Here is a 226,153-nt window from a genome sequence, read left to right on the forward strand (position 1 = left end):
CTCGGACAGGACGGTGGTACTCAGGACTGCTCCTCCACACCGGTGAGCCGAGCGGGAACCCGGTGATCGGCGAACGCGGTACAGGGTCGCATCCCCGGGTGTGGACGGGCAGGCCGGGCGGGACGGCTCGGAACGCGCCGTCGCCGCCTTCCGCGAACGTCCGAGCCGGTCCGACGGCGGCCGCGGGCGGGGCGGAGGGGGGCGTCGAGGAGTGGCGGGCCGAGGAGTGGCGGACGTGCGGGCTCCTCACGCGCGGGTCGCGAGGAGTCGCTCGTCGACGGCGTTTCCCCCGTGGCCCCTGTCGCGGGTCGACGCCCGGTCAGACCCCGAGCCTGGCCCGGGCACCGCCCGCCCGCGCCGCGGGGCCGGCCGCGGCCCGGACCGAGCGGTGCACCAGGTGGGCGTCGTGCCGGAGGTCGTGGGCGGCGTGCCGGCCGCGCCACAGCAGCGAGGGGGCGCCGCCCGTGTCGTCGGCCGCGATCAGCAGCCCGCCCATCATGGACACGTTCTTGAGGAAGTGGACGCGCTGCTGGGCGCGGTCGGACGGGTCCTCCGCCTCCCAGTACCGGTGCGCGGCCAGCGTGGTGGGGACCAGTGTCACCGCGAGGGCCAGCGCGGCCAGTCGTGGACAGCGCCCGAGCCCGAGCATGATCCCGCCCACCACGTGCACGGCGGCGTTGAGCCGTACGAGTTGCTCGGTGCTGTCCGGCAGCACCGGCACCCGGTCGGCCACCGGCCGCACGACCGGCTCGGCCGCCGGTGCCACGTCCTGGGGCCTGCGCAGAGACTGCAGGCCGCCCGCGACGAACATCGAGGCGAGCATCGGCCGGCCGGCCAGACGCAGAAGACTCATGACGCTGTCTCGCTCTCTTGGAGGGGGTGCCGACCGGAACGCCGGCGGGGTGGTGCCCCACGGGGATCATCAGGTGCCCCGGCCCGTCGCCGCCATTCGGTGTCCGGTGGCGCACCGGCGCTGCCGGGCACCGCACCGGGCGGGGAAGGCGCAGCTCAGAGGCTGGTGAGGATCTGCGGCGACAAGTTCTTGATCATGGTGTTGGTCCAGCGCATCTGGCGCAGTGTCTGCGGGTGGCAGGAGGAGACGAGCGTCAGCAGTCCGCTGTCCCCCGACGCCTGGGCTGCCTGGGCCAGCATCTCCCAGTGCAGCGAGTTCTCCGCCGCCAGGACATGCAGCTCCCGCAGGTCGCGCAGGAGGAGCAGACCCGGCTCCGGCCGGTGCACGACCGCCTCGGACGCCTTCTTGCGCAGGGTCGCGAAGACGCCGTCCGTGGAGTGGTCCGGCGGCTCGCCCAGCTTCACGCCGCGCTCCGCGGCGGTCTCCGCGAGCCGCCGCATGTGCGCGCGGGACCAGCGGGCGAGGTCGGTGGCGACATGGTGGACCTCGTGCTCGGTGCGGTGCCGCTCGGCGACGGTCACCAGGTCGTGGGCCATACGCCGCTCGCCGCGGTGCAGCGTGCGCAGGGTCAGGTTGATGCCGTTCACTGGGCGCCTTCCTCGTGGCCGTGCGGGAACTCGGTGGGTTCCTGCTCCGTGATGCGCGCCGCCGGTCCGCCCGAGGTGGGCGGGGCGGCACCGGCGGCGACCGGTGCGGACGCGGTGGTGGTCGGCGCCGGGGAGGGCCGGCCGTCCCCGCGCTCCACGAGGGTGAGCGCGGCCGTGGCCGTCTTGAACAGCGGCTGCTTGGAGGCCGGGTCCCAGTCGGTGATCGTGGTCTCGTTCGCGGCCCGCCCGGGAGTGTCCGGGCCGGGACCCGACCCGCCCGCGGTGTCCCAGTAGCCGTAGTGGAACGGCACGAACAGCAGCCCGGTCCGGATACCGCTCACCCGCAGCCGTCCGCGCAGGGAGCCGCGCCTGCTGGTGACCTCGACCAGGTCGCCCTCGCCCAGGCCGAGCCGCTCCGCGTCCCCGGCCGAGACCTCCACCCACACGTCGGGGGCGGCGTCGTTGAGTTGGGGCGCGCGCCCCGTCTTCGTCCGGGTGTGGAAGTGGTAGAGCGTCCGCCCCGTCGTCAGCTGGAACGGGTACTCCTCGTCCGGCTCCTCGTGCGGCGGCAGATAGGCGGCCGCCTTCAGCATCGCCCTGCCGTCGGGGTTGAGGGAGCGGTACTCCACGACCTCCTGCGAGGCCCCGGTCTCCAGGTCCTTGCCGTAGCTCTCGCACATGTCGGGGTGGGCCCAGCTGATGCCGTCCGTGTAGAGCCGTGCCGTCCCCTCGGGGGCCCGCTCGTCGCAGGGCCACTGGATGCCGCTGGTGTCGCGCAGCCTGTCGTAGGACAGGCCCGTGTAGTCGCAGGGGCGGCCCGCGCTGCACCGCTGCCACGCCTCGAACGCCGACTCCGGGTCGTCCCAGGTGACCAGCGGTCCGCCGTCCTTGTCCCGGAAGTCCATGCGCCGCGCGTAGTCCAGGAAGATGTCCAGGTCGGGCCTGGCCTCGCCGGGCGGCTCCACCGCCTTGCAGGACAGGTGCACCGTGCGGTCCGCGTTGGTGAGCGCGCCGGTCTTCTCGCCCCAGGTCGCGGCGGGCAGCACCACGTCGGCGAGCTGCGCCGTCTCCGTCAGGTACAGGTCCTGTACGACCGTGAACAGCCGGTCCTGCGTCAGGATCGAGCGCATGCGGGCCAGTTCGGGCATCGAGACGGCGGGGTTGGTGCCGCTGATCCACAGCATCCGCAGCGAGCCCTGCTCGGCGTACCGGAAGATCTGCATCGCGTGGGTCGGCGGCGCGAAGTGCGGGACGGTCTCCGGCTCGACGTTCCACACCCGGGCCAGGTCGGCCACGTGGGCGTCGTTCTGCCAGTTGCGGAAGCCCGGCAGGTCGCCGTTGGCCCCGCACTCCCGGGTGTTCTGGGCGGTGGGCTGGCCGTTCATCTGGAGGAGTCCGGCGCCGGGCCGGCCCAGCATTCCGCGGATCAGGTGCAGGTTGTTGACCTGGACGGCGGCGGCGGTCGCCTGGTGGGACTGGTAGACACCCTGGAGGACCGTGGAGACCAACGCGTCGGTGGTGCCGACGAGTTCGGCCGCCTCCTCGATCCGGGCGGCGGGCACGTCGCAGATCTCCGCGGCCCACTTGGGTGTGCAGTCGGCGACCCGGGCGGCCAGCTCGTCGAAGCCGACGGTGTGCGCGGCGATGAAGTCCCGGTCGATCCGTTCGTGCCGGATCGTCTCGTGCAGCAGCGCGTTGAGCAGGGCGACGTTGGTGCCGCTGCGGGGCGCGAGGTGGACGGCGGCGTGTGCGGCGACGCGGGTGGGGCGCGGGTCCACGCACAGCAGCCGCGGCGGGTCGGCACCCTCGAAGCGGTCGAGGAGCCGCATCCACTGCACGGGCTGGGTCTCGGCGATGTTGTGGCCGAACAGCGCGATCACGTCGGCGTGGTCGAAGTCGTCGTAGCTGCCGGGCTGCCCGTCACAGCCGAAGGTCTCCTTCAGCGCCTCCGCGGCGGTGGCGGTGCACAGCCGGGTGTTGCCGTCGAGGTGGTTGGTGCCGATGCCGGCCCGGGCCAGGACCGTGAGCGTGTAGTACTCCTCCAGGAACAGCTGACCGCTCGTGTAGAAGCCGATCGAGCCCGGCCCGCGCGAGTCCAGCAGTTCGCGCGAGCGGGCGGCCACCAGGTCCATCGCCGTGTCCCAGTCCGTCTCCACCAGCTGCCCGTTCCGCCGCACCAGTGGCCGGGTCAGCCGGTCGCGGGAGGCGTTGGCCTGCCACCCGAACAGGTCCTTCGGACCGAGCCGCCCCCGGTTGACCCGGTCCACGTCCCGGCCCCGCACGCCCACCATGCGGCCGTCGGCCACCGCGATGTCCATGGCGTCGCCGTCCGAGTGCAGGATCGACGCGGACTGCACCCACCGCTGCACCGCCCCGGGCTCCACCCCGTCGGCGAGGAACGTGTCCACCCGGACCGGCCAGGTCTCGTGCCGTCCGTAGGGCACCCGTGCGCCCCACGGCCGCGCGATCCGGTCCGTCGCATCCTCCATCGCCGGCCTCCCGCCAACTTCCGTCGGCTCCCGCCAACGTTTCCTCGTTCCGTCCTACTGCCGGGCGGCGGGTACCCGAGCGTCACCGATCGAAGCGAACCACTTGTGGGAGCGCTCCCAGGCGGGCAGGATGCCGAGGTGACAGCGACTGCCTCGGTACGCCCCTACCGCCCCGCCGACGCCCCCGCCCTCGACGACATCTGCATCCGGACCGCGCACAACGGCCGGGACAGCCGGCCCGTGTACGCCGACCCCGCCGTCCTGCCGGCCATCTTCGCCGCGCCCTACGTCCACCTGGACCCCGGCCTGGCCTTCGTGCTGGACGACGGGCGGGGCCGCGCGGTCGGCTACATCCTCGGCACGGCGGACACCGCGCGCTTCGCCGCCGAGTTCCGGGCGAAGTGGCTGCCGAGGGTCGCCGACCGGTATCCGGCCCCGCAGGGCCCGCCCGGCACCCGCACCCCGGACGAGATCATGGCCGGACTGCTGCACGACCCGGAGCGCATGGTCGTCCCGGAACTGGCGGCCTATCCCGCCCATCTGCACATCGACCTGCTGCCCGACTGGCAGGGGCAGGGCCACGGCCGGACCCTGATGCGGACGTTGTGGCGGGCCCTGCGCGAGCGTGGCGTCCCCGCCGTCCACCTGGTCATGGCGACGGCCAACACCCCGGCCAGGGCCTTCTACGACCGCCTGGGCTTCCACGAGATCGCGGCGTCCGGCCTCGACCCCGCGGACGTCACCTGCCTGGGACGCACCACGCAGGACACGGGGCGCTGACGGGCGGTCAGTCCCCGCCCAGCCGGTAGACGTTGAAGGCCCGGCGGATGACGGGCTGCGCCACGTTGCGCACCCGGACTCCGCCCGCCGTCATCCCGTGCTCCGAGCCCAGGTGGGCGTGTCCGTGGACGGCCAGGTCGGCGCCGGCCGTGTCGATCGCCTCCGCCAGGAGATAGCTGCCGAGGAACGGATGGATCTCCGGCGGCTCCCCGGCGAGCGTGTCGGCGACGGGGGAGAAGTGGGTCAGCGCCACCCGCGCCGCGCAGTCCTCCTCGTCCAGGTGCTTCAGCGCGGCGTGCAGGCTGTCCGCCGAACGGCGGGTGGTCCGCACGAACTCCTTCATCACCGGCTCACCGAACTCACCGGCGCTGCGCCCCACGAACCCGCCGCCGAACCCCTTGGTCCCGGCGATTCCGAGCCGGCCCCCGGCGCACTCCACGACGGTTCCCTCGCCCTCCAGCACGGTCACACCGGCGTCCCGGAGGATCGCGGTGACCGTCTCGGGCCGTTCGTCGTGGTGGTCGTGGTTGCCGAGGACCGCCACCACCGGCACCGGCAGGTCGCGCACCTCCCGGGCGACCACCCGCGCCTCCTCCGGAGTGCCGTGCCGGGTGAGGTCCCCGGCGAGCAGCAGCAGGTCGGCACAGTCGGGCAGGGTTTCGAACGCGGGCCGCAGCAGCCCTTCGCTGTCGGGACCCATGTGGATGTCCCCGACGGCGGCGACCCGGATCGTCACAGCTCCTCCGCGTGGTCGGGGCGGGTGGTCTCGGCCACCACCAGGTCGGTGTGCACGGTCAGTCCGGCCAGCTCCTCCCGGGCCAGGCGCAGCACGGTCTCGCGGCACTGCGCCGAGGGCACCGTGCCGGTGAGCGCGACCGCCCCCGCCCGGACCTCCGCACGGACGCCGAGTTCACCCAGTTCCTCCGCGGCGAGCCGGTCCTGCAGATGCGCCACGCGGTATTCGATGTTCTGGACGCCTGGGTCGCTCATCGCTGCTCCTCCTTCGAGGCGGTGGCCGGCGGACGGGCCGGGGGGATGATCTCCAGCCGTTCGAGAATGAAGAAGAACGCGGCGGGCATCGGGGCGTCGCCGCAGTCGTGGCGCAGCGCCTCCCAGTCGATCTTCTCGCGCAGGGTGCGGGCGATCGGCAGCACCGCACCGAAGTCGCAGTGGTGCTCGGAGAAGGCGGCCAGCAGCCCGCGCAGCAGGTCGGTCGGCGACAGGACCGGCATCAGCACCGAGTCGACCGAGAGATCCCGGGCCCGGGCCAGCAGAGCCGTCGTGACGGGCTCGTGCGCCAGCTCGAAGATGAGGTCGACCTGCTGTCCCAGGCAGTCCGCCTTGAGCAGCCAGTCCTCGGGCGGCGTGTAGACCGTCAGCCCCGCCTCCCGCAGCGTCGCGGCGACGGCGTCCGCGTCCTGGGGCCGGATGCAGAAGTCGACGTCGTGCTGGAGGTTCTGGGTGCCGCCGTGGGCGTACACGGCGACGCTGCCGGCCAGCGCGAACGGGTGCTCCGCCTTCTTGAGGGTGGAGCCCACCTGCTTGGCGGCCTGGAGGATCGCCTGGTTGCGGTCGAGCGGGAGATCCTCGCGAGGTGCCTCGCGCCGGGGGACGGGACCGGTGTCCCCGGCGGCCGGACGCAGCTCGGAAACGCCGGCGCGTCGGCCGGTGGCGTGGTCGTCGGCGGGCTGCCTCATCGTTGTCCCCTTCCCGGGCTGTCGCCGTCGGCGGAACGGACCGGACAGGCCCTCCCCTGTCGACGCGGGTACCCGGCGCCGTACCGCCGACACCGCGGGCCTCGCCGGTCCGGGGCCCGGGCGTGGCGGTTGTGGGGCGCGGGCGTGGCGGTGTGGGGCCTACGGCGATCGAGGGCACTCGTCCGGCATGAACGACGAGCGGATGCGACAGGGGACCGACGACCCGGCCGACCGTCGGACCGTGGAACGGCTGGTGGCGGCGTGGCTGGCGGAGACCGAGGAGCACGATCCCGAGGCCGCCGGCGCGGCCCGGGGCGGATGGGAGCGGGGTGCGCTGCCCGAACGGGCCGCCCAGGACCTGGCCACCTGGGTCACCGCCAGGGTCACGGACACCGGTTTCACCGAGGACGAGGGCCCCTACGTGGCGGGCCCCGTGCGGATCACACCGTCGGACAAGGACACCGTGCACACCTGGCTGCGCGCCCGCGGGCACGCCGTGTGAGGCGGACACCGGTGCCCCCTCACGGAGGCGGCCGCCACTCGAACATCAGCAGTGTCGCGTCGTCCCGCAGCCGCCCCTCCTGCATGGCCAGGATCGAGTGGATCAGACGGCGCAAGGACTCCGGCGCCAGCTCACCGCCCGCCGTGGCCCGGATGACGTAGTCGGCGAAGCGTTCGAGGCCCAGCAGCTTGGCCTCCCGGGTCCGGGCCTCCACGACCCCGTCGGTGTACATCAGCACCCGGTCCCCGGGCTCCAGCGAGATCTCGTGCGTCCGGCGCACGCCTGAGCTGAGCCGGGACGGCATGCCCATGGGCGGGTCGGCGTCGCGCTCCATGGCGTCGATGATCAACCGCTGGTCGCGGATCAGAATGGGCGCGGGGTGGCCGCAGTTGGCCCAGCGCAGCACACCGGTGACCAGGTCGAGCTGCGCGATGACCGAGGTGCAGAACTTGTCCGGGAGCCAGCTGGACAGCGCCTCGTCCACGCCGCGCACCAGCTCGGGCAGGTCGGCACCGGTGCGCCGGGCGTTGCGGCAGGCCGCCAGCGAGACCGTGCTGGTCAGTCCGGAGGCCAGGTCGTGCCCCATCGCGTCCAGGACGGCCACGTGCAGGGTCGTCTCGGTCAGCGCGTGGTCGAAGGCGTCGCCGCCGATCTCGTAGGCGGGTTCCAGCACGGCCGTCGACACGACGTTGCCGTTGCCGATGGTGCGCGGCGGCAGCAGGGCGCGGAGCATCTCGGCGGGCAGCTGCATGCGCTCGGTGCGGGTGCGCCGCACGAAGGAGTCCTCGTAGAGCCGCTTGGACGTGATCACCATCGCGAGCAGCGAGGCGAGCGCCCGGCCGCGGGACAGCGAGGAGGCGGTGAGGGCCGTCTCGTGCACGGCCAGGACGCCGAGCCGCTCCGCGCCGTCCAGCAGCGGGAACCAGGCGGTGATGCCGCCGCCCGCTCCGGACTCCTCCACCCGCAGCGACTGGGTGCGGTACGCCCACCCCGCCAGGGAGCCGTCGACCGGGACGGACGGGGCCACGGCCGTCTGGGGCACGAGGTGGCGCTGCTGGAGGTCGACGAGGTAGACGACGGCTTGCCGCAGTCCCAGTGCCTTGGCGCACCGGGCGGTGGCGGTGCGCAGGTCCAGGGTGAGGCGGGCCGGATCGGCGAGGAAGCTCCGCAGCCCCGCGTCGTCCGGGTCCGACGTGGACACCTCGTCTCCTCTCGCCGTGGGCCCGCCCCGGCGGGGCCGGTGCCCAGCAGTCTGGCACCGCCCGGCCCGCGCCGCCCGTCGGCCCGAAGCGCCCCGTGCGAGCGCTTCGGCCCCGGCACAAGGGGCACGCGTCCCTTCGTACGATCCCGAGCGCCGAGGAGTGGTGCCGTATGACCGAGTACGAGCGTTCCCGCACCATGCCCGCCCCGCCGGAGCACGTCTTCGACCAGGCCGCGAACGTCGGACAGCTGGAGACCTGGCTGCCCCGGGACCTGCACGTGGAGCCGGAGGAACCACCCGCCGTCACCGTGCACGAGGACCGCACCGACCAGGACACCTCGGCGCTGCTGAGCGCGCGGCCCGAGCAGCTGCGGCTGGAGTGGGGCACCCGCGAGCAGGGCAGCTACGCCGGCTGGCTCCAGGTCGCCGGACTCGACAGCGGGGCCAGCGAGGTCACGGTGCACCTGTCCTTCTTCGACGAGGGCCACGACCCGGGGCGGCGGACGGTGGCCGAGGCCCTCGACGGCAGCCTGCGGCGGCTGGAGGAACAGGTGAGGCTGCGCACCGACAACGCGGCCGGCTGAGGACAACCCCGAGGACCGGGCCCGGGTGTCCGCCCGCCGCCCCGGGGCACCCACGCGCCATGGACGCACACCGCCGCCCACTGATCGACCGCACCCCGGCCCTGCTGTGGCCCACCGCGAGCGGCTGCGCGGCGGCGACGGCACGTTCGCCGCGGCCGTCGCGCACGAGGTCCGCCGCTTCTGCCCGTTCGTCCCGTTCCTCGGCGGCCGCGCCGTCACGGAACTGACCTGGCACGGCGAATCCCTGCCGGCCGGCGGGATCCTGCTGCTCGACGTCTACGGACAGAACCACGACGAGGAACTCTGGGGCGACCCCTGCACCTTCCGGCCCGAGCGCTTCGTGGACCGGCCGCCCGGTCCCGACGAGCTGATCCCGCAGGGCGGCGGCGACCCCGCCGACGGGCACCGCTGCCCCGGCGAGCGCGTCACCGTCGGGCTGCTGGAGTCCCTGGCGGTGCGGTTGGCGCGCCTGGACTGCACGGTCCCCGAGCAGGACCTGCGCATCCCGCTGCGCCGCGTCCCGGCCCGCCCCCGCAGCGGCTTCGCCGTCACCGGCGTACGCGCACCCTGACCAGGCGTCAGGGGACCCGTCGACGACATGTCATGCGACCACCTGTGCAGGGCCGGTTGGCTGATCGTTTGCAGTCCTCCGGGTGGGCGTCCGACCCGGGCGGGCGAAGCGGCCGTCACCCGAATGGACCCCGCACGGTACTGGTCACGGCCGAACCGGTGTCTCCTGGAGAGTGTCAGCGGCGTCCAGGCTGGGAGGCCGATCATGTACGAAATGTGCGTGGGCCCGGAGAAGGCGGGCGGAGCGTTGGTGTGGCACGTACTGGCCAAACAGGCCGCGGCCACACTCTGCGGACAGCAGCTCCGTGAACGTATCGAGGCATCCGACGGTGAACGGGCACGTCACTGCCCGGACTGCATGGCTTCCTTCGAGAAGTTGATGGCAACCACACCGTGCTGACGGACCGTCCGCAAGCCGTCCGCCCCGTCGCATCCCGCGGCGGGGCGGACGGCGTGTCCGGGCCGGGAACCGGGTGCGGGGGAGCGGTCCCTGACGATCACTCGGTTGGTGCAGTGTCGTGGCGGGGAGCCGGGGAAGTCGCCGGTCATGCCCCGGCGCGCGTCGTCCTCCCGCACCCGGGGCGGCAGGATGCGCCGCGGCCGGGATCCCCGAGTCGGCCGCGGCGCATCCTCCTCGGGCCGCCGAGCGGCCTCCCGCGCGGGCGCGATGGGTGTCGGCCGCCGGACCATTTGGGTGTCGTCCCCGATGGCCGGGCGGTGGCCCGGCGTGTGACCGTGGACCGGCGCCGCCCGTTCAGTGGCGTTGCCGCGTGATTCGTTCCGGGTGTGCGGTGCGCACCCCGGGTGCCGGGGGCGGTGTCGTGGCACGGACGCCCCGCGCGGCGTGTTCGCCCGCGTGCCCCTGTGCCCCTGTGCCGGTATGTCCGTCTGCCCGTCTGCCCGTTCGACCGTCTGCCCGGCTTCCCGACCGTCCGACGACGCATCCCCCAAGAAGGAGAACCCGCATCCATCCCCGTCAAGTGAAGCCCTCCCGAACCTCCGCGCGGTCGAAGGCGGTGACCCGTGGGACACGCTGACACCCTGCTCGCCATGGGCGGCGCGTTCGTCGCCGCCGCGTTCCTCGCCCGCCTCGGCGGGAGGATCGGACTTCCGACGATCCCTCTGTTCATGCTCGCCGGCATCCTGCTCGGCCCTCACACACCGGGCTTCGTCCTGGTCGAGGACGCGCACGACTTCGAGATGCTCTCCGCACTCGGACTGGTGCTGCTCCTCTTCTACCTGGGGCTGGAGTTCCACCTCGACGACCTCAAGAACGGCGGCAAACGGCTGCTCACCGCCGGGGGCATCTACCTGCTCCTGAACGTGGGCGCCGGACTCGGCTTCGGACTCGTCCTCGGGTGGGGGGTGCGCGAGGCCCTGGTGCTGGCAGGTGTGCTCGGCATCTCCTCCTCCGCGATCGTCACCAAGATCCTCATCGACCTGGGCCGGATCGGCCGCCCGGAGACCCGCCTGATCCTCGGTATCATCGTCGTCGAGGACATCTTCCTCGCGCTGTACTTGGCCGCCCTGCAGCCGGTGATCTCGGGCGCGCACGGCGTCGCCGACACGGCCCTCCAGGCAGGCAAGGCCTTCGGCTTCCTGCTGGTACTGGCCGCCGCGGCCCGTTACGGCACCCGGCTCGTGGGACGCCTGATCCACACGCGGGACAACGAACTGCTCGTCATCAGCTTCCTCGGCGCCGCGGTGCTCGTCGCCGGAGTCTCCGAAGTGCTGGGCGTCGCCGACGCCATCGGCGCCTTCATGGTCGGTCTGATCCTCGCCGGCACCCCCTCGGGGCCGCGGATCCGCGAACTGGTGCACCCGCTGCGCGACGCCTTCGCGGCCATCTTCTTCTTCGCCTTCGGGCTCGCCATCGACCCCGGCGACCTCGCCTCCGTCGCCGGTCCGGTCGCGACGGCGGCGGCCCTGACCATCGTCATGAACATCGTCGCCGGGCTGTGCGTCGCCCGGGTCTACCACTACGGTTCCGAACCGGCCGCGGAGATCGCCACCACCCTGGTCGCCCGCGGGGAGTTCGCGCTGATCCTGGCCGCCATGGCCGCGGGCGCCGGACTCGACGCCCGGCTCGCTCCCTTCATCGCCGGATACGTACTCGTCCTCGCCGTCCTCGGCCCCATCGTCGCGGGACGCGCCCACGTCCTCGCCGCCGCCCTGCGAGCCGTCGGCGGACTCCTGCCGGGGACGAGGACACCGGTCGCGGCCGCGGGCGGCGGGACCGGCGCGGAGACGGAGGGGGACGGCCGCCCGGAGGCGGACCCGGTGCCGGTGCCGGCCCAGGCCGCTCCCTCGTTCGGGTCGTCGTCCTCCTCGGAGCACACGGAGGCGGAGCACTAGGGCCCGGCCGGGGACGGTAAGGGCCACGCAACGAGGCCCGTGGGCGTGGCCGGTCGTCGCCCCGGGCGGCACGGCGGGCCGGCTCCCGGTGGGACAATCTGCCCACAGGGTCGTTGTCCGACGCCGTGGTCGGACGCGTCCGGGACCGGAAGGAGCCGTCAGCATGATCGAGTGGGTGCCCCTGGGCAGCGGTGCCAGACCCGTTCCCCGGCCGGTCGCGGCTCCCCTGGTGTGGGCGGGAGCGTTCGGTGGCGCCCTCCTCCTGGTCGCGCTGCTCAACGGCACCGTGGGCTCGGGGCGTCCGGGGCTCGCCCTGGTCGCGCTCTCCCTGCTGGCGGCCCTGCTCGGCCTCTGCGCCCGGTTCACGGCCGCCCCGGGGACGGCCGTCCTGTGCTGGCTGTCCCTCAACGGCTTCGCCATACCACCGGCCGGCGTGCTCACCTGGGCCGGCCGGCGGGACGCGCTCTGGCTGGCCTGCCTGCTCGGCGCTGCCCTCGTCGGCACGGCGCTGGCCCGTCTGGTCCACGCGCGGGCCGCCTACCGTCGGCTGACCACGGCGACGGGCCTGGACGTGCCGGAGCCCGGGACCGGACCCGGCGACGTCTGAGCCCACCGGCAGGTGGGGGCGCGGAACCGCGGACACGGGGGCGGCCGGGGAGGGACGGACCGTGGGCATCGGCGGCCGGGGAGGGCCGGACGGTGCGGACCCGGTCCGGCCCTCCCCACCGCTGTCCGGTCAGGCCGTGTGCAGGGTCAGGCCGTAGCGGTTGAGGATCTCGTTGACCGGCTGGAACCAGGTCTCCCCGCCGCTGGAGCAGTTGCCCCAGCCGCCCGAGGTGACGCCCTGCGCCTGGTCACCGCTGATGAAGGAGCCGCCGGAGTCGCCGCCCTCGGCGCACACGCTGGTCTTGGTCAGCTGGTGCACCACCGAGCCGTCGCTGTAGTTGACGGTCTCGTTGTGGGCCAGCACGGTGCCGCAGTGCCAGTGCGTGGTCGACCCGGAGCGGCAGATCGAGGCACCGACGGGTGCCACGTTCGAGCCGCGCACGAGCTGGTCGGAGACGGTTCCCCAGCCGAGCACGACCGGCACCGTCCACCAGCCGCTGCCCACGCTGACCCACGCGTAGTCGTTGTCGGGGAAGGACGAGCCCTGGAAGGTGCCGATGTACGAGCGGTCCCAGCCGCTGACGCCGGCCCCGGCCCGGCCGCAGTGCCCGGCGGTGACGAACCCGCCGTGCACCGAGAAGCCGATGGAGCAGCGGACGTTGCCGGTGTAGTAGGGGTCACCGCCGACGGTGCCCGCCGCGAACGTCTGCGGGGCCGACGGCACCGTCCGCACCGTGACCGGCGCGGCCTCGCGGGCCTGCTTCAGGAAGCTCTGGACATCGTTGTCAGCACGCTCACCCGCGACCACGTCCACGACGACCTTGTTGGTGGCCTGGTCGACGCGCCAGCTGCTCACTCCGGCCGGTGCGTCGAGACGGTCGACGCGTGCCTTGGCCGCGTCGAGCTGCTGTGCGCTGTGCTCCACGGTGCGGACCTGCGCGCCGGTGGCGCGGACCGCCCGCAGGGTCGAGGGTGCCGCGTCCCCGGTGACGGCCACCGTCAGCCGTCCGGCGTCCGCGTCGAACCACGAGCCGCCGAAGGCCTTTCCGGCCGCCCGGCGTGCCGCGGGCTCGATGCCGGTGGCGTCGCGTTCGGCCGCGAGCCGGTCCTCGGCCTCGGCCCGGGTGAGGCCGAAGTCCTTCTGCATGGCGTCCAGCAGACCGGCGGAGGCCGGCTGCTCGGAGGAGGGGTCGGAGGAGGAAGGGGAGTGGGTGGGGGCTTCGGCCGCCGAGGCCGGCAGGGTGCCGACCGCGGTCAGGCTGCCGAGCACGAGGAGTCCGGCCAGGCCGAGGTGCCTGAGTCTGCTGCGTCTCACGGAGTTGCCCTTCGTCGTTCCAGCAAGGTGGGGGTGGAACAGATGGCATGGAACAACCGCGGTTTGAGAGCGCTCTCATCGGGTCGCTTCGAGCTTAGCCAGCCCTTGTCATCAGGTCCATGCCAATGCACGGCCTTTCCGTGCCGCCGCTTCGGCGCCACGGCGACCCGTTCCCTCCGGTTGACCGGGCGCCGACGGGGCACTCAGTGCTGCGTCCTCGCGATGACGGCCGCACGGCGGCCACTGGACGTGGGAGGTACGCGTGGCGGTTCGGCACAGGCTCATCCAGGCGACCCCGGACGCGGTCTGGGACGTCCTCGCGGACGGCGACCTGTACGTGGAATGGGTCGTGGGACCCTCCGAGGTCACCCCCAGGGCCGGACAGTGGCCGCAGGTCGGCGCGACGATCGCGTACGAGGTGCGGCTCGGGCCGCTGCGGCTGCACAACGAGTCGGTGGTCAGACGCTGCGTGCCGGGCTCCGAGCTGGAGCTGGAGGCGAAGGCGGGCAGGCTCGGCACGGCCCGGATCGCCGTCGAACTGCGTCCCTGGGGCGAGCAGTGCCTGGTGATCGTGGACGAACACCCCCTGCGCGGCCCCGGCGGCCTGCTGCACAACGTCGGCGTCGAGGCGCTGATCCAGGTGCGGCACCGGGCCATGCTCGCCAGGCTCGCGAAACTGTGCGAGTCCGCGGCCGGTGAGCGGTGCCGTCCCGACCCCTCGGACGCGGTGGGATCCGTGGAGTACCGGCCGGGAACCGGCCGTGCCTGACGCCGTCGTGGTCGGGGCCGGACCCAACGGCCTGGTGGCGGCGAACCTGCTGGCCGACGCCGGCTGGAGCGTGACGGTCCTGGAGGAGCAGCCCGAGCCCGGCGGCGCGGTGCGGCACGACGGCGAGGTCGCCCCCGGCTTCGTCAACGACCTGTTCAGCTCCTTCTACCCGCTCGCCGCCGCCTCCCCGGTCCTCGGCGGACTGCGGCTGGAGGAGCACGGGCTGCGCTGGGCCCACGCGCCCCACGTACTGGCCCACCCCCTGACCGACGGGACCTGCGCGGTCCTCGACCGTGACGTCGCGACCACCGCCGCCTCCCTGGACGCCTTCGCCCTCGGGGACGGCGCCGCCTGGGAGCGGCTGCACGCGGTGTGGGACCGCTACCGGGCCGACATCCTGGACGCCCTGTTCACACCCTTCCCGCCGGTGCGCGCCACCGCCCGACTGGCCCTGCGGCTGCGCGGCGCGGGCGGACTCAGGCTCGCCCGCACCCTGGTGCTGCCGGTGCGCCGCATGGGCGAGGAGGAGTTCCGCGGGGAGGGCGGCAGGCTGCTGCTGGCCGGCAACGCCCTGCACGCCGACCTCGCCCCCGAGGCGGCGGGCAGCGGCGGCTTCGGCTGGCTGATGTCGATGCTCGGACAGACCTACGGCTTCCCCGTGCCGGTCGGCGGTTCCGGCGCCCTCACCGAGGCCCTGGTCCACCGGTTGCGCGCCCGGGGCGGCACGCTGCACTGCGGCCGGCGCGTCGAACGGGTCCTGGTCCGCGACCGGCGCGCCGTCGGCGTGCGCACCGCCGACGGGGAGACGGTCACCGCCCGCCGCGCCGTCCTCGCGGACGTCTCCGTGCCCGCCCTCTACGGCGGGCTCGTCGCCCCGGCGGACCTGCCGGACCAGGTCCTCACCGACCTGCGGCGCTTCCAGTGGGACTTCGCCACCTTCAAGGTGGACTGGGCACTGGACGGGCCCGTGCCCTGGCAGTGCGAGGCGGCGGCGCGGGCCGGCACCGTGCACCTGTCCGACGGCCTCGACGAACTGACCCGGTTCGCCGCCCAGATCGCCATGCGGCAGGTCCCCGACCGTCCCTTCTCGCTGTTCGGCCAGATGACCACCACGGACCCGACCCGCTCACCGCGCGGCACGGAGTCCGCCTGGGCCTACACCCACGTCCCCCACGACATCCGCGCCGACGCGGGCGAGGAGGGCATCACGGGCACGTGGGACACCGGGGAGCGGGAACTGATGGCGGACCGGGTCGAACGCCAGGTGGAACGCTTCGCGCCCGGTTTCCGGGCGCTGGTACGGGCCCGTCGCGTGCTGGCCCCGCCGACGCTCCAGGCCATGAACGCCAACCTGGAGGGCGGCGCCATCAACGGCGGCACCACCGCCATGCACCAGCAGCTCGTCTTCCGGCCCGTGCCCGGCACCGGGCGGCCCGAGACTCCGGTGGCCGGTCTCTTCCTCGCCTCCGCGGGCGCCCACCCCGGGGGCGGGGTGCACGGAGCGCCCGGCGCCAACGCCGCGCGCGCCGCACTGCGCCAGCACCGGTTCGCGGGCCTCGCCCGGCTCCAGCGGGCCCTGACCCGGCGGGACCGGGCCGGTGACCGGCACTGACCGTCGCGACCGTATGCCAAGCACCCCGCGACCGTATGCCAAGCACCCCGCGACCGTATGCCAAGCACCCCGCGACCGTATGCCAAGCACCGAGGAAAGGGCCGACCGTGACAGACAGCCCCCTCCAGAACCGCACCGTCGTGGTGACCGGCGCCGCCCGCGGACTCGGTGCCGCCCTGGCCCGCGCCTGCGCACTCCGCGGCGCCCGGATCGCGCTGCTCGGTCTCGAGAAGCCCCGGCTGGACGCCCTGGCGGCGGAGTTGCCGACCCCGGCGCTCGCCGTCGAGGCCGACGTCACCGACCCCGCCGCGCTGGCCGACGCGGCCGGTGAGACGCGCCGGCGCCTGGGAAAGCCGTCGGTCGTGGTGGCGAACGCCGGTATCGCGCACGGCGGACCCTTCGCCACGTCGGACCCCGCCGAGTGGCGCCGCGTCGTCGACGTGAACCTGACCGGCAGCGCCCACACGGCCCGCGCCTTCCTGCCGGACCTGCTCGACACCGCCGGCTACCACCTCCAGATCGCCTCGCTGGCCTCGCTCGGTGCCGCGCCCATGATGAGCGCCTACTGCGCCTCCAAGGCGGGCGTGGAGGCCTTCGCCCACTCGCTGCGCGCCGAGGTGGCCCACCGTGGCGTCGCCGTGGGCATCGCCTATCTCAACTGGATCGACACCGACATGATCCGCGACGCCGACCGCCACCCGGTCCTGCGTGAACTGCGCGGCCACATGCCGCCCCCGGCCCGCCGCACCTTCCCGGCGGACGACGTCGCCGCCCGGCTGGTCCGGGCGCTGGAGCGCCGCCGTACCGCCGTGTACGTGCCGGGCTGGCTGCGCCTGGTGCAGCTGGGGCGCGCGTCACTGCCGCCCGCGGTGGCACGGCTGTCCCGCCGTGAACTGCCCCGCCTGGAGGCCGAGGACGCGCTGGGACCCACCGGTCCGCTCGGCGCGGGCGGCCGGGCCGCCCACGCGGCGGGGACACGTACGTAGCCGCTGGTGCCGACGCGGTGCCGGGTCAGCGCGTCCCGAACCGTCGGGCCAGGGCACGCAGCGGCGCGGAGCGGCCCCGGTCGGGCACCGTCCACAGCGTCTCGCCCCGCACGCCCCACCGCTCCAGCAGGGCGTTTGCGGCGAGGAAACCGGAGGTCGCCGCGCGCTCCATCAGCGCCACGGGCAGACCCGTACGGACCAGGTCCCCGGCGACGACGACGGCCGGATCGGGGGTGCGGACCGTGGGGCGGTCGCGGTAGCCACCGACGGTGAACAGCGGGCAGTCCGCCCGCCACTCGTGGCGTGCGGCGACCACCCGGGCCCGACGGGTCTCCGGATACACCTGGTGCAACGCGTCGACGAGCCGCTTCTCCTCGACCTCCCGGACCGCCGTCGGCGGCACGGCGTAGGCGTGGAGTTCGACGACACAGCCGCCGGTGCGGGCCGCCCAGCGGGCCGCCTCGCCCTCCCAGTGGGAGAGCACGCTGACGTTGTCCAGCGGGCCGTAACCGCTCGTGCCGAGGAAACCGGGCCGGCCGGAGGCGACCGGGCGGTCCAGCCACAGCCGGGAGACCAGGAACGGCGGAGCGTGGCGCAGCCCTGCCACCCGCGCCCGCCAGGCGGCGTCGCCCAGGTGCGGTGAGCGGGCGACCACGCCCCGCAGCCCGCCGGTGTCCATCGCGAGCACCACGGCGTCGTACGCCCGGGCCCCGGCGGCGTCGACCACGAGCTGCCCGCCGGACGGACCGGGCCGGACGGCCTCGACGGACGTGCTCGTCCGCAGCTCGGCCCCGTGCCGTGCCAGGTGTCCCGCGAGGGGGTCCCACAGCGCCCGCGGGAACGGCTCGCGCGGTACGTCGAACAGCAGCCCCTCGCTGGAGCCGAGGAAGTAGATGTGGAACATCAGCGCCATCTCCGCGGCCGACAGCTCGCGCGGGTCCGCGAAGAAGCTGCGGGAGAACACCTCGAAGGCCAGATGGCGCGCGGCGGCCGGAAAGCGCAGGGAGTCGAGGAACTCGTGGGCGCTGACGCCGTCCAGGCGCTCGTGGACGCGGCGGGTACGGACGTCGAGGAGCGGCAGCGCGGCCGAGGGCCGCAGGGCCGTCAGGTCGCGCGGGCCGAAGCTGGGACTCAGGGCGACGAAGGCGAGGGCGCTCAACGGGGGAGTGCGCGGAATCCTGCGGAAGCTGTCGCACAGCCCGCCGCTGTGCCGCAGCGGGTAGTCCGGCAGTCCGGTCAGCATGGCAAGGCCCGGATCGCAACGGCGCAGCAGGCTCCGCAGGTTGTAGTACTGGCGGAAGAAGGCGTGGAAGCCCCGGCTCATCGTGGCCGGAGTGCCGTCCGGCAGGGTGATCGTCCAGCCCCCGACCCGGCCGCCGAGCACCGGCTCGCGCTCGTGCAGCACCACGCGCACCCCGCGTTCCGCCAGTGCGGTCGCCGCCGCGAGGCCCGCGATGCCGCCGCCGACCACCGCCACCGACGGCGGATCGCCCGCGACCCGCTCCCGCCCCGGTGCGGGGGGCAGCACCCGCGCCCGCCGGTCCCTCCCGGGAAGCCGCCCCTCGCCCCCGTGTCCGGCCCCACCGCGCCGGATCACCGCGCACCGCCGCCGCGGGGCTCGGTGCCCTCCGCCCGGCGGGCGGAGGGCGGGGCGTGGGCATGGCGGCCCGGTCCGGCGGCGGGCGGCCGGCCGCGGTGGCCTGCCGGGCGGTCGGGCGCGGTGGCCGGCGCGGTGTCGGGCGGCGAGGGCATCGAGGGCATCGAGGGCTCCCGGTTCGGTCGGCGCTCAGTGGAGGGGCAGGTGGCGGCGGCGCAGCCACGGCAGTTCGGCCGCTGTGCGCAGCATCGGCAGGACGGGCACGCGCAGACCGACCGCGAGGTCCTCGTACAGCCGCGACCGGCCGTCGAGGAAGCGCAGCAGCCGGTCGGCGGGTACGCGGTCGAACAGCCGGAAGAAGAGGTCGGGCCCGTCGACCCGGCCGGTGTCCAGGGCGCGCAGCAGCACCGCGTCCATCAGCCGGGCCCGTGCCGGATGCGGGGGAGGAGGCACCGGACGGCGGCCCGCGCGCACCGCACGCGCCACGGCCTCGGACTGCCGCTGCACGGCGGCGAAGGTGTAGCCCGTGGACGCCCGGGTCGCGCCGCCCGCGACGCCGATCCGGAAGACCCGGTCGCTGCCCCCGGCCCGACGGTCGAAGACGGCGTCGGTCATCGGGATGACGCCCTGCTCGGCCGAGAGCACCTCCGTCGCGCCGGTGCGCAGGACACGCCCCGTGTAGTCCTCCAGCGCGCGGTCGTACGCCTCGGTCGTCAGGGGTTCCGGGCCGAACTCGGTGTACTCGACGAGCGCGGTGTGCCGTCCGGTCGGCAGCACATAGCCGAACGACAGCCCCCGGGCGGGCTGGGCGGTGCGGAAGTCCATCAGGTCGACCGCCTCCGGCTCGAAGACCGGCCGCTCGGTACGGACGAACCAGCCGCGGAAGTGCTGGAGCAGACGGGTGCGGGCGGCCGGCAGGCGGTCCGGCGGACGGGAGTCGAAGACCCAGCGGGCGCGCAGGTCGACCGGTGCTCCCGCCGCGTCCGTGGCCGCCACCCGCACGGTGGCGTCCGGCAGTCCGGTCACGGCGCCGACGACGGCCTCGACGCGCCGCAGCCCCGGACGGTCCTTCAGATCCCGTTCCACCAAGGCCTCGAAGTCGTCCGAGCGGATCATCTTGTAGCGGGCGGGCGCGATGTGCCGCCGGACGGCCCTCCCGTCCCGGCCGTGCACCCGCAGCCACTCCCACGACGCGGTCGCCGCCGGGTCGAAGCGGCCGGGCCCCGCCTCCCAGAAGCACCAGGTGCGACGCGGCGGCCGCAGCGGCCCCGGCGGCGGATCGACCAGGACTACGGAGGACACCGCACGGGGTGACGCCCGCGCCGGGAGCCGGTGCGCCAAGGAGAGCCCGGCCGCTCCCGCACCGACGACCACGATGTCCGCGTCGAGCACACCCGCCTCCTTCCCGTCGGTCCGTCCGCCGGTCCGATCCGGTGCGGCGGAGTATTCCGCCCGTCGCCGCCTGCGGCCGTACGGCGCGCTGGACGGCGCGACACGGGCGCCCGCCGAGGGCCGCGGCGCCGCCGAGCGGGTGACGGCCGGACGGGTGACGGCCGGACGGGTGGCTGCCGGACGGGTGGCTGCCGGACGGGAACCGGCCCCTGCCGCGTCGTACCGGAAGCGAAGGGGGAAGGCATGACGCCGACCCCACGAGAGGACCCGCGATGCGCCCTGGCACGGTCGACGACGGAACCCACGGCACGGGCCGGCCGCGCGCGGTCCGGGACGTGCGATGACGCGGACGGTGCCCGGACGCACGGACCACGTCGTGGTGGTCGGGGCCGGGCTCGCCGGGCTGTCCGCCGCCCTGCACCTGCTGGGCGCGGGACGGCGGGTGACCGTCGTGGAACGCGAACCCCGGCCCGGCGGCCGGGCCGGACGGCGTGAACTCGGCGGCTACCACCTCGACACCGGCCCGACCGTGCTGACCATGCCGGACCTGGCCGACGAGGCCTTCGCGGCCGTCGGCGAGCGGCTGCGCGACCGCGTCGAACTGCTGCCCCTGCACCCCGCCTACCGCGCCTGCTTCGCCGACGGCACCGCACTGGACGTCCACACGGACGCCGACGCCATGGAGGCGGAGGTCGAACGGTTCGCCGGGACCAGGGAGGCGGCCGGGTACCGGCGGCTGCGCGACTGGCTGGGGCGGCTGTACGCCGTGCAGCTGCGCCGTTTCATCGACGCCAACTTCGACTCCCCGCTCGGCCTGCTCACCCCCGACCTGGCCCGGCTCGCCGCCCTCGGCGGTTTCGGCCGACTCGACGCCCGCGTCGGACGGTTCCTGACCGACGAACGGCTCAAGCGGGTCTTCTCCTTCCAGGCCCTGTACGCCGGTGTCGCACCGGCCCGCGCGCTGGCCGCCTACGCCGTCATCGCGTACATGGACACCGTGGCCGGGGTGTACTTCCCGCGCGGCGGCATGCACGCCCTGCCCCGCGCCATGGCCGGTGCCGCCGTGGACGCCGGGGCCGACCTGCGCCTGGGGCGCGACGTCACCCGCCTGGAGCGGTCCGGCACCCGCGTCACCGCGGTCGTCACCGAGCACGAGCGCATCCCGTGCGACGCCGTCGTCCTCACCCCCGACCTGCCCGTCGCCCACCGGCTGCTGGGCCGCCGACCGCGCCGTCCCCTCGCCCTGCGGCACGCGCCCTCCGCCGTCGTCCTGCACGCCGGCACCACCCGCACCTGGCCGCACCTCGCCCACCACACGCTCTCCTTCGGCGCCGCGTGGCACCGGACCTTCGACGAACTCACCAGGACCGGCACCCTCATGACCGACCCGTCCCTGCTGATCACCAGACCCACCGCCCACGACCCCACCCTCGCCCCCGAGGGCCGCCACCTCCACTACGTCCTCGCGCCCTGCCCCAACACCGACATCGGCCCCGGCGCCCACGCCTGGCACGACCTCGCCCCCCGCTACCGCGACCGCCTGCTCGCCACCCTGGAACGCCGGGGACTGACCGGGATCGCCGCCGCGGTCGAGCAGGAGTGCCTGGTGACGCCCGCCGACTGGACCGCGCAGGGGCATGCCGCCGGCACCCCCTTCTCGGTGGCCCACACCTTCGCCCAGACCGGGCCCTTCCGGCCCCGCAACCTGGTGGGCGGCACCGACAACGCGGTCCTCGCGGGCTGCGGGACCACTCCGGGCGTCGGCGTGCCGACCGTACTGCTCTCCGGGAAACTGGCCGCCGCCCGCATCACCGGACCGCGGGCCCGCCCCGCGGCGGCGCGGGAGGCCCGCCGATGACGCGGCGCGAACTCGACGCCGCCGGCATCACCGACCCCCGGCTGCGCGCCGCCTACATCCGCTGCCGGCTCCTCAACGCCCGCCACGGACGCACCTACTTCCTGGCCACCCGCCTCCTGCCCGCCGACCGCAGGCCCGCCGTGCACGCCCTGTACGGGTTCGCACGGTGGGCGGACGACATCGTCGACGACACCGGGGACGGCGCCACGCCCGCCGAGCGCGCCGCCGCCCTCGCCCGCCTCGACCGACTGCTGCGGCGGGCGCTCACCGGATGCGGAGCGACCGACGAGCCCGTGGTGCTCGCCCTGGCCGACACCGCCGACCGGTACGCCATCGAACCGGCGCACTTCACCGACTTCATGGCCTCGATGCGCGCCGACCTCACGGTCACCGACTACGCCACCTACGCCGACCTGCGCGCCTACATGCACGGCTCGGCCGCCGTCATCGGCCTCCAGATGCTGCCCGTCCTCGGCACCGTGACCGCCCGCGCCCTGGCCGCCCCGCACGCCGCCGCGCTGGGCGTCGCCTTCCAGCTGACCAACTTCCTGCGGGACGTGGGCGAGGACCTGGACCGCGGCCGGATCTACCTCCCCGCCGACCTGCTGGCCGCGCACGGCGTCCACCGGGACCTGCTGCTCTGGAGCAGGCGCACCGGCCACCGCGACCCGCGCATCACCGGCGCGCTGCGGGCCGCCGAGGACCTCACCCGGGCCGTCTACCGCGAGGCCGAGCCCGGACTGGCCATGCTCGACCCCGTCGCGCGGCCCTGCATCCGCACCGCCTGCCTGCTCTACCGGAACATCCTCGACACCATCGCGGAGGGCGGGTACGCGGTCCTGCACCGCCGTGCGGTGGTGTCCCGCCGGCGCCGTGCGGCCGTCGCGGCCGACGGGCTCGTGCGCGTCCTTTCCGCCCGGCTCGGCGCACGTCGCACCCCCGCGTCCCCGCCGGTGCCCCGAGGCGCCGACGCCCTCGACGTGAAGGAGCCCGGATGAGCACCGGTCCCCGCCCGCGCCGAGGGCGCGTCCCCCTGCGACTGCGGCGCCACGCGGTCCCCTGGCAGCACCAGCGGCCGACCTGGCGCGAGGCACGCCCCGGCGTCATCGCCGCGGCCCTCGACCGGGCCCTGGCACGCCCCTCGGGCAACTGGTACGTCCTCGGCGCGGGCACGGACGTACGCCCCGCGCGTCCGCTGTCCGGCACCGTCGCCGGCGTCGAGGTGGTCGTCTGGCGGGACGCGCGGGGACGTCTGGTGGGCGGCCCCGGCGTCTGCCCCCACCTCGGCGCCCCGCTCGCCGACAGCCCCGTGCGGTGCGGCACGCTCGTGTGCCGCTGGCACGGACTCGCCCTGGACGGCGCCCCGTTCGCGGGCTGGGAGCCGCTGCCGGTCCACGACGACGGCGTACTGGTGTGGGTACGGCTGGACACCGTGGGGGAGGAGCCACCGACCCCGGCGCCCCTCGTGCCCGAGCGGCCGCCGCGCGAGACGGCGCTGACGTCCGTGTGGCGCGGGGTGGGGACCTGCGAGCCCGAGGACGTGGTCGCCAACCGGCTCGACCCGTGGCACGGCGCCTGGTTCCACCCGTACTCCTTCGTGGACCTCACCGTCCTCCGGGCGCCCGGCACGACCCCGGAGGACCGGAGCGACGACGGGGACGGCGACCGCTTCGTGGTGGACGTGTCCTTCAGACTCACCGGCCGTCTGGTCGTCCCCGTACGCGCCGAGTTCACCGCGCCCGGACCCCGCACCGTCGTCATGCGCATCACGGAGGGCGAGGGCACCGGATCCGTCGTGGAGAGCCACGCCACGCCACTCGGCCCGGACTCGAGCGGGCGGCCGCGCACCGCGGTCGTCGAGGCCGTGCTCGCCACCTCGGACCGGCCCGGTTTCCCCTTGGTCCGCCGCCTGGCACCGGCCCTGCGCCCGCTGATGCGCGCCGCCGCCGGCCGCCTGTGGCGCGACGACCTCGCCTACGCCGAACGCCGTGGACACCTGCGCGCCCGCGGCCTCTTCCCCGGCTGAACGGAGCGGCACCGGCATGCAGACCTTCCTCCCCCACCCCGGTTTCCGGGACTCGGCACTCGCCCTCGACCGGCGGCGCCTGGGCAAACAGCGCGTGGAGGCGCTCCAGGTGCTGCGCGGACTCACCGTCCCCGGCTACGGCTGGCGCCGGCACCCGGCGGTGCGGATGTGGACCGGCTACGAGGAGGCACTGGTCCGCTACGGCCTCGACGTCTGCCGGGTCTGGCGCGAGCACGGGCACCAGGACAGCTGCGCGGCCTCGCTGGTCGCCGGACTCGCCGAGGTCCGTCCGGGCGAGCCGGTGCGCGCCCAGGAGGAGCTGGCGGCCGCCGGGGAACTGCCGCCCTGGCTGGGCGGCGAGGCCTTCCACCGCAGCCACCGCTCGGCACTGGTGCGCAAGGACCCCGCGGCCTACGCCGAACTGTTCCCCGGGGTACCCGACGACCTGCCCTACGTGTGGCCCCGCTCGGACCGGGAGCGCGGGGAGCCGGAAAGCGGCGACGCCTAGGACGGCTCAGGCGGTCGTCGTCGCGGATTGGTCCCCGACGGCGCACACGAAGTGGACCCCGTGACGGGCCGCCGCGCTCTCTAGCGTCGTGGCCATGAACGCCACCACCACGCGCGGGTCCCTGCTCGCCGCGCTCGCCTGCGTCCTCGTCGGAGGATCCTTCACCGCCAACAGCCTGCTCGGCGACTACCCGTACGCGGGTGGCCAGTTCCTGCGCTACGGACTGGCCTTCCTGCTGCTCGTCCCGCTGGCCGGGCCCGGCGCGGCGACCAGGCTGCGCGCCCTCGGCGCCGCCCGGTGGCTGCGCCTCGCACTGCTCGCGGCCGTGGGCATGGTCGGCTTCAACCTGGCCGTCCTCGCCGCGGAACGCACGGCCGAGCCCGCGGTACCCGGCGTCTTCGTGGGCTGCGCGCCCGTGGTCGTCGCCGTCCTGGTCCCCCTCCTGGAGGGGCGCCGTCCGCAACGGATCGTCCTGTACGGGGCGTTGTTCGTCGCCGTGGGCGCCTTCACGGTCCAGGGCTGGGGGCGCACCGACGGCGCGGGCATCGCCTTCTCCGTGTGCGCCCTGGTCGGCGAGGTGGGCTTCGCGGTGCTGGCCGTGCCCGTCCTGCGGCCGCTGGGCCCGCGGCTGCTGTCCACCGTGGTGTGCGGCGTCGCGGCGGCCGAGTCGGCGCTGGCCGGTGTCCTGGCCGACGGGACCGGGTGGCTGCGCCGGCCGGACGCGGTGGAGGCGGGCGCGCTGCTGTGGCAGGCGGTGGTGGTCACCGTCGTCGGGTTCGTGTGCTGGTACATGGGCATGCAGCGGATCGGTGCCGAGCGCGCCACCCTGTTCTCCGGACTGATCCCGGTCGCCGCCGCGTGCACGGCACCGCTCGTCGGCACCGGCTCCTACGGCGCCGCCCAGGCCGTGGGCAGCGCCCTGGTCTTCGCCGGGGTCGCCGTGGGGTCGGGCGCGGTGCGCCCGCTCGCGCGCGGACGAGGGACCGCGGCGGAGCGTCAGACGGCGCCCGAGCGGTCCTTGGAGAAGCTGTAGAGGTCCTTCGAGGTCGTGATGAGTTCCCGCTGTTCCTGCCGGGAGCCGACCATGGGCTGCGAACCGCGCAGCGGCACCTGGGCGCTCTCCGGCAGGAACTTCACGGTCGCCAGGCCGACGGCGCCCGCGACCATCAGGTAGTAGGCGGGCATCAGTTCGTCGCCCGTGATGCTGACCAGCGCCTCGGCGACCAGCGGTGTGGTGCCGCCGAAGGCCGCGACGGCGAAGTTGAAGCCGATGGCCATGGCGGCGTAGCGCACTGCGGTCGGGAACAGCGCCGGCAGGGTGGCGGCGCTCGGCGCGGCGAAGCAGGCCAGCAGCGTGGACAGCAGCAGGACCCCGGCCACCGGCGCCCAGACACCGTCCGCCCTCAGCAGCAGGAAGGCCGGGACGGCGAGGACGATCATCGCCGCGGCGCCGGTGGCGTAGAGCGGGCGGCGGCCGACGTGGTCGCTGAGCCGGCCCAGGAAGGTGATCAGCAGCACGATCCACACCATGCCGATCAGCACCAGCACGTCCGCGAAGCCGCTGGAGCGGTCCAGGGTCTCCGTCTGGTACGTCGGCAGATAGCCGGTCACCATGTAGTTGGTGACGTTGTAGAGCAGTACCAGGCCCATGCACACCAGCAGCGGGCGCCAGTGCTCGCGCACGATGGTCTTGAACTCGCTGCCCGCCGACTCCTGTGCCAGGCCCTTCTCGTGCTCGTCGAGCTGCTGCTGGAAGGCGGGCGACTCCTCCAGCTTGAGCCGCATGTACAGGCCGATGACACCGAGCGGCCCGGCGATCAGGAACGGCAGCCGCCAGCCCCAGTGCAGCATCTGGGCGTCCGTCAGCGCCAGGTTCAGGACGGTGACCAGCGCCGAACCGGCGGCGTAGCCGACGAAGGTGCCGAAGTCGAGCCAGCTGGAGAGGAAGCCGCGCCGCCGGTCGGGTGAGTACTCGGCGACGAAGGTGGTGGCGCCGCCGTACTCGCCGCCCGTGGAGAAGCCCTGGACCATCCGGGCGAGCAGCAGCAGGATCGGGGCGGCGACGCCGATGGTGGCGTAGCTGGGGATGAGGCCGATGGAGAAGGTGCCGAGAGCCATCATGATCATGGTGGTGGCGAGCACCTTCTGCCGCCCGATGCGGTCCCCCAGCGGCCCGAAGACCAGGCCGCCGAGCGGGCGCACGACGAAGGCCGCGGCGAAGGTGGCGAAGGAGGAGATGACCTGGGCGGCCGGAGAGGCGCCGGGGAAGAACACCTTCCCGATGGTGGCGGCCAGGTAGCTGTAGACGCCGAAGTCGAACCACTCCATGCAGTTGCCGAGCGCCGAGGCCCCGACCGCGCGCTTGAGCAGGGGCTTCTCGACGACCTGGACGTCCTCCTCGCGAAACGCCCGCCTGGTGCGGCGGAGCCGGCGGGTCAGCTCCTCGCGCACCTGCCGCGGCAGGTGCGCGATCGAGCTCGGCATCTTCGCCCCGTCCGGGGGGCCGGTCCCGCCGTCGGGCTTCGCCTCCACCACGCCGTCGCCTCTCCGTCGCTCCGCCACGATTCGCCTGAGCGAATTCTGTGCAGGAACCCGGGGCGGGCGCATGCCGGGGCGGGGCTCAGGGCTGTACGGGCATGCTCCAGCAGTTGGAGCCGGCGGGCTCGCCGGAGAGCCGGTCGGTGAGCCAGGCGATGGCGCTGCCCTGATCGGTCAGCAACGGGGCGAAGTGGTTGAGCAGGCCGCTGCCCACGCCCGGGAGCAGCACGGGCACGTAGGTCACCTCGCCGCCCTTGCCGCACCAGTCGACGGCCAGTTGGCGGGCCTGGCCGTGGGGGACCAGGTCGTCGCTGACGCCCGTGGCCACGCGGACCGGGCTGCCGGGTGCGGTCGAGCCGATGCGCTGCTCGGCGAGGAAGCTCTGCAGCGCGGGTTCGGCGCGGATGACGTCGCTGATGGACTGACCGGTCTTCGTCCAGTCCGTGCTGCTGTCGCCGCCGTAGCCGAAGAGCGCGTCGCCCACGCACATCGTCGACAGGTCCTTCAGCGCGTCCTGCCCCGCCTCGTTGATGTACCGGTCGGCGATGGGCCGCAGGGCGGGCTCGGTCTGCAGGAAGCCGTTGAGCGACCAGCCCAGGGCGCCCGCGAGGTCGCTGCCGTCGATCGCCTTCGTCACCTTGGTGAGGTCGGCGGGCGGGGCGCCGGCGTAGGTGCCCGACAGTGGGACGTCCGGGGCGTAGGAGGGCTGGAGCTCGGCCGCCGCCGCCGTGGCGCCGCCGCCCTGGCTGTACCCGAACAGACCCACCCGGGATCCGGAGGTGACGGACGCCGAGTCGAGGGAGCGTGCGGCGCGTACGGCGTCCAGTACGGCGTGGGCCCCGTCGACGCGGTTGACGTAGGTGTGCAGCCGGTCGGTGGTGCCGAGGCCGACGTAGTCGGTGACCACGACGGCGACGCCGCGCAGCAGCAGCCGGTAGACCGACAGGTCCTCGTAACCGACCGAGACGGTCTGCCCGTTGAGCTGCAACGGGTGCTCCAGGGCCATCGAGGCGGCGCACTGGTCGCCCTGCCCCATGGTGCCGGGCGCGACGGCCACCAGGGGGCGGGGCCCGTCGCCGCGCCACTTCGCGGCCGGTTCGATGTAGGCGCCGGTGACGGCGACCGCCTCGCCGTTCGCGTCGGTGGACTTGTACATCAGCCGGGTCGCCCGGCCGGGGAGGGGGCCGTCGATGCCCGGCAGGCTGAGCGCCAGGGGGAGCGGCTCGCTGCGGATCAGCGTGCCGTCGGCGCCGGGGAGCTCGGACGGCGGGGTGTAGAAGGCGGGTATCTCGACGCCGCGGGACGTCGTGGTCGTCGAGTCGGCGGCCGGGCCGTCGGCCGCGGCGGCCGGGACGGCCTGGGCGCCGAGGGCGAGCGCGGCGGTGATCGCCGCGGCGAGCATGCGGGGACGTGGGGGCATGGCGAACCTCCTGGGGAAGGGCCGGATCCGGTCGTCCGCGGTCCCGTGGGGTCAGGTCCGTGGTCGCGTTGCTCCTGTGGGGTTACGGGACCGTAACCGGACAGGGGTTACCAGGGGTAGCACCTGACTGATTACGGTTCAGTAACTTGACGTCCTGTCTAACAAGAGCCGGGCCAGGCGCCCTGGACGGCCAGCCGGAGCACCAGCGCCGCGATGTTCCAGGCGTCGTCCACACCCCGGTGGTGCCGTCCCTCGAGCGGCAGCCCCGCGATCTCCAGCGCCCGCGCCATGCCGGGGCGCCTGCGCAGCCCGTGGGCACCGGCGAAGACCGCCTTGGCGTTGGTGTGTGCGCGCTCGGCCGGGTGGCCGAAGGGGTAGGGGACCCCGTCCGCCGCGCACTGGCGGACGAACTGCTTGCGGTCGTAGTCGCCCCAGCTCGCCCAGGGCCGCACGCCCGCGCCGTGTTCACGCACCAGCGTGTCGCAGGCCTGGGCGAGACTCACGCCCCGATCGGTCTCGGCCTGGGTGATACCGGTCAGCTCCGTGCAGAACGCGCTCACCCGGGAGCGGGCGGGCCGCACCAGGATCCGGTGCCGGGCCACCCGCTCCCGGGCGTCGAGGTCGACCACGGCGAGCCCGATCTCGATGATCTCGCTCACCGCGCCGGGCGGCGGCTGCCCGTCCCAGCAGGTGGCCTCGAGATCGATGACGTTCAGCAGGCCCGCGTGGCCCCCGTCCGCGCCGCGCCGGTCCATGGCGGCACCGTACGGGGGCACGGCTCCGCGGGCACCCGGTTTTCCGTCCCGGGACCGCCTAGCGACGGCTCCGGACCAGCAGATACAGGAAGTACGGCGTCCCGATCACCGCCGTCATGAGTCCGGCGCCGAGCTGGGCCGGGGCGATGACCGTCCGGCCGAGGAGGTCGGCGGCGCAGACCAGCGTGGCGCCGAGGAGGATCGCGACCGGCACGACCCGCACGTGCCGGCGGCCCACCAGGGCGCGGGCCGCGTGCGGCGCCACCAGCCCGACGAACCCGATCGTGCCCGCGCAGGCCACCGCGGTCGCGCTGAGGACGACGCTCAGCACCAGGAAGCCGAGGCGCCCGGGTGCCAGCCGCAGGCCGAGCAGCCGCGGCGTGTCCTCGTCCAGTGAGATCAGGTCCAGCTCGGTGCGCCGGGCGACCGCGACGCCGATGCCGACCAGCAGCGCCAGCGCGACCGGCAGCACGTCCGGCATGGTCCGCCCGTAGGTCGAACCCGACAGCCAGGTCAGCGCCTTGTTGGCGTTGAAGGGGTCGGTGAGCACGATCAGCAGGCTGATCAGCGCCGCCGTCCCGGAGGCCACGCCGATGCCGACGAGGACCAGCCGGTTCTGCCGGAAACCGCCCCGCGCGGCGAGCCCGAAGACGAGGACGGCGGTGACCGCGGACCCCGCGAACGCGGCTCCCGCCACGCCCCACGTCCCGGCGGCCGGCACGGTGGTCACCAGGATCACCGCACCCAGCGCGCCGCCGCCGGTCACGCCGAGGACGTTCGGTTCGGCGAGCGGGTTGCGGGTGACGGCCTGCACGAGCGTGCCGGCCAGCGCGAGCGCCGCGCCCGCGCCCAGCGCGGCGAGCACCCGCGGCACCCGCGTGTCCAGCACGAAGGAGACGGTCCGGCCGGCCCGGCCCTGCGCCCAGTTGACGACGTCACCGAGGAGCAGCTTGCTGTCGCCCACCAGCACGGCGGCGATCACGAGCCCGACCAGGACCACGACCAGGACGGCGACCGTGGCCAGGAACACCGCCCGGCTCGGGATCCGCAGCCGGTCCGGTGCCCCGGCCCCGGCGGTGTCCCGCACCCGCAGCGCCATGGCGACCAGGAACACGGCCCCGACCAGGCTCGTGACGACGCCCGTGGGCACGGACACCGAGCGGTCGTCCGAGATCAGCGCCCGCAGCAGCACGTCCGAACCCAGCACCAGCGCCGCGCCGGTGAGCGCCGCCGCGGGCATGGCCGTACGGGAGCGGCTGAAGCCGCGGAAGCGGCGGGCGAGCGGGCGCACCAGGGCGGGCGCGCACAGCCCGACGAAGCCGATCGGGCCGGCGAGCGTCACCGCGGCGGCGGACAGCAGCGCCGCGAGCACGACGACCGTGACCCGGGTCGCCCGCACCGGGACGCCGAGCCCGCGCGCCGCGTCGTCGCCGAGGGCCAGCGCGTCCACCCGGCGGGCCGTCAGCAGCAGGCCGGCCAGACCGACCAGGGCGATCGGCAGCATCTGCACGACGCCGTCGAAGCCGTTCTGGGCGATGCTGCCCTGGTTCCACTCGTACAGGCCCTTCGTCTGCTCCGGGAAGAGCAGCAGCAGTCCCTGCGTCATGGAGTGCAGACCCAGCATCAGCGCGGTGCCGGCCAGCACCAGCCGGACGGTGCCCGTGCCGAGGCCGGACAGTCCGAGCACGACGGCCGCCGCCGCCAGGCCGCCCACGAAGGCGATACCGGACGAGGCGAGCATCGGCAGCGAGACGCCGGTGGCGCCGGCCAGCCCGAGCGCCAGATAGGAACCCGCGTTCACCGCGAGGGTGTCGGGTGAGGCCAGCACGTTGCGGCTGACCGCCTGGAGCACCGCGCCGGCCATGCCGAGCATGGCGCCGACCAGGAGCCCCGCGGTCATCCGGGGCAGCCGGGAGGCGACGACGACGGACGCGTCGTCGGGGTCGGCCCGGCCGGTGAGGGCCTTGAGGACCTCGGAGGGACCGACGGCGGCGGTGCCCTGGGTGATGTCGACGACGGCGAGGACGGCGACCAGCAGGACGACTCCGGCCGTCACCGCGGCCGCGCCCGAGCGGGACGACGGGACCGTCGAGGGACGGGCCGCGGTGGGCTCGGTGGCGGGTTCGGTCGTGGTGACGGCCATGGCCCCGCTACTTCGTCAGCGCGCCGACGACGGCGTCGATGTACGCCTCCATCGACCCGGGACCGCCGAACATCCAGATGCCGTCGTCGAGCCGGTGCACGTCTGCGGCCTTCACGAACGGCAGGGACTTCCACACCGGGTTCTTGGCCAGCTCACCGCTGAACGGGGTGGCGCTCGGGTCGTCCTCGTTGCCGATGTAGGCGAACTGGGTGTCCTTGGGGAGCTTGGTCAGGCCCTCGACGTCGGTGGCGCCGAGTCCGTAGGCCTCGTCGCCCTTGACCGTCCAGGCGTTCTTCAGGCCGACGGCCTCGTTGACCTCACCGATGAGCGAGTTCGCGGTGTAGGGGCGGATCGAGACCTGGTTGGAGGCGACGTAGCCGTCGGCGAAGGCGAAGTCCTTGCCGGCCATCCCGGCGTCGGCCAGGGCCTTCTTGCCCTCGGCGACCTTGGCCTCGAAGCCCTCGCGCAGCGACTTCGCCTTGTCCGTGGTGCCGGTGGCCTTGGCGATGAGGTCGACGTTCTCCAGCATCTGGTCGATCTGGCCGGTGCCGTCGGCGGACGTCACCTCGATCACCGGGGCGACCTCGCGCAGCTGCTTCACGGCGGCGGGGGTGAGGTCGGTGGTGGCGACGATGAGGTCCGGGGCGAGGGAGGCGACGGTGTCCATGCTCGGCTCGCCGCGGGTGCCGATGTCCTTGGGCTCGTTCTTGAGCGGAACGGCGCTGTCCCAGGTCTTGTAGCCCTTGACGTCCGCGACGCCGACCGGGTCCACCCCGAGCGAGACGAGGCTCTCGACGACGTTCCACTCGGTGGCGACCACCTTGGTGGCCGGCCCGTCGAGCTTCACCTCGGTGCCCTTGCCGTCCTTGAGCGTGATCGCCTCGGAGGCCTTCTTCTCCGTCTTGTCGGCGGCGGGTTCGGTGGTGCCGCAGGCGGCCAGGGTGAGCGCCGCGGCGGTGGTGGCGGCCGCGGTGAGCAGGAGGCGTCTCATGAGGTGGTGCCGAGCCTTTCGGGGGTTCGTGTGCGGGGGGTCCGTATGTGGTGGCGGCCGATCGGGCGGGTGCGCAGCCGGCCGGTCAGGGGGTCGGTGTCGACGTCGATCCGGATGCCGTAGACGGCGGTGAGCCGCTTTGGCGTCAGCACGTCCTCGGGCGGGCCGTCGGCGACGATCCGGCCCGCTTCGAGGAGCGTGATCCGGTCGGCGACGGCCGCTGCCTGGTCGAGGTCGTGCAGGACGACACCGACGGCGATGCCGTGGTCGTCCGCCAGGTCGCGGATGAGGTCGAGGAGTTCGACCTGGTAGCGCAGGTCCAGGTAGGTCGTGGGTTCGTCCAGGAGCAGTACGCCGGTCTCCTGGGCGAGACAGCTCGCGAGCCACACCCGCTGCAACTGCCCGCCGGAGAGGTGGTCCGCGCCGCGGTCGGCGAGGCCGTCGACGCCGGTGAGCGCGAGCGCCCGGTCGACGGCGGCCGGGCCGTCCGGATCGGGCCGCCCCCAGCGGCCCCGGTACGGGTAGCGGCCGAACTCGACGACGTCCCGCACGGTCAGCCCGCCGGGCGTCGGACGTCCCTGCGTCAGCAGGGCGACGTACCGCGAGAACTCACGGGACGTCAGCGCCAGTCCGTCGGTGGCGCCGTCCAGGCTGAGCGTGGCACTGCGGGCCCGCTGCAGCCGGGCGACGGTCCGCAGCAGCGTCGACTTCCCGCTGCCGTTCGGGCCCACCAGGACGGTCACTTCGCCGGGCCTGAGCCTGACCCCCGCGTCGTGCACGACATCGACACCGTCGTACGCGACGGTCACGCCCGTGGCCGACAGCTCATGTCCGCGCAGGCGCGGGGTACCGGCTGCGTCTTCACCTGATCTCACGCGGTGAAGGTTAGCCTAACCTAAGAAGTGCTGGTAGAGGCGGGGGTCACAAGGGCTCCGCGGACGCTGCCCGTCCCCCGTCGCGGCGGCGGAGCGAAGGGCTCAACTCGCTTGCACGGAACCGGATTTCCACAGTCCCGCCCGGTTCAGGGACATCGGGCAGTGGAGGTAGATCTCGTCGATCTCCAGGAGCAGGGCGAGGTCCGGACGCCGTCCGTCGCGCGCCATCGCGTCGAAGAAGGGCGCGTCGGTGAGGATGCGGGCCCGGCCGTTGACCCGGAGCACCTCCTTGCCGCCGGGGATCAGGTAGAGCAGGCCGGCGTGCGGATTGTCGAGGATGTTGTGGAAGCTGTCCCCTCGTCGGTTGCCCGCCCGGTCCGGCAGGGCGAGGGTGCGGGAGTCGAGGACGTGGGTGAAGCCGGCTGCGTCGCCGCGCGGCGACACGTCGCAGTTGCCGCCCGCGTCCGAGGTCGCCAGGAGGCAGAAGGGGGAGCGGGCCAGGATGTCCCGGTCGTCGTTGGTGAGCCGGTCGTGCACCTTGTCGATGACGATGGGCCAGGGCTCGCCCAGCAGCTCACGCAGTTGCGCGCGCGAGCCGAGTTCGACCCAGCCCTCTTCGGTGGTGGCGGTGGCGGTGGCGGCGTCCGGCCGGTCTCCGGTCGTGTCGATCGTGTGCGGCAAGGCCGGCTCCCCAGTGTGCTCGTGGAACTGCCGGAAGCTTTGCCTCCGGCGGTTGTTGCACACGCAACATTATCGGGGGCCGCGCTCAGAAGGCGTAACGGATCCGTAGCCAGGGCGCGTGGGCGGCGACCAGCGCACGGAGCCGGGTCACCGCCTGGGCCTTGACGTCCGCCCGGTAGCGCACGTTGAGCGCGCCGTTCTCCGAGCGCTTGGGCCGCTGGATCTCCGGCCGCCACAGCACCTCCTCGGCGCGGGGATGCCAGCCCAGGTTGACCTCGTGCAGCCCCTGGTTGTGCGTCAGCATGATCACCTCGGCGGCGGCCTGCCGCTTGACCCGGTCGGGCAGGACGTCGTCGAGCTGCCGCAGCAACTCGGCCCAGGCCTCCTCCCAGCCCGGCCGCAGCACGACGGGGGAGAGGTTGAAGTGCACTTCGTAACCGGCCGCCACGAAGTCGCCGGCCGCGGCGATGCGCTCGGCGACGGGCGAGGTGCGCACGTCCAGCAGCCGGGAGTCGTCAGGCGGCATCAGGGAGAAGCGGACCCGGGTCCGGCCGCGCGGGTCGAGGGCGAGCAGGTCGGGATTGACGAACTTCGTCGCGAAGGAGGCCTTGGCCGTCGGCCACTGACGGAAGGCGTGCACCAGGTCCGCGGTGTTGTCGCAGATCAGGGCATCCACCGAGCAGTCGCCGTTCTCACCGATGTCGTAGACCCAGGCCTCGGCGTCGCACTGGTTCGGCTCGCGCTTGGGCCCCTGGCGGGCGATGTGCCGGCCGAGGTGGGCGACGATCCGGTCGATGTTGGTGAAGACGGTGACGGGGTTGGCGTACCCCTTGCGGCGCGGCACGTAGCAGTAGGCGCAGGCCATGGCGCAGCCGTTGGAGGCGCCCGGCGCAATCCAGTCCGCGGAACGGCCGTTGGGCCGGGTGGCCGGCGTCTTCCGTTCGCCCAGGACGAGCGTCTCGCCCTTCACACGCACCCAGCGCTCGACGTTGCCCTCGTTGCCGTGCAGCCCCGGGATGCCCCAGTGGGAGTCCACCTCGACCAGCCGGGCCTCCGGGAACCGGGCGAGGACCTGCCGGCCGCGCGGGGAGGCGGCCGCCGCGGGCTCGGCGTGGATCTCCCGCACCGGCAGCAGCCTGCGGGCGGCCGCGGAGTCCCGGAAGAGCGGTCCGGCGGCGGGCGGCGGACCGGGCGTCAGGGCGTCCAGGCCGAACAGCGTGCCGGAGCCGTCGTCCGGCGCGGTGGACGGGTCGTGCATGAGGGCTCCGGGGCGTGGTGCGGGAGGGACCGGGCGGTTTCGCCGGGGTCCGGTCCTCCACTGTACGAAGCGCGCGGTGCCCTCCGCCGTGTCACGCGGCCCGTCGGGGGCATACGCGAGACACGGCGCCGCTCCGGTGCCGCCGATCCGAAGGGGTGTACACCGTGCTCGCCATCATCGCGGCGGTTCTGTTCCTCATCGCCTGGCTGATCAACGCGGCGGAGGTCTCGACCAACGACGTCTTCACCGCCACCAACGTCATGCTCGTCGGACTCGCCCTGCTGGCCCTGCACGTCGCCGGGATCGGCAGCGGCTGGGCGCCGCGCGGGCGCCGCCGCTGAGCCGACCCGCACCCTCGTCACCCGTCAGGGGATGCGCGCCACGCCCGCGTAGATACCGCTCTCCTCGGGCGCGGGCGGCTCCAGGCCCTCGCCGTACCACTCGGTGGCCGTGACCAGGCCGGGCGGCACCAGCTCCAGGCCGTCGAAGAATCGCGCGACCTCCGCCCGGGTGCGGAAGCCGAGACGGATGCCGCCCTTGGCGTACTGGGCGATCACCTGCTCCGCCAGCTCGGGGAAGAGGTCGAGCGCGGCGTGCGAGAGGACCAGGTGGCTGCCCGCGGGGAGGGTCTCGACCAGACCCCGGACGATTCCGTGGGCGTCCTGGTCGTCGGGGACGAAGTGCATCAGGGCGATCAGCGACAGTGCGATCGGCCGGTCGAAGTCCAGGATCCCGCGGGCGTGCCGCACGATCTCCTCGGGCTCGCGGACATCGGCCTGGATGTAGTCCGTGGCCCCCTCGGGGCTGCTGACCAGCAGGGCCTCCGCGTGCCGCAGCACGATCGGGTCGTTGTCGGCGTAGACGACCCGGGCCGTCGGCACCGTCCGCTGGACGATCTGGTGCAGGTTCGGCTCGGTCGGGATGCCCGTGCCGATGTCCAGGAACTGGTCGATGCCCCGCGCGGCGAGGTGCGCCACCGCGCGGTTCATGAACGCGCGGTTCTGCCGCGCGGCGTCCCGCGCCTCGGGCGGCAGGGTCTCGCCCACCGCCTCGTCGACCGGATAGTTGTCCTTGCCGCCCAGCAGCCAGTCGTAGACCCGCGCGGGGTGGGCCCGGCCGGTGTCGATGTGGGGAGGCTGGGTGTGGTCCGTGGTCATGGCAGGCTCCGTGGTCCGGGAGGGTGACGCTCCGCCGCAGTTCTGGATCATCGTACTGCGGGGTCGCGGTGCCATGTGACGGACGGGCGGCGGAAGTTGCCGGTCATCCCGGGCATCCCGGGCCCCCGGTCACCCGTCCCCACCCGGGCCCAGGGTGCGGGGCGGACGGTAGCTCCACTCGCGGTCGGCGTCGGTGATCTCGCGCAGCACCCGCGCCGGAGTACCGGCGACGACCGTCATCGGCGGCACGTGTGCCGTCACCACACTGCCCGCGCCGACCACCGATCCCCGGCCGACGGTCACCCCCGGCATGATCAGCGCGCCGGCCCCGATCCACACGTCGTCCTCGATGCGCACCGGCGCCGAGAACTGGGTGCCGTCCCTGCGCAGGTCCGGATGGACCGGGTGCCCGGTGGTGCTGACGGTCACGTGCGGGGCGAACATCACCCGGTCGCCGACGAAGACCTCGACGTCGTCGACGAGGGTGAGGCCGAAGTTGGCGTACACGTCGTCGCCCAGGTGCACCCGGCTGCCGTAGGCCACGTGCAGCGGCGGCTCGATCCACACCCCCGTGCCGAGCGAGGCGAGCATCTTCTCCAGGAGCGCCCGGCGGCCCTCCTCGTCGCGCGCGCCGGTCCGGTTGTAGGCGTCGGCCAGCTCCTTGCCGCGCAGCCGCTCCTCCGCCAGGGCCTGAAGACCCGGGGCGCCGTCCGAGTACAGCTCACGGGCCGCCATCCTGCGGCGGACCTCGCGCTCACGGGGGTCGGTGGTCATGCGGTCTCCTCGCATCCGTACGGGGTGGGCCGACGGCCCCGTCCGCAGCGTCGGTGAGCGTGCGGCCGGGACCGCCGGCAACCGGGGAAGGGCTCAGCCGGCGGACACGTCCGTCAGCGTCCAGCGCTGGTTGGCACCGGAGTTGGGCGGCCAGGTCGTGACGGCCGCACCGTCGTGGGTCGCCTGGCCGCCCACTTCGAGCAGGCGCCCGGTGGCCGCGTTGACCAGGGTCCAGGTGCCGTCGCCGGTGCTGGAGGCGAGCCACTCGGCGGCCCGGTCCCGTCTGCCCGTGCGGGGCTCGGCCACCGGGACGTCGTCGCGCACGGCGAGGCGGGTGCCGGCCTCGGGCCGGGTGAAGACGTAGCGGTCGCGGGCGCCGCTGTCGTGGCGCACCGCGCTCAGCCGCCACTGCCGGGCGCCCGCGTCGGCCCCGTCGCCCAGGACCAGGTTCGTGCCGTCCGCGGCCACGGTGACGGCCTTGCCGCTCTGCACGCCGGTCAGCGTGTAGGTGTGCCCCTTGCGCAGCCCGGCGGCGTCCTTCGCGACCCCCGAGACACCCTCGATCGCGAAGGAGGTGACGGACTGGGCGGGCACGGTGAAGGTGGCCGTGCGGTCGCTCACCCTGATCGGTGACTGCTTCTCCAGCTTGCCGTCGGCGCTGGTCACGACCGGGGTCACGGTGGCCCGTCGGCTCACGTCGCGGAACCTGGACAGGTCGAGGGTGACCGTGCGGGCCTCGGTGGTGCGGTTGACGTGGACGAGCGAGGCGCCCTTGCCGTCGCGGGTGACCGCGGCGGCGCTGGAGGTGTCGTCCGTCTGGATCAGCCGGTCGCCGGGCTTGATGAAATGGGTGAAGTTGCGGGCGGTGTCGAACTTGGTGTTGGTCCGGATCGGGCAGGTCTCCAGGGTGTCCTGGGCCGTGCAGTCGAACGGGAGCTGGATGCTGCCCCAGTTGCCGCCCTTCGCGGACTCGCCGCCCGGCTTCATGTTGTCGTAGTCCTCGACGGGCTGCCAGAACACCCAGGCGCGGGGCTCCAGTTCCCGCAGGTCGTCGACGATCTGCTGGGCGAGGCCGAGGCCGGGCCGCATGTCCTCGAAGTCCTGGCCGTCGCCCCAGTCGCCGCCCACCTCGCTCATCCACAGGGGCTTGTCCGCGGCCTTGGCGAGGTCCCGCACGGTGGTGCGCTGCCCGGTGCCGTAGGTGTGGACGTTCATCTGCCCGACGAGGGCGCGGTCGGCGTCGGAGTAGGCGCTCCAGTTCTTGGCGAAGGTCCCCGGGTTGGTCTCGTCCATCGCCGAGACGTCCGCCTTGACCTTCGCCTTCTTCAGCGCGGGCGCGAGGGCCTGGAGCACCTTGCGCTGCAGCTCGGGACCCATGTGGGCCCCTTCCTGCCGGCCGCCGACGGGCTCGCCGTCCGCGCCCAGCTGGGTACCCCAGTAAGGAGTGTTGGGCTCGTTGAACGGGTCGACGGTGTCGACCTTGATGCCCTCGGCCTTCTCCAGCCGCCTGGTCGCCCCGGCCACGTAGGCGGCGAAGTCGTCGACCGACTCGGACTTGAGCTGGTCGGCGGAGGAGTCGAAGCCGCCGGAGACGTAACCGCTGACGGTCATGAACCAGGGCGGGGAGTTGCTGAACGTCTCCCAGTGGTCGATGTCGTCCTTGATGCGCTCCACCCACCAGCGCTGGGTGGCGTCGGCGTCCTCGTTCCAGTCGGCCGGGTCGTCGGCGCTCCACCAGTCGGTGTCCTCGCGCGTGGTGCCCGCGGGCGCCTGCCACCAGCCCTCGACCGCCCCGCCGGCCCGCAGGTAGTCCTCGACGTCCGGCGCGTTGCCGCCGCCGATGTTGTAGCGGGCGATGTTCAGTCCGAGGCCGTCGTCGCCGAACAGCAGGCGGGCCAGCTTCTCGCGGATCTCGGGCGGGTAGTCGCCGGTGGCGTTGGCGAACCAGACCAGGCTGGTGCCCCAGCCCTCGAACTTCTCCTGCTGGTACGAGGGGTCCGGCCGCACCGTGACGGAGGCGGGGGCGGCGGCCGGTTCGGCCTGCGCGGGGACGGCGAGCAGGGCGGCCCCGGTGGTCAGTGCGGTCAGGACCGCGGCGCCGAGGAGGCGTCTGTCGCGGGTACGGCGTGCCATCGTGTGCTCCCAACGGAAAGGTGTGGTCGCTGCGGTGGCCCCGGCCGCCCGGTTCGGGGCAGCGGGGGATGGCCCCGGAGCGGGCCGTGCCCGCTCCGGGGAGCATGGGGTGGTACGGGGAGGGTGCCTAGGGGGTGTCGTTTGGATTTTGCCGACCCGAGCAAGGCACCGTCGCCCGGAGCCGGCCTGATCCGAACAACACCCCCTAGGAGGTGGGCGTGCGCAGGACGGCGACCCCGCGGCCCGCCAGGACGACGGCGCCCTCGTCGCCGGTGTCGCCCACCAGGACCTCTCCGGTGAGCCCGGGGACGGTCACGGCCTCGTCGGTCCGGTTGACCAGGAACAGGAACCGTCCCCCGGCGCCCCGGCGCACGGTGGCCTCCACCCGTCCCCGCACCGAGGCGGGCAGCTCACTCGTCACCCCGGCCGGCTCCAGCAGCCTCGGCAGCAGCGCGGCGAGCCCCTCGGCACCGAGCCGGGTGGAGACGTAGGCGGCCGAGCCGCCGCCCGCCGGACGCCGGGTGACGGCGGGGCGGCCCGCATGGGAGCCGGTGCGGTAGTGCGCCAGGACCTCGGTCTCCGGCGCGGTCACGGTGATCCGGTCGGTCCACAGGTCCCCGCTGCCCGAGCCGTCCAGCTCCACGCTCTGCCCGGCGGGCAGCGGGCCGAACTCCTCGACGCGGATGCCGAGCAGGTCCCGCAGCGCGCCCGGGTAGCCGCCGAGCCAGACGTGGTCGTTCTCGTCGACGACGCCCGAGAAGTACGTGGTGACCAGGTGCCCGCCCTGCTCGGCGTAGCGCGTGAGGTCCTTGGCCAGCTCGGCCGGGACCAGGTGCAGCACCGGCGCGATCAGCACCCGGTGACGGCTCAGGTCGGCGCCGGTGGTGACGACGTCGGCGCGGACGCCCAGGGAGAGCAGCGCCGAGTACCAGTCGAGCGCCTCCTGGTGGTAGTCGAGCAGCGAGGTCGGGTGCGAGTCCTGCTCGCTGGCCCACCGGGACTCCCAGTCGAAGAGGATGCCGACCTCGGCGGGCTCCCGCTCGCTCCCGGCGACGGGTGCGAGCGCCTTCAGGGTGTCGCCGAGCGCGGTGACCGCGCGGAACAGGTCGCTGTCCGCACCGGCGTGCGGGACCATCGCCGAGTGGTACTTCTCGGCACCGGCCGCCGACTGGCGCCACTGGAAGAAGCACACCGCGTCGGCGCCGTGCGCCACGTGCGTCAGCGAGTCCCGGGCCATCTCGCCCGGCTGCTTGGCGAGGTTGACCGGCTGCCAGTTCACCGCGCTGGTGGAGTGCTCCATCAGGAACCACGGGCGGCCGCCCGCGATGCCGCTGGTGAGGTTCGCCGAGAAGGACAGCTCGTCGCGGGCCTGCGGGTGCGGGACGACGTAGTGGTCGTTGGCGACGAAGTCGACCTCGCCCGCCCAGTCCGCGTAGTTCATGCCCTTGGTGCCGGGCATCACCATGAAGTTGGTGGTGACCGGGACGTCCGGGGTCAGCTCCCGCAGCAGGTCCCGCTCCGCGCGCAGGTGGTCCTTGAGCGCGTCCGAGGAGAAGCGCTTGAAATCCAGCTGCTGGGTCGGGTTCGGATGCGAGGCGGCGAGCCGGGGCGGCAGGATCTCCGCCCAGTCGCCGTAGCGCTGCGACCAGAACGCCGTGCCCCAGGCGTGGTTGAGGGCGTCCGTGGTGCCGTACCGCGCGCGCAGCCACTCCCGGAAGGCGCGGGCGGCGTCGTCGGAGTAGTCGTAGACGTTGTGGCAGCCCAGCTCGTTGTTGACGTGCCAGGCGACGAGCGCCGGGTGGTCGGCGTAGCGGGTGGCCAGCTTCCGGACCAGGCGCAGGGCGTGCTCGCGGAAGACGGGCGAGGTCGGGCGCCAGTGCTGACGCGCTCCCGGCCACAGCGTCTCGCCCCGGTCGGTGACCGGGAGGATCTCGGGGTGCGCGGTGGTCAGCCACGGGGGAGGGGACGCGGTGGCGGTCGCCAGGTCGACGCCGACGCCGTGCTCGTGCAGCAGGTCCATCACCTCGTCGAGCCAGGCGAAGTCCCAGGCGTCCGGGCCCGGCTGGATGCGGGCCCAGGAGAAGATGCCGAGCGACACGATGTTGACCCCGGCCTCCCGCATCAGCCGTACGTCCTCCTCCCACACCTCCCGGGGCCACTGCTCGGGGTTGTAGTCGGCGCCGTAGGCGAGACGCGGGGCGGGCGCACCGTCCGCCCCGCGGTGCAGGCGGGAGTGGAGGGTGGAGATCATGGCGGTCCTTCCGGTGGGGGCGTGCGCTACTTCTCGACGGTGAAGCCCTGCTCCTCGCCGTACTTGACCGAGGCCTCCTGCCAGGACTTGAGGCCCTCGGCGAGCGTGGTACCGGAGACGTAGGCCTTGCCGACGGTGTCGTTGAAGACCGAGTTCGCGTAGACCTGGTAGGGCAGGTACGACCAGTCGTCGGGGACCTCGGCGGCCGACTCGGCGAAGATCTTGTTGGCCTTCTGGCCGCCGAAGTACGGGAACGCGGTGTCCTGGAACTTGGTGGACTGCAGATCCGCGGTGGTCGCCGGGAAGGCGCCGTTCTTCAGCCGGGTCTGTACGCCGTCACCGGCGTTCGCGTACTCGACGAAGGCGTACGCCAGTGCCTCGTTCTTGCCGAGTTCCGGGAGCGCGAGCGCGCTGCCGCCGTTCTCCGCGCTGACCTTGCCGCCCGCGGTCCACTGCGGCATCGGGGCGACCCGCCAGTCACCGGAGGCCGCCTTCGCGCCGGACTCCAGGTTGGCGGGCATCCAGGCGCCGGTCGCCAGCGTCGCGATGCTGCCGTCGCCGAGGCCCTTGTACCACTCGTCGGTCCAGGCGGGGACGGAGGCGAGCAGCTTCTCGTCGATGAGCTGCTGCCAGGTGTCGGTGAACGTCTTGGCGCCCTGGTCGGTGAAGTCGATCTTCACCTTGGTGCCGTCGACCGTGTAGGGGCGCGAACCGGCCTGCCAGAGCATGCTGGTGGCGAACCCGGCGTCGCCGTTGTCGGCCGTGATGTACGCCTTCGGGTCGGCCTTGTGCAGGTCGCGGGCGGCGTCCAGGTACTCGGCCCAGGTGGTGGGGACCTTGATGTCGTACTTGTCGAAGACCTTCTTGTTGTAGAACAGCGCCATCGGACCGGAGTCCATCGGCAGCGCGTAGACGCCGTCCGAACCGGCCTTCACCCCGTTCCACGGACCGGGGGAGAACTGGGCGGAGAGCTTGTCGGCGCCGAAGGACTTGAGGTCGGTGAGCTGCTTGGTCAGGGCGTACTGGCCCATGGCGTAGTACTCGATCTGCGCGACGTCGGGGACGCCCTTCTTCGCGGAGATGGCGTTCTGAAGCGCCGTGTACTGGTCCTTGTTGGTGCCGGCGTTGACGAGGTCGACCTTGACGCCGGGGTGTTCCTTCTCGAAGTCGGTGGCCACCTGCTTGAGCGTGGGCTCCCACGCCCACACCGTGATGGTGCCGCCCTCCTTGAGGGCCGCCTGTATGTCCGCCTCGGAGACGGCCTTCTGGCTCGATCCCCCGTCGTCGGAGTCGCCGCAGGCGGTCGCTCCCAGGGCGAGGGCGCAGACGAGGACCGTGCCGCGCAGGAGGCGGCGCGAGTGCTTGGTCAGGTGTGTGGGCATGGGCGTGCTTCCACTTCTTCGTGGCCGGAACCGGCACCGTTGAGGGTTGGCGAGGTTGGTGGTCGGGGGTCGGGCGGGGCTGGGGACGGGCGAGGGACGGGCGAGGGACGGAGGGAGGGCTACTCCTTGACGCTTCCGGCGGCGAGACCGGACTGCCAGTACTTCTGGAGCAGCAGGAACGCGGCGATCAGCGGCAGGATGGTGATGAGTGACCCGGTGACGACGAGGTTGAAGACGGCCTCGCCGCCCGCGGTCGCGGCCTGCTGGTTCCAGCTGTTGAGCCCCAGGGTCAGCGGGTACCAGTCGGGGTCCTTGAGCATGACCAGCGGCAGGAAGTAGTTGTTCCAGGTGGCGACCATGGTGAACAGCAGGACGGTGACGATGCCGGGCGCCAGCAGCGGCAGGGCGACCCGGAAGAAGGTGCGCACCTCGCCCGCCCCGTCGATGCGGGCGGCCTCCATCAGCTCGGTCGGGATGGCCTCGGTCGCGAACACCCACATCAGATAGAGGCCGAACGGCGAGATCAGGGACGGGATGATCACCGCCCAGGGGGTGTTGGTGAGGCCCATCTTGCTGAACATCAGGAAGGTCGGCACCGCCAGCGCCGTGCCCGGCACGGCCACCGCGCCGATGACGACGGCGAAGACGGACCGCCGGCCGGGGAAGTCGAACTTGGCGAGCGCGTAACCGCCGAGCACGGCGAGGAAGGTGGCGCCGCCCGCGCCGAGCCCCACGTACAGCAGGGTGTTGAGCAGCCAGCGGGTGAAGACACCGTCGTTGTACGTGAACGTCTCGGTGATGTTGTCCCACAGCGCGAAGTCGCCGTCGAACCAGAGACCGGCGGAACGGGACAGCCCCTCCTGCGTCTTGGTGGCGCTGACGGCCAGCCAGACCAGCGGAACCAGGCTGTACAGCAGGACGAGCGAGGTGAGCACGGTCAGCAGCACGCTGCGCCGGGGCCGGTCGGCGGAGTGCCGGCGCCGGGGCGTACGCAGCCGCGGGGCGGAGCCGGAGGTACCGGACGGCGTGGGCGCGGAACGGTCCGAGGCGGTGGCGACGGGGCTGGTCATCGCTGCTTCACACTCCCTTGCGCATGCCGCGCAGCTGCACGGCGTAGGCGATGACCATGGTGATCAGCCCCATGACGATGGCGACCGTCGCGGAGTAGTTGTGCTGCTGACCGTTGAAGGACAGCGCGTAGGTGTAGTAGTTCGGCGTGTAGTCGGTGGTGATGGCGTTGCGCGCCAGGGGCTGCAGGATGCTGGGCTCGTTGAAGAGCTGGAAGCTGCCGATGATCGAGAAGATCGTGGCGATCACCAGGGCCCCGCGGATGGCCGGGAGTTTGATGGCGGTGATCACGCGGATCTGCCCGGCGCCGTCGATCTGGGCCGCCTCGTACAGCGAGTGCGGCACGACGCGCAGCGCCGAGTAGAAGATCAGCATGTTGTAGCCGACGAACTCCCAGGTCACGATGTTGCCGATGGAGGCAAGGACCAGGTCGGGGGAGAGCGGGTCGGGCAGCGAGACGCCCAGCGCGCCGTTGATGTCACCGACCAGGCCGAAGCGGGTGCCGTACATGAAGCCCCACATCAGGGTGGCCACCACGGCGGGCACGGCGTACGGCAGGAAGATGGAGATGCGGAAGAAGTCCCGGCCGTAGAGGCGGCCGCTGTCCAGCGCGAGGGCCACGAGCAGCGCGATGCCGAGCATGATCGGCACCTGTACGGCGAGGAAGAGCGAGACCCGGCCGAGCGAGGCCCAGAACCGGTCGTCCTTCAGCGCCTCGGCGTAGTTGTCCAGGCCGACGAAGGTGGTCCCGCCGATCAGCTGGTCGCGGAAGAGACTGAGGTAGACCGAGTACGCGATGGGCGCGAGGAACACCAGGGCGAAGACGGCCACGAAGGGGCCGAGGAACCCCCAGCCCGTCCAGGAGCGGCGGTCCCGCCTCACCGGGGGCGGGGCCGGCCGCGGCTCGGCGGCGGCCGGCGGTTGCAGCGTCGTCATGTCGTTCCTCGCTCGTCCACGTCCTGGAGCTTCGCCTGATGTTTACGTAAACATGGCGCACCGCGAAAGAGCGACGAGCTGCTATGTTTACGTAAACATCTGATGGCGGCATGTCTACACTGCCCCGATGACGACGGTCAAGGGTCCTCGCGCACCGGGACCCGACAGCGACAGAGAGGCGGCTGACGGCGAGTGAGCACGGCTGAGGAAGTCCCGACGAGCGCACCCGCGCCTCCCCGGCGCGGCCGGGACCGCACGGCCTCCATGGCGGACGTGGCCCGGCTGGCCGGAGTCTCCTCGCAGACCGTCTCCCGCGTCTCCAACGGCTACGCGGGCGTGACCGAGGAGACCCGGCAGCAGGTGCTGGCGGCCATGAAGGAGCTGGGCTACCGGCCCAACAGCGCGGCCCGGGCCCTCAAGCGCGGCGAGTTCCGCACCATCGGAGTCATCACCTTCACGCTGGCCACCACCGGCAACGTGCGCACCCTGGAGGCCATCGCGACCTCCGCGGCGAGCGAGGGGTACGCGGTGACGCTGCTGCCGGTCGCCGTCCCCACCCAGGACGAGGTGCGCGGCGCGTTCTCGCGGCTGGAGGAGCTGGCCGTCGACGCGGTCATCGTCATCATGGAGGTCCACCTGCTGGACGCGGCCTCCCTCAAACTGCCGCCGCACGTCCAGGTCGTCGTGGTCGACTCCGACGCCGGCGACACCTACACCGTCGTCGACACCGACCAGGCCGGCGGCAGCCGCGCCGCCGTGCGCCACCTGCTGGACCTCGGGCACGACACGGTGTGGCACCTGGGCGGCCCCGAGGGCTCCTTCGCCGCCCAGCGCCGCACCGACGCCTGGCGGCGCACGCTCACCGAGGCCGGCCGCACCCCGCCGCCGCTCGTGAGGGGCGACTGGTCGGCGGAGTCCGGCTACCGGGCCGGCCTGGAACTCGCCGCCCGCGAGGAGTGCACCGCCGTCTTCGCGGCCAACGACCAGATGGCCCTCGGCCTGCTGCGCGCCCTGCACGAACGCGGCCGGCGGGTGCCCGAGGACGTCAGCGTCATCGGCTTCGACGACATCGCCGAGGCGGGCTCCTTCCTGCCCCCGCTGACCACCGTCCACCAGGACTTCGCCGAGGTCGGGCGGCTGTGCGTGCGGGCCGTGCTGCGCAAGATGCGCGCGGCGGGTCCGGAACAGGGCACGACGCTGGTGCCGACCCGGCTGGTGACCCGGGCGAGCACGGCGCCGCCGCCCGGGTAGAGGGGCGGGGCGCGGGAGCGGACGAAGGGGACGGACGGCCGGTTTGGGAGCGGCCGGGAGGGTAACCCCACAAGCCGACCGTCGTCACCCCACGTCCGGGAGAGCTCCATGACCCAAGTCGCCGACTATGTGCTCCAGCGTCTGTCCGAGTGGGGCGTCCAGCGGGTGTACGGCTATCCGGGCGACGGCATCAACGGTCTGCTCGGCGCCTTCGACCGGGCCGACGGCGACCCGGAGTTCATCCAGGCCAGGCACGAGGAGATGGCCGCGTTCATGGCCTGCGGCCACGCCAAGTTCACCGGCGAGGTGGGCTGTTGCATCGCCACGTCGGGACCGGGCGCCGTGCACCTCCTCAACGGCCTGTACGACGCGAAACTCGACCACCAGCCCGTGGTGGCGGTGGTGGGCCAGCAGAAGCGGCTGTCGCTCGGCACCCACTACCAGCAGGAGATCGCCCTCGACCAGCTCTTCGCGGACGTGTCCGAGTACTGCCAGATGGTCGTGCACCCGGGCCAGGCCCGGCACGTCATCGACCGGGCCTTCAAGACCGCGCTCACCACACGCGGGGTCGCGACCATCATCATCCCGGGCGACATCCAGGAGGAGGAGGCCCAGCCCTCCCCGCCCAGGGAGCACGGGTCCGTCTTCTCCAGTGTGGGCTGGAGCAGGCCGCGGGTGCTGCCCGACCTCGACGAGCTGCGCAGGGCCGCCGACGTGCTCAACGCGGGCAACAAGGTCGCCATGCTCGTCGGCCAGGGCGCGGCCAACGCGGAGGACGAGGTGAAGGAGGTCGCCGAACTGCTCGGCGCCGGAGTCGCCAAGGCCCTGCTCGGCCGCCAGGTCCTGCCCGACGACCTGCCCTACGTCACCGGTCCCATCGGCCTGCTGGGCAGCAAGGCCAGCGACAACATGATCCAGGGCTGCGACACCCTGCTCATGGTCGGCAGCAGCTTCCCGTACTCGGAGTGGCTGCCCGAGGAGGGGCAGGCCCGGGGCGTCGAGATCGACATCGACGGACGCATGATCGGCATCCGCTACCCCATGGACGCCCACCTCGTCGGCGACTCCAGGGAGACCCTGCGCGCCCTGATCCCGATGCTCCAGCGCAAGGAGGACCGCGGCTGGCGGGAGAAGATCGAGAAGGACGTCCGGGAGTGGCACGACCTGTGCGACCGCTGGGCGGGCGAGCACTTCGGCAAGACCATCAACCCCCAGGCCGTCGCCGCCGAACTCTCCCCGCGGCTGCCGGACGACGTCATCCTGACGGCCGACTCCGGCTCGGGCACCAACTGGTGGGCGCGCCACCTCCTGCTGCGCGACGGCATGCAGGCCTCGCTCTCCGGCACCCTGGCCACGATGGGCCCGGGGACGCCGTACGCCATCGCGGCGCGGTTCGCGTACCCCGAGCGTCCGGTGATCGCCTTCATCGGGGACGGCGCCTTCCAGATGAACGGCATGAACGAGATGATCACCGTCAAGCGCTATCTGGACCGCCTGTCCGGGTCGGCGCCGCTCATCTTCTGCGTGTTCAACAACCAGGACCTCAACCAGGTCACCTGGGAGCAGCGCGCCATGGCCGGAGACCCCAAGTACCCGGGCTCCCAGGTCATTCCCGACGTCCCCTACGCCGCCTACGCCGAGCTCCTCGGCCTCAAGGGCATCGTCTGTTCCGACCCCAAGAAGGTCGGCTCCGCCTGGGACGAGGCGCTCGCCGCCGACCGGCCCGTGGTCCTGGAGTTCAAGGTCGACGCGGAGATCGCGCCGATCCCGCCGCACATCATGAAGGACCAGGGCAAGAAGGCCATCAAGGCGGCGCTGCACGACCCCGAGCTGACCGGGATCGCCACCAAGGGCGTACGCCAGAAGCTCACCGAGTACGCCGAGCACCTCCCCGGCCGGGGCAAGAAGTGAGCGGCATCCGTCACCGGGGGACGAACGGCACCGAGGTCGTCGTCGTCACCGGCGCGACCGGCGGTGTCGGCCGGGCCACCGCCCGCGCCTTCGGCGCCCGCGGGGCCGCGGTGGCCCTGCTCGCGCGGGGCGAGTACGCCCTCCAGCGGGCGGCCGAGGAGGTCGAGGAGGCAGGCGGGCGCGCGCTGCCCCTGGTCGTGGACGTCGCCGACGCGGAGGCCGTGGACGCGGCGGCCACGCGTGTCGAGGAAGCACTCGGCCCGATCGACGTATGGGTGAACGCCGCGTTCTCGACCGTCTTCGCGCCCGTGGCGGAGATCCGTCCCGAGGAGCTGAGGCGGGCCACCGAGGTCACCTACTTCGGCTTCGTGCACGGCACCCAGGCCGCCCTGCGGCGCATGACGCCGCGCGACCGCGGCACCATCGTCCAGGTCGGCTCGGCCCTGGCCGAACGCAGCGTCCCGCTCCAGGCGGTCTACTGCGGGGCCAAGCACGCCATCCAGGGGTTCACCGAGTCACTGCGCTGCGAGCTGCTGCACGACCGCAGCGGGGTGCGGGTGACCATGGTCCAGATGCCCGGGCTCAACACGCCCCAGTTCAGCTGGGTCCTCACCCGGCTGCCCCGCCATCCGCGCCCGGTGGCCCCCGTCTACCAGCCCGAGGTCGCCGCCCGGGCCGTGCTGCACGCCGCCGACCACCCCGAGCGGCGCATGTACTGGGTGGGTGGCTCCACCGTCGCCACCCTGCTGGGCCAGAAGCTCGCCCCGGGGCTCCTCGACCGCTATCTGGCGCGCACCGGCTACGACGGGCAGCAGACCGACCGGGCCGTCGACCCGTCGCGGCCGGTCAACCTCTGGAAGCCGCCGGACGACACCGCGCCGGACGACTACGGCGCCCACGGCATCTTCGACGACGAGGCGCATGCGCGCAGTGTCCAGTTCTGGATCTCCCGCAACCGCCGGCCGCTGGCCCTGGCCACGGCCGTGACGGGGGCGGTCGCCGCCACCCTGGCCGGGAGCCTGCGCCGACGCGCGGGCTGACGGTCAGTCCGGCGGTCTCCGGTCGATGTTCCGCGCCCACCAGTGGTGCTCGCAGAACCAGTGCCCGACCATCGCGCCGCCGAAGACGACGAACCCGACCCCGATCAGCCAGGACTCCACCACCAGCACGATGCCGACCGCGCCGTAACTGAACGCGTTGTCGAGGATCAGCGGCGTGAAGAAGAGGTACGAGAAGCCGCGCAGGCCGATCAGCCCCACCATCGTGGCGAACGCCCCCGGCAACAGGTCGCGCCAGCGGACCTGGCCGCCCAGCAGGAAGTGCTGGCCCCACCAGAAGAACAGCATGCCGCTGGCGGTCGACAGGGCGATCCGCGCCGTACCGTGCAGCGCGGTCCGCGTCTGCACCTCCTGGTAGAGGTAGGCGGTCAGCATGATCACCCAGGTCATCTGGCGCCAGATGCGGTGCCACGGGCCGGAGGGCAGTTCCCAGATGCGCTCGTAGCCGTTCTGGACGCTCGCCGCGAAGGACACGCCGAACACGCCGAGCAGGATTCCGCCCCACAGGCTCGTCGTGCCGACGACCTTGGTCGGCGGACTGATGATGTCGGTCAGCACCTTCGCCGACCGCCCGGACAGCCCCATGCCGTCGGCCAGCCACGAGGCGAAGCCCCCGCGCCCCAGCGGGTCGGCCGCCGCCACCACGATCAGCAGCGGTGCCAGCGTGACCAGGGCGAGGGTGGCGAAGCCCATGGCCCTGTGCATCAGCTCCAGGTCCCGGCCGCGCCGGACCAGGGCGGACGCGGCCAGCCAGTCCCACACACGGTGGAACGGCCGCCACAACCGGTTCACGGGTGCTCCTCGGGCGTCCTTTCGATGGCTCGCGACGGGAGACTGAGTGACCCGGCCCGCGCCCGGACAAACGTCGGTTGACCCGGACGGCCCGCATGGACCGGACGGCGCGGGGAACCGGGCCCCGGTACGCGAAGGCGAGGAGTGCGCGATGACGTCGCTGGCCGGCCCGGACACACCGGCACTGGACGAGTGCGTGGTCGACGCGGTCGACGTGCACGCCTTCGAGGTCCCCACCGACGGCCCCGAGGGCCGCGAGCAGGACGGCACCCTGGAGTGGGACGCCACGACCCTGGTGCTGGTGCGCGTGCACGCCGGCGGCCGCACCGGCCTCGGTTACACCTACGGGGACGTCTCGGTGGCGTCCTTCGTGCACTCCGTGCTCGCGCCCGTCGTCAAGGGCCGGCCGGTCTCCTCGCCGCCCGCGCTGTGGGAGCGGATGGGGGCGCGGATGCGCAACGCGGGCCGCCCCGGAGCCGGGGCGATGGCCCTGTCCGCCGTCGACGTGGCGCTGTGGGACCTCAAGGCACGGCTGCTGGGGCTGCCGCTGGTCCACCTCCTGCCGGCCCACCACGACCGGGTGCCCGTCTACGGCAGCGGCGGCTTCACCAACTACCCCCTGGACCGCCTCACCGACCAGCTCGCGGGCTGGGTCGGGCAGGGCATCGGGCGCGTGAAGCTGAAGACCTCGCGGGACCCGGAGGCCGACCCGCGGCGCCTGAGAGCCGTACGCCGGGCGGTCGGCGACGGGCCCGAGCTGTTCACCGACGCCAACGGGGCGCTCGGCCGCAAGGACGCCCTGTACTGGGCGCACCGCTTCCACGAGGAGTGGGACGTGCGCTGGTTCGAGGAGCCGGTCGCATCCGCCGACCTGGAGGGGCTGCGGATGCTGCGCGAGCGGGGCCCGGCGAGGCTGGAGATCACCGCGGGGGAGTACGCCTTCACCGCGCAGGACTTCGCCAACCTGACCGAGGGGCCGGCCGTCGACTGCCTCCAGGCCGACGTCACCCGGTGCGGCGGCATCACCGCAGTGCTGGAGGTCGCGGGGCTGTCCGCCGTCCGGCACCTGGACCTGTCCGCGCACTGCGCGCCCGCGGTGTCCGCCCACGCCTTCTGCGCCGTGCGGCGGCTGCGGCACCTGGAGTACTTCCACGACCACGTGCGCGTCGAGCGGCTGCTGTTCGACGGCCCCCCGTCGCCCGAGGGCGGGGCGCTGCGCCCCGACACCTCGCGGCCGGGCCTCGGCCTGGAGGTGAGGTGGGCCGACGCGGAGCCCTACCGGGTGTACGGGGTCCGGCCGCCGCGCTGATCCGGGCCCTCAGGGGTCGCTGCGCTCCTGCGCCTCCCGCATGCGCTCGTTGTGCCAGACGACGGCCGCCCGGATCTGGGGCTCCTGGAGGCCCGTCCGGCAGCCGAGCTGGTCCATGGAGAGGGCCGGCGGACCGGTGGTCAGGGCCCGGGTCAGCTTGGCCGCCCACAGCTCCTCGTCCACGAAGGGCCGGTGCGCGTACCCGTCCTTGATCACGTCGAAGTGGTCGTCCGAGCACGCGGTGATGAGCCGCAGCCCGTCGAACCACTCGTTGGTGGCGTGCGCCGCGGAGGAGTCCGGCACGTAGCCCGTCACGGACTCGTCCTCGGGGAAGACCCTGGCGCACAGGTCGCACAGCTCCATGGGGACCGGCTTGGCGGCCCGGCGGTCCTTCCTGCCCTTGCGCTTCCACATGGCGACTCCCGGGGATCGGTGTCCGGAATGCCGGAGTTACCCGCGGGGCGGGATGCAAACGCCCCGCGGGTGGGGGACCGGGCCGCGGCCGGGCGGGGTCAGGCAAGCCTGACCGGCAGTTCGAACAGGTCGTTCTGCGTGACCACCGGCTTGTTGCGCAGTTCCGCGGCCGGGACCGCCAGGTCCAGGTGCGGGAAGCGGGCGTACAGGGCCGGGAGCGCCACGCCCGCCTCCATCCGGGACAGGGCCGCACCGGGGCACACGTGCGGGCCGTGGCCGAAGGAGATGTGCCGGTTCCCGGACGTGCGGGTGATGTCGAACCGGTCCGCCGACGGACCGTGCGCCCGCTCGTCGCGGCCCAGCGCGCCGTACGAGACGATGAGCGCGTCCCCGGCGGGTATGACCCGGTCGCCGACCGGGACGTCCTCGGTCGCGAACCGGATCAGGACGTGCGAGGTCGGTGTCGAGAAGCGCAGGGTCTCCTCGATCACCGCGGACCACTCCTCCTTGCCGGAGAGCACCAGGTCCCGCTGCTCGGGATGGGCGGACAGGTTGACGACGGCGTTGACGATCAGCGAGATCGTCGTCTCGTGCCCGGCGGCCACCATCAGCTGGAGAGTGGAGACGATCTCCGCGTCGGTGAGGCGGTCGCCGTCCTCGGACGCCTGGATCAGCGCACTCGTCAGGTCGTCCCCGGGGTTCGCGCGCTTCGCGGCGACGGTGTCGGCCATGATCGAGGCCAGCTCGGTGAGGGTCGCCACCACCTCCTCGGGCGGGGTCTGCGTCGAGAAGAACTTCTCGAACAGCACCTTCAGGCGCGGCAGCCGCGCCTCCTCGATGCCCATCAGGTCGGCGATGACGTACATCGGCAGCGGGTAGGCGAAGGCCGCCTTGAGATCCACGACGCCGCCGTCCGCGGGCAGCTCGTCGAGCAGCCGGTCGGTCAGCTCGGTGATCCGCCCCCGCATGTGCTCCACCCGGCGCACCGTGAGCGCCTGCGCCACCAGGGTGCGCAGCCGGCGGTGCTCGGCGCCGTCCACCGTGAGCATCGAGCGGCCCGGGTTGGCCAGCCCGATCAGCGGCCAGTCGGCGGGGATCTCGCCGCGCCGCCAGGCGCCCCACACGTTGATGTCCTTCACCAGCCGCGGGTCCGTGAGCAGGGCCTTGGCCTCCGCGTGGTGCGTGACCGCCCACACGGGCACGCCGCCCGGCAGCTCCACGGCGGCGAGCGGTCCGGCCGCGCGCAGCCGGGCGCTCTCGCCGTCCAGGTCGGTGACGAACGGGTCCAGCGGGATCCGGGCTTCTTCGGTGCCGGTCGTCATGCTGACGTGCCTCCCAGGGCAGTGGTCGGGGTGAACCGCACGGGCAACTCGGTCAGCCCCCGCAGCCAGGGCGAGGGGCGACGGGTGAGGGACCCGGCGGGCACCGCCAGGTCGATGTCCGGCAGCCGGTCGAGCACGACCTCGATGCCGGTGCGCGCGATCACCTCGGCGACCTCCTGCGCGGGGAACGGGCAGCGGTGCTCGCCGTGGCCGAAGGAGAAGTGCGCGTTGTTGCCGCCGGTGAGCGCGGAGCCGTCGGTGCGGACCTGCGGGTCGGAGTTGGCGCCCTGCAGCCCGAGCAGCACCAGGTCGCCGGCCCGGATGCGGCGCCCGCCGAGCTGGGTGTCCCGGGCGGCCCAGCGGCCGGCCACGTTCTGCGTGGGCGTGTCCTCCCACAGCACCTCGTTCATGGCCTCGGCGACGCTGTTGCGGCCACCGAAGAGGGAGGCGGCGAAGCGGTCGTCGGTCAGCATCAGGCGCAGCGAGTTGCCGATCCAGTCCGCCGTCGGCTGGTGGCCCGCGGCCATCATCACCATCAGGTCCTGGGCGACCTCCTCCTCGGTGAAGCCGCTCTCGTCGGCCAGCATCCGGGAGGCGACGTCGTCGGCGGGCGCCGCCTTCCGCTCGGCCAGCAGCCGCGCCATCGAGGTGGCGAGGTGCGTCTGGCCCGCCAGGGCCCGCTCCCGGCCGTCGATCATGTCGTTGAGCGCGGTGACCAGTGCCGGACCCTGCTCGTCGGGGAACCCGTACAGGCGGGCCAGGACCCGGACCGGCAGCAGCATCGCGTAGTCGCCGACGAGATCGGCCTCGCCCTTCGCGCACAGCCGGTCGACGAGTTCGTCGGCGAACCGCTCGGCGTGGCCGCGCAGCAGGTGCGGGTCGACGGCCTCCAGCGCGTCGCTGATCATGGCGGCGCGCTCGCGGTGCCGCTCGCCGACCGTGTACAGGATCGACGGCTGCCTGCGGCCGATCATCGGCAGCAGCGGCCAGTCGTCCGGGATGTTCTCCCACTGGTTCCACAGGTCCGAGTCCCGGCTGAACAGCACCGGGTCGCCGGTCACCTGGTGCAGCTCGCGGTACCCGAGCACCAGCCAGGCCGGTACGTCGCCGTCCAGCACGACCGGCGTGACGGCACCGTGCTCGCGCCGCATCTGCCGGTACAGCAGGGCGGGATCGGTCTGGAAGCGGGGGCCGCCGAGCGGTACGGCGCCCGGGACGTCGTGGGCGTCGGTACTCACAGGAACTCCTGTCGGGGCCGGGCGGCGGGACCGGCGTAGTGGGCCTGGAGATGCTCGACCAGCGTGATCAGCACCCGCTTGCTGGACTCCCGGGACCTGGCGTCGCAGGAGACCAGCGGCACCCGCGGATCCAGGTCGAGGGCCTCGCGGACCGCCTCGGGCGGATGCTCCGGGCCGCCGAAGTCGTTGCAGGCCACGATGAACGGCGTGCCGTGGTGCTCCAGGCGGTCGATCGCGTACCAGGAGTCGTCGATGCGCCGGGTGTCCACGAGGACCACCGCGCCGAGCGTGCCCGAGAACAGCCGGTCCCACAGGAACCAGAACCGCTCCTGGCCGGGCGCGCCGAACAGGTACAGCACGTTGCGCGCGTCGAGGCTGATGCGGCCGAAGTCGAAGGCGACGGTCGTCGCGGACTTGCCGCGCACCTCGCTGATGTCGTCGACCGCCTCGCCGGCCTGCGTCATCGTCTCCTCGGTGTTGAGGGGACGTATCTCGCTGACCGAACGGACCATGGTCGTCTTGCCGACACCGAAGCCGCCCACGACCACGATCTTCAGACCGTTGTCGGCGGCCGCGCCCAGCGGGGTGCGCGCCGGGGCGCTCGCCGGGGTACGGGCGTCAGAGATTGCGGAGTCCAACGAGCACCTGCTCCAGGATGTCGGGATCGGGGACGGCTGCCGTGTACGGGTGGCGTGCGCTCACCCGGCCTGCGGCGTGCAGGTCGGCGAGCAGGATCTTGGTGATGCTCACCGGGAGCCGCAGTTCGGCGGCGATCTCCACGACGGCCGTGGGGGCCTCGGTCAGCCTCAGGATCGCCGTGTGCTCCGACTGCATGCCGGGCATCGGCGCGCACTCGGCGACCACGAGGGTGACCAGGTCGAAGGGGTTGTCGGGGCCCGAGCTGCTGCGTCCCTGGGTGACGGTGTACAGCCGGTCGGGGGCGTCGTCCCTGCCGGGGCGGCTCATGAGGTGCGCGGCTGCGCGGTGAGGTGCTCGCCGAGCTGTTCGATGAGTTCGCTCATGTGGTGTCCGACGAGCCCCGCGTCCGCGTCCTCGGAGGTGACCACGGCGAGGTGCGCGCCCTCACCGGCCTCCACGATGAACAGGATCCCCCCGTAGAACTCGGTCATCGCCGAACGCACCCCGCCGCTGCCGTCGCCGAACTCCACGGAGGCACCGTGGGACAGCGACTGGATGCCGGCGGCGATGGCGGCCAGTTGGTCGGCCTGGTCGACGGAGAGTTCCGGGGTGCGGCACAGCTTGAGTCCGTCACGGGAGAGGACGAGCGCGTGCCGCGCGCCCGGCGTGCGCTCCAGGAGGCCCTCGATGAGCCAGGTGAGCTTCTCGTCGGCGGTGGTCGAGCCGGTCATGGAGTGGTGTCGCCTTCCGGGTGCGCGGATGAGGGGGACGGGAGGTCGGGGGCCGTCGCGGCCGGTTCGGCGGCGGCGCCGGTGGTGGTGGTCCGAACGGCCTGGCGGAAGCTGCTGAAGCGGGCCGCGCGGGCCTTCGCGTCGCCGGCGGACGGCGTGGCGCGCGGCTCGGCGGCCCGGGTGGCGGCGCGGGCGCGTTCGGCGGCGGCGAGGGTACGGCCACGACGGCGCTTGGGCAGGTCCGCGGCGGACCGGTCCAGCTCCCCGTCCTGCTCCTGTCGGTCCTGCTCCCGCGGGTCCTGGTCCGGGTCCGAGTCCTGGTCGTGGTCCGCGAGATCGTGGACGGGCGGCGGCTCGGGGGCCACGTCGGCCGGGGCGGGCTCGGCCGCGGGCGGGGCGGGGGTGTGTCGCAGGTCGTCCCGGACCGCCGGAGGTGTCGCCGCCGCCGGGGCCGCCCCCGGCGCGGCGGGGACGGCGGGGCCGCTCAGGATGTCCTGGGGGACGAGCATCAGTACGCCCGTACCTCCGCGCGCGGACGGCCGGAAGGACACCTTCAGCCCGTACTTGGCCGACAGCCGCCCCACCACGGCCAGCCCCAGCCGGGTGCCGGTCAGGCCGCCGAGCCCCGCCGTCTCACCGGCCACCGCCTGCTGGGCCCGGCGCAGTTGCACCTCGCCCATCACCAGCCCGCTGTCCTCCACGGACACGATGACACCGGCCGGCACCTCCTCGACGTACACATGGATCTCCGCCGTCGGCGGGGAGAAGTTCGCGGCGTTGTCCAGGAGTTCGGCCAGGGCGTGCATGACGCCCTCGGCGGCGTGCCCGGCGACCGCGGTGTCGCTGCTGGAGTGCACGCGCACGCGCTGGTAGCCGGCGATCCGGCCCATGGCGCCGCGCAGGATGGACTCCATGCCGATCGGACGCGCCCAACGGCGGCCGGAGCGGGCGCCCGTGAGGACGGCGACGGAGTCGGCGAGCCGGCCTGCCTGCGCGGTGCGGTGGTCGAGATGGAGCAGATCGGCGAGGACGGCCTCGTCGCTGTGCCGCTCCTCCATGGCACGCAGGTCGGCGAGCATGCCGGTGGCCAGCGCCTGCATCCGGCCGGCCGCGTTGGCGGTCGCGGAGACGGCGGCGGCCCGCTCGCCGGTGGCCTGCTTGAGGCGCTCGCCCAGCCGCGCCGTCTCCCCGGTGAGCCGTGCCACCTCCCGGTCCCGCTGCTCGGCGAGCCGCTCCCGCTCGCGCGAGAACTCGGCCACCAGGGCGTCCCGTTCACGTTCGGCCGTGGCCGCGGCCCGGGTCCGTCCGGCATCCGCCTCCGTCCGGGCGGCCGTCAGCAGCCGGCGGGTGGCCCGTTCCGCGCGGACCGCGTGCACGGCCGCCGTCAGTGCCGCGCAGAGCAGGATCGCCGCGGCACCGGCGCCGAGTCCGAGCGGAAGGCGTACCGAGGAGGGCGCTGCGGCGACGGCCCCGCCGACGACGAGTGCCGACACGACGGCGCACGGCAGGGCCACTGCTGCGAGGGCGCGGGGAGTGGGGCGGTCGCCGGGGCGGGCGGGCGCGGTCATCAATCGGGTCCTCGCCTGGCCGCCGGGGCGGCCCTCGTGTCGTCCAACGGGGCGCGTGCGAGCCGAGGGCTGTCACGCGGCACTCAACTGACGATCACTATACGAGGGTTCGTGATCCGAAAGAGCGGAAACTCGTTCATCTTTTGTCCGTTGGCTCAGGGCAGACCGCCCCGTTCGCAGACCTGTGCCGCCACGTCGCGCAGTTTGACGTTGCGGTCCTGCGAGTACCGGCGCAGCGTGGTGAAGGCCTGGTCCTCGGTGAGGTGGTGTCTGCCCATGAGGATGCCCATGGCCTCCCCGATGGTGTGCCGGGTGCCGATCGCCTCCTGCAACTGGGCGTGCGTCCGGGCGCTGGAGAAGGCGACCGCCGCGTGCGAGGCCAGCAGCCAGCCGGCCGTCTCGTCGGCCTCGCTGAACGCGCCGGGCCGGTAGGAGTACATGTTCAGCGCGCCGAGGTCCTCGTCCTCGGTGAACAGCAGGAAACCCATCATGCTGCCGAGGTTCAGCTTGCGTGCCTCGGGGACGTACCTGGGCCAGCGCCGTGCCTCGTCGGTGAAGTCGGCGATCCGGAACTGGCGTTCCCCCGTGGAGCTGCGAGCGGCGTCGAAGCAGGGGCCCTCTCCGACGCGCCCCTGCAGTTCGTCGCTGTCGATCACCACCTGTTCGGTGGGGGCCAGTGACTGCACCTTGGTGCCCCGCAGGATGAGGATGCCGGCGGCGTCGCAGTCCTCCACCAGTTCCGTGGCCGAGGCGGTGATCCGTTCCAGTGTGTCGTGCAGCGATTCCTGGGCCAGCAGATCGCGGGCCAGCGAGGCCATCTGCTGCGCGAAGCCGCGCCAGTCGTCCATGCCGTCTCCTCCCTCGCTCTTGTGACGAGTGCCCCGCGGTGGCCGGAAGCAACAGGGCGGAGGCTGCCGCGGTCCATCTTGTTTCGTACTACATCTAAATGCATAATGCGCTTATGGACACGTCATCGGAGGGCCCGGACGACCTGATCATCGCCGTGGAGCAGATGATCCGCTACGTGCGGCAGAGCGCCCGGACCGGCGGTCTGAGCACCGCGGCCTCCTCGACGCTGGCCAGGCTGAGCCGCGAGGGCCCCCAGCGGCTGACCGAACTGGCCAGGGCCGAGGGCGTCTCCCAGCCGAACATGACCCAGCTCGTCACGCGCCTGGAACGCGCGGGCCTGGCCCGGCGCACCGCCGACGCGAGCGACGGCCGCGGCGTGCTCGTGGCGGTGACGTCCGCCGGCCTCGAGGTCCTGGACCGGCGCCGCGCCGAGCGTGCCGTGGCCCTCCGGCAGCTCATGGAGGACATGACCGGGCCGGAACAGCAGGCCACCACCACCGCGCTCCTGGCCCTCGCCCGGGTCATCCGCAACCGTCAGGACACCTCGGAGGAAGACCGCGCATGAGTGCACCACGTGGAAAGGCCGCCAGTCCCTTCCGGCAGCCGAAGGCCGTCTGGGCGGTCGCCTTCGCCTGCGTCATCTCGTTCATGGGCATCGGCCTGGTCGACCCGATCCTGCCGGCGCTGGCCGAGAGCCTGGACGCCACCCCCAGCCAGGTCTCCCTGCTGTTCAGCAGCTACCTGATCGTCACCGCCGTCGCCATGCTCTTCGTCGGCTGGGTCTCCAGCCGCATCGGCGCCAAGCGCACCCTGGTCACCGGCCTCGCCGTCATCGTCGTCTTCGCCGCCCTGGCGGGCGCCACCGGATCCATCAACGGCATCGTCGGCTTCCGGGCCGGCTGGGGACTGGGCAACGCCCTGTTCATCGCCACCTCCCTCGCGGTCATCGTGGCCTCGGCCAGCGGCGGCTTCAGCGGCGCGATCATCCTCTACGAGACCGCCCTGGGGCTCGGCATCGCCGTCGGCCCCCTGCTCGGCGGCGAACTGGGCGGCATCAGCTGGCGCGGCCCCTTCTTCGGCGTCGCGGCCCTGATGGCCGTCGCCCTGATCGCCACCCTCGCCTTCGTCCCCGACCTGCCCAGGCCCAAGAAGGTCACCTCACCGCTGGCCCCGCTGAAGGCCCTGCGCCACCGCGGCCTGCTCACCATGGGCATCATGGCCCTGCTGTACAACTGGGGCTTCTTCACCATGCTCGGCTACGCGCCGTACCCGATGGAGCTGGACGCCCACGAGCTCGGCCTGGTCTTCACCGGCTGGGGCCTGCTGGTCGCTGCCTTCAGCGTCTTCTTCGCCCCTCGTCTACAGGCCCGCTACGGCACCGCGCCCGTCCTCTACGCCAACCTGCTCGGCCTCGCCGTCGTCATGGCCGTCATAGCCGCCGGCGTCACCGACCCCACCACCGTGATCGTCGCGGTCGTCGTCAGCGGCGCCTTCACAACACCCTCACCACGCAGGCCGTCATGCTCGTCTCGCCGGTGGAGCGCCCCGTGGCCTCCTCCGCGTACGGCTTCCTGCGCTTCATCGGCGGCGGGCTGGCCCCCTACGTCGCCGGAAAGCTCGCCGACGCCACCGACCTGAGCGTCCCCTTCTACCTCGGCGCCGCCACCTTCCTCCTCGCCGTCCCCGTCCTGGCCAGCGGCCACCGGCTGCTGCGCCGGGCCGAGACGGACACCGGCGAGGGCGAGCCCCTGACCCCGGCGCTCACCCCCGTCGGGGCGCCGGCGGCGAGCGACGTGTCCCCCGTGGTCGTGGCCGTCGGAGCCCACCGCGAGGCGGCCGCCGTCGTGGACGCCGCGGCCCGCCTCGCCCGTGACACCGCGAGCCCGCTCGAAGTCGTCCACGTACGGCGGACCGCCGTCGTCGAGGAACAGGCCGCCGACACCGAGACCGACGACCAGGCGAGGGCCGCCGTCACCGCGCATCTCGACCGGCTCGGCGGCATGGGGGTGGCCGCCACCGGCCAGATCCTCACCGGCGTCGGCGACCATGCCGCCGCGGGCCGCGCCCTGGCCCGGCACGCCGCCGAGGTGGGGGCCCGCACGGTCGCGGTCGGCCGCTCCCCGCGCGGCCCGCTGGTCCAGTTCGCCGACGGCAGCTTCACCAGCGCCCTCACCCACGCGGCCACCTGCACCGTCGTACTCGTCGACCCGGACGCGGACCCGCGCCCCCTGACGGCGCGGTCCCTCACGGAACTGCGCGCCGAGACACGGTGAGCGGCCTTCGGTTCAGGACGCCCGCTCCAGGTCGGTGCTGCGGGTGAGGCCCTCGTTGGCGTCGATCTCCTGCCGCAGCCGTTCCAGGCGGATGCGGGCACCGGCCAGCGCGTCCGAACCGAGCAGGAGCCGCAGCGGCGGAGTCGCGGCGTCCACGGCGGTGGCGATCGCGGCGGCGGCGCGGACGGGATCGCCCGGCTGGCGGCCGGAGACCGAGAGGGTGGCGGCCCGGCGCCTGCCCGCGGTCTGCTCGTAGTCCTCAAGCCGCGTCGGCGACTGCCGCATCGACGTCCCGGCCCACTGCGTGCGCAGGCCCCCGGGCTCGACGATGGTGACCGCGATGCCGAGCGGCGCGACTTCCGCGGCCAGCGACTCGGACAGTCCCTCGAGGGCGAACTTGGTCGCGTGGTAGTGGCCCGTCGCCGCGAAGGCCGCGAGACCGCCGAAGGACGAGATGTTCACGATCCGCCCCGAGCGGCGCTCCCGCATGCCGGGCAGCACGGCCTTCAGGACGGTGACCACGCCGTGCACGTTGGTGTCGTACAGGGCGCGCACCGCGGCGTCCTCACCTTCCTCGACGGCGGCGAGGTAGCCGTATCCGGCGTTGTTGACCAGGACGTCGATGCGTCCGAACTCCTGCTCGGCCTTCTCGACGGCGGCGGTGACCGAGGCGGCGTCGGTGACGTCCAGCCGGAGGGCGAGCGCGCGGTCGCCGTAGGCCTCCACGAGGGCGGCGACGCCCGCCGTGTCACGGGCGGTGACGGCGACCCGGTCGCCGCGCTCCAGGGCGTGCCGGGCAAGGGCACGCCCCAGGCCGCCCGAGCATCCGGTGATCAGCCAGACCGGCGTCCCACCGGACGTGCCGGAGGTGGGGGCGGGGTCGGCGTCCAGTGCGGTGGTTCGATTCTTCATGCCCCCATTGCAGCCGGACGCGGGGCGGTGGTGCCACACCTCCTCGAGGGTGGCCCCCGGAGGGTCTGCCGGCGGCGTCGCCGCAGGTGGTCGGGCACCGGTACAGTCGGCCCGATGTCCCGTGACGACCACACCGACGGCAATCCGATCGGTTCCTTCCTGCGCAGCCGCCGGGAACGGATCGACCCCGCCTCCGCAGGCGTCGTCGACAACACGCGGCGGCGGGTGAAGGGCCTGCGCCGCGAGGAGTTGGCGCTGCTCGCCGGGGTGAGCCCCTCCTACTACAGCCGTATCGAGCAGGGCCGTGACCGGCATCCCTCCCGCGAAATCCTCCAGGCGCTGGCCGACGTGCTGCGCCTGGACGACACCGAGCGGACCTACCTCTGGTCCCTGGTCGCGCCGTCCCTCGCAGCCGCCGACGACAGGGCGACGGCCCCGGCCGACACCGTCCGGGCGGGGGTGCGGGTCCTGCTGGAGCGCTGGTCCGACCTGCCCGCCTTCGTCGTCGGTCCCCGCCGTGACGTCCTGGCCGCCACCGCACTCGCGCACCGCGTCAACCCGGCGTGGAGCCCGGGACACAACCTCGTCGAGTTCACCTTCCTCGACCCGCGGGCCCGGCAGGTCTACCCGGACTGGGAGGAGATCGGCCTCCAGGCGGTCGCGGGGCTGCGCACCACCGCGGCCGCCAGGCCCGCGGAGCTCGCCGGGTTCGTGGCGGCCCTGCGCGGGCGCAGCGAGGCGTTCCGGGCCCTGTGGGACTCCCACGACGTGTACGACCGCGTGACGGGCCGCAAGCGCCTCGCGGTCGACGGTGTCGGGATCCTCTCTCTCGACTTCGAGACGTTCGCACTCGCCGGCCCCGAAGGGCACGTGCTGTACGTGTACTTCCCGCGGCCGGGCAGTGCGGACGACACGGCGCTGCGGTCCCTGGCGCGCGCGGAGACCGCCGGCCCGCCGGCGTCGCCCGGGAACTGATCAGGCGTCGCCGCCGAGGGACCGCCTCAGCCGGTCGGCGGCCTCCGGCGGCTGGATGCGCATGCCGGGGCGCCGACGGTGCACGGTCAGGTACGTCACCCCGTCCGGCCCGGCGAGGACGGCCCGGGTCGAGCCGTGCGGCAGCCAGGTCAGGACGCCCGCGCGCAGGGGATGTTCGCCGTCGGTGGAGTCGAGGCGGGCCGCACCCTCGAGGACGAGGAGCAGGACGTCGAGGTCGGGCTCGGTGTGGGTGTCCACCCGGCCGCCGGCGGGGAGGCGGACCACGTTGGCGTCGAGCTGCCGGCCGGGTTCCGCCAGCTTCCACAGGGCGCCGGCCGGCACGTCGCCGCCCGGGGACAGGAGCTCCGCCGTGTCGCACAGCACCCGGGGGAGGGGAGGGCCCGCAGGACCCGGGGAGCCGCCGTCTTCCGCTGCCATCAGGTGCCGCCGTTCCGTGTGCCCAACCGTGCCCGTACGCCGCCCCGTTGGGCGGTCCGTGCCGGGGCGGCCGGTCCAGTGACGCACCGCACAGGCTCAGTACCCCGGGTAAAGGCGAATCTAGCATGCGCATTTGATAGCGTCCTGGTGTGCGGTTGACGAAGTTCACCGACCTGGCGCTGCGTTCGGTCATGCGCCTGGCGGTCGTGAGAGACGGTGACGAACCACTGGCCACCCGAGAGGTGGCCGAGGTCGTCGGGGTGCCGTACACGCACGCGGCGAAGGCCATCACCCGCCTGCAGCACCTGGGTGTGGTGGAGGCGCGACGCGGTCGCGGCGGCGGACTGACGCTGACCGGCCTGGGCCGGCGTGCCTCCGTGGGCTGGCTGGTGCGCGAACTCGAAGGCGAGGCCGAGGTGGTCGACTGCGAGGGCGACAACCCCTGCCCGCTGCGCGGGGCCTGCCGGCTGCGCCGTGCGCTGCGCGACGCCCAGGAGGCGTTCTACGCCGCGCTCGACCCGCTGACCGTGACCGACCTGGTGGCCTCACCGACCGGCCCGGTTCTGCTCGGCCTGACGGACCGCCCCTCGGGGTGACGGGCGGCGGTCCCGGAAGGCCGTCGAGCTGTGACCCAAAACACGAATATCATCTACCAATTAAGGAGTCGCTGTGCTCTCCGAACAGTCCGTTCCCGTGGTCCGAGCCACTCTTCCCGCCGTCGGAGCGGCCATCGGTGACATCGCCGACCTGTTCTACCGCAAGCTCTTCGACGCCCACCCGGAGCTGCTGCGGGACCTGTTCAACCGGGGAAACCAGGCCAACGGCGAGCAGCAGCGGGCCCTGGCGGGCTCGGTCGCCGCGTTTGCCGGCCTGCTGCTGGAGAACCCGGACGAACGCGCCGACGTGATGCTCTCCCGCATATCGCACAAGCACGCCTCGCTCGGCATCACCCCCGACCAGTACACGATCGTCCACCGGCACCTCATGGCCGCCGTCGTCGACGTGCTCGGCGACGCCGTCACCCCCGAGGTCGCCCGGGCCTGGGACGAGGTCTACTGGCTGATGGCCAACGCGCTCATCGCCCTGGAGGCCCGCCTCTACGCCGAGAAGGGCGTCGCGGAGGGAGACGTCTGGCGCCCCATGGAGATCGTCGACCGGGTCGAGGAGAGCGCCGACGCGGTCTCGCTCGTCCTGGGGTCGGCCGACGGCCGTCCCGTCGTGCCGTTCCAGCCCGGCCAGTACGTCAGCGTCCAGGTCGAACTCGCCGACGGCGCCCGGCAGATCCGCCAGTACAGCCTGTCCGCCGCGCCCGGCCGGTCCGACTGGCGCATCACCGTCAAGCGCGTCCGGGACGACGGCCGGCCGGACGGCGAGGTCTCCTCCTGGCTGTACGCGAACGCCCGCAAGGGCGACCTGCTCAACGTGTCGCTGCCGGCCGGGGACCTGGCCCTGGCGGAGCACGACGGCCCGCTGCTGCTGGCCTCCGCCGGTATCGGCGTCACACCGATGCTGTCGATGCTCGACCACCTGGCCGCCGCCGGCGCCACCCGCCCGGTGACCGTCGTGCACGCCGACCGCACCCCCGACCACCACGCCCACCGGCAGGAGCAGCTCGACCTGATACGCGCGCTGCCCGACGCCCGGCTCCACCTCTGGTACGAGGAGCCCGGCGACCGGGCGCCGGGGGCGTCCACCGGCCGTGCCGACCTGACCGGCCTCGACCTGCCCGCGGACCTCACGGTCTACCTGTGCGGCCCGGTGCCCTTCATGCGCGCGGTCCGCGGCGACCTGCTGCGCCGCGGGGTGCCCGCCGAGGCCATCCACTACGAGGTCTTCGGCCCCGACCTCTGGCTCGGACAGCGGTAGCGGCGGTGGCGGCCGCCGATGCCCGGGGCGGAACTCCGGTACGGGCGTTAGGCCGCGGCGGTGAACGCGGTGCTGATCGCGGTGTCGACGCGGGCGTGCACCACCAGGCGCGGCCCCGAGGAGTCGGCGTTGGCCTCGAGCAGCCGCCGGACGGGCGCGCTGTGGGTCACGACGGACATCAGGACACCGAGCCGCCCGCACCACTGATGGGCCCGCAGCACCGCGCTGACCGCGGCGTGGCCGCCCGCCCGCTCGGTCAGGACGATGACGACGGGGGTCGGCTGATGGGCGTCGACCAGGTTGGTGATGTGCGTGGTCAGCGTGGCCCGCCCGGCGATACCCGGGTCCTGGTCCACCGTGATGACCAGGACCCCATGCTCCAGGGTGTGGGACAGCATCGCGGCCTCCGATCCGTCGCCTGGTGGCGAAGTTGTGTTCAGTGAAGGTGCCCGGACCCGGGTCCGCAACGCGCCCCGCGACGGACCGGCCGGCCGGCCGCCGGGACACCGGCCCCGAGTACGATCGTCCGGTCCGCCCCCGACCTGCGCCGATCACCGCTGGGAGCCCGCTCCGTGCCCGCCCTCCTGCCGCCGCCCCGCACCGGGGCCGACCGCCTGCTGGACCCGGAAGACCTGACCCGGGTGGAGGACGGCGAACGGCTGCACGCCCTGCTGTGGCGCCCGGGGCCGGGCTGGCGGATGGTCAGCAGCGCCGTGCTGGGCGGCGGGACGGGGGAGCGCGCGTGGGTGCTCAACGCCCAGGTCGCCCACGGCTACCGGCGCACCGACCCCGCACGGCACCTGGCCGGCCTGGCCCGTGCCGCCGGGGCCCGCGGGCCGGGCGTGGGCCTGATGACGGCCGCCGACGTGTCTGCCCACGGCCGGGCGCGGGACGGCGGGGCCGAGGCCGTGGCGACCGCCGGCATCTCGGTGCGCGGCTGGGCGGCCGCGCCGGAGGAGGGCGCCACCGGGGCCGTGCCGCCCGGAACGATCAACATCGTCGCCGCGCTGCCGGTCGCACTGAGCGACGCCGCCCTGGTCAACGCGGTGATGACGGCGACCGAGGCCAAGGTCCAGGCGCTGCTCGACGCCGGTCTCGACTGCTCCGGCACCCCCACCGACGCGGTGTGCGTCGCCGCCCGGGCCCCGGGCGGCGACGCCGGGGTGCACGCCTTCGCGGGACCCCGTTCCGAGTGGGGCGCCCGGCTGGCCCGGGCCGTCCACCGGGCGGTACACGCCGCGCTCCCCGCCGCCGGGCACCCCTGAGCGGGGCGCCCCCGGGCACACGCGTGTGTGGGCGGCCCGCCGGGCCGCCCACACGGTGTCCGCCAAGAACGTCAGCGCTGGGAGGCCTTCTCCAGCGCCTTGTCGAGGGCGGCCTGGAAGCCGCTCGCCCACAGCTGGTTCACCCGGCTGCGCTCGGTGGAGTTCGGGTAGGGGTTGGTGCAGGACGGGCCGGGGCCGCCGCCCGACATCAGCTCGCTGCACGGCCCGGAGTAGTGGTCGGGCAGACCGAGCACGTGCCCGGTCTCGTGGGCGGTCACGCGGGTCGAGTCGTACTGCTGGTTCTGGCGGTAGTCGAGGAAGATGTAGCCGCTGCCGTGCCCGTCCGTGGAGGCGTACGAGCCGCGCGAGTCGTTGCCCTCGTAGTACGCGAAGTCGGCGCCGGAACTCGACTCCGTGAGCCGCACGTTGGACACCGAGCTGTTCCAGATCTGGGCGGAGCGGGATATCTGGGAACGGAAGCTCGGCGCGTTGGTGGCGCTGTAGTAGACGGTGACGGCCGCGGCGGCGGACGGGTTGGCGGCGCGCTTCTCGGCGACGGACTTGACGACCGCCTCGAAGAACGCGCGGTTGGCGGCCGCGTCCTCGCCCGAGCCGGCCGAGGGCTGGTAGCCGAGCTGGGCGGCTCTGACCGGCTCCTGGGGCGCCGCGGCCGCAGCGGCGGGGCCGGTGCCGAGCACGGCGGCCGTCAGGCCGAGACCGACCGCGGTGGACAGCAGGGGCAGGGTGATACGCATCGATGACTCCTTGAGTGGGGGAGTGGGGAGAAGTCGTCATCGGTGAGTGTGGGGCGCCCATGAGCCCGCTGTGATGATGGCAACAGGTGATAGGGCCGGGCTATCACCCACCGCCCGGCCACTCGTTGCGGCTTTGACCAGAGTGCAGAACTCGCCCTGATCCGCCGCCTTTTGTTCACCTGGCGCAACCTACTGTTCCGCCTTACGCTCCCTGCATGGAGCTCGAGGTGAGGCACCTACGCGCACTGTGCGCCATCGCCGACGCCGGCAGCCTGCACCGGGCGGCACGCCAACTGGGTGTCGCGCAGCCCACGTTGAGCACCCAGTTGGCCCGCATCGAACAGACCCTGGGCGGACCGCTGTTCACCCGGGAGCGCACCGGCTGCCGCCCCACCCCGCTCGGCCGCACCGTGCTCGGCCGGGCCCGTCCGCTGCTGGCCGACATGAGCACCCTGGTCCGCGAGGCCCGCGCCGCCGCGGCCGGCGGCGACAGCAGGCTGCGGGTCGGCTCCACCGCCAGCCGCGCCCTGGCCGGCTGGCTGCGCCGGCTCAGACGGCCGGGCCTGGAACCGACCCTGCAGATGGACGTCTCCGCCAACGCGCTGCTGCGCCGGGTGACCGACGGGCAGCTGGACGTCGCCTTCGTGCACGAGGTCGAGGGCTGTGCGCTGCACATCCCCGAGGGCCTGCGGCTGCGCGTCCTGGTTGAGCGCGAACCGCAGTTCGTCATGCTGCCCGCCGACCACCCCGCGGCCGTCCGGCCCGTCGTCCGCCTCGCCGACCTCGCCGACGACCGGTGGATGGTCGACCCCACCGTCGACGGCGAATGGGACGGCGTGCACCGCATGCTGCGCGCCGTCGGCCTCAACCCCCGGGTGCTGCACGGCGATTACCACACGGCCGCCTCCCTGGTCGCCACCGGCGAGGTCGTCACGGTCTGCCAGCCCAGCTCCCAGTCCCGCCCCGACATGGCGGTGCGTCGCCTGTACGGCGACCCCCTCGGCGTACGCCTGCTGCTGGCCGCCCGTACCCGCGCCGAGCTGGAGGCCGTCTTCCCCGCCCTGGAGGACGCGTACTGGGAGGTCGCCCGCCAGTCCACCGCCTACCGGGAGTGGCTGGAAGGGGGCGGGATCCGGACGCTGCCCCGATGTCCGGTGACCGCGGCGGGAGGCGGTCGGGTGGAGTTCGTACGGGCCCGCTGAAGCCAATAGGGTGATTTTCATACCGGGCCGGTGTGTCTGCGTGACGGAGCGGTTACGGACAGCATCATGAGCTCTGCACGACGACTTCCCCCCTTGCGTTCGCTGGCCGTGGTCGGTGCCCTGGGCGCCTCCGCCCTGCTGCTGACGGCCTGCACGAACGCCGATACGACCCGTTCCAGCGTCGCGGAGGCGGCTCAGACCGAGTCCCCCTCCCCGACCGGCACCGATACCCAGTCCCCGTCCCCCACCGGCTCTCCCTCGATGAACGAGGACCAGACCGAGCGCAAGGACCTCGTCTCCGCGACGAAGGTCACCTGGGACAAGGCCGCCGACACCGCCGTGAAGGAGGTTCCCGAGGGCAAGCTCGTGGACCTCGAACTCAAGCGCGTGGAGGCCGACGCCACCGCGTCGCCGTCCGGCTCGCCGACCGGATCGGCGAGCCCCAGCATGCCGAACCCCGCTCCGAGCGAGGGCGCCCCGGAGTGGGAGGCCAAGGTCGCCCAGTCCGACGGCACCCTGCACCGCATCGACATCGACGCGGTGAGCGGCAAGGTCTTCCGCACCATGGTCGACCCGGACCAGGACCCCGACGACAAGACCCAGGTCACCGAGTGGCTGGACAAGGCCAAGCAGACCCCGGAGCAGGCGGTCAAGGCGGCCACCGCCAAGGCCAAGGGCACCGTCACCCACGTCGAACTCGGCGACAACGACGACCAGCAGGTCGTCTGGGGCGTCGACGTGGTCGACAAGAGCAACTGGAACAAGACCACCGTCGACGTCGACGCGGCGAACGGCAAGGTGCTGAGCCAGAAGGTCGACAAGGACTGATACACAGGCCCCCGGACACCGACGGGAGCAGCGGGCCGAGCGGCCCACTGCTCCCGTTCCTCATGTCGTGTCCTCAGGACGTCACCCGGCCGGCGCGGCCGGCGCGGCGGGCGACCCGGCCCCGGCCGGCTCGTCCCCGCCGCCGCGCGGCAGCGTCAGCACGGCCAGGAAGCCGAGGACCGCCACCGCGGCGAAGAAGTAGAAGCCCCACGGGTGCCCCACCCCCGACGCGACCAGCGCGCCGGTGATCGACGGGCCGACGATCGAGCCGATCCGGCCGATCCCGGACGCGGAGCCGAGCGCGGTGCTGCGCACGGACGCCGGGTAGTAGTGCGTCACATAGGCGTAGACCAGCACCATGGCCGAGAAGACGAACACACCGGTGAAGAAGACCACCACGTTGAGCAGCAGGTCGCTCTCCATCTTGATGCTCAGGCACCCCAGCATGAGCACCGAGACGGCGAACCAGACCATGGTGGTCCCCTTGATGCCCCGCCGGTCGGCGACGTACCCGCCGAGGACCAGGCCGACGACGCCGCCGATGTTGAGCACCAGGAGCTGGGTCACGGCCGTCGGCACGGGGTAGCCCGCGTCGTTCATCAGCTTGGGCAGCCAGGTGTTGAGGCCGTAGACCAGCAGCAGGCCCATGAACGAGGCGACCCAGATGCCGATGCCCGCGCGCAGGTACGCGGGCTTGAGCAGCTCGGTGAACGGCACCCGCTGTGCCCCGTCCCGCTTGGCCCGCTCGAAGGCCGCCGACTCCGGCAGCTTGAACCACTGGATCGCGGCGATCACCAGGCCGACGACGCCGAGGAGGTAGAAGAGGATCTCCCAGTCGTCGGTCACCTGGAGGGCCAGCAGCGAGGTGATCACCGCACCGGTGTGGTAGCCGGTCATCGTCAGGGTGCTGGCCCGCGCCCGGCGGCTGGCCGGCATGTGCTCGGCCATCATCGTGAGCGAGACCGGCATACAGGCGCCCAGGCCCAGACCGGCGAGGAGGCGCAGCGCGGCGAACATCGCGACGGAGTTCGCCAGCGGCACCACGATCGTGAGGACCGAGAAGAGCACGACCGAGCCGATGAGCAGGCGGCGGCGGCCCAGCCGGTCGGCCAGCGGACCGACGCAGACCGCGCCGATCGCGACGCCCACCAGCGAGAGCGTCGCGATGGTGGTCGCGTCGCCCGCGGTCATGCCGAGGTGGTGGGTCTTGAGCAGAGTGGGGATGATGGCGCCGAGGACGACGAGGTCGTAGCCCTCGAGCAGGACGGTGATCCAGCACAGGATCACCGTCCATGTGCCGCCGACGGTGCGGCCGGTCTGCGCGGGCGCACCGGACGTGGTGGTGGAAGCCATGATGACTCTCCCCCCGGGGACGGGTGTGGGTGAGCGGAGCCGGACCGGCCGGGGCGGCCGGCCGGGACCGGTACGGGTGGGTGACCGGAGGGTTCAGAACGGGTAGTCGGCGATGTCCGGGCGGACGGTGAGCCACTGGGTCTCGGTGAACGCCTCGACGTTGGCCGCGGCGCCGCCGAACCGGGAGCCGGTGCCCGACGCCTTGACCCCGCCGAAGGGGGCGTTGGGCTCGTCGCTGACCGTCTGCTCGTTGATGTGCACCTTGCCGGAGTCGATCCGGTCGGCGAGCTTCATCGCCGTACCGACGTCGCCGAGGATGCCGACCGACAGCCCGTACTCGCAGTCGTTGACGATCCGCGCGGCCTCCTCCGTGGTGGCGAAGGAGATGACGGGCGCGACCGGGCCGAAGATCTCCTCGCGCCAGGCCGGCATGTCCGTCGTCAGGCCGGTCAGCACGGTGGCCCGGTATCCGGCGCCGTCGATCTCGCCGCCCGCGGCGACCTTGGCACCCGCCGCGACGCTGTCGGTGACGATGCCGTGTACCCGCTCCAGCTGCTTCCGGTCGATGATCGGACCCAGCGCCACGTCCGCACGGGCCGGGTCGCCCACCGGCAGGGCCTCGGCCTTCGCGGCGAGCGCGGCGGTGTACTCCTCGACCAGCGACTCGTGCACGATGTGCCGGCCGGTCGTCATGCAGATCTGCCCCTGGTGCAGGTACGAGCCGAAGGCGCCCGCCGAAGCCGCCTTCGCCACGTCCGCGCCGGGCAGCACGACCAGTGCGTTGTTGCCGCCGAGCTCCAGGTGCGCGCGCTTCAGCAGCCGCCCGGCCTGCTCGCCGATCGCCCGCCCGACCGGCGTGGAACCGGTGAACGAGATCACCCGCACCTCGGGTGCCTCCACCACCGCCCGGCCGACCGACCCGTCGCCCGGCAGCAGATGCAGGACACCGGCCGGAAGCCCCGCCTCCTCGAAGATCCGGGCGATGACGACACCGCCGCTCACCGCGGTGCGCGGATCCGGCTTCAGCAGCACGGCGTTGCCCAGCGCCAGCGCGGGGGCCACCGAACGCAGGCCGAGGATGAGCGGGAAGTTGAAGGGCGCGATCACGCTGACGACACCTGCGGGGCGGCGCCGGGCGAGCGACCAGCGGGCGTCCTCCGAGGTGAGCACCTCGCCCTGGGGATGGGTCGGCAGCCCGGCACACTCGAAGCACTCGCCGATCGCCAGCCCCGCCTCGAAGGCCGCCTTGGACCGCACCGAGCCGGCCTCACGCACCAGCCAGTCCTCGATCTCGGCGGCGTGCTCGGTGAACAGCTCCCCCGCGCGGCGCAGCACGGCGGCCCGCTGCTGCGGCGAGGTCGCCGCCCACGTGCGCTGGGCCTCGGCGGCCCGGGCGGCGGCGCGGTTCACGTCCTCGGCCGAGGCCAGGCCCACCGTGCCGAGCCGGTCACCGGTGGCGGGCTCGGTCACCGGCTGTTCGGCGGGGGAGCCCTGCCAGCCGTCGCTGGAGAACTTCCCGCCCCAGACGGCGCTGTCCAGGAGTGTCATCGTCTTCCCTCTCGTCGGGGTCTTCGGTGTGGTGTGGCGAGTCGGTTCAGGAGGGCGTGGTGAGCGCCGTGTCCACCTGGATCAGCCGGGGGTGGTCCGGCGTCTCGGCGAGCGCGGCGCGCAGCTCAGCCGCCCCGCCGACGTGCTGGGCGCGGACGCCGTAGCCTTCCGCGATGCGGGTGAAGTCGAGGCCCGGGATGTCGAGACCCGGCGTGTTCGGCACGCCGAGCAGGCCGCCGAACCAGCGCAGCGCCCCGTACGTGCCGTTGCGCAGCAGGACGACGGTCAGCGGGACCCGGTGCTGCGCGGCCGTCCACAGGGCGGTGATGCCGTAGTTGGCCGAGCCGTCCCCGATCACGCCGACCACCGGCCGGCCGGGCTGTGCCATCGCCACGCCGACCGCGCCGGGCAGCCCGAATCCGAGTCCTCCGGCCGCCGGGAAGTAGTAGGAGCCCTGGCGGCGCAGGTCCATCTGGCGCCACCACGCCGCGTTGGTCGACGTCGACTCGACCACGTACGCGGTGTCCTCCGGCATCTCGTCGCGCAGCGCGGCGAAGACCTGCTCGGGATGGAGCCCCGGCCCTTCGGCGGCGAGCGGCTCGGGCACGGGGAGGTAGTCACCCGCCGCCGCACCCGCGGGCCCGCCGGACGCGTCCAGTGACTCCAGGAGTACGTCGATGACGGCACCCGGGTCGGCGACCAGCGCCTCGCCCATCGGCGCCCGCGCCGCGGCGGAGGCGTCCTCGGTCACCTGGATCAGCCGGGTGCCCTCGGGCAGGTACCGGCCGGGCAGGTGCTCGTGGTAGCGGAAGACCGGCGCGCCCAGCACGAGCACCAGGTCGTGGCCCTCGAAGGCCGCCGAGACCGGTGCGATCCCGGCGGGCAGCACCCCCCGGAACTGCGGATGCCGGTTCGGGAACGGCAGCCGGAACTGCGAGGGCGCCGCCCACACCGGACCGCCCAGCCGCTCGGCCAGCCGCACCGCGTCGTCGAAGCGGCCGGCCGAGTCGATGTCACCGCCCAGCACGAGCGCGGGGCGCCGGGCCGAGGCGACCTGCTCCACGAGCCACCGGCGCTGCTCGCCGCCGGGCACCGCTGCCCGCAGTACCCGCCGGTCGAGCACGGCCAGGGCGTTGTCGTCGACGTCGGCCGACCAGTCGTCGTACGGCACGGAGAGGTAGGTCGGCCGACGCTGGAGCCGCGCCTCGAAGACGGCCTGGGCGAGCGCACGCGGCACGTCCCCGGCACAGGCCGGTTCCGCCGCCCAGCCGACCAGCGGCTTCATCAGGGAGGGGGCGTCGACGCTGGCCAGGTTGGCCTCGGGGCCGATGGCGGGGCGCACCTGCTGCCCGGCCACCACCACGAGCGGCGTACGGGAGGCGACGGCGTTCGTCAGGGCGCCCATCGCGTTGCCGGAACCGGAGGCGGCGTGCAGGTTGACCAGCACCGGGCGGCCGGTCGCCTGGGCGTACCCGTCCGCCATCCCGACGACGGCGCCCTCGTGCAGACCGAGGACGTAGCGGAAGCCGTCGGGCAGCCCGGCGAGGAAGGGCAGCTCGTTGGAGCCCGGATTGCCGAAGACGGTGGTGAGCCCCTGGCGCTCCAGGAACTCGTGGGAGACACGACGCACGGATGGCACGGACGGTTCCTTTCGAAGTGACGCGGCACACGCTAGGCACCCCACGACATGGGCACCAATAGATGTTTCGCCACTCCGATATAGAGTTCGTCGATATGGGCACCTTCGATCTCAACCTGGCCCGCGTGTTCGTCCTGCTCTACGAGACGGGCAGCGTCACGGCCACCGCCGAGACGCTCCATGTCACGCAGCCCACGGTCAGCTACAGCCTGGGCAAGCTGCGGCGGCACTTCGACGACGAGCTGTTCCGCCGCAACGGACGCGGGCTGACCCCCACCGCCGGCGCACGGCGGCTGTACCTGCCGCTCCAGCGCGCGCTGGCCGAGATCGACGGGACGGTCCGCCAGGGCGACCTCTTCGACGCCGGGAGCATGTCGGGCCGGTTCACCATCGCCCTGTCCGACCTCGGTGAGGCGACGCTGCTGCCGAGGCTCGTGGCCACCGCGCGCGAGCGGGCGCCGGGCGTGTCGTTCACCGTCCGCCCCTTCGACGTGGAGGACGCCGAGGGCCAGCTGCGCCGCGGCGACCTCGACGCGTTCGTGGCCACCCCGGTGATCACCTCGCACCTCACCGTGCGCATCCCGCTCTTCCGCGAGCGGTACGTCCTGATGGTCGCGGCCGACCATCCGCGCGTACGCGGCGACGCGGTCACACCGGCGGACCTCGCGGCGGAGCACCACGCGACGGTGTTCGGACCGAGCGGCCATGTCACGCCCCGGGCACTGCTGGGCGCGCACGGGCTCCTGGAACGGGTGGCCGTGGACGCCACCCGCTTCTCGATGCTGCCCTACCTGCTGGAACAGACCGACCTGGTGGCCATCGTCCCCGAGTACGTCGGCGAGGTCTTCACCGCCTCCCACCGGGTGCGCCTGGTGCGGCTGCCGTTCGAGACCGAACCCATCGAGATCGCCCTGTACGCGCGGCACGAGTCCTCGCGCAGCCCGGCCCAGCGCTGGCTCGTGCAGTTCCTGGCGGAGGTGCTGGGCGAGCAGGTGAGCCCGGCCCAGCTGCCGCCGTCGAGCCGTCGTTAGGATCACCGCATGACGGCACCGGAACCCACCATCCTCGCCACCTCGGGCGGCCATCGCGCGGGCGGGCGGACCATGGTGGCCTTCGACGCCCTGGTCCATCACGCGGTGGACCTCTCGGGCGCGCACGGCCGGCGCCCCCGCGTCCTGTACGTGGGCACCGCCATAGGGGACGCCGAGCACTTCACCGCCCGCATGACGGAGGCCGCCCGCGTCGCCGGGTTCGACCTGACACCGCTGCACCTGTTCCCCATGCCCAACGTCGAGGACGTCGAGGAGACCGTGCTCGACCAGGACGTCGTCTGGGTCATGGGCGGCTCGGTGGCCAACCTGCTGGCCGTGTGGCGCGTGCACGGCCTGGACCGGATCATGCGCAGGGCCTGGGAGGCGGGCGTCGTGCTCAGCGGCGTGAGCGCGGGCTCCCTGTGCTGGTTCCGGGGCGGCGCCACCGACTCCTTCGGTCCCGAACTGCGTCCGATCACTGACGCGTTGGACTTCCTGCCCTACGGCAACGGCGTCCACTACGACGTCGACCCGGGCCGCCGTCCCCTGATCCACCGCCTCGTCGCCGACGGCACCCTCCCGACGGCCCACTGCACGGACGACGGGGTCGGACTCGTCTACCGCGGCACGGAACTGACCGAGGCGGTCACCGAAGTCCCGGGCAGGGGCGCCTACGTGGTGGTCCGCGACGGCGACACCGCGGTGGAGGAGCGGATCGAGCCGCGGGAGCTGCACCGTCCGCGGCGGTGAACGGTCCCGGCGGTGAGCGGTTCATGCCGGGCACCGGGACAACACCTCGACGGCCGAGCCCCGTTGAGCGTCGCGACCGCCGTGACGACCGGTGCGGGGCGTCCGCGTTTGTCCGCGCGGTGAGGGGCAAGGCGGTGTCCATGAGCGATGCGAACAAGAACACGAGCAAGAAGCCGACCGGCACCGCGACCGTCGAGTCCAAGGCCGGTGACGCCGCGTCGGCGGCCAGGACCGGGGTCCAGCGCTCCGCCGACGCCGCCAACGGCGCCGTCCGGACGGCGGCCAAGGGCGTCGCGGCCGGCCGCCAGGCCGTCTCCAGCACCTCGGGCCAGGTCGCGGCCACGGCGAAGACGGCGTGGACGGTCGTCGCCCACCGCAAACTCGTCGCCGCCGGTGTGGGCGCAGGCCTCACCGTCGTGAGCGCCGCCTCCTACGCGGTGGGCCGCCGCGCCGGACGACACGCGCACGGCCCCCTCACCCGCCTCACCGGCGGCCGGATCTGACACCGGACGCCACGCACGGCACCACTCCGCGGACAGGGGAAGATGGGACCCGCGAGCGAAGTCCCGACCTACGCGGAGGAGTGGGCGCATGCAGCACGACCGAGCCGGGAAGCCGGCCGGCCCCGAGGACCTGATCGACGTCGCCCGGCTGGTGACGGCGTACTACGCCCTGCACCCGGACCCCGGCGAGCCCGCCCAGCGCGTGGCCTTCGGCACGTCCGGGCACCGGGGCTCGTCGCTGGCGGCGGCGTTCAACGACGACCACATCGCCGCCACCAGCCAGGCCATCTGCGAGTACCGCTCGGCACAGGGCACCGACGGCCCGCTCTTCCTGGGCGCCGACACGCACGCCCTGTCCGAACCCGCGAGGGTCACCGCACTGGAGGTGTTCGCCGCCAACGACGTGACCGTCCTCGTCGACAGCGCGGACGGCTACACCCCCACCCCGGCGGTCTCCCACGCCATCCTCACCCACAACCGGGGCCGCGCCTCGGGCCTCGCCGACGGCGTGGTCGTCACCCCCTCGCACAACCCGCCCGCCGACGGCGGCTTCAAGTACAATCCGCCGCACGGCGGCCCCGCGGGCTCGGACGCCACCTCCTGGATCCAGGACCGGGCCAACGAGATCATCACGGCCGGACTGAAGGACGTACGGCGCATCCCGTACGCGCGGGCGCTCGCCGCCCCCGGCACCGGCCGCCACGACTTCCTCGACGCCTACGTCCGCGACCTGCCCGGCGTCCTGGACCTCGACGCGATCCGCTCGGCCGGTGTACGCATCGGCGCGGACCCGCTGGGCGGCGCCTCCGTCGCCTACTGGGGCCGGATCGCCGAGCAGCACCGCCTCGACCTGACGGTGGTCAACCCGCTCGCCGACCCGACCTGGCGGTTCATGACGCTCGACTGGGACGGCAAGATCCGCATGGACTGCTCCTCGCCGTACGCGATGGCCTCCCTGATCGAGCAGCGCGACCGCTTCACCATCGCCACGGGCAACGACGCCGACGCCGACCGCCACGGCATCGTCACCCCCGACGGCGGCCTGATGAACCCCAACCACTACCTCGCCACCGCGATCGCCTACCTCTACGCCCACCGCACCGGCTGGCCGGCCGACGCGGGCGTCGGCAAGACGCTGGTCTCCTCCGGTATGATCGACCGGGTCGCCGCCGACCTCGGCCGCCGCCTGGTCGAAGTGCCCGTGGGCTTCAAGTGGTTCGTGGACGGACTGGTCGACGGCTCCCTCGGCTTCGGCGGCGAGGAGTCCGCCGGGGCGTCGTTCCTGCGCCGGGACGGCTCCGTGTGGACCACCGACAAGGACGGCATCATCCTCGCGCTGCTCGCCTCCGAGATCACCGCCGTCACCGGGAAGACACCCTCCGAGCACTACGCCGCGCTCACCGCCCGGTTCGGCGATCCCGCCTACGCCCGCATCGACGCCCCCGCCACCCGCGAGGAGAAGGCCCGCCTGGCCAGGCTGTCCCCGGCCCAGGTCACCGCCGACACCCTCGCCGGGGAGCCGGTCACCGCCGTCCTCACCGAGGCACCCGGCAACGGCGCCCCCATCGGGGGCATCAAGGTGACCACCGAGAACGCCTGGTTCGCGGCCCGCCCCTCCGGCACCGAGGACGTCTACAAGATCTACGGCGAGTCCTTCCTCGGCGCGGACCACCTCAGGCAGGTGCAGGACGAGGCCAAACTCGTCGTCCTCGGCGCCCTGGGCGGCTGACGTCGCAGCGCCGACGCCGTACGTCGGTCCCCGGGCCGGTCAGCCGCGGCCGGCCCGGGACAGTGCCACCGTCAGCCCGCGGATCTCGTAACCGTCGATGGCCTCCTGGAAGGCGACGCGCGGCGCACCGCTCATCCGCACGCCGTCGAGGGCGAACAGGCGGCTGAGGAACACGTCGGTCTCCAGCAGGGCGATGTGCGCCCCGGGACACCGGTGCGGCCCGTCGCCGAAGGAGAGCCCCGCGCCGACCGTCCCGGCGCGCTCCGGGCGGACGAGCAGCGGCTCTTCGCCCACGGCCTTCGGGTCCGCGTTGGCGTCGTCCAGGTGGACCTCGACGTACTCGCCGGGGCACACCGTCACCGGCCCGTCGGGGCCGGACAGCTCCACCGGCTCGGTCGCCCGCCTGCGCAGGCGCCCGATCACGGGCTCCAGTCGCAGCAGCTCCTGGAGCAGGGCCAGACGCCCGGTCTCGTCCGCCGTCCGGTAGTGGCCGCGCAGTTCGGCGTCCGAGAACAGGTGCCAGGCGGCCAGGCACACGAACTCGCGCGTGGTGACCATGCCCGCCGCGGCGAAGGTCAGGCACTCGCCGAGGATCTCGACGTCCGAGCAGCCCTCCGCGATCAGGTGGGAGATCAGGTCGTCGTGCTCACGGCGGCGGTGCGCGCGGACGGCCGGGCGCACGTCGGCCAGGTGGATGCGCAGCCAGTTGGTGTTCTGCCGCACCAGCCAGTACAGGCCCCGGACACTGGTCAGTCCCGGCTCGCCGAACTCCTCCGGGAAGAACCGCTCCAGCCTGCGGCGGATGCCGGGCCTGCTGTAGCGCAGCCCGACGACCTCGCTCACCACGCCGACGGCCAGACCGAAGGCGAGGTCGGACAGCGGGGCCTCGCCGGCCGAGCGCAGGACGGCCAGCTGCTCCTCGGCGATCCGGACCATCGGCTCGCGGTAGTGCTCGTCCACCCGGCGGGGAGTGAAGTAGCGGGCGGTCTGCCTGCGGTGCTCCCGGTGCTCGGGGCCGTCCCGGTACAGCACGGGCCGGCGGACGCGCGGCGGGAGCTTCTCCACCGTCTCGATGCCGAGACCGGCCTGCACGGTGCCGGGACCGCGCAGCAGCGCCCGCGCGACGGCGAAATCGTGTACCTGCCAGGTCCCGTCCGCCGCCCGGTCGACCGGGCACGCGGGCCCGGCCCGGCCCCGGTCGGCCTTCCGCGCGGAGACCCTTCCGTCCTGCACCACGTGGCCACCCCCCACTCCGGCCGTGCGGCCCCGGCGGCCACCCGGCTCGACGACGTGGTCAACAGGATCGGCCACCCGCGCGACGCCGGCCAGCCCCGGAATCCGCCGAGTCGGACGGTGCCGGAATCCGCCGGCCGGGCGGCCGTACACCTGCCGGGCCGGACTGCCCGGAAACCGGGTGCGCCGACCGGGCCGCCGTGCGAGGCTCCGCCGGTGGACCGTCAACAGATCTCCCGACTCGCCCATGCCGACCACCCGATCGCGGCACCGCTCGACGACGACTCGGTACGCCGGCTCCTCGCCCGCGCGGTCCCCGGCGACGGTGCGCGCGTCCTCGACCTGGGCTGCGGCGGCGCCGAGTGGCTGCTGCGGGCCCTCGCCGAGCATCCACGCCTCACGGCCGAGGGCGTCGACGTCTCCGCGAGCGCGCTCGACCACGCCCGCGAGGCCGCGGCCCGGCTCGGGGTGGCGGACCGTCTGACGCTGCACCATGGGAACGCCGCGCGGTTCACCGCCCCGCACCGCTTCGACCTGGTCCTCTGCGTCGGCTCCACGCACGCGTTCGGCGGCCTGTCCGCCACCCTCGCCGCCGCACGCGAGCACCTGGCGCCCGGCGGACGTGTCCTGGTCGGCGACGGATTCTGGGAACGCGAGCCGTCCCCCGAGGCCGTCGACACGCTCGGTGACCTCGACGACCTGCCGACCACCGTGGACCGGGTCGTCGCGGACGGCTGGACGCCCGTGGGCGGGCACATCAGCACCCGCCGGGAACTCGACGACTACGAGTGGGCCTGGACCGGGACACTGGCCGCGTGGGCCCTGGACCACCCCGCCGACCCCGACCGCGCGCAGGCACTGGAGACGGCCACCGCCCACCGTGACGGGTGGCTGCGGGGCTACCGGGACTGCCTGGGCTTCCTCTGCCTGGTCCTGCGCCCGACGGAGGCCTGACGCCTGCGCGCCGCACGACTCCGTGGGGCGGGTGATGTTTGCCGGATTCGGGGGTAGACGGGTCGGCGTAACGGTCAAGGCTCAGGAAGAGGGCGGATCGGATGGACGGGGCTGCCCACACGGGGGACCGGCGCAGAGACGGGTCGGTCAAGGTTTCGGCGGAGTACCAGGGCATGCCCGGCGACATCGCCAGGGGCCGGGAACTGGCCCGGCGGTTTCTGACACGCGTGCGCGCGGCGCAGGGCGCCCCGGTGTCCGACCGCGCGGTGGAAGTGGTGCAACTGGTGGTCAGCGAGCTGCTGACGAACGCCTGCAAGTACGCGCCCGGCCCCTCGCTGGTCGATCTGGAACTGGCGGAGGACCGGGTGGAGGTCACGGTGTGGGACAGCGAACCGGTGCTCCCGGTGCCGGGACCCGCGGACCCCGGCCGGGTCGGCAGACACGGGCTGGAGATCGTCATGGCCGTCTGCGAGAGCTTCGAGGTGCACCGGGAGCCGGTCGGCAAGCGCATGAGGGCCGCCGTGGGACTCGCCGACGACCTGAACGGCACGGCCACCCTCGGCCGCCCGGCCTGACCCGGCCGGTCCGACTCGCCCGGTCCGACCTGTCCGGGAGGACGCGCCCCGCGCGCGGCGACGGGACCGCCCGGAGGCGACGGTTGCCCGTCCCGGCGGCGGGCCCTGCTCGGCGCGGCGGCGCGGCGCCTGCTCGCGTGGTGGCGGGGGGGGTGCTGCGGACGGTGCGCGGCACCTGCTCGCCCGGTGGCGGTGCTCGCTCTCGGCGGTCGTGCAGCAGGTGCGTGGGCGCCGACCGGGCAAGCGCTGGGCGGTGTCGTAGGAGGTGGCGCGATGGCGGGACCCTGGTGGGCGGTGGCGTGGCACCCGCCTGCGCGGCGGGGCATTCCGCTCCGGGCCGTGACCTGCCACCGGCGTGCGTGGTGTTGGCCGCCCCGTCCCGCGTGGTGACGGGACACCGCCGTTCACCGCCCGGCCCCCGCTACAGCGCGCCGGGCCGGTGGTCCCGGGACCGGAGGCGGTAGACGACGGAGCGGCGCAGGGGGCCCTCCGGGATCTCCGGGTCGTCGAAGTCCTCGGCCGGATCGTAGGTCATGCCCAGGCGGTCCATCACCGCCCGCGAGCGCAGGTTGCCGGCCGCGGTCACCGCGAGGACCTCCGGCAGCCCGAGTTCCTCGAAGGCGTGGGTCACCGCGGCACGCGCGGCCTCGGTGGCAAAGCCGTGCCCCCAGGCCGGACGGGCCAGCCGCCAGCCCGCCTCCACCCCGGTGAACGGCATGCCGTCCTCCACGGGATCGAGCCCGGCGAAGCCGATGAACTCGCCGGTGGCGGCGATCTCCACCGCCCACCAGCCCCAGCCCCGCCGGTCGAGGTCGGCCTGGAAGCCGGCCACGGACGCCTCGCTCTGCGCCCGGGTCAGGACCTCGGGGAAGTACGCGCGGACCACCGGGTCGGCGTTCATCGCCGCCCACGGGTCCAGGTCGGACGCCCGCCAGCCGCGGAGCACGAGACGATCGGTTCGAAGTTCGGACATCACGTGAACGTACGGGACGCGGGCCGGGCCGGGCGACCGGATTACGCACCCGCGATCCGCCTCCTCGGCCGTGCGGAGCGGTTCATCACCGCCCCCTGGGGAACCTGGCGGGATGGACGGCATCGGAAGGCTGTGAGGGTCGTGACGTCACGCTGGGCGGGCCACCAGGACGGCGAGGAACCAGGGCACGACGCGGCGGACGAGGCGCACGGTGCGGCGGACGCGGCGCACGGCGTGCCCGAGCCCGTGGAGCCCGACTTCTCCCGCGCCGTCCTGCGTGCTCTCGGCGCCGGAGTCCTCACCCTCGGCCCCACCGCCCGGATCACCTCGGTCAACCCCTGGGCCGAGCAGCTGCTGGGACGGTCGGAGCAGGAGATGCTCGGGCACGACGCACACGACCTCCTGCACCGGCACGCCGACGGCAGCCCGGTGCAGCGCGAGCGGTGCGCGCTGCGCCGCCCGCTGCACGGGGTGCCCGCCGAGGAGGGCAGCGAGGAGTACTTCCAGCGGGCCGACGGCACCACGGTCCCCATCATCTGGGCCGCCACCCCTCTCGTCCGCGACGGACGGCAGCAGGGGCTGGTGCTCGTCTTCCACGACTTCAGCCTGCACCGCAGCGCCGCCGAGGAGACCGAGGCGCGGACCACCGCCCTGGAGGCACTCACCGCCCAGCTGCACCTGGTCGCCGAGATCTCCACCGTGCTGGTCCCCACCGAGCGCACCTCCACCACCCTCCGCCGGCTCGTGCGGCTGCTGGTGCCGGAACTGGGCCAGTGGGCGGCGGTCGACGTCTACCCGGGCCAGTCGGACCTGCTGGAACGGGCGGCGGTACGCAGCAGCACCCAGCCGGACCGGGCCAGACCCCTGCGCGGGCCCATGACCTCGCTGCCGGACCAGGCCCGCGCCGCGCTCACCCTGCTCATCAAGGGCGACCGGCCCGTCCCGCTGAAGGCCGACGACCTGTTCCGGGACCCGGAGCACCCGCTCGCCGCCACCCACCGGGTGCTGTTCGAACGGCTCGGCGGCCACGCGGCCGTCGCCATCCCCCTGCGCACCCGCCAGCGGTCCTACGGCATCCTGACGGTGGGCCGCGCCGGGGAGCGCCCCGCCCACACCGAGGCCGAGGTCGCCCTGCTGGCGGACATCGGACGCCGCGTGGGACTGGTCCTGGACAACGCCCGGCTCTACCACGAGCAGCAGAACGTCGCCGAGACGATGCAGCGCCAGCTCCTGACCCCGCTTCCGCAGGTCGACCACCTCCGGATGGCCGCCCGCTACTGGCCCGCCGAGAGCGCCATGGAGGTCGGCGGCGACTGGTACGACGCCTTCCTCCTCGGCGACGGCGTGATGGCCCTGGTGATCGGGGACGTCGTCGGACACGATCTGCAGGCCGCCGCCCACATGGCCGAGGTCCGCAACATGCTGCGCGCCCTGGCCTGGGACCACCAGGAGCCGCCCAGCGTGATCATGCGCCGGCTGGACGAGGCCGTGACCAACACCAGCGACGCGCCCATGGCCACCCTCGTGTTCGCCCGCGTCGAAGGGGCCGAGGGCGGCCCCTGGCGGCTGCACTGGGTGAACGCCGGCCACCCGCCGCCCCTGCTGGTCACCCGGGACGGCACGACGCGCTTCCTGGAGGGCGGCCACGGGCCGCTCATCGGCATGAGCGCCACCCTGCGCCTCGGCCTGAACTGGCCCGACACGCGCGAGGAACTCCCGCCCGAGAGCATCCTCCTGCTCTACACCGACGGCCTGGTCGAGAGCCGCGACCGTCCCATCGACGTGGGCATGGACCAGCTCCGCCACCATGCCGGCGTACTGGCCCGGCGGGCGGACAGGGTGAGCGTCGACGACTTCTGCGACGAACTGCTCGCGCGCATCGCGCCCCGCGGGGACGACGTCGCCCTGCTCGCCCTGCGCCTGCCCGCCGCCGGCATGGGCGCGCCCGGCGACACCGAGCCGCCCCCGCCGCCCCAGTCCGGGCAGAGCGAGGCCGCCCCCGACCGGGCCGCTCCCGGCTCCCTGCGCCAGGAGGCCGAGGTGCAGGACCCGACCCACGTGGACCCGGAGGAGTAGCGGACCCCGGGGGGTGCGCGGGCGGGGGTGACAGGCAGTCGCGGGGTGACACCCCGTCCGGACCGCCCCAACTCCACAACCGCCCGGACCAGTTCGCGGCCCGGCGGGAAGCGGGCCCGGCACCCGAACGGGCGGCGTCTTCACCCGGCTGAGCGCCTTGAGTGGTGCGAGACGGACGGCGGGCTGACGGTGATTCACGTCGGGGCCGGGTCACCTCAGCTGACGAAGCACCAGCTGCCCGGCCGTGACGGAAGGAACCACAGATGCGTTCTGCTCGGATGCTCCTGACCACGGCGGCGGCCTCGGCCGTCTTCGTCCTCGGTGCCCCCGGCGCCTACGCGGCGGCCGGTGGCGACTGGGACCACGACGACTCTTCCTACAGCAAGGAGCACGACAACGGAAGCAAGCACGACGAGCCGCGTGGCGGCATGCACACCGGCGGTGGCGCGCTGGCCGCGGTGAACGAGGGCGACTGGGACCACGACGAGGCGTCCTCCGGCAAGGAGCACGACAGCGGAAGCAAGCACGACGAGCCGCGTGGCGGCATGCACACCGGCGGCGGTGCGCTGGCCGCGGTGAATGAGGGCGACTGGGAGGGCGGCGGCCGCGAGTCCAAGGAGGGCGGCTCGCAGACCTACCAGCAGGACGAGGGCGAGAGCTCCAGGGGCGGCGGTGAGCACGAGAAGCCGCGCGGCGGCATGCACACCGGCGGTGGCGGACTGGCCACGCCGACCACGACCGCGGGCGGGCTCGCCGTCCTGGCCGTCGCCGCGACCGGCCTGTACGCCGTCCGACGCAAGAAGTCGGCTCACGGAGTGGCGTAAGCCGTGCCGGGCGCGATAGCAGCCGGGCCGCCACCCAGGAACCACGGGGCGGCCCGGCTCGCCCCCTCCGCCCACCCTCCGCCCCTCGTGTCCGTTCTGCCGCCGTGTCCCAGTGAGGTCGTCCCCGATGTCAGTCCCCCCCTCCGCCCCCGCCCCGGCCGACGACGAGACGACGACCGGTCAGGGCTCCCGCTCCGGCCTGATGGTGCTGTGCGCCGTGGCTCTGCTGATCCTGGCGGTGAGCCTGGTCGGCGGCAACGACACGTCCGCCGACTCCTCCCGCCCCCCGCTGCCCGCGCACCCCGGCACCACCGCCTCGTCCGCCCCGCCCGCGACCGGCGCGGCCGACTCCGCCCTGCCCCGGTCGAAGCCGGTGCGCCTGCTGATCCCGGAGATCTCCGTCGACGCCCCCTTCACCGACCTCGCCATCGGCGACAAGGGGCAGCTCCAGCCGCCGCCGGCCGGTGACACCAACCTCGTCGGCTGGTACGCCAAGGGCGCCTCGCCCGGCGAGAAGGGCACCTCGATCATCGCCGGACACGTGGACACCAAGACGTCGGCCGCCGTCTTCGCCCGCCTCGACCAGCTCGACAAGGGCGACAAGTTCCAGGTCCGGCGCGCGGACGGGCGCAAGGCGACCTTCGTGGTCGACAGCCTGGAGACCTTCGCCAAGGACGAGTTCCCGAGCGACCGCGTCTACGGCGACGCCGACCGGCCCGAGGTGCGACTGATCACCTGCGCGGGCGACTACGACCACAAGGTCAAGGACTACACGGACAACCTGGTCGTCTTCGCGCACCTCGCCTGAGGCCGCGTACCGGGCCGGCCGCGGTGCCGGTCACCCGCGCACCGCACACGAGTCGCGCGCCGTCGGGGCCGGCCACAGGATCGAGGAGCCGGCGCCGCATCACCGCGGCCGACGTTCGGACCCGCCCCCCGCGAAGGAGATGTGCGCAGGATGACCACCACGCCCACCCGTGCTTCCGAACCGCTGACGCGACAGCTGTCGCACCAGGTCTCCCAGTCCGTGTTCGACGGCTCCCGGCTGCGGGTCGTCCTGCTGGTGGAGGTCTACGACGGAGCCCAGCAGCAGTTCCTCGAGACGTACGAGAACCTGCGCAGCCACGTCGAGTCCGTCCCCGGGCACATCGGCGAGCAGCTGTGCCAGTCCATCGAGAACCCCTCCCAGTGGCTGATCACCAGCGAGTGGGAGAGCGCGCCGCCGTTCCTGAACTGGGTGAGCAGCGAAGAGCACGTGCGGATGGTCAAGCCGCTGCACAGCTGCGTGCGGGACACCCGGTCGCTCCGCTTCCACGTGGTCCGCGAGACCGGCCACCCGTCGAGCGGCGCCGATCCCGCCCGGGGCGGACTGCAGGCCGCGCCCCGCGTCGGCGACGGCGTCATCCGGCACGCGCTCACCTTCACGGTGAAGCCGGGCAGCGAGGAGGCGGTCGGCAAGATCCTCGCCGACTACGCCTCTCCCGAGCCGCGGGTCGACGACACCACGCGTCTGTGCCGCACGTCCCTGTTCCTGCACGGCAACCGCGTGGTGCGGGCCATCGAGGTGCGCGGCGACCTGCTCGCGGCCCTGCGGCACGTGGCCGAGCAGCCCGAGGTGCGGGCCGTCGAGGAGGCCATCAACCCGTACCTGGAGCAGGACCGGGACCTCGGCGACCCGGAGTCCGCCCGGGTGTTCTACACGCGGGCGGCGCTGCCCGCCGTCCACCACGTGACGGCGGGGGAGGAGCAGGACCTGGCGCAGCGGCACGCGCTGTCGTACCCGGCCCGTCCGGGCTGCGGCATGCGGCTGGCCGAGTTGCTCGCCGAGCGCGACGAGGCGGCGGCCAGGGATCCGCGCAGCCCGGTCCTGTGCAGCACGATCTTCCAGCGCGACGACGTCGTGGTGCGGCTGGTCGACGTACGCGGGGACCTCCACGACGGCGATCCCGCGGTGACCCTCGGCCTTCCGGACCCGGGCCGGGTGTCCGAGCTGACGACCCTTCTGGACGGCTTCACCGACGCCGGTTCCCCCACCGGAGGCGGACTCGTCCGCGCGCTGGAGGGCGCCCGGATGGCGCTGGTCACCGACCGGCGTGCGCCGGACGCCTGACCGGTCCGTACCCACGCGTCGGCCGCCGGACCGCCACCGTGCGGTCCGGCGGCCGACGCGCGTGCGGGCCCCGGGTCAGCTCACTTCGGCACGGTGCAGTCGAAGGCGTGCAGGTACGGGTTGACCGGGCGGATGTCGTCGATGACGAGGCCCGCGTCGGTCAGCCGGCCGACCATGCTGTCGGTGGTGTGCTTGGCACCGCCGACGTTGAGGAGCAGCAGCAGGTCCATGGCGGTGCTGAACCGCATCGACGGGGTGTCGTCGACGAGGTTCTCGATGACGACGACCCTGGCCCCGGGACCGCCGGCCGCCATGACGTTACGCAGGGCGCGGGCGGTGCTGTCGTCGTCCCACTCCAGGATGTTCTTGATGACGTAGACGTCGGCCCGCACCGGGATGGTCTCGCGGCAGTCGCCCGGCACGATGCGGACGCGGTCCGCGAGCGCACCGCCCTCGCGCAGCCGGGGGTCGGCGTTCTCCACCACCCGCGGCAGGTCGAGCAGGGTGCCCTGCATGGCCGGGTACTTCTCCAGCAGGCTGGCCACCACGTGCCCCTGCCCGCCGCCGATGTCGGCGACCGAGCTGCTCGCCGACAGGTCGAGGAGGGCTGCGACGTCCTGGGCCGACTGCCGGCTGGACGTCGTCATGGCACGGTTGAACACCTCGGCCGACTGGGGCGCGTCCTCGTTGAGGTAGGTGAAGAACTCCTTGCCGTACAGGCCCTCGACGACGTTGGAGCCGGTGCGCACCGCCTCGTCGAGCAGCGGCCAGGCGTCCCAGGTCCACGGTTCGGTGCACCACAGGGTGATGTTGCGCAGGCTGTGCGGGTCGTCCTCGCGCAGCAGGCGGGACATGTCGGTGTGCGCGAAGGTCCCGTTCTTGTGCTCGGTGAAGACGCCGTAGCAGGTCAGGGCGCGCAGCAGCCGGCGCAGCGGCTTGGGCTCGGTCTTCACCGCGGCCGCGAGGTCCTCCACGGCCATGGGGGTGTCGCCGAGCGCGTCGGCGACGCCGAGCCGTGCGGCCGCGCGGAGGGCGGCGGCACATGCCGCCCCGAACACGAGCTCCCGCAGCCGCATGGGCGGGGGTGGGGCAGTCTGTGCGGTCGTCATGTGCCGCCTTCCTTCCTTCTTCGGTCCATGGGCCTTCTTCGGTCCACGGGTGGTTACGGCCGGCTCAGCACAGGCCCGCGGGCTTGGAAGCGCCGCAGGTGTTGCCGGTGAAGGTGTTGCTCTTGCCGGTGTCGCCGGTCCCGGCGTTGACCAGGTCGGCGGGGGAGTTCTGGCTCAGCCGGTTGCCGTTGACCTCGTTCTTCGAGTTGGCGGTGCCCACCATGCTGGAGGCCAGGACGATGCCGCCCGACATCGACGACGTGCCCGAGTTGCCCTCGACCGTGTTGTCGGCGACCAGGACCTTCTCGACGCCGGTCAGGACGATGCCGGAGCCCTGGAGGGCCTCCAGCCGGTCGGTCTTCGGGCAGGACTTGTTGTTGCGCAGCACACGGTTGTCCCGCACGACCAGGTCACCGGCCTTGGGCGTGTTCTCGTCGCCGACGACGAAGACGCCCGCGCAGTTGCCGGTGATCTGGTTGCCCGCGACGGCGAGGTTGCGCAGGCGCCGGACGGTGACGCCGATCCGGTTGCCCTCGAGCCGGTTGTGCGCGACGAGGGTGCCCTCGGTGTCGGCGGCGCCTTCCTCGGCCTTGATGTTGTTGGCGAGGAAGATCCCCGCGTCGCCGTTGTCGCGGGCGGTGTTGCCGCGGATGATGCCGTGGACCGACCGCTCCTGGGCGATGCCCCAGACGCCGTTCTTCACCGCGTTCACGTTCCGGACCGTCAGCCCGTCGGTGGCCATGGAGAACACGCCGGTGCGGGTGAACCCGGTCACCGTCAGGTCGGAGACGGTGATGCCCTTGACGTTCTCGTCCTTCGTGCCGATCACGCAGATGCCGTTGCCGCCCTCGGCACAGGTGTTGTCGGCGGCCTTCTGGGTGCTGGGCCTGATGACCGTGGAGCGGCCCATGCCCCGCAGGGTGAGCCCGGGGGTGCCCACCTTGACGCTCTCGTGGTACGTGCCGGTGGTGACGAGGACGGTGTCGCCCGGCTTGGCGGCGTCCACCGCCTTCTGGATCGACTCCCCGGGGTGGACCAGATGGGTCACGGGGACGGAGAACGCAGGGGCCGCGCCGAGCCCCGTCCCGATCATGGCTGCGGTGCACACCAGGTACACGACATGGCATTTCTTCATATTGCGCACGTTATGCCGGAATTATTGGACCACGGGCGGGATGAGCCATCCGACGGCGTGTCATGAACGGCCGCCGAACCGCCGTTCGGTGGCAACCTGGGCGGCATGGGCAAGACCGCGCTGATCGTCATCGACATGATCAACACCTACGATCACCAGGACGCCGAGTCCCTGATCCCCGCCGTGGAATCCGTGCTGCCGAACGTGACCGGCCTGCTGGACCGGGCGCGGCGGCAGGGCGTCCCCGTGATCTACGTCAACGACAACTTCGGGGAGTGGCGCTCGCACCACGGCGAGATCCTCGACAAGGCCCTCTCCGGGCCGCACTCCCGGCTCGTCGAGCCGCTGAAGCCCGACGAGTCCTCCCTCTTCGTGGTCAAGGCACGCCACTCGGTGTTCTTCGAGACCCCGCTCACCTATCTGCTCCACCAGCAGGGGATCGACCGGCTCGTGCTGTGCGGGCAGGTGACTGAGCAGTGCGTGCTCTACTCGGCGCTGGACGCCCATATCCGCCATCTGCAAGTCATCGTTCCGCGTGACGCGGTCGCCCACATCCACGCCGATCTGGCGGACGCGGCGCTGCGCATGATGGAGCGGAACATGGGCGCCCGGGTGTGCCACAGCGGCGAGTTGTGGACGTGAGACGACCCGCCGCCGGACCGGCGGCGGGTCGCGTGCCCGGCCTCAGCCGCGCAGGCTCCGTACGGGCAGGACGACCTGCGCCGCGGAGGAGAGCGTGTCCGCGTGGTTGGCGAAGGCGGCGACCGCCTCGCCGTCGCCGGGCTCGCCCCCGGACCAGGGGCGGGTGGCGAAGATGAGACAGGCGTACCCTCGCCGGTCGACCGCCGCCCGCCACTGCGGGGTGGGCACGAACTGGGCGTTGACCCCCGGCATGGTGAGGGCCGCCGCACCCGGTACGACGAGCAGGCCGATCGGCAGGCCGGGCAGGACGGTGCCGTCCAGGACGGTGTCGCCGCCCACCGCGAGTCCGGAGCGGCTCAGCAGCCCCTCGACGGCGGCCGGGGCCGCCTCCGGGCCGCCCTCCCCGTCGCCGAGCGAACAGGCGAGGAGGAAGGGGACGTCGCCGTCGGGCGTCTCGCGGCTCCAGGACATGATGACGAGGGTGCCGAGGTCGGCGGTTCGCAGGGGGCGCGGGTCAGTGGAGATCGAGGTCACCGCGAAACCGTAAGCGCGCGCGGCGACGCGCCCACCCGGCCGTCACCCGACTGGGCGACACCCTGGCCCTTCTTCATACGAATCTTCACACGAACGAGGGGCCGCGGGCGCCTCGCCCGTCAGTGCTGCGACAGCCGTCCGCGGATGTCGTCGAAGTGCCGGTGCACGGCCGTCTCCGCCGCCTTCGCGTCGCCCGCGCGCACGGCCTCGACGATCCTGGCGTGCATCCGGGCCAGTTCCTCGCCGTCGGCCGCCGCGCCGATCCCCTGCGCCTGGGTGCGTACCCGGTGGAAGGCGCTCCAGAAGGCGTCGAGCAACTCGCTGAGCAGGTCGTTGTCCAGCGAGCGGTGCAGCGCCCGGTGAAAGGCGCGGTCGGTGCGCGCCGCGATCTCGCCCGCCTCGCGCACCTCGGTGTGCATGGTCTCCACCAGCGCGTCCAGCTCGGCCAGGTCCTCGGCGGGCAGCCGGCCGGCCAGCTGGTGCATGAGCCCCGCCTCCAGCGCCTCGCGCAGTTGCAGCAGTTCGAGCAGGCTGCCCTGCCCCCGGCGGTGCCCGACCACCGTGCGGAAGGCCATGGCCTCGGTCATCGGCTCCAGCGACATGGTCCCGACGTAGGTACCGAAGCCCCGCCGGATCTCGACGATGTGCATGGCCTGGAGGGACTTGAGTGCCTCGCGCAGCGAGTTTCGGCTGACGCCGAAACGCTCCATCAGCTCCGTCTCGGTGGGCAGCGGGTCGCCGGGGCCGAGGCCCTGTTCGACGATCAGCTCCTTGACCCTCTCCTCGGCGTCGGCGGCGACCGAGCGCATGTGACGTCCCCTCTCGACCCTTGACATCCCCTGCTCTGCCATGTGTCACTCTAACAGGACGTGGGACATCCTACGTCCCCGTCACCAGGGCCTCGGCACGCTGCTGCGTGCCGCCGTCCCGGGACGAGAACAGCACGACCTGGAGTACCGCATGCCCATCCCCACGCCGCTGAGCGGCGTCGTCCCCCCGGTCATCACCCCACTCACCCCGACGGGGGAGGTGGACACCGCCTCCGTGCGCCGGCTCACCGAGCACCTGATCACGGCCGGTGTGCACGGCCTGTTCCTGCTGGGGTCCAGCGGCGAGACCGCCTACCTCACCGACGCCCAGCGGCTGACCGCCCTGGAGGCCGCAGCCGACGCCGCCGCGGGCCGGGTCCCCGTCCTCGCCGGGGTCATCGACACCACCACGGCCCGGGTCCTGGACCGGGCGGCCGACGCGGTCCGGGCCGGCGCCGACGCGCTCGTGGCCACGGCGCCCTTCTACACCCGCACCCACCCCGTGGAGGTCGCCGACCACTTCCGGCGCGTGCGAGAGGGCGCCGGACTGCCGCTGTTCGCCTACGACATCCCGGTCGCCGTGCACACCAAGCTGCCCCGCGACGTCGTCCTCGACCTGGCCGGGGACGGCATCCTCACCGGGCTCAAGGACTCCAGCGGCGACGAGGGCTCCCTGCGCCGCCTGCTGACCGCACTGCGCCACCGCACCCCGGGCTTCACCGTGCTCACCGGCTCCGAGCTCACCGTCGACGGCGCGCTGCTGGCCGGCGTGGACGGCGTCGTGCCCGGGCTCGGCAACGTCGACGCCCACGGCTACGTACGCCTCTACGAGGCCGCCCGGGCCGGGGACTGGGCGGCGGCCCGGGCCGAACAGGACCGGCTCGCCGCCCTGTTCGCCCTCACCGACGCGGGCGACCCCGCCCTGATGGGCGGCAGCTCCAGTGCGCTCGGCGCCTTCAAGGCCGCCGCCCATCTGCTGGGCCTCATCGACTGCCCGGCCACCGCGGCACCACAGGTGCCGCTCGACGCACCGGCCGTCGGCCGGGTCCGCGCCCGGCTCGCCGAGGCCGGACTCCTGTGACCCCGGGACCGGGCCGGTGACCGCCGAACCCGGTCCCGTCCGCCCCGTTTCCCGCCCCGGCCCCCGCGCTCGTCCCCGACCGCCCTCGTCCCCGACCGCCCTCGTCCCCGACGCGCGTCTCCCCACCCGCAATAGGATCGCCATGTCATCTGCGCGCACCACCCCGACCTCCCCGCCCTGGTACCGCGAGATCACCCGGGAGAAGTGGAAGGCCTTCTTCGCCGCCTGGATCGGCTACCTCCTCGACGGCTTCGACTTCGTCCTCATCACGCTCGTCCTGACCGAGATCGCCGACGACTTCGGGCTGTCGACCGTCGAGTCCGCCAGCCTCGTCTCCGGAGCCTTCATCACCCGCTGGCTCGGCGGTGCCGTACTCGGCGCGCTCGGCGACCGCTTCGGCCGCAAGAGCGCCATGGTGGCCAGCATCCTGCTGTACTCGGTCGGCACCTTCGCCTGCGGCTTCGCCTGGGACTACACCAGCCTGTTCACGGCCCGACTGCTCATCGGCATGGGCATGGCGGGCGAGTACAGCGCCAGCGCCACCTACGTCCTGGAGAGCTGGCCCGCCCGGCTGCGCAACCGCGCCTCCGGCTTCCTCATCTCCGGCTTCTCGCTGGGCGGCGTCCTGGCGGCCGAGGTCTACGAGCACGTGGTGCCCGGCCACGGCTGGCGCTGGCTGTTCTACATCGGCCTGTTCCCCGTCGTCGTCGCGCTGTGGGTACGCCGGGCGCTGCCCGAGGCCGACGACTGGGAGGCGCGGGTCGGGGCGAGCGGTGAACGGCCCAACCCCTTCCGGCCGCTGTTCGCCGGCCGCCGCCGGGCGACGGTCAACACGGTGCTCGTCGTCGTCGCCACGGGCTCGCTCTTCGCGGTGTTCACCCCGCTCGGCGCCGGCGCGGTGCCCGTCCTGTCCGTCCTGGCGGCGGCCTGTCTCGTCGCCTTCGCGGTACAACTGGGAGGCCGCAAGCGGTGGGTGCTGTTCCTCGCGCTCTGCGTCACCGTGTTCTGCGCCTTCCTCTACAGCTGGCCGGTCCAGGCACTGCTGCCCACCTACCTCAAGACCGAGCTGGGCTTCAGCCCGGCACAGGTGAGCGACGCGCTCTACTACGCCGGGTTCGGCACGATGGCCGGCTGCATCGTCACCGGCTTCGTCGGCGACCGGTTCGGCACCCGCAGGGCGTACGCCTGCACCCTGGTGGTGGGCATCGCCTTCGTCTTCCCCGTCTTCGCCGTCCGGGACAGCCAACTCCAGCTGGGCATCCTGCTGTTCCTGATGCTCGCCTGCATGCAGGGCATCTCCGGGCTGCTGCCCAAGTTCATCGCCGGGCACTTCCCGACCGAGACCCGGGCCGCGTCCCTGGGCTTCACCTACAACGTCGGCGCGCTGGGCGGGGCCGTCGCCCCGGTGCTCGGCGCGCGGCTGGCGTCGACCATGTCGCTGGGTCAGTCGCTCGCCGTGCTGACCTTCTCGCTGACCCTCGTGGTGATCGTGCTGATCGGCTTCGACGTCCCGAGCCGGCTCAACCGGCTCGTCGACAAGGAGGCGGTCCCCGACTACCTCGCCGCCGAGGCGGCGGTGCCGGACGGCGCGGGGCGCATACGGTCGGCGCCGTGAGGCGGTGACGGGCGGGGGGAGGGCGCGTGCTCCGACTGGCCCAAGGCACGCCGGCCGGTGCGGCGACCGACGGTCACCTGGTGTAACAGTCTTCTTATGATCTGTAGACGAAATGATCGTCAGAGCGACGTGCGCGGTTCGCGTGGCCTCAGGATCCGCACCGCCGCGGTGACCCTGGTCGCCGCGACCGCACTCGGGGCGACCGGCGAAGCGGTGGCCGCGCCCTCGACGCCCCTGCGCACCGACTGGGACGCCATCGCCGCGTGCGAGTCCAGCGGCAACTGGCAGGCGAACACCGGCAACGGCTACTACGGCGGCCTGCAGTTCGCACGGTCCAGCTGGATCGCCGCCGGCGGCCTCAAGTACGCCCCGCGCGCGGACCTCGCCACCCGCGCCGAGCAGATCGCCGTGGCGGAACGCCTCGCCCGTCTGCAGGGGATGTCCGCCTGGGGCTGCGCCTGACGGCGGCCTCCGGGCCGCCCTGTCCGCGCCGGGTTGACCGGGGTAGCCCGTAGGTGTGCACTTGTCGCCGGTCACGCCGCGTCCCGTTTCCCCCGAGCCGTGCACGGGCAGTCCCCGGCGGGGGAGCCGAGCGGCGGCCCCGGACGTCGCGTACGCCGATACGCCCGGGGCCGCCCTCGCCCGTCACGGTCGGGTCAGCTGCCGGAAACGCGGCGGCCCGAGTAGGCCGACCAACGGCCCTCGCGCCGGGCCACCGTGATGTCCCGTCCGAAGCAGGACGTCAGCAGGGAGCCGGTCAGGACCTCGTCCACCGCACCCCGGGACAGGATCCGGCCCTCGCGCAGCAGCAGGGCGTGGCTGACGGCCGGGGACAGCTCCTCCAGATGGTGTGTGACCGTGACGGTGGCCAGCCGCGGCCTCCCCTCGGCCAGTTGGTGCATCGCCTCGACGAGGTCCTCGCGGGAGGGCAGGTCCAGGGCGTTGAACGGCTCGTCCAGGAGCAGCAGGGCCGGATCGGCCATCAGCGCCCGGGCGATCAGGACCCGCGCCCGCTGCCCGCCCGAGCAGACCCCGTACGGCCGGTCGGCCAGCTCCTTGACGCCGAGTTCGGTCAGCAGGTCGCGGGCCCGCAGCCGGACCTCCTCGTCGTACGTCCGCCACAGAGGCTGCACGGTGCCGCTGTGGCCGGTGAGCACGACCGCGTGGGCGGAGAGGTCCTGCGGCACCCGCTGGGCGGAGTTGACGTGGCCGATGCGCGCCCGCAGTTCACGGACGTCCACCCGGCCGAGTCGGCTGCCGAGCACCTCGACCGTGCCCGTGGTGGGGTGCATGAGCGCGCCGAGCAGCCGCAGCAGGGTGGTCTTTCCGGCGCCGTTGGCCCCCAGCAGTGCCCAGTGCTCGCCCGGCCGGACCGTCCAGTCCACGCCGTCGAGGATCAGCTGGTCCGGCGTGAAGCGGCGCACGCTCACGTCCTGGAGCCGGAGCACGGCCGCCTCGTCCGCGTCGGCCTGGTAGCGGGCTGTCTGGGCGGTCATGCCGTGACTCCTTCACGCGCGGGGCACCTCTCGGTCACCGCGAACACTAGATGTACTCACCACGCGCCTGCCCCGGCCGTCCGCTTCCTGGACGGTGGGCCGCGGCACCCACGGCGGCACTCACAGCGGCACTCAGGGCGCGGATGAGTCCTCGTACTCATCCGCGGTGCCGGGCACGGCTCCTATCGTGGCGCCGTCGGTGGGACACGGAGGGGGAGTCATGGGGCGTCGGGGCACTGCGCGGGGGAGTGGACGGCGGCGGACGGGGCGCGTCGGTGGTGGCCTCCTGGCCCTGCTGGTGGGGCTGCTCGCCACCGGCTGCGCGGCGTTCGACACCGAGGACGACGTGCGGCGGGCCCAGGAGCTGGCCGAGGAGTCGTACCCCGGGCAGCTCGAGGTCGTCGACGCCCGGATCCTGTTCCCGGAGACCACCGGTTCGGAGGTCACCCTGTCGGTCCACGACGACCCGGACGCGGCCGTCAGGTTCCGGGTGGACGGGGACAAGGACCGCTGCGACGGCGGCTCGGACTGCCCGGACGCCCTTCGCAAGGCGGTGGACCGGGCCCGGCGGGAGGCCGGACACCTGCGCGCGATGCGCACCGCCTTCGACGGCTGCGGGCAGCCGCTCCTGGCCACGGACGAGAAGCTCTCGGCCCCCTGGATCGCGGCACGGTTGACCGATCGGACGGTGGACGACGTGCTGGCCCGCGTCGGCGCCTGCGTGCAGCGCTGGGTCACCGCACGCGCGGAGCGGGATCCCGGTGTGGCGCCGAAGTGGGTCACCGTCAACCTCGTGGCCCCGGGCGCGGCGGCGGACCTCCCGGCGGCGAGGAGCACGTTGCCCGCCGTCCTGCGGTTCGCCCATGGTCCCCGGCTCGCCGCCCTGGCGCGCGATCCGTACTACGTGGCCGCCTACCCGGTCGGCCGGGACGCGGACCGGACCGTCGACGCCGCCTCGGCCGGCCTGCGGATCGTCTCGCCCTTCGAGGAGCGGCAGGCCTTCTCCCGGCGGATCGACGCGTCGGTCCTGCCCGCGCTGCGGGCGACACACCCGGATGCGGTGACCAGCGGCGGGGCGGGAACGGGGGTGTGGCGGCTGGAGCCGGGGACCGTCCGCCGCATGCGCGGGTACGTGCTGTTCTGCGAACGGCCGCCCGCGGACGGCAAACGCTGCCTCGGGGACCTGGCGGCGCTGGTGACCTCGGACCCGCAGGGCCGCGACGCCGAGGTCGTCGAAGTCCTCACGGACATCCGCGACGAGCGCGGGGTCCTGCGCCTGCCTCCGCAGTGACGGAGACGGGCGCAGGACCGGTGCCGGAGGGCGGGAGGGGTCAGACGCCCGCCACCGACTGGATCCAGGAGCGGTAGGCGGTCACATTGGTGTACGCGGTGGTGCTCTGCCGGTCGCTGGTCGAGGCGACGCCCACCTGGACACCGCCGGCCATCATCGGACCGCCGGAGTCGCCGCCCGCGGTGATGCCGTCGACCGGGCGCGCGCATATCGCCTGACCGTAATAGGCGTCGTAGCAGCCCCGGGTGACGCTCACGTTGGCGACCTTGAGGTACTGGGACTGGCAGTTGATCTCCGAGCCGCACCGGGAGGTCGCTCCCCAGCCGTAGACCTGCACGGTCTGGCCGACCCGCACCGTACCCGGCTGCCCGAGCCGTGCGTAGGAGGCGGAGACGGAACGGTCGAGCCGGACCAGCGCGAGGTCGGCCGAAGGGCTGGTGACGGTCTGGACGCCGTTCGCCACCGTGCCGCCGGAGCCCTGGTCGAGGCTGCCGATCCGGAAGGACAGGTTGCCGCCGCCGACGCAGTGCTTGGCGGTGAGGATCCAGGTGGGGGAGATGATGGTCGAGGTGCAGGTCTGGGCGCCGCCCGAGAACAGCCGGGCCGCCCAGGGGGCGTTCTGCGCGTAGCCGCCGCCGATGATCGGCTGGGGGCCGCCGTCCCCGGGACGGGGCTCCACCGCCGAGGCGCTCGGGGAGAGCGCGAGGGCGGACAGCAGCGCGGCCACGAGGGCGGCCAGCAGGGTGGGGACGAGTCTCGTTGTTCGCAAGGCTCCTCGATTCCGACGACACGCGCGTGGGCGCGTGCTGATGTGTGGGGGCGCCCACAGCATGTCGGGCCCGGACCCCGGCCGGGCAGTCCCGGCTTCGCATAACGCGGCGTTATGCCCGGGGGCGGTGGCCGGGGGGGGTGCGGTGGCGTCCGAGGGGCCGGAGAGTACCTAGCGGAGCAGGAGTTGCACGAGGGCCACCGTGCCGACCGTCACGACCAGTATCCGCAGGACCGTGGGGCTGAAGTGGCGGCCCACCTTGGCGCCGACGTAACCGCCGAGGCCCGAGCCGACCGCGAGGAGCCCGACGGCGGTCCATTCGAAGTCGGCGGCGAAGAGGAAGAAGAGCGCGGCCACGGTGTTGACGACGGCGGAGAGGACGTTCTTGACGCCGTTGAGCCGTTGCAGGGGTTCGTCCAGGAGCATGCCCATCAGGGACAGGTAGATGATCCCCTGGGCCGCGGTGAAGTAGCCGCCGTAGACGCTGGCCAGCGTCAGGCCGGTGAAGAGCAGCGGACCGCCGTCCCGGCGGGGGGAGGTGCCGGTGCGGGCCCGGCGGCGCTGGACCAGCCTGCCGATCTGCGGCTGGAACGCCACCAGCAGCAGCGCGAGGCCGACCAGGACCGGCACGATCGTCTCGAAGGCGTCGGCGGGCAGCGTCAGCAGGAGGGTGGCGCCCGCGAGGCCGCCGAGGAGCGCTCCGGAGCCGAACTTCAGGACGCGCCCGCGCTGGCCGCGCAGTTCCTTGCGGTAGCCGATGGCCCCGCTGATGGAGCCGGGGATCAGGCCGAGCGCGTTGGAGACGGTGGCGGTGACCGGCGGCAGCCCCGTGGCCAGCAGCACGGGAAAGGTGATGAGCGTTCCGGAGCCCACGACGCTGTTGATGGCGCCGGCCCCGACGCCGGCCGTGAACACCGCGGCCATGGCCTCCGGCGTCACCCCGTGCCACCCAGGGGGTGTCGTTTGGATCTTGCCGGGGCCGCGGGGTGCCACGAGGCACCGTTGCCTGGAGCCGGCCTGATCCAAACGTCACCCCCTGGAGCCGGACCCGTGGGCGGCCGGAAGGTGTCTTGTGCATCTTTCACGGGGCCGACTGTACCCATCGCTCCGGACCGCGTGTTTGCCGGTCTCAACCGGTCTTGCCTGGGCACTTCTTGACGTTAATTCACCTGATCATGCGGTGATACGATCACCGCGTTTGCGGAGCGGGCGGATGGGTGAAAAACGGCATCCCCGACATGAGGGGCAGCCCGGGCAGCTACTCCCGGCGCGGGCACTCCACCGGGCCGCCCGCACGGACGGGAATTCAGCAAGCCGGCTGTCAGTCGCCTGAAGAGAGTCTTATGACGGAATACACAGGGAACCCCTTGCTCTGGGTCGCCCTCGTCGCCCTCGTCGCCGCCGCCGTGCTCGTCAGCCGCCAGCGCAAGGCGGCACGGGCGTTGCGGCAGCAGGTCCAGGGGCTCAGGGATCACTACACCGAGCTGGAGAACGATTACGGGAAGTCCGTACAGGCCGCCCAGGAGCGGGCCGAGGACGAGACGAAAACCGTGCTGAAGTCCGCGATGCGGACGCTTCAGGGCCTCGCGGCCGAACAGCAGCTGGTGCTCTCCCGGCTGCAGAACAAGTACGGCGACTCCGCCCTCCTCCAGGACCTGCTGGAGATCGACCACACCAACTCGCAGTTCGGCCGACGGGCGCAGTCCATCGCCGTACTGTGCGACGGCTGGCTCGGCGGACGGCGCGACACCGCCTCGGTCTACGACGTGGTGCGCAGCGCCCAGGGGCGCATCCGCCACTTCCGCCGGGTCGACATCCTCTCCCAGGTCGACTTCGGCATCACCAGCCGGGCCGTCGAACCCGTCGCCCTGGCCCTGGCCGAGCTGCTCGACAACGCCACCAGCTACTCCAGCCCGGACACCGTTGTCGAGATCAACATCCGGACCGTGCCCAAGGGCATCTGCATCGTGGTCGACGACGCCGGTGTCGGTATGAGCGACGAGGAGCGGGCCCGCGCCGACAAGCTGCTCGCCACCGAGCGCGCCTCGGGCGTGGCGGGGCTCGGCAACCCGCCGCAGTTCGGCTTCGCCGTCATCGGCCTGCTGTGCGAACGATTCGGGTTCGAGGTGTCGGTGGACTCCTCCTCTCCCTACGGAGGTGTACGGGCGGTGGTCCTGCTGCCGCACGAACTGCTCACCGCCATGCCGGAGAGGAAGGCACCCGCCCCCGCCGCCCCCGCGGCCCGCGGCGCGACGCGGCCGGTCCCGGACGGCGGACCGGAGACCGCGCTCACCTCCTCCCAGACCGGCGACGGCCTGCCCCGGCGCCGCCGCAAGCGGCCGATGGCCATCGTGCCCGGCAGCGCGTCCACCCCCCGCGCCGCGGGCCGCTCCGACTCCGAGCAGGCGCAGGTCATGGGCGCGTTCCAGCGCGGAACGCAGTCCGGCCGGGTCACCGGACCGGACAGCCCGGACGACGCCGGCCGGACGAGCGACACACCTGGTGCAAGCAGCGAAGGACATGAGGTCTCGTGAACGACGATCTGTCATGGATGCTCGACAGCGCCCTGGAGATTCCGGGCGCCCTGCACGCGGTCCTGATATCCGCCGACGGCCTCTTGATGGCCCGGACGCAGGACTTCGACAAGGACGACGCCGACCGGGTCGCGGCCGCCATGAGCGGTGTGCAGTCGCTCAGCCGCACCCTGGCCTTCTTCTGTGAGGACCCCAGCCAGTCCTGGCGGCAGACCCTGGTCGAGTTCGACGGCGGCTGGGTCTTCCTGATCTCCGCCGGCGAGGGCGCCTACCTCGGTGTGTCCGCCTCCCCGGAGGTCGACATGGCGGACATCACCTTCCGGATGCAGCAGCTCGTCGCCCAGCTCGGCAAGCGGCTGACGACACCGCCGCGCGAGAACCTGGGCGCCCGCTCATGACCGGCCACGACGGCTGGCAGCCCGAGGCGCCCGAATTAGTGCGGCCGTACGTCATCACCAAGGGCCGCGGCCTGCCCGACGAGGACGACCTCTCCCTCATCACCCTGGTCACCGCCTCCGCCGGCCAGCCGCAGCGGCCGGCCCGGCTGTCCCCCGAGGAGCAGAGCCTGCTCGACCTCTGCTCCGCCGGCTACCTCTCGGTCGCCGAGATCGCCGGACACACCCACTTCCCGCTGGGCGTCGTACGGATCCTGCTGGCCTCCCTGATGGAGGGCGGGCACCTCATGACCCGCCCGCCGGTGGCCCGCGCCCGCCTCGCGGACAAGGAGATACTGGAGGAGGTGCTCAATGGGCTCCGCGCCAAGTTTGGATGAGCGGGACTACGTCCGCGAGGGAGCGACCCAGACGGCGGTCAAGATCCTCGTCGTCGGGCACTTCGCGGTGGGCAAGACCACCCTCATCGGCTCCATCTCCGAGATCGAGCCGCTGTCCACCGAGGAGACGATGACGCAGGCCGCCGAGTCGGTCGACGACCTCAAGGGGGTCCAGGGCAAGACCACCACCACGGTCGCCATGGACTTCGGCCGCCTGACCATCAGCGACCGCGTCGTGCTCTATCTCTTCGGCACCCCCGGCCAGCAGCGCTTCGTGCAGATGTGGGAGGACATGGCCCGCGGCGCGCTCGGCGCCCTGGTGCTGGTCGACCCGGAGCGGCTGGCGGACTCCTTCCCCGTGATCGACCTCATCGAGCACTACGGACTCGACTACGCCATCGCCGTCAACCACTTCGACGGCGCGCCGCTGCGCGACGAACGGGCGCTGCGCGAGGCGCTCGACCTGCTCGACGACACCCCCGTCGTCACCTGCGACGCCCGCGACGAGAAGTCCTCGGCCGCCGCACTGACCACCCTCGTCCGCTACTTGCTGGACCGCACCCGCTAGGAGCTGGGAGCAGACATGAACGCCCACGACACCGCCCCGGTGCCGCCGCCCGGCTGCCCGGCCCACGGCTCCGGCGCCCGGGTGCCGCTGCACGGGCCGGAGTTCGCCGCCGACCCGCAGGCGTACTACGAGTACCTGCGCCACTACGGGGCCGCGGCCCCCGTCGAACTGGCCCCGGGCGTCGAGGCGACCCTGGTCACGGACTACGCGGCGGCGCTCCAACTGCTGCAGGACTCCGGCACCTTCCGCAAGGACGCGCGCCGCTGGCGGGCCTTCAACGAGGGCAGGATCAGCCCGGACAGCCCGGTCGCGCCGCTGCTGGCCTACCGGCCCAACTGCATGTTCGCCGACGGAGCCGACCACCTCAGGCTGCGCCAGGCGGTCACCGACAGCATGGCGCGGGTGGACACCCGGCGCCTGAGCCGCAGCACCGAGCAGATCTCCGGCTACCTCGTCTCCCAGTTCGGCGCCCGCGGTTCCGCCGACCTGCTCGGGGACTACGCCAAGCAGCTGCCGCTGTTCGTCTTCAACGAGCTCTTCGGCTGCCCGGCGGACATCGGCGACCGGGTGCTGTTCGGCATCACCGGCATGTTCGACGGCGTCAACGCCGAGAAGGCCACCGCGGTGCTCTTCCAGGCGGTGGGCGAACTCGTCGCGCTCAAGCGGCGCAAGCCCGGTGACGACGTCACCTCCTGGCTGATGCAGCACGAGGCCCGGCTCGACGACGAGGAGATGGTCCACCAGCTCGCCCTGCTCCTCGGCGCGGGCGCCGAACCCCTGCGCAACCTCCTCGGCAACACCCTGCACCGACTCCTCACCCACGAGCGGTACGCCCGTGAGGGCGGTCTGATCGACGAGGCGCTCGACGACACGCTGTGGGAGAACCCGCCCATGGCGAACTACGCCCCGCACTACCCGGCCGCCGACACCGAACTGGCCGGCCAGCAGCTTCAGGCGGGCGACCTCGTGCTGGTCAGCTTCGCCGCGGCCAACACCGGGCCCGCCCTCAAGGCCTCCCGCCAGGCGGGCAGCAACCGCGCGCACCTCGCCTGGAGCGCGGGCCCGCACGCCTGCCCGTCCAAGGAGCCCGCCCGGCACATCACGGTCACGGCCGTCGAGCACCTGCTCAACGAGCTGCCGGACGTCGAACTCGCCGTGCCCGAGGACAGCCTGACGTGGCGTCCGGGCCCCTTCAACCGGGCCCTGGCCACGCTTCCGGCGCGCTTCACCCCGGTGCGCCCCGCCCGGCGGGCCGAGCCGGGACCGGCAACCGCGGGCGAGCGGGAACCGGCGGCGAGCCAGGCCTCTACGGCCGAACGCGGCGGCATGTGGAGCCAGTTCCTCAACTGGCTCACACGGTGATCTGCGCAACACCTCCCCAACCCGCACCATTTGCATGAAGATCGAACGGCACGGGTAGTGAGCAACGCGGTACTCAAGTTGCTTACGAGTCAAAGGAGGTGTCGTGGACCACATATCCACGAACGCCGCTTTCCCGGCGCCGGACCCCCTGATACCCGCCTCCCGAGGCGGGTATCGCTCTGTGCGGCTCCGGCCGGGGACGGGCCGGTGACCGCCGCACCGAGGAGCACGGACCCGCGGGGCACACCCACCCTCGGCTCTCTCACCGGCGGCCAGTTGCGAAGACTGGGCGCGGTGGCGGGCCTGTCCCGGGCCGACGTCGAGACCTACGCAGGGGTCCTGACCGACGCACTGGGCCCGGTGGCCGAGCGGCCCCTGAGCCTCGCACCGCCCACCCGGACCTTCCTGTCCGACGACCACACCCCGGTGGAGTTCTCACTCTCCTTCCGGCCGGACGCACAACCCTCCATGCGGCTCCTCGTGGAACCGGGCTGCGGCGCAGACAGCCTGGTTCGCAACGGCCGCAAGGGACTCGAGGCGATCCGGGCCATGGCGCGGCGCTGGGACTTCGCCACCGACGTCCTCGACGAACTCCGTGACCTCTTCCTGCCGCCCGTCCCGCGGGGCCCCCTCGCCCTGTGGTGCGCGCTGGAGCTGAGGCCCGGCGGGGTGCCCAGGGTCAAGGTCTATCTGAACCCGGCGGCGGGCGGGGAGGAACGTTCCGCCACGACGGTGCGCGAGGCCCTGCACCGGCTCGGCCACCGGCAGGCCTTCGACGGCCTGCCGCAGGGCAGCGGATACCCGTTCCTCGCCCTGGACCTCGGCGACTGGGCTCAACCCCGGGTGAAGGTCTACGTGCGGCACGACAACCTCACGGCCGGGCAGGCCGGGCGCCTGTCCCGGATGGACGCGGGCCCCGGGCCCGCGGCGGTCGAGGGCTTCTTCCGCGCGGCCGCGGGCCTCGGCCCCGACGCGAGGGGGCTCGGCAGGCGGCCCGGCCTGTCCTGCCACTCCTTCACCGACACGGGCACCGTGCGGCCGAGCGGATTCACCCTGCACATCCCGGTCAGGGACTACGTCCCGCACGACGGGGAGGCCCTGGCCCGGGCGTCGAGAGTGCTGCGCCACCACGGCATGGACGCCTCCGTCCTCGACCGCGCCCTGGCCGCCCTCACCGAGCGGCGGCCCGAGGACGGGCGGGGTCTGATCGCCTACCTGGCGCTGGCCCACGAGCGGGACCAGCCGCCCCGGGTGACGGTGTACCTCTCCTCGGAGGCGTACGCGGTGCGGCCGCCGGTCGTGGAGACGGTCCGCCGACCGGTGCCGGTGTCCTGACCGGACCGTCCGCACACGACAGGGCTCCCGGCGCGATCCGCCGGGAGCCCTGTCATGGCCGGGCCCTTGTCATGGCCGGGGCGCCCGGCACCGTCGCGGCCGGTGCGGCGGCGCCCGGCGGCACACTCACACGGGCAGCGACTCCCGGAACTCGGCGAGGTACGGGCCCACGTCGACCTGGATCGAGGCGCCTTCGGTCCGGCCGTAGCGCTGGACGATGCCGGTGAGATACGTGCCGATCTCCTCGCGCATCTCCTCGGCCGGGGGCAGTGCGGCGGCGCCGCCGATCAGGCGGGCCACCCACTCCGCCTGGGCCTCCACCAGCCGGGTGATGGCGCCCACGGGCCGTACCAGTCCGACGAAGTACAGACCGGGCCGGTCCGCCGGGGCGACCCGTCGGTACAGCTCGACCGATCCGTCGGCGGCCACCGGGCAGCCGGGGGGCAGGAAGGGGAAGGTCATGTGGAAACCGGTGCAGTAGACGACCGCGTCGGCGGTCTCGGAGCTGCCGTCCGCGAAGACGACCCGGTCGCCCTCGAAGGAGGCGATCGCGGGCTTGGGGGTCACCGCCCCGTGCCGGATCCGGCTGAGGATCTCGTCCGAGAGGGTCGTCGCGGAGGAGAAGACCGGGTGGTCGGGCTCTGGCAGGCCGTAGTCCGACAGACGGCCGCGCGCCACCAGCAGCGCCTGCTCCACCCACTGGCGCCGCTCGGCGAAGGACATCTCGTTCCACCAGGGGGCCTCGGCGATCTCGTCGACCGACATCCCGAAGAGCTGCTTGGGCACGATGTGCAGCCCCCGGCGCACCGACAGCAGGGTCCGCTCCGCGTGCCGCGAGAGGTCCGCGGCGATGTCCACCGCGGAGGCGCCGAGGCCCACCACGACGACGCGGCGGCCGGCGAAGTCGGCGCCGTCGCGGTAGTCGAGGGAGTGAAGAATCGTTCCGGCAAAGGACTCCGCGCCGCCCGGAAGGGGGTCGGGCAGGGCCGGGTCGGTGTGGTGTCCGGAGGCGACGACCACCCGCTCGAACCGGCGCGAACTCCGCACGCCCTCCGCGTCCCTGCTGACGACGGTCCACATGCCGTCCGCGTCCTGGCGGACGGACACCACCTCGGTCCGCAGCTCGACGTGGCCGAGCAGGCCCGCCCACTCGGCGAAGGACCGCAGATAGGCGGCGACCTGACCGTGCCGGGGGTAGAGCGGGTACGAGGACGGCATCGGGAAGTCCGCGTAACCGGTCAGCTGCTTGGCGGTGTTCAGATGCAGGGACTGATAGCCCGGACCCCGCTCACCGGCCCCCGGCTGACGCCAGAGCCCGCCGACGTCGGGTGCCCTCTCCAGGCAGACGAAGGAGATGCCGCGCTCCTTCAGGGCATGGCCCATCGCCAGCCCCGACAGGCCTGCACCGATCACACACACACGCACGGGATGTCCCCCCAGGATGTACTCAACCTCCCCCGATCATGCCTTTACTGCCCATCCGTTTCTTCCCGCACACCGGCACGACCGGCGAACGGACGTGTCCGTGCTCACGTTTCAGGCGCCCCGCAGGTCCCACACCCGGCGGATCTTGCCGAGCGAGCGCTCCAGGGTCTCCGGCTCGACGACCTCCACCTCCACGGTCACGCCCACCCCGTCCTTGACGCCCTGGGCGATCGCCCTCGCGGCGGCCTCGCGCTGCTCGGCAGCCGCGTCGGGCCGGGCCTCGACCCGCACCGTCATGTGGTCCATGCGGCCGCGTTCGGTGAGCCGGATCTGGAAGTGAGGGGCGACGCCCGGCGTGCGCAGCACGATCTCCTCGACCTGGGTGGGGAAGACGTTCACCCCGCGCAGGATGATCATGTCGTCGCAGCGGCCGGTGACCTTCTGCATCCTGCGGAACGCGGGGCGTGCGGTGCCCGGCAGCAGGCGGGTCAGGTCGCGCGTGCGGTAACGGATCACCGGGAGCGCCTCCTTGGTCAGGGAGGTGAAGACGATCTCGCCCTCCTCGCCCTCGGGCAGCACGGCGTCCGTGAGCGGGTCCACGACCTCGGGGTAGAAGTGGTCCTCCCAGATGTGCAGCCCGTCCTTGGTCTCGACGCACTCCTGTGCCACGCCGGGGCCGATCACCTCGGACAGGCCGTAGATGTCGACGGCGTGGATGTCCATGCGCTCCTCGATCTCGCGCCGCATCTCCTCGGTCCACGGCTCGGCGCCGAAGATGCCGACCTTGAGGGAGCTGGTGCGCGGATCGACGCCCTGGCGCTCGAACTCGTCGAGCAGGGTGAGCATGTAGGACGGGGTGACCATGATGATCTCGGGCCGGAAGTCCTGGATGATCTGCACCTGACGCGCCGTCATGCCGCCGGAGGCGGGGATCACCGTGCAGCCGGCCCGCTCGGCGCCGTAGTGGGCGCCGAGACCGCCGGTGAACAGGCCGTAGCCGTAGGAGATGTGCACCTTGTGGCCGGGGCGGCCGCCCGCGGCGCGGATCGAACGGGCTATCACGTCCGCCCACATGGACAGGTCGTTCTCCGTGTACCCGACGACGGTGGCGCGGCCGGTGGTGCCGCTGGAGGCGTGCACGCGCCGCACGTCGGCCATCGGGACGGCGAACATGCCGAAGGGGTAGGTGTCCCGCAGGTCCGCCTTGGTGGTGAAGGGGAACCTGGACAGGTCGGCCGGGCTGCGGCAGTCGTCGGGGGTCACTCCGGCGGCGTCGAACTTCTTGCGGTACAGCTCCACGTTGTCGTAGGCGTGCCGCAGGGTCGCGCGCAGGCGGTCGAGCTGGAGCTCCCGGAGCTGCTCGCGGGACAGACGCTCGGCGTCGTCCAGCAGGTCGTGGGGGAGGGGCTCGCCCGGTCGGGGTGCCGGGGCCGCCCCGGTCGTCGGCTCGCTGCTCATCGCGACTCCTTCGTCGTCGTCCCCGGCGTCTGGCGCGCCGTGTCCTGCCGCGCGTCGCGGCTGCCTCCGTCGTCCCGCGGACTCCGGTCGCGCCGGTCGTCCCGCACGCTGCGGCTGCGCCCCCGGAACTCCGCGACCACCTCGTCGCCGCGCCGCACGCTCACGTCGTAGATCCCGCTGCGTCCGTACCGGGCCCGCTCCTCGGCGCGGGCCTCGAGCACGTCGCCCTCGCGGGCCGGGGCGACGAAGACGATGTCGGCGCCGGCCGCCACGGTCACCGGGCCGTGGCTGTTGCAGGCGCAGGCGAAGGCGGTGTCGGCCAGCAGGAACAGGAATCCGCCGTGGGCGATCCGGTGTCCGTTCACCATCGCCGGAGTCACGGTCATGCGGACCAGTGCGGTCCCCTCCCCGTGCTCCACCAGCTCGATCCCGAGCCCCCGGGAGGCCTCGTCCGCGGAGAACATCGCCTCCGTCGGCGTCTGCTCAGTGGCCTGCGACACCGTATCCACCACCTTGTCTCCCGACCGACCATTCGGTTAGCGCGCGGCAAGGCCAAGTAATCCAGCCACGCGGTGGCGCTGTCAAGAGTGTGACCGGCGAGGTCCGGTCTCTTGCCCGGCGCACGGAAACACGTCACACTGATACCGAACGAATGGTCGGTTGGGAAGCTGATGACGATGACCACGACACACGCCGCCGAGGCGCCGCCCCCGGAGGCACCGGACGGGCTCCAGGAGCACTTCGACGCGACGATCGCGCGCGACCAGCGCATCGAGCCGCGGGACTGGATGCCCGACGGCTACCGCAGGACGCTGGTCCGGCAGATCGCCCAGCACGCGCACTCGGAGATCATCGGCATGCAGCCCGAGGGCGAGTGGATCACCCGGGCCCCGTCGCTGCGCCGCAAGGCGATCCTCTTCGCCAAGGTCCAGGACGAGGCCGGGCACGGGCTGTACCTGTACTCGGCGGCCGAGACGCTCGGCGCGGACCGCGACGACCTCACCGAGCGGCTGATCGAGGGCCGCCAGAAGTACTCGTCGATCTTCAACTACCCGACCCTGAGCTTCGCCGACGTCGGCGTGATCGGCTGGTTCGTGGACGGCGCCGCGATCTGCAACCAGGTGCCGCTGTGCCGCAGCTCCTACGGGCCCTACGCGCGCGCGATGGTGCGCATCTGCAAGGAGGAGTCCTTCCACCAGCGGCAGGGCTACGAGCTGCTGATGACGATGATGCGCGGCACCGACGCCCAGCGCGAGATGGTCCAGGACGCGGTGAACCGCTGGTGGTGGCCGTCCCTGATGATGTTCGGCCCGCCCGACGACGCCTCGCCCAACTCGGCGCGGTCCATGGCCTGGAAGATCAAGCGGCACAGCAACGACGAGCTGCGCCGGCGCTTCGTCGACATGACCGTCCCGCAGGCCGAGAAGCTCGGCGTCACCCTGCCCGACCCGGAGCTGCGCTGGAACGAGGAGAGCGGTCACCACGACTTCGGCACCCCCGACTGGGACGAGCTGATGCGGGTCATCAAGGGCGACGGGCCCTGCAACGACCGGCGGATGGAGCGGCGGCGCACCGCCCACGAGGAGGGCGCCTGGGTGCGCGAGGCGGCCACCGCCCACGCGGCCAAACAGGCAGCCCGCGCGGAGAAGGGAGCGGCGGCATGACCCCCGAGAAGGCCCAGCAGCCCGACAAGCGGGGCTGGCCGCTGTACGAGGTGTTCGTGCGCGGCAAGCGCGGCCTCAACCACGTCCACGTCGGCTCGCTGCACGCCGCCGACGACGCGATGGCCCTCACCCACGCCCGCGACCTGTACACCCGGCGCAACGAGGGCGTCTCCATCTGGGTGGTCCGCTCGGAGCACATCGCCGCCTCCACCCGCGACGAGAAGGACCCCTTCTTCGCCCCCAGCGCCGACAAGGTCTACCGCCACCCGACCTTCTACGACATCCCCGACGACGTCCCGCACATCTAGGAGCAGGGCATGAGTGACGACCACGTCTACCTCACCCTGGCCGAGGGGCACGAGGACGACACCCGCTGGGCCTACGGCACCGGCTTCGAGGACCCGCTGCACGGCGTCGACACCACCGTCCCCGAGGGCGTCGACGCCCGGGCGCTGGCCGCCGAGTGCGTGGCGCTCGCCGACGACGCCCTGGTCAGCGCCCAGCGGCTCGCCGAGTGGGTCACCCGCGCGCCCGAGCTGGAGGAGGAGGTGGCGCTGGCCAACATCGGGCTCGACCTCCTCGGCCAGGCCCGGCTGCTCTACTCCCGCGCCGGTCAGGCCGACGGCACCGGGCGCGGCGAGGACGCCTACGCCTACTTCCGGGACGCGGGCGACTTCCGCAACGTCCGCCTGGCCGAACTCCCGGGCGGGGACTTCGCGTTCGCCGTGGTGCGGCTGCTGGTCCTCTCCAGCTGGCGCCTGGCCCACTTCCGGCGGCTGGAGACACACCCCGACCCGGTGCTCGCGGCGGTCGCCGCCAAGGGCGTCAAGGAGCTGACCTACCACCGGCAGTACGCCGCCGAGTGGTGCGTGCGCCTGGGCGACGGCACGGACGAGTCGCACCGCAGGACGCGCGCCGCGCTGGACGAGGTCGCCCCCTACCTCGGCGAGCTGCACACGGCGTACGACGTGCGGGACGAGGTCGCCGACGACCTGCGCCAGGTCACCGAGGCCGCCGGACTGACCCTGCCGGTCTACCGGCCGCTGCCGGGGTCGGGCCGGGCCGGCGAGCACACCGAACACCTGGCGCCGCTGCTGACCGAGCTGCAGGGCGTCGCCCGCGCCCACCCGGAGGCGACATGGTGACCGGAACCCCCGCACTGCTGGACGCCCGCCGCGCCCGGCACGTGGCCGAGCAGGTGCCCGACCCCGAGCTGCCCATGCTGACCCTCGCCGACCTCGGTGTCCTGCGCGACGTCGAGGTGGCCGGGGACGGCACCGTGGTCGCGAGCCTGACGCCCACCTACTCGGGCTGCCCGGCCATGGCCGAGATGCGGGCGGACGTCGCCGCGCGGCTGCGCGCGGCGGGATACCCGAAGGTGGAGATCCGCACCGTCCTGGACCCGCCCTGGACCAGCGACTGGATCACCGACTCGGGCCGCGGCAAGCTCGCCGAGCACGGGATCGCCCCGCCCGGCGCCGCGCCCCGCGGCCCGGTCTCTCTCGTGCTGTCGCCCACCCGGCCCGCGGTGCCCTGCCCCCGCTGCGGCTCGGCGGACACCGAGGAGACCTCCCGCTTCGCCGCCACGTCCTGCAAGGCGCTGTGGCGCTGCCGGGCCTGCCGCGAGCCGTTCGAGTACGTCAAGGAGATCTGATGGCCCCGACCGCCCCCGTCCCGGCGGCCCCGGTGCGCACCCGCCGCCGGCCCGCCTTCCACCGTCTGCGCGTCGCGGCCGTCGAGCGGCTGTGCGCGGACGCGGCGGCCGTGAGCTTCGAGATCCCCGACGAGCTGGCCGGGGAGTTCGTCTTCGCGCCCGGTCAGTCGCTCACCCTGCGGCGCGAGGTGGACGGCCGGGACGAGCGCCGCTCCTACTCGATCTGCGCACCGGCCGGTTCGGCGCCGCGCATCGGGGTCCGCGTGGTGCCGGGCGGGCTGTTCTCGGCGTGGCTGGTCGGCGAGGTGCACCCGGGCGACACCGTCGAGGTGATGGCGCCCACCGGCCTCTTCACACCCGACCTTTCCACCCCGGGCCACCACGTCCTGGTCGCGGCCGGTTCGGGCATCACGCCGATGGTGTCCATCGCCGAGTCGGTGCTCGCCGCCGACGACCGCTCCACCGTCACCCTCTTCTACGGCAACCGCCGCACGGACACCGTGATGTTCGCCGACGAGCTGGCTGACCTGAAGGACCTCCACCCGACCCGCTTCCACCTCGCCCACGTGCTCTCCCGCGAGCCCCGCGAGGCCGAGGTGCTCTCCGGCCGTCTGGACGCCGGACGGCTCGCGGCGCTCATCGGCTCCCTGGTGGACGTGGAGCGGGCGGACCACTGGTGGCTGTGCGGACCGCAGGGCATGGTCGCCGACGCCCAGCAGGTCCTGGCCGGCCTCGGCGTCCCGGGCGAGCGCGTCCACCGGGAGCTGTTCTACGCCGACGACGAGCCCGTGCGGGAGGTGCGCCACGAGGAGAGCGGTCCCGAGGGCCCCGTCAGCGAGGTCACCATCACCCTGGACGGCCGTTCGACGACCTCCTCGCTCTCCCGGGAGCGGTCGGTGCTCGACGGGGCCCAGCAGACCCGCCCCGACCTGCCCTTCGCCTGCAAGGGCGGGGTCTGCGGAACCTGCCGGGCCCTCGTCACCGACGGCAGTGTCGACATGCGCCGCAACTACGCGCTGGAGGCGGCGGAGGTCGACGCCGGTTACGTCCTGACCTGTCAGTCGTACCCTGTCTCCGAGGAGCTGACCGTGGACTACGACAGCTGACAGGACGTCGCCCCTGGTCCGCTCAGGCGGGGTTGTCGCCGTGGGTGAGGGTCTCCCAGGCGACGAACAGGTTGTTCGTGCCGGAGGGGCGGGTGCGCTCGGTGAGCGCCTCGGTGTTGTCCATGGCGAAACCGAGGCGGTTGTGCAGGGCGTTGTAACCGACCTCGGTCACCGGGCCCAGGCCGAGGTCGACCTCGCCCCCGCACAGCCAGCTCGGGACGGCCGCGCCCTGCTGGTACTTGGCCTGGAAGCCGAGCGCGTGCCGCAGCCGCTCGCCGACGTCGGTGCCGTACAGGTCCTGCCCCTGGATGCGGCTGGTCTCGGCGACGTGCGAGATGGACGAGATGCCGTATCCGGTGTGGGTGAAGTCCCGGCAGGTCTCCTGGGTGAGCCCGGTGACGAACGTGGACTGCCCCTGCCAGTACTTGACGATCTTGTCCCGGGTGTCGAGGTGCTGGCTCGGGACGGTCTTCGGCAGGGCTCCGTCGGAGTCCAGGTACACGTACGCGGCCGTGCGGGTCCGGAACCTGGCCATCGCCTTGTCGTAGGAGGCCCGGTCCTCCAGGAAGACGGAGATGCCGACGGCGGCCTCCGTCATCGTCAGCTCCCAGTTTCCGTTGGAGTTGGAGCCGTTGATGATCTCGGGCAGGTAGACGTCGCGGAGCATGGTGGCGAACCGGCCGGAGTTCGCCCAGGAACCGCCGTACGTGTACTTGATGATCTCGGCGGCCTTGGGCCAGGACGAGCCCGCCCACCCGGTCTGCAGCGGCGCGTTGCTGTTGGTGTGGTCCCGGAGCACGGCGGACCAGGCGTCCATCAGCTCGATGGACTTGCGGGCGTAGCGCTCGTCGCGGGTGAAGTACCAGGCCAGCGCGTTGGTGTAGGCCGCGATGGCGTCCTCGCGCTCGTCCGTGCAGCCGTAGTTGGGGTTGGAGTAGGAGCCGCACTCGACCACCGCGCGGGGTTTCGGGGTGCGGTTCGGGTCGGCGTACCGGCTCGCCATCATCTGGTCGAAGGCGCCCTTCCAGGGCTGGGCCCCGGCGTCGACCTTGGCGCGGACGAAGTCGAGTTGCCCCTGGGAGACGGTGACTCCGGGATGCGTGAACGCGGCCGGTGCGGCGTCCGCGCGGGGGGTGGCCGAGCCGGGTCCGGCCAGCAGGGCGCCGACGAGTGCGGCGGTGAGGGTGGCGAGGAGGACGGCGCGGGATCTGCGGTGGCGGCGCGTGGGAGCAGAGGACATGTGGGGGGTCCATCCGTTCGAGTATGTGAACGTTGAGTGCTGTTCTGAACGTTCGACTGGGCGGTGACGATAGGTAGAGACCAATGCGGCGTCAAGAGGCCACGCAGCAACGCGCGGAGGTCCGGGCGGGCGGCGCTCGGCGAACACTATGAACGCAACGGCCGAAGGGGTGGCTCCGGATCCGGGGGATTCCTAACATCCCCGCTCGCAGCGCAACTTCGCGCCGGTCCGCAGCACGTACAGGAGCCGCACCTTGACCACACCCCCCGCTCCCAGGCACGACACCCGGCCCACTCACCGCAGAAGCCGCCCGGCGGTGGTGGCCGCCGCGCTCGCCGCCGTCTTCCTCGGCACGCTCGGCAACGTCTCCGCCGCCCCCGCACGGGCGGCCGGACAGCCGCCTGCCGGACAGTCGGCGGCCGGACGGCCGTCGGCCGCCGACTGCCCGCCCGCCCTCAGCGGGAAGGCCACCTGCTACACCGGCCGGGATGCCAACGGCGCCTACTACACGATGGCCGTACCCCACCGCTGGAACGGATCCCTCGTCGTGCACGCCCACGGCGGCCCCGACCTCGGCGACGCCTCGGACCCCGCCCGCAGCACCGAGGACCTGGAACGCTGGGCGGTGATGGTCGACCAGGGGTACGCCTGGGCCGCCTCCTCCTACCGGCGCGGCGGCTACGGGGCCCGCATGGCGGCCGCCGACACCGAGAACGTGCGCCGCCTGTTCACCGACCGGTTCGGCCGGCCGGAACACACCTACCTGCACGGCCAGTCCTGGGGCGGGAACGTCGCCGCCAAGGCCGCCGAGACCTACGGCCGGCGCCCCGGCGCCTACGACGGGGTGCTGCTGACCAACGGCGTGCTCGGCGGCGGCTCGCGCGGCTACGACTACCGCGTGGACCTGCGGGTGGTCTACCAGTACTACTGCCACAACCACCCGCGCCCCACCGAGCCGCAGTACCCCCTGTGGCAGGGCCTGCGCCCCGGCTCCACCATGACCACCGCGGGCCTGCGCGCCCGGCTCCAGGAGTGCACGGGCTACGCCTCCGCGCCGGCGGACCGCACCGCGCCGCAGCAGCGCAACCTCGACGACATCCTCGCCGTCACCGGCATCCCCGAGCGCACCCTGGAATCCCATCTCCGGTTCGCCACCTTCACGTTCCGGGACATCGTGACCAACCGGCTCGACGGGCGGAACCCCTGGAGCAACCTCGGAGTGCGCTACTCGGGCTCGCACGACGACAAGGCCCTCAACGCGGGCGTCGAGCGCTTCTCGGCCGACCCCACCGCACGCCGCGACCTGTCCTGGGACAGCGACCTCACGGGCAGGGTCTCCCTCCCCGTGCTCACCCTGCACGCCATCGACGACCCGACGGCGTTCGTGGAGCACGAGGCGGCCTACCGCGCCACGCTCCGGGGCGCCGGCCGGGACCGGAACCTCGTCCAGACCTTCACGCGGGAACACGAGCACAGCTCGCTGAGCGACTCCGAATACGCGGGCTCCCTCGCCGCGCTGGACTCCTGGGTGCGCACCGGCCACCGGCCGAGCCCGCGTTCGATCGCCGCGTCCTGTGCCGCCTTCGACGCCGAGTACGGCGAGGGCTGCTTCTACGACCCCGGCTTCCACCCCGCTCCGTACGCCGCCCGGGTGCGGCCCCGGCCGGGCGGTCTCGCCTGGCCCGCCATGACGGCCGCGCAGGAGCGGGCGTGGAGCAGGATCGAGGGCGTGGGGATCGCCCCGTAGGCCGTGAAACCCGGCGGAGGGCGGCCGCCCGCCTAGCCGCCCTCCGTCTCCGTCAGCACCGCCCGGATCACGTGCCGGGCGTTGCCGGCCATCGCGGGGTTGGTCCTCCGGTAGTACGGCAGGGCGATCAGCGCCTGGGAGAGGGTGCGGCCCCGGCCGCGCCGCCAGGTCGCGTCGTCCACGCCGAGTGCCTCGCGGAAGGCCTCCCTCGCGCCGGGCGGCAGCAGATTCCACGCCGGGAACAGGTCGCAGGCCGGATCGCCCACGCCCATGCACCCGAAGTCGATCACGGCGGACAGCCTGCCGCCGTCCACCAGCAGATTGCCCGGCATCAGGTCCGCGTGCAGCCAGCAGGGCGGCCCCTCCCCGCCGGGTGCGCGCAGCGCGTCCTGCCACACGGCGGCCAGCGCGTCGCAGTCGACGTCCTCTTCGGGAAGGGCGCGCAGCTCGTCCAGCGCGGCCCGTGTCTCCGCGTCGAGCGCGGCGAGCGGCCCACCGCGGTACGCCTCCGGCGCGTCGGGCAGGCGGATGCCGCGCATCGCCACCACGAAGGCGGCCAGATCCTCCGCCAGCCGCACGGGGTCGGTCAGCGCTCCTGCCTCGGGGATCTCCCCGGGCAGCCACCGGTAGACGGACCAGGGCCACGGGTACCCCTCGCCCGGCACCCCCTCCCCGAGCACCTCGGGCACCGCGGTGGGCAGCAGGGGCGACAGCCGCGGCAGCCACACCCGCTCCGTCGCCACGTCCGCCACGCCGCCCTCGATCAGCGGCAGCCGTACGACCATGTCCTCGCCCAGCCGGTACATCGCGTTGACCGTGCCGCCGGAGGGGAAGCGCTCGACGGGCAGCCCCGACCACCGCGGGAACTGCCCGTCGACCAGGCGCCGTACCAGACGGTCGTCGACACGGCACCGGTCCGGATGCGTCTGCGCTGAACTCATGGCCCTCATCCGACCCTTCGACGCGGACGGCCGTCAAACGCTTTCCGGCCGGGGGCCAGTGCCCCGCCCGCCGCCGTCCCCGCCGCCAACATCAGCGTGCCCGGCAGGGACCACGCGACGAGGGGGCCGGCGACGGCCACGCCCAGGGCGAACGCGGTGATCTTGAAGCTCGCCCCGGTGGTGAAGACCTGGCCCCGCAGGTGCTCCGGGGCCTCCCGGTGGCGCACCGCGAAGAGCGCGGTGAGCTGGGGGCCCTCGCCGACGCCGAGGACGAGCACGGCGACCACCAGCGCCACCGGCCGGCCCGTCGCCGCCAGCGTCAGCGCGACCGCCTGGATCAGGGCGCCCGCCCGGACGACCGTGTCGGGGGCGACGGCGAGCGGGCGCCGGGCGAGGACGGCGTTGGCCGCCAGGGCGGACACCGCCGCGCCGGAGAACAGCAGGACACCGCGCCCGGCCGCACCGAGCAGTTGTGCGCCGAGGAGCGGGACGCAGGCCGCCAGCATCCCCTGGGCGGCGCAGGAGGCGACCGACGTGAAGGTCGCCCGGGCCAGGAGCGGGCGCCGCAGGACCACCCGGAACCCGGCGGCGAGAGCGCCGCTCACCGGGGCCGGCCGGGAGTCCCGGCCCGGGGCGCCGCGTGCGGGCAACCGCCACGCGGCGGGTACGGCCGCCGTGATCAGTGCCGCGGCGAGCGCGAGGGCCGTGGAGGCTCCCAGCAGCTCGGCCACGCCCCCGGCCAATGCCGGACCGGCCAGGCTCGCCACGCCGAAGGTCATCGCGTCCAGCGCGTTGGCCCGGGGCAGCCGCGCGTCCGCCGCCACGCGGGGGAGTTGCGCGGTCCAGCCGCCCGACAGCGCGGGACCCAGCAGCCCCGTGAGCACCGCGAGCGGGAGGGTGCAGGCCAGGGGGAGGCGGCCGAGCCCCGCGAGGATCACCATCAGCCCCGTCGCGTACAGCGCGAGCGCGCCCGCCAGCAGGCGGCCCGGTCGCCCCGCCCGGTCCAGGAGCGCCCCGAGCAGTGGTCCGCCGACCGCGGCGGAGACCGTGATGCCCGCGAGCAGTGTCGACGCGTTGGTCGTCGAACCGGTGACGGCGAGGCCGGCCAGCAGCAGCGCCGGTCCGGACATCTCGTCACCGGCGCGCGCCGCCGTCGCCGCGGCCAGGTAGAAGCGTAGCGAGTAACCCTTCGGCACCGGGAAGACGTTACGGAGGTAACTCAAAACTGCGCAATATGCGTTACATTCGGCCCGTGCCCACTCCTGGCGACGCCCACGCCTTCGACGACGACTGGTCCACGAGGCACTCCGTGCTGTCCACGGCGCGGCGCACCGCCGCTCTCGTCAACGTGCTCTCGGCGGTACCCCCCGGCGGCGGTCCGGCTCCCGCCCCCGACGCGGTCGCCGAGGTGCTGCGCGCCTACGGCGAGAAGGAGCCCCTCGACCTCACCGCCCGTGACGTGGAGGGGATGCGCGAGGCCGCCGTCCTGCTGCGGGAGGTCTTCGCGGCGGAGTCCGCCGACGCCGCCGCGCACGTCCTGAACCGTCTCCTGGGCGCACACACCGGACGCCTGCGCCTGACGTCCCACGGGGGCGGAACCCCCTGGCACCCGCACCTCGACCGCGACGACGAGGCGCCGTGGCCCGAATGGTTCCTCGCCTCGTCCTGCATGGCGCTGACGGTCCTGGTCTGGGACCGTCAGCGCCCGCCCGGCAGGGTCTGCCTCTCCGGCAGCTGCCGGAACGTCTTCATCGCCCGCGGCAGCGGTCCGGAGCGCCGCTACTGCTCACGCCGCTGCGCGACCCGGGAGCGGGTCGCGGCGCACCGGCGCCGGGCCGACGGGTGATCAGACGCCGAACTCCGAGGGCGGGATGTTCAGCGCGGTGCAGGCCTCGCGGATGGCGTACTGCTCGGACTGCTCGAAGTTCCCGTCCGCCCCGGCGACCACCATGCCGGTCTGGACCACCGCACGGGCCTCGGCGGGCTTCTTCGCCGCCTTGGCGATCACCTGGAGGGCCTCGGCCCTGCCCTGCTCGAAGTTGGCGAGGAGCCGGTCCACGTGCTGGTTGAACCGCTGGCGGAGCTGGTCCGCGGGGAAGTTCTGCAGCACCTCGTTGGAGACGATCAGCTCCTCCACGCGCTGCCGCTCCGCCGGCTCCACCCGGCCGTCGGCGGCGGCGACCAGGGCGCACATGGCCATGCTGGCGTCCCGGTAGGCGCCGCTCTTGAGCTCGTTCTTGGCCGAGGCGAGCTGGGACTTGAACATCCCGATCACCTGGGCCTTGGAACCGCCGGAGGACGAGCCCGGCCTGCTGCCCGTCGAGGGTCCGTGCGATCCCTGCCCGGATCCGCTCGCTCCCCGAGTGCCCTGGGACTGCTGGAAGGTCTTGGCCTGGTCCTTGATCTTGTCCCACATCGCCACTCGTGCCACCTCGGCTTCTGTCGCTGTCCATCGGTCTGTCCTCGGCCGCGATTTCCCGCGGTCACCACGATGAACGCGGCCGGGAACCACAGGGTTCCCGATGGGCAAAGAAAAGGCAAAGCGCCTGGTGGTGTCGTAGTACCCTGCGCCACCGGGGAGTTCGTCGACGGATCGGATCGGTGGGGCGCGCGATGTGGTCGCGGGAGGTCGGCTGGTTCGTCGCGATCGGCGTCGCGTCGACCGCGGGCCAGGCGCTCCTCTACTGGGGGTTGCGCCCGTGGTCGCCCCCGGCGGTCGCCAACCTGGTCTCGCTCCTCGTCCTGACGGTGCTGAACACCGAGGCGAACCGGCGGCTGACGTTCCGGCACGCCGCCACGGGAGCGGCCCGCGCGCACCTCGGAGCGGGCGGCCTCTTCCTGCTCGGCTACCTGGTCACCTCCGGTGCCGTGCTGTGGTTCACGCACCGGCGGCCCGACGCCTCGCCCGCCGCCGAGACCGCGGTCCTCGCCGCCACGTCCGTCGCCGTCACCGTCGTACGCTTCGTCGTCCTGCGCCTGGCCGTCTTCCGCGGCCCCCACCGCCGACGCGCCTGATCCACGCCGCGCGAGCCGCTGAACTGTTCGGTCACCTTCAGGTGCCCCAGTCACTGAGAAGTGCGTTCTTCCACGTCAGCGTTCACTCTCCTATGGTTCCCGGGTAACCACAGGAGAGCGCAGGCGCAAGGAGAAAGAAGTCATGGCCATCACCCTGGTGAACCCCGGCGGGCTGCCCGAGGTCGACGTCTACCGACAGGTGTCGATCGCGTCCGGATCGAAGCTGGTCTTCGTCGCCGGGCAGGTCGCCTGGGACGCGGACGGCGTCACGGTAGGCGAAGGAGACCTGGCCGCACAGGCCGAGCAGTGCTACCTCAACGTCGCCACCGCCCTGGCGGCGGCCGGTGCCTCCTTCGCGGACGTCGCCAAGCTGAACGTCCACGTCGTCGACTGGACGCCCGACAAGATGCCCCTGCTGCTGGCGGGCATCGAACGGGCGGCCGCCCGGCTGGGGGTGACCCCGGCCGCACCGGCCACCCTGCTGGGCGTCGCGGCACTGGACGTGCCCGAGCACCTGATCGAGGTGGAGGCCACCGCCGTCCTCGGCTGACCCCGCCTAGCCGTACACGACCCGGTCCAGGAGGCGCTGCAGGTACAGGCCGCGTCCGGCGTCGACCGGCGTCGGGGTACGGGTGCGGACGGCCGTCGCGAAGTCGCGGCGCAGGACGGGCCAGCACTCCTCGTGGTCGAGGCTGGCCGTGTCGTAGACCAGGGGCTCGGCCGGACCGAACAGTTCGACGCGGGTCAGCGCGCGGGGGACGGCCACGGAACCGGACAGCGAGGCCTGGCTCACGGCGCCGTTCTCGTGCTCGCAGGTCAGCTCCACCCAGCGGCGCGGGTCGCCCGTGGCGCGGACGGCGGCGACCGGGCCGACCGCGGCGTCCAGCAGGTCGAGCAGATGGGGGCCGAGGTCGAGCAGGGCGCCGTGCTCCAGACGCCAGCCGGTGGCGAACTCCCCTCCCAGGAAGGCGCCGTGGAGGTAGCAGGAGCGCGCCCCGACCGCCTCGAAGGAGCGGGAGGCTTCGAGGAAGGCCCGGGTGGCCGGGTGGTAGCGCTTGGTCAGGACGAGCTGGGAGAGGACCCCTGCCTCGGCGACCGCGTCGGCCACCCGGCGGGCCGCGGTCAGATCGGGGCCGAGCGGCTTCTCCAGCAACAGGTCCTTGCCGCGTTTCGCCGCCAGCGGCGCCAGTTCGGCCTGGACGGCGGGCGGCACGGCGAACGCCACGGCCTCGCAGCGGTCCAGCAACTCCTCGAAGTCGGCGGCGACATGAGCGCCGTAGGGGGCGGCGGCCTCGCGGGCGGCCTCCGTGCGGCGGGCCCAGACCGCGGTGAGCCGGGTCTCCGGCCCGGCGGCGAGCACCCGGGCGTGCATGGCGCGGGCCCACGGGCCGGCACCCACGAGCCCGACCTCGACGGGCCGGTCGGTCCAGGGGGCGGGGTCGGTGGTCACGGCGTTCCTGTCTGCGAAGGTCTCCCGGCGATCCGTCGGGGACGACGGGCGGCGGTGTCGGGGACGAGAGGCGGCGGTCACGAGGCGAGGCGTTCCAGCCGGGCGTCGGCGCCGGCGGGGGAGTAGAGGTGCTCCACGACCATGGCGGCGGCCCCGACGAGCCCCGCGTGGTCGCCGAGCCGGGAGGTGACGACCTGGAGGTTGGCGGTCGCGCGGGGCATCGCCCGCTGGTACACCAACTCCCGCACACCGGTGAGGAAGGGCACCCCGGCCAGTTCCCCGGCGATCATGAGGACCCCGGGATTGAGCAGGGTCACGACGGTCACTAGGACCTCGCCCACCCGCCGGCCCGCCTCGCGGGCCAGCCGGACCGCGTCCGGATGCCCTTCGTTGAGCAGCCGCCTGACGTCCCGTCCGGAGGTGGTGTCCTGGCCGAGGGCGGCCAGTTCCCCGGCGATCGCCCGGCCACTGGCCACGGCCGCGAGACAGCCGTGGGAGCCGCACATGCACAGCGCGTCGGACCGGTCGTGCAGGCGGATGTGCCCGATGTCGCCCGCCCCGCCGTCGATGCCCCGGTACAGGCGGTCTCCGATGACGACCCCCGCGCCGATGCCGGTGGACACCTTCAGGAGAACGAAGGAGGCGCAGTCGCGGTGGTTGGCCTGGTACTCGGCCAGTGCCATGAGGTTGGCGTCGTTGTCGACGAGGACCGGCACGGCCCCGGTGGCTGCCGGGTCCAGGTCCAGGCGGGCCGCGTACGCCTCCTGCAGCCGTTCGCGGATGGGGTAGCGGTCCCAGCCGGGCATGATGGGCGGCTCGATCACCTGCCCGGACTCCCAGTCGACCGGACCGGGCACGGACAGGCCGATGCCCGCCACGTGGGACGCCGGGACCCCCGCCGCGGCGATCAGGTCCGGGAACCAGTCGGCCAGCCCCTGAAGGACACGGTCCGGGCCCGCGGCGACGTCCATCGGTCCGGTGTGCTCGGCCAGGATGTTGCCGGCCAGGTCGAGCACCGCGGCGCGGGCGTGCCGGGTCTCCAGGTCGAAGGCGATGACCGAGGCGTGGCCCGGGTCGAAGACGATCCGGTGGGAGGGGCGTCCGCCGGTGGAGGTGCCCGTGCTGTGGCGCAGCCACCCCGCACGGTTGAGCAGGTCGAGGCGCTGCCCGACGGTGGAGCGGGACAGGCCGGTCGCCTGCTGGAGGTCGGCCCGCGTGTTGGCGCGGCCGCTGCGGATCAGGTGCAGCAGTTCACCGGCGCTGGCCTGACTTGACGTCATCATGGAGTCCCCCACGGCTCAACTCTTGTCGGCGCCGCTGGTCAGCCCCTCGGTGAGCAGGCGTTCGGCGGCGAAGAACAGAAGTACCACGGGGATCGTGAGCACCACGGAACCGGCCATGAGGACGGTCTTGGGCACCTCGATGCCGTTGGACAGCTGGGCCAGGCCCAGGGAGACGGTCCACTGGCCGGGGTCGGCGGCCAGGAACAGCAGCGCGAAGAGGAACTCGTTCCAGGCGATCATGAAGACGTACAGACCCGTCGCCATCAGGGAGGGCAGGGCCAGCGGCAGGATCACCTTGCGCACGGTCTGCAGGCGGGAGCAGCCGTCGAGTGCGGCCGCCTCCTCGATGGAGGCGGGAATGGTGACGAGGTAGTTCTTCAGCATGTAGATCGACACCGGCACGGTCTGCGCGACGTACACGATGGCGAGACCGACCAGGCTGGAGGAGAGACCGATCTTCGCGAAGATCACGAAGAGCGGCACGGCCAGCAGCGTCGCCGGGAACATGTAGACGGCCAGGAAGAGGGCGCTGACCTGGCGGTGGCCGAAGAACTTCAGCCGGCTCACCGCGTAGGCGCCGGGCACGGCGGCCACCAGGGTCAGCACCACCGTGCCGAGCGAGACCAGCGCGGAGTTGCGCAGGAACTTCAGGAAGCCCTGACCGCCGTCGTCGGTGGAGCGCAGCACGTCCTGGTAGGTGGAGAGGGTGAAGTCCTTGGCCGAGATCCACAGCGAGCCCGGGTCGAGCAGGAGCGCGTCGATGGGCTTCAGCGAAAGCAGCACCATGTAGTAGAACGGCAGGAGGGTGATCACGGCGAGGAACGCGATGACGACCCAGCGCGCGACGCCGAAGAACCTCTCCTCGAACCGGGCCCGGGTCAGGGCCGTCTTGCCACTCACGCTTCCTCCTGGACCTTGTTGCCGAAGAACTTGAAGTAGAAGCCCAGCAGGATCATCAGCGAGAGGGCCAGGACGAGCGCCTGCGCGGCCGCCGCCCCCACGTCGTAGCGGGCGGTGAGGAAGTCGTACACGCGCACGGCGGCCACGTCGGTGCCGGCGCCGCCGCCGGTGAGCAGGTAGACGTCGTCGAACTTGTTGAACGTCATGATGAAGCGCAGCACGCACAGCAGCGCGATCACCGGCATCAGCTGGGGCAGCAGCACGTGCCGGAACCGCTGGGTCGGCGTGGCGCCGTCGACCAGCGCGGCCTCCTCCAGCGTGTCGGGCACCGCCTGCAACCGCGCCAGGATGAACAGGAAGGCGAAGGGGAAGTACCGCCAGCACTCGAAGACGATGACCGTCAGCAGCGCCAGCGGGATGTCGAAGTGCAGGCCCAGCAGATCGACCTCGTACTCCCGGGTCGACAGGAAGGCGATCGGGTCGTCCCAGCCGAACAGCCGCCTGCCCCAGTCGTTGACCACGCCGTACTGCGGGCTGAGCGCGACCTCCCAGACGAAGGCCACGGCGACCACCGGTGCCACGTACGGCAGCAGCATCGCCGCGCGCAGCAGCCCGCGCCCCTTGAACGGCTTGCGCAGGGCGAGGGCCGCCACCAGGCCGAGGAGCACGGAGCCGAGTGTGGCGCCCGCCGTGTACAGCAGGGTGGTCCCGAGGCTGGACCAGAAGCCTGCCGAGTCGAAGACCTGCGAGAAGTTGTCCAGGGACCAGTTGCCGAACAGGCCCATGCCCTGGATGTCGACGAGCCTGGCCTTCTGGAAGGCCAGCAGCACGGTCCACGCGATGGGCAGCACGACCACCACGAGGACGACGAGGAAGGTGGGGGAGACGAACGCGAGTCCCGCGCGGTTGGCGCGCCGGCTCGCGGTGAGCGGGCGCCGGCCCGGGGAGGGGGACCGGCCCCCGGACGGGTCACTGGACCGGCGGCTGGTGTCCCGGCGCTGCGGCGCGCCGGCTGGGGCTGTGGGCATGAGAGACCTTCGTGATGTGCAGGCTGCGGGCGGCTACTGAAGGGACTTCTTGAGTGCGGAGACCTCTTCGTCGGCGTCGCGCGCCGCCTCGGACGGCGAGCTCTGACCGCTGGTCATGGCGCCGACGGCCTTCGGCACGGGCAGTTCGCCGTTGGTGGCGCCGACGAGGGCTCCCTCGCCCTGGGTGATGCCCCAGCGGCGCATGTTGCTGACACCGTCGGCGAGCTGGTCCAGCAGGGACGTGGGGAAGACCTCGTCCAGGGGCTTGCGGGTGTCCACCCCGATCTCGCTGTGCCGCCAGGCGTCCAGGTAGCGCTCGGGCTCGGCGGCCGTGCCCCTGCGGACCGGGATCTTGCCCTCGGGCGCCATCCCGAACCAGGACTCGTAGCCGGTGCCCATCATGTACTCGATGAACTCGCGGGACGCCGCCGTCTCGGCCGTCCTGGTCGTCACCCACGAGGTGATCTCGCCGAACTGGGCCGCCTCCTTGGCGTCGGGGCCCTTCATGGCGGTGACGATGCCGCTGTGGTCCGACAGGTACCGCGGGTCCTTCGCGCACTGGGGGCAGCTGGGCAGGGCGTCCTTGCGCAGCCCGGCGAGTTCGTCGAGCAGGAACGAGGACCAGATGACCATGGAGGACCGGCCCGCGAAGTAGGTGGCGCGGGTGGAGTCCACGGTCTGGGTGCCCGGAGCGCCGTAGGCGCGGGCCAGCTGGTCGTAGGTGCGGAAGGCCTCCTCGCAGCGCGGCGATTCCAGGGCGACCTCGTGCCGGTCGTCCACCAGTTGGCAGTCGTTGGCCAGGGCGAGGCTCTCGAAGCTCTGGGACGTGAAGGCGTCGCTGGGGTCGGTGGCCGCCGAGATGCCGTCCTGGCCGTTGGTGGTGAGCGCCTTGGCGGCGGCCAGCGCCTTCGCGTACGTGTCCGGAGCGGGCAGGCCCTTCTGTCCGAGCTGGTCCTTGCGGTAGACCAGCAGCTGGAGCCAGGCGTCGGAGGGCACGCCGAGACTGGTGCCGCCGTCGGACGTCAGCTCCAGCGCGTTGGCGTTGAAGGTGTCACGTCCGAGCCCGTCGACGATCCGCTTCGGGATGTCGGTGTTCAGCAGGCCGTTGCTGTACATCTGCCAGACCTGGCCCATGGGGGCGGCGCCGATGACGTCGGGCAGCGTGCCCGACGCCGCCGCCGACATGATGAGCTGCGGCATCTGCTTCTCGTCGACCCCGACGAGCTTCACCTTGACGCCGCTCTTCTTCTCGAACCCGTCGATGACCTTCTGCGTCGCGGCGACGCGGTCGGGCAGGTTCTCCTGCGACCAGACCGTGATCTCCCGGTCCGGTTTGCCGGGCCCGGTGCTGCTGGCGCAGCCCGAGAGCAACCCGATTCCCAAGGCTGCCGTGACGCCGACCGCGGTCGTCCTCGACCGCAGGGTCCTGATGCGCATGGAGTGTCCTCGTTCCGCTTACGTCTGCTCGCCACGCATCACAGCATCACTTTTGCTTGTTGACAAGACATAAGTTGCGGATATTGTCGACGCAACCGCATCAGCAACCCTTCCGGAGCCGTCCGTGTCATCCGTTGAGCGCGTCGTCCAGTTCACCGGCCCCCGCCAGGTGGAGGTGGCCGAGCACACCCGGGCCGAACTGCCCCCCGGCCACCTGCGGGTCCGCACCCGCTACTCGGGCATCTCGGCCGGCACCGAGCTGACCGCCTACCGCGGCACCAACCCGTACCTGACCCGGACCTGGGACCCCGGGGCGCGCCTGTTCCGCGACGGTGCGCCCGGCATCGAGTACCCGGTGGCCGGCTGGGGCTACTCCGAGGTCGGCGAGGTCGTCGAGGTCTCCCCGGAGCTGGCCGGCACCCCGGGCCTGCCGGTCCCCGGCGACCTGGTGTGGGGCATCTGGGGCCACCGCGGCGAGGGCATCGTCCCCGCCGAGCGGATGGTCGGCCACACCCTGCCGGCCGGTCTCGAACCGCTGGCCGGTGCCTTCGCCCGGGTCGGCGCCATCGCGTACAACGCCGTCCTGGCCGGCGACATCCACCTCGGTGAGGACGTCGCCGTGTTCGGGCAGGGCGTCATCGGCCTGCTCACCACCCGGCTCGCCCGGCTCAGCGGCGCCCGCGTCACCGCCGTCGACGCCCTCGACGGCCGCCTGGAGACCGCGAAGCACTACGGCGCCCAGCACACCCTCAACGCCCGCACCGACGCCGTCGCCGAACGCGTCCGCGAGGCCACCGGCGGCCTCGGCGCCGACCTCGCCATCGAGATCAGCGGCGCCTACCCGGCCCTGCACGAGGCGCTGCGCTCGGTCGCGGCCGGGGGCCGGGTGGTGGCCTCCGGCTTCTACCAGGGCGACGGCATCGGCCTGCGCCTCGGCGACGAGTTCCACCACAACCGGGTCCAGCTGATCTGCTCCCAGATCGGCGGCGTCCCGCCCCAGCTGTCCCACCGCTGGAGTGTCGAACGCCTCCAGCAGACCTTCCTGCGCCTGGTCGCCGAGGGCCAGGTCGACGTCGACTCCCTGGTGAGCCACGTCGTTCCCGTCGCCGACGCGGCCGACGCCTACGTACTGCTGGACGAGCGGCCCGCCGAGGCGCTGCAGGTCGTCCTGGAATTCTGAGAGCCCCGAAAGGCAGAGGCACCCTCATGCTCAAGACCGCCGTCCAGGAACAACTCCTGCCCCAAGGCACCCTCCAGGCCAAGTGGGACTTCGCCCAGCAGGCCGGATACGACGCGATCGAACTGCGCGGCAAGGGCGACTTCCACTTCGCCTCCCGGCGCGAGGAACTGCGGCAGGCCCACAAGGACGGCGTGGTCATGCCGACCGTCTGCGTCGACATGCTGCACTTCCTCGGCGCCTTCGACGAGGAGCAGCGCCGCGACGCCGTCGCCCAGATGAAGTCCCAGCTCACCGTCATCGCCGAGATCGGCGGCGTGGGCGCCCAGACCCCCGCCTCGTACGGCATGTTCTCCCGGCGCCTGCCGCCCTTCACACCGCCGCGCACCGAGGAGGAGGACCGCGAGGTGCTCCTCGCCGGGCTCACCGAACTCGGCGAGCACGCCCGCCGCGAGGGCGTCACACTCTTCCTGGAGCCGCTTAACCGCTACGAGGACCACATGGTCAACCGGCTCGGGCAGGCCGCCGACCTGATCCGCGCCGTCGGCCTCGACTCGGTCCGGATCGGCATCGACAGCTACCACATGAACATCGAGGAGACCGACCCCGCGGCCGCGATCGTCGCCCACGCCGACGTCATCGGCCACGCCCAGGTCTCCGACTCCAACCGCTTCCAGCCCGGCGCAGGACACCTCGACTGGCCCGCCTGGCTCGGCGCCCTGCACACCGTCGGCTACGACGGCCACCTCGCCCTCGAATGCCGGCTGACCGGCGACCCCGTCCAGGCCGTGCGCTCCGTCCCCGCCTTCCTCAAGAGGTCGGGCGCGTGAACTCCCCCCTGGACCTCCTGGACCGGCCCGCGCCCACCGCGCCCGCGGACCTGACCCTGCGGCGCGGTGCGGCGCGGGTCCTCATCGACAACTGGACCGGCGCCTCCACCGTCCCCTCCCGCACCCTCTACCCGCACCAGTGGAGCTGGGACTCCGCCTTCGTCGCCATCGGACTGCGCCACCTCTCGGTGCGCCGCGCCCAGCGGGAACTGGAGTCCCTGCTGGCCGCCCAGTGGGCCGACGGACGCGTGCCCCACATCGTCTTCAACCCCGCCCTGCCGCACGACGCCTACTTCCCGAGCCCCGACTTCTGGCGGTCCTCCACGGCGGGCCGGGCCGCCGGTGCCCCCTCGTCCGTCGAGACCTCCGGCATCGTCCAGCCGCCCGTGCACGCCCTGGCCGCCTGGCTCGTCCACCGGGCCGACCCGGCCGAGTCCCGGCGCCGCGGCTTCCTCGCCCGCATCCGGCCGCGGCTCGCCGCCTGGCACGACTACCTCCTGGACCGCCGTGACCTCGGCGGGGGCGGCCTCGCGGCCGTCGTCCACCCCTGGGAGCCCGGCATGGACAACAGCCCCAGCTGGGACCGCGCCCTGAAGCGGGTCGAACCCAGCCCGCCCGACACCTTCCGGCGCGCCGACCTCGACCACGGCCACCCCGCCGACCGGCCCACCGACCTCGACTACGGCCGCTACGTCCGGCTGGCCACCGAGTACCGCGAGGCGGGATACGACGACCGGGCCGTACGGCACCGGTTCGCGGTGGAGGACCCGGCCTTCAACGCGCTGCTGATCGTGAGCGAACTGGCCCTGGCCGCCATGGCACGCGAACTGGGCCTGCCCGCACGGCGGCACACCGAGCGGGCCGCCGGGCTGACCCGGGCGCTGGTGGACCGGCTCTGGGACGAGGAGGCCGGGCTGTTCCGGGTGCGCGACCTGCACACCGGCGCACCGGTCGACGAGCGGACCGTCAGCGGTCTGATCCCGCTCCTGGTCCCGCGGTTGCCCGAGGACGTCGTCCGGCGCCTGCACACCACGCTGACCGGACCGCGCTTCAGCGCCCCGGCCACGCACCTGGTGCCGAGCTACGACCTGACCGGCCACGCCTTCGACCCCACCCGGTACTGGCGCGGACCGGCCTGGTTCAACACCGCCTGGCTGATCGAGCGCGGGCTGCGCACCCACGGCTTGCGGCAGGACGCCGAGCGGCTGCGCACCGGCTTCCTCGCGGAGGCCGGACGCTCCGGGTTCGCCGAGTACGTCGACCCCGCCACCGGCGCGGCCCGCGGCACCCGGCACTTCTCCTGGACCGCGGCCCTCGCCCTCGACCTGCTGAGCGCCGACCCGAAGGAGGCCGGACCATGACCGCGCCCGACCCACGCGTCCAACTGGTGCGCGACGCCACCTTCGTCCGCCTCCACGCCGACGGGGAGATCAGCGGCGAGCGCGGATCGGCGCCCGACGGGCTGTTCGTCCAGGACGCCCGGCACCTCAGCCGCTGGGCTCTGGCCGTGGACGGCACCGCTCCCCTCGCCCTCGTGCCCGCCACGGCGGACACCGACGACACGGCCGCCGGCGTGCTGACCCCCGCGGGCACCCGGGACCACCCGCCCGCGTACACCGTATTCCGACGGCAGAGCGTCACCGCCGGCACCTTCACCGAACACCTGAGCCTGGTCAGCAACCGCCCCGACGCCGTGACGGCCCGCCTCGACCTCACCGTCGACGCGGACTTCGCCGACCTCTTCGAACTCCGCGCCGACGACCGCCACTACGCCAAGCCCGGCGCGCAGTACGAGAGCCGTGACACCGCCGACGGAGTGCTCTTCGGCTACCGGCGAGCCGACTGGCACGCCCGGACGGAGATCACCTGCGGTCCCGCCCCGGACGCGGTGGCCCCCGCACCGGCCGAGCCGGGCGACACCGCCCGGACCCTCACCTGGCACCTGCCCCTCGGCCCGCACGGACGGGCCGACCTGCGGCTGACCGTCCGCGCACACCCGCACGGACGCGCCCTGCCGCCCGTCCACGCTCCCGCCCCCACCGCCGTACGACGCCCGGAAGGGGCGGACAGCGCGGCGGACGACCTGACGCGCACCTGCGAACGCGGTCTCGCCGACATCGACCTGCTGACCATCCCGGTCCCCGGGTTCGACGGCGAGGACGTGCGCGTCCCGGCCGCCGGTATCCCGTGGTTCCTCACCCTGTTCGGCCGCGACTCACTGCTGACCGCCTACTTCCTGCTGCCGTACCGGCCCGCCACGGCCGCCGCCGTCCTCAGCGCGCTCGCCGCCACCCAGGGCCGACGGCACGACCCGTTCAGCGGCGAGCAGCCCGGACGCATCGTCCACGAGACCCGGCACGGCGAACTCGCCCACTTCCGGCAGGTCCCGTACGGCCGGTACTACGGCGCCGTCGACGCCACCCCGCTCTTCCTCGTGCTGCTCCACGCCCACCACGAGGCGACCGGCGACCGGACCCTGGCAGCACGTCTGGAACGGCACGCCCGGCGGGCCGTGGACTGGATGCTCACCGACGGCGGCCTGGAGAAGCACGGATACCTCGTGTACGACCCCGACCCGGGCGGACTGGTCAACCAGAACTGGAAGGACTCCGCCGGTGCCGTCTGCTTCCGCGACGGCACCCAGGCCGAGGGGCCCGTCGCCGTCTGCGAGGCGCAGGGGTACGCCTACGACGCACTCCTGCGCACCGCCGAACTCGCCGACGGCATCTGGGGGGACGAGGCCTACGCCCGCCGGCTCCGCGAGAGTGCCGCCCGGCTGCGGGACCGTTTCACGGCGGACTTCTGGATGCCGGACGCGGACTTCCCCGCCCTGGCGCTGGACGGCGACGGCCGCCAGGTCGACGCGCTGGCCTCGGACGCCGGGCACCTGCTGTGGTCCGGGATCCTCGACCCGGAGCGCTCCCGCCGGGTGGGCCGGCGACTGCTGGAGCCGGACTTCTTCTCCGGCTGGGCGATCCGGACCCTCGCCGCCGGCCAGCGGCCGTACCACCCGCTGTCGTACCACCGGGGCAGCGCCTGGCCGCACGACAACGCGGTCGTCGTCCTGGGCCTGGCCAAGCAGGGCCTGGCGGCGGAGGTGCGCACCGTCGCGGAGGGACTCGTCGCGGCGGCGGTCCACCACGGCCACCGCCTGCCCGAGGTCCTCGCGGGATACGACCGCTCGGCGACCGCCGCGCCCGTTCCCTACCCGCATTCCTGCTCGCCGCAGGCCTGGGCCGCCGCCACCCCACTGGCTCTGCGGACGGCGCTGGGCAGGGAACCGCTCGGTCCCTGACCCCAGCTACTGCGACGCCGGCCGGGCGCGGCCCTGGCCCGGCGCACCGGTGTGACGACGGCAGCCCGCGTCGTGCCGCGCGCCGAGCGAGGTCCACCACCGCTCGCAGCAGTCGTCGGGGAGGGCGACGCGGGCGGCGGCGGGACGGGCGCACTCCGGTCCGTGCACGACGCCGTCGGAGTGCCGCCAGAACGCGCAGCACGGCTCGAGACCGTGCGCGAACGGATCCCGCAACCGGGGCCGGGCCAGCAGTTCGGCCCGCTCGGCCAGGAGGGCCCGGCGCCGGTGCTCCGCGCCCTCCCGGGCGGCGCACCAGGCGAACACCGCGGCGACGTACAGGCCGGGCAGGGCGAGCCAGGAGTGGCGGGCGGCCGCGTACACGGCGGCGGCGACAAGGAGCGCGGCGGCGGCACGGCACGCGCGGGCGGTGCGCAGGCTCGGCGTCACAGGGAACTCCCGTGGGTCGGCGGGGGAGAAGGCCTTCGGACATGCGTATGCCCCCGGTTCGCCGTCGTACGTCATTCTGCCGCCCCCGGCGGATAATCCGTTGCGGTCACCCGCCGCCGTGCCCGACTCTGCTCCTCATGTCCCCCGCCGACCTGCGACCGGCCACCCTCGCCGACGCCCCCGCCATCACCGCACTCCTCAACGAGATAGACCGGATCGAGATCGGCCGCCCCGAGACCGACCAGCACACCGTCGAAGCCGACCTGAAGCACCAGCAGACGGACCTCACCCAGGACTCGTGGCTCGCCCTCGACGACGGCCGGCCGGTCGCGTACGGGCTGCTGTGGGACGAGTCCGGCGGGGAGCGCGTCGACATCGACCACTACGTGCTGCCCGACCACCAGCGGACCGGACTGCGGATGCTGGTGGCCATGGAGACCCGTGCCCTCGCCAAGGCACGGGCCAACGGCGCGGAGCGCGCCGTGGTGCACCTGCACCTCAACACCCGGCCCACGACCGACACCGGGCTCCTCGCCGAGCGCGGCTGGAGCGTCGTGCGCACCCACCACGTGCTGCGCCGCGCGCTGGACCCGGCGGCCGACCTCGTGCCCGGGGCACCGGCGGGCGTGCGGGTGCGGGCGTGCCGCACGGAGGCGGACCGCGTCCGGGTGCACGAGCTGTACCAGCGGTCGTTCGCCGAGCACTTCGACTTCCAGCCGCGCCCCTACCGGCTGTGGCTCGACGACATCGACGCCGCGGGCCTCGACTGGTCCCTGGTGTGGATCGCCGAGACCGACGACCTGGGGGACGCCGGATTCCTGCTGGCCCGGGACGACCGCGAGGCGATGGGGTGGATCCGCGGCATCGGCGTACTGCGCGAGGCCCGCGGCCGCGGCCTGGGCGGGTTCCTGCTGCGCCACGCCTTCGCGCACTTCGCCGCGCGGGGCCGGGACACCGTGGGCCTCGGCGTCGACACCGCGAACGCGACGGGCGCCCCGCGGCTGTACGGCCGCCATGGCATGACGGTCCACTTCGCGGTGGACACCTGGGAGGCCGTGCTCGCCTGATGGCGTGTCACGCCACCATCGCGAGGGCCACCGCCCCGAGCAGTGCGACGTAGGTCCAGGCGTGGAGGCGGTCGGGGAGGTGCGGCGGGCGGCGGCGCAGCACCGCGATCACCGGCAGGGCGCCCAGGAGCAGTGCCCCGGCCGCGCGGAGGTCGACGAGGCCCACCAGGGTCATGTGCGCGTGGGCCCCGGCGGGGTCCTCGGAGCCGCCCAGGAAGACGGCGGCGGCCGGGAGCGCGATCGCCAGGGTCAGCGGGTTGGCCAGTGCGGTCGCCACGTGCATCGTGTGCCCCGCCCGCCGCATCGCGGGGACGGTCATGACGCTGCCGCCCACACCGAGGAAGGCGGCCACCGCGCCGACGGGCGCACCGACGACGGCCGGCAGCGGACGCGCCGCGCCCGGGGCCGCCGCGGCCGGGGCGCGCGGGCGCAGGAAGCCGGGGCGCAGCAGCAGGTCCACGACGGTGAGGGCGACGTACGCGACGAACGCCCAGCGGATCAGCCCGGCCGGGGCGTGGCGCGCGGCGAGCGCCCCGGCCGAGGCACCGGCGCCCAGCAGGACGAGCAGCGGGGCGCCGCCGCGGAGGGCGGCCAGCACCCGGCGCGGTGTGACCGCGGTGGCGAAGGCCGCGTTCACCACCATGACCAGGGCCGAGGTGGCCGTCGCCACCCGTATCGCGTCCGCGCCCAGGGCGGAGTCCGCCCACACCACGACGGGCACGGCGACGAATCCGCCGCCGAAGCCGAACAGAACGGTGGTCACACCGGTGAGGAGCCCGATTCCGAGCAGAGCCACAAAATCCACGCAGGCCACTCCACCAGCCGGGCGGGGCCGCCCGCATTCGATGCCCGGCACCATTCCTTCGCGACCCGGCCACACCCGCCGTAGGGTGGCCCGGTGAAGAACGTCCCCCTCGCCGACGTGGACCACGTGGACCGGGCCGTGCTGCCGATCGGCACCGACTACCCGCCCGGACACGTCCTGGAGTGGCACGAGCACCGGCGTGCGCAGTTCCTGTACGGCGCCACCGGGGTCATGGTCGTCGACACCGGCGACGGCACCTGGACCGTACCGCCCGAGCGCGCCGTCCTGATCCCGGCCGCCACCCGGCACCGGGTGCGGATGCTGGGCGTGAGCACCCGCAGCCTGTACATCGAGCCGGCGGCCGTACCGTGGTGGCCGGGCACCTGCACGGTCGTGGACGTTCCGCCGCTGCTTCGCGAACTGCTCCTGGCGGCCGTCGAGTTCGAGGCGGACTACAGCCTGTCGGGGCGGGCGGGCAGCGTCGCCGACCTCCTTCTGCACGAGATCGCGGCACGCGCCCCGCTCCCGTTCCACGTCCGCATCCCCGCCGCCACCGATCTGGCGGCGCTGTGCCGGGCGTATCTGGCCGCCCCGGACGCCGGGGTCTCCAACGCGGCATGGGCGGCGCGGACGAACATGAGCGAACGGGCCTTCACCCGGCGCTTTCGCGCGGAGACGGGGGACAGCCCCGCCGTCTGGCGGGGCCGCGCGCGCCTGCTCGCGGCCGTGCCGCTGCTGCGGACCGGATCGGTCAGCGAGGTCGCGGGCCGGCTCGGCTATGCCTCTCCCGCCGCGTTCACCGCCGCATTCACCCGTACCCTCGGCATCCCGCCGTCCCGTTTCGCGCGGGGCCACCAGGGGCGGCCCGGCCGGGAACGCTAGGACCTCTCCTGCGCGTGGTGCCCCAGGGCGGCGCTGCGGCTCGTCGCCAGATGGTGCAGGACCAGCTCCTGGACACGCTCCACGTCGCGGGCCGCGATGGCCCGGTAGAGGGCGTCGTGTTCGAGGGCGACGGCCATCAGGTCGTCGTGCTGGCCCAGGAGCCAGCGCAGCCGGCTGCGCAGCACCCGTTCGAGCTCGTTGAGCAGTTCGTTGGCGGCCAGGGAGACGACGGTCTCGTGGAAGTCGGCGGCCGCCCGGCGGGCCCGCACCGCGTCGTCCGCACGGGCCGCGTCGAGTTCGGCGTCCACCGTCGCGCGCAGCCGCTCCAGCCCCTCCCGGGTGTGCCGTTGGGCGGCGAGCCGGAAACCCAGGGTCTCCAGGCCCGAGCGGACCTCGTCCAGGTCGGCGATGTCGCTCGTGGTGAACTCCCGCACCACCGCCCAGCTCCGTGGCCGCGGGGTCACCAGCCCCTCCGACACCAGCGTCTTGAGGGCCTCGCGGACGGGGAGCCGGCTCACCCCGAGCGACTCGGCCAGCTCCCGCTCGACCAGGCGGCTGCCCGGGGCCCGCACACCGTCGATGATCTCGTCGCGCAACCGCCGCGTGACCCGCTCGGACTCGGGCGTGAAGCCCACTGACGCAGCCATCGCCGTCCTTCGTCTGTCATCCCGTCCCGGCCCGCCGACCGCGCCGTGCGGAGCGGCGGTCGGGCGGCCCGTCAGAATACCCCGGGGCCCGCGGACGGCCCGGGCGGGACGGAACGAGGAGGGGTCAGCCCACCCGCGGGGGCCAGTTGACGATCCGCTTGGGACGCGGGCGGGCGTAGGTGCGCACCTTGGACGTGGACAGACCGAGCCGGACCAGCGACTCGGCGACCGTCACGGCGGCGGCGACCCCGTCGACCACGGGGACACCGGTGCGTTCCACCACGCGTTCGGCGAGGCCCGCCATGCCTCCGCAGCCCAGGCAGATCACCTCGGCCCGGTCCTCCTCCACCGCGCGGGCGGCCTGCTCGGTGATGGCGTCCACGGCGGCCTGCTCGTCCCGCTCCAGTTCCAGCACGGCGAGCCCGCTGGCCCGCACCGAGGCGCACCTGGCGCTCAGCCCGGCCACCTCCAGCCGTTCCTCGATCAGGGGGACCGTGCGGTCGAGGGTGGTGACGACGGAGTAGCGGCGGCCCAGGTACTGCGCGGTGCTCGCGGCGGCCTCGGTGATGTCGACGACGGGCACGTCGAGCAGTTCCTGGAGCCCCTCCCGGCCGTGTTCGCCGTAACCGGCCTGGATCACCGCGTCGAAGGGCTCCGGATGGGCGCGCACGGCCTCCATCACGGCGACGGCGGCGAGGTAGCTCTCGTAGTTGCCCTCCACGGACTCCGCGCCGAAGGCCGGTGTCACAGGCACGATCTCCGTGCCGGGCGACGCCGCGCCGGCCGCCTGCTTGCCGATCGCGTCGGTGATGGACTGCGTGGTGTTGACGTTGACCACGAGGATGCGCATGGAGGGGCCTTGGCCTTCTGCTCGGACGGGGAGGGGGCGACGGCGGTGGGCGCGCGGGACTATTCGGCGGCGACGGCGATGGACTCGCCGTCCACGTCGCGGGTCGGCGCGGCACGGTCGGCGACGAGCGCGTACAGCACCGCGGCGATGACGGCGCCGACGAACCAGGAGAACCCGGCCGCGGCGTGGAAGAAGGGGACGAGCGCGACGACGACGGCGATCGCGGCGGCGGGGACGAAGGCGGCGACGGCCCGCGGGTTGTAGCCGCGCCGGTAGTGGTAGTCGGCGCCCGCGTCCTCCGTGTAGAGGGCCGGCACGTTCACGCGGGACTTCCGCAGCAGCCAGTAGTCCGCCATGATCACCCCGAACAGGGGGCCGAGCAGCGCGCCGAGCCCGCCGAGGAAGTAGTTCACGACGACCGGGCTGTTGTAGAGGTTCCAGGGCGTGATCACCAGGCCCAGGACCGCGCTCACCAGACCCGCGCGGCGGAAGTCGAGCCGGTGCGGGAAGAGGTCGACCAGGGCGTAGATCGGCGCGACGAAGTTGGCCAGCAGGTTCACCGCCACCGTGAGGGCGATGAGACACAGCGAGGCGACGGCCAGCAGGAACATGTTGGGGATGGTCCTGACGATGTCCGTCGGACTGGTGATCACGTGCCCGTCGAGGGTGAACTGGGCTCCGCTGAGCACCGCCACGATGACGGCGAAGAAGAGCATGTTCACCGGGATGCCGATCACGTTGCCCCGGACGATGGAGCCGCGGCTGCGCGCGGACCGGGTGAAGTCGCAGAAGTTCAGGACGAAGGTCCCGTAGATCACCACCCAGAGGGCGGCGGCCTGGAGCACCTGGAGCCACATCGCGCCGCCGGTGAGCGGATCGTCGATCGACACGGAGACCGACCCGTCGGCCCGGACGAACATCCACACCGCGAGGGCGCACATCGTCAGCAGGGTGGTCGGCGCGGCGAAGGCCATGTAGCGGCGGATCATCTGCATCCCGTAGCTGACGATGAGCACCTGGAGGGCCCACAGCACGAGGAAGGTGATCCAGCCGAGCGTCGACTGGCCGAGCAGGGAGTTCGTGTCCAGGGAGGCCAGGGAGGGGAACATGGCCACCAGGAGGGCGCTCAGCACGGCCGACGCGAGATAGGTCTGGATACCAAACCAGGCGATGGCCACGGCCCCGCGCACGACGGCCGGAATCTTGGCTCCCCGGATACCGAAGGCGATGCGGCTCATGACGGGGAACGGAACGCCCGTCTTGTGGCCCATGAACCCGGAGAGCGTGAGCAGGAGGAAGAGCAGGACCGAGGCGAGCGCGAAGGCGGCGAGGATGCCCCACACGTTCAGCCCGAGGGCGAACAGGCCGATGGCGAAGGCGTAGTTGCCCAGGCTGTGCACGTCGTTGGCCCAGAGGGTGAAGACGTTGTAGGCGCCCCAGCGGCGGCCCTCCCGCTTCGTCGGGGCCAGGTCGTAGGTGTAGAGGCCGGAGCTGGTGGCGGTGCCGTCGGTCGGGGCTGACGGACGGCGGTCTTCCAGGGCAGTCATACGGGACTCCTGGGATCAGGTACGGGGAGTTGGAGGATTCCACAAAGCGGAAGCGGCTTTCCGGTGCACAGAACGTAGTTTTCGCCAAACCGCACCGTCAAGAGGTCTGCGGCAAATGGAATACCATTTTTGGCCCCGTTGACAGCCCCGTTGACAGCCCCGCGGGCCGTCCCTACCCTGACGCCCCGTCATTACATCGATGTAAAGGCCTCGGGAGAGGACCCCCACGTGCTTCTCAGCCCCTCACACCGTCCCCGCGCCCGCCTCGGCCCGCTCCTCGCCGCCCTTCTCGGGCTGGTCGTGGGCCTGCTGCCCGGGCTCACCGGACCCGGCGCCGCGGCGGCGACCGCGTCCGGACCACGTGCCCACACCGCGGCGTCCGGCGCCTTCCGCAACCCGCTCAACAGCGGGCCCGACCCCTTCATGACGCACTGGAAGAGCGACTACTACCTCACCACCACCCAGGGCAACAGCATCAGAATGTGGCGCTCCCCGTCCCTGGGCACCCTGCTCGCCGCGGACCCGGTCACCGTGTGGACCGACACCGACCCGTCCCGCAACCGCAACATCTGGGCCCCGGAGTTCTACCGGTTCGGCGACCGCTGGTACCTCTACTACACGGCCGACGACGGCGTCGACGACCACCACCGGCTGTACGTCCTGGAGTCGGATCGCGACGACCCCACCGGCCCCTACCACTTCAAGGCCAAGCTCGCCCCGCCCAACCACGCGAACGACTTCGCCATCGACGCGGGCGTCCTCCAGCTCGGCGGCCGGCTCTACCTCGCCTACAGCGGCATCAACCAGTACCAGCACAACGGGATCAACATCGCCCCGATGGCCAACCCGTACACGGTCTCCGGGAACGCGGTCGCCATCGACGCGGCGGGCGGCTGCCCCGAGGTGCGGGAGGGGCCCGAGTTCCTCTACCGGGGTGGCCGGGTCTGGATGACGTACTCCACCTGCGACACGGGCAAGCCCGACTACCAGGTCTGGATGATGTCGATGCCGCTGAACGCCGACCCGCTGGTGCCGGGCAACTGGCGCCAGCACCAGGGCCCGGTGTTCTCCCGGGCCGACGACCGGGGCGTCTTCGGGCCGGGTCACCACGCCTTCTTCACGTCACCCGACGGGACCGAGGACTGGATCGTCTACCACGCCAAGACCACCTCGGTGAACACCTACAGCAACCGCACCACACGGGCGCAGAGGTTCACCTGGCGGGCCGACGGCACCCCCGACTTCGGCCGGCCGCTCGCCATGGGCGCCACCCAGGACCTGCCCTCCGGCGATCCCGGCTCGGGCAACTACTGGATCAACGACGACGGCCGTTCCAGCGGCGCCGGGAGCGTCACCTACACCGGCGCCTGGAACTCCGGCACCGGCTGCGCCACGCAGTGCTTCTGGAGCGACGACCACTGGAGCGACCGGGCCGGTGCCACGGCCACCTTCTCCTTCACGGGCACCCGCATCGCCCTGCTCTCCGTCAAGGACACCGGCAACGGCTACGCGGCCGTCAGCATCGACGGCGGTCCCGAGCAGCGGGTGGACTTCCATCACCCGATCCGCGTGGGCGAGGCGGTGCAGTACGTCAGTCCACGGCTCGCGAACGGCGGCCACACCCTGCGGATCCGGGTGACGGGGGAGCACAACCCACAGTCCGGGGCGTCCTTCGTGAGCGTGGACCGGGCCGAGGTCTACACGGACTGAGCGTCAGCGCCGTTCGTGGCCCTCCGTACTCTCCCTCAGGACGAGCCGGTGGGCCACGATGCGGTCCTGGGGGGCCTGCACCCCCGACACGGCACCGTCCGGCGCCGTCACCTCCTCGATGCGGTGCTGGAGCAGGTGCACGGCGACCTTGGCCACCGCCGCCTTGTCCGGAGCCACCGTGCTCAGCGTCGGGACGCTGAACCGACCGCCCTCCACGTCGTCGAAGCCGATCACGGCGACGTCCCCGGGCACCGAGACCCCGTGCTCGTGCAGGGCGCGCAGCGCACCCAGCGCCAACTGGTCGTTGAGGCAGAGCAGCGCGTCGGGCCGGGCGCCCTGTGCGAGCGCCCGCGCCACGGCCCGGGCGCCGTCGGGCATCCGGAAGGAGCCGACGGGCAGCAGTGCGGCCGGATCGTGGGCGAGGCCCGCCTCCGCCAGGGCGGCACGGTAGCCCCGGGTGCGGGCCTGCGCCGTCCCCAGGCCCGAGTCGTCGCGCCCTCCGACGGCGAGGATGGTGCGGCGGCCCAGTCCGATCAGGTGACGGGTAGCCTCGTGTGCGGCACGCTCGTTGTCGATGGCCACATGGTCGGCGCCCTCCTCCAGCAGCTCCCCGAGCAGCACCGTGGGCGGGAAACCCGTACGGTCCCGCAGGTCGTCGGCGGTCAGTGCCAGCGGGCTGAGGATGATCCCGTCCACGAAGGTGGAGCCGAACCCGGCCAGCGCCGCCAGCTCGTGGTCGCGGTCCGCCCCGGACTGGTGGATCAGGACCGTCAGGGACCGTTCCTCGGCCTCGCGGATGACATGCCGGGCCAGTTCCGCGAAATACGGTATGTCCAGTTCCGGGACGACGAGCGCGATGATGCCGGTTCTGCCCTTGCGCAAGTGACGGCCGGCCAGATTGACCCGGTAGCCGAGGTGTTCGATCGCCTCGCGCACCACCTGCCTGGTCCGGTCGGAGACATGGGCGTAGTCGTTGATGACATTGGACACCGTCTTCTCCGAAACGCCCGCATGACGTGCGACGTCCTTGATCCTGGGCCGTGCCACCGAGACCTCCCTGCCTCTTTCGCGCTGCCCGAGTCTATGTCCCGGCGCGGGGAGCGCTTCGGCGCAGGTCCGCTTTCCCTCAGCTCTTTACAGCCAATGTACATCGATGTAAAAACGAGCCACCGCATGAGCTCCGGCCGTCGAAAGGTCCGCGATGAGTTCCCGTTTGCCCGCCCAGGGGGTGCCGGCCGTGTCCGACCCGGTCCGCCGCCCCAGCCGCCGCCGGATACTGCGTCACGCCATGGCCGGGGCGGGAGCCCTGCTCGCCGCGGGCCCGCTGTCCGGCTGCGCGTCACCGGCCTCGGCCTCCGGGGCGTCCGCGCTGAGTGTCTGGGACCTCTTCCAGGGCGGCGACGGAATGCTCATGGACGACATGATCGAGGCCGTGTCCAAGGGGGCCGGGGGAGCCAAGGGCTTCGAGATCGACCGGACGATCCTGGACTGGGGCCCGTCGTACTACACCAAGCTCGCCATGTCCGCGGCCGGCGGCCGGGCCTCCGACGTGGCCGCCATGCACCTGTCCCGGCTGGCGGGCTACGCCCCCGGCGGCCTGGTGGACGCCTTCGACCTGGACCTGCTCGCCCAGTACGGCGTCACGGAGCAGGACTTCACCCCGGCAGTGTGGTCACGCACCCGGCACGAGGGGACCGTCTACGCGATCCCGCTGGACGTCCACCCCTTCATCGTGTTCTACGACAAGAAGGCCGCGGAGAAGGCCGGACTCCTGGACACCTCCGGAGAACTGGCCCCCATGGGATCCCCCGAGGCCCTGCTGGACGCGGGCAAGGCCCTCGCCGAGGCAACCGGGGAAGCGGGCATCCTGTTCGGCCACGTCACCGACACGGCACAGAACTGGCGCCTGTTCGCCGGGCTCTACGCACAGACCGGCGCCGCCTTCGACCTGCCGGACGGCGGTCCCCCGAAGATCGACGTCGACGCCGCCGTACGCGTCGTCACCCTCATGACGCGGCTCTTCGACGGGAAGACCAACCCCAACAACCTGGACTACAACGGCGCGCTGGCCGCGTTCAGCAGCGGACGCGGCGGCATGGCGATGCTCGGCGAGTGGGAGCTGCCGACGCTGAAGAAGTCCGGCATGGAGCTGGGCGCCGCGCCGTTCCCGCAGGTCTTCGAGAAGCCGGCCGTCTACACCGACAGCCACAGCTTCGTCCTCCCGCACCAGGACAGCCCCGACCCGGCCCGGCGCCGCGAGGCCCACCGGTACGTCGCGCAGATACTCAAGCAGAGCCTCACCTGGGCGAGCGCCGGACACATCCCCGCCTACCAGCCCGTCCTCGCGGAGCCCGAGTACGCGGCACTCGACCCCCAGTCCTCCTACGCCGACGCCGCCGAGGTGGCGGTGCTCGACCCGCCCAACTGGTTCGCGGGCGCCGGTTCCAACTTCCAGAACCGGATGTGCCAGCCGCTCCAGTCGGCGCTGCTGGGCGACACCACCCCCGAGAAGGCGGTGCGGCAGATGGTCCGCGAGGCGGACACCCTGCTGCGGCAGCCCAACCCGGTGGCCTGACCAGCGAAAGGAGTGACCGACGTGACCACCACCACACCCCTCGGCGCCGAGGAACGGACCGCCTCGCCCACCGTGCCACCGGGCGGCCGCCGCTCCGTCCTCGGCCGCATACGCACCGGCAACGGGCTCGTGTTCGTCCTGCCGTTCCTGCTCGTGTTCGGCCTCTTCATGGTGTGGCCGATCGTGCAGGGGCTCTGGATGAGCCTCACCGACAGCTCGCTCGCCCTGCGCGACACGAGCTTCGTCGGCTTCGACAACTACACCGAGGCGTTCGGTGATCCGGACGTGTGGAGCAGCCTCGGCAACACCGTCTTCTTCACCGTCGTCTCCAGCGTCCCGCTGGTGCTGGTCGCGCTGGCGATGGCCCTGCTGGTGCACAGCGGGCTCGCCGGGCAGTGGGCCTGGCGCCTGTCGTTCTTCGCGCCCTACCTGCTGCCCGTGACCGTCGTGACCATGATCTGGACCTGGCTCTACCAGCCCGAACTGGGCATGGCCAACCAGCTCCTGGACACCCTCGGCATGGCGCCGGTCGGCTGGCTGTCCGACGAGTCCGTCGCCATGTGGTCGGTGGCCGCGCTCACCGTCTGGTGGACCGTCGGCTTCAACTTCCTGCTCTACCTCGCGGCGCTCCAGTCCCTGCCCACCACCTTCGACGAGGCGGCGGCACTCGACGGGGCCGGTGCCTGGCGCCGCCTGTGGTCCATCACCCTGCCCCAACTGCGCAGGACCACCGGTCTGGTGGCCATGCTCCAGGTGCTGGCCTCCCTCAAGGTGTTCGACCAGATCTACATCCTCACCAAGGGCGGACCCAACGGCTCCACCCGGCCGGTCCTGGAGTACGTCTACGACGTCGGCTTCACCGGCTACCGCCTGGGCTACGCCTCCGCCGTCTCCTACCTCTTCTTCGCCCTGATCGTCCTCGTCTCGCTCGTGCAGCTCCGCCTCTTCCGCCGGGAGGACTGACCGTGTCCGCAACCGCCACCACCCTGGGTACCCGGCGCCGTCCACCCCGCGAAGCGACCGGTTCGCCCCTGCTCCTCGGCCACGGAAGGCTGCCCCGCGTCCTGGCCGGGACCGCGCTCGTCGTCCTCGCCGTCCTGTGGCTGCTGCCGTTCGTCTGGGCGGTCATCACCTCGGTGCAGAGCGAAGAGGACATCAACACCACCGGGCTGTCCCCGTTCAAGGGCGCCTTCACCCTGGACGCCTACCAGCAGATACTGGAACGCGGCAACGTCACCGTCTGGGCCTTCAACAGCTTCCTGATCTCCGCCCTGGTCACGCTGATCACCGTCGCGGTCTCCACCCTCGCCGCGTACGGCTTCTCCCGCGGCACCTTCCGCGGCCGCCGGGGGCTGCTCGGTGTCACCGTCGCCGCCATCATGGTCCCGCCGCAACTGCTCGTGGTGCCGCTGTTCGACCAGATGACCCTGTTCAACCTGGTCGACACCTATGCGGCGGTCATCCTGCCCCAGGTCGTCGCACCGATGATGGTCTTCATCCTCAAGCGGTTCTTCGACGCCGTCCCGAGGGAACTGGAGGAGGCGGCCCGCATCGACGGCGCCTCCGAGTTCCGGGTCTTCCGGTCGATCGTGCTGCCGCTCTCCCGGCCGATCGTGGCCGCGGTGGCGATCTTCGTCTTCATCGGCGCCTGGAACAACTTCATGTGGCCGTTCATCGTCACCAACGACCCCGACCTGATGACCCTCCCGGTGGGCCTGGCCACCGTGAAGGACGCCTACGGCATCCAGTACGCGCAGTCCATGGCCTCCGCCCTGCTGGCCGCGCTGCCGCTGATCGTGGTCTTCCTCCTCTTCCAGCGCCGCATCGTCAACTCCGTCGCCACCACCGGCCTCGGCGGTTCCTGAACCCTCACAGCTGTACCCACGGGCTCGGCGTTCGCGCGCCCGGCCCACCGATCGACTGGAGCATGTGTGCCCACTCACTCCGTACCGCGCCCGGAGTACCCGCGACCGCAGTTCGTGCGCCGCGACTGGCTCAACCTGAACGGCGCCTGGCAGTTCGAGACCGACCGGGGGGACAGCGGCCTCGAACGCGGTCTGCTCGACCGCGAGCTGCGTGAGGAGATCCTCGTCCCCTTCCCGCCCGAGTCCGAACTGTCCGGCATCGGCGACACCGACTTCCTGGAGGCCGTCTGGTACCGGCGGGCCCTCACCCTGCCCGCCGCCTGGGCCGGCCGCCGCGTCCTGCTGCACTTCGGCGCCGTCGACCACGACACCACCGTGTGGGCCGACGGCAGGGAGGTCGCCCGGCACCGCGGCGGCTTCACGCCCTTCACCGCCGACCTCGGCGACATCGCCGGGGCGGGGGAGGAGGTCGTGATCACCGTCCGGGCCCGCGACCCCAAGTCCGGCCCGCAGGCCCGCGGCAAGCAGGCGATCAAGTACGCCAACCACGACTGCAACTACACCCGCGTGACCGGCATCTGGCAGACCGTGTGGCTGGAGCCCGTCCCCGAGACGCACCTGCGCCGCCCCCGCATCACCCCCGACCTGGCCGGCTCCGCCTTCCACCTCGAACTGCCCCTGTCCGGCAACCGTCCCGGGCACCGGGTCCGCGCCGTCCTCGGCGACGCCGACGGCGAGGTGAGCCGCGCCGAGGCACGCGCCGACCTCGACCTCGCCCCGCGCCTGCACCTGCCGGTGCCGGACGAGCGGCGGCGCGAGTGGGGGCCCGAGGACCCGCACCTGTACGACCTGCGCCTCGAACTCCTCGACGCCGCGGGGCAGGTGGTCGACAGCGCCGAGAGCTACGCCGGACTGCGCTCCGTGGGACTGCGCGGCAAGGCCGTCCTGCTCAACGGCCGCCCCGTCTTCCAGCGCCTCGTCCTCGACCAGGGCTGGTACCCGGACGGGCTGATGACCGCCCCCACCGACGCGGCCCTGGTGCGGGACATCGAGCTGGCCATGGCGGCCGGGTTCAACGGGGCCCGGCTGCACCAGAAGGTCTTCGAGGAGCGCTTCCTCCACCACGCGGACCGCCTCGGCTACCTGGTCTGGGGCGAGTTCGGCGACTGGGGCTGCGAGACCGGCGGCTCCTCGGGCGACAACCAGAAGCCCGACGCCTCCTACGTCGCCCAGTGGCTGGAGGCGCTGGAGCGCGACTACTCGCACCCCTCGATCATCGGCTGGTGCCCGCTCAACGAGACCTACCAGAAGCTGCACGACCGGATCACCCGGCTCGACGACGTGACCCGGGCGATGTTCCTGGCCACCAAGGCCATGGACACCACCCGCCCCGTCGTCGACGCGTCCGGCTACGCCCACCGGGTCGCCGAGACCGACATCTACGACTCCCACAACTACGAGCAGGATCCCGCCGCCTTCCGGGAGTTGATGTCCGGCCTCGCCAAGGACGCGCCGTTCGTCAACGCCCACGAGAGCGGTGCCCCCTACTCCCAGCCGTACCGGGGCCAGCCGTACTTCGTCAGCGAGTTCGGCGGCATCTGGTGGGACCCGGAGGCGGCCGCCGCGCAGTCCGGCGAGGACCGCACCGTCTCCTGGGGCTACGGGGAACGCGTCCGGGGCGAGGACGAGTTCCACGAGCGGTTCGCCGGCCTCACCGAGGTCCTCCTCGGCGACCGTGACATGTTCGGCTACTGCTACACCCAGTTGACCGACGTCTTCCAGGAGCAGAACGGCATCTACCGCTTCGACCGGGGCGAGAAGCTCGACATCGCCCGGGTCCGCGCCGCCCAGTTGCGCCCGGCGGCCATCGAGCAGCCGGAGGCGTAGCCCGTACGGGGCCGGAGGCGAAGCGCCGCCTCCGGCCCCGTACGCGCGGATCAGAACGGCCGGTCGCCCTCGATGGCGACGCGTTCGGCGACCCGCCGCTCGGACCCGTAGTCACCCACCGCGTAGTGCTGGGTGGCGCGGTTGTCCCAGAAGGCGACGTCGCCGGGCTGCCAGCGCCAGCGCACCTGGTACTCGGGCACGTGCGCCTGCTGGAAGAGGAACCGCAGCAGCCGGTCGCTCTCGTCGCGGTCCACGCCGGTGATACGGGTGGTGAACGAGGCGTTGACGAAGAGCATGCGCCGCCCCGTCTCGGGGTGGGTGCGCACGACGGGGTGCTCCACGGGCGGGAGGAGATCCTGGTGCGGCAGCAGCCGCTCGGGTCCGTAGAACCGTGCGAAGCCGGGGATGAAGTCGTGGACGGCCAGGGCGCCGTCGATGCGCTCCCGCACCTCTCGGGGCAGGTTGTCGTAGGCCGCGGCCATGTCCGCCCACATGGTGTCGCCGCCGAACGGCGGCACCTCGCGCAGTTGCAGCACCGCGCCGAGCGCGGGCCGTTCGCGGAAGGTGACGTCGGTGTGCCACACGTTCTCGTACGTCGGCACGGCCCCGTCGCCCTTGTCGAACCGGACGACGTCGTCGCTGGAACCGGCGGCGAGCAGGGGGTTGGTCTCCAGCGCGCCCCAGTTGCCCGCGAAGTCGCGCTGCTGGTCGGAGGTGAGGTGCGCGCCGCGGAAGAACAGCACCTTCCACTCCAGCAGGGCACGGTTCAACTCCTCGCGCAGCGCGGGCGGGAGCGGGCGGGAGAGGTCGGCTCCGCGGATCTCCGCGCCGATGGTGCGAGCCTGCGGCACGACCTCGAAGAGTTCGTAGGGCCGCTCCTCCCAGCCCTCGGGCAGCCGGCGCAGCGTGCGCCTGCCCTCGTACATTCCGTCCCCCGGAATGCGTGCTTCGCGCAGGACGGTGCTCGGACCGACGGACGTGACGGACATGGGAGTCCTCCCCTTGTATGACGGTACGCGTGGGATCCGGACCGGGGGCGGCACGAGGCCACGCCGAACGGCCGGGGAAACGTGGGGTGCTACGGGTGCTCCGGGCCGTGGACCGGAGAGAATGCCGACGGGCTACGACGCGAGGGGCGTCGGACGGTCGGTGCCGAGAAGGCCGTTAAAGGCCGGAACGCTCACAGCCGGTCCGCTCGGGCACGCGGGGACACTCCGCCGTGGTGCCGAACCGGTATGTGGTCATGGCACCGATTGTGTGATCTTTCCTTGCCCGTGTCAATGGGATCACGCGGGGAGGGGAGCGAACGGCAGGAGGTCGTCCCCCTCGGGCTGGACGACGCCGTAGCTGCTCTCGGGCACCTTGTTCCACACGCCGGGCAGGTCGCCCAGGGGTTCCGACACGATCAGCCGGGTGCTGTCGGACGCCTCCTTGAGGAAGGGCAGTCCGGGATGCAGCGCGCGCAGGCTCTCCACCCGGCTGCTGTAGTAGAGCGACCGCGACTGGGCCTGGCTGGAGTAGCGGAAGGCCCACAGCCGGCGCCCGTCGGTCACGGCGACCGTCATCTGCAGCGGGGACTCCACGCCGTGTTCGTGGCCGATCTCCTCCACCAGCCCCGCCATCCGGGCCACGGCGGCGGGAGGATCGTCCTCCAGGCCGAGGGTGAGCGCCAGATAGAACATCATCTCCGAGTCCGTCGACCCCTCGATGTCGAGGAAGAGCCGCGGATCGACGGCCAGCGCGAGGTCCCGCCGCAGCCGGTGGAACTCGGCGATCGCGCCGTTGTGCATCCACATCCACCGGCCGTGGCGGAACGGATGGCAGTTGGTCTGCTGCACCGGGCTGCCCGTCGAGGCCCGGATGTGCGCGAAGAACAGGGGCGAGCGGACATGGCTCGCGATCTCCCGCAGGTTGCGGTTGCTCCAGGCCGGCCCGACCTCCCGGACGATGGCGGGGGTGTGCATCTCCGGCCCGAACCAACCGACGCCGAACCCGTCCCCGTTGGTCGTCTCGACGCCCATGCGGGCGTGCAGGCTCTGGTCGATGAGCGAGTGCTCGGGCTGGTAGAGCAGGGACTCCAGGAGGACGGGTGTCCCCGAGTAGGCGAGCCATCGGCACATCGCTCCGTCGCCTCCCTAGTAGTCCCGGACGCCCGGGCGTCAGTCGACCGGCCAGGTGTGGACCGGGGCGTTGAGGTGCATGTAGTCCATGTACTGCCGGGTCATCCGGCGCAGCGCCTCGTGCCGGCCGGGCCGGGCGCCGGCGTCGATGTGGTGGAACATCTCCTTCTGCCACACCGCGCCGTTGCGGCCGGTGACGCACCGCTGCTCGATGATGCCGAGCAGCGGCTCCCGCCAGGCCGAGTCCATGCCGGACAGCTCCAGGCCCCGGTGCGCCAGCGGCAGCAGCCGGCGCAGGACCAGCTCGGGCACCGTCACCTCGCCCACGCCGGGCCAGTACAGGTGTGCCTCGATGCCGTGCCGGGCGGCGGTGTGCAGGTTGTCCTCGGCGACCGAGAAGGACATCCGCGACCACACCGGCCGCTCCTCCTCCACCAGGGCGCGGGTGAGCCCGTAGTAGAAGGCGCCGTTGGCGAGGGTGTCGGCGACGGTCGGGCCGGCCGGCAGGACGCGGTTCTCGACGCGGACGTGCGGTTTGTCGTGGGCGACGGCGTAGACGGGCCGGTTCCAGCGGTAGATGGTGCCGTTGTGGAGGGTGAGTTCGCCCAGTTCCGGGATGTCGCCGCGGTCGAGGGTCTCGGCGGGGTCCTGCTCGTCGCACAGCGGCAGCAGCGCCGGGAAGTAGCGGAGGTTCTCCTCGAACAGGTCGAAGACGCTGTTGATCCAGCGCTCCCCGAACCACACCCGGGGCCTGACCCCCTGGGCCTTGATCTCCTGCGGCCGGGTGTCCGTGGCCTGTTCGAACAGGGGGATGCGGCTCTCGTGCCACAGCTCCTTGCCGAGCAGGAAGGGCGAGTTGGCCGCGAGGGCGACCTGGACACCGGCGATGGCCTGGGCGGCGTTCCAGTAGTCGGGGAACTCCTCCGGGGCGACCTGGAGGTGGAACTGGGTGCTGGTGCAGGCGGCCTCGGGCGTGATCGTGTCCGCGTAGGTGCGCAGACGGTCGACGCCGTCCACCTCGATGTGCAGGTCCTCGCCCCGGGCGGCGAACACCTGGTCGTTGAGCAGCCGGTAGCGCGGGTTCTCCGACAGGGCCGCCTCGCCCACGTCCGACTGGCGCAGCGTGGGCAGGGTGCCGACCATGATCAGATGGGCACCGACCGACGCGGCGCGGTCCTCGGCGTGGTTGAGAGCGGCGCGGATCTCGGTCTCCCAGGCGTCGGGGCCGCCCGCCGTCAGCTGCCGGGGCGGGATGTTGATCTCCAGGTTGAACCGGCCCAGCTCGGTGGACCAGGCGGGGTCCGCGATCGCTTCGAGGGCGTCGCTGTTGCGCATCGCGGGTTCGCCCCGGTCGTCGACCAGGTTGAGCTCGATCTCGAGACCCACCTGGGGCCGCTCGGTCTCGAACCGCGACTCGCGCAGCATCTGCGCGAAGGCCTCGAGGCACTCCTGCATCTTGATCCGGTAGCGGCGGCGGTCCTCGCGGGTGAAGACCAGCGCCGGGACGTCCCGTCCCATCGGTCCTCCCGGGGTTGCCTTCCTCGGACGCTCCTCCACCCCAGCGTCGCACCACCCGGCGCACCCCACCAGACGGGACGGAACGGGGGGCCACCGCACCGTGTGCGGTGGCCCCCCGTCGGTTCAGGTCCCGGTCGGACCGATCAGGCCCTACAGCTTGCCGGACGCGCGCACCGTGATCTTCGCGGACGTCTTGCCCGCGGGCGAGGAGCCGTAGCCCTCGACCTTGTCGACCACGCCCGTGCCCTCGACGACCTTGCCGAAGACGACGTGCTTGCCGTCCAGCCACGGGGTGGGGACGGTGGTGACGAAGAACTGCGAGCCGTTGGTGTTCGGACCCGCGTTCGCCATGGAGAGGAGGTACGGCTCGGTGTGCTTCAGCTGGAAGTTCTCGTCCGCGAACTTCTCGCCGTAGATGCTCTTGCCCCCGGTGCCGTTGCCGTTGGTGAAGTCACCGCCCTGGAGCATGAACTGCGGGATCACACGGTGGAACGGGGATCCCGCGTAGCCGAAGCCGTGCTCGCCGGTGGCCAGCTCGAGGAAGTTCCTGGCGGTCTTGGGGGTGACGTCCTCGAAGAGTTCGAAGACGATGCGGCCCGCATCCTGGCCGTCGATGTCGATGTCGAAGTAAACCTTGGAATTGCTCATCGCACCATTGTGACCTGTGACCCCCGGTGATGCCGAACCGGCTGCCCGTTCAGCGTGTGGCGAGCAGCCCGAGGGTGTCGATCACGCGGTTCGAGAAGCCCCACTCGTTGTCGTACCAGGCGACCACCTTGACGTGCCGGCCGTCCACGCGGGTCAGCGCCGAGTCGAAGATCGACGAGGCCGGGTTGCCGGTGATGTCGGAGGAGACCAGCGGGTCGTCCGAGTACTCCAGCACCCCGGCGAGCGGGCCGTCGGCGGCGGCGCGGTAGGCCGCCAGGACGTCCTCGCGCGTCACGTCGCGGGCGACGGTCGTGTTCAGCTCGACGATCGAGCCCACCGGGACCGGCACGCGGATCGAGTCGCCCGACAGCTTGCCGTCGAGGCCCGGCAGCACCAGCCCGATCGCCTTGGCGGCGCCCGTCGTGGTCGGCACGATGTTCACCCCGGCGGCGCGGGCGCGGCGCGCGTCGCGGTGCGGGCCGTCCTGGAGGTTCTGCTCCTGCGTGTAGGCGTGCACCGTCGTCATGAAGCCGTGCTCGATACCGGCCAGGTCGTCCAGCACCGCGGCGAGCGGCGCGAGGGCGTTGGTGGTGCAGGAGGCGTTGGAGACGATGGTGTGCGCGGCCGGGTCGTAGGCGTCGGTGTTCACGCCGTACGCGAGCGTCACGTCCGCACCGCTCGACGGCGCGCTGACCAGGACCTTCCGCGCGCCCGCGGTGAGGTGGGCGCGGGCGGCGTCGGCCGAGGTGAAACGGCCGGTGGCCTCCAGCACGAGGTCGACGCCCAGCTCGGCCCAGGGCAGCCGGGCCGGCTCGCGCTCGGCGAGCACCTTGATGCGGTGCCCGTCGACGACCAGGGTGTCCCCGTCGACCGTCACCGGGCGGCCGAGCCGGCCGGCCGTCGAGTCGAAGGCGAGCAGACGGGCCAGGGTGGCGGGCTCCGTGAGGTCGTTGACGGCGACGACCTCGAGCTTCGTGTCGCGTTCGAGCAGTGCGCGCAGCACGTTGCGCCCGATGCGGCCGAATCCGTTGATGCCGATGCGAGTCATGAGTGGTGTGTCCCTTCGTTTCGCCACCAGGTCCTTCGCCACCAGGCTCGCGCACGCCGGGGGCGGGTGGCAGCGGCGTGAGTGCCACGGTTCGAAAGGATCACGCCAGGAGAGGGTGACGCCGCGCGGCCCGGCTATTCGCCCCGGGCGAAGGTGCGCCGGTACTCGCTGGGCGTGGTGCCGAGGATGCGCTGGAAGTGCAGCCGCAGATTGGCGCCGGTGCCGAGGCCCACGTCGGCGGCGATCTGCTCGACACCGCGCTCGGAGCGTTCGAGCAGTTCACGGGCCCGGTCGAGACGGGCCCGCATGATCCACTGCATCGGGGTGTACCCGGTGTCCTCGACGAAGCGCCGGGAGAGGGTACGCGCCGACACCGCCGCGTGCCGGGCCAGCGCCTCCAGGGTGAGCGGCTCGTCGAGCCGGCGCAGGGCCCACTCGCGGGTGGCGGCGAACCGCTCGCCGAGCGGCTCCGGCACGCTGCGCGGCACGTACTGGGCCTGACCGCCGCTGCGGTAGGGGGCCGCCACCAGGCGCCGGGCCGCGTGGTTGGACGCGGCAACCCCGAGATCGCCGCGCAGGATGTGCAGGCACAGGTCGATGCCGGAGGCGGCGCCCGCGGACGTCAGGACGCTGCCCTCGTCGACGAACAGCACGTTCTCGTCGACCCGCACGCCCGGGTGCTTCGCCGCGAGCGCCCGGGTGTAGTGCCAGTGCGTGGTGGCCCGCCGGCCGTCGAGCAGGCCCGTGGCGGCGAGCGCGAACGCGCCGGTGGAGATGGCGGCGAGCCGCGCGCCCCGGTCGTGGGCCGCCGTCAGCGCGTCGATGACGGTCCGCGGCGGGTCCTCGACGTCGGGGAAGCGGTAACCGGGGAGGAAGACCACGTCGGCCCACGCCAGGGCGTCGAGGCCGTGGGCGACGTGGTACGACAGGCCGTCACCGCCGGTCACCAGGCCGGGCGCCGCGCCGCACACCCGTACCTCGTACGGCATGCTCGCGCGCGTCGTGAAGACCTGCGCGGGAATGCCGACGTCGAGGGGTTTCGCGCCCTCCAGGACGAGGACGGCGACGCGGCGCAGGCGGGAGGACGTCACGACACGAGCGTACGCGGGCCGTGACCGGAGGTCAGTCCAGGCCGAGGACGCTCATCGTGTGCTCGGCCATGCGCCGCTCGCCGAGGGCGTTGGGGTGGACGGGAACGAGGTTGTGCCCGAACAGCAGCGGTTCGATCCAGCGGGTGCCGGGGGCCGCGCAGGCGTCGTGACCGTCGGACACCCCGGAGAAGTCCACGTAGGTGGCGCCGGTCTCCTCGGCGGCACGCCGGACCGCGTCGTTGAGGTGCGCCTGGATGGCCCGCAGGTAGGGCACGTCACCGGCGGCGACGGGCAGCTTCAGGAAGCAGGACGGGTCGGCGGCGGCCGGGGTGATCCACGGGTAGCCGAGGGCCGCCACCCTGGCGTGGGGAGCCCTGGCGCGGACGCCGAGCAGCGCTTCCTTGAGCGCGGGGTACGTGTTGGCCTCGATCTCGTCGTCGAAGGAGGTGCCGTGCTTGTCCTTGCAGGGGCTGCCCTTGCCGCCGCTGAGGACACCCGCCGTGCCGCAGGCCGTGATGGCGTTGATGAACGTGCTGTTGTCGTTGCCGCCGATGGTGAGCGTGACCAGGTCCGTGTCGGTGCGGAGCGCGTCCAACTGGGGTGCGACGCCCGGGTACTGGGCCTGCGTGAAGTCGGCGGTCTGCGCGGCGCCGCAGGTGACGTCCTTGAGGCGGGCGCCCGTCGCGTCCGCGATGACGTGGGGGTAGTTGGCCGTCGAACGCAGGCACAGCAGGTTGGTGAGGTCGACGGGCAGGACGCCGGAGCCGGCGCTGTAGCTGTCGCCGAGGGCGACGTAGTCCAGCGTGTCGGGTGCGGCGTGGGCGGTGGCGTCCGTGAGGCCGAGGGCCAGCGTGGCGACGGCAGCTGCTGTCGCGGTCATGACACGGCGAAGGGCATGCTTCGGCATGTGCTCTCTCTTCTTCGGGAGGGCGGCAGCGGGGTTACCGAGCGGTTCTACTTTTAAGTAATGTGCAGGGCGGTTGACTCGAAGTCAACGTTGTTGACAGAGCTTCTTGCAGCCGTGCCCGGCACCCCCTGGCCGGGCACGGTCCCCTGCTCCCGAGCCCTAGCCGGGCACCGTCTCCGTGGTGCGGGAGGGCGCGGCGCTGCTGCGGGCCTGCCGGGTGCGCGGCCCGAACAGACTCAGCGCGATCGCGCCGACCAGCCAGGTGCCGGCGATGAAGTAGAAGACGCTCCGGTAGCCGTGCGCGTTGTACAGGGCCGCCACGATCAGCGGCCCCCCGGCGTTCGACAGGCGGCCCAGCCCGTACGACACGCTGGTGCCGAGCGAACGCCCGCGCGTGTCGAACAGTTCGGGCGAATACGCGTAGCCGAGTGCCGTGTAACCGCGCTCGAAGAGGTTGACCAGGAAGCCGAACACGATGATGAGCACCGGGTTGAACGTGAGGCCGTACAGGAGCCCGCACACGGCGATCAGCGTGCCGAACGCGGCCAGGCACCACTTGCGTTCGAACCGGTCGGTCACGAGGGCGGCCAGATACGAGCCCAGCGGCGCCCCGACGGTGGTCAGCGCCACGTAGAAGACCGACTTCTCGACGCTGAAGCCCTCCTTGGCCAGCAGCGTCGGCGCCCAGCTCGAGTAGCCGAAGAAGCCGATGGTCTGGGTGACCCACAGCACGGTGAGCAGCAGCGTCGGCAGCAGGTACTTGCGCTGGAGCAGCAGCCGCAGCGGGGCCTTGGTCACCGGCTCCTCCTCGACCGGCGGCGCGGGCTCGGGCAGGGGGCCGTGCTCGGCGGCCACCGACGCCTCGATGTCACGCAGCACGGCGTCCGCGCCCGCGTGGTCCCCCCGGCTCTCGTGCCACCGCGGCGACTCCTTGAGGTGCCGGGTGAACAGGACGAGCAGGATGCCGAGGGAACCCCACAGGTAGACGAGGCGCCAGGTCCAGTCGGCGAGCGGCACGACCCCGCTCGCGACGAGGTTGGTGACCGGGGTGCCGCAGATGCCGATGACGATGGCGTACGCCTGGTACTTGCCGCGCACGGCCGACGGGTACATCTCGTTGACGTAGATGACCGCGACCACGGTCATCGCCGCCAGACCGGCCGAGGTCAGCACCCGGAAGACGGTCAGCGACACCAGGTCCCAGGAGAACGCCGACGCGAACGAGAAGACGCCGAAGAACAGCGTCGTCAGCAGCAGTGTCCGTTTGCGGCCCAGGCGGTCGGCGACGGTTCCCGCGACGACCGAGCCGAGGAACATGCCGACGAACGACAGCGAGGTGACGTAGGCGACCTGGTCGATCGAGATGCCCCACAGGTCGACGAGCCTGGGGGCGGTGGTCGCGAAGGTGTTGATGTCCGCGAACTCGAAGAAGTACGCGAACGACACGGCGAGCAGGGTGACTTTGTGGAACCGGGAGACCGGCAGCCGGTCCAGCCGGTTCAGCGCGTTGGCGTGCTGCATGACGGGGTCCTTGTCGCGGGGATCGGGGACGGCGACGGCCGCGGAGACGGCCGGGAGGGGGTGCGGCTCACCGGTCGCCGGGCCAGTACAGGCGGGCCGGGTTGTCGACCAGCAGCCGGTGCCGCTGCTCCTCGGTCACGGCGATCCGCCGTACCTGGTCGACGAGGAGGCCGTCGTCGGGCATGTGGCCGGTGAGGTTGGGGTGCGGCCAGTCGGTGCCCCACAGCACGCGGTCGCCGAACTCCTCGACGACGCGCCGGGAGAAGGGCACGACATCGGTGTACGGCTCGCGCTCCCCGTCCAGCGCGGCGGGTCCGGTCACGCTCAGCCGCTCGGGGCAGGACACCTTGACCCACACCTCGCCCCGGTCGGTGAAGCGCAGGAAGCGCGCGAACTCGGGGCCGTCCACCGGCTTCGTGACGTCCGGGCGCCCCATGTGGTCCACGACCAGCGGCGTGGGCAACGAGGTGAAGAAGTCCTCCAGTTCGGGCAGGTCGGCGCTCTCGAAGTAGAGGACGACGTGCCAGCCGAGCGGGGCGATCCGCCGCGCGATCGTGCGCAGGTCGTCCTTGGGCGACGCGTCGACCAGCCGGCGCACGAAGTTGAACCGCACCCCGCGCACCCCCGCCGCGTCCAGCGCCCGCAGCTCGGCGTCGGTGACGTCCGGCCGGACGGTCGCGACGCCGCGCGCCCGCCCGCCGCTCGCCCGCACCGCGTCGAGCATGGCGCTGTTGTCGGCACCGTGGCAGGTGGCCTGCACGATCACCTGGCGGTCGACGCCCAGGTGGTCGCGGAGCGCGAAGAGCCGGTCCTTGCCCGCGTCGCAGGGCGTGTACTTGCGCTCCGCGGCGAACGGGAACTCCGCCTGGGGGCCGAAGACATGGCAGTGGGCGTCGACCGCGCCGGGCGGCAGCCGGAAGGAGGGCCGGGACGGGTCCGGGTGCCAGTCGAGCCAGCCCGGGGTTTTGGGAGCGAGAGTGGTCATGTCAGCGCCCCTGTCGCTTCAGCAGCGCGTCCAGGCGCGGGTACACGGAACGTGCGTTGTGCTCGCGCACGGCGTCGAGCTGCTCCGCGGACAGGGCGGACGCCTCGACATAGCGCCGGGTGTCGTCGAAGTGGTGGCCCGTGCACGGGTCCACGTCCCGCACCGCGCCGATCATCTCGGAGGCGAACAGCACGTTGCGGGCCGGGACCACGTCGAGGAGCAGGTCGATGCCGGGCTGGTGGTAGACGCAGGTGTCGAAGAAGACGTTGCCGAGGACGTGCTCCTCCAGCGGGGGTTTGCCCAGCGCCATGGCCAGACCCCGGAAGCGGCCCCAGTGGTACGGCACCGCCCCGCCACCGTGCGGGAGCACCAGCCGCAGGGTGGGGAAGTCCGCGAACAGGTCTCCCTGCACCAGCTGCATGAAGGCCGTGGTGTCGGCGTTGAGGTAGTGCGCGCCGGTGGTGTGGAAGGCAGGGTTCACGCTCGTGCTGACATGGATCATCGCCGGGACGTCGTACTCGACCAGCTTCTCGTACAGCGGGTACCAGGAGCGGTCGGTGAGCGGGGGAGCGGTCCAGCGGCCGCCCGAGGGGTCGGGATTGAGGTTCACCGCGACCGCGCCGTACTCCTCGACGCACCGGGTCAGCTCCGGTACGCAGGTGGCCGGGTCGACGCCCGGCGACTGAGGCAGCATCGCGGCGGGCGCGAAGCGCTCGGGGTAGAGCCCGGCGACGCGGTGGCACAGCTCGTTGCAGAGCGCCGCCCACGCGGCCGAGGTGCGGAAGTCACCCACGTGGTGCGCCATGAAAGACGCCCTGGGCGAGAAGACCGTCATGTCGATGCCGCGCTCGTCCATCATCCGCAACTGGTTCGGCTCGACGCTCTCGCGCAGTTCGTCGTCACCGATCCGCGGGTCGGCGGGCGAGGGCGCCCCCGCGGGGTCGGCCGGCGCGGCGATCTGCCGCTCCCGCCAGGCGGCCAGGGCCGGAGGGGCCGTGGTGTAGTGACCGTGACAGTCGATGATCATGGGCTGCGTCCTTGGGGTCGGGTCGTCGTCGACCGCGGCAGCCTCTCCTCGGCCGCCGGCGGGCCGGGAGACGGCCGGACACAGAACTAACCTCCCCTTAACAAGGGCGCCGCCCTGCCCGTCCACCCTGCGGACCAGCCGGAACGCGCCGCCGACCGTGGTCTACATTCGGAGGCGGACATTCCAACGTCGCCGGAGGGAGGCGGCAGGGTTGCAGATACTGCTGGCCGAGGACGACGACGGAGTCGCCGGAGCGCTCGTGGAGGCGCTGTACGACCACGGCCACGTCACCCGGCGGGTCACCCGCGGCAGGGACGTGCTGACCTACCACCGCAGCTCGGACCTGCTCCTCCTCGACCTCGGACTGCCCGACGTGGACGGCCTGGAGGTGCTGCGCATGCTGCGGGCGGTCAGCGACCTGTCCGTGGTGGTGCTGACCGCGCGCGGGGACGAGCGCTCGGTGGTGCGGGGGCTGCGGCTCGGCGCCGACGACTACCTGGTCAAGCCGGTGCGGCTGACCGAGCTGCTGGCCCGCATCGAGGCCGTCACCCGCCGCACCGCCGCCGCCCACGCCCCGCGTGCCGCACGGACCGTGCGCGTCGGTGACGTGGAGATCGCTCTGGACGCCCGGCAGGTCCGCGTCGACGGGGCGGAGGTGGAGCTGACCACCAAGGAGTTCGACGTCCTCGCCGTGCTGGCACGGCGGGCCGGGACGGCGGTCAGCCGCGAGCAGGTCCTCGACGAGGTGTGGGGCGACGCCTACCACGCCGTGTCGCGCTCCCTGGACGTGCACCTCACCCAGTTGCGGGCCAAGCTCGGCCGCCCGGAACTGCTCACCACGATCCGGGGCTTCGGCTTCCGCCTCGGCGACTGAGGACCGACGCGTGCGCACCCGGGTACAGACCGTACTGCTGCTGTTCGGCGTGCTGGCGGTGGCCGCCTTCGCCGTCCCGCTGCTGCTGTTCACCGCCTCCGACCGCACCCAGCAACTGGTCCTCGCCCGCAGCTCCGACCTGGACCGCTTCGCGTCTCTCATGGACCGGGCGGCCGGCAACGGCGACACCTCGGCGGTCGCCGCCGAAGCCAGGCGCTACACCCAGCTCTACGGCGAACCCCTCGTCGTCACCGACACCCGCGGGCTCCCCGTCGTGCAGACCGGCGGCCTGCGGGCCGCGGACCCCGCCGTCGCCCGGCTGATCGACGCGGCCCTGCGGAACCAGACCGCGCACCCGCGCGCCGCCCTGCGTCCCTGGTCCCGCGGTCACCGCATGTTCGCGACGCCGGCGGGCACCGGGACCCAGGTCTCCGGCGCCGTGGTGCTGCGCGCCGACGTCAACACGGCCGCCGAAGACATCGCCCGGCGCTGGGCCGCCGTCCTGGCCGGCACCGCACTGGTCGCCCTCGCCTGCACGGTCCTGGCCCGGGCGGCGACCCGGTGGGTGGTCAGCCCGCTGCGCCGGCTCGACCGCGCGGTCGGAGAGCTGGCGGCGGGGCTGCCGCCCGAGCACACCCTCCCCGGCGGCCCGCCGGGGCCGCGCGGCTCCGTCTCCGTCGGCGGACCGCCCGAGCTGCGCCAGCTGGCCGCCGGCTTCAACCGCATGGCCCGCACCGTCACCGCCGCCCTCGAACAGCAGCGCAGGCTGGTCGCCGACACCTCGCACCAGATGCGCAATCCCATGGCCGCCCTCCGCCTGCGCGTCGACGCCCTCCACACCCATCTGCGGCCCTCGGGCGAGCGCACGTACGCCGGGGTCAACACCGAACTCGACCGGCTGGAGAACCTGCTCGACGACATCCTGGCCCTCGCCGCCGCCGAGCACCGGGCCGGGGAACTCGCGGTCACCGACGACCCGGGCGCCCACTGCGACGCCGCCGAGATCACGCTGGGCCGGCACCGCCTGTGGGAACCGGTCGCGTGCCGCGCGACCGTTCGTCTCACCGCGGAGGCGGCCGGGCCGGTCCCGGCCGTCTGTACCGGCCGCGAACTGGCCCAGGTGACGGACATCCTGCTGGACAACGCGATCAAGTACGCGGGCGACGGTGCCCGCGTCCGGCTGCGCTGCGCCGCCGAGGGCCCGTACGCGGTCGTCACCGTCACCGACGACGGCCCCGGACTGCGGGCGGAGGAGATCGACCGGGCCACCACCCGCTTCTGGCGCTCGGCCCGCCAGACCGGGACGTCCGGTACGGGCCTGGGCCTCGCCATCGCCGAACAACTCCTGGCCGGCCGCGGCGGCCGCCTGGAACTGGCACCCGCGCACCCGCACGGCCTGCGGGCCCGCGCGGTCGTACCGGGTGCACACGCCGAAGGAGACACCCGGTGAACCGGCGTACCGTCCTGCGTGCCGCGTTCGGTACCGCCGCCGCTGGTGCCCTCGGTGGCGTGCTCGCCGGTGACCTCGCGCACGGGCGCTCCGGACCCGGAGGTCTGCTGCGGCTGGCCACCGGCGAGCCGACCGCCTTCTACGCCGCGTTCGGCCGGCTCCTCGCCGAACAGGTGGAAGCGGTCCACCCCGGGCTGCGTTGCCGCGTTCGCACCACCGCCGGCAGCATCACCAACATCGAACTGCTCCGCGACGGCGAGGCCGACCTCGGCCTGGTCCTCACCGACACGGCCCGCGCCGCCCAGGGCACCGGGCTCTTCCCGCGGCCGGTGCCCCTGCGGGCGATCGGCCGGGTCTACGAGACATACCTCCAGTTCGCCGTGCGTGCCGACGCCCCCGTGCGCAGCGTGGCCGACCTGGCCGGGCACCCCGTGTCGCTCGGCGCCGTCGGCTCCGGCGCGGCCCACCTCGGCGCCCGACTGCTGAGCGCCGCCGGCCTTGCGCCCGGCACCGACGTGCCGGTACGGCACCTGCGCCTGGCCGACGCGGCGGCGGCCCTGCGGGCCGGCTCGGTGATCGGACTGCTGGTCGCGGGCGGCGTGCCGCTGCCCACCCTCTCCGACCTGGACCGCGATCCCGGCCTGCGCTTCCTCCCGCTGGCCGGCCTCCTGCCCGGTCTCGCCGGCGGCCGGGACGGCAGGGCCGCCTCGGGACTTGAGGAGGTGTCCCTGCCGCAGAACGCCTACCGCTCCTCGGCCGGTGTCGCGACCGTCGGCGTCTCCAACCTCCTGGTGTGCCGGCCCGACCTGGACCCCGCCCTCGCGGGCAGCCTCACCCGCCTCCTGGTCCGGCGCGCCCCCGCGTTCGTGCCCGACCACGCCGTCGGCGCCCAGTTCCTCGACGTCCGCAGCCTCATCGGCACGGGCGGTGTGCCGCTGCACCCGGGTGCGGTGGCGGCGTACCGGTCGCTGCACGGCTAGGGCCTGTCCGGCGGATCATGCCGCAGACGCGGGGTCTGGCACGCACATCTGCGGCGTTGTCGTCGGTCGCCGACATCGGGCGAGGGCTGCGGACCGGCGGCGACCGTCGCCCGCGCTGTTCTAGAGTTGCCCTCACCCGTGCAGACGATTCCGTGGACCTGTGAGGTACTGACCAGCCATGACGACCGAAACGTTTGAGTTCCAGGTAGAGGCGCGTCAGCTGCTCCAGCTGATGATTCACTCCGTCTACTCGAACAAGGATGTCTTCCTGCGCGAGCTCGTCTCCAACGCCTCCGACGCGCTGGACAAGCTGCGCCTCGCCGCCCTGCGCGACGACGCCCCCGACGCCGACGTGAGCGACCTGCACATCGAGTTGGAGGTCGACAAGGACGCCCGCACCCTGACCGTGCGGGACAACGGCATCGGCATGTCGTACGACGAGGTCACCCGGCTGATCGGCACGATCGCCAACTCGGGCACCGCCAAGTTCCTGGAGGAACTGCGGGAGGCCAAGGACGCGGCCGGGGCCGACGGTCTCATCGGCCAGTTCGGCGTCGGCTTCTACTCGGGCTTCATGGTGGCGGACGAGGTCACCCTGGTCACCCGGCACGCAGGAGAGACCGAGGGCACCCGGTGGACCTCGCGCGGCGAGGGCACGTACACCCTGGAGCGGATCGGCGAGGCCCCGCAGGGCACCGCTGTCACGCTGCACCTCAAGCCGGCCGACGCCGAGAACCAGCTGCACGACTACACCTCCGCGTGGAAGATCAAGGAGATCGTCAAGCGGTACTCGGACTTCATCACCTGGCCGGTCCGCCTGCTGCCGGAGCCGGGCGACGACGGCGACGCCGACGGTGCCGAGGCCCGCGAGGCCGAGACGCTCAACTCGATGAAGGCCCTGTGGGCACGCCCGCGCGACGAGGTGTCCGACGACGAGTACCACGAGCTGTACAAGCACATCGCCCACGACTGGCGCGACCCGCTGGAGACGATCCGGCTCCAGGCGGAGGGCACCTTCGAGTACCAGGCCCTGCTCTTCGTGCCCTCGCACGCCCCGCACGACCTGTTCACCCAGGGCTACCAGCGCGGCGTCCAGCTCTACGTGAAGCGCGTCTTCATCATGGACGACTGCGAGGAACTGCTGCCGTCCCACCTCCGCTTCGTCAAGGGCGTCGTCGACGCGCAGGACCTCTCGCTCAACGTCTCCCGCGAGATCCTCCAGCAGGACCGCCACATCCGCATGATCCAGCGCCGGCTGACGAAGAAGGTCCTCTCGACGGTCAAGGACCTCAGGACCTCAGCGCCGGACCGGTACGCCACGTTCTGGCGCGAGTTCGGCCCGGTGCTCAAGGAAGGTCTGGTCACCGACTCCGAGAACCGGGACGCGATCCTCGCCGCCTGTTCGTTCGCCTCCACCCACGACGCCGACGAGCCCACCGCGCTCAAGGACTACGTGGAGCGGATGAAGGACGGGCAGGAGGACATCTACTACATGACGGGCGAGTCCCGGCAGGCCATCGAGAACTCCCCGCACATGGAGGCGTTCCGGGCCAAGGGTGTGGAGGTGCTCCTGCTCACCGACGCCGTCGACGAGGTCTGGGTCGACGCGGTCGGGGAGTACCAGGGCAAGACGCTGCGCTCGGTGGCCAAGGGCGAGATCGACCTCTCCGGCACCGAGGCGGACAAGAGCGACGCCGAGAAGGAGAAGCAGGGCGAGGAGTACGCCGGGCTGCTCGGCTGGATGACGGAGCACCTGGGCGAGGAGGTCAAGGAGGTCCGGCTCTCCTCCCGCCTCACCGTCTCCCCGGCGTGCGTCGTCTCCGACGCGGGTGAGCTGACGCCCGCCCTGGAGAACATGTACCGGGCGATGGGCCAGGAGGTGCCCGGCGCCAAGCGGATCCTCGAACTCAACCCCGAGCACCAGCTGGTGAAGTCCCTGAACCGGGCCTGGACCGACCAGCGGGACCGCGCGGAGCTGACCGAGACCGCCGAACTGCTGCACGCCCTCGCGGTGCTCGCCGAGGGCGGCCGCCCCAAGGAGCCCGCCCGGTTCGTGCAGCTGATGGCGGACCGCCTGGAGCGCACCCTGTAACCGGCCGGGAGACCGTGCAGGACCCGGGAGACCGTGCAGGACCCGGGAGACCGCGCAGGACCCGGAAGGACACGGGCGCCACGCCGTCCCGCCATCCGCATGGCGAGACGGCGTGGCGTCCGGAGCACACCCCTCCGTATATTCGTACGCATGTATGCATCGGCTCCGCTGCTGTGCCTCGCGCTCTTCGCGTGCTCGGCGTGGTGCGTCGACGACGGCCTCTGTCGCCGCTGACCCTCCGGACCGGCCGCGCCCCCCGCGCCGCCGGTCCGCCCGCGTCCGCCGTCCCCGTGCACACCACCCCGGAGATTCTTCCGTGACCACCGCACCCCCGGCCGGGTCCGCCCCGGCCGCGCCGCCACGCGCGCCCACCGCCCTGTTCACCCCCTCGCCCACCTCCTCGGCCCGGCCCGACGCGCCGCCCCTGCCGCCGGTGCGGCGGACGCCGCTCGCCGTGTCCGGGCTGCTCGCCGCCGCCCTGACCGCGTACGTGTGGTCCGCGCACGGCGCCAAGCCCGGCGTGCTGCTCCTGCTCGGCCTCGGCCTGGGCGTCGCCCTCTTCCACTCCCGGTTCGGCTTCACCTCCGCCTGGCGGCAGCTGGTCGCCGTCGGCAACGGGACCGGGCTGCGGGCGCACGCGCTGCTGCTGGGCACCACGGCCACCCTGTTCGCGCTGCTCATCGGCACGGAGACCGGGCTGTTCGGCTCCCAGCCCGCGCCGTCCGCCGGGCCGATCGGCATCGGTCTGTTCGCCGGTTCGGCGCTCTTCGCGATCGGCATGCAGCTCGGCGGCGCCTGCGCCTCGGGCACCCTGTTCGCGGTCGGCTCGGGGCAGACGTCGATCGTGCTGACCCTGGGCGGCTTCGTCGCGGGCGCCACGCTGGCCGCCTGGCAGTTCGACCTGTGGAAGGACCTCCCGGCCTGGGAGCCCGTCGTGCTCTCCGAGCACATCGGCTGGTTCGGCTCCTGGGGCGTGACCGTCGCCGCCCTGCTCCTCGTGGTGCTGGTCAGCCGGCGCGTCCAGGCCCGCCGCAACCCACCGCCGCTGGGTGCCGTGCCCTCGGCACGCCGGGCGGCCGTCCGTGCCGTCCGCGGGTCCTGGCCGTTGGCCGTCGGCGCCCTCGCGCTGGCCGTGCTCGGCGCGGGCGTCCTGCTGGTCTCCGGCGGCGCCTGGGGTGTCACCAGCGCCTTCAGCCTGTGGGGCTCGGAACTGGTCGGCGCCCTCGGCGGCCACCCGGAGAACTGGACCTGGTGGCAGCGGCCCGGCAACGCCGAGATGCTGGCCGGTCCGGTGCTCGCCGACAAGACCAGCCTCACGGACATCGGCATCATGATCGGCGCGGCCGTCGCCGCCTCGCTCGGCGGCACCTGGGCGCTGCACCGGGGCATTCCCTGGCGTACCGCCGTGGCGGCGGTGCTGGGCGGCGTGCTGATGGGCATCGGCGCCCGGCTGGCCGGCGGCTGCAACATCGGCGCCTACCTCGCGGGCATCGCCTCGGGCAGCCTCAGCGGCTGGCTGTGGGGCGCCTTCGCACTGGCCGGCACGTGGGTGGGCCTCAAGCTGAGGCCCCTGTTCGGCCTGGGCAACCCCAAGCCGGGCGACGGAGTCTGCTGACGGGGGACGCCCGTGCGGCGCGGGGGTCAGGCCCGCGCCGCACGGGCCGCTAGGGGGTGTCGCCGGCCCGGGGTGCGCCCCGGTCCGTGGTGGTGACCCGGGCGATGGCCTCCACGGTGAGGGCGCGCCCGTGCGGCTCCCTGGCCAGGGCGCGGTGCAGCGTCAGGCCCTCGATGAGGGCGTCGAGCTGGCGGGCCGTGTCCGGGTCGAAGTGTTTCTCCAGGTGGACGCGGCTGCGGCGCATCCACTCGTGGGTCAGCTCCCGGTAGGCCGGTTGCCGCGCGGCGAGCGTGTACAGCTCCTGCGTGAGCACCAGGTCCCGCTGGCTGTCCTCGGACAGCTCGTGCACGAGGTCGGCCACCGCCGCCCGGGCCTCGTCGCGGTCGGCGGCGGCGCCGAGGTGCGCGTCGAACACCGCGACGATGTGGTCGGTGAACCGGCCGAACGCCTCCCGCAGCAGCTGCTCGATGCCGCTGAAGTGGTACGTCATCGAGCCGAGCGGTACCCCCGCGCGCTGGGCGATCCTGCGGTGGGAGACGCGGGCGATGCCCTCCTCGGCGATCAGGTCGAGGGTGGCCGCGAGGATGCGTTCCCGCCGCTGCGGATCCGTGTGTCCGGTTGCCATGGGAGCAGACTTACACGTTCCGCACCGGCCGGGCAGGGTTGCCGACGGCCACGACGTTCGCCGGTACGTCCTTCGTGACGACCGCGCCCGCGCCGATCACCGCGTTGTCCCCGATGGTCACGCCCGGCAGCACGATCGCGCCGCCGCCCAGCCAGACGTTGTCGCCGATGACGATCGGGCGGGCGGCCTCCAGCTTGTCCCGCCGGGGCCCGGGCTCCAGGGGGTGCGTCGGGGTCAGCAGCTGGACGTTCGGCCCGATCTGGCAGTCCTCGCCGATGGTGATCGCCGCGACGTCCAGCGCCGTCAGGTTGTAGTTGACGAAGGTGCGTGCCCCGACGGTGATGTTGCTGCCGTAGTCGACGTACAGCGGGGGCCGCACATGGGCCTCGGCGCCCAGGGAGCCGAGCAGCTCCGCGAGGAGCGGTCGCGCCGCCTCCGCGTCCTCCGCGTAGGCGGCCTGGTAGCGGGCGGCCAGCCGCACCGCCTGCTGCTGCCTGCGGGCGATCTCCGGATCGTCGGCGATGTAGAGGTCGCCCGCCTGCATGCGTTCGAGGTTGGTGCGGGAGTCGCCCGCGAAGTGGTCCGTCGGCATGCGTCCGATCCTACCCCCGAAAGCGTACGAACGTACACTCCGAAGGAGAGTGCGTCGCCCGGCGGTACGGCTCAGCCGCGCCGGGGCCGGAGCACTCCGGCGCACAGCAGCACCAGGAGCCCCGCGAGCGGCACCACCAGCAGGCCCACCCGCAGGCTCGTCGCGTCGGCGACCAGTCCCACGACCGGCGGCGAGAGCAGGAAGCCGAGCCGCATCAGCCAGGAGACGAGGGTCAGGCCCGACCCGGGCTTGAGGCCGGGCAGTTCGTCGGCCTCGTGCATGGCCGCCGGGACCAGCGTCGCCACCCCGAACCCGGCCGCGGCGAACCCGAGGACCGTGCCCGGCACCGTCGGCACGGCCAGCGCCAGGCCCATGCCGACCGCCGCGATCAGGGCGCCGGAGCGGGCCACCGCGCGCTGGCCGAAGCGGTCCACGAGCCGGTCGCCGACGATCCGGCCGACGAACTGCGCGCCGACCAGGGCGACATACCCGGACGCGGCCAGCGCCGCCGTCGCGTGCAGCGAGTCGGAGAGGTAGAGGGTGGCCCAGGACATGCCCGCGTCCTCGACGAGGGTCCCGGCCGTGGCGATGAGGACGAGCGCGGCCAGCACCCAGCCGGTGCGCAGGCCGGCCGCCGGGGCCCGGACCGGCGACGGCGCGGAGTCCTCGGCGCCGGACTCCGCGGCCGGTTCGGCCTCGGTCTCCGGGCCCGGCAGGCAGTAGCGCAGGGCGACGCAGGCCGCGACCGCGAACACCACGGCGGAGCAGAGCAGGTGCGGGCCCCGCGAGACGCCGAGCGCGATGGCGGCCGCGGCCATGGACCCGCCGGTGACGGCGCCGATGGACCAGATGGCGTGGAAGGAGTTGATGATGGAACGTCCGTAGCGGCGCTGCACCCGCAGACCGTGGGCGTTCTGCGCGACGTCGGTGAAGGCGTCCATCGCCCCTGCCAGGAAGAGTGCCCCCGCGAACACCACCACCGAGTCGGCGACGCCCGCGGCGAGGATGCCCACCCCGGTCAGCAGCGTGCCGCCGACCGCGACCCGCGCCGAGCCGAACCGGCGCACCAGGATCCCGGCCGCGAGCCCGGCCGTGATGGCTCCTGCCGGGAACGCCGCCACGGCCAGTCCGTAGGCGGCGTTCCCGATGCCGAGGTCCGCCTTGATCTGCGGGTATCGCGGCAGCAGGTTGGCGAACAGGGCCCCGTTGGTGAAGAACAGCACGGCGACGGCCACGCGAGCCCGCCGATCGGCCAGGGCGGGCCGGCGCAGTACGTCAACAGTCATGCGCGGGAGCCTACCCGCCAGGGCGTACGAACGTACACTCCGGGCGCCCTCCGGCCGGAGGGGCTTTTCAGTGCCTCTTGGCGCACAGGGCCGCGTCCACGGCGCCCTGGAGATGACGCAGGCTGTCGCCCTCGGCCGCCCACGTCGTGGTGTAGACGGTGACGGTGCCCCGGCCGCCCGTGGCCCGGCCGCCGCCCACCGAACCGCCGGGCAGGTCGCCGCCGTGGCCCCAGTAGACGCCGCCGCAGCTGAGCGGGATCGAGGCGAGGCCGTACCCGTAGCGGCTGCCCGCCGGGTAGACGTCGCGGCCGCCGACGTCGGTGGTGTCCCGCGTCATCAGGCGCACCGCCCAGCCCGGCAGGAGGCGGCCGCCGAACAGCCCGTCCCAGAAGGCGTTGAGGTCCACGGGGGTGGACACCAGGCCGCCGGACGCGCCGAACTCGTACCCGGGCAGCTCGGTCACGTCCACTCTGCCGTCCTGCGGGTGCGCGGGATGGACGCCGTAGTTTTGGGCGTGCGGGCCGCGCAGGTCCAGCTCGCCGGGCGCGGGCCAGTAGGTGTCGTCCAGGTGCAGCGGGCGCAGGATCGTGCGCTCCACGTACGTGCGGAAGCCGACCCCGGACACCTCGTCGATCACCATGCCGAGGACCAGGTAGTTGGTGTTGGAGTAGCCCCAGTCCGTGCCGGGCTCGAAGACGGGCTCCGCGTCGAGCGCCAGGGCCAGGTACTCCTCGGGCGTCCCCGGCCGGGTCCAGTCCACCAGCGCCGAGTACTCCGGCAGCCCGCTGGTCTGCTTCAGCAACTGCCGTACGGTGATGGGGCTGTCGGCGAGCTGCGGCAGGTAGGAGCCCGCGCGGTCGCCGAGGCCCAGACGGCCGTCCGCCACCAGCCGCAGCACCGCGGTCGCGGTGAACGCCTTGGTGTCGCTGGCGAGCCGGAACCGGCCCCGCTCGTCGGTCATCTCCCGGCCCGAGTCCAGGTCCGCGACGCCCGAGGTGCGCGTCGTCCTGCCGTCGTACGCGAGCGCGCCCGGTACGCCGTCGCGTGCGGTGAGCAGGTCCAGTTGACGCTGTACGGGGTCGGGGCGGTGGGCCGGACGGGCCGCCGCCGCGGGCGCGAACGCCCCGGTGAGCGCGGCGGCGAGCAGGACCGCGGCGGCGAGGCGCTTGCGGTGCATGTGTCTTCCCCCTGTTCGTGGCCGCCCGAGTGCGGCGGGCGGACGGTGTCCCTGTCACCGACGACCCTCTCAGGGCCGGGAAGGAAGATCACTGGGACTGGCCCCCGGCTGGGGGGTGTCACCAACACCCCCCACCAACACCCCCTCGCGCAGGCGCGCACGCCTCAGCCGAGCAGGTCGGCGACGAGCACGGCGAACTCCTCCGGGGTGGCCAGCCGCACACCCAGCTGCTCCGCCTTGGCCCGCTTCGAACCCGCCCCCTCGCCCGCGACGACGAGCGTCGTGTTCTTGGAGACGCTGGAGGAGGAGCGCCCGCCGGCCCGCTCGATGAGTTCGTTCATCTCGTTGCGGCTGAGCCGCTCCAGATGTCCGGTCATCGCGCCGGTGACGACCACCTTCATGCCCGCCAGCGGGCCGCCGTCCGCCGCCGCGGCGGGCGTCGCCCCGTCCTCGCCGTCCGCGTCGGCGGGCGGGGGAGGGGTCGCGCCGGGCTCGGTCATGTTGACGCCGGCGGCGGTGAGCTTGTCGATGAGCGGGGCGAGTTCGGCGATCTCCGCGACGACGGAGGGGGCCTTCTCCACCCCGATGCCGTCGACCCGCTGCATGGCCTCGGCGTCGGCGGCGCGTATGTGGTCCATGGTGGCGAAGTACCGGGCGATGCGCCGGGACATGGACCGGCCGGTGCCCCGGACCCCCAGCGCGCACAGGACCCGGGACAGCGGCTGCTCCTTGGCCCGGGCGAGCGCGGCGAGCAGGTTGTCGGTGCTGGTCTCGCCCATCCGCTCCAGGGCGAGCAACTGCTCGCGCCGGAGCAGGAAGAGGTCGGCCAGGTCGGCTACCAGCCCCGCCTCGACGAGCTGGACGACCCGGGTGGTCCCCAGGCCCTCGATGTCGAGCTGGTCCCGGCCGGCGGCGTAGGCCAGGGAGGCGACCAGGTGGCAGTTGCGGCCCTGCGCGCACCGCCAGCGCTCCTCGCTGGTGTCGATCTCCGAGCCGCAGCGCGGACATGCCTCGGGGAAGACGATGGGCTGTTCCTCGCCGGTCCGCAGATGTGCGACCGGAGCCTCGATGCGCGGGATGACGTCACCGGCGCGGTGCACCATGACGTGGTCGCCCAGCCGCAGACCGCGCCGGGTGATGTCGGCCGGATTGTGCAGCGTGGCGTAGGTGATCGTGGAGCCCTCGATGACCACCGGCTCCAGGACGCCGCGCGGGGCGACGATGCCGGTACGGCCCACGTTCCACTCCACCTCCAGCAGCCGGGTGATCTTCTCCACGGCCGGGAGCTTGTAGGCGATCGCCCACCGCGGCGCCCGCGAGCCCGACCCGGCGGCCCGCTGGTCGGCGGCCAGGTCGGCCTTGACGACGATCCCGTCGATGCCGAACGGCAGCTCGGTACGGAGCGCGGCGATCTCCTGGACCCGCGCCACCACCTGCTCGGGCGTCTCCACGACCACGTCCGGCACCGCGGTGCCGGTGCTGGTGTGCACGCCGAGCCCGGCCGCCGTCGCCATCAGCTCGCTGTACGGCAGCTCCTCCAGCCGCCCCGCGAGCACCGCGTCGGTGTCGGGCAGGGCCAGCAGGCCGTACCCGAAGAACGTCATCGGCACCGTGTAGGCGCGCTCCTTCGCCCGCAGGGTGCCCGCGGCCGCGTTGCGCGGATTCGCGAAGGGCTGTCCGCCGTGCTGGATGCGCACCTCGTTGGCGTGCTCGAACTGGGCCGTCGTCATCAGGATCTCGCCGCGCACCTCGACGGTCACCGGCTCGGCCAGTGCCTCGGGCAGCCCCTCCACGGTGCCTATCGCGTGCGAGACGTCCTCGCCGGCCGTGCCGTCGCCCCGGGTGATCAGCCGGGTGAGGCGGCCCTCCCGGTAGCGGGCGGCGACGGCGAGGCCGTCCAGCTTGGGGCCCACACTGAACCGCGTGACCTCGCGGTCGATGCGCCGGGCCAGGGACGCCGTCCAGGCGGTGAACTCCTCCGGAGAGAACACGTTGTCCAGGCTCAGCATCGGCACCGTGTGCGGCACGTCCCCCTCGGCCGCGCCGCCGGCGACCTTGCCGGTGGGCGAGTCGGGCAGCACCTCGTCCGGGTGTTCGGCCTCCCACGCGGCGATCCCTCTCGCCAGCCGGTCGTAGGCGTCGTCGTCCAGCGGGGAGGAGCCGCCCGCGTAGTAGGCGGCGGCCGCGCGCGCGGCGTCCTCGACCGCCTGGGCGTAGGCGGTGGCGTCGACGATCACTGCTGCAGGAGTAGTCATGACCCGAATCATGCCGCCCACCACTGACAACGGGTCCTCGCCACCGCGCGGCGGCCGCTCCGCTTGCGGAGCCGCCGACATGGGGTTTCGGTGGAACCGACTGCCACCGCCCCTGGAGCTCTCATGTCGATGTCGTCGTTCGGATTCGGTGCGTCCGATCCCTTCAGCGATCTGTTCAACCGGTTCTTCGGAACGTCGCCCGCCTCCTCGCCCCCGGCGGTGCAGCGGGTGCCGATCGGCCGGCTGCTGACCGAGTCCTCGCAGGAACTCCTCAACCTGGCGGCACGGCGGTCGCTGGAGGACGGGACGTCCGACCTGGACACGGAACACCTGTTGTGGGCGGCCACGAAGGTCGAGCCCGCGCGGGGACTGCTCGCCCGGTCGGGCGCCGACCCCGACGCGCTCGCCTCCCGGATCGCCGAGGTCCTGCCCCGCGAGGCGGGCGAGCCGTCCGCCGAACCGGGCCTCACCCCGGCCGCCAAGCGCACCCTCGCCACCGCCTACGCCCGCTCCCGGGCGTCCGGCGTCTCCTACATCGGCCCCGAGCACATCCTGGGCGCCCTGCTGGCGGACGGCGACACGGGCGCGGCCCGGTTGCTGGGCGCTCAGGGGCAGGACATCGGCAAGCTGGAGGGGCTCACCGAGCAGGCCGCCCGTTCGGGCGGGACCCCGGGCGACGACGGTGGGAAGCCGGCCACGACGCTGGACGAGTACGGCCGGGACCTGACCGAGGAGGCGAAGGCCGGGAAGCTCGACCCTGTCGTCGGCCGCGCCGAGGAGATCGAGCAGACCGTCGAGATCCTCTCCCGGCGCTCCAAGAACAACCCGGTGCTGATCGGCGAGCCCGGTGTCGGCAAGACCGCCATCGTGGAGGGACTGGCCCAGCGCATCGTGGCCGGTGAGGTCCCGAACACGCTGAAGGACAAGAGGGTGGTCGCCCTCGACCTGTCCGCCATGGTGGCCGGCGCGCAGTACCGGGGACAGTTCGAGGAGCGGCTCAAGAAGGTCATCGAGGACGTCCAGCAGGCCCGCGGCGGCATCATCCTGTTCATCGACGAACTGCACACCGTCGTCGGCGCCGGGGCGAGCGGCGAGAGCTCCATGGACGCCGGCAACATGCTCAAGCCCGCCCTCGCGCGCGGCGAACTGCATGTGGTGGGCGCGACCACCATCGACGAGTACCGCAAGTACGTCGAGAAGGACGCCGCCCTCGAACGCCGCTTCCAGCCCGTGATGGTCCCCGAGCCCTCGGTCGAGGAGACGGTGCAGATCCTCGAAGGCCTGCGCGACGCCTACGAGGCGCACCACCAGGTCCGCTTCGCCGACGGAGCGCTGACCGCGGCGGCGGAACTGTCCGACCGCTACGTCGGCGACCGCTTCCTGCCCGACAAGGCGATCGACGTCATGGACCAGGCGGGTGCCCGGGTACGGCTGCGCAGCGCGAGCCGCTCCACCGAGGTCGTCAGCCGCGAGGACCGCATCGCGAAGCTGCGCCGGGAGCAGGAGCAGGCCGTCGCCGCCGAGGACTACGCCCGCGCGGGCGAGCTGAAACGCGAGATCGCCGAGGCGGAGGGCGAACTCGCGGGTATCGAGGAGCGCCGCGAGGGCGTCGTCTCCGTCACCGCCGACGACATCGCGGACGTGATCTCCCGCCGCACCGGCATCCCTGTCTCCCAGCTGACCGCCGGGGAGAAGGAGCGGCTGCTCAGGCTGGAGGAGGAGATGCACGCCCGGATCGTCGGCCAGGACGAGGCGGTCACCGCCGTCTCGCGGGCCGTGCGCCGCAACCGGGCCGGGATGGGCGACCCCGACCGCCCCGTGGGTTCCTTCCTCTTCCTCGGCCCCACCGGCGTCGGCAAGACCGAGCTGGCCAAGACCCTCGCCGAGCTGCTGTTCGGCGAGGAGAAGCGCATGATCCGCTTCGACATGAGCGAGTTCCAGGAGAAGCACACGGTCGCCCGGCTCGTCGGCGCGCCCCCGGGATACGTCGGCTACGAGGAGGCCGGCCAGCTCACCGAGAAGGTCCGCAGGCAGCCCTACAGCGTGGTCCTGTTCGACGAGGTGGAGAAGGCCCACCCCGACGTCTTCAACACCCTGCTGCAGATCCTCGACGACGGCCGCCTCACCGACGGACAGGGCCGCACCGTCGACTTCCGGCACTGCGTGGTCATCATGACGTCCAACATCGGCGCCCATCGCATCCTCGACCACAGGGGCGACGTGTCCGACCTCAAGGACGAACTGATGCAGGAGCTGCGGAGCCGGTTCCTGCCGGAGTTCCTCAACCGCATCGACGAGATCATCGTCTTCCACGGGCTCACCGAGGACGACCTCTCGCGGATCGTGGACCACCTGCTGGCCCGGAGCGAACGGCGGGTGCACGCCCAGGGCCTGACGCTGAAGGTCACCGAGGCGGCCAAGAAGCTGCTGATCGCCCACGGCCACCAGCCGGAGTTCGGCGCCCGGCCGCTCAGGCGCACGATCCAGGCGGAACTCGACAACCGCGTCGCCGACCTGCTCCTCGGCGGCGAGGCCGACCCAGGCGACACCATCGTCGCCGACGTGGTCGACGACTCCCTGCACTGCACGGTCGACCGGGCCGGCACCGCACGACCCGCGGAGGCGAGCGGCACATGAACACCGTCGAGGAGACCGTCGAGATCGCCGTACCGGTGCGCACCGCGTACGACCAGTGGACCCAGTTCGAGTGCTTCCCGAGGTTCATGACCACCGTCAAGCGGGTCGAACAGGTCAGGCCCGCCGTGACCCTGTGGGTCGTCGGACTCGGCCCCCTCCGCCGGGAGTTCGCGACCGAGATCGTGGACCAGGTGCCCGACTCGCACCTGACCTGGCGCAGCCTCGGGCAACGCCACGGCCACCGGGGCGAGGTGACGTTCCGGCCCGCCGAGGGGGAGCGCACCTCGGTGACCGTGCGGATGACGGCCGAGCCGCGCGGACTCACGGGCGTACTCGCCCTGGTGCCCGGGGCGGCGGGCCGCGTCGTGCGGCGCGAACTCGCGCACTACAAGGCGTACATCGAAGGACACGGGGAGGCGAGCGGCGCCTGGCGGGGGACCATCCGGGACGGCCAGGTGCGGCCCGAGGAGCCGGAGCCGCCGCGCAGCCGGGTGGCGGTCTGGCCCGTGGGCTGACAGGCCCGTCCGGGAACACAGCGAACGAGAGGCGATCCCCCCGATGAAGAAGCCGCCCAGGGACGAACCCCGGGACGACCTGACCGTCACCCCGCCCAAGACCTGGGCCGCGGGCGTGCCCGCCGTGGTGCACGCACTGGAGTACTCCCTGGCGCAGACGTCCCCCAAGGAAACCGCGGTGGACCTGCTGACCATGAACCAGGTCGACGGGATCGACTGCCCGGGCTGCGCCTGGGCGGACCCCGCACCCGGCCACCGGCACCGCAACGAGTACTGCGAGAACGGCGCCAAGCACATCAACGACGAGGCGACCACGCGGCGGATCACCGCCGGCTTCTTCCGCGAGCACTCCGTCTCCGACCTGGCCCAGCGCTCCGACCTGTGGCTGAACCAGCAGGGACGGCTCACCGAGCCGATGGTCAAGCGGCCCGGATCCGACCACTACGAGCCGATCAGCTGGCGCGACGCCCTCGACCTGCTCGCCGGGGAACTGAAGGCCCTGGACAGCCCCGACGAGGCGGTCTTCTACACCTCGGGCCGCGTCAGCAACGAAGCCGCCTTCGTCCTGCAACTCTTCGCCCGCGCGTACGGCACCAACAACCTGCCCGACTGCAGCAACATGTGCCACGAGTCGAGCGGCTTCGCCCTGCACGAGACCCTCGGCACCGGCAAGGGCACCGTCAGCCTCGACGACCTCCACCACGCCGACCTGATCTTCCTGGTGGGACAGAACCCCGGCACCAACCACCCGCGGCAGCTGTCCGCGCTGGAGCAGGCCAAGCGCAACGGCGCCCGCATCGTCGCCGTCAACCCGCTCCCGGAGGCGGGGCTGCTGCGGTTCAAGAACCCGCAGAAGGCCAGTGGGGTGATCGGCCAGGGCGTCCGGATCGCCGACCGGTTCCTGCACATCCGCCCCGGCGGCGACCTCGCCCTGTTCCAGGCGCTGAACCGGCTGCTCCTGGAGGCCGAGGACGCCCGGCCCGGCACGGTCCTGGACCACGCGTTCATCCGGGACAGCACCAGCGGCTTCGAGGAGTTCGCCGAGCACGTCCGGCAGGCCTCCTGGGACGACGTGGTCGCCACCACCGGTCTGACCCGCGACGAGATCGAGCGGGTCCGCGACGAGGTACTGCGCAGCAAGCGGGTCGTCGTCTGCTGGGCGATGGGCATCACCCAGCACAAGCACGGCGTGCCCACCATCCGGGAGATCGTCAACTTCCTGCTGCTGCGCGGCAACCTCGGCCGGGCCGGAGCCGGCGCCTGCCCCGTGCGCGGCCACAGCAACGTCCAGGGCGACCGCACGATGGGCATCTGGGAGCAGATGCCGGACTCCTTCCTGGACGCCCTGCGCGACGAGTTCGGCTTCGACCCGCCGCGCGCCCACGGCCTCGACTCGGTCGACTCGATCAGGGCGATGCGGGAGGGCCGGATCAAGTTCTTCCTCGGCGTGGCGGGCAACTTCGTCCGGGCCGCACCCGACAGCGCGGTCACCGAGGAGGCCATGCGGAGCTGCCGCCTGACCGCCCACGTCTCCACCAAGCTCAACGGATCCCACACCGTCTGCGGACGGACCGCGCTGATCCTGCCCACCCTCGGCCGGACCGAACGCGACCAGCAGGCGGGCGGCGAGCAGTTCGTCACGGTGGAGAACTCCATGAGCGAGGTGCACACCTCCCGCGGACGGCTCAAGCCCGCCTCGCCCCTGCTGCTCAGCGAGGTCGCCATCCTGTGCCGGCTCGCCCGCCGCACCCTCGGCACCGGCCCCGGGAACGTGACCTGGGAGGAGTTCGAGGCCGACTACAGCGCGATCCGCGACCGGATCTCCCGGGTCGTGCCGGGCCTGCACGACTTCAACCGGCGCGTGGCACGCCCCGGCGGCATCCGGCTGCCCAACCCCGTCAACGAGGGCGTCTACCGCACCGCCACCGGCAAGGCCGTGTTCACCCGCAACACCTGGCGCACGCCCGACGTCCCCGAGGGCCACCTGCTGCTGCAGACCCTGCGCTCCCACGACCAGTGGAACACCATCCCCTACACCCTGAACGACCGCTACCGGGGCATCCACGGCAGCCGCCGGGTGGTCATGGTCAACCCGGACGACCTGAGCGCCCTGTCCCTGGCCGAGGGAGACCGCGTCGACGTCGTCGGCGTCTGGCACGACGACACCGAGCGGCGCGCCGAGGGCTTCGAGGTGGTCGCCTACCCCACCGCCCGCGGGTCCGCCGCCGCGTACTACCCGGAGACCCAGGTCCTGGTCCCGCTGGACAGCGTCGCCGACATCAGCAACCAGCCCACCTCGAAGGGCATCGTCGTCCGGCTGGAGCGCGTGACACCGTAGCCGCATCGTGAGACGGGCCCCGCCGCGGGAATGGCGGGAAGCGGGGCCCCGTTGACACCTGTCATGCCCGACTCTTCCCCACGGCCCACGGCCGGACGCATGCCGCTCGCCGTCTACATCCTCGGCCTGTCCGTCTTCGCCCTCGGCACCAGCGAGTTCATGCTCTCCGGGCTGCTGCCGCCCATCGCCGACGACATGGACGTGTCGATCCCGCGAGCCGGGCTGCTGATATCGGCGTTCGCGATCGGCATGGTGGTCGGCGCTCCGCTGCTGGCCGTCGCGACCCTGCGCCTGCCCCGCAAGACCACGCTGGTCGCGCTGATCTCGGTGTTCGGCGTCGGTCAGGTCGCGGGCGCGCTCGCGACGAGCTACGAGGTCCTGTTCGTCTCGCGGGTCGTCAGCGCCCTCGCCTGTGCCGGCTTCTGGGCGGTGGGCGCGGCCGTGGCCATCGCGATGGTGCCGGTGACCTCGCGGGCCCGCGCGATGGCCGTGATGATCGGCGGGCTGTCCATCGCCAACGTCCTCGGCGTCCCGGCGGGCGCCTTCCTCGGCGAGCACCTGGGCTGGCGGTCCGCGTTCTGGGCCGTGGGCGGCGCGTCCGCCGTCGCGCTCGTCGGCGTGGTGACCCTGATCCCCCGTATCCCGCTGCCCGAGCGGCGGCCCCGGCTGCGGGGCGAACTGGCGATCTACCGGGACCGCCAGGTCTGGCTGTCCATCGTCGTGACCGCGCTCGCCGCCGGCGGTGTCTTCTGCGCCTTCTCCTACCTCGCCCCGCTGCTCACCGACGTCGCCGGGCTGGCGGACGGGTGGGTGCCGACCGTGCTGGCGCTGTTCGGCGTCGGCGCGCTCATCGGCACGACGATCGGCGGCCGGGTCGCCGACGCCCACCTGTTCGGCGTACTGCTCTCCGGCATCACCGCCTCGACGGTGCTGCTGGCCGCCCTCGCGCTGTTCGCCTCCAGCCCCGCCGCCGTGATCGTCCTGTCGCTGCTGCTCGGCGTCTCCGCGTTCTACACCGCACCCGCGCTCAACGCGCGCATGTTCAACGTCGCCGGTGCCGCGCCCACCCTCGCGGGCGCGACGACGACCGCCGCGTTCAACCTGGGCAACACCGGCGGGCCCTGGCTCGGCGGCACGGTGATCGACGCGGACCTCGGCTACGAGGCCACCGCCTGGGCGGGCGGGGCGATGACCCTGGTCGCGATCGCCTTCGCCGCCGTCTCCCTGCGGCTGCACACCCGGTCGCGCATCGTGACGGGCGGCGGCCCGGCCACCGAGACCGCGAGCCTGGAGCGGGCCCAGCGGGTGTGACGCCGGGCCCCGGCGCTCACCGTCGCCCGGGCCGCTCCGCGACGGCCCTGGCACAGCGGTCGGCCAGCCCGGCGAACGCCTCCTCGAGCGCGGGCGGGCCGACCACCTCGATGTCGGTGTCGTAGAGGCAGAAGGCGGCCGCGAGCGAGGGCCACGACCAGGAGCCCGTCGTGAGCCGGCAGCGGTCGGGACCCAGCTCCTCGACCGTCCCGTCGGCGGCGTGCGGGGACACCGCGGAAGCGGGCAGGTGGAGTACGGCCGTGCCGCGGCAGGGCCAGTCCGGGGAGCCGTCCGAGCCGCGGAACCTGCCGGTCAGGAAGGCGGCCACGTCCCCGCCGGGCAGGTCCCGGGGCGCGAAGCGCGGGCCGGTGGGAGTGCGCGGGGTGATCCGGTCGGCGCGGAAGACCCGCCAGTCCGCGCGGTCCAGGTCCCAGGCGACCAGGTACCAGCGCCCGCCCCGGGTGACGAGATGGTGCGGCTCCACCCGGCGCGGGGGCGGCGCCTGCGCGGCCCCGGTGTCCGCGGGGCGGCCCGGGGCATGGTCGAAGCGCAGCACCTCGCGTGCCTGGACGGCGGCGCTGAGCGCCAGCAGGACGCCGGTGTCCGCCTGGGGCTGCGGCCGGGGCGCGGACCGTGTGACGGAGGTGACCTGGAGGGCGTCGATCCGGTGCCGCAGTCGGGCGGGCATGACCTGGCGCAGGGTGGTCAGGGCGCGCTCGGCCCCGTCCTCGATCCCGGCGCCGGTGGTTGCGGCCGTCCGCAGCGCGACCGCGAGGGCGACCGCCTGCTCGTCGTCGAAGAGCAGCGGGGGCAACCGCGTCCCGGCGTCCAGGCGGTAGCCGCCGTCGGGACCCTTCACCGACCGGACGGGGTAGCCCAGCTCCCGGAGCCGGTCGACGTCGCGGCGCAGCGTGCGCGCACTGACGTCCAGCCGCTCGGCCAGCACCGCACCGGGCCAGTCCCGGCGGGCCTGGAGCAGCGAGAGCAGGGACAGCAGCCGGGCGGAGGTCTTCTGCATGGCCACCATGCTGCCGCACATAGCGGCCACAACCTGACCGCTACCTGAAGCAGAGTGGGCGTCGCGGGGCCGGACCGGCCCAGCTTTCCCTCCGAGGCAAGGAGCCCGACATGACCGCCAAAGCCGTGACCCACCTCAACTTCCGTGGTGACGCCCGCGCGGCCCTCACCTTCTACCAGGCCGTGTTCGGCGGGGACCTGACCCTGGTGACGTACAAGGACGCCGGCAGCGTCCAGGATCCCGCCGCGGCCGACCAGGTGATGTTCGGCCAGCTGTCCACCGCCGACGGCCTGGCCGTGATGGCCTACGACGTGCCGTCCGACCTGCCGTACCACCAGGGCGAGAACGCGTTCTTCGTCTCGGTCCGCGGTGAGACCACCGAGGAGATCACCGCGTACTGGGAGAGGCTCGCCGAGGGCGCGACCGTCCTGCGGCCCCTGGGTACCGCCCAGTGGGCGCCCCTCTACGGCATGCTGCGGGACCCGTTCGGCGTCACCTGGGTCCTGGACGTCGTGAGCGAGTACAACGCGTGAGCGTGCTCGGCGCCCGGTCGCTGAACCGGGCGGCCCTCGCCCGGCAGCTGCTGCTCGAGCGCGCGGACCGCCCGGTGCTCGGCGCCGTCGCGCACCTCGGCGGCATGCAGGCACAGGAGCCCCAGGAACCCTTCGTCGGGCTGTGGTCGCGGCTGCGCGACTTCGCCCCGCGGGTGCTCGACGACCTGCTGACCGGGCGTCGGGCGGTGCGGACCCACCTGATGCGCCGCACCGTCCATCTCGTCACCGCCGAGGACGTACTGGCCTGGCGGTCGCGCCACGACGCCATGCTGCGCGCACGCGTCCTCGGCACCTACCGCCGCGAGCTCGCCGGGGTCGACCCCGACGAGCTCGCGGCGGCGGGCCGCGCGGTCCTGGCCGACGGCGAGCCCCGCTCGATGGGCGACCTCGCCCGCGCCGTGGCCGCGCGGTGGCCGGACGCGGGACCGCGGCCGCTGGGGGAGCTGCTGGTCGCGGCGCTGATCCCGACGGTGCAGTTGCCGCCGCGCGGGCTGTGGCGCACCAGGGCCGGGGTGCGCAACGCCCCGGTGGCGCACTGGCTGGGCCGCGAGGTGGACCCGCCCGCCCCGCCGGGCACCGATCCGGTCGGGGAGCAGCTGGTACGGCGCTACCTGGCCGCGTTCGGGCCGGCCGCCTCGGCGGACCTGCGTGCCTGGTGCGGGCTCACGGGGCTGCCGGCCGCGGTCGCGGCGGTCCGCGGGGAACTGGTCTCCTTCCGCGACGAGCGCGGCCGGGAACTGCTCGACCTGCCCGGCGCGCCGCGCCCCGACCCGGACACCCCCGCGCCCGTCCGGTTCCTGCCCGCCTTCGACAACGCGGTCCTCGGCTACCAGGACCGCGGCCGGATCATCGACGACCCGCACCGCGGCCTGTCGGTCACCGGCGCCCGCTTCGTCCTCGTCGATGGGAGGGTCTCGGCGACCTGGACCGTCGAGGACGGCACGGTGACCGTCACCCCGCTGCGCCGGCTCACCCGGCCGGAGCGCGCCGAGGTCGCCGAGGAGGGGCAGGCCCTCGCGTCCTTCCTCTCCGACGGCGACAGCGACCGGGTCACGGTCGGGGCGGCACCGCCGTGAGGGGCGGCCGGCCCGGACTGTGCTCGGCGCCGGGCGGTGTCACGCCCCGGGCACGACGTCGGCGACGACGCAGCTGACGTTGTCGGGACCGCCGGACCCGTTGGCGAGGGCCACCAGTTCCCGGACGGCCGCCCCGGGCTCGCCCGGGGCGGCCAGCACCCGGCGGATCTCGTCGCCCGGCACCACCGTCGACAGGCCGTCGGAGCAGAGCAGGTAGCGGTCCCCGGGCCGGGCGTCCTGCAGGCGCATCTCGGCGGTGGCGTCGGCGCCCCTGCCCAGGGCCCGCGCCAGCAGCGACCGCTGGGGGTGGGACACGGCTTCCTCCGGCGTGATGTGGCCCTCGTCGACCATCGACTGCACGACGGTGTGGTCGTGCGTGATCTGGAACAGCTCCCCGTCGCGCAGCAGGTACACGCGCGAGTCGCCGATGTGGACGAGGCCCAGCTGCGACCCCGTCCAGAGCATCGCGGTGAGGGTCGTACCGGCCTGCTGCTGCGCGGCACCGGCTCCCACGGCGTCGTGCACGGCCCGCTCGGCCTCCTCCACCGCGTCCGCGAGGACGTTGAGGAGGCCGTCCGCCGGGACACCGCCGGTCTCCAGCCGCCGCAGCGACTCGACGGCGGCGGCGCTCGCCGGAGCCCCCTCGTCGCCGAAGCCGTCGGCGACGGCCAGCAGGCGGGAACCGGCGTAGGCGGTGTCCTGGTTGCGCTCGCGGACCAGGCCGGTGTCGGAGGCGGCGGCGTAGCGCATGCTCAGGGCAGGACTGCTGGGAGACATGGCGGGATCCTTCCGGGTCAGGTGGTCGACGAGGAAGGCGGCCAGGTCCCGTCGGGCGGCGGTCTCGGCCTCGGCCCGTGCCCAGAAGGCGCGGACCTCCCCGGCCGCCGCTCCCGCGTCCAGGGAGCACACGTGCCGGATGCGGACCAACGGCATCCCCAGGCGGCGCAGCCAGGCCACGAGCCGGGCCCGTTCCACCTGTTCCGGGGCGTAGTGGCGGTAGCCGGTGACCGGGTCGACGCGGGCGGGCGGCAGCAGGCCCAGCTCGTCGTAGAGACGCAGCGCCTTCGGCGACAGCCGGGTCGCCTTCGCGAACGCCCCTATGGTCAGCAACTCCACGTCCACGTGCCCACCCCTCCTCGTACCGGGCGCGTCGCCCGGTGACACCGATGCTGCGGCCTGCCCCAAGGTGAAGGTCAACCGCCGCCCGACCCGAGACGTGTGACGTCGACCGAGCCCTCCCCGGTTCGCGGCTGGGGGACCGCCGCCCACAGCGCGGCCAGCGCGGCAAAGGCGGCGACGAGGGCCACCGCCCCGGTGCGGCCCTTCGCCCAGCGGGCCCGGAACCGGACCGGGTCCTCCACCAGGACCTTGGAGAGCCAGGCGAGCGCCACCGACACGGCGAGCAGCATCGCCGTACGGGGAGCCCCCTCGAGGCCGAGCCGTTCCTCGCTCAGCAGCACGTACACGGGCCAGTGCCACAGGTACAGGCTGTACGAGACCACGCCGAGCCGGCGCAGCGGCGCGGCGGCGAGGAAGCGCCCGGCCGGTGTGCGGGGAGCCCGGGCGAGGCACGCGACGAGCAGGGCGGCGGCCAGGGCGTGGAGGAACAGCCCGCCCCGGAAGAGGGAGGGGGAGTTCTGGCCGTCGGCCGCGATCCAGTACGCCCCGATGCCCGCCGCCAGGGCGAGGCTCCACCGGCCGGCCGCGCGTTCGCCGAGGCGGGAGACCAGTCGCGCGGCGGGCTCGGTGGCCGCCAGCGCTCCGAGGAGGAGCGAGAAGGCACGGGTGTCGGTGCCCTCGTAGACCCGGGTGGTGTCGGCCGGAGTGGTCAGGACGACCATCAGGACCAGGGACGCGACGGCACCGGCCGCGGCCACGGCGGCCACCCGCCGTCCGGCGCCCCGGCCGCGGGCCACCAGACAGAGCACCAGCGGCCACACCACGTAGAACTGCTCCTCGACCGCGATGCTCCACAGATGGCTGAAGACCCTGGTGCCGGCCGAGTCCCAGTAGCCGACCCGGTCGGCCACGAAGTGCCAGTTGGCGAGGTTCGCGGCCACCCACGGTCCGTCGTCGAGGGCGTACCGGAGCAGGTTCGGCGGGCCGAGGGCCCACACCAGGAGCAGGGTCCCGGCGAGCACGACCGCGAGCGCGGGCAGCAGCCGCCGTGCGCGCCGGCCCCAGAAGGCGAGCAGGTCGATCCGGCCGTCACGGGCCCGCGCCTCCTTCAGCAGCAGGCCCGTGATGAGGAAGCCGGACAGGACGAAGAAGAGGTCGACGCCGAGGAACCCGCCGTCGAAATGACCGGCGTGGAAGAACAGCACGCCCAGGACGGCGAGGCCGCGCAGGCCGTCCAGCGGGGCGATGTGCCGCCGTGGCGGCCGCGGCTCGGGGGAGAGGGCGGCGCGGGCGCGGCGGTGGGCGGGGAAGGGTGTGGCCGGCAGGGGCATGGGGTGGTCTCCGTCGAAGGGGCGAGGCGTCCCCGGCCCGCGACCGCCTCGCGGTGGGCGGGTCGGCGGGCCGGGTTCCGCCGTGGGGCTAGGGCCTGTCCGGCGGATCAGATCGCAGGAAAGAAGCGGTACCTCGTCGGCGCAGATGCGCGTGCCAGACCCCGCGTCTGCGGCAGGATCCGCCGGACAGGCCCTAGGCGCAGCCGAGCCGGCTGTAGACCTTCTCGCCGGTCCACGCACCGGTGGCCCACGTGTCGGCGGCGGCCGGGTCGAAGCCGTACCGCTTCTCCAGCTGCTCGCCGAACCAGACGGCGAACGCCGCCGAGCCCTGCTGACAGGAGTGGATGCCGTCCTCGCTGCGCTGCGCCTGCTCGGAACCGCTGTCGTCGCCCCACAGTGCGGCGGCGTCGAGGAAGCCGGCCGTGTCCGGGTGCTCCTCGGCCACGCTCTTCGCCGACCGCGGCGCGGACGCGATCTCCGCCTCGTGCGGCCGGTAGAAGTCGTCGATCTTGAACGGCGGGGCGGAGACGAGGAGGAGGTCGGCCCCCGCCTCGTTCACCGTCTTCACCAGGCGTTCGTAGGCCGCGCGCTGTTCGGCCGGGGTGCCCCAGTCGTAGGTGGTGACCTGGTAGGCGACGACGTCCGGCGCGAAGGACTTCAGCGTCTTCGGCAGGCTGTCCCAGGTGGGTGCCGCGATCTCGCCGACGACCCCGCCGCCGCCGGCGGCGGCCACCGACTTGAAGGCGACGCCCCCGGCCTTCATGGCCGCGTCGAGGGCGGGCGCCTGGGCCTCACCGATGGAGTCGCCCATCCACAGCAGGCGTCGCGGCCTGTCGTCCCGCTTTCCGTCGGAGGAGTCCTTCCCGCCGTCCGGGGTGCCGGCCGCCGCGCTGTCGCTCGCGGAGACCTCGACGCCGGTGCCGGAGCCCTGACAGCCGGTCAGGGCGAGTGCCACGGCCGCGGCCAGGGCGTACCCGACGGCGTGGCGGGCGGGCAGCGACCGCCCGCTGGAGTTGATCTCGTTGTCCATGCCTCCAGCACAGGCCACCCGTGCCCGGCCCGGGGAGGGCTGTCATCGTTTCCTCACATGACGCGGAACCCGGCGTCATACGCTTCGAGCACGCTGGCAGAAGACGGCCGCCGCCGAGCCGAGGAAGCCGAGCCGAGGAAACCGGAGAAGAGCGCACCCCCATGGCACGAGTCCTGCTCATCGAAGACGACCCCGCCGTACAGAGAGGCGTCTCGCTCGCGCTGAAACGCCGGGGGCACGAGGTGGCCGTCGCGGGCAGCGGCGAGACCGGCCTGCTGACCCTGGAGCGGCACCGGCCCGACCTGGTGCTCCTCGACCTGATGCTGCCGAACATGAGCGGTCTGGAGGTGTGCCGCCGGATCCGGGAGAGCAAACGGATCCCGATCATCATCCTCTCCGCGCGCGGCGACGAGATCGACATGGTCGTCGGCCTGGAAGCGGGCGCCGACGACTACGTCGTCAAACCGGCGGGCGCCGAACTGCTGGAGGCGCGGATCCGGGCCGTCCTGCGCCGGGTCGCGCCCGCCCAGGACGGCGGCGCGCCCAATCCCGCCGCCGGCCCCGAGCGGCACGCGGACCTCACGGTGGACCGCACCACCCTGGTGGTGGCCAAGCACGGCACCGAGCTGCTCCTGGCACCCTCGGAACTGAAGCTCCTGCTGTTCCTCACCGCCACCCCCGGGCAGGTGTACTCCCGCCAGCAACTGCTGGAACAGGTCTGGGAACACTCCTTCTACGGCGACGTCCGCCTCGTCGACGCCTGCGTGATGCGGCTGCGCGCCCGTATCGAGGACGACCCGCGCAGACCGGTGTACGTGCAGACCGTGCGCGGCTTCGGCTACCGATTCGGCCCGCTGTGAGCCGGTTGCGGCCACCGCTCCGGCTCGCCGCGAGCAGGCTCCGGCCGTACCCGCCCCGCGGGCTGCGGACCCGGCTGGTGGTGGCCTTCCTCCTGGCCGCCGCCTTCGGTGCCCTGCTCACCGCCGGCTTCACCTTCCACCGGGCCCGCGCGGCCATCCTCGACCGCGCCGCGGAGACCGCCGTCGCCGATCTGCGCACCCAGCTCGACTCCCTCGCCCCCGACCTGGCCCTGCCGCCCACCGACGAGGACCTGCGCGGGCTCACCGGGCAGATCGACCAGGCCGGCGGGTCCCGGGCCTGGCACGCGTCCGCCTCCTACCGGGGCGGCGAACCGGTCTCGGCCTCCCCGGGCGCGGCACCCGTCCCCGACGGACTGCGGGAGACCGTCCAGGACACCGGGCGGGCCGTCCACCAGCGGACCGAACACGACGGCCGCCCGTGGCTGGCCCTCGGCATGCCCGTCGCCTACACCCCCGACGAAGCTGGGAACGCGGGCCCGGACCCGGACCCGCTCTCCGGGCTGACCGTGTACGCCGTCTTCCCCCTCGACGACGACCGGGCCGACATCGACGCCCTGGTCACCGCCGCCCAGGCCGGAGCCGTTCCCGCGCTCGCCCTCTCCCTCGTCCCGGCCCTGGTGGCGGCGCGCAGCGTCCTGCGGCCCGTCCGACGGCTGCGCCACGGCGCCGAACGCATCGCGGCCGGGGAGCTGGACACCCGCCTGGACACCGAGGGCCACGACGAGCTCGCCGACCTGACCCGCTCGTTCAACACCATGGCCGAGACCCTGGAGCGGGACGCCGCCGAACTGCGCCGGCTCGAGGCGGGCGCCCGCCGCTTCGCCGCCGACGTCGCCCACGAACTGCGCACCCCGCTGGCCGCCATGGCCGCGGTCACCGAGGTCCTCGACGAGGACGCCGCCTCGGGTGTGCTGCCCGCGGACACGGAGGACGCCGTCCGGCTGATCAGCGAGGAGGTGCGCACCCTGGCCCGCATGGTGGAGGACCTCATGGAGGTCTCCCGCTTCGACGCCAAGGCCGCCCCCGTCCACCGGGAGGACGTCGACCTGCGCACCCTCGTGACCAAGACCCTGCAACTGCGCGGCTGGGCCCACGACGAGCGGGTCCGGGCCGACCTGCCCGAACCGGCGCCCGTACGCGTCGACCCCCGCCGGATCGACGTCGTCCTCGGCAACCTGGTCGCCAACGCGCTGCACCACGGACGCCCGCCCGTGACGGTCGCCGTCCGCGCTCAGGACGACCGGGTCCGGGTCACCGTCACCGACCGGGGGCCCGGCATCGGGGACGACGCGCTCCCGCACGTCTTCGACCGCTTCTACAAGGCCGACGCGGCCCGCCCCCGTTCCGGCGGCAGCGGCCTCGGACTCGCCATCGCCCAGGAGAACGCCGCCCTGCACGGCGGCACCCTCACCGCCGCCAACCACCCCGACGGGGGTGCCGTCTTCACCCTCACCCTGCCGCGGGCCGCCTCCTCCCCGGGAACGACATGACATCCCGCCACTTTCCGCACCCGAATCGGGCCGCCCTCGCCCTCACCGTGCTGCTCGCCGCCGGGGCCACCGGCTGCGGCATCGGCACCACCGGCCCGGTGCAGGCAGGCGCACCCGCCTCCGGCGTCCAGCGGCCCGGCGACGGGGCGAGCACCGTGCGCCTGTACTTCGCCGGCCCCTACGGCACCCGCCCCGTCACCCGGCGGACGGACGCCGACCTCGCGCCCCAGCAGGCCCTCGACCTGCTCCTGGAGGGCCCCACCCCGGCCGAGCGCGAGCGCGGCCTGACCACCCACGTCGAGTCGAGAGCGGCCGGACGGCTCACCGCGACCACGAGCGAGGGCGCCGTCGACGTCGTAGTCCCCCTCCGGGTCAGCGCCGGCGACCTCGACGTGACCGCGGTCAGCCAGCTGGTCTGCACCGCGGCCCACGCCGACGTCCCGGGGGGCCGCCCCGCCGAGCGTGTCGACGTCCGGATCCACGAGAGCGGCACCCGAGCCGCCACGCCCTGGACGCTGCGCTGCGGTGCGGGCGGCAACGCCACGCCCGTCACCGGCTGAGCGGCGTCGGCTGCCCGCGGCAACGAAATGCGGAGTACACCCATCTTCGTGATCTACACCGAGGGGAGAGGAGCGCGGGACCCCACTACACCCGACGCAGTACGCCAGTCCAGACCCAGGGTCGGATCAAACACCTCGAACCCCGGGCGAGCATGGATGTGTACCCCGGTCAGCGCCTCCGCCTTCCCCCCATGTGCCGGGTCTTCGTCCTGCCCGTAAACCCGACGGATTGGTCCAAAAGGTGGCTACGTTTCTCTATCGACTCGGCCGGAGGGCGTTCCGGCGCCGCGGCCTGGTCGCCCTGTTGTGGGTGGCCATACTCGTGGGCGCCGGCGTCGCCTCGTCCGCGGCGCCGGCCCCGCCCGAAGACTCCTTCTCCATGCCGGGCACCGAGTCCCAGAAGGCGTTCGACCTGCTCGACGAGCAGTTCCCGGCCGCCAGTGCCGAGGGCGCCACGGCCCGCGTCGTGATCCGTGCCCCGGAGGGCGCGAAGATCTCCGACGCGGCCGGCAAGGACCGGGTGAAGGACCTGGTCGCCGACCTCGAGGCCGGCCCGCAGGTCTCCTCGGTGGACGACCCGTTCGAGGCGAACGCCGTCAGCAAGGACGGCACCACCGCCTACGCCTCCGTGACCTACAAGGTCAACGCGATGGAGCTGACCGACGAGGCCCGCGACTCGCTCACGGCCGCCACCGACGGCGCGCGCGCGGGCGGGTACACGGTCGAGACCGGCGGCGACGCGGTCGTGGCGGAGCAGGAGATGGGCGGCACCGCCGAGCTGATCGGCATCGGCGTCGCCGCGATCGTGCTCCTGCTGACCTTCGGCTCCCTGGTCGCGGCGGGCATGCCGCTGCTCTCGGCGATCATCGGTGTCGGTATCGGCATCTCCGCCATCGGGGCGCTCGGCAGCACCCTGGAGCTGTCCGCCACGACCTCCACCCTCGCCATGATGATCGGCCTCGCGGTCGCCATCGACTACGCCCTGTTCATCGTCTCGCGCTACCGGGCCGAGATAGCCGAGGGCCGTGCCCCGGAGGAGGCGGCCGGACGCGCGGTCGGCACCGCGGGCTCCGCGGTCGTCTTCGCCGGACTGACCGTCGTCGTGGCCCTGGCCGGTCTCGCGATCGTCAACATCCCGATCCTCACCAAGATGGGCCTGGCCGCCGCGGGCACCGTCGGCATCGCCGTGCTGATCGCCCTCACCCTCACCCCGGCCCTGCTCGGCTTCGCCGGCAAGAAGGCGCTCAGCCGCAAGGACCGCAAGGCTCCCGCCGGGGCGCGGGCCGCCTCCGGCAAGCCGAAGCTCGGCACCCGGTGGGCCCGCTTCGTACAGCGGCGCCCGGTCACCGTCCTGCTGACCGCGGTCCTCGGCCTCGGCGTGATCGCGGTACCGGCCGCCGGCATGGAACTGGGCCTGCCCGACGAGGGCAGCTCGGCCCCCGACACCACCCAGCGCAAGGCCTACGACATGCTGTCCGAGTCCTTCGGGGCCGGGTTCAACGGCCCGCTGATGGTCACTGTGGACGCACGCGGCGCGGACGACCCGAAGGCCGCCGCGGACACCGTGGGCGAGAAGATCACCGGACTGGGCGAGGCCGCGGCCGTCACCCCGGCCAACTTCAACGAGGAGGGCGACACCGCCGTCCTCACCGTGATGCCCAAGACCGGCCCGAGCGACGTCGCCACCGAGTCGCTGGTGCACGACATCCGCTCGCTGTCCGGCGACATCAGGGCCGACACCGGCGCGACCATGCTGGTCACCGGTGCGACCGCGATGACGATCGACTTCTCGCAGACCCTGGACGACGCGCTGATCCCCTACCTGGCGCTGGTCGTCGGGCTCGCCTTCCTGCTCCTGATGCTGGTGTTCCGCTCGGTCCTCGTCCCGCTGAAGGCGGCCCTGGGCTTCCTGCTCTCGGTGGCCGCGGCGCTCGGCGCGGTGGTCGCGGTCTTCCAGTGGGGGTGGCTCGCCGACGTGTTCGGCGTGGACCAGCCGGGCCCGATCATGTCGATGATGCCCATCTTCATGATCGGTGTGGTCTTCGGCCTCGCCATGGACTACGAGGTCTTCCTCGTCACCCGCATGCGGGAGGCGTACGTCCACGGAGAGTCCGCCGCCGAGTCCGTCACCACGGGCTTCACCCACGGCGGCCGGGTCGTCGCGGCGGCCGCGATCATCATGATCAGCGTCTTCTCGGGCTTCATCCTGGAGAACGACGCCATGATCAAGATGATGGGCTTCGGCCTCGCGATCGCGGTGCTCTTCGACGCCTTCGTGGTCCGCATGGCCATCGTGCCCGCGGTGCTCGCACTGCTCGGCACCAAGGCGTGGTGGCTGCCCAGGTGGCTGGACCGCGTCCTGCCGAACGTCGACGTCGAGGGCGAGAAGCTGCACCGGGAACTCGGCGACACCGCCGCTCCCACGGAGCCCGCCCGCGAGCCGGAGACGGCCGGAGTCTGACCCACGCGCACACGGCCCCGGTGTCCCTGGTACCCCCAGGGACACCGGGGCCTTCGGGCTACAGGGCTCCGGCGGCGTCGGCGAGAGCCTGGTCGAGGACGGCCACACCGCGGGCGATCTCGTCGTCGCTCGCGGTCAGCGGGGGCGCGATACGGAAGATCCCGCCCATCCCCGGGAGCTGGACGATGTTCATGTGCAGCCCCAGCTCGAAGCAGCGCCGGGTGACGGCGGCGCCGAGACGGTCCGCGCCGCCCTCGCCCAGCACCTGGTCGCCGACCAGTTCCATGCCCAGCAGCAGCCCCCGGCCCCGGACGTCGCCGACCACCTCGTGGCGGGCGGCGAGCTTGTCGAGGCCCTCCCGCAGCGCGGCGCCGAGCCTGCGCGCCCGCTCGTCCAGCCGGTCGCGGACCAGGACGTCGAGGACGGTGTTGCCCACCGCGGCGGGCAGCGGGTCGTTGACATGCGTGGTGAAGAACAGGAACCCGCGCTCGTGCGCCCGCTGCTCGATCTCGGGGGTGGTCAGCACGGCGGCCAGCGGCAGCCCCGCGCCCAGCGTCTTGGACAGCGTGAGGATGTCCGGGACGACCCCCTCGTGCTCGAAGGCGTACCAGTCGCCGGTCCGGCACAGCCCCGTCTGGGCCTCGTCCAGGATCAGCAGCATGCCGCGCTCACGGCACTTGTCCGCCAGGGCGGCGAGATAGCCCGGCGGAAGTTCGACGACGCCGCCCGAGGAGAGGATCGGCTCGACCAGGCACGCGGCCAGACTGCCGACCGACTGGGCGTCGATCATCTCGAAACCCAGGTCCAGCTGGCGACGCCAGTCCAGCTCGCCGTCCGCGCCGACGACGGAGGGGCGGTAGCGGTCCGGCACCGGCAGTGCGAAGTTGCCCGGTGCGGCGGGGCCGTAGCCCTTGCGTCCGGCGCTGTAGGTGGCGTTCGCGGCGGCCTGGGTCATGCCGTGCCAGGACCGGGCGAAGGAGACGATCTCGTGGCGCCCGGTGACGAGCTTCGCCATCCGCACCGCGGCCTCGTTCGCCTCCGCCCCGGTGGTCAGCAGCAGCGCCTTCTCCAGCGGCGCGGGCAGGGTGCCGGCGAGCCGGCGGGCCAGCTCGACGACCGGGCGGCTGAGCATGCCGCTGTGCAGATGGTCGAGGTGCGCGACCTGTTCGCGCACCGTCGAGACGATCGCCGGATGGGAGTGCCCGAGGATGGCACTCATCTGACCGGAGGTGAAGTCCAGCAGTTCACGGCCGTTCTCCGTGAAGACGGAGGTGCCCGCGGCGCGCACGACGACCTCCGGCGAGAAGGGTGCGTGGCCGGAGTAGCGGATCAGGTGGCGCCCCAGGTCGGCGCCGGAAGTCTCGGAAGGCATGCGACCGACGGTAGGGATCGGCCGCTGCGCGTGTCCATCGCACAGATTCGACGGTGCTGTACGGCAGAACCGTACAGATCGCCGAGGTGCGCCGTACCATCGGCTCCGTGCTCAACTCCGGACGGCTGCACCTGCTCAGCCAGCTCGACACGCTCGGTACCGTCCGCGCGGTCGCCGACACGCTGCACCTGAGCGCGTCGACGGTCTCCCAGCAACTGGCGGTGCTGGAGACCGAGACCCGGTGCCGGCTCATCGAGCGGACCGGGCGGCGGGTGCGGCTGACCCCGGCCGGACTCCTGCTGGCCCGCCGGGCCCGGGAGATCCTCGACCGGATGGCCGACGTCGAGGCCGAACTGCGCGCCCTGAACGACGAGCCCATCGGCACCGTCCGGCTCGCCGTGTTCCAGAGCGCGATCTACAGCCTCGCCGTCCCGGCGGCGAACCGGCTGGCCGCCACCCATCCGCACCTGCGCCTGGAACTCGTCGAGATGGAACCGCACGAGAGCGGTCCCGCCCTGCGCTCCGGCGAGGCCGACGTCATCGTCACCACCACCGACTACTCCGGCCTGACGTGGGGCGCGGACCTCGACGTCATGTCGCTGGGCAGCGACCCGGTCCTCCTGGTGCTGCCGGACGGCCATCCGCTGGCCGCCCGCGCCGCGGTGAACCTCGCGGCGTGCAAGGAGGAGACCTGGGCCTGCGACCGGCCGCAGTCCTACATGGCGGACCTGACCGTGCGGCTGTGCCGCGAGTCCGGGTTCGAACCCAGGGTGGCCTGTCGGTTCAGCAACTACCTCATGCTGCTGCGGCACGTCGAGACGACCGGCTCGATCGCCCTGCTGCCCGCCCTCGCGGTCACCGCGGACCACGCCGTCGTCACCCGGCGGCTGAGCCCGCCGGTGCACCGCAACGTCGCCGTCGTGGTGCGGCGGGGCGCCCCGCAGCGCGCCGCGGTGAACGCGGTCATCGCCGCCCTGCGCGACCACCCCGAGATCGAGGCCCTGTCCGCCCCCGAACCCTCGGGCGAGGGCCGGGAGGGAGCCCCGCGCCCCTGAGAGCCGCGCCCGCTCAGGCGGCGGGGATCCGGCGGTGGATGTCCTCCAGCATCATCCGGACCGACGTGCGGAAGACCTCCGCCTGATGGTCGCCCAGGAACGCGGTGTGCCCGAACACCTCCAGGACGACCAGGCCGTGCACGTGCCCCCACGCGCTCAGGAAGAGGGAGACCGCGGCGGGCGGCAGATCGCCCTGGGCGTGCAGGGGAAGCTGTTCCAGATGCTCCCGGTACGCCGGCGAGAGCGCGGGGACCTCGGCCGCGGCGAGCTGCGCCGGGGTGAAGCCGGCGAACAGCTCGCGCTGGAAGATCGCGCCCATCCGGCGGACCGCCTGCGTGGTCGGGCCCTCGGCGGGTGCCGCGTAGTAGCGCAGCGGCGTCCCGTAGAGGAGCTGGAAGTGCTCCGGACGGGCGACGCCCCAGTCGCGGTAGGCCTCGGCCACCGCGACCAGACGGGGTGTGGAGGGGGACGTGCGCACGCCGTCGGCGGCGGCCTGCAACGCGTCGGACAGCTCGCCGTACGCCTTGGTGATGAGGGCGGTGACGAGGGCGTCGCGGTTCGGGAAGTAGTGGTAGAGCGCCTGCACGGTCATGCCGAGACCGCGGGCGACCGCGCGCAGCGACAGGGCGGCGGGACCGTGTTCGCCGATGTGCTGCTCGGCGGCGTCGAGTATCTCCCGCGCCGCGGCGGTCCGGCGCCGCTCGCGGAGGGAGACGGGAGCCGTGGTGGTGTGTCGCTCTGTGGGCATGCGGCGAGCCTAGGGCGCCACTGACTGATGGGTCATCAAGAAGCCGAACAGTGTTAGGCAGATCTCACACTGTCAACGATCCTCGCCCCGTGTCCGCCTCCCCTTTCCCCGGGGGAGGCGGGCACGGGCGGGCGTCCGCCGACGGGCGGGATCTCAGGAGCCGACGGCCGCGGGGCCCTCGGCGTCGGCCTCGCCGGCCGGTCTGAACTCCACGGCGACGACGCCGTCCACGCTCCGGCAGTGCTCTTCCAGCAGCGGGGCGGACACATGGGACGGGAGCCGGCCACTGAGCACGACATGACCGTGCGCCACGTCCACCTGCACCGACGAGGGAGCCAGACCCAGCGCCTTGACCAGGGCCTCCTCGATGATCTCGGTGCGGATCGCCCGGTCCGTGCGCAGGAAGACCCGCAACAGGTCGCTTCTGCTGACGACCCCGGCCAGCCGCCCGTCCCCGTCGACGACCAGCAGCCGTTTGATGCGGTGCCGTGCCATCACCCGCGCGGCGTCCACGACGCTCCAGCTCTCCAGGGCGCACAGCGGGGGCGAGGTCATGAGCCCGGCCGCGTCCGTGGCGTCCGCCTTGCCCGCCGAGACCCGGGACCACTCGGCGTGCTCGGGAGAACCGTCGGGCTCCCCGCCCCACATCTTCTGCAGGAGGTCGGCCTCCGACACCACCCCCACGGGGCGGTTCTCCCCGTCGACGACCGGCACCGCCGTGATGTCGTATTCCAGCAGCAGGTGGGCGATCTCCTTGAACGGTGTGCCCCGCTGCACGCGGACCACGGCGTCGCTCATCAGATCGCGCACCCTCTGGTGTTTCATTAAGGGTCTTCTCCTCCACTGCCGGCCCGCGTCGACCGGCGTTCGTCCTTCTCGTCCCTGAAAACGATCGATCGGCCCCGGGAGTGCCCCGGCGCCGACGCGCGGGGACCGACGAGGACCAGGGCGATGTCGTCGCCCGGGGTGGGCGCGTGCCGGATCAGGGTGTCGGCCATGGCGTCCAGGTCGCCGGGGTCGCCGTGTTCCACGAGACCGGCGAGGGCCGCGATCGCGTCGTCCAGGTCGACCCCGGGCGCCTCGACCAGTCCGTCGGTGTACAGGGCGAGCACGCTGCCCGGCGGCAGCGGGAACTCCAGCGAGGGGTACACGGTGTCCGGCTCGATGCCCAGCAGCAGGCCCGGCGGCACCCGCAGGGTCTCGACGCGCCCGTCGGCGTGGCGCACCAGAGGAGGCGGGTGCCCGGCGAGCGCCACACAGGCGCGGTGTGTGGCCAGGTCGAGGTGGACGTAGGCGCAGCTGGTGAACAGGCCGGGATCGAGGTCGGTGAGCAGACGGTTGGTGCGGGCCAGCACCTCGTCGGGGGGCGCCCCCACGGTGGCGTTGGCGTGCACGGCGGTGCGGACCTGCCCCATCAGCGCCGCGGCGTCCACGTTGTGCCCCTGCACGTCGCCGATGGTCACGCTCGCGGTGTGCTCGTCGAGGCGGATGACGTCGTAGAAGTCGCCCCCGATGCCCAGGCCCCGGGCGGCCGGGAGGTAGCGGGCGGCGACGTTCAGCCCGGGCACGTCGGGGAGGGTGTGCGGCAGCAGGGCGGACTGCAGGCGGTGGGCGAGGTGGTGCTTGGCGTCGTAGAGGCGGGCGCGGTCCAGGGCCTGCCCGACCAGACCGGCCAGCGAGGTGAGGGCGGCCCGTTCGCCGGGCGGGAAGACGTGGGGCCGTCGGTAGGAGAGCAGCAGCGAGCCGATGGGGCGGCCGGAGGCGATCAGCGGCAGCAGGGCCCAGGCGGCCATCCCGTCCTCGTGCGTCATGGCGGGGTAGGCGTGGTGGAGTTCTTCGAAGGTCGTCCAGAATCCCGGCACCCCCGTGGCCATGACGTCGGCCCCGGGGACGGCCGTGGTGAGCGGGGCCCCGTCGAAGCGCCTCAGGAGCTCTGGGCGGTAGCCGCGCTGCCCGACGATCTTCAGACGGCCGTCCGCCGGGGCCATCACCACCATGGCCTGCGCCCCGAGCGCGGGCATCAGCTGGTCGGCGGTCTGCTCGACCACGTCCTGCACGCTGACGGCCTCGGTGAGGGTGGAGGCCAGGTGCATCAGGTGGTACAGCACGGTGGCACGGCTGGGACCCGAGGCCTGTACCGGCCGGGACGGGGGCGCGTCCGCGTCCGGGCTGCCGCGGGTGATGCGCACGCTCAGTCCGGTGGCGTCCGGGTACAGCTCGAAGGACAGCCACGTCTTCGGCGGGCGCAGGACCGTGAAGCCCTGCGGCCTCCGGCTGACCAGCGCGGCCCGGTAGCGGTCCTCGACGTGCGGCACGTCCATCCAGGGCAGCGCCTCCCACGGCAGGGCGCCCACCAGAAGCGACCGGTCGACGCCGAGCAGTTCGGCCGCCCCCGGGGTGACGAAGGTCAGATGCCCCTCCAGGTCCAGCGCGCAGGAGCCGCCGGGCAGGCGGTCCACGAAGGCGGACAGCGCGGTCGCCTCGGCGGGGGAGGGGGTGCGCGGGGCGGCCGGCGGCAGGGTCCGGGGCCGCTCCGGCGGCCGCACCGGTTCGCCGCGGTCGATGGCCCGCTGCAGGCTGTCGCCCAGGCGGCGGCAGCCCGCCCGGATGACGTCCTGTTCCCCGGCGCTCAGCCGCGCCGGGTGGTTCCCGGGCCACAGCAGCACCAGCCCGCCCCTGAGGGCGGTGCCCGAGACGAGCGGTGCGGCCGCCAGCGAGAAGTCGTACGGCAGGACGAGCGCCAGCCGCGGATACTCGCGGGCCATCTCCTCCCGGCCGCCCGCCCACACCAGACGGTGCTCGCGGACGGCGTCCGCCACGGGCATCGGATCCTTCAGCCCGACCCGCCGCCACGGTGCGGCCATCTCCTGGGGGACCCCCGTGACCAGAACCTGCCACACGGCGTCCTCGCCGGGCGGCAGTGCGTACAGGATCCCTCCGAACGCACCGCTCGCCCGCACGACGGCCGCCATCGCGGAGTCCATCAGCCGTCCGTCCGCGTCCGCGCCGACAGGGCCGCCCGACGCCGGCCGCCCCGAACATCACCCATATCTGGACACTACGCCCGTCCCGTCGCGACGGCATGCGAGGGAGTGACGGGACGGGAACCGCCGCTCAGTGCCCGTTGCCGTGCCCCTGGGGCCCCCGCTGCACGTACAGCCGGCCGTCCGCCGGACCGGTCCACTCCAGCCGTACGACACCGGGCACCGCGGACTCCGCGACGCGCGAGGCCGCCGACCAGTAGCCGGCGGCCGGGTTCTGGAAGTAGGTCGCCCACAGGCCGCCCCGGTGATCGGCGAAGAAGTTGTTGTGACCGGCTCCGACACCCGCCGTGTACCGCTCGGCGTACGGCCCCTCGAACCGGTCGGCCACGGCGACGATCGCGTCGTACTGGTACTGCACGCGCCCCGCGGCGGGCACGTCGTAGGCCTGGCGGACGGTGCCGTCGGCGTTGACGGACGTACGGTCCCAGGCGGCGTGGACGAGGTGGTACTTGCCCCGGTGCTTGAACACGTAGGCGCCTTCGAGGTACGGCTCGGGGGAGTAGGGCGTCTGCTGGAACCGGGGCAGGTCCGTCGTCGTGACGATGTCCTCCATGTCGTCCCGGAACTTCGCGTACAGGTCGTTGTGCAGCACGAGCCACGCGTCGTCGCCCTCGGAGAAGAGGCCGCCGTCGATGTGGTGGTAGGCGCCGGGCTCGATGAACTTCGGACCCCCGATGAACGAGTCGCCGAAGGGCTTGTCCAGGTTGCCCTCGATCAGCCGGTACGGGCCCTCGACGCCCCCCTCGCTCACCAGCATGAACGAGCCGACCTTGCGGGAGTGGTCGCCCATGCACGCGACGAGGTACCAGGTGCCCCGGAAGTGGTGCAGCTCCGGCGCCCAGGCCTGGCCGCGCTTGCCGAACTGCTCATCGTGCCAGTACTCCTGCCAGGGCGCGACGACCGTGCGGCCGGGCCGGTTCTCCCCGGCGAACTCGGGCGACCACACCTTGCCGCGCTCGGCCCCGGGCCGGATGCCGGTGGTGTCGGCCAGCCGCCACGGGCCCTTGAGGGAGGGGGCCAGCCACACGAAGATGCCGTCGTTCCAGGGGCCGGCGGCTTCGAGTCCGGGCACCCGGGTGGTGCCCGTGGCGACGTACAGCGGGCGGCCGTCGACGACGAAGCAGTTGACGTAGGTGTCGCGCATCCAGACCGTGCCGCGCTCCTCGTCACGAGGACGCAGCTCCAGCGGGAGGACGAACGAGTTGTCCTCGCGCGGCCACAGGTCGGCCCGGGTGTCCGCGGCGCCGTACGGCTCCGGGTCCGGCCAGTTGCGCGGGTACCGCCGCCCCGCCCCGGCCTGCGGGGGAGTCGTGGGCGCCGCCGCGGGAGCCGCCTGTGCGGCACCGGCGGGCAGGGCGAAAGCCGCCCCCGCACCGGCGGCACCGGCCAGCAGGGATCGTCGGGGGAGTCCGTACTCGGCATCGGTCATCAGTCGGGTTCTCCTTCGTCGTCCCCGTCCGGGAACCGAGGCGCGGCACAGCGGCCGCATGACGGGGGCATGGCGCACAGCATGCGAACGCCCGCACATTTACGTCAACAGGGCGGACGAATAATCCAGTCGGGCCCGCAAGCACAGGGCGCGGTCCACCTGGCATTGTGAAGACTTCATTGCGTCTTTCTGTCGGAGTGTTGACGGAATAATCGAGCCTCCCTACCTTGACCGGCATGCAGATGCCCAGCGGAGTGCACGCACTGGTCAGGCGGACCCACGAAGAGCGCGTCATGCGTGCGCTGCAGGAGAACGGCGCCATGAGCCGCGGCGAGATCGCCCGGGTCGTGGGCCTGTCCCGCACCACCCTGTCCGAGATCACCGGCAACCTCCTGCAACGCGGTGCCATCGTCGTCGTCGACACCGACGCCTCCCGCCGGGAGGGCAGCGGGCGGCCCGCCGAACGGCTGGCGCTCGACCCGGCGTCGGCGCAGTTCATGGGCGTCGACTTCGGACACCGGCGCGTCCACGTCGTCGTCGCCGACGCCTCGCACGAGATCATGGTCTCCGGCTCCGTCCGGTACGAGGACACCGCGACCTGGGCGACCCGCACGCAACTCGCCCTGGAACTGGTCGACCGGCTCAGCGGCGAGGCCGGGGTCCACTACGGGGCGCTGCAGGGCATCGGCATCGGCGTGCCCGGTCCCTACCCGGCCCCGGAGGGGGCGGCCTGGCCGCGCGCCGCCGGGGGCACCACCGTGCTGCGCCCGGCACCCGAGGGCGTCGACGTGGCCTTCGCCGAACGCTTCGACGCACCGGTCATCGTCGACAACAACACCCGGCTGGCGGCCCTCGCCGAGGCGATCAGCGGCGCCGACAGCGTCGCCGACCTGGTCTACGTACGCCTGTCGGACGGCGTCGGCGGCGGACTCGTCGTCGGCGGTCAACTGGTGACGGGTTCCTCCGGGCTGGCCGGCGAACTGGGGCACGTGACCGTCGAACCGGCGGGCCGCCCCTGTCGCTGCGGCAAGCGGGGCTGTCTGGAGACCGTGGCCTCGGTGCCCGGAATCCTCGCCGCGTGCTGGGAGTTCGGTCTGCGCCTGGAGAACCTCGACGACCTCGCCGCCGCCGTGCGCCGCGCCCACCCCGTCGTGGACCGGGTACTGCGGGAGGCCGCGGGGGCGCTGGGCCGGGTGGTCGGCGCCGCGACCATGATGCTGAACCCGGCGAAGGTGGTCATCGGCGGCGAGATCACCAGGTTGGCGCCCGTCCTGGTGGAGCAGGTCGCCGCCACCCTCGCCGCCGAGATCTTCCCGACCGCGTCGGCGGGACCCGCCGTCGCCGCGGCCCGGCTCTCCGACGACGACGGCGCCATCGGCGCGCTCGCCGCGGTCTTCCACAGCTCACCCCTCCTGGCGAGGTATCCCGAAACCGCCGACGTGAAGGGCCGTTCCGATGCACCCCACTCCGCCACCGAAGGAGCCGCCCATGTCCGTCCTTGACAAGCGGAGTGCCGACCAGCGGCACCCGCGGCCCGAGCAGGGGCCCGGGTCCTCGCCCGAGGCCGAAGCGGGCGACACCACCGCGGGCGACACCACCGGGGGAGACGCCGCGGCAGGCGCCGCCAAGTCCGCGCCGGGGCGCTCCCGTTCCGGCAGGCGCGGGCTGCCCCTCGTGCTGAACGCCGTGTCCGTCGCACTCGGCATCGCCCTCTGGTGGGCCCTCGCGTCCGCCGGATTCAAGCTGCCGACACCGCCGGAAGTCGTCGACCGCGCCGCCACCCTGATCAGCGACGGGACACTCGCCGACGACGCCCTCGCCAGCCTGACCCGGGTCCTCATCGGCTTCGCCCTGGGCACGGCCGTGGCCGTCCCGGTGGGCTTCCTGATGGGCTGGTACGGCATCCTGCGCGGACTGATCGAGCCCTGGATCCAGTTCTTCCGCACCATCCCGCCGCTGGCGATCATCCCGCTGGCCGTGGTCGCCATGGGCATCGACGAAACCCCGAAGATCTTCGTCATCTTCCTCGCCGCGTTCCTGGCCTGCGTGATCTCCACCTTCCAGGGCGTGGTGAACGTCGACCGCACCCTGATCAACGCCGCCCGGGTCCTCGGCGCGGGCGACGCCACGATCTTCGCCCGCGTGGTGGTGCCGGCGTCCACGCCCTTCATCCTCGTCGGCATGCGGGTCGGCCTCGGCTCGGCCTGGGCCACCCTGGTCGCCGCGGAGCTGATCGCCGCCCAGGAGGGCCTCGGCTACCGCATGCAGAACGCCCAGCTCTACTACGACCTCCCGACCATCTTCGTCGGGCTCATCTCGATCGGGATCCTCGGTCTCCTCATGGACCGCGTCCTCCTCCTCGCCGAACGCCGGCTCACCCGATGGCAGGAACGCCGATGACCAGCACACCCGCCAAGATCTCCGTCCAGCACGTCACCAAGACCTTCTCGCTGGGCCGGGAGACCTTCACCGCCCTCGACGACGTTTCGCTCGACATCGCGAACCACGAGTTCGTCACCGTCGTCGGCCCCTCGGGCTGCGGCAAGAGCACCCTGATGAACATCCTCGCCGGGCTGGAGACACCCACCGACGGCCGCGCCCTGGTGGACGGAGCACCCGTCTCGGGGCCCGGACCCGAACGCGGCGTCATCTTCCAGCAGTACGCCCTCTTCCCCTGGCTGACCGTACGGCAGAACGTCGAGTTCGGCCTCCGGACCACCGGCGTGCCCAAGCGTGAACGCCGCGCCAGGGCCGAGCACTTCATCGAACTGGTCGGCCTGGAACGCTTCGCCGACGCACTTCCCAAGACCCTCTCCGGCGGCATGCGCCAGCGCTGCGCCATCGCCCGCGCCTACGCCGTCGACCCCTCGATCCTGCTGATGGACGAACCCTTCGGCGCCCTCGACGCGCTCACCCGGGTCAAGCTCCAGGAGCAGCTGCTGAAGACCTGGAGCCAGGACAAGCGCACGGTCCTGTTCATCACCCACGACGTCGACGAGGCCGTGTTCCTGGCCAACCGCGTCGTCGTCATGGCCGCCCGACCCGGGCGCGTCTACGACGTCGTCGACGTCGACCCCGCCATCGAACGCGACGAGGCCTTCCGGCTCAGCCCCGAGTTCGCCGCACTGCGCAACCGCGTGTGGCACTCCGTCTACCACCAGGAAGGCCGCACCGCCGCCCTTTCCGGTTCCCACTCCCCGACGTCATGACCCGGAAGGGACCCACCGCCATGTCACCCGTCCTCACCCGCAGAAGCCTCACCACCACCCTCGCCGGCGTGGCCGCCATGGCGCTGCTCGCCGCCTGCGGCGGCGGCTCGTCCTCCGGCGGCTCGTCGGACAAGGTGCGCTTCGGATACATCAACGACTTCAACGGCGCCAGCCTGATCGCCATCGCCGAGGCCAAGGGCCTGTGGAAGAAGCACGGTCTGTCGGCCGACGCCAAGGTCTTCACCAACGGGCCGCTCCAGATCCAGGCCCTCGGCACCAACAACCTCGACTTCGGCTACATAGGCCCCGGCGCCATGTGGCTCCCCGCCTCCGGCCAGGCCAAGGTCGTCGCCATCAACACCCTCGGCAACTCCGACCGCGTCCTCGCCCAGCCGGGCATCACCTCGATGCAGCAGCTCAAGGGCAAGACCGTCGCCGTGCCCGAGGGCACCTCCGGCGACATGATCCTCTCCCTCGCCCTGGAGAAGGCCGGGATGACCAAGGAGGACCTGAAGGTCGTCCCCATGGACCCGTCCACCATCGTCTCCGCCTTCTCCTCCCAGCAGGTCGACGGCGCCGGCTTCTGGTACCCGGCCGCGGCGACGATCAAGAAGCAGGTCCCCGACCTGGTCGAACTCGCCAAGAACGCCGACTTCGAACAGGACGTCTCCTTCCCCACCGCCTTCGTCGCGGGCACCAAGGTGGTGGCCGACCAGCCGGAGAAGACCAAGAAGGTCCTCGCCGTGCTGCGCGAGGCCATGACCTTCCGCTCCGAGCACACCGACGAGGCGATCGAGCTCACCGCCGACAAGCTGAAGATCCCCGTCGACCAGGTGAAGGCGGACGCCGCGAACAACAAGGTGCTCAGCGTGGCGGAGCTGGACAAGCTGACCCAGGACGGCACCGTCGTCAAGTGGCTCGAGGGCATGAACGACTACTTCGTCAACGCCGGCAAACTGAAGAAGCCCGTCGACCCGAAGACGTACTACACCGGCGACCTCTTCACGGGAGCGGGCAAGTGACGCGAGCGAACGAGCCCGGCGCGGGGACCGGCCCCCAGTCCGGCGCGCAGCCCGGGGCGTCCCGGAAGAACATCCTCTTCCTCATGACCGACCAGCACCGCACCGACACGCTCGGCGCCTACGGCAACCCGCTGGCCCACACCCCCGCGCTCGACGAACTGGCCGCCACCGGAACCCGCTTCGACCGCTGGTACACCCCCACCGCCATCTGCACCCCGGCCCGCGCCAGCCTGCTGACCGGCCAGGCACCCTTCCGGCACAAGCTCCTCGCCAACCACGAACGCAACGTCGGCTACCTCGAGGACCTCGCCGAGGACCAGTTCGCCTTCTCCCGGGCGCTGCGCGAACACGGCTACAACTGCGGCCTGTTCGGCAAGTGGCACGCCGGAAACCGCCGCACCGCGGCCGACTACGGCTTCGACGGCCCCGAACTGCCCGGCTGGCACAACCCCGTCGACCACCCGGACTACCTCGCCTACCTCGCCGAACGCGGACTGCCGCCGTACGAGATCAGCGACCGTGTCCGCGGCACCCTCCCGAACGGCGGCCCCGGGAACCTGCTCGCCGCCCGGCTGCACCAGCCGGTCGAGGCCACCTTCGAGCACTACCTGGCCACCCGCGCCATCGAGCAGCTGGAACGCTACGCCGCCGACGCGCACGACCGCGACCGGCCCTTCTTCCTGGCCCTGCACTTCTTCGGACCGCACCTGCCGTACATCCTCCCGGACGAGTACTTCGACCTGGTCGACCCCGCGGACGTGGAACTGCCGCGGTCGGTGTCCGAGACCTTCGAGGGCAAACCCCCGGTCCAGCGCAACTACAGCGCGCACTGGACCTTCGACACGATGCCCATCGAGACCACCCGCAAGCTCATCGCCGTCTACTGGGGCTACGTGGCCCTCATCGACCAGCAGATCGGCCGCGTCATGGCGGCCATGGAACGGCTCGGCCTCGTGGACGACACGGCGGTGTTCTTCACCTGCGACCACGGGGAGTTCACCGGCTCGCACCGGCTGCACGACAAGGGCCCCGCGATGTACGAGGACATCTACCGCACACCCGGCCTGCTCCGGGTCCCGGGCGCACCCGGCGGCCAGGTGCGCGACGAGTTCGTCAGCCTCCTCGACTGCACCGCCACCATCCTCGAACTGGCGGGCCTCGACCCGAAACCCGCCGTCGACTCGCGCAGCCTGCTGCCCCTCGTCCGGGGCGAGACGGTGGAGTGGGACGAGGACATCGTCTGCGAGTTCCACGGCCACCACTTCCCCTACCCGCAGCGCATGCTGCGCGAGGACCGGTACAAACTCGTCGTCAACCCCGACTCCGTCAACGAGCTGTACGACCTGCACACCGACCCGGACGAGCTGCAGAACGTCTACGCCCACCCGGAGCAGGCGGAGGTCCGCGGCCGCATGATGCGCCGGCTCTACGACGTCCTGCGCGAACGCGGCGACAACTTCTACCACTGGATGACGTCGATGTACGACGTCGGCGAGGTGGGCCACGACCCGACCCTGAGCGGGCTCGACGAGTCCACGTACAAGGCCTAGCAGGCCCACCCACGCGATTCGAGGACCCATGACCCCTGCCCACCGCCCGTGCTGCGCCCCCGCGACGACGGCACCCGTCGCCGTGGCCGCCCCGTCCCCCGCGGTCGCCGCGGAGCCGGGTCCCGACGCCCGCCCGCGCTCGACCCGCGGACAGGTGCGCCTGCCGGGCGGTGAGTTCGCGATGGGCGACGCCTTCGGGGAGGGATATCCGGCCGACGGCGAGACACCCGTGCACACGGTGCGCCTGCGGCCCTTCCACATCGACGAGACCGCCGTCACCAACGCCCGGTTCGCCGCCTTCGTCAAGGCCACCGGTTACGTGACCGACGCCGAACGGTTCGGCTCCTCGGCGGTCTTCCACCTGGTCGTCGCCGCCCCGGACGCCGACGTTCTCGGCAACGCCGCCGGCGCCCCCTGGTGGATCAACGTGCGGGGCGCGCACTGGCGCCGCCCCGAGGGCGCCCGCTCCGACCTCACCGGCCGGCCGAACCATCCGGTCGTCCACGTCTCCTGGAACGACGCCACCGCCTACGCACGGTGGGCCGGCAAGCGCCTGCCCACCGAGGCCGAATGGGAGTACGCCGCCCGCGGGGGACTGGCCGGCCGCCGCTACGCCTGGGGCGACGAGCTGACCCCGGGCGGCCGGTGGCGCTGCAACATCTGGCAGGGCCGGTTCCCCCACGTCAACACGGCCGAGGACGGTCACCTGACCACCGCGCCGGTCAAGTCCTACCGGCCCAACGGCCACGGCCTGTGGAACACCGCGGGCAACGTGTGGGAATGGTGCTCCGACTGGTTCTCGCCCACCTACTACGCCGACTCACCCGCCGCGGACCCGCACGGCCCCGGGACCGGGACGGCACGGGTCCTGCGCGGCGGCTCCTACCTGTGCCACGACTCCTACTGCAACCGCTACCGGGTCGCCGCCCGCTCCTCCAACACCCCGGACTCCTCGTCCGGCAACCTCGGCTTCCGCTGCGCCAACGACGCGGCCGTCAGGTGCGGATCAGCCGCTGCGTGATCTCCCGGTACTGCCGCAGGGCGAGCCGGAGCTCCTCGGCATGCGTCTCGGGGTCCTGGTCCCGCCACCTTTCGCGCAGGACACGACGCTGTTCCGCGAGGGCGGTCGAGAGGTGGGCCGCGGCGTCGTCGAAAGCGCCCTCCGCCTCCTCCAGCGCCTCGTGCGGGGCGTCGGCGAAGGTGTTGATCGCCTTGCGGAGACGGTCCAGGACCGCGTCCCGTTCCGCCGGCGGAAGCAGCGCCTCCGGTGCCGCGGGACGGCGCTCGGTGCGGCGCTGGTCCTGGTCCGAGGGCTGTTGCGCGCGCGTCTGGTCGTACATGTCGTGTGCCGCCTTCCTGGGGTGTTCGGATCACCGCGTTCCCCGGAGCGGCGCCGCCACGTGCGGGTGCGCCGGACACCGGGTCCGGAAGGGGCCGGTGGAGCGGAGCGCCGAACCGGTCGTCGGAGGCGGAGGGGGCCATGGTACGCGACCGCCCCCTCCCGCCCCGTGCGTTTCACCTGCCGAGGATGCCCTGGGGGAGGAGCGACTGCGGAGAGGTGGCCGGGTGCCCCACCTCCAGCGAACCGAGCAGACCGTCCAGGAGCGGGCCACCCGGGACACCGGCGGACGGGCCGGGCACGGGGGCCGCCTCGGCGAGGGGAGCGGAGACCAGCAGAGCGGTGGCCATGACGGAGACACAGGCGAGCTTCTTGATCATGTCCGTCCCAACGAACGGAGGCCCGGGGGGAAACGTTCGCCGGACGCGCACTGGGCCAGTCGGGTTCACACGGGCGCCAACCGCGGCACCGGCGGCAGCGGAGCGTGTTCGGGGGAGGCGCGGAACGCCTGGATCACCAGCGCGGCGAAGCGCCGGGAGGCCGCGACGCGGGCGGCCGTCGACAGGGCGTGGATGCCCCGGTTCGCCATGATCATGAGCATCAGGTCGTCCAGGACGAAATCGGGGCGCAGACCGCCGGCCCCCTTGGCCCGACGGGCCAGTTCACCGGCGGACTTCAGCGAGTACGCGCGGGCGGCGGCGAAGTCCATCGCCTCCGGGTAGGCCGCCATGAACGCCTCGGTGAAGCCGAGGTGCCGCGCGTGCAGCTCGCAGGTCTTCTCGACGACGAGGCAGAAGCCGGCCCAGGGGTCCGGGTGGGTCAGGCCCTCGTCGACGATCGTGCGGCACGCCCGCAACTGGTCCGTGAACGCCTCGGTGACCAGCTCCTGTTTGGTGGGGAAGCGCCGGTACAGGGTGGCGGGCCCGACGCCGGCCCGCCGGGCGACCTCCCGCATCGGCACCTGCAATCCCTCGGCGGCGAACAGCGCGCGGGCCGCGTCGAGGATGCGCTCGCGGTTGTCTCGGGCGTCGGAGCGCAGCGGGTGAGGCAATTGATCGGTCACCACTCTCACTTTAGCGAAGTGGACGGCGGTGTCCGTTAACGTCCGACGAGCAGGGCTTGAGTGCGTAGGGGCACGGCCTCGGCGAGCAGGGAGTGGCGAAATGAAGGCAGTGGCGATCCGGACGTTCGGCGGCCCCGAGGGGCTGGAGGTCGTCGACCTTCCGGCCCCCGCGCCCGCCGCGGGAGAGGTCCTGGTGGCGACCGAGGCGATCGGCGTGAGCGGTGCCGACGTCGCCATCCGCAGCGGTGCGCTCGCCGCCTACGGATTCCAGGAGGGGCATGTACCCGGCGGCGAGGTGGTGGGCACCGTGACGGCGGTCGGCGCGGGCGTCGACGCCGCCTGGACCGGCCGGCGCGTATGGGCGCCGACCGGCGTGGGAGGCGGCTACGCCGAGCAGGCGACCGCGCCGGCCGACGACCTCCTCCCCCTCCCCGCAGGGTTGTCCGCACCGGCCGCGGTGACGCTCGGCAGTGCCGGGGTGGTGGCGCACTTCGGGCTCGCCCACGCCCGCTTCACCGCGGGCGAGAGCGTGCTGGTGCGCGGCGCGGCCGGCAGCATCGGCATCATGACGGTCCAGCTCGCGGCACGCGCCGGAGCCGCCGCGGTGGCGGTCACCACGTCGTCGGCCGCCCGCGGCGAGCGGCTGCGCGGGCTGGGCGCGACCCATGTCCTGGACCGCTCCGGCGAGGGCGGCGCGGACGCTCCCCGAGCCTTCGACGTCATCGTGGACATCGTCGCCGGAGCCGACCTGCCCGCCTTCTTCACCAGGCTCGCGCCGAACGGCAGGATGGTGGTCGTCGGCGCCGTCGCGGGGCAGCCGCCCGCGGACTTCGGCACGCATCTGATGGAGTCCTTCCAGAAGTCGATGTCGTTCGCCACCTTCAGCGCCGCCACCGTCCCGGAAGCCGGCCTGCGGGCCGTGCGGGCCGATCAGTTCGCCGCCGCGAGCCGTGGGGAGATCGAGACCGTCGTGCACGAGGTGCTGCCCCTGGACCAGGCGGCCTCGGCGCACCGGAAGATGGACGCGGGCGAGGTCTTCGGACGCATCGTGCTGACCCCGTAACCCCCGCCCGCTCACTCAGTCCGCCCCGCGCGGCCAGCCGAACGCCTCGGTACCCGGTCGGCGCACGGAGAAGCGGCCGCGACAACCCAGCGCCCCGAAGGACCCGGCGCGGTCCCGCGGCGGGTGCCCGGGCCTACGACGACTCGCGCACCACCAGCTCCGTCGGGAGTGTCATCTGCTGCCGCGGTGCACCGTGCTGCGTGATGTCGGTGAGGATGCGGGCCATGGTGCGCCCCAGCTCCTCCACCGGTTGACGCACCGTCGTCAGCGGCGGGTTGGTGTGGCGGGCCAGGACGGAGTCCTCGAAACCGACGACGGCGACGTCCCCGGGCACCTGCCGCTTCTGCCGGCGCAGTTCGGCCAGGGCGCCGACCGCCATGAGGTCGGACGCGGCGAAGACGGCGTCCAGGTCCGGGACGCGTTCAAGAAGCAAACGCATGGCGTTCGCGCCGCCCTCCTCGGTGAAGTCACCCGCCTCGACGAGGAGTTCCTCCGCGGGCACCGCCGCCTCCAGGTGCGCGTCGCGCCAGCCGGCGAGCCTGCTGCGGCCGACGTCCATGTCCAGCGGCCCGGTGATGGTGGCGACCCGGCGCCGTCCGCCGCCCAGCAGATGCCGCACCGCGGCGGCGGCCCCGCCGGCGTTGTCGGAGTTGACGTAACTCAGCCGCTCGCCCGCGTCGCGGCGGCCGGCGAGTACCGTGGGCAGGCCCATCTCCTCGAGCATGCCGGGCAGTCGGTCCTCGGAGTGCACCGAGACCAGCAGTACGCCGTCCACCCGGCGGGTCGCGACCGACGCGGTCAACTGGTCCCGCTCCGCCTGGTCGCGGACGAGCATCAGCTGCAACTGGGTGCGGCTCTCGGCGAGGGCGCCGCTGACCCCGCGGATGAGCGCGGCGAAGAACGGCTCCGAGCCGAGCCGGCTCTCCGACTCGGGGATCACCAGGGCCACGGCGTTGGTGCGGTTGGTCACCAGGCCGCGGGCGACCGAGTTGGGAACGTAGTTCAGTTCTTTGATCGCCGCAAGCACCCGCTCCCGGGCATCGGCGCTGACCAGCTCCGAGCCGTTGACGACACGGGAGACCGTGGTGCGGCCCACGCCGGCGCGGGCGGCGACGGTTTTGATCGTTGGACGGCGGTTGCCGGTCATGCACTCCCCCCTCGGCGGCCGCGGCAGCAGTGCCTGCCGCGGAGGTGACCTGCGGCAATTCTGACAGACGCCACGGTCGGCGGAGCACCCCGGTGCCTCCGCAAGGCGAACGCGAAGCGGGACCGGTTGCGACAAGTTGCTTTCAAGTTATTGACAGACAGGCCCCGCTCCCACGAGTCTTCGATGCGCCGGTGGGAACGTGCCCACCAAAATTGGGCACGTTCCCATCCCGTGTTCGAGCCGCTGTCTTTCATCGCTGTAGCCGCTGTAGCCATCGCAGTAGTCATCGCAGAACTCGTCACTCCGATGTGTCAGCGCCGTCGCTAGGAGGAGATCCATGGGCACTCTCGGTTCGTTGCGCAGAAAGGCGGTGGCGACGGCCGCGGCCGTCGGCGCGCTCGCGCTCGTCGTCGGCTGCAGCAGCGGCGACGACTCGGCCACCGGTGGTGGCAAGAAGGACGGCAAGGTCACCATCACCATGGGCATGTACGGGGTGATGGGCATCAAGGAGACCGGCCTTCTCGAGCAGTACGAGAAGGAGAACCCCAATGTCGACATCAAGGCCGAGATAGCCGGTGACGAGCAGACCTACTACACCGCCCTGCAGACGAGGCTCGCCGCGGGCAAGGGCCTGAAGGACATCCAGGGCATCGAGATCGGCCGCGCCAAGGAGATCACCGAGACCCAGGCGGACAAGTTCGCGGACTTCGCCGACGTGCCGGGCACCGACCACTTCCTGCCGTGGAAGGAGTCCCAGATCAGCACCAAGGACGGCAAGGTGCTGGGTCTGGGCACCGACATCGGCCCGATGGCCGTCTGCTACCGCAAGGACTACTTCGAGAAGGCGGGGCTGCCCACCGACCGCGAAGAGGTCGCCAAGCTGTGGGCGGGCGACTGGAACAAGTACGTCGAGGTCGGCCGCGACTTCAAGAAGGGCTTCAAGGACGGCGACGTCGCCTACATGGACGCGGCCAGCGGCCTGTTCAACGCCATGGTCTACGGCTACCCCGAGCAGTACTACGACGACCAGGGCGAGCTGATCTACGACACCAACCCGGCCGTCAAGGAGGCGTGGAACCTCGCCGCCGACGCCGCGGAGGACGGCCTGACCGCCAAGCTCCGCCAGTTCCAGCCGGGTTGGGACCCGGGTCTGGCCAACGGCACCTTCGCCACGGCGGTGTGCCCGGCGTGGATGCTCAGCCACATCAGTGAGAAGGCGGGCGACGCGAACAAGGGCAAGTGGGATGTCGCCAAGGCCCCCAAGGGCGCGAACTGGGGCGGCTCCTTCCTCGGCGTGGTCGAGCAGAGCCCGGTGAAGGAGGAGGCCAAGAAGCTGGTCGCGTGGCTGACCGCGCCCGAGCAGCAGGCCCACATCTTCAAGGAGATCGGCAACATCCCCTCCTCCCGCACGGCACTGGACAGCCCCGACGTGAAGAACGCCAAGTCGGAGTACTTCAGCGGCGCGCCGATCGGCCAGATCTTCGGCGCCGCCGCCCAGGAGATCCCGGACAAGCAGGTCCTCGGCCGCAAGGACGGCACGATCAAGGACACCTTCTCCCAGGGCCTGGCCCTGATCGAGCAGGGCGACGCCAAGCGTGACGAGGCGTGGAAGACCACCGGGGAGCGCATCGAGAAGGCGGTCGGCTGACTCTCCGCTCCCGAGGCCGACCGGGCCCGACCGCGTCCAGGATCAGGTCCTGGCCGGCGGGCCCGGCGCCCGGCTCACCCAACCGCACTCAGGAAGGAAGTCCGGTGGCCACCTCCACCACCAAGGCCCTGGCCGGGGACGAGCCTCCGCGGCCCTCTCCCCGCCCGGGCGGCGAGGGCACCGCCCGGCGGCGCGGCGCGCTCTGGCACCGGCTCGACATCAAGGGCGCCCCGTACGCGTTCGTCGCGCCGTTCTTCATCATCTTCGCCGCGTTCAGCTTCTACCCGCTGATCTACACCTCGTGGATCTCCCTGCACGACGTGGAGCTGGCCACCCTCGATGTCATGGAGTGGGTGGCGTTCGACAACTACGTCGAACTGTGGGGCGATTCGCGGTTCTGGAACGCGGTGCAGAACACGATCACCATCGGCGTCATCTCCACGGTGCCGCAGTTGATGATGGCGCTCGGCATGGCGCACCTGCTCAACTACCGGATGCGCGCCTCGCTGTTCTTCCGGGTCGCCTCCCTGGTCCCGTACGCCACCTCGGTGGCCGCGGCCGCCCTCGTCTTCACCATGATCTTCGAGCGCGACTTCGGCATGATCAACTGGGCGCTCGGCTCGGTCGGGATCGACCCGGTGGACTGGGAGGCCGACAAGTGGCCCGCCCAGGTCGCGATCTCCACCATCGTCATCTGGCGCTGGACCGGCTACAACGCGCTGCTCTACCTGGCCGCCATGCAGGCCATCCCCGCCGACCGCTACGAGGCGGCCTCCCTCGACGGCGCCTCCCGGTGGAAGCAGTTCATCCACGTCACCATTCCCGGGATCCGCTCCACCATCGTCTTCACCATCGTGCTCTCCACCATCGGCGCCACCCAGCTCTTCGGCGAACCGCTGATCTTCGGCCAGGGACCCAACGGTGTCACCGGCGGCGCGGACAACCAGTACCAGACGCTGGGCCTGCTGCTGTACGAGGAGGGCTGGAAGAACTACCAGATGGGCCGCTCGGCGACCGTCGCCTGGGCGATGTTCATGCTGCTGGTCCTCGTCTTCGTCGTGCAGCGCGTCGTCAAGCGCCTGCGCTCCCGAACGTCCTGACCTGGAGTCGTCATGACCACCCAAAGTCTCCCGGCCCGGACCGACGCCCCGGCCCGGACCCCCGCCGTGAAGGAGAAGGGCCGCGGCGGCCGCCGGCTGCTGCGGCAGCGCGCCGGCCGTCAGCACCACGCCGGCCCCCTCGCCTACGTACTGCTCGCCGTCATGGCGATCCTGTCGATCTTCCCGCTGTACTGGACGATGGTCGCCGCGTCCACCGACAACACCCGGGTCAGCCAGACGCCGCCCCCGTTCCTGCCCGGCCCGAACCTGTTCAGCAACCTCGCCCGGGCCTGGGACGAGGCGGCGATGGGCAAGGCCATGGTCAACAGCCTCATCGTGGCCGGGGTGATCGCCCTGTCCACGGTGCTGTTCGCCACGCTCGCCGGGTTCGCCTTCGCCAAGCTGCGGTTCAAGGGGCGCAACGCCCTGCTCATGCTGGTGATCGGCACCATGATGGTGCCGCCGCAGCTCGCCGTCGTACCGCTGTTCATGATGATGGCCGACCTGGGCTGGTCGCAGCAGCTGCCCGCCGTCATCTTCCCGACGCTGGTGAGCGCGGTCGGTGTGTTCTTCATGCGGCAGTACCTGACGGAGGCGCTGCCGGACGAGCTCGTCGAGGCCGGACGCGTGGACGGAGCGCACTCGCTGCGGATCTTCTTCAGCATCGTGCTGCCCATCGCGCGGCCCGCGATGGCCGTCCTGTTCATGATCACGTTCGTGCACGCGTGGAACGACTTCTTCTGGCCGTTCGTGGTCCTCGACATGACCAACCCGACGGTGCCCGTCGCGCTCACCCAGCTCAGTGCGGGCTATGTCCGCGACCAGTCGCTGATCATGGCCGGCGCGCTGCTCGGCACCCTGCCGCTGCTGGCGATGTTCATCGTCTTCGGCCGCCAGATCGTCAGCGGCATCATGGCGGGAGCCGTCAAGGGCTGACCCGCCCCGCCCCTCAAGCACCCCCACCTGAAAGGACTTACGTGGTCACCGCAGCACACCAGACCGCCTCCGCCCCGGACGCCGCCCGCACCTTCCCCAAGGGCTTCCTCTGGGGCTCGGCGACCGCCTCCTACCAGATCGAGGGGGCCGCCGCGGAGGACGGCCGCACGCCGTCCATCTGGGACACCTACGCCCGGACCCCCGGCCGGGTCCGCAACGGTGACACCGGTGACGTCGCCACCGACCACTACCACCGGCGCAGCGAGGACGTCGCCCTCATGGCCGAACTCGGCCTGGACGCCTACCGCTTCTCCCTCGCCTGGCCCCGGATCCAGCCCACCGGCCGCGGCCCCGCCGTGCAGAAGGGCCTGGACTTCTACCGGCGCCTGGTGGACGAGCTGCTGGAGAAGGGCATCCAGCCCGTCGCCACCCTCTACCACTGGGACCTGCCCCAGGAGTTGGAGGACGCCGGCGGCTGGCCCGAGCGTGCCACGGCCGAGCGGTTCGCCGAGTACGCGGCCCTGGCCGCCGACGCCCTCGGCGACCGGGTGAAGACCTGGACCACCCTCAACGAGCCCTGGTGCAGCTCCTTCCTCGGCTACGGCTCCGGCGTGCACGCCCCCGGCCGCACCGACCCGGTCGCCGCCCTGCGCGCCGCCCACCATCTCAACCTGGGGCACGGCCTGGCCGTCCAGGCGCTGCGCGAGCGGGTCCGTGCCGACGCCCAGGTCTCCGTCACCCTCAACATCCACCACGTCCGCCCGCTCACCGGCAGCGAGGGCGACGCGGACGCGGCCCGCCGGATCGACGCCCTGGCCAACCGGGTCTTCACCGGCCCGATGCTGAACGGGGCCTATCCGGAGGACCTGCTGAAGGACACCGCCGAGCTGACCGACTGGTCCTTCGTGCGGGACGGCGACCTGAGCCAGGCCCACCAGCCGCTGGACTTCCTCGGCGTCAACTACTACACGCCCACCGTCGTCTCCGAGACCGACGGCAGCGCCGCCCACGCCTCCGACGGGCACGGCAACAGCTCCCACAGCCCCTGGCCGGGAGCCGACCGGGTCGCCTTCCACCAGCCGCCCGGCGAGACCACCGCCATGGGCTGGGCCGTCGACCCCACCGGCCTGTACGACCTGCTGCGCCGGCTGTCCGCGGACTTCCCCAGGCTGCCGCTGGTCATCACCGAGAACGGCGCCGCCTTCGACGACTACGCCGATCCCGAGGGGCAGGTCAACGACCCCGCCCGGATCGCCTACGTCCGCGGTCACCTGGCCGCCGTCCACCAGGCCATCCTGGACGGCGCGGACGTCCGCGGCTACTTCCTGTGGTCCCTGCTGGACAACTTCGAGTGGGCCCACGGCTACAGCAAGCGTTTCGGTGCCGTCTACGTCGACTACCCGACCGGCACCCGCATCCCCAAGGCGAGCGCCCGCTGGTACTCCGAGGTCGCCCGCACCGGCGTACTGCCCGGCGCCTGACCGGGCCGGTGCGGTACCCGACAGCCCGCCCCGCCGGGTGCCGCACCACTGGTCCGCCCCCGTCCTCCACCGCACCGGCCGAGGACGGGGGCGGACGCGTGCCCGCCGCCGGCTCAGTCGAGCGGGGCGAGCGTGAGCCTGGCCTCGGCCGGGTTGCCGTCGTGCACCAGCGACTCGTGGTTGCCGACGTCGTCGAAGGCGAACGCGTACGCCTTCCCGTCGGCCATGCGCTCGTGGATGATCCGGGCGTAGTGGTTGGTCACCGAGTCCCGGTAGAAGTTTGCCGCCGAGGGGTCGGGCTGGTTGGGGTTGCTCAGCAGCGTCGAGCGGTTGAAGCCGGCGCACAGCGTGCGCGAGATCGGCCCGCGCACCTGGTCGTTGGGCGCGTCCAGGAGCCGGTGGCAGCCGAAGACGCTGGAGGCGTCCGGCTTCTGGAAGCTGGTGACGACCGCGCCGGAGGTGTTGGTGAAGTTCATGACGTTGCCCGAGACGCGTCCGAAGTACTTGGTGTCCGGCCGGTCGCCGAAGGGCGTGACGGTGAGCGTGGTCGTCGCGTACTTCTGCCAGACCCGGTTGATGTAGTCGTCCATGACCGACGCGGGCAGCGCCCCGGTCTCCACCCCGTACAGCGGCGCCAGCGCCCGCAGTACGGTGCCGTCGGGCCGGGTCTGGATCAGCCCGCCCCAGCCCGGCTGGGCCCGCAACGCGTCGAACACCCCGCGATAGCCGCCGGCCTTGAGCTGCCCGGCGCTGCTCACGCTGCCGTCGGCGCGCTGCACGCCGACGGAGTAGGGCGCGGAGAACATGTCGACCTGGGTGCTGTTCAGCCACAGCCCGCCGTCGTTGAGCGTGTACTCGGACCAGTTGAAGAGGATGTTGCGGTTGGGGTCGCTCGGGTTCTGGACGGCGGGCTGGACCAGGCCGCCCGTGGTGAGCCGGAAGTCCAGCTTCTGGCCGTAGGAGAAGTAGATGCGTCCGGACAGCTTCGGGATCCGGATGGTCTTGGTCTGTCCCGCGGCCGGTCCGGGGATGGACGCGTCCGGTGCGGGAGTGGGGGGATTGCCGCCGGCGGGCCAGGCGTGGAAGGTGCCGTTCTCGTCCGCCCAGCCCTGCTGACCGGTCGTCAGCGAGGTGCCCAGGTTGTAGATGTGGACGGCGTCGCCTCGGGCGGAGTTGTTGGTGATCTTCAGGGGGATGGTGGCGGGCACCGCGGCGTCCGCGGGCGGTGCGGCACCGAACGAGAGCAGGGCGCCGGCCAGGCCTGCGGCCGCGGCCGCGGCGAGCAGACGGTGTCTGAGTCGGGAGAGCACTCTCCACCTCCGTGCGGGTGTGGGGGAATTGGTCCGTACCGATTCTGAGAGCGCTCTCAGAGTTGCGCCGCAGCGCGTTCATGTCAATGGACGAGGCGGAACGGCGCGGGTTCCCGTTCCGCGCCGGGACCGTGGGCGGGCGCCGGTCCTCGCGGTGACCGGCGCCCGCCCGCCTACCCGGCGAGGGTGGACTCCCGGCTGCCGTCGTGACCCGGCGGCAGCGGTGCGGCCTCCTCGCCCCCGGCGCAACGGTGGGAGCGGACGCCGATCATGCCGAAGGCGGTCAGCGCCGCGGCGACCGCCGCCGCCACCGCGCACACCAGGAACGCGGTGCCGAAGCCGCTGCCCAGTGCGTCCAGGGCCAGTCCGTGTGCCGCCGAACCCGGGGCCCCGGGCGGCAGGCTGTTCACGGCGACGGGCCCTCCGGCGTCGGCGACCGCGCGGGCGGCGGCCGCCTGGTCGCCGGGCAGTTCCGCGCCGGCGAGGTTCTTCGCGAAGGCCGAGCCCGCACCGCTCAGCGCGACCGCGCCGACGACGACGGGTCCCAGGGCGAAACCGAGGTCGCGCAGCATGTTGGTGGTGGCGCTGGCCATCCCCGCCAACTGCCGGGGCACGCTGTCGAGGGCCACGGCCGTCACCGAGCTGACGGTCAGGGCGAACCCGACGCCGATCAGCAGGGCGGGCACCGCGAAGGGGCCGAGGTGCGGGTCGGCGACGTCCAGCCGGGTGCACAGCAGGCAGCCGATCGCCATCAGCACGAACCCCGAGGTGAGCAGCCACGACGCGGCGACCCGGTGCAGCAGCCGGGAGACGACGGGGATGAGCAGGAACGCGGGCCCCTGAAGGAGCAGGAAGGGGATCGCCACCCGGATCGGGTCCTGGTGCTGCACCGGTCCGAGCCACATGCTCGTCGCGAAGCAGGCGCCGAGGAAGGCGAGCATGCCGACGACCGCGGCGAGAGACGACACCGTGAACGCCCGGTTGCGGAACAGTCTCAGGTCGAGGATGGGGGACTCGGCACCCAGCTCCACCAGGACGAACGCGGCGAGGAAGCAGGCGCCGACGCCGAAGGCGAGCAGGACGGGAAGGGTGGTCCAGCCCGACTCGGGCCCCTCGACGGCGCCGTACAGCACCAGGATCAGGCCCGCGGCGAAGGTGATCTGACCCGGCACGTCGAACCTGCGGCCCTCGGGAGCCTTCGACTCGGCAGCCAGGACGAGGGTCAGCACCGCGCTGACCAGGGCGAGTGCGACGAGCACCCAGAAGGAGCCGCGCCACGAGCCGATCTTGGCGAACATGCCGCCGAGCAGCGGGGAGACGGCGGCGCCGGCGGACAGGAAGCCGCTCCAGACCGCGACCGCGTGGGCCCGTTCCCGCGCGGTGCGGGTGACGGAGGTGATCGCGGTGAGCGATCCGGGGAACATGGCGCCGGCGCCCAGTCCGTTGAGGGCGGCGCCGGCCCACAGCACCTGGACGGTCGGTGCGAGCGCGGCCACGGTGCTGCCCGCCGCGACCAGGGCCGTGCCGGCCACGACGAGTCTGCGCCGGCCGAAGAGGTCGCCGAGGACTCCGAAGGTGAACTCGAAGCAGACCACGGCGACCATGAACGCGGCGGTGATCCAGGTGAGCTGGGACCCGTGGGTCCGCAGGTCCTCCTGGAGCAGCCCGTTCAGCGAGGCGGGCAGCGCGTTCGCGACCTGGGCCACGAAGACCGCGGCGCAGGCGGCAGCCAGTGTTCCCGCGTAGCCCGGTGCCCGGGCGGCCCCCGCGGTGGGGCCGGGGGACGTGGTCGTCCCGTTGTTGAGCGTCATAGCCGATCTCCCTGGCTGGGAAAGGACGGGCGTCCCCGTGGACGGGGCGGCCCGGGAGTGTGGAAGGCCTCGGAGCCGCGTGCGCGGTGGGGGAGAGGGGCGCGACGCGAGCCGGGCGTGATGCCGTGGACAATGGCATTCGCTTTACTGAGCGTCAAGGGTATGTACAGAACGTCTTGGATGGAGTCGCTCTGTACGCTCGATGTGCGGCGGCACGTTAGGATCCGGTCATGGCGAACCTTCGTGAGGCGCAGAAACGGATGACGCGCCGACTGCTGCTGGAGTCGGGACTCGAGCTCTTCAAGGCGAAGGGGTACGCCGCCACCACGGTCGACGACATCGCGACCGCGGCCGGCACCACGCGGGTGACCTTCTACGCGTACTTCCCCTCGCGCGGTGAGCTGATGAAGGCCCTGATCGACGAGCAACTCAACGAGGCGCTGCAACGCGTCCGTTCCCCCGAGCACGGCTCCACGGCGCGCGACCTCGTCGCCACCGTCGCCGACGGGACGCCGGAGGCGATCACGGCGTGGCTGCGGCGGACGACCGACAGCTGGCCCGAGATCCGGCCGATCATCCGCCTCGGCCGCGACGCCGCGGTGATCGAACCCGACCTGACCGACCTGGTCGAACGGTGGATGGAGGAGGCCGTCGGCGACATCGAGGACGGCCTGACCCGGGCCGGGCGCTTGGCGCCGCACCAGCGGCACTTCCGCGGCGTGCTCGCCATGGCCCAGCTCGACTACGTCGCCCAGAACTGGGACCGGGCCGACTGGAAGCTCACCCGGGACCAGATGGTCGAAGAGCTGAGCGCCAGCTGGGTGGGCCTGCTGACCTGACCCCGCCCGACCAGGCGCGCAGCGCAGAATCCCGCCGACTCCCCGGCCGTCCGTGTGCGACGGCCGGGGAGTCGGCGTTTGTGCGGCGTGCGAGGTGTGCAATCTTTTTTCGTACCGTTCGTTTCATTGACGCTATGTAAAGCGAATGGCTAGCCTGCGGGTCATGAGCGTCAAGAGCAACAGCGTGAACACCGTCCTGGGGCCGGTGCCCGCCGGAGAACTGGGCGTCGTCTCGGTCCACGAGGCGCTGCTGTCGGTGGTGCCGGGCGCGGAGCACGCCTTCGACGTCACCATCGACCGCGCCGAGGTCTTCGAGACCCTGGCCGCGAAGCTGAAGGACTTCCGCGCCCACGGCGGCGGCACGATCGTCGACAGCACCGGCATGTTCCACGGCCGGGACGTCCGCCTGTACGAGGCCCTGGCCCGCACGACCGGCGTCCACATCGTCGCCTCGACGGGGCAGGGGCCGGAGGAGCTGCTCGGCGGCTACTTCCTCACCCCGCAGACCAACCCGCCGACGCCGTGGCCGGCCGACAGGTTCGCCGGCCTCTTCACCAAGGAGGTCACCGAGGGCATGGTCGTCCCCCGTGTCGAGCGCCGCGGCGCGGCCGGTCTCGTCGCCACCGCCGCGACCCGCACCGGCATGACCGCCACCGACGAGAGCCTGTTCCGGGGCGCGGCCAGGACGGCCCTGGCCACCGGCGTCGCGGTCTCCGTCCGGCACGGCGCCGACGCCCCGCACGACCTCGGCGTCGTCCTGGACGAGGGGCTGCCCGCCGACCGGATCGTTGTCGGCGGACTCGACCGCGGGGACGCCGTCGCCGCCGGCGCACCCCTGGAGGTCGCCCGGCGCGGCGCCCACGTCGCGCTCGACCACGTCGGCACCGAGGACGGGGACCACGTCACCGACGCCGAACGGGCGGCCCTGGTCGCCGACCTCGTGCGGGCCGGATACGCCGACCGGGTCCTGCTCTCCACCGGCGCGACCGGGGTGGCCAAGGGGCACACCGGCAACGACCTGCCGTACAGCTACGTCCTGACCGACTTCGTCCCGCGCCTGAAGGCACGCGGTCTCGGCGACGACGACGTGCGGCGGATCCTCCAGGACAACCCGGGTGCCCTGCTGTCGGTGCGCTGAGCGCGACCGCCCGGACGATCATCAAGTCTCTGACTCGAAGGTGAGTGTTGTGTCGAGAGTGAACACGGTGCTGGGCCCGGTCCCGGCCGAGGAACTGGGACTCGTCGCGGTCCACGAGCACGTCGGGTACGGCATGCCGGGATCCGAGCTGGACACCCGGTGGTGGAAGACCCCCGAGCAGCGCTACGAGGAGACCGTTCCGAAGCTGCGGGCCTTCCACGAGTACGGCGGCGGCACCTTCGTCGACGCGACCGGCATCTGCAACGGCCGCGACGTCGACCACTACAAGTCCCTGTCCGCGAAGACCGGCGTCCACATCGTCGCCTGCACCGGCTTCGTCGGCGGCGACACCGCCCTGCCGCACTTCGCGGGTGCCGACGTGGACTACCTGATGCGGCAGTTCGTCCACGAGATCACCGTCGGCATCGGCACCACCGGCGGCCTCGCCGGCGTCATCAAGGTCGGCGTGAGCCGCGGCGGCCGCATGACGGACCTGGACAAGCGCATCTACCGGGCGGCTGCCCGCGCCGCGCTCGCCACCGGCGTACCGGTCCTCACCCACCTCGCGATCGACGCCGAGAACGCGATCGCGATCTTCGAGGAGGAGGGACTGCCCCTGGACCGCGTCCTGTTCGGGCACGTCGACGACGGCGTCAACGCAGACAAGACGCGCGACGTGTGGATCGCGGAGCAGGGCGGCCGCATCGGCTTCGACACCTTCGGCTACGAGACCGAGCTGCCCGACCCGCCGTTCTGGGCCAGGCCCCGCAAGGAACGCCTCGACCACTTCCTGCGGTTCGTCGACGGCGGCCGCCGGATCAAGCAGGTCCTCGCCTCCGCCGACGCCAACTGCAGCCCGCTCGGCTGGCCCGGCGTCAAGGGCCACACCGTCAACTACATCTTCGAGGACCTCATCCCGGACCTCCGCGCAGCCGGTCTCGACGACGCCGCCATCAGGACGGTCTTCGTCGACAACCCCGCCGAATTCCTCGCCCTGCAGAAGTAGAGAGAGAACCACCATGCAGTCCTCGGACCTGAAGAAACTGAAGATCGCCGTCGTCGGCGCGGGATACGGCGGCGCGGCGGCGGCCAAGGCGCTGAGCCTGCTCGGCGCGGACGTCGCCGTCTACGAGCAGGCGGGGCGGATCCGGGAAGTCGGCGCCGGCATCGGACTGCGTCCGTCCACCGTGAACAGGTTCCGCGAGTGGGGGATCTTCGACGAGATCGCGAAGGTCAGCTCGCCGAGCGAGTACTTCGAGATCCTCACCGCCACGGGTGAGCCGATCATGAAAGAGGCCTGGCCGGCCGACGGCGGACAGTCCCACACCCATCTGATCCACCGGGGCGACTTCATCGAGGCCCTGCTGGGCGTGCTGCCCGAGGGCATGGTGCGTCTGGGCCACCGGCTGGAGAGCGTCCAGGACCACGGTGAGCGCCCGGTCCTCACCTTCGCGGGCGGCGAGCGTGTCGAGGCGGACCTCGTCGTCGGCGCCGACGGCATCAAGTCGGTGGTCCGCAGGGAACTGTTCAGCGACAAGGAGCCGGTGTTCTCCGGCGAGCACGCCTACCGGGCGGTCATCTCCGCCGGGGACACCCACGGCATGGTCACCGACGACAACCTGCGGATGTACGTCGGCAGGGGCACCAAGATCTACCTGCTGCCGCTGCGCCACCGGGACCAGGTGTCGTTCGACATCACCGCACTGTGCGCGGACAGCACGTGGAACCCGCCGAACACCAAGGACGACATGCTGGCGACGGTGGAGGGCTTCGACGAACGCCTCGTGGCCATCACGCGCGAACTGGACATGGACGTGGTGAACATCCGCGCCGTCTACGACATCGACCCGGTCGACACCTGGCACTCGGACTCGGTCGTCCTGGTCGGCGACGCGGCCCACTCGATGCTGCACCACCAGGGGCAGGGCGCCAACTCCGCCATCGAGGACGCCGGAGCGCTCGCCGACGCCCTGCGCGCCTCGGACACGGTGCCGGAGGCGCTGGCCCGCTACCAGGCCACCCGCAAGCCGGTGACCGACAAGCTCCAGGCCATCTCCCGCCAGGGCTGGTCCGCCGAGGAGATCGAGTCGGTCTTCCCCGGTCAGCAGCCCTCCGCCGCCGCACCCAAGGAGTGACGAGCATGCCCCTGCACCCGGAGATCGCCGCTTTCCTCGCCGGCCTGCCGGCCCCGCCCGAGGGTCCGCCGGACCCGGTCGCGCTGCGCGCGGCGGACGAGGCCCACGTCGCTCCCGCGGACCAGCGCCTGCCGCTCCACGCGGTGGAGGACGTGACCGTGCACACCGAGTCGGGCGACGTGCCCGTACGCGTCTACACACCGGACGAGGCCGACGGCCACGGCCTGCTGGTCTACTTCCACGGTGGCGCCTTCTTCCTCGGCAGCCTGGAGACGCACGACCACGTCGCGCGTTCACTGGCGAAGGAGACCGGGCTCAAGGTCGTCTCCGTCGGCTACCGACTGGCTCCCGAGGCCGCTTTCCCGGCCGGTCTCGACGACTGCTACGCGGTGGTCCGCCGGGCCGCCGAGGAGGGTTCGGGCCTCGGCTGGGACGGTACGACGCTGGCCGTCGCCGGTGACAGCTCCGGCGGCACCTTCGCCGCCGCGGTCGCCGCCCGCGCACACGACGACGGCTTCGACCGGATCACCCACCAGATCCTCTACTACCCCTCGCTCGACCTGGACTTCGACGTCGACCGCTACGCCTCGCTGCGGGAGAACGCGGTGGGCTACGGTCTGGAGACGGCGGGGCTCAAGCCCTTCAACGCGTTCTATCTCCGCAGCGGGGCCGACCCCGCCGACCCGCTGGTCTCGCCGGTCAAGCGGGCGGACCTCACGGGTCTGCCGCCGGCGCTCGTCGTCACCGGGCAGTACGACCCGATGCGCGACGAGGGCGAGCTGTACGGCCGGCGGCTGCGCGAGGCCGGTGTCGAGGCGACGGTGAGCCGCTACGACGGCGCGGGCCACGGATTCGTCCAGCACTTCTCCTGGCTCCCGGAGTATTACCGGGTCTTCGAGGAGACCCGCGACTTCCTGGGCCGGGGGAACTAGGCGATGACACACGCAGTCGACGTCCACCCCCTCTTCTCGCCCTGGGGCCGGTTCGGTCTCTACAGCTTCTTCGTCGACGCCCCCGAGCCGGCGATCGTCGACACCGGCATCGCCACCTCCCCGGAGGAGGGGATGGTGCCCGCGCTGGAGGCGATCGGGCGCCGCGTGGAGGACGTGCGCTGGATCCTGCTGACCCACGGTCACATCGACCACGTCGGCGGGGCGCACGCCCTGTGGGAGCTGACCGGCCGCCGCGCGCAGGTGGTGATCCACGAGGACGACGCGCCGATGCTCCGCTCCCGCCGGGCCCATGTGCGGGAGTACCTCGACGGCAGGGGCCGATATCTGGACGATGCCGGGGGAGAGGCGAAGGTCACCGCCGCGACGCGGGCCGTCATCTCCGGCGAGATGGAGCCCACCCTGCTGGTCGGGGGCGGAGAGACGCTCTCCCTCGGCGGCGACGTCACCGTCACGGTGCACTCACTGCCGGGGCACACGCCCGGATCGGTCGCCTACGTCGTCGACGGTCAGCGCTCGGTGTTCACCGGTGACGCCGTCCAGGTCCACGGTGCGGCCAACGGCTTCCCGGGCTACACGGACCCGGCCGCCTACCGCGCCGGTCTGGAGCACCTGCGGGACGTGGTCCGCCCGCGCCGGCTCTACCTGGGACACCCCTACCGCCGAGCCGACGGCACGCCCTACGGCGTCGAACTGGACGAGGCGCAGGCGCAGGAGGCCCTCACCCGGAGCCTGGACATCGAGGCCCGCGTCGCCACGGCCGCCCGCGGATGCCTGGCGGCGGGCCTGCCCGAGACGGACTCGCCGTACTCCCCGTTCGCCCGCGCCGCCGAGGAACTCGGCTACACCGGCGACCCCGCACTCGAGCCGTCGCCGTTCTTCACGTCGATGCACGGCTACCGCACGCGGCACGAACAGACCTCGTAGTACAGGAGTTGCACAGTCATGACCGACCTTCACACGATCCGCGCGGGCGAGCAGTCGATCGCCGTCCGCAAGGATCTCCGCGTGCCGATGCGCGACGGCGTCACGCTGGCCGCCGACACCTACAGCGGCGTCGCCGACGGGCCGCGTCCGGCGCTGGTGGCGCTCAGCCCGTACGGGAAGGAACTGCAGGCCCTGGCCCTGACCACCCCGCCGCAGCGCCGGCCGAGCCCCATGTGGGACGGCTGCATCGAGGCGGGTGACATCGCACGCGTCGTGCGGGAGGGCTACGTCCACGTCATCGGCGACCTGCGCGGCTCCGGCGCCTCCGAGGGCGAGCACATCGGCAACTACAACGCCGGCGGTGTGCCGCTGGGCCAGGACGCGTACGACTTCGTCGAGTGGGTCGCCGCGCAGCCGTGGTGCGACGGCAACGTCGGCATGATCGGCATCTCCTACTTCGGCTCGATGCAGGTGCTGGCCGCGGCGGAACGGCCGCCGAGCCTCAAGGCGGTCTTCGTCAGCGGCGGTCACTACGACTTCTACGAGACCACCTACCACGGCGGTGTCATGTGGTTCATGCCGCGGGCCGCCCGCGAGGGCCGCGGCGGCGACTCGGGCTGGGCCTTCACCGACGGCGTCAAGTCCCGCATGCTGGAGAGCCACTCGCCCGAGGAGATCAGGAAGCGGGTCGCCGAGCGGCTGGCGGACCCGGACGTGGCCGCCTGGCCCAACCTGGTCCATGTCCTCAACTACCCCAAGAACCACGAGGCCTGGTTCGACATCGTGATGAACGAGGTCGACGGGGACTGGTACGAGGAGCGCAACCCGATCACGCTCGCGACGGACATCGACATCCCGGTCTGGCTCCAGATCGACCAGGGCCGCGGCTGGACGATGGACGGCACCATCGAGCTGTACAAGGCGTTGAAGGGCCCGAAGAAGCTGGACATCGGCCCCTACCCGCCCATGCAGTCGCGCCCCTTCGTCGAGGAGCACGACAAGATGTTCCGCTGGTACGAGTACTGGCTCAAGGGCGTCGACAACGGGATCATGGACGAGCCCGCCGTCACCGTCCACGTCGAGGGCACGCGTGAGTACGTCACCGGCACGCGGTGGCCGCCGAAGGCGGTCGAGCACCGGTCCCTGTACCTCCGCCCGCGCCGGGCGCTCTCCTTCGAACCGGAACCGATGGGCGCCGAGCACGCCGCCCCCGACGGCTTCTACCAGGCGCCGCTGACCGTGACCGACAAGGTGGAGATCCTCAGCTGGAGCACCGCTGCGTTCACCGGGCCCACCGAGATGATCGGCCAGGGCGCCGCGCACCTCTTCGCCGAGATCGACCAGCCCGACACCAACTTCATCCTGCGCCTGTGGGACGAGGCGCCGGGCGGAGAGCGGCAACTCGTCACCACCGCCTACCTCAAGGCCTCGCACCGCGAGCTGGACGAGGAGCGCACCACCGAGGGCGACCCCCACCACCCGCACACCCGCGCGGTGCCCGTGGAGCCGGGCCGGATCGAGGAGTACGTACTGCGCGTCTACCCGTTCGCGGCGACCTTCCTGCCGGGGCACCGGCTGGTCGCGGAACTCTCCAACGACGAGCCGCTCGCCGACGCGCACAACGCGCTCCTGCCGCCGGACGCCTTCCACCTGCCGGTGGGCCGTCCGGTGACCCACAAGATCTACCGCGACGCGGCGCACCCGTCCCGGCTCGTGCTGCCCTTCACGGCGGGACCGGCGACCGCATAGTGCCGGACGCCGTCCGCACCCCGCCGCTCCGCCCCGGGCCACAGGCAGTCCAGGACCGAGGCGGACGGCGGGAAGAGCGCCGACGGCACCGACTCGCGGGCGAACCACTCCCAGCGCTCGATCTTGTCGGGCTCGGTGACCCGGGGCGCGCCGGCCGCCCGTTCGGTGACGGCCGCCGCCGTCACCCGGGTCAGCCCGCCCACGCCGTCGACGAGCACGGCCAGCACCCGCACCTCCGCGGGGGCCGCGACGAGCCCGGTCTCCTCCGCCAACTCCCGGGCGGCGGCCGTCTCGAAGTCCTCGCCCGCGTCGACCTTGCCGCCGGGCAGCTCCCAGCGTCCGTCGTGACCGAGCCCCAGCAGCACCCGCCCGGCGGGGTCGAGGACGGCGAGGCCGACACCGGTGAGGCTCTGGGCGGTGGGGCGGGCGCGTTCGGGGCGCTCGGCGCCCGGTGCGGAAGGGTTCACGGGCTCATTCCACACCGTGGCGGCTCCCGGCGGCCTTGGGGGGCAGCACGGCGGCCGCGTCGTGGAACGCGCGGCGCAGGGCGACGATTCCGTCGCCCGTCCTCGTCGGGTGCACCCGGTTGGTGAGCAGCACGGCGTACCGTCGCGTGGCCGGGTCGACCCAGAGGCTGGTGCCGGTGAAGCCCGTGTGGCCGTATGAGTCCGGGCCGAACACCTCCCCGGCGGGGGAGCCGACCGGGTCGCGGCCCTGCCAGGCCAGAGCGCGCCGCAGCGCCAGGTGGTCCGTGTGGGGGGCCGTCATCAGGGCGAAGGTCCCGGGCCGCAGCAGATCCCGGCCGTCGGCGGCGAGGGCGGCGCCGAGCCGTTCCATGTCCGCGAGGGTGGAGAACAGGCCCGCGTGCCCGCCGGCCGCGCCGAGCACCACCGCGTTCTCGTCGTGGACCTCGCCCACCACCCGGCGGCCGCGCCAGGGGCAGTCCTCGGTGGCCACCGCCCGCGCCCGGCGCCCGGCGTCCGGCCGGAAGACGGTGTCGCGCAGGCCGAGCGGCGCGCACACCAGCCGCTCCACCAGTGCGTCCAGGGGCTCCCCGGCCGCCGCCTCGGCGATCAGGCCGAGGACGATGAAGCCCTGCGAGGAGTACTGGACGCGGGTGCCCGGCTTCGCGGTCAACGGCAGCAGACGCACCGCCTCCAGCAGCGCCGCGCGGGTGGGATGGTCCCGGTACAGCGGTACCTGCCCCGGTATCCCCGAGGTGTGCGTGAGGAGTTGACGTACGGTCAGCTCCGCCTTGTCGCCGCCCCGGTGGTCCGGGAGGTACGCGCCCACGGTGTCGTCGAGGCCGAGCGCGCCGCGTTCGACGAGCGCCATGACCACGAGCCCGGCGATCGGCTTGGTGACCGAGGCGAGGTCCCACACGTCGTCGCCGTCCAGCGGTGGCCCGTCCCAGCTGCGGGTGCCGGTCCAGCCCCGGTCCAGTGGTCCGTCCGGACCTCCGACGGACCAGGCGGCACCGGAGTGGACGCGTTGCTCCCGTCCCTCGGCGAGGAGTTCGGCCAGGGCGCTCATGCCTCCTCACCGCCACCGGTCGCGTCCACCACGCCGAGTACGGGGGTGCGCGCGCCGAGCCCGGCGGACACCGTGCGCGCGGCGGCCCGCACCATCGGCCCGAACACCTCCACACTGCCGGGGTCGAGGGTGAAGGTCAGTCCGGCGATGCCGAGGGCACCCACGGCCCGGCCCTCCGCGTCCAGCACGGGAGCCGCCACCGACCGCACGTCCGGCTCGTCGTACTCGTCGTCCACGGCGTAGCCGCACAGCGCGGCCTGCGCGAGCACCGCCCGCAGCGCGGCGGGGTCGGTGGGGGTGCTCGGCGTGCGCGCCTCCAGGTCCGGTGCGTCCAGGACCGCCTCCGTCTCCCCGGCGGGCAGCGCGGAGAGCATGGCGAGCCCGACGCCGCAGGTGTGGAGCGGCGACCGGTGGCCGGGCCGGGTGCCCATCCGGTACTCACGGGCCGGCTCCGACTGCTCCAGGTACACGGCGTCCGACGCGTGGCGCACCGCGTAGAACGCGACGTGGCCGGTGCGCCGGCGCAGGTCGGCGAGGGCGGGCCTGGTCAGCTCCAGCACCCGGCTGTCGCTCAGGGCCGCCGCCGCCAGGCCCAGCAGCCGGGGCCCCGGACGGTAGCTGCCGCCCTCGGCGGGCTCGGCGAAGCCGTACTCCGCCATGGTCCGCAGGTGCCGGTGGACGGTCGGCTTGGTCAGTCCTGTGCGGCGTGCGATCTCTCCCAGCCGGTGAGGGCCACCGGGCTGGACGAGCGCATCGAGCACCTCCATCGCCTTGTCGACGGGGCCCTTCACGAGTTCCTGGTCGACCGACCGGGTGTTGACCGCTTTCACCATGTCGCTTAGCTTAACCCAACCGCATTCCATCTAACGGAACGGAGGTGTTGTTCAATGGAACGAATTCTTCAGGGGCGCACGGTGGACCGCAGCCGTCCCAGCCGACGCCAGGTCCTGCGGACCGGTGGTCTGCTGCTCGGAGCGCTCAGTGCTCCCGCGCTCCTGAGCGCGTGCGGCACGACCGCCGCCGCGGACCGGGCCGGCAACGTCCTGCGGGTCTCCCAGACGGGCGACCCGAAGACGCTGGACCCGCAGAAGCAGGGCGACATGGTGTCCATGAACGTCCTGATCAACATGTTCGACACCCTCACCACCCGCGGCCGGGACAACCGGCTGCACCCGAGGCTCGCCCTCTCCTGGAAGGCCACCGACGCGCGCACCTGGCGCTTCGTCCTCCGCCCCGGGGTGACCTTCCACAACGGCGAGGTGTGCGACGCGCGCGCCGTGGCCTTCAGCATCGAGCGACTGCTCGACCCGGCGACCAAGTCACCGATCGTCGAACTGCGCTTCGTCAAGGGCGTCACCGTCGTCGACCGGCTCACCGTCGACATCCACACCACCGTGCACGACCCCATCCTGCCCGCCAAGCTCTCCCTGTTCGGCGGCGTCGTCGTACCGCCCCGCCACCTCGCCGACGTGGGCGACGCGGCCTTCGCCGACCACCCCGTCGGCACCGGCCCCTTCACCTTCACGAGCTGGCAGCGCGACCACGAACTGCGGATGCGGGCCTACGACGACCACTGGAACGGACGCCCGGCCGTCGACGGGCTCGTCTTCAGCCCCGCCCCCAACGCCTCGTCCTCCCTGGCCGCCCTGCAGAGCGGCGGCGTCGACCTCGTCGCCGGACTCACCCCGGACGCCGCCCAGCAACTCGACGGCTACGGCGGCATCAGCATCGACGGCTACACGGGGATCCGCACCGCCTACCTGTCCCTGAACACCCTGGAGAACGGCCCGCTCCAGGACCGCCGGGTACGCCAGGCGCTCAACCACGCGATCGACGTTCCGCTGCTCATCAAGGCCGTGCTCGGCGGCAAGGCCACCGAGACGCCCGCACTCGTCCCGCGCGGCTCCTTCGGCTTCGACCCCACCGTCAAGCCCTTCACCCGCTCCGTCGACACCGCGCGGCGGCTGCTCGCCGAGGCCGGTCACCCGCACGGCTTCTCCACCACGCTCACCGCCTCCAACGTCGACGCCAACGTCGCCGAGGCCCTGTCCGGACTCCTCGCCAGGGCCGGGGTGGACGCCCGCGTCAACCTGCTCGACCCCGGCACCTACTCGGCCCGCCTCACCTCCGACAACCGCGGTGCGCTCGGCCCGATCTACCTCGCGGCCAGCACCGTCTGGACGATGGACGGCGCGAGCATCGTCCAGTCCAACGTGCGCAGCGACCGCCGCCAGAGCCGCTGGCACTCCGCCGAGGCCGACCGCCTCATCGACGCCGAGGAACTCTCCGAGGATCCCCGCAGGCGCGAAGAGGCCTTCTCGGACCTGCAACGGCTGATGCGCCGGGAAGCACCCTTCGTCTTCCTCTACCAGATCGACAACATCATCGCCCGCAACGACCGGCCCCGCTGGACGCCGGGAGCCGCGGGTGTCCTCTCGATGGAGAGCGCGGAGGTGTCCCGATGAGCGCCCTCACCCTCGACAAACCGCCCACCCCGGCGGCCGCCCCGACCCGCCGCACGGACCGGACGGGCCTGCTGCGAGGGGTGCTCAAGCGCCTGCTCACCGCCCTGTTCGTGCTGTTCTGCACGGCGACCGTCGCCTTCTTCCTCGTCCGCCTGTCCGGCGACCCGGTGAAGATCCTGCTGCCGCCGGACGCGACGGCCGAACAGGAACAGGTGCTGCGCCACTCCCTGGGCCTGGACCAGTCCCTGTTCGCCCAGTACCTCGACTACCTCTGGGGGCTGCTCCACCTCGACTTCGGCGACTCCCTCGTCTACGGCCAGCCCGTGAGCGAGATCCTCGCCGACCGGCTGCCCGCCACGATCGAACTGGCCGCCGCCGCGCTCGCGGTGACCCTCGTCGTCGCGATCCCGGCGGGCATCGTCGCGGCCATGCGCCGCGGCCGGGGCACCGACAACACCGTGATGACCGGCGTCCTGCTCGGCCAGTCCACCCCGCCGTTCTGGGTCGGCATCCTGCTCATCCTGGTCTTCGCCGTCTGGCTGCGCGCCCTGCCCGCCTCCGGCTACGGCACCCTCGCCAACCTGGTCCTGCCCGCCGTCACCCTCGCCGTGTACTCCGTCGCCGTCGTCGCCCGCCTGCTGCGCTCCTCACTGATCGACGTCCTGTCCTCCGACCACATCCGCAGCGCCCGGGCCAAGGGATTCGGGCCGCTGAAGGTGGTGCTCAGGCACGGACTGCGCAACGCCTCGCTGCCGGTGGTCACCGTCGTCGGCCTGGAGGTCGGCAACCTGCTCGGCGGGGCGATCCTCACCGAACGGGTCTTCTCCTGGCCGGGAGTGGGCCAGCTGACCATCGAGGCGATCTCCAACCGCGACTTCCCGCTCGTCCAGGCCACCGTCCTGTTCTTCGCCGCCACCTTCGTCGTGGTGAACCTGCTCGTCGACCTCTCCTACAGCTTCCTCGACCCGAGGGTGAGGACGTCCCGATGACCGTCATGTCACCGGCCGCGACCGACGTGACCCCGGACAAGAAGCCGTCCGGCGGCTCCGGATCCGTCGTCCTGCGCGGCCTGCTGCGCAACAAGCTCGCCGTACTGGCCCTCGCCGTGCTCGTACTGCTGCTGTTCGCCGCCCTGTTCGCCCCCCTGATCGCCCCCTACGACCCCAACGCGCAGAACCTCCTGCTGCGGCTGCGACCCCCCGCCTGGCAGGACGGCGGCAGCGGCGCCCACCTCCTCGGCACCGACCAGCTCGGCCGCGACATGCTCTCCCGCGTCATCCACGGCGCCCGGGTCTCCCTGCTCGTGGGCGCCGGCGCCGCACTCCTCGCCGGCGTCATCGGTACGGTCGTGGGCCTCGCCTCCGGATACTTCGGCGGCTGGGCCGACCGCACCCTCATGCGGCTCGCCGACGTCCAGCTCGCCTTCCCCTCCCTGCTGCTGGCCCTCGCCATCGTCGGCTTCCTCGGCTCCGGCCTGTGGGTCGTGATCGTGGTGCTCGGCTTCACCGGCTGGGTCTCCTACGCCCGCGTCGTGCGCTCCGAGGTGATGTCGCTGCGCACCCGCGACTTCGTCACCGAGGCCCGCGCGATCGGCGTCACCGACGTCACCATCATGCGCCGCCACCTGCTGCCCAACGTGATGGCGCCGCTGGCCACCATCGGCACCCTGCACGTCGCCGCCGCCATCGTCGCCGAGGCCTCCCTCAGCTACCTCGGCCTGGGCGTCCCCAAGGAGACGGTCACCTGGGGCGGCATGCTCGCCGACGGCCAGCTCTACCTGGGCACCTCCTGGTGGGTCGCCGTCTTCCCCGGCATCGCGCTGATGCTGACCTCCCTCGCCATCAACATCACCGGCGACGCCCTGCGGGACGTCGCGGACCCGAAGGCCTACCGCCGATGACCAACGACCGACCGACAACCGGCCCCGGCCGGCCCCCGGGCGACGCGCCCCGGCGGCCCGCCGACCAGCAACCGCTCCTGGAGATCGACGGCCTCAGCGTCGACTTCCGCCTGGAGGGCTCCGTCGTCCACGCCGTCCGGGACGTCTCCCTCCACGTCCGCGCCGGCGAGACCCTCGCCGTGGTGGGGGAGTCCGGCAGCGGCAAGAGCGCCACCGCGCTCTCCGTCCTGCGTCTCAACCCGAGCCCGCCGTGCGTCTACGCGAGCGGCGAGATCCGCTTCGACGGACGCGACCTGCTGCGCCTGTCCGAGAAGGAACTCGGCCGGGTCCGGGGCAGCGACATCGCCATGGTCTTCCAGGACCCGATGACCTGCCTCGACCCGCTCCAGCGCGTCGGCGCCCAGGTCGCCGAGGTGCTCAGGCACCACACCGGCATGTCCCGCGCCGAGGCGAAGGTGGCCGCGCTGGCGGCCCTCGACGAGGTCGGCATCCCCGACCCGGCCCTGCGCTACCGCCAGTACCCGCACGAACTCTCCGGCGGTCTGCGCCAGCGCGTGATGATCGCGACGGCGCTGGTGGCCCGCCCCCGCGTCCTCATCGCCGACGAGCCGACCACCGCCCTGGACGTCACCGTGCAGCGCCAGATCCTCGACCTCCTGGTCACTCTCCAGCGCAAGCACGACATGGCCGTCGTGCTGATCACCCACGACCTCGCGGTCGTCGCGGAGACCGCCGACCGGGTCGTGGTCATGAACCAGGGCAAGGTCGTCGAGACCGGCGACGTCCTCGACGTGTTCGACCGCCCGGCCGACGACTACACCCGCAGGCTTCTGGCGGCCACCCCGCGACTGGAGGCGGCATGAGCACCGACGCGACCGACACCCCCGCCCCCGCCGCCGTGCCCACCTCCGCCGGTCCGCTCCTCGAACTGGACGGCCTGCGCAAGGAGTTCGGCGGCCGGCGCCCGAACGTCGCCGTCGACGACGTGTCGCTCGAAGTCCGCGAGGGCGAGACCGTGGCCCTGGTCGGCGAGTCCGGCTGCGGCAAGACCACCCTCACCCGGCTGCTCCTCGGCCTCCTCGAACCCACCGCCGGAAGCGTGCGCTTCGACGGACAGGACCTCGCCACCCTCACCGCCTCCCAGCTGCGCGGCGTACGACGGCAGATGCAGGTCGTCCTCCAGGACCCCTACTCCAGCATGAACCCGCGCATGCGCATCACCGACATCGTCGCCGAACCGCTGGTCACCCACGACCCCGAGGCACGCGGACGGCGCGCACGGGCCCGCAACCGGGAACGGGTCGGGGAACTCCTGGAGGCCGTCGGCCTGGACGCCGGCATCCAGGACCGCTACCCGCACGAGTTCTCCGGCGGCCAGCGCCAGCGCGTCTCGATCGCGCGGGCCCTGGCGCTCCACCCCCGGCTGCTGGTGCTCGACGAGCCGACCAGCGCCCTGGACGTCTCCGTGCAG

General features: G+C 72.9%; 209 protein-coding genes and 1 pseudogene (2 of these 210 running past the window's edge). 107 read left to right on the forward strand and 103 right to left on the reverse strand.

Features of this window, described 5'->3' with window-relative positions; genetic code table 11:
- From ACZ7MF_RS12585 to ACZ7MF_RS12600, 4 genes are all read right to left on the reverse strand, one after another.
- A protein-coding gene (locus ACZ7MF_RS12585) for an SLC13 family permease (protein ID WP_471477226.1) crosses the window boundary here: on the reverse strand, positions 1–24 show its beginning. 1,335 nt of this gene lie to the left of the window's left edge; only the first 24 of its 1,359 coding nucleotides appear in the window; its start codon is at positions 22–24; its stop codon lies beyond the left edge, outside the window.
- Positions 25–319: 295 nt separating this feature from the next.
- A complete protein-coding gene (locus ACZ7MF_RS12590) occupies positions 320–853 on the reverse strand; it encodes a DoxX family protein (RefSeq protein ID WP_471476377.1) in 534 nt (177 codons plus the stop codon).
- 155 nt (positions 854–1,008) lie between these two features.
- Positions 1,009–1,500, reverse strand: a complete 492-nt coding sequence (locus tag ACZ7MF_RS12595; protein WP_471476379.1) for a hypothetical protein — start codon at positions 1,498–1,500, stop codon at positions 1,009–1,011.
- A complete protein-coding gene (locus ACZ7MF_RS12600; RefSeq protein ID WP_471476381.1) occupies positions 1,497–3,989 on the reverse strand; it encodes a nitrate reductase in 2,493 nt (830 codons plus the stop codon). Before ACZ7MF_RS12600 ends, ACZ7MF_RS12595 begins: the two co-directional genes overlap by 4 nt.
- A gap of 138 nt (positions 3,990–4,127) precedes the next feature.
- Here ACZ7MF_RS12600 and ACZ7MF_RS12605 point away from each other — a divergent pair, with 138 nt between their 5' ends.
- A complete protein-coding gene (locus ACZ7MF_RS12605; RefSeq protein WP_471476383.1) occupies positions 4,128–4,769 on the forward strand; it encodes a GNAT family N-acetyltransferase in 642 nt (213 codons plus the stop codon).
- Positions 4,770–4,776: 7 nt separating this feature from the next.
- Here the strand turns inward: ACZ7MF_RS12605 and ACZ7MF_RS12610 are convergent, their stop codons facing one another.
- Genes ACZ7MF_RS12610 through ACZ7MF_RS12620 form a run of 3 tightly spaced genes read right to left on the reverse strand, consistent with a single transcriptional unit; the run spans position 4,777 to position 6,466 of the window.
- Positions 4,777–5,505, reverse strand: coding sequence for a metallophosphoesterase family protein (locus tag ACZ7MF_RS12610; RefSeq protein WP_471476386.1), 729 nt, complete (start codon positions 5,503–5,505; stop codon positions 4,777–4,779).
- A complete protein-coding gene (locus ACZ7MF_RS12615) occupies positions 5,502–5,759 on the reverse strand; it encodes a BON domain-containing protein (protein ID WP_471476389.1) in 258 nt (85 codons plus the stop codon). Before ACZ7MF_RS12615 ends, ACZ7MF_RS12610 begins: the two co-directional genes overlap by 4 nt.
- Positions 5,756–6,466 carry a nucleotidyltransferase family protein gene (locus tag ACZ7MF_RS12620; RefSeq protein WP_471476391.1) on the reverse strand — a complete coding sequence of 237 codons (711 nt, stop codon included), beginning with the start codon at positions 6,464–6,466 and terminating at the stop codon, positions 5,756–5,758. Before ACZ7MF_RS12620 ends, ACZ7MF_RS12615 begins: the two co-directional genes overlap by 4 nt.
- 187 nt (positions 6,467–6,653) lie before the next feature.
- Here ACZ7MF_RS12620 and ACZ7MF_RS12625 point away from each other — a divergent pair, with 187 nt between their 5' ends.
- Positions 6,654–6,968: a hypothetical protein gene (locus ACZ7MF_RS12625; protein WP_471476394.1), complete on the forward strand. Its 315-nt coding sequence runs from the start codon at positions 6,654–6,656 to the stop codon at positions 6,966–6,968.
- 19 nt (positions 6,969–6,987) lie between these two features.
- Here the strand turns inward: ACZ7MF_RS12625 and ACZ7MF_RS12630 are convergent, their stop codons facing one another.
- A complete protein-coding gene (locus tag ACZ7MF_RS12630) occupies positions 6,988–8,169 on the reverse strand; it encodes a PP2C family protein-serine/threonine phosphatase (RefSeq protein WP_471476397.1) in 1,182 nt (393 codons plus the stop codon).
- Positions 8,170–8,339: 170 nt separating this feature from the next.
- On the opposite strand from ACZ7MF_RS12630, the gene ACZ7MF_RS12635 reads away from it, so the two are divergent.
- The 4 genes from ACZ7MF_RS12635 (at position 8,340) to ACZ7MF_RS12650 (ending at position 12,285) form a co-directional block, all read left to right on the forward strand.
- On the forward strand, positions 8,340–8,753 hold the full coding sequence (locus ACZ7MF_RS12635; protein ID WP_471476401.1) for an SRPBCC family protein: 414 nt from the start codon (positions 8,340–8,342) through the stop codon (positions 8,751–8,753).
- A 106-nt stretch (positions 8,754–8,859) separates the two neighbouring features.
- Entirely contained in the window at positions 8,860–9,324 is a 465-nt protein-coding gene (locus ACZ7MF_RS12640) for a cytochrome P450 (RefSeq protein ID WP_471476403.1), read from the forward strand.
- A 1,022-nt stretch (positions 9,325–10,346) separates the two neighbouring features.
- The gene (locus tag ACZ7MF_RS12645; RefSeq protein WP_471476406.1) at positions 10,347–11,678 is read left to right on the forward strand and encodes a cation:proton antiporter; all 1,332 of its coding nucleotides are present in this window, start codon (positions 10,347–10,349) and stop codon (positions 11,676–11,678) included.
- A 163-nt stretch (positions 11,679–11,841) separates the two neighbouring features.
- Positions 11,842–12,285 carry a hypothetical protein gene (locus ACZ7MF_RS12650; protein WP_471476408.1) on the forward strand — a complete coding sequence of 148 codons (444 nt, stop codon included), beginning with the start codon at positions 11,842–11,844 and terminating at the stop codon, positions 12,283–12,285.
- A 129-nt stretch (positions 12,286–12,414) separates the two neighbouring features.
- Here ACZ7MF_RS12650 and ACZ7MF_RS12655 read toward each other — a convergent pair whose 3' ends face one another.
- Positions 12,415–13,599: a S1 family peptidase gene (locus ACZ7MF_RS12655; protein WP_471476410.1), complete on the reverse strand. Its 1,185-nt coding sequence runs from the start codon at positions 13,597–13,599 to the stop codon at positions 12,415–12,417.
- Positions 13,600–13,861: 262 nt separating this feature from the next.
- Between ACZ7MF_RS12655 and ACZ7MF_RS12660 the strand changes: the two genes are divergently transcribed.
- From ACZ7MF_RS12660 to ACZ7MF_RS12670, 3 genes are all read left to right on the forward strand, one after another.
- Complete coding sequence (locus ACZ7MF_RS12660; RefSeq protein ID WP_471476413.1) at positions 13,862–14,368, forward strand: SRPBCC family protein; 507 nt, start codon at positions 13,862–13,864, stop codon at positions 14,366–14,368.
- Positions 14,361–15,980 carry a phytoene desaturase family protein gene (locus tag ACZ7MF_RS12665; RefSeq protein WP_471476416.1) on the forward strand — a complete coding sequence of 540 codons (1,620 nt, stop codon included), beginning with the start codon at positions 14,361–14,363 and terminating at the stop codon, positions 15,978–15,980. The genes ACZ7MF_RS12660 and ACZ7MF_RS12665 overlap by 8 nt, the downstream gene beginning before the upstream one ends.
- A gap of 107 nt (positions 15,981–16,087) precedes the next feature.
- Positions 16,088–16,966 carry an SDR family oxidoreductase gene (locus ACZ7MF_RS12670; protein WP_471476418.1) on the forward strand — a complete coding sequence of 293 codons (879 nt, stop codon included), beginning with the start codon at positions 16,088–16,090 and terminating at the stop codon, positions 16,964–16,966.
- Between the two features lie 25 nt (positions 16,967–16,991).
- Here ACZ7MF_RS12670 and ACZ7MF_RS12675 read toward each other — a convergent pair whose 3' ends face one another.
- From ACZ7MF_RS12675 to ACZ7MF_RS12685, 3 genes are read right to left on the reverse strand one after another with little or no spacing between them, the layout of a single operon-like run.
- Positions 16,992–18,563: an FAD-dependent oxidoreductase gene (locus tag ACZ7MF_RS12675; protein ID WP_471476422.1), complete on the reverse strand. Its 1,572-nt coding sequence runs from the start codon at positions 18,561–18,563 to the stop codon at positions 16,992–16,994.
- The gene (locus tag ACZ7MF_RS12680) at positions 18,560–18,727 is read right to left on the reverse strand and encodes a hypothetical protein (protein WP_471476424.1); all 168 of its coding nucleotides are present in this window, start codon (positions 18,725–18,727) and stop codon (positions 18,560–18,562) included. The genes ACZ7MF_RS12675 and ACZ7MF_RS12680 overlap by 4 nt, the downstream gene beginning before the upstream one ends.
- 25 nt (positions 18,728–18,752) lie before the next feature.
- Positions 18,753–19,955, reverse strand: coding sequence for a lycopene cyclase family protein (locus ACZ7MF_RS12685; protein WP_471476426.1), 1,203 nt, complete (start codon positions 19,953–19,955; stop codon positions 18,753–18,755).
- Between the two features lie 340 nt (positions 19,956–20,295).
- Here ACZ7MF_RS12685 and crtI point away from each other — a divergent pair, with 340 nt between their 5' ends.
- The 5 genes from crtI to ACZ7MF_RS12710 all read left to right on the forward strand — a co-directional run bounded on the left by crtI (position 20,296) and on the right by ACZ7MF_RS12710 (position 25,380).
- Entirely contained in the window at positions 20,296–21,813 is a 1,518-nt protein-coding gene (crtI, locus tag ACZ7MF_RS12690) for a phytoene desaturase family protein (RefSeq protein WP_471476429.1), read from the forward strand.
- On the forward strand, positions 21,810–22,811 hold the full coding sequence (locus tag ACZ7MF_RS12695) for a phytoene/squalene synthase family protein (protein ID WP_471476432.1): 1,002 nt from the start codon (positions 21,810–21,812) through the stop codon (positions 22,809–22,811). The genes crtI and ACZ7MF_RS12695 overlap by 4 nt, the downstream gene beginning before the upstream one ends.
- Complete coding sequence (locus ACZ7MF_RS12700) at positions 22,808–23,839, forward strand: DUF5914 domain-containing protein (protein WP_471476434.1); 1,032 nt, start codon at positions 22,808–22,810, stop codon at positions 23,837–23,839. The genes ACZ7MF_RS12695 and ACZ7MF_RS12700 overlap by 4 nt, the downstream gene beginning before the upstream one ends.
- A 16-nt stretch (positions 23,840–23,855) precedes the next feature.
- Positions 23,856–24,347 carry an MSMEG_6728 family protein gene (locus ACZ7MF_RS12705; RefSeq protein ID WP_471476436.1) on the forward strand — a complete coding sequence of 164 codons (492 nt, stop codon included), beginning with the start codon at positions 23,856–23,858 and terminating at the stop codon, positions 24,345–24,347.
- Positions 24,348–24,441: 94 nt separating this feature from the next.
- The gene (locus ACZ7MF_RS12710; protein ID WP_471476439.1) at positions 24,442–25,380 is read left to right on the forward strand and encodes a DMT family transporter; all 939 of its coding nucleotides are present in this window, start codon (positions 24,442–24,444) and stop codon (positions 25,378–25,380) included.
- On the opposite strand, the gene ACZ7MF_RS12715 is transcribed toward ACZ7MF_RS12710, so the two are convergent.
- From ACZ7MF_RS12715 to ACZ7MF_RS12750, 8 genes are all read right to left on the reverse strand, one after another.
- On the reverse strand, positions 25,344–26,831 hold the full coding sequence (locus ACZ7MF_RS12715; protein ID WP_471477227.1) for an MFS transporter: 1,488 nt from the start codon (positions 26,829–26,831) through the stop codon (positions 25,344–25,346). The genes ACZ7MF_RS12710 and ACZ7MF_RS12715 overlap by 37 nt on opposite strands.
- 136 nt (positions 26,832–26,967) lie before the next feature.
- Positions 26,968–28,305: a lipase family protein gene (locus tag ACZ7MF_RS12720; RefSeq protein ID WP_471476442.1), complete on the reverse strand. Its 1,338-nt coding sequence runs from the start codon at positions 28,303–28,305 to the stop codon at positions 26,968–26,970.
- Positions 28,306–28,463: 158 nt separating this feature from the next.
- Entirely contained in the window at positions 28,464–29,060 is a 597-nt protein-coding gene (locus ACZ7MF_RS12725; protein ID WP_471476444.1) for a 3'-5' exonuclease, read from the reverse strand.
- Positions 29,061–29,118: 58 nt separating this feature from the next.
- Complete coding sequence (cdtC, locus tag ACZ7MF_RS12730) at positions 29,119–31,203, reverse strand: siderophore ABC transporter permease CdtC (protein ID WP_471476446.1); 2,085 nt, start codon at positions 31,201–31,203, stop codon at positions 29,119–29,121.
- A gap of 7 nt (positions 31,204–31,210) precedes the next feature.
- A complete protein-coding gene (cdtB, locus tag ACZ7MF_RS12735; protein ID WP_471476448.1) occupies positions 31,211–32,194 on the reverse strand; it encodes a siderophore ABC transporter substrate-binding protein CdtB in 984 nt (327 codons plus the stop codon).
- The gene (gene cdtA / locus ACZ7MF_RS12740) at positions 32,191–33,069 is read right to left on the reverse strand and encodes a siderophore ABC transporter ATP-binding protein CdtA (protein ID WP_471476450.1); all 879 of its coding nucleotides are present in this window, start codon (positions 33,067–33,069) and stop codon (positions 32,191–32,193) included. Before cdtA ends, cdtB begins: the two co-directional genes overlap by 4 nt.
- Before the next feature lie 102 nt (positions 33,070–33,171).
- A complete protein-coding gene (locus ACZ7MF_RS12745) occupies positions 33,172–33,750 on the reverse strand; it encodes an MSMEG_1061 family FMN-dependent PPOX-type flavoprotein (protein WP_471476452.1) in 579 nt (192 codons plus the stop codon).
- A gap of 85 nt (positions 33,751–33,835) precedes the next feature.
- Positions 33,836–35,008 (reverse strand): spore photoproduct lyase family protein, encoded by a 1,173-nt coding sequence (locus ACZ7MF_RS12750; protein ID WP_471476454.1) that lies wholly within the window; start codon positions 35,006–35,008, stop codon positions 33,836–33,838.
- A 164-nt stretch (positions 35,009–35,172) separates the two neighbouring features.
- Between ACZ7MF_RS12750 and ACZ7MF_RS12755 the strand changes: the two genes are divergently transcribed.
- Entirely contained in the window at positions 35,173–35,349 is a 177-nt protein-coding gene (locus ACZ7MF_RS12755) for a hypothetical protein (protein WP_361008752.1), read from the forward strand.
- A 24-nt stretch (positions 35,350–35,373) separates the two neighbouring features.
- Here the strand turns inward: ACZ7MF_RS12755 and ACZ7MF_RS12760 are convergent, their stop codons facing one another.
- The 7 genes from ACZ7MF_RS12760 to ACZ7MF_RS12790 all read right to left on the reverse strand — a co-directional run bounded on the left by ACZ7MF_RS12760 (position 35,374) and on the right by ACZ7MF_RS12790 (position 44,709).
- Complete coding sequence (locus ACZ7MF_RS12760) at positions 35,374–36,165, reverse strand: SAM-dependent methyltransferase (RefSeq protein WP_471476457.1); 792 nt, start codon at positions 36,163–36,165, stop codon at positions 35,374–35,376.
- 129 nt (positions 36,166–36,294) lie between these two features.
- Positions 36,295–36,939 (reverse strand): sugar O-acetyltransferase, encoded by a 645-nt coding sequence (locus ACZ7MF_RS12765; protein WP_471476459.1) that lies wholly within the window; start codon positions 36,937–36,939, stop codon positions 36,295–36,297.
- A gap of 93 nt (positions 36,940–37,032) precedes the next feature.
- The gene (locus ACZ7MF_RS12770; protein ID WP_471476462.1) at positions 37,033–39,072 is read right to left on the reverse strand and encodes a glycoside hydrolase; all 2,040 of its coding nucleotides are present in this window, start codon (positions 39,070–39,072) and stop codon (positions 37,033–37,035) included.
- A gap of 205 nt (positions 39,073–39,277) precedes the next feature.
- Positions 39,278–41,323 carry a beta-galactosidase gene (locus ACZ7MF_RS12775; RefSeq protein ID WP_471476465.1) on the reverse strand — a complete coding sequence of 682 codons (2,046 nt, stop codon included), beginning with the start codon at positions 41,321–41,323 and terminating at the stop codon, positions 39,278–39,280.
- Positions 41,324–41,349: 26 nt separating this feature from the next.
- On the reverse strand, positions 41,350–42,705 hold the full coding sequence (locus ACZ7MF_RS12780; RefSeq protein ID WP_471476467.1) for an ABC transporter substrate-binding protein: 1,356 nt from the start codon (positions 42,703–42,705) through the stop codon (positions 41,350–41,352).
- Positions 42,706–42,824: 119 nt separating this feature from the next.
- Positions 42,825–43,775: a carbohydrate ABC transporter permease gene (locus ACZ7MF_RS12785; RefSeq protein ID WP_471476469.1), complete on the reverse strand. Its 951-nt coding sequence runs from the start codon at positions 43,773–43,775 to the stop codon at positions 42,825–42,827.
- Between the two features lie 7 nt (positions 43,776–43,782).
- The gene (locus ACZ7MF_RS12790; RefSeq protein ID WP_121711272.1) at positions 43,783–44,709 is read right to left on the reverse strand and encodes a carbohydrate ABC transporter permease; all 927 of its coding nucleotides are present in this window, start codon (positions 44,707–44,709) and stop codon (positions 43,783–43,785) included.
- A 192-nt stretch (positions 44,710–44,901) separates the two neighbouring features.
- Here ACZ7MF_RS12790 and ACZ7MF_RS12795 point away from each other — a divergent pair, with 192 nt between their 5' ends.
- The 3 genes from ACZ7MF_RS12795 (at position 44,902) to ACZ7MF_RS12805 (ending at position 48,911) form a co-directional block, all read left to right on the forward strand.
- Positions 44,902–45,960, forward strand: a complete 1,059-nt coding sequence (locus tag ACZ7MF_RS12795) for a LacI family DNA-binding transcriptional regulator (RefSeq protein ID WP_471476472.1) — start codon at positions 44,902–44,904, stop codon at positions 45,958–45,960.
- A gap of 108 nt (positions 45,961–46,068) precedes the next feature.
- On the forward strand, positions 46,069–47,871 hold the full coding sequence (locus ACZ7MF_RS12800) for a thiamine pyrophosphate-requiring protein (protein ID WP_471476475.1): 1,803 nt from the start codon (positions 46,069–46,071) through the stop codon (positions 47,869–47,871).
- Complete coding sequence (locus ACZ7MF_RS12805; protein WP_471476479.1) at positions 47,868–48,911, forward strand: SDR family oxidoreductase; 1,044 nt, start codon at positions 47,868–47,870, stop codon at positions 48,909–48,911. Before ACZ7MF_RS12800 ends, ACZ7MF_RS12805 begins: the two co-directional genes overlap by 4 nt.
- Before the next feature lie 3 nt (positions 48,912–48,914).
- On the opposite strand, the gene ACZ7MF_RS12810 is transcribed toward ACZ7MF_RS12805, so the two are convergent.
- The gene (locus tag ACZ7MF_RS12810) at positions 48,915–49,721 is read right to left on the reverse strand and encodes a ribonuclease BN (RefSeq protein ID WP_471476482.1); all 807 of its coding nucleotides are present in this window, start codon (positions 49,719–49,721) and stop codon (positions 48,915–48,917) included.
- 151 nt (positions 49,722–49,872) lie between these two features.
- Here ACZ7MF_RS12810 and ACZ7MF_RS12815 point away from each other — a divergent pair, with 151 nt between their 5' ends.
- A complete protein-coding gene (locus ACZ7MF_RS12815) occupies positions 49,873–51,030 on the forward strand; it encodes an enolase C-terminal domain-like protein (RefSeq protein ID WP_471476485.1) in 1,158 nt (385 codons plus the stop codon).
- A gap of 9 nt (positions 51,031–51,039) precedes the next feature.
- On the opposite strand, the gene ACZ7MF_RS12820 is transcribed toward ACZ7MF_RS12815, so the two are convergent.
- From ACZ7MF_RS12820 to ACZ7MF_RS12855, 8 genes are all read right to left on the reverse strand, one after another.
- Positions 51,040–51,444 (reverse strand): hypothetical protein, encoded by a 405-nt coding sequence (locus tag ACZ7MF_RS12820; RefSeq protein ID WP_471476487.1) that lies wholly within the window; start codon positions 51,442–51,444, stop codon positions 51,040–51,042.
- 98 nt (positions 51,445–51,542) lie between these two features.
- Positions 51,543–52,766, reverse strand: a complete 1,224-nt coding sequence (locus tag ACZ7MF_RS12825; protein WP_361008778.1) for a cytochrome P450 family protein — start codon at positions 52,764–52,766, stop codon at positions 51,543–51,545.
- Positions 52,763–54,004, reverse strand: a complete 1,242-nt coding sequence (locus ACZ7MF_RS12830; protein ID WP_471476491.1) for a cytochrome P450 — start codon at positions 54,002–54,004, stop codon at positions 52,763–52,765. The genes ACZ7MF_RS12825 and ACZ7MF_RS12830 overlap by 4 nt, the downstream gene beginning before the upstream one ends.
- Entirely contained in the window at positions 54,001–54,642 is a 642-nt protein-coding gene (locus tag ACZ7MF_RS12835) for a GTP-binding protein (protein WP_471476493.1), read from the reverse strand. The genes ACZ7MF_RS12830 and ACZ7MF_RS12835 overlap by 4 nt, the downstream gene beginning before the upstream one ends.
- Positions 54,623–54,970, reverse strand: a complete 348-nt coding sequence (locus ACZ7MF_RS12840; protein ID WP_356860988.1) for a DUF742 domain-containing protein — start codon at positions 54,968–54,970, stop codon at positions 54,623–54,625. The genes ACZ7MF_RS12835 and ACZ7MF_RS12840 overlap by 20 nt, the downstream gene beginning before the upstream one ends.
- Positions 54,967–55,374, reverse strand: a complete 408-nt coding sequence (locus ACZ7MF_RS12845; RefSeq protein ID WP_471476495.1) for a roadblock/LC7 domain-containing protein — start codon at positions 55,372–55,374, stop codon at positions 54,967–54,969. The genes ACZ7MF_RS12840 and ACZ7MF_RS12845 overlap by 4 nt, the downstream gene beginning before the upstream one ends.
- Positions 55,371–56,942 carry a sensor histidine kinase gene (locus ACZ7MF_RS12850; RefSeq protein WP_471476497.1) on the reverse strand — a complete coding sequence of 524 codons (1,572 nt, stop codon included), beginning with the start codon at positions 56,940–56,942 and terminating at the stop codon, positions 55,371–55,373. The genes ACZ7MF_RS12845 and ACZ7MF_RS12850 overlap by 4 nt, the downstream gene beginning before the upstream one ends.
- A 155-nt stretch (positions 56,943–57,097) precedes the next feature.
- Positions 57,098–57,790 carry a GAF and ANTAR domain-containing protein gene (locus ACZ7MF_RS12855; RefSeq protein ID WP_471476499.1) on the reverse strand — a complete coding sequence of 231 codons (693 nt, stop codon included), beginning with the start codon at positions 57,788–57,790 and terminating at the stop codon, positions 57,098–57,100.
- A 113-nt stretch (positions 57,791–57,903) separates the two neighbouring features.
- Between ACZ7MF_RS12855 and ACZ7MF_RS12860 the strand changes: the two genes are divergently transcribed.
- Together ACZ7MF_RS12860 and ACZ7MF_RS12865 are read left to right on the forward strand one after the other, a co-directional pair.
- Positions 57,904–58,356, forward strand: a complete 453-nt coding sequence (locus ACZ7MF_RS12860; protein ID WP_471476501.1) for a MarR family winged helix-turn-helix transcriptional regulator — start codon at positions 57,904–57,906, stop codon at positions 58,354–58,356.
- Positions 58,353–60,064, forward strand: a pseudogene (locus ACZ7MF_RS12865) (MFS transporter). Before ACZ7MF_RS12860 ends, ACZ7MF_RS12865 begins: the two are co-directional and overlap by 4 nt.
- Before the next feature lie 12 nt (positions 60,065–60,076).
- Here the strand turns inward: ACZ7MF_RS12865 and ACZ7MF_RS12870 are convergent.
- Entirely contained in the window at positions 60,077–60,976 is a 900-nt protein-coding gene (locus ACZ7MF_RS12870) for an oxidoreductase (RefSeq protein WP_471476503.1), read from the reverse strand.
- A gap of 114 nt (positions 60,977–61,090) precedes the next feature.
- On the opposite strand from ACZ7MF_RS12870, the gene ACZ7MF_RS12875 reads away from it, so the two are divergent.
- Complete coding sequence (locus tag ACZ7MF_RS12875) at positions 61,091–61,951, forward strand: helix-turn-helix domain-containing protein (RefSeq protein ID WP_471476505.1); 861 nt, start codon at positions 61,091–61,093, stop codon at positions 61,949–61,951.
- Here ACZ7MF_RS12875 and ACZ7MF_RS12880 read toward each other — a convergent pair whose 3' ends face one another.
- Complete coding sequence (locus tag ACZ7MF_RS12880; RefSeq protein WP_356860972.1) at positions 61,952–62,389, reverse strand: hypothetical protein; 438 nt, start codon at positions 62,387–62,389, stop codon at positions 61,952–61,954.
- A 149-nt stretch (positions 62,390–62,538) separates the two neighbouring features.
- On the opposite strand from ACZ7MF_RS12880, the gene nsrR reads away from it, so the two are divergent.
- Positions 62,539–62,985, forward strand: a complete 447-nt coding sequence (gene nsrR / locus ACZ7MF_RS12885; protein ID WP_388526211.1) for a nitric oxide-sensing transcriptional repressor NsrR — start codon at positions 62,539–62,541, stop codon at positions 62,983–62,985.
- A gap of 73 nt (positions 62,986–63,058) precedes the next feature.
- Positions 63,059–64,255: a globin domain-containing protein gene (locus tag ACZ7MF_RS12890; RefSeq protein ID WP_471476508.1), complete on the forward strand. Its 1,197-nt coding sequence runs from the start codon at positions 63,059–63,061 to the stop codon at positions 64,253–64,255.
- A 47-nt stretch (positions 64,256–64,302) separates the two neighbouring features.
- Here ACZ7MF_RS12890 and ACZ7MF_RS12895 read toward each other — a convergent pair whose 3' ends face one another.
- Complete coding sequence (locus ACZ7MF_RS12895) at positions 64,303–64,653, reverse strand: hypothetical protein (RefSeq protein ID WP_003971713.1); 351 nt, start codon at positions 64,651–64,653, stop codon at positions 64,303–64,305.
- 174 nt (positions 64,654–64,827) lie between these two features.
- Between ACZ7MF_RS12895 and ACZ7MF_RS12900 the strand changes: the two genes are divergently transcribed.
- Positions 64,828–65,520 carry an adenosylcobinamide amidohydrolase gene (locus tag ACZ7MF_RS12900; protein ID WP_471476511.1) on the forward strand — a complete coding sequence of 231 codons (693 nt, stop codon included), beginning with the start codon at positions 64,828–64,830 and terminating at the stop codon, positions 65,518–65,520.
- 71 nt (positions 65,521–65,591) lie between these two features.
- On the opposite strand, the gene snpA is transcribed toward ACZ7MF_RS12900, so the two are convergent.
- The gene (gene snpA / locus ACZ7MF_RS12905) at positions 65,592–66,275 is read right to left on the reverse strand and encodes a snapalysin (RefSeq protein WP_471476513.1); all 684 of its coding nucleotides are present in this window, start codon (positions 66,273–66,275) and stop codon (positions 65,592–65,594) included.
- A 215-nt stretch (positions 66,276–66,490) separates the two neighbouring features.
- Here snpA and ACZ7MF_RS12910 point away from each other — a divergent pair, with 215 nt between their 5' ends.
- Positions 66,491–67,477 (forward strand): LysR family transcriptional regulator, encoded by a 987-nt coding sequence (locus ACZ7MF_RS12910; RefSeq protein WP_471476515.1) that lies wholly within the window; start codon positions 66,491–66,493, stop codon positions 67,475–67,477.
- A gap of 66 nt (positions 67,478–67,543) precedes the next feature.
- The gene (locus ACZ7MF_RS12915; protein ID WP_471476517.1) at positions 67,544–68,305 is read left to right on the forward strand and encodes a PepSY domain-containing protein; all 762 of its coding nucleotides are present in this window, start codon (positions 67,544–67,546) and stop codon (positions 68,303–68,305) included.
- Positions 68,306–68,386: 81 nt separating this feature from the next.
- Here the strand turns inward: ACZ7MF_RS12915 and ACZ7MF_RS12920 are convergent, their stop codons facing one another.
- From ACZ7MF_RS12920 to mdlC, 3 genes are all read right to left on the reverse strand, one after another.
- Positions 68,387–69,658, reverse strand: a complete 1,272-nt coding sequence (locus tag ACZ7MF_RS12920; RefSeq protein ID WP_471476519.1) for an MFS transporter — start codon at positions 69,656–69,658, stop codon at positions 68,387–68,389.
- Between the two features lie 93 nt (positions 69,659–69,751).
- A complete protein-coding gene (locus ACZ7MF_RS12925) occupies positions 69,752–71,206 on the reverse strand; it encodes a benzaldehyde dehydrogenase (RefSeq protein WP_471476521.1) in 1,455 nt (484 codons plus the stop codon).
- Between the two features lie 46 nt (positions 71,207–71,252).
- Entirely contained in the window at positions 71,253–72,845 is a 1,593-nt protein-coding gene (gene mdlC, locus ACZ7MF_RS12930; RefSeq protein WP_471476523.1) for a benzoylformate decarboxylase, read from the reverse strand.
- A gap of 95 nt (positions 72,846–72,940) precedes the next feature.
- On the opposite strand from mdlC, the gene ACZ7MF_RS12935 reads away from it, so the two are divergent.
- From ACZ7MF_RS12935 to pgm, 4 genes are all read left to right on the forward strand, one after another.
- Positions 72,941–73,876 (forward strand): LysR family transcriptional regulator, encoded by a 936-nt coding sequence (locus ACZ7MF_RS12935; RefSeq protein ID WP_361008817.1) that lies wholly within the window; start codon positions 72,941–72,943, stop codon positions 73,874–73,876.
- A gap of 9 nt (positions 73,877–73,885) precedes the next feature.
- Positions 73,886–74,626 (forward strand): Type 1 glutamine amidotransferase-like domain-containing protein, encoded by a 741-nt coding sequence (locus ACZ7MF_RS12940; RefSeq protein WP_471476525.1) that lies wholly within the window; start codon positions 73,886–73,888, stop codon positions 74,624–74,626.
- Positions 74,627–74,766: 140 nt separating this feature from the next.
- Positions 74,767–75,129, forward strand: a complete 363-nt coding sequence (locus tag ACZ7MF_RS12945; protein WP_471476527.1) for a hypothetical protein — start codon at positions 74,767–74,769, stop codon at positions 75,127–75,129.
- Positions 75,130–75,217: 88 nt separating this feature from the next.
- Positions 75,218–76,858, forward strand: coding sequence for a phosphoglucomutase (alpha-D-glucose-1,6-bisphosphate-dependent) (gene pgm, locus ACZ7MF_RS12950; RefSeq protein ID WP_471476529.1), 1,641 nt, complete (start codon positions 75,218–75,220; stop codon positions 76,856–76,858).
- A 39-nt stretch (positions 76,859–76,897) separates the two neighbouring features.
- Here the strand turns inward: pgm and ACZ7MF_RS12955 are convergent, their stop codons facing one another.
- Positions 76,898–78,094 (reverse strand): cytochrome P450, encoded by a 1,197-nt coding sequence (locus ACZ7MF_RS12955; RefSeq protein ID WP_471476532.1) that lies wholly within the window; start codon positions 78,092–78,094, stop codon positions 76,898–76,900.
- 213 nt (positions 78,095–78,307) lie between these two features.
- Here ACZ7MF_RS12955 and ACZ7MF_RS12960 point away from each other — a divergent pair, with 213 nt between their 5' ends.
- Together ACZ7MF_RS12960 and ACZ7MF_RS12965 are read left to right on the forward strand one after the other, a co-directional pair.
- On the forward strand, positions 78,308–79,045 hold the full coding sequence (locus ACZ7MF_RS12960) for an SAM-dependent methyltransferase (protein WP_471476534.1): 738 nt from the start codon (positions 78,308–78,310) through the stop codon (positions 79,043–79,045).
- 101 nt (positions 79,046–79,146) lie between these two features.
- A complete protein-coding gene (locus tag ACZ7MF_RS12965; protein WP_471476536.1) occupies positions 79,147–79,620 on the forward strand; it encodes an ATP-binding protein in 474 nt (157 codons plus the stop codon).
- A gap of 421 nt (positions 79,621–80,041) precedes the next feature.
- Here the strand turns inward: ACZ7MF_RS12965 and ACZ7MF_RS12970 are convergent, their stop codons facing one another.
- On the reverse strand, positions 80,042–80,593 hold the full coding sequence (locus ACZ7MF_RS12970) for a GNAT family N-acetyltransferase (protein WP_471476538.1): 552 nt from the start codon (positions 80,591–80,593) through the stop codon (positions 80,042–80,044).
- A gap of 141 nt (positions 80,594–80,734) precedes the next feature.
- Between ACZ7MF_RS12970 and ACZ7MF_RS12975 the strand changes: the two genes are divergently transcribed.
- The 4 genes from ACZ7MF_RS12975 (at position 80,735) to ACZ7MF_RS12990 (ending at position 85,603) form a co-directional block, all read left to right on the forward strand.
- On the forward strand, positions 80,735–82,669 hold the full coding sequence (locus ACZ7MF_RS12975) for a SpoIIE family protein phosphatase (RefSeq protein WP_471476540.1): 1,935 nt from the start codon (positions 80,735–80,737) through the stop codon (positions 82,667–82,669).
- 263 nt (positions 82,670–82,932) lie between these two features.
- A complete protein-coding gene (locus ACZ7MF_RS12980; protein WP_471476542.1) occupies positions 82,933–83,493 on the forward strand; it encodes a hypothetical protein in 561 nt (186 codons plus the stop codon).
- Between the two features lie 127 nt (positions 83,494–83,620).
- Positions 83,621–84,301, forward strand: coding sequence for a class F sortase (locus ACZ7MF_RS12985; protein ID WP_361008840.1), 681 nt, complete (start codon positions 83,621–83,623; stop codon positions 84,299–84,301).
- 150 nt (positions 84,302–84,451) lie between these two features.
- Positions 84,452–85,603 (forward strand): SchA/CurD-like domain-containing protein, encoded by a 1,152-nt coding sequence (locus tag ACZ7MF_RS12990; RefSeq protein WP_471476545.1) that lies wholly within the window; start codon positions 84,452–84,454, stop codon positions 85,601–85,603.
- Positions 85,604–85,683: 80 nt separating this feature from the next.
- On the opposite strand, the gene ACZ7MF_RS12995 is transcribed toward ACZ7MF_RS12990, so the two are convergent.
- Together ACZ7MF_RS12995 and ACZ7MF_RS13000 are read right to left on the reverse strand one after the other, a co-directional pair.
- Positions 85,684–86,712 carry a methyltransferase gene (locus ACZ7MF_RS12995; protein ID WP_471476547.1) on the reverse strand — a complete coding sequence of 343 codons (1,029 nt, stop codon included), beginning with the start codon at positions 86,710–86,712 and terminating at the stop codon, positions 85,684–85,686.
- A gap of 64 nt (positions 86,713–86,776) precedes the next feature.
- Positions 86,777–87,847, reverse strand: a complete 1,071-nt coding sequence (locus ACZ7MF_RS13000; protein WP_471476549.1) for a right-handed parallel beta-helix repeat-containing protein — start codon at positions 87,845–87,847, stop codon at positions 86,777–86,779.
- Between the two features lie 105 nt (positions 87,848–87,952).
- Here ACZ7MF_RS13000 and ACZ7MF_RS13005 point away from each other — a divergent pair, with 105 nt between their 5' ends.
- The gene (locus ACZ7MF_RS13005) at positions 87,953–88,489 is read left to right on the forward strand and encodes a cysteine hydrolase family protein (protein WP_471476551.1); all 537 of its coding nucleotides are present in this window, start codon (positions 87,953–87,955) and stop codon (positions 88,487–88,489) included.
- A gap of 42 nt (positions 88,490–88,531) precedes the next feature.
- Here ACZ7MF_RS13005 and ACZ7MF_RS13010 read toward each other — a convergent pair whose 3' ends face one another.
- Both ACZ7MF_RS13010 and ACZ7MF_RS13015 read right to left on the reverse strand, forming a co-directional pair.
- The gene (locus ACZ7MF_RS13010) at positions 88,532–89,023 is read right to left on the reverse strand and encodes a DUF5949 family protein (protein WP_471476554.1); all 492 of its coding nucleotides are present in this window, start codon (positions 89,021–89,023) and stop codon (positions 88,532–88,534) included.
- Positions 89,024–89,142: 119 nt separating this feature from the next.
- On the reverse strand, positions 89,143–89,832 hold the full coding sequence (locus ACZ7MF_RS13015) for a FadR/GntR family transcriptional regulator (RefSeq protein WP_471476556.1): 690 nt from the start codon (positions 89,830–89,832) through the stop codon (positions 89,143–89,145).
- A gap of 151 nt (positions 89,833–89,983) precedes the next feature.
- Between ACZ7MF_RS13015 and ACZ7MF_RS13020 the strand changes: the two genes are divergently transcribed.
- From ACZ7MF_RS13020 to rpfE, 3 genes are all read left to right on the forward strand, one after another.
- Positions 89,984–90,913, forward strand: coding sequence for a dihydrodipicolinate synthase family protein (locus ACZ7MF_RS13020; protein ID WP_471476558.1), 930 nt, complete (start codon positions 89,984–89,986; stop codon positions 90,911–90,913).
- Between the two features lie 142 nt (positions 90,914–91,055).
- Positions 91,056–92,528, forward strand: coding sequence for a sialate:H+ symport family MFS transporter (locus tag ACZ7MF_RS13025; RefSeq protein ID WP_471476561.1), 1,473 nt, complete (start codon positions 91,056–91,058; stop codon positions 92,526–92,528).
- A 96-nt stretch (positions 92,529–92,624) separates the two neighbouring features.
- Positions 92,625–92,990 (forward strand): resuscitation-promoting factor protein RpfE, encoded by a 366-nt coding sequence (gene rpfE / locus ACZ7MF_RS13030; protein WP_471476563.1) that lies wholly within the window; start codon positions 92,625–92,627, stop codon positions 92,988–92,990.
- Between the two features lie 194 nt (positions 92,991–93,184).
- On the opposite strand, the gene ACZ7MF_RS13035 is transcribed toward rpfE, so the two are convergent.
- Positions 93,185–94,024, reverse strand: coding sequence for an ABC transporter ATP-binding protein (locus ACZ7MF_RS13035; protein WP_471476565.1), 840 nt, complete (start codon positions 94,022–94,024; stop codon positions 93,185–93,187).
- A 220-nt stretch (positions 94,025–94,244) separates the two neighbouring features.
- Here ACZ7MF_RS13035 and ACZ7MF_RS13040 point away from each other — a divergent pair, with 220 nt between their 5' ends.
- Positions 94,245–95,315: an SCO7460 family lipoprotein gene (locus ACZ7MF_RS13040; RefSeq protein ID WP_471476567.1), complete on the forward strand. Its 1,071-nt coding sequence runs from the start codon at positions 94,245–94,247 to the stop codon at positions 95,313–95,315.
- 40 nt (positions 95,316–95,355) lie between these two features.
- On the opposite strand, the gene ACZ7MF_RS13045 is transcribed toward ACZ7MF_RS13040, so the two are convergent.
- Together ACZ7MF_RS13045 and ACZ7MF_RS13050 are read right to left on the reverse strand one after the other, a co-directional pair.
- The gene (locus ACZ7MF_RS13045; RefSeq protein WP_471476569.1) at positions 95,356–96,084 is read right to left on the reverse strand and encodes a S1 family peptidase; all 729 of its coding nucleotides are present in this window, start codon (positions 96,082–96,084) and stop codon (positions 95,356–95,358) included.
- Between the two features lie 171 nt (positions 96,085–96,255).
- Positions 96,256–97,008, reverse strand: coding sequence for a sulfite exporter TauE/SafE family protein (locus tag ACZ7MF_RS13050; RefSeq protein ID WP_471477228.1), 753 nt, complete (start codon positions 97,006–97,008; stop codon positions 96,256–96,258).
- A 419-nt stretch (positions 97,009–97,427) separates the two neighbouring features.
- On the opposite strand from ACZ7MF_RS13050, the gene ACZ7MF_RS13055 reads away from it, so the two are divergent.
- The 6 genes from ACZ7MF_RS13055 (at position 97,428) to ACZ7MF_RS13080 (ending at position 102,655) form a co-directional block, all read left to right on the forward strand.
- Complete coding sequence (locus tag ACZ7MF_RS13055) at positions 97,428–98,618, forward strand: sensor histidine kinase (protein WP_471476571.1); 1,191 nt, start codon at positions 97,428–97,430, stop codon at positions 98,616–98,618.
- Complete coding sequence (locus ACZ7MF_RS13060) at positions 98,615–99,016, forward strand: roadblock/LC7 domain-containing protein (protein WP_109032225.1); 402 nt, start codon at positions 98,615–98,617, stop codon at positions 99,014–99,016. Before ACZ7MF_RS13055 ends, ACZ7MF_RS13060 begins: the two co-directional genes overlap by 4 nt.
- Positions 99,013–99,390: a DUF742 domain-containing protein gene (locus ACZ7MF_RS13065; protein ID WP_076977695.1), complete on the forward strand. Its 378-nt coding sequence runs from the start codon at positions 99,013–99,015 to the stop codon at positions 99,388–99,390. The genes ACZ7MF_RS13060 and ACZ7MF_RS13065 overlap by 4 nt, the downstream gene beginning before the upstream one ends.
- Entirely contained in the window at positions 99,365–99,958 is a 594-nt protein-coding gene (locus tag ACZ7MF_RS13070; protein WP_115745775.1) for a GTP-binding protein, read from the forward strand. Before ACZ7MF_RS13065 ends, ACZ7MF_RS13070 begins: the two co-directional genes overlap by 26 nt.
- Positions 99,959–99,973: 15 nt before the next feature.
- The gene (locus ACZ7MF_RS13075; protein ID WP_471476574.1) at positions 99,974–101,320 is read left to right on the forward strand and encodes a cytochrome P450; all 1,347 of its coding nucleotides are present in this window, start codon (positions 99,974–99,976) and stop codon (positions 101,318–101,320) included.
- A 207-nt stretch (positions 101,321–101,527) separates the two neighbouring features.
- Entirely contained in the window at positions 101,528–102,655 is a 1,128-nt protein-coding gene (locus tag ACZ7MF_RS13080) for a tryptophan dimethylallyltransferase family protein (RefSeq protein WP_471476576.1), read from the forward strand.
- Between the two features lie 126 nt (positions 102,656–102,781).
- Here ACZ7MF_RS13080 and ACZ7MF_RS13085 read toward each other — a convergent pair whose 3' ends face one another.
- From ACZ7MF_RS13085 to paaI, 3 genes are all read right to left on the reverse strand, one after another.
- A complete protein-coding gene (locus ACZ7MF_RS13085; RefSeq protein ID WP_471476578.1) occupies positions 102,782–104,080 on the reverse strand; it encodes a flavin-containing monooxygenase in 1,299 nt (432 codons plus the stop codon).
- Positions 104,081–104,191: 111 nt separating this feature from the next.
- Positions 104,192–105,538, reverse strand: a complete 1,347-nt coding sequence (paaK, locus tag ACZ7MF_RS13090) for a phenylacetate--CoA ligase PaaK (protein WP_471476580.1) — start codon at positions 105,536–105,538, stop codon at positions 104,192–104,194.
- On the reverse strand, positions 105,535–106,050 hold the full coding sequence (gene paaI / locus ACZ7MF_RS13095) for a hydroxyphenylacetyl-CoA thioesterase PaaI (RefSeq protein ID WP_471476582.1): 516 nt from the start codon (positions 106,048–106,050) through the stop codon (positions 105,535–105,537). The genes paaK and paaI overlap by 4 nt, the downstream gene beginning before the upstream one ends.
- A gap of 165 nt (positions 106,051–106,215) precedes the next feature.
- Between paaI and paaA the strand changes: the two genes are divergently transcribed.
- Genes paaA through paaE form a run of 5 tightly spaced genes read left to right on the forward strand, consistent with a single transcriptional unit; the run spans position 106,216 to position 109,962 of the window.
- Positions 106,216–107,202, forward strand: a complete 987-nt coding sequence (gene paaA / locus ACZ7MF_RS13100) for a 1,2-phenylacetyl-CoA epoxidase subunit PaaA (RefSeq protein ID WP_471476584.1) — start codon at positions 106,216–106,218, stop codon at positions 107,200–107,202.
- Positions 107,199–107,510 (forward strand): 1,2-phenylacetyl-CoA epoxidase subunit PaaB, encoded by a 312-nt coding sequence (paaB, locus tag ACZ7MF_RS13105; RefSeq protein ID WP_164386002.1) that lies wholly within the window; start codon positions 107,199–107,201, stop codon positions 107,508–107,510. The genes paaA and paaB overlap by 4 nt, the downstream gene beginning before the upstream one ends.
- A gap of 9 nt (positions 107,511–107,519) precedes the next feature.
- Complete coding sequence (gene paaC / locus ACZ7MF_RS13110) at positions 107,520–108,347, forward strand: 1,2-phenylacetyl-CoA epoxidase subunit PaaC (protein WP_471476586.1); 828 nt, start codon at positions 107,520–107,522, stop codon at positions 108,345–108,347.
- Entirely contained in the window at positions 108,341–108,856 is a 516-nt protein-coding gene (gene paaD / locus ACZ7MF_RS13115) for a 1,2-phenylacetyl-CoA epoxidase subunit PaaD (protein WP_356860886.1), read from the forward strand. The genes paaC and paaD overlap by 7 nt, the downstream gene beginning before the upstream one ends.
- Positions 108,856–109,962 (forward strand): 1,2-phenylacetyl-CoA epoxidase subunit PaaE, encoded by a 1,107-nt coding sequence (gene paaE, locus ACZ7MF_RS13120; protein ID WP_471476588.1) that lies wholly within the window; start codon positions 108,856–108,858, stop codon positions 109,960–109,962. Before paaD ends, paaE begins: the two co-directional genes overlap by 1 nt.
- A gap of 22 nt (positions 109,963–109,984) precedes the next feature.
- Here the strand turns inward: paaE and ACZ7MF_RS13125 are convergent, their stop codons facing one another.
- Positions 109,985–111,202, reverse strand: coding sequence for an alginate lyase family protein (locus tag ACZ7MF_RS13125; protein WP_471476590.1), 1,218 nt, complete (start codon positions 111,200–111,202; stop codon positions 109,985–109,987).
- A 253-nt stretch (positions 111,203–111,455) separates the two neighbouring features.
- Here ACZ7MF_RS13125 and ACZ7MF_RS13130 point away from each other — a divergent pair, with 253 nt between their 5' ends.
- The gene (locus tag ACZ7MF_RS13130; RefSeq protein ID WP_471476592.1) at positions 111,456–112,949 is read left to right on the forward strand and encodes an alpha/beta hydrolase family protein; all 1,494 of its coding nucleotides are present in this window, start codon (positions 111,456–111,458) and stop codon (positions 112,947–112,949) included.
- A gap of 32 nt (positions 112,950–112,981) precedes the next feature.
- Here ACZ7MF_RS13130 and ACZ7MF_RS13135 read toward each other — a convergent pair whose 3' ends face one another.
- Entirely contained in the window at positions 112,982–113,890 is a 909-nt protein-coding gene (locus ACZ7MF_RS13135) for an aminoglycoside phosphotransferase family protein (RefSeq protein ID WP_471476594.1), read from the reverse strand.
- Positions 113,891–113,895: 5 nt separating this feature from the next.
- On the reverse strand, positions 113,896–115,086 hold the full coding sequence (locus ACZ7MF_RS13140) for an MFS transporter (RefSeq protein WP_471476596.1): 1,191 nt from the start codon (positions 115,084–115,086) through the stop codon (positions 113,896–113,898).
- A gap of 38 nt (positions 115,087–115,124) precedes the next feature.
- On the opposite strand from ACZ7MF_RS13140, the gene ACZ7MF_RS13145 reads away from it, so the two are divergent.
- The gene (locus ACZ7MF_RS13145; RefSeq protein ID WP_471476598.1) at positions 115,125–115,736 is read left to right on the forward strand and encodes a CGNR zinc finger domain-containing protein; all 612 of its coding nucleotides are present in this window, start codon (positions 115,125–115,127) and stop codon (positions 115,734–115,736) included.
- Here the strand turns inward: ACZ7MF_RS13145 and ACZ7MF_RS13150 are convergent, their stop codons facing one another.
- Complete coding sequence (locus ACZ7MF_RS13150) at positions 115,737–116,312, reverse strand: tellurite resistance TerB family protein (protein WP_471476601.1); 576 nt, start codon at positions 116,310–116,312, stop codon at positions 115,737–115,739. It lies immediately after the preceding gene.
- Between the two features lie 179 nt (positions 116,313–116,491).
- On the opposite strand from ACZ7MF_RS13150, the gene ACZ7MF_RS13155 reads away from it, so the two are divergent.
- Both ACZ7MF_RS13155 and ACZ7MF_RS13160 read left to right on the forward strand, forming a co-directional pair.
- Positions 116,492–116,905 carry a GtrA family protein gene (locus ACZ7MF_RS13155; protein WP_471476603.1) on the forward strand — a complete coding sequence of 138 codons (414 nt, stop codon included), beginning with the start codon at positions 116,492–116,494 and terminating at the stop codon, positions 116,903–116,905.
- A 142-nt stretch (positions 116,906–117,047) separates the two neighbouring features.
- Entirely contained in the window at positions 117,048–117,455 is a 408-nt protein-coding gene (locus ACZ7MF_RS13160) for a RidA family protein (RefSeq protein ID WP_471476605.1), read from the forward strand.
- Positions 117,456–117,461: 6 nt separating this feature from the next.
- On the opposite strand, the gene ACZ7MF_RS13165 is transcribed toward ACZ7MF_RS13160, so the two are convergent.
- The 5 genes from ACZ7MF_RS13165 to ACZ7MF_RS13185 all read right to left on the reverse strand — a co-directional run bounded on the left by ACZ7MF_RS13165 (position 117,462) and on the right by ACZ7MF_RS13185 (position 123,003).
- Positions 117,462–118,355 (reverse strand): Gfo/Idh/MocA family protein, encoded by an 894-nt coding sequence (locus ACZ7MF_RS13165; RefSeq protein ID WP_471476607.1) that lies wholly within the window; start codon positions 118,353–118,355, stop codon positions 117,462–117,464.
- A 77-nt stretch (positions 118,356–118,432) separates the two neighbouring features.
- Complete coding sequence (locus ACZ7MF_RS13170; protein WP_471477229.1) at positions 118,433–119,635, reverse strand: ROK family protein; 1,203 nt, start codon at positions 119,633–119,635, stop codon at positions 118,433–118,435.
- An 18-nt stretch (positions 119,636–119,653) separates the two neighbouring features.
- Positions 119,654–120,538, reverse strand: coding sequence for a carbohydrate ABC transporter permease (locus ACZ7MF_RS13175; RefSeq protein WP_471476611.1), 885 nt, complete (start codon positions 120,536–120,538; stop codon positions 119,654–119,656).
- The gene (locus ACZ7MF_RS13180; protein ID WP_471476615.1) at positions 120,535–121,566 is read right to left on the reverse strand and encodes a carbohydrate ABC transporter permease; all 1,032 of its coding nucleotides are present in this window, start codon (positions 121,564–121,566) and stop codon (positions 120,535–120,537) included. The genes ACZ7MF_RS13175 and ACZ7MF_RS13180 overlap by 4 nt, the downstream gene beginning before the upstream one ends.
- A 33-nt stretch (positions 121,567–121,599) precedes the next feature.
- Complete coding sequence (locus tag ACZ7MF_RS13185) at positions 121,600–123,003, reverse strand: ABC transporter substrate-binding protein (protein WP_471476618.1); 1,404 nt, start codon at positions 123,001–123,003, stop codon at positions 121,600–121,602.
- A 124-nt stretch (positions 123,004–123,127) separates the two neighbouring features.
- Between ACZ7MF_RS13185 and ACZ7MF_RS13190 the strand changes: the two genes are divergently transcribed.
- The 4 genes from ACZ7MF_RS13190 to ACZ7MF_RS13205 are packed head-to-tail and all read left to right on the forward strand — an operon-like array spanning position 123,128 to position 128,305.
- Positions 123,128–124,183, forward strand: coding sequence for a zinc-dependent alcohol dehydrogenase (locus tag ACZ7MF_RS13190; RefSeq protein ID WP_471476620.1), 1,056 nt, complete (start codon positions 123,128–123,130; stop codon positions 124,181–124,183).
- A gap of 26 nt (positions 124,184–124,209) precedes the next feature.
- Entirely contained in the window at positions 124,210–125,010 is an 801-nt protein-coding gene (locus tag ACZ7MF_RS13195) for a sugar phosphate isomerase/epimerase family protein (RefSeq protein WP_471476622.1), read from the forward strand.
- Positions 125,007–126,371, forward strand: a complete 1,365-nt coding sequence (locus ACZ7MF_RS13200) for an MGH1-like glycoside hydrolase domain-containing protein (RefSeq protein ID WP_471476625.1) — start codon at positions 125,007–125,009, stop codon at positions 126,369–126,371. Before ACZ7MF_RS13195 ends, ACZ7MF_RS13200 begins: the two co-directional genes overlap by 4 nt.
- Positions 126,368–128,305: an amylo-alpha-1,6-glucosidase gene (locus ACZ7MF_RS13205; protein ID WP_471476628.1), complete on the forward strand. Its 1,938-nt coding sequence runs from the start codon at positions 126,368–126,370 to the stop codon at positions 128,303–128,305. The genes ACZ7MF_RS13200 and ACZ7MF_RS13205 overlap by 4 nt, the downstream gene beginning before the upstream one ends.
- A gap of 6 nt (positions 128,306–128,311) precedes the next feature.
- Here ACZ7MF_RS13205 and ACZ7MF_RS13210 read toward each other — a convergent pair whose 3' ends face one another.
- Positions 128,312–128,752 carry a hypothetical protein gene (locus tag ACZ7MF_RS13210; protein ID WP_471476631.1) on the reverse strand — a complete coding sequence of 147 codons (441 nt, stop codon included), beginning with the start codon at positions 128,750–128,752 and terminating at the stop codon, positions 128,312–128,314.
- Positions 128,753–128,889: 137 nt separating this feature from the next.
- On the opposite strand from ACZ7MF_RS13210, the gene ACZ7MF_RS13215 reads away from it, so the two are divergent.
- Complete coding sequence (locus ACZ7MF_RS13215) at positions 128,890–129,819, forward strand: GNAT family N-acetyltransferase (RefSeq protein WP_471476633.1); 930 nt, start codon at positions 128,890–128,892, stop codon at positions 129,817–129,819.
- 7 nt (positions 129,820–129,826) lie between these two features.
- Here ACZ7MF_RS13215 and ACZ7MF_RS13220 read toward each other — a convergent pair whose 3' ends face one another.
- On the reverse strand, positions 129,827–130,624 hold the full coding sequence (locus tag ACZ7MF_RS13220) for a sulfite exporter TauE/SafE family protein (RefSeq protein ID WP_471476637.1): 798 nt from the start codon (positions 130,622–130,624) through the stop codon (positions 129,827–129,829).
- Between the two features lie 93 nt (positions 130,625–130,717).
- Between ACZ7MF_RS13220 and ACZ7MF_RS13225 the strand changes: the two genes are divergently transcribed.
- The gene (locus tag ACZ7MF_RS13225; RefSeq protein ID WP_471476639.1) at positions 130,718–131,506 is read left to right on the forward strand and encodes an AraC family transcriptional regulator; all 789 of its coding nucleotides are present in this window, start codon (positions 130,718–130,720) and stop codon (positions 131,504–131,506) included.
- Here ACZ7MF_RS13225 and ACZ7MF_RS13230 read toward each other — a convergent pair.
- From ACZ7MF_RS13230 to ACZ7MF_RS13240, 3 genes are all read right to left on the reverse strand, one after another.
- Positions 131,503–132,153 (reverse strand): GntR family transcriptional regulator, encoded by a 651-nt coding sequence (locus ACZ7MF_RS13230; RefSeq protein WP_471476641.1) that lies wholly within the window; start codon positions 132,151–132,153, stop codon positions 131,503–131,505. The genes ACZ7MF_RS13225 and ACZ7MF_RS13230 overlap by 4 nt on opposite strands.
- Before the next feature lie 124 nt (positions 132,154–132,277).
- A complete protein-coding gene (locus tag ACZ7MF_RS13235; RefSeq protein ID WP_471476644.1) occupies positions 132,278–133,003 on the reverse strand; it encodes an aspartate/glutamate racemase family protein in 726 nt (241 codons plus the stop codon).
- Positions 133,004–133,062: 59 nt separating this feature from the next.
- Entirely contained in the window at positions 133,063–134,550 is a 1,488-nt protein-coding gene (locus ACZ7MF_RS13240; RefSeq protein ID WP_471476648.1) for an NCS1 family nucleobase:cation symporter-1, read from the reverse strand.
- Positions 134,551–134,778: 228 nt separating this feature from the next.
- Between ACZ7MF_RS13240 and ACZ7MF_RS13245 the strand changes: the two genes are divergently transcribed.
- A complete protein-coding gene (locus ACZ7MF_RS13245) occupies positions 134,779–136,260 on the forward strand; it encodes a family 43 glycosylhydrolase (protein WP_471476650.1) in 1,482 nt (493 codons plus the stop codon).
- A gap of 3 nt (positions 136,261–136,263) precedes the next feature.
- Here ACZ7MF_RS13245 and ACZ7MF_RS13250 read toward each other — a convergent pair whose 3' ends face one another.
- Positions 136,264–137,307, reverse strand: coding sequence for a LacI family DNA-binding transcriptional regulator (locus tag ACZ7MF_RS13250; RefSeq protein ID WP_471476653.1), 1,044 nt, complete (start codon positions 137,305–137,307; stop codon positions 136,264–136,266).
- A gap of 154 nt (positions 137,308–137,461) precedes the next feature.
- Between ACZ7MF_RS13250 and ACZ7MF_RS13255 the strand changes: the two genes are divergently transcribed.
- The 4 genes from ACZ7MF_RS13255 (at position 137,462) to ACZ7MF_RS13270 (ending at position 142,587) form a co-directional block, all read left to right on the forward strand.
- Positions 137,462–138,835, forward strand: a complete 1,374-nt coding sequence (locus tag ACZ7MF_RS13255; RefSeq protein ID WP_471476656.1) for an extracellular solute-binding protein — start codon at positions 137,462–137,464, stop codon at positions 138,833–138,835.
- A 21-nt stretch (positions 138,836–138,856) separates the two neighbouring features.
- Positions 138,857–139,798, forward strand: a complete 942-nt coding sequence (locus tag ACZ7MF_RS13260; protein WP_471476659.1) for a carbohydrate ABC transporter permease — start codon at positions 138,857–138,859, stop codon at positions 139,796–139,798.
- Between the two features lie 2 nt (positions 139,799–139,800).
- Positions 139,801–140,700, forward strand: coding sequence for a carbohydrate ABC transporter permease (locus tag ACZ7MF_RS13265; protein WP_471476662.1), 900 nt, complete (start codon positions 139,801–139,803; stop codon positions 140,698–140,700).
- Between the two features lie 66 nt (positions 140,701–140,766).
- Positions 140,767–142,587 carry a glycoside hydrolase family 2 protein gene (locus ACZ7MF_RS13270; RefSeq protein ID WP_471476663.1) on the forward strand — a complete coding sequence of 607 codons (1,821 nt, stop codon included), beginning with the start codon at positions 140,767–140,769 and terminating at the stop codon, positions 142,585–142,587.
- A gap of 50 nt (positions 142,588–142,637) precedes the next feature.
- On the opposite strand, the gene ACZ7MF_RS13275 is transcribed toward ACZ7MF_RS13270, so the two are convergent.
- The 10 genes from ACZ7MF_RS13275 to ACZ7MF_RS13320 all read right to left on the reverse strand — a co-directional run bounded on the left by ACZ7MF_RS13275 (position 142,638) and on the right by ACZ7MF_RS13320 (position 153,452).
- Entirely contained in the window at positions 142,638–143,576 is a 939-nt protein-coding gene (locus ACZ7MF_RS13275) for a TauD/TfdA dioxygenase family protein (RefSeq protein WP_471476666.1), read from the reverse strand.
- Positions 143,577–143,873: 297 nt separating this feature from the next.
- Positions 143,874–144,707 (reverse strand): class II glutamine amidotransferase, encoded by an 834-nt coding sequence (locus tag ACZ7MF_RS13280; RefSeq protein ID WP_471476670.1) that lies wholly within the window; start codon positions 144,705–144,707, stop codon positions 143,874–143,876.
- Positions 144,708–144,746: 39 nt separating this feature from the next.
- Positions 144,747–146,225 carry a glutamate-cysteine ligase family protein gene (locus tag ACZ7MF_RS13285; RefSeq protein ID WP_471476674.1) on the reverse strand — a complete coding sequence of 493 codons (1,479 nt, stop codon included), beginning with the start codon at positions 146,223–146,225 and terminating at the stop codon, positions 144,747–144,749.
- A 150-nt stretch (positions 146,226–146,375) separates the two neighbouring features.
- On the reverse strand, positions 146,376–146,873 hold the full coding sequence (locus tag ACZ7MF_RS13290; RefSeq protein ID WP_356860831.1) for a peptidylprolyl isomerase: 498 nt from the start codon (positions 146,871–146,873) through the stop codon (positions 146,376–146,378).
- Between the two features lie 49 nt (positions 146,874–146,922).
- Positions 146,923–147,921, reverse strand: a complete 999-nt coding sequence (gap, locus tag ACZ7MF_RS13295; RefSeq protein WP_385970044.1) for a type I glyceraldehyde-3-phosphate dehydrogenase — start codon at positions 147,919–147,921, stop codon at positions 146,923–146,925.
- Between the two features lie 134 nt (positions 147,922–148,055).
- Entirely contained in the window at positions 148,056–149,012 is a 957-nt protein-coding gene (locus ACZ7MF_RS13300; RefSeq protein ID WP_471476678.1) for a GlxA family transcriptional regulator, read from the reverse strand.
- 31 nt (positions 149,013–149,043) lie between these two features.
- Complete coding sequence (locus ACZ7MF_RS13305; protein ID WP_471476680.1) at positions 149,044–149,919, reverse strand: SGNH/GDSL hydrolase family protein; 876 nt, start codon at positions 149,917–149,919, stop codon at positions 149,044–149,046.
- A 159-nt stretch (positions 149,920–150,078) separates the two neighbouring features.
- Positions 150,079–151,440, reverse strand: a complete 1,362-nt coding sequence (locus ACZ7MF_RS13310; protein ID WP_471476684.1) for an MFS transporter — start codon at positions 151,438–151,440, stop codon at positions 150,079–150,081.
- A 67-nt stretch (positions 151,441–151,507) separates the two neighbouring features.
- Positions 151,508–152,425: an amidohydrolase family protein gene (locus tag ACZ7MF_RS13315; protein WP_471476687.1), complete on the reverse strand. Its 918-nt coding sequence runs from the start codon at positions 152,423–152,425 to the stop codon at positions 151,508–151,510.
- 1 nt (position 152,426) lies between these two features.
- Positions 152,427–153,452 (reverse strand): amidohydrolase family protein, encoded by a 1,026-nt coding sequence (locus tag ACZ7MF_RS13320; protein WP_471476689.1) that lies wholly within the window; start codon positions 153,450–153,452, stop codon positions 152,427–152,429.
- A gap of 211 nt (positions 153,453–153,663) precedes the next feature.
- Here ACZ7MF_RS13320 and ACZ7MF_RS13325 point away from each other — a divergent pair, with 211 nt between their 5' ends.
- The 5 genes from ACZ7MF_RS13325 to ACZ7MF_RS13345 all read left to right on the forward strand — a co-directional run bounded on the left by ACZ7MF_RS13325 (position 153,664) and on the right by ACZ7MF_RS13345 (position 160,463).
- Positions 153,664–154,326, forward strand: coding sequence for a response regulator transcription factor (locus tag ACZ7MF_RS13325; RefSeq protein ID WP_471476691.1), 663 nt, complete (start codon positions 153,664–153,666; stop codon positions 154,324–154,326).
- Positions 154,327–154,336: 10 nt separating this feature from the next.
- Positions 154,337–155,776 carry a sensor histidine kinase gene (locus tag ACZ7MF_RS13330; RefSeq protein ID WP_471476693.1) on the forward strand — a complete coding sequence of 480 codons (1,440 nt, stop codon included), beginning with the start codon at positions 154,337–154,339 and terminating at the stop codon, positions 155,774–155,776.
- Positions 155,773–156,756, forward strand: coding sequence for a TAXI family TRAP transporter solute-binding subunit (locus ACZ7MF_RS13335; protein WP_471476695.1), 984 nt, complete (start codon positions 155,773–155,775; stop codon positions 156,754–156,756). Before ACZ7MF_RS13330 ends, ACZ7MF_RS13335 begins: the two co-directional genes overlap by 4 nt.
- 178 nt (positions 156,757–156,934) lie before the next feature.
- Positions 156,935–158,848: a molecular chaperone HtpG gene (gene htpG, locus ACZ7MF_RS13340; RefSeq protein ID WP_471476698.1), complete on the forward strand. Its 1,914-nt coding sequence runs from the start codon at positions 156,935–156,937 to the stop codon at positions 158,846–158,848.
- A gap of 316 nt (positions 158,849–159,164) precedes the next feature.
- On the forward strand, positions 159,165–160,463 hold the full coding sequence (locus tag ACZ7MF_RS13345) for a YeeE/YedE family protein (RefSeq protein ID WP_471476701.1): 1,299 nt from the start codon (positions 159,165–159,167) through the stop codon (positions 160,461–160,463).
- 49 nt (positions 160,464–160,512) lie between these two features.
- Here the strand turns inward: ACZ7MF_RS13345 and ACZ7MF_RS13350 are convergent, their stop codons facing one another.
- The 5 genes from ACZ7MF_RS13350 to ligA form a co-directional block, all read right to left on the reverse strand.
- The gene (locus ACZ7MF_RS13350; RefSeq protein ID WP_471476704.1) at positions 160,513–161,088 is read right to left on the reverse strand and encodes a TetR/AcrR family transcriptional regulator; all 576 of its coding nucleotides are present in this window, start codon (positions 161,086–161,088) and stop codon (positions 160,513–160,515) included.
- A 10-nt stretch (positions 161,089–161,098) separates the two neighbouring features.
- Positions 161,099–161,680 carry a sugar O-acetyltransferase gene (locus ACZ7MF_RS13355; protein WP_388519802.1) on the reverse strand — a complete coding sequence of 194 codons (582 nt, stop codon included), beginning with the start codon at positions 161,678–161,680 and terminating at the stop codon, positions 161,099–161,101.
- A gap of 71 nt (positions 161,681–161,751) precedes the next feature.
- The gene (locus ACZ7MF_RS13360; protein WP_471476706.1) at positions 161,752–162,966 is read right to left on the reverse strand and encodes an MFS transporter; all 1,215 of its coding nucleotides are present in this window, start codon (positions 162,964–162,966) and stop codon (positions 161,752–161,754) included.
- Positions 162,967–163,033: 67 nt separating this feature from the next.
- Positions 163,034–164,143 (reverse strand): serine hydrolase domain-containing protein, encoded by a 1,110-nt coding sequence (locus ACZ7MF_RS13365; protein WP_471476708.1) that lies wholly within the window; start codon positions 164,141–164,143, stop codon positions 163,034–163,036.
- Between the two features lie 164 nt (positions 164,144–164,307).
- Entirely contained in the window at positions 164,308–166,398 is a 2,091-nt protein-coding gene (gene ligA, locus ACZ7MF_RS13370) for an NAD-dependent DNA ligase LigA (RefSeq protein ID WP_471476710.1), read from the reverse strand.
- 123 nt (positions 166,399–166,521) lie between these two features.
- On the opposite strand from ligA, the gene ACZ7MF_RS13375 reads away from it, so the two are divergent.
- From ACZ7MF_RS13375 to ACZ7MF_RS13390, 4 genes are all read left to right on the forward strand, one after another.
- Complete coding sequence (locus ACZ7MF_RS13375; RefSeq protein WP_471476712.1) at positions 166,522–169,035, forward strand: ATP-dependent Clp protease ATP-binding subunit; 2,514 nt, start codon at positions 166,522–166,524, stop codon at positions 169,033–169,035.
- A complete protein-coding gene (locus ACZ7MF_RS13380; protein WP_471476714.1) occupies positions 169,032–169,550 on the forward strand; it encodes an SRPBCC family protein in 519 nt (172 codons plus the stop codon). Before ACZ7MF_RS13375 ends, ACZ7MF_RS13380 begins: the two co-directional genes overlap by 4 nt.
- A gap of 43 nt (positions 169,551–169,593) precedes the next feature.
- Positions 169,594–171,888 carry an FdhF/YdeP family oxidoreductase gene (locus ACZ7MF_RS13385; protein WP_471476716.1) on the forward strand — a complete coding sequence of 765 codons (2,295 nt, stop codon included), beginning with the start codon at positions 169,594–169,596 and terminating at the stop codon, positions 171,886–171,888.
- A gap of 99 nt (positions 171,889–171,987) precedes the next feature.
- On the forward strand, positions 171,988–173,199 hold the full coding sequence (locus tag ACZ7MF_RS13390; RefSeq protein WP_471477230.1) for a Cmx/CmrA family chloramphenicol efflux MFS transporter: 1,212 nt from the start codon (positions 171,988–171,990) through the stop codon (positions 173,197–173,199).
- Positions 173,200–173,215: 16 nt separating this feature from the next.
- On the opposite strand, the gene ACZ7MF_RS13395 is transcribed toward ACZ7MF_RS13390, so the two are convergent.
- Complete coding sequence (locus ACZ7MF_RS13395) at positions 173,216–174,217, reverse strand: helix-turn-helix transcriptional regulator (RefSeq protein ID WP_471476718.1); 1,002 nt, start codon at positions 174,215–174,217, stop codon at positions 173,216–173,218.
- Between the two features lie 110 nt (positions 174,218–174,327).
- On the opposite strand from ACZ7MF_RS13395, the gene ACZ7MF_RS13400 reads away from it, so the two are divergent.
- Together ACZ7MF_RS13400 and ACZ7MF_RS13405 are read left to right on the forward strand one after the other, a co-directional pair.
- Positions 174,328–174,750 carry a VOC family protein gene (locus ACZ7MF_RS13400; RefSeq protein ID WP_471476721.1) on the forward strand — a complete coding sequence of 141 codons (423 nt, stop codon included), beginning with the start codon at positions 174,328–174,330 and terminating at the stop codon, positions 174,748–174,750.
- Entirely contained in the window at positions 174,747–175,847 is a 1,101-nt protein-coding gene (locus ACZ7MF_RS13405) for a winged helix DNA-binding domain-containing protein (RefSeq protein WP_471476723.1), read from the forward strand. Before ACZ7MF_RS13400 ends, ACZ7MF_RS13405 begins: the two co-directional genes overlap by 4 nt.
- 39 nt (positions 175,848–175,886) lie before the next feature.
- Here the strand turns inward: ACZ7MF_RS13405 and ACZ7MF_RS13410 are convergent, their stop codons facing one another.
- The 3 genes from ACZ7MF_RS13410 to ACZ7MF_RS13420 all read right to left on the reverse strand — a co-directional run bounded on the left by ACZ7MF_RS13410 (position 175,887) and on the right by ACZ7MF_RS13420 (position 179,327).
- Positions 175,887–176,963: a MerR family transcriptional regulator gene (locus ACZ7MF_RS13410; RefSeq protein WP_471477231.1), complete on the reverse strand. Its 1,077-nt coding sequence runs from the start codon at positions 176,961–176,963 to the stop codon at positions 175,887–175,889.
- Between the two features lie 77 nt (positions 176,964–177,040).
- Positions 177,041–178,297 (reverse strand): acyltransferase family protein, encoded by a 1,257-nt coding sequence (locus ACZ7MF_RS13415; RefSeq protein WP_471476725.1) that lies wholly within the window; start codon positions 178,295–178,297, stop codon positions 177,041–177,043.
- A gap of 193 nt (positions 178,298–178,490) precedes the next feature.
- Positions 178,491–179,327, reverse strand: coding sequence for an SGNH/GDSL hydrolase family protein (locus ACZ7MF_RS13420; protein ID WP_471476727.1), 837 nt, complete (start codon positions 179,325–179,327; stop codon positions 178,491–178,493).
- 161 nt (positions 179,328–179,488) lie between these two features.
- Between ACZ7MF_RS13420 and ACZ7MF_RS13425 the strand changes: the two genes are divergently transcribed.
- The 4 genes from ACZ7MF_RS13425 (at position 179,489) to ACZ7MF_RS13440 (ending at position 184,719) form a co-directional block, all read left to right on the forward strand.
- On the forward strand, positions 179,489–180,187 hold the full coding sequence (locus ACZ7MF_RS13425; protein WP_471476730.1) for a response regulator: 699 nt from the start codon (positions 179,489–179,491) through the stop codon (positions 180,185–180,187).
- Positions 180,184–181,698: an ATP-binding protein gene (locus ACZ7MF_RS13430; protein ID WP_471476734.1), complete on the forward strand. Its 1,515-nt coding sequence runs from the start codon at positions 180,184–180,186 to the stop codon at positions 181,696–181,698. Before ACZ7MF_RS13425 ends, ACZ7MF_RS13430 begins: the two co-directional genes overlap by 4 nt.
- Positions 181,695–182,258, forward strand: a complete 564-nt coding sequence (locus ACZ7MF_RS13435) for a hypothetical protein (RefSeq protein WP_471476737.1) — start codon at positions 181,695–181,697, stop codon at positions 182,256–182,258. Before ACZ7MF_RS13430 ends, ACZ7MF_RS13435 begins: the two co-directional genes overlap by 4 nt.
- A gap of 241 nt (positions 182,259–182,499) precedes the next feature.
- Positions 182,500–184,719 carry an MMPL family transporter gene (locus ACZ7MF_RS13440; protein WP_471476739.1) on the forward strand — a complete coding sequence of 740 codons (2,220 nt, stop codon included), beginning with the start codon at positions 182,500–182,502 and terminating at the stop codon, positions 184,717–184,719.
- A gap of 58 nt (positions 184,720–184,777) precedes the next feature.
- Here the strand turns inward: ACZ7MF_RS13440 and ACZ7MF_RS13445 are convergent, their stop codons facing one another.
- Entirely contained in the window at positions 184,778–186,091 is a 1,314-nt protein-coding gene (locus tag ACZ7MF_RS13445; RefSeq protein WP_471476741.1) for an aspartate aminotransferase family protein, read from the reverse strand.
- Between the two features lie 107 nt (positions 186,092–186,198).
- On the opposite strand from ACZ7MF_RS13445, the gene ACZ7MF_RS13450 reads away from it, so the two are divergent.
- Positions 186,199–187,146 (forward strand): LysR family transcriptional regulator, encoded by a 948-nt coding sequence (locus ACZ7MF_RS13450; protein WP_471477232.1) that lies wholly within the window; start codon positions 186,199–186,201, stop codon positions 187,144–187,146.
- A 13-nt stretch (positions 187,147–187,159) separates the two neighbouring features.
- On the opposite strand, the gene ACZ7MF_RS13455 is transcribed toward ACZ7MF_RS13450, so the two are convergent.
- The 4 genes from ACZ7MF_RS13455 to ACZ7MF_RS13470 form a co-directional block, all read right to left on the reverse strand.
- Positions 187,160–187,894 (reverse strand): TetR/AcrR family transcriptional regulator, encoded by a 735-nt coding sequence (locus ACZ7MF_RS13455; RefSeq protein WP_471476743.1) that lies wholly within the window; start codon positions 187,892–187,894, stop codon positions 187,160–187,162.
- A gap of 153 nt (positions 187,895–188,047) precedes the next feature.
- On the reverse strand, positions 188,048–188,719 hold the full coding sequence (locus ACZ7MF_RS13460; RefSeq protein ID WP_471476745.1) for a CBS domain-containing protein: 672 nt from the start codon (positions 188,717–188,719) through the stop codon (positions 188,048–188,050).
- Complete coding sequence (locus tag ACZ7MF_RS13465) at positions 188,719–190,878, reverse strand: SpoIIE family protein phosphatase (RefSeq protein WP_471476748.1); 2,160 nt, start codon at positions 190,876–190,878, stop codon at positions 188,719–188,721. The genes ACZ7MF_RS13460 and ACZ7MF_RS13465 overlap by 1 nt, the downstream gene beginning before the upstream one ends.
- Positions 190,879–191,008: 130 nt before the next feature.
- The gene (locus ACZ7MF_RS13470) at positions 191,009–192,367 is read right to left on the reverse strand and encodes a family 43 glycosylhydrolase (protein ID WP_471476750.1); all 1,359 of its coding nucleotides are present in this window, start codon (positions 192,365–192,367) and stop codon (positions 191,009–191,011) included.
- A 236-nt stretch (positions 192,368–192,603) separates the two neighbouring features.
- Between ACZ7MF_RS13470 and ACZ7MF_RS13475 the strand changes: the two genes are divergently transcribed.
- From ACZ7MF_RS13475 to ACZ7MF_RS13500, 6 genes are read left to right on the forward strand one after another with little or no spacing between them, the layout of a single operon-like run.
- Positions 192,604–193,869 (forward strand): ROK family transcriptional regulator, encoded by a 1,266-nt coding sequence (locus tag ACZ7MF_RS13475; protein WP_471476751.1) that lies wholly within the window; start codon positions 192,604–192,606, stop codon positions 193,867–193,869.
- Positions 193,856–194,767, forward strand: a complete 912-nt coding sequence (locus tag ACZ7MF_RS13480; protein WP_471476753.1) for an ABC transporter permease — start codon at positions 193,856–193,858, stop codon at positions 194,765–194,767. The genes ACZ7MF_RS13475 and ACZ7MF_RS13480 overlap by 14 nt, the downstream gene beginning before the upstream one ends.
- Entirely contained in the window at positions 194,764–195,576 is an 813-nt protein-coding gene (locus ACZ7MF_RS13485) for an ABC transporter ATP-binding protein (protein WP_356857377.1), read from the forward strand. Before ACZ7MF_RS13480 ends, ACZ7MF_RS13485 begins: the two co-directional genes overlap by 4 nt.
- A gap of 20 nt (positions 195,577–195,596) precedes the next feature.
- Positions 195,597–196,598, forward strand: a complete 1,002-nt coding sequence (locus ACZ7MF_RS13490) for an aliphatic sulfonate ABC transporter substrate-binding protein (RefSeq protein ID WP_356857379.1) — start codon at positions 195,597–195,599, stop codon at positions 196,596–196,598.
- Entirely contained in the window at positions 196,595–198,148 is a 1,554-nt protein-coding gene (locus ACZ7MF_RS13495; RefSeq protein WP_471476756.1) for a sulfatase-like hydrolase/transferase, read from the forward strand. Before ACZ7MF_RS13490 ends, ACZ7MF_RS13495 begins: the two co-directional genes overlap by 4 nt.
- A 28-nt stretch (positions 198,149–198,176) precedes the next feature.
- The gene (locus ACZ7MF_RS13500) at positions 198,177–199,169 is read left to right on the forward strand and encodes a formylglycine-generating enzyme family protein (protein ID WP_471476758.1); all 993 of its coding nucleotides are present in this window, start codon (positions 198,177–198,179) and stop codon (positions 199,167–199,169) included.
- Here the strand turns inward: ACZ7MF_RS13500 and ACZ7MF_RS13505 are convergent.
- From ACZ7MF_RS13505 to ACZ7MF_RS13515, 3 genes are all read right to left on the reverse strand, one after another.
- Positions 199,144–199,488: a hypothetical protein gene (locus ACZ7MF_RS13505; RefSeq protein ID WP_471476760.1), complete on the reverse strand. Its 345-nt coding sequence runs from the start codon at positions 199,486–199,488 to the stop codon at positions 199,144–199,146. The two genes, ACZ7MF_RS13500 and ACZ7MF_RS13505, sit on opposite strands and share 26 nt — an antisense overlap.
- 175 nt (positions 199,489–199,663) lie before the next feature.
- On the reverse strand, positions 199,664–199,867 hold the full coding sequence (locus ACZ7MF_RS13510) for a hypothetical protein (RefSeq protein WP_115745852.1): 204 nt from the start codon (positions 199,865–199,867) through the stop codon (positions 199,664–199,666).
- 65 nt (positions 199,868–199,932) lie between these two features.
- Entirely contained in the window at positions 199,933–200,550 is a 618-nt protein-coding gene (locus tag ACZ7MF_RS13515; protein WP_471476762.1) for a TetR/AcrR family transcriptional regulator, read from the reverse strand.
- A 100-nt stretch (positions 200,551–200,650) separates the two neighbouring features.
- Here ACZ7MF_RS13515 and ACZ7MF_RS13520 point away from each other — a divergent pair, with 100 nt between their 5' ends.
- On the forward strand, positions 200,651–201,613 hold the full coding sequence (locus ACZ7MF_RS13520) for a zinc-binding dehydrogenase (RefSeq protein WP_471476764.1): 963 nt from the start codon (positions 200,651–200,653) through the stop codon (positions 201,611–201,613).
- 133 nt (positions 201,614–201,746) lie between these two features.
- Here ACZ7MF_RS13520 and ACZ7MF_RS13525 read toward each other — a convergent pair whose 3' ends face one another.
- Positions 201,747–202,760, reverse strand: a complete 1,014-nt coding sequence (locus ACZ7MF_RS13525) for a LacI family DNA-binding transcriptional regulator (protein WP_471476766.1) — start codon at positions 202,758–202,760, stop codon at positions 201,747–201,749.
- 337 nt (positions 202,761–203,097) lie between these two features.
- Between ACZ7MF_RS13525 and ACZ7MF_RS13530 the strand changes: the two genes are divergently transcribed.
- The 4 genes from ACZ7MF_RS13530 to ACZ7MF_RS13545 all read left to right on the forward strand — a co-directional run bounded on the left by ACZ7MF_RS13530 (position 203,098) and on the right by ACZ7MF_RS13545 (position 207,925).
- Entirely contained in the window at positions 203,098–204,408 is a 1,311-nt protein-coding gene (locus ACZ7MF_RS13530) for an ABC transporter substrate-binding protein (protein WP_471476769.1), read from the forward strand.
- Positions 204,409–204,512: 104 nt separating this feature from the next.
- Positions 204,513–205,508 (forward strand): carbohydrate ABC transporter permease, encoded by a 996-nt coding sequence (locus ACZ7MF_RS13535; protein WP_356857397.1) that lies wholly within the window; start codon positions 204,513–204,515, stop codon positions 205,506–205,508.
- 12 nt (positions 205,509–205,520) lie between these two features.
- The gene (locus ACZ7MF_RS13540; RefSeq protein WP_471476771.1) at positions 205,521–206,444 is read left to right on the forward strand and encodes a carbohydrate ABC transporter permease; all 924 of its coding nucleotides are present in this window, start codon (positions 205,521–205,523) and stop codon (positions 206,442–206,444) included.
- Between the two features lie 41 nt (positions 206,445–206,485).
- Positions 206,486–207,925 carry a GH1 family beta-glucosidase gene (locus ACZ7MF_RS13545; RefSeq protein WP_471476773.1) on the forward strand — a complete coding sequence of 480 codons (1,440 nt, stop codon included), beginning with the start codon at positions 206,486–206,488 and terminating at the stop codon, positions 207,923–207,925.
- 113 nt (positions 207,926–208,038) lie between these two features.
- Here the strand turns inward: ACZ7MF_RS13545 and ACZ7MF_RS13550 are convergent, their stop codons facing one another.
- Positions 208,039–209,235, reverse strand: a complete 1,197-nt coding sequence (locus tag ACZ7MF_RS13550; protein WP_471476776.1) for a glycoside hydrolase family 64 protein — start codon at positions 209,233–209,235, stop codon at positions 208,039–208,041.
- 173 nt (positions 209,236–209,408) lie between these two features.
- Positions 209,409–211,046 (reverse strand): MFS transporter, encoded by a 1,638-nt coding sequence (locus tag ACZ7MF_RS13555; RefSeq protein WP_471476778.1) that lies wholly within the window; start codon positions 211,044–211,046, stop codon positions 209,409–209,411.
- A 230-nt stretch (positions 211,047–211,276) separates the two neighbouring features.
- Between ACZ7MF_RS13555 and ACZ7MF_RS13560 the strand changes: the two genes are divergently transcribed.
- The 7 genes from ACZ7MF_RS13560 to ACZ7MF_RS13590 all read left to right on the forward strand — a co-directional run bounded on the left by ACZ7MF_RS13560 (position 211,277) and on the right by ACZ7MF_RS13590 (position 218,784).
- Complete coding sequence (locus ACZ7MF_RS13560) at positions 211,277–211,885, forward strand: TetR/AcrR family transcriptional regulator (RefSeq protein WP_471476781.1); 609 nt, start codon at positions 211,277–211,279, stop codon at positions 211,883–211,885.
- A 163-nt stretch (positions 211,886–212,048) separates the two neighbouring features.
- Positions 212,049–213,023: a phosphotriesterase family protein gene (locus ACZ7MF_RS13565; RefSeq protein ID WP_471476783.1), complete on the forward strand. Its 975-nt coding sequence runs from the start codon at positions 212,049–212,051 to the stop codon at positions 213,021–213,023.
- Between the two features lie 49 nt (positions 213,024–213,072).
- Entirely contained in the window at positions 213,073–214,029 is a 957-nt protein-coding gene (locus ACZ7MF_RS13570) for a phosphotriesterase family protein (protein WP_471476785.1), read from the forward strand.
- Positions 214,030–214,042: 13 nt separating this feature from the next.
- A complete protein-coding gene (locus tag ACZ7MF_RS13575; RefSeq protein ID WP_471476787.1) occupies positions 214,043–215,158 on the forward strand; it encodes an FAD-dependent oxidoreductase in 1,116 nt (371 codons plus the stop codon).
- Positions 215,159–215,163: 5 nt separating this feature from the next.
- Positions 215,164–216,090: an alpha/beta hydrolase gene (locus ACZ7MF_RS13580; protein ID WP_471476789.1), complete on the forward strand. Its 927-nt coding sequence runs from the start codon at positions 215,164–215,166 to the stop codon at positions 216,088–216,090.
- 3 nt (positions 216,091–216,093) lie between these two features.
- Positions 216,094–217,035, forward strand: coding sequence for an MBL fold metallo-hydrolase (locus ACZ7MF_RS13585; RefSeq protein ID WP_471476791.1), 942 nt, complete (start codon positions 216,094–216,096; stop codon positions 217,033–217,035).
- Positions 217,036–217,053: 18 nt separating this feature from the next.
- Positions 217,054–218,784: a CocE/NonD family hydrolase gene (locus ACZ7MF_RS13590; RefSeq protein WP_471476793.1), complete on the forward strand. Its 1,731-nt coding sequence runs from the start codon at positions 217,054–217,056 to the stop codon at positions 218,782–218,784.
- Here ACZ7MF_RS13590 and ACZ7MF_RS13595 read toward each other — a convergent pair.
- The 3 genes from ACZ7MF_RS13595 to ACZ7MF_RS13605 are packed head-to-tail and all read right to left on the reverse strand — an operon-like array spanning position 218,718 to position 221,150.
- Positions 218,718–219,251, reverse strand: a complete 534-nt coding sequence (locus ACZ7MF_RS13595; RefSeq protein ID WP_471476794.1) for a nucleotide triphosphate diphosphatase NUDT15 — start codon at positions 219,249–219,251, stop codon at positions 218,718–218,720. The genes ACZ7MF_RS13590 and ACZ7MF_RS13595 overlap by 67 nt on opposite strands.
- A 4-nt stretch (positions 219,252–219,255) precedes the next feature.
- Positions 219,256–220,317: a serine hydrolase domain-containing protein gene (locus ACZ7MF_RS13600; protein ID WP_471476796.1), complete on the reverse strand. Its 1,062-nt coding sequence runs from the start codon at positions 220,315–220,317 to the stop codon at positions 219,256–219,258.
- A complete protein-coding gene (locus ACZ7MF_RS13605; protein WP_471476798.1) occupies positions 220,314–221,150 on the reverse strand; it encodes an IclR family transcriptional regulator in 837 nt (278 codons plus the stop codon). The genes ACZ7MF_RS13600 and ACZ7MF_RS13605 overlap by 4 nt, the downstream gene beginning before the upstream one ends.
- A gap of 54 nt (positions 221,151–221,204) precedes the next feature.
- Here ACZ7MF_RS13605 and ACZ7MF_RS13610 point away from each other — a divergent pair, with 54 nt between their 5' ends.
- The 5 genes in view from ACZ7MF_RS13610 to ACZ7MF_RS13630 are tightly spaced (each overlapping or abutting the next) and all read left to right on the forward strand, a layout consistent with a single transcriptional unit that may run on beyond the window.
- Entirely contained in the window at positions 221,205–222,782 is a 1,578-nt protein-coding gene (locus tag ACZ7MF_RS13610) for an ABC transporter substrate-binding protein (protein WP_471476800.1), read from the forward strand.
- Positions 222,779–223,771 (forward strand): ABC transporter permease, encoded by a 993-nt coding sequence (locus ACZ7MF_RS13615; protein WP_356857413.1) that lies wholly within the window; start codon positions 222,779–222,781, stop codon positions 223,769–223,771. Before ACZ7MF_RS13610 ends, ACZ7MF_RS13615 begins: the two co-directional genes overlap by 4 nt.
- Positions 223,768–224,682, forward strand: coding sequence for an ABC transporter permease (locus tag ACZ7MF_RS13620; protein WP_471476802.1), 915 nt, complete (start codon positions 223,768–223,770; stop codon positions 224,680–224,682). Before ACZ7MF_RS13615 ends, ACZ7MF_RS13620 begins: the two co-directional genes overlap by 4 nt.
- Positions 224,679–225,545, forward strand: coding sequence for an ATP-binding cassette domain-containing protein (locus ACZ7MF_RS13625; RefSeq protein ID WP_471476804.1), 867 nt, complete (start codon positions 224,679–224,681; stop codon positions 225,543–225,545). Before ACZ7MF_RS13620 ends, ACZ7MF_RS13625 begins: the two co-directional genes overlap by 4 nt.
- On the forward strand, positions 225,542–226,153 hold the 5' portion of the coding sequence (locus ACZ7MF_RS13630) for an ATP-binding cassette domain-containing protein (protein ID WP_471476806.1). It continues 315 nt past the right edge of the window; the window shows 612 of its 927 coding nt (coding positions 1–612); it begins with the start codon at positions 225,542–225,544; the stop codon falls past the right edge of the window. The genes ACZ7MF_RS13625 and ACZ7MF_RS13630 overlap by 4 nt, the downstream gene beginning before the upstream one ends.

Source organism: Streptomyces sp. NPDC111628 (assembly GCF_055635195.1).

Coding starts and splice junctions, on each gene's coding strand:
- ACZ7MF_RS12590 (WP_471476377.1), bottom strand. CDS start 853: ATGAGTCTTCTGCGTCTGGCCGGCCGGCCGATGCTCGCCTCGATGTTC.
- ACZ7MF_RS12600 (WP_471476381.1), bottom strand. CDS start 3,989: ATGGAGGATGCGACGGACCGGATCGCGCGGCCGTGGGGCGCACGGGTG.
- ACZ7MF_RS12615 (WP_471476389.1), bottom strand. CDS start 5,759: ATGAGCGACCCAGGCGTCCAGAACATCGAATACCGCGTGGCGCATCTG.
- ACZ7MF_RS12620 (WP_471476391.1), bottom strand. CDS start 6,466: ATGAGGCAGCCCGCCGACGACCACGCCACCGGCCGACGCGCCGGCGTT.
- ACZ7MF_RS12625 (WP_471476394.1), top strand. CDS start 6,654: ATGAACGACGAGCGGATGCGACAGGGGACCGACGACCCGGCCGACCGT.
- ACZ7MF_RS12635 (WP_471476401.1), top strand. CDS start 8,340: ATGACCGAGTACGAGCGTTCCCGCACCATGCCCGCCCCGCCGGAGCAC.
- ACZ7MF_RS12650 (WP_471476408.1), top strand. CDS start 11,842: ATGATCGAGTGGGTGCCCCTGGGCAGCGGTGCCAGACCCGTTCCCCGG.
- ACZ7MF_RS12680 (WP_471476424.1), bottom strand. CDS start 18,727: ATGCCCTCGATGCCCTCGCCGCCCGACACCGCGCCGGCCACCGCGCCC.
- crtI (WP_471476429.1), top strand. CDS start 20,296: ATGACGCGGACGGTGCCCGGACGCACGGACCACGTCGTGGTGGTCGGG.
- ACZ7MF_RS12695 (WP_471476432.1), top strand. CDS start 21,810: ATGACGCGGCGCGAACTCGACGCCGCCGGCATCACCGACCCCCGGCTG.
- ACZ7MF_RS12700 (WP_471476434.1), top strand. CDS start 22,808: ATGAGCACCGGTCCCCGCCCGCGCCGAGGGCGCGTCCCCCTGCGACTG.
- ACZ7MF_RS12705 (WP_471476436.1), top strand. CDS start 23,856: ATGCAGACCTTCCTCCCCCACCCCGGTTTCCGGGACTCGGCACTCGCC.
- ACZ7MF_RS12710 (WP_471476439.1), top strand. CDS start 24,442: ATGAACGCCACCACCACGCGCGGGTCCCTGCTCGCCGCGCTCGCCTGC.
- ACZ7MF_RS12715 (WP_471477227.1), bottom strand. CDS start 26,831: ATGCCGAGCTCGATCGCGCACCTGCCGCGGCAGGTGCGCGAGGAGCTG.
- ACZ7MF_RS12720 (WP_471476442.1), bottom strand. CDS start 28,305: ATGCCCCCACGTCCCCGCATGCTCGCCGCGGCGATCACCGCCGCGCTC.
- ACZ7MF_RS12725 (WP_471476444.1), bottom strand. CDS start 29,060: ATGGACCGGCGCGGCGCGGACGGGGGCCACGCGGGCCTGCTGAACGTC.
- cdtC (WP_471476446.1), bottom strand. CDS start 31,203: ATGGCCGTCACCACGACCGAACCCGCCACCGAGCCCACCGCGGCCCGT.
- cdtB (WP_471476448.1), bottom strand. CDS start 32,194: ATGAGACGCCTCCTGCTCACCGCGGCCGCCACCACCGCCGCGGCGCTC.
- ACZ7MF_RS12750 (WP_471476454.1), bottom strand. CDS start 35,008: ATGCACGACCCGTCCACCGCGCCGGACGACGGCTCCGGCACGCTGTTC.
- ACZ7MF_RS12760 (WP_471476457.1), bottom strand. CDS start 36,165: ATGACCACGGACCACACCCAGCCTCCCCACATCGACACCGGCCGGGCC.
- ACZ7MF_RS12765 (WP_471476459.1), bottom strand. CDS start 36,939: ATGACCACCGACCCCCGTGAGCGCGAGGTCCGCCGCAGGATGGCGGCC.
- ACZ7MF_RS12770 (WP_471476462.1), bottom strand. CDS start 39,072: ATGGCACGCCGTACCCGCGACAGACGCCTCCTCGGCGCCGCGGTCCTG.
- ACZ7MF_RS12775 (WP_471476465.1), bottom strand. CDS start 41,323: ATGATCTCCACCCTCCACTCCCGCCTGCACCGCGGGGCGGACGGTGCG.
- ACZ7MF_RS12780 (WP_471476467.1), bottom strand. CDS start 42,705: ATGCCCACACACCTGACCAAGCACTCGCGCCGCCTCCTGCGCGGCACG.
- ACZ7MF_RS12785 (WP_471476469.1), bottom strand. CDS start 43,775: ATGACCAGCCCCGTCGCCACCGCCTCGGACCGTTCCGCGCCCACGCCG.
- ACZ7MF_RS12790 (WP_121711272.1), bottom strand. CDS start 44,709: ATGACGACGCTGCAACCGCCGGCCGCCGCCGAGCCGCGGCCGGCCCCG.
- ACZ7MF_RS12800 (WP_471476475.1), top strand. CDS start 46,069: ATGACCCAAGTCGCCGACTATGTGCTCCAGCGTCTGTCCGAGTGGGGC.
- ACZ7MF_RS12815 (WP_471476485.1), top strand. CDS start 49,873: ATGACGTCGCTGGCCGGCCCGGACACACCGGCACTGGACGAGTGCGTG.
- ACZ7MF_RS12820 (WP_471476487.1), bottom strand. CDS start 51,444: ATGTGGAAGCGCAAGGGCAGGAAGGACCGCCGGGCCGCCAAGCCGGTC.
- ACZ7MF_RS12825 (WP_361008778.1), bottom strand. CDS start 52,766: ATGACGACCGGCACCGAAGAAGCCCGGATCCCGCTGGACCCGTTCGTC.
- ACZ7MF_RS12840 (WP_356860988.1), bottom strand. CDS start 54,970: ATGAGCCGCCCCGGCAGGGACGACGCCCCCGACCGGCTGTACACCGTC.
- ACZ7MF_RS12845 (WP_471476495.1), bottom strand. CDS start 55,374: ATGACCGGCTCGACCACCGCCGACGAGAAGCTCACCTGGCTCATCGAG.
- ACZ7MF_RS12850 (WP_471476497.1), bottom strand. CDS start 56,942: ATGACCGCGCCCGCCCGCCCCGGCGACCGCCCCACTCCCCGCGCCCTC.
- ACZ7MF_RS12855 (WP_471476499.1), bottom strand. CDS start 57,790: ATGGACGACTGGCGCGGCTTCGCGCAGCAGATGGCCTCGCTGGCCCGC.
- ACZ7MF_RS12860 (WP_471476501.1), top strand. CDS start 57,904: ATGGACACGTCATCGGAGGGCCCGGACGACCTGATCATCGCCGTGGAG.
- ACZ7MF_RS12870 (WP_471476503.1), bottom strand. CDS start 60,976: ATGAAGAATCGAACCACCGCACTGGACGCCGACCCCGCCCCCACCTCC.
- ACZ7MF_RS12875 (WP_471476505.1), top strand. CDS start 61,091: ATGTCCCGTGACGACCACACCGACGGCAATCCGATCGGTTCCTTCCTG.
- ACZ7MF_RS12880 (WP_356860972.1), bottom strand. CDS start 62,389: ATGGCAGCGGAAGACGGCGGCTCCCCGGGTCCTGCGGGCCCTCCCCTC.
- ACZ7MF_RS12895 (WP_003971713.1), bottom strand. CDS start 64,653: ATGCTGTCCCACACCCTGGAGCATGGGGTCCTGGTCATCACGGTGGAC.
- snpA (WP_471476513.1), bottom strand. CDS start 66,275: ATGCGTATCACCCTGCCCCTGCTGTCCACCGCGGTCGGTCTCGGCCTG.
- ACZ7MF_RS12910 (WP_471476515.1), top strand. CDS start 66,491: ATGGAGCTCGAGGTGAGGCACCTACGCGCACTGTGCGCCATCGCCGAC.
- ACZ7MF_RS12915 (WP_471476517.1), top strand. CDS start 67,544: ATGAGCTCTGCACGACGACTTCCCCCCTTGCGTTCGCTGGCCGTGGTC.
- ACZ7MF_RS12920 (WP_471476519.1), bottom strand. CDS start 69,658: ATGGCTTCCACCACCACGTCCGGTGCGCCCGCGCAGACCGGCCGCACC.
- ACZ7MF_RS12925 (WP_471476521.1), bottom strand. CDS start 71,206: ATGACACTCCTGGACAGCGCCGTCTGGGGCGGGAAGTTCTCCAGCGAC.
- ACZ7MF_RS12935 (WP_361008817.1), top strand. CDS start 72,941: ATGGGCACCTTCGATCTCAACCTGGCCCGCGTGTTCGTCCTGCTCTAC.
- ACZ7MF_RS12940 (WP_471476525.1), top strand. CDS start 73,886: ATGACGGCACCGGAACCCACCATCCTCGCCACCTCGGGCGGCCATCGC.
- ACZ7MF_RS12945 (WP_471476527.1), top strand. CDS start 74,767: ATGAGCGATGCGAACAAGAACACGAGCAAGAAGCCGACCGGCACCGCG.
- pgm (WP_471476529.1), top strand. CDS start 75,218: ATGCAGCACGACCGAGCCGGGAAGCCGGCCGGCCCCGAGGACCTGATC.
- ACZ7MF_RS12965 (WP_471476536.1), top strand. CDS start 79,147: ATGGACGGGGCTGCCCACACGGGGGACCGGCGCAGAGACGGGTCGGTC.
- ACZ7MF_RS12970 (WP_471476538.1), bottom strand. CDS start 80,593: ATGTCCGAACTTCGAACCGATCGTCTCGTGCTCCGCGGCTGGCGGGCG.
- ACZ7MF_RS12980 (WP_471476542.1), top strand. CDS start 82,933: ATGCGTTCTGCTCGGATGCTCCTGACCACGGCGGCGGCCTCGGCCGTC.
- ACZ7MF_RS12985 (WP_361008840.1), top strand. CDS start 83,621: ATGTCAGTCCCCCCCTCCGCCCCCGCCCCGGCCGACGACGAGACGACG.
- ACZ7MF_RS12990 (WP_471476545.1), top strand. CDS start 84,452: ATGACCACCACGCCCACCCGTGCTTCCGAACCGCTGACGCGACAGCTG.
- ACZ7MF_RS12995 (WP_471476547.1), bottom strand. CDS start 86,712: ATGACGACCGCACAGACTGCCCCACCCCCGCCCATGCGGCTGCGGGAG.
- ACZ7MF_RS13000 (WP_471476549.1), bottom strand. CDS start 87,847: ATGAAGAAATGCCATGTCGTGTACCTGGTGTGCACCGCAGCCATGATC.
- ACZ7MF_RS13005 (WP_471476551.1), top strand. CDS start 87,953: ATGGGCAAGACCGCGCTGATCGTCATCGACATGATCAACACCTACGAT.
- ACZ7MF_RS13015 (WP_471476556.1), bottom strand. CDS start 89,832: ATGCGCTCGGTCGCCGCCGACGCCGAGGAGAGGGTCAAGGAGCTGATC.
- ACZ7MF_RS13020 (WP_471476558.1), top strand. CDS start 89,984: ATGCCCATCCCCACGCCGCTGAGCGGCGTCGTCCCCCCGGTCATCACC.
- ACZ7MF_RS13025 (WP_471476561.1), top strand. CDS start 91,056: ATGTCATCTGCGCGCACCACCCCGACCTCCCCGCCCTGGTACCGCGAG.
- rpfE (WP_471476563.1), top strand. CDS start 92,625: ATGATCTGTAGACGAAATGATCGTCAGAGCGACGTGCGCGGTTCGCGT.
- ACZ7MF_RS13035 (WP_471476565.1), bottom strand. CDS start 94,024: ATGACCGCCCAGACAGCCCGCTACCAGGCCGACGCGGACGAGGCGGCC.
- ACZ7MF_RS13040 (WP_471476567.1), top strand. CDS start 94,245: ATGGGGCGTCGGGGCACTGCGCGGGGGAGTGGACGGCGGCGGACGGGG.
- ACZ7MF_RS13050 (WP_471477228.1), bottom strand. CDS start 97,008: ATGGCCGCGGTGTTCACGGCCGGCGTCGGGGCCGGCGCCATCAACAGC.
- ACZ7MF_RS13055 (WP_471476571.1), top strand. CDS start 97,428: ATGACGGAATACACAGGGAACCCCTTGCTCTGGGTCGCCCTCGTCGCC.
- ACZ7MF_RS13065 (WP_076977695.1), top strand. CDS start 99,013: ATGACCGGCCACGACGGCTGGCAGCCCGAGGCGCCCGAATTAGTGCGG.
- ACZ7MF_RS13070 (WP_115745775.1), top strand. CDS start 99,365: ATGGGCTCCGCGCCAAGTTTGGATGAGCGGGACTACGTCCGCGAGGGA.
- ACZ7MF_RS13075 (WP_471476574.1), top strand. CDS start 99,974: ATGAACGCCCACGACACCGCCCCGGTGCCGCCGCCCGGCTGCCCGGCC.
- paaK (WP_471476580.1), bottom strand. CDS start 105,538: ATGAGCAGCGAGCCGACGACCGGGGCGGCCCCGGCACCCCGACCGGGC.
- paaA (WP_471476584.1), top strand. CDS start 106,216: ATGACCACGACACACGCCGCCGAGGCGCCGCCCCCGGAGGCACCGGAC.
- paaB (WP_164386002.1), top strand. CDS start 107,199: ATGACCCCCGAGAAGGCCCAGCAGCCCGACAAGCGGGGCTGGCCGCTG.
- paaC (WP_471476586.1), top strand. CDS start 107,520: ATGAGTGACGACCACGTCTACCTCACCCTGGCCGAGGGGCACGAGGAC.
- paaD (WP_356860886.1), top strand. CDS start 108,341: ATGGTGACCGGAACCCCCGCACTGCTGGACGCCCGCCGCGCCCGGCAC.
- paaE (WP_471476588.1), top strand. CDS start 108,856: ATGGCCCCGACCGCCCCCGTCCCGGCGGCCCCGGTGCGCACCCGCCGC.
- ACZ7MF_RS13125 (WP_471476590.1), bottom strand. CDS start 111,202: ATGTCCTCTGCTCCCACGCGCCGCCACCGCAGATCCCGCGCCGTCCTC.
- ACZ7MF_RS13135 (WP_471476594.1), bottom strand. CDS start 113,890: ATGAGTTCAGCGCAGACGCATCCGGACCGGTGCCGTGTCGACGACCGT.
- ACZ7MF_RS13145 (WP_471476598.1), top strand. CDS start 115,125: ATGCGTTACATTCGGCCCGTGCCCACTCCTGGCGACGCCCACGCCTTC.
- ACZ7MF_RS13160 (WP_471476605.1), top strand. CDS start 117,048: ATGGCCATCACCCTGGTGAACCCCGGCGGGCTGCCCGAGGTCGACGTC.
- ACZ7MF_RS13170 (WP_471477229.1), bottom strand. CDS start 119,635: ATGACGTCAAGTCAGGCCAGCGCCGGTGAACTGCTGCACCTGATCCGC.
- ACZ7MF_RS13180 (WP_471476615.1), bottom strand. CDS start 121,566: ATGCCCACAGCCCCAGCCGGCGCGCCGCAGCGCCGGGACACCAGCCGC.
- ACZ7MF_RS13185 (WP_471476618.1), bottom strand. CDS start 123,003: ATGCGCATCAGGACCCTGCGGTCGAGGACGACCGCGGTCGGCGTCACG.
- ACZ7MF_RS13195 (WP_471476622.1), top strand. CDS start 124,210: ATGCTCAAGACCGCCGTCCAGGAACAACTCCTGCCCCAAGGCACCCTC.
- ACZ7MF_RS13205 (WP_471476628.1), top strand. CDS start 126,368: ATGACCGCGCCCGACCCACGCGTCCAACTGGTGCGCGACGCCACCTTC.
- ACZ7MF_RS13215 (WP_471476633.1), top strand. CDS start 128,890: ATGTCCCCCGCCGACCTGCGACCGGCCACCCTCGCCGACGCCCCCGCC.
- ACZ7MF_RS13230 (WP_471476641.1), bottom strand. CDS start 132,153: ATGGCTGCGTCAGTGGGCTTCACGCCCGAGTCCGAGCGGGTCACGCGG.
- ACZ7MF_RS13235 (WP_471476644.1), bottom strand. CDS start 133,003: ATGCGCATCCTCGTGGTCAACGTCAACACCACGCAGTCCATCACCGAC.
- ACZ7MF_RS13240 (WP_471476648.1), bottom strand. CDS start 134,550: ATGACTGCCCTGGAAGACCGCCGTCCGTCAGCCCCGACCGACGGCACC.
- ACZ7MF_RS13255 (WP_471476656.1), top strand. CDS start 137,462: ATGAGTTCCCGTTTGCCCGCCCAGGGGGTGCCGGCCGTGTCCGACCCG.
- ACZ7MF_RS13275 (WP_471476666.1), bottom strand. CDS start 143,576: ATGTCCGTCACGTCCGTCGGTCCGAGCACCGTCCTGCGCGAAGCACGC.
- ACZ7MF_RS13280 (WP_471476670.1), bottom strand. CDS start 144,707: ATGTGCCGATGGCTCGCCTACTCGGGGACACCCGTCCTCCTGGAGTCC.
- ACZ7MF_RS13285 (WP_471476674.1), bottom strand. CDS start 146,225: ATGGGACGGGACGTCCCGGCGCTGGTCTTCACCCGCGAGGACCGCCGC.
- ACZ7MF_RS13290 (WP_356860831.1), bottom strand. CDS start 146,873: ATGAGCAATTCCAAGGTTTACTTCGACATCGACATCGACGGCCAGGAT.
- gap (WP_385970044.1), bottom strand. CDS start 147,921: ATGACTCGCATCGGCATCAACGGATTCGGCCGCATCGGGCGCAACGTG.
- ACZ7MF_RS13305 (WP_471476680.1), bottom strand. CDS start 149,919: ATGCCGAAGCATGCCCTTCGCCGTGTCATGACCGCGACAGCAGCTGCC.
- ACZ7MF_RS13310 (WP_471476684.1), bottom strand. CDS start 151,440: ATGCAGCACGCCAACGCGCTGAACCGGCTGGACCGGCTGCCGGTCTCC.
- ACZ7MF_RS13315 (WP_471476687.1), bottom strand. CDS start 152,425: ATGACCACTCTCGCTCCCAAAACCCCGGGCTGGCTCGACTGGCACCCG.
- ACZ7MF_RS13320 (WP_471476689.1), bottom strand. CDS start 153,452: ATGATCATCGACTGTCACGGTCACTACACCACGGCCCCTCCGGCCCTG.
- htpG (WP_471476698.1), top strand. CDS start 156,935: ATGACGACCGAAACGTTTGAGTTCCAGGTAGAGGCGCGTCAGCTGCTC.
- ACZ7MF_RS13350 (WP_471476704.1), bottom strand. CDS start 161,088: ATGGCAACCGGACACACGGATCCGCAGCGGCGGGAACGCATCCTCGCG.
- ACZ7MF_RS13355 (WP_388519802.1), bottom strand. CDS start 161,680: ATGCCGACGGACCACTTCGCGGGCGACTCCCGCACCAACCTCGAACGC.
- ACZ7MF_RS13360 (WP_471476706.1), bottom strand. CDS start 162,966: ATGACTGTTGACGTACTGCGCCGGCCCGCCCTGGCCGATCGGCGGGCT.
- ACZ7MF_RS13365 (WP_471476708.1), bottom strand. CDS start 164,143: ATGCACCGCAAGCGCCTCGCCGCCGCGGTCCTGCTCGCCGCCGCGCTC.
- ligA (WP_471476710.1), bottom strand. CDS start 166,398: ATGACTACTCCTGCAGCAGTGATCGTCGACGCCACCGCCTACGCCCAG.
- ACZ7MF_RS13375 (WP_471476712.1), top strand. CDS start 166,522: ATGTCGATGTCGTCGTTCGGATTCGGTGCGTCCGATCCCTTCAGCGAT.
- ACZ7MF_RS13380 (WP_471476714.1), top strand. CDS start 169,032: ATGAACACCGTCGAGGAGACCGTCGAGATCGCCGTACCGGTGCGCACC.
- ACZ7MF_RS13385 (WP_471476716.1), top strand. CDS start 169,594: ATGAAGAAGCCGCCCAGGGACGAACCCCGGGACGACCTGACCGTCACC.
- ACZ7MF_RS13390 (WP_471477230.1), top strand. CDS start 171,988: ATGCCGCTCGCCGTCTACATCCTCGGCCTGTCCGTCTTCGCCCTCGGC.
- ACZ7MF_RS13395 (WP_471476718.1), bottom strand. CDS start 174,217: ATGCAGAAGACCTCCGCCCGGCTGCTGTCCCTGCTCTCGCTGCTCCAG.
- ACZ7MF_RS13400 (WP_471476721.1), top strand. CDS start 174,328: ATGACCGCCAAAGCCGTGACCCACCTCAACTTCCGTGGTGACGCCCGC.
- ACZ7MF_RS13415 (WP_471476725.1), bottom strand. CDS start 178,297: ATGCCCCTGCCGGCCACACCCTTCCCCGCCCACCGCCGCGCCCGCGCC.
- ACZ7MF_RS13420 (WP_471476727.1), bottom strand. CDS start 179,327: ATGGACAACGAGATCAACTCCAGCGGGCGGTCGCTGCCCGCCCGCCAC.
- ACZ7MF_RS13425 (WP_471476730.1), top strand. CDS start 179,489: ATGGCACGAGTCCTGCTCATCGAAGACGACCCCGCCGTACAGAGAGGC.
- ACZ7MF_RS13435 (WP_471476737.1), top strand. CDS start 181,695: ATGACATCCCGCCACTTTCCGCACCCGAATCGGGCCGCCCTCGCCCTC.
- ACZ7MF_RS13445 (WP_471476741.1), bottom strand. CDS start 186,091: ATGCCTTCCGAGACTTCCGGCGCCGACCTGGGGCGCCACCTGATCCGC.
- ACZ7MF_RS13455 (WP_471476743.1), bottom strand. CDS start 187,894: ATGCCCACAGAGCGACACACCACCACGGCTCCCGTCTCCCTCCGCGAG.
- ACZ7MF_RS13460 (WP_471476745.1), bottom strand. CDS start 188,719: ATGAAACACCAGAGGGTGCGCGATCTGATGAGCGACGCCGTGGTCCGC.
- ACZ7MF_RS13465 (WP_471476748.1), bottom strand. CDS start 190,878: ATGGACTCCGCGATGGCGGCCGTCGTGCGGGCGAGCGGTGCGTTCGGA.
- ACZ7MF_RS13470 (WP_471476750.1), bottom strand. CDS start 192,367: ATGACCGATGCCGAGTACGGACTCCCCCGACGATCCCTGCTGGCCGGT.
- ACZ7MF_RS13475 (WP_471476751.1), top strand. CDS start 192,604: ATGCAGATGCCCAGCGGAGTGCACGCACTGGTCAGGCGGACCCACGAA.
- ACZ7MF_RS13480 (WP_471476753.1), top strand. CDS start 193,856: ATGTCCGTCCTTGACAAGCGGAGTGCCGACCAGCGGCACCCGCGGCCC.
- ACZ7MF_RS13485 (WP_356857377.1), top strand. CDS start 194,764: ATGACCAGCACACCCGCCAAGATCTCCGTCCAGCACGTCACCAAGACC.
- ACZ7MF_RS13490 (WP_356857379.1), top strand. CDS start 195,597: ATGTCACCCGTCCTCACCCGCAGAAGCCTCACCACCACCCTCGCCGGC.
- ACZ7MF_RS13500 (WP_471476758.1), top strand. CDS start 198,177: ATGACCCCTGCCCACCGCCCGTGCTGCGCCCCCGCGACGACGGCACCC.
- ACZ7MF_RS13505 (WP_471476760.1), bottom strand. CDS start 199,488: ATGTACGACCAGACGCGCGCGCAACAGCCCTCGGACCAGGACCAGCGC.
- ACZ7MF_RS13510 (WP_115745852.1), bottom strand. CDS start 199,867: ATGATCAAGAAGCTCGCCTGTGTCTCCGTCATGGCCACCGCTCTGCTG.
- ACZ7MF_RS13520 (WP_471476764.1), top strand. CDS start 200,651: ATGAAGGCAGTGGCGATCCGGACGTTCGGCGGCCCCGAGGGGCTGGAG.
- ACZ7MF_RS13525 (WP_471476766.1), bottom strand. CDS start 202,760: ATGACCGGCAACCGCCGTCCAACGATCAAAACCGTCGCCGCCCGCGCC.
- ACZ7MF_RS13530 (WP_471476769.1), top strand. CDS start 203,098: ATGGGCACTCTCGGTTCGTTGCGCAGAAAGGCGGTGGCGACGGCCGCG.
- ACZ7MF_RS13540 (WP_471476771.1), top strand. CDS start 205,521: ATGACCACCCAAAGTCTCCCGGCCCGGACCGACGCCCCGGCCCGGACC.
- ACZ7MF_RS13555 (WP_471476778.1), bottom strand. CDS start 211,046: ATGACGCTCAACAACGGGACGACCACGTCCCCCGGCCCCACCGCGGGG.
- ACZ7MF_RS13560 (WP_471476781.1), top strand. CDS start 211,277: ATGGCGAACCTTCGTGAGGCGCAGAAACGGATGACGCGCCGACTGCTG.
- ACZ7MF_RS13565 (WP_471476783.1), top strand. CDS start 212,049: ATGAGCGTCAAGAGCAACAGCGTGAACACCGTCCTGGGGCCGGTGCCC.
- ACZ7MF_RS13575 (WP_471476787.1), top strand. CDS start 214,043: ATGCAGTCCTCGGACCTGAAGAAACTGAAGATCGCCGTCGTCGGCGCG.
- ACZ7MF_RS13580 (WP_471476789.1), top strand. CDS start 215,164: ATGCCCCTGCACCCGGAGATCGCCGCTTTCCTCGCCGGCCTGCCGGCC.
- ACZ7MF_RS13585 (WP_471476791.1), top strand. CDS start 216,094: ATGACACACGCAGTCGACGTCCACCCCCTCTTCTCGCCCTGGGGCCGG.
- ACZ7MF_RS13590 (WP_471476793.1), top strand. CDS start 217,054: ATGACCGACCTTCACACGATCCGCGCGGGCGAGCAGTCGATCGCCGTC.
- ACZ7MF_RS13600 (WP_471476796.1), bottom strand. CDS start 220,317: ATGAGCGCCCTGGCCGAACTCCTCGCCGAGGGACGGGAGCAACGCGTC.
- ACZ7MF_RS13605 (WP_471476798.1), bottom strand. CDS start 221,150: ATGGTGAAAGCGGTCAACACCCGGTCGGTCGACCAGGAACTCGTGAAG.
- ACZ7MF_RS13610 (WP_471476800.1), top strand. CDS start 221,205: ATGGAACGAATTCTTCAGGGGCGCACGGTGGACCGCAGCCGTCCCAGC.
- ACZ7MF_RS13615 (WP_356857413.1), top strand. CDS start 222,779: ATGAGCGCCCTCACCCTCGACAAACCGCCCACCCCGGCGGCCGCCCCG.
- ACZ7MF_RS13620 (WP_471476802.1), top strand. CDS start 223,768: ATGACCGTCATGTCACCGGCCGCGACCGACGTGACCCCGGACAAGAAG.
- ACZ7MF_RS13625 (WP_471476804.1), top strand. CDS start 224,679: ATGACCAACGACCGACCGACAACCGGCCCCGGCCGGCCCCCGGGCGAC.